Genomic DNA, 228,081 nt, shown 5'->3' with positions numbered 1-228,081 from the left:
CCGGGCACACGCAGGGGGCCCTCACCCACCGCACCGTGAGCATCATGGCGGAGAAGCTCGGATTCGAGCTCATCTACGTCAACGACCTGCCGCACTCCACCCGCTCGGTGACCGACCTCGAGAACGGCCGCATCTACCTGCCGCCCGCCTCCATCCCCGGCGGACACGGCCTGCGCTCGATGGCACTGCAGGCCATGGCCCACCGCCTGCTCGGGCACACCCCGCCCACCGACTACGCCGACTTCCTGCAGCAGCGCCTGGAGATCAACTACTTCGCCGCCTGCTGCCTGATGCCCGAGACCGCCGCCGTCGCTTTCCTGCAGCAGGCGAAGAAGGACCGCAACCTCGCCGTCGAGGACTTCCGCGACGGCTTCGGCGTCACGCACGAGGCCGCCGGCATGCGGATGACCAACCTGATGACGCAGCACCTGGGCATGTCGCTGCACTTCCTGCGCGTCGACTCGACCGGAGCCATCACCCGCGTCTACGAGAACGACGGGCTGCCGCTGCCGATGGACGTCACCGGCGCCGTCGAGGGCCAGCGCGTGTGCCGCAAGTTCCAGGCGCGCTCCGCCTTCACGCAGCAGAACCGCACGGTCGAGCACCACCAGTACACCGACACCCCGTCCGGGACGTTCTGGTGCTCCACCCAGACCGGCTCCTCCACCGACGGCGAGTTCTCCGTCACGGTCGGCGTGCCGTTCGACGACGCCCGCTGGTGGCGGGGCAGGGAGACGAGCGACCGCGCCGTGTCGACCTGCCCCGACGAGGCGTGCTGCCGGCGCCCCTCGACCGAGCTGACCGAGCGCTGGCAGGGGCGGGCGTGGCCGAGCGCCCGCGTGCACACGCACATGTTCTCGCCGCTCCCCCGCGGCGCCTTCCCCGGCGTGGACGACAACGAGGTGTACGACTTCCTCGCGCGGCACGCGAGCGAGTGATTAAGATATATTCAATTCATTCATTGCCAGCCTCCCAGGGAGCCCCGTGACCGAGCAGACCCCCGCCGCCGACACCGCAGCGACCGAGACGTTCACCTCGCGCCGCCACCGCATCACGGCGGGTGGACGCACGCTCGACTACACGGCGGGCGCCGGCACCGTGATCGTGCGCGACGACGAGCACACCCCGCTCGCCAGCGTCTTCTACACGTCCTACGTGGCCGACCGCGAGGAGGGCGCTGCGCCGCGCCCGGTGACCTTCCTGTTCAACGGCGGACCCGGCTCCGCCAGCCTGTGGCTCAACATCGGCGGCTTCGGCGTCAAGCGCACCCCCACCAACACGCCGAAGGCGACCCCACCCGCTCCCTACGCGTGGGGCGACAACCCGCACACGCTGCTCACCGAGTCCGACCTCGTCTTCATCGACGCCCCCGGCACCGGCTACTCGCGACTGCTGGGCGACACCGCGCCCGCGCAGGTATGGGGCGTCGACCAGGACGTCGACGCGTTCGCGAAGGCGATCACCCGGTGGCTCACCCTGACGAACAACTGGAACGCCCCGCGGTTCCTGTTCGGCGAGTCGTACGGCACCACGCGCGCCGCGTCCCTCGTGCACCGCCTGCAGAACCAGGGCCTCGACTTCAACGGCGTCGTGCTGCTGTCCACCGTGCTGAACTGGGGCGAGAGCAACCTCGGGGGTCCGCGCGAGTACATCAACCTGCTGCCCTCGTTCGCCGCGACCGCCTGGTATCACGGCAGGGCGCGCACCGAGCACACCGAGCTGGAGCCGTTCCTGGTGGAGGCCAGGGCCTTCGCGCAGGGACCCTTCGCGGCCGCCCTGCTGCAGGGCGACCTGATCCCGTCCGAGGTCGAAGACGAGGTCGCCGCGCGCATGAGCGCCCTCGTCGGTCTCGATGCCGACGACCTGAAGAAGCACCACTTCCGCATCGGCATGGAGCAGTACCGCTACGCGCTGCTCGCCGACGAGGGTCGCGTGATCGGCCGCTTCGACACCCGCTTCACCGCCGAGCACCAGTACGTGGTGGGCGGCGGCTCGCACGACCCCGCCACCGACGACGCCGCCACCGCCGGGGTGAACAGCGCGCACCTGTCGACCTACCGCGCGCACCTCGTCGACGACATCGGCTACACCAGCGACCTGCACTACCGGCACCTGCACAACATGCCCATCTCGCGGGCCTGGGACTGGAAGCACAAGGCGCCGGGCGTCGACGCCCCCCAGCTCGTGCCCGACGTGTCGCTCGACCTGTCGGCGGCGGTGCGGCGCAACCCGAACCTCCGCGTGTTCGTGATGGGCGGGTACTACGACCTCGCGACCCCGTTCTTCGGGCCGGAGGTCGACGTGGCGCACCTGTACCTCGCCCCCGCGCTGCGCGACAACATCCGTTTCGCGTTCTACGAGTCCGGCCACATGACGTTCGTGGACGAAGATGCCGTCGTGCGCATGAAGAGCGACCTCGACGACTTCTACCGCGACGCCACCGCGCGCTGATGAGCGCACGCGAGACGACGGGCCGACTCGGAGAGCGGGAGTACGTCGCGCGGGTGGAGGAGCTGCCGCTGCGGCGCTCCGACGGCACGCCGCAGGGCACGCTGTCGGCGTTCAGCTATACGGTCGACGCACCCGGCCGGCCGGTGCTGTTCCTCACCAACGGCGGGCCCGGCGTCTCGTCGATCTACCTGCACCTGAGCGGCATCGGACCGTGGCGGGCGCGCGTCCCGGTGGACCCGGACGACGCCGGCCAGCCGCCGTACGGCATCGAGGAGAGCCCGTCGAGCATCCTCGACGTCGCCGACCTCGTGTTCCTCGACGCACCGGGCACCGGCTTCGGCACGTTCGCGGACGACGCCGACCGCTCGCTCTTCCGCACCGTGGAGGGTGACGCCGACGCGGTCGCCGCCGCGATCGGCGACTGGCGCGACCGGCACGGCCGCTGGGACGCCCCCACGTACTTCCTCGGCGAGAGCTACGGCACGCTGCGCGCGGCGTTCCTGGCGACGAACCCGCACAGCATGGACACGGCGCCGCTGGCCGGGATCGCGCTGCTCGGTCAGGCGGTGAACATCCAGGAGACGCAGGACCGGCCGGGGAGCATCGTCGGAGCCCTCGCCAACCTGCCCTACAAGGCCGCCACCGCCTGGTACCACGGCACGGGGTCGCGCGGGCACGCCACGGTCGAGGGCGCCATCGCGGACGCCCTCGACTTCGCGCGCGGCGACCTGGCCGCGGCCATGCTGCAGGGCGACGAGCTGCCGGCGGGCGACCGGGACGCGGTCGCCGAGCGGTTGTCCGCCATGATCGGCCTCCCCGCCGACGAGCTCGTGCGCGACCGACTGTGGATCAGCAAGACCGACTTCCGCGAACGGCTGCTCGAGGGCCAGGTGCTGGGCGTCACGGACAGTCGCTACCGCGCCCCCGCCGCCGACCGCCGTGTCGGCGAGCTCGGCCACGACCCTGCCGACACCGCGCTCTCCCCGCGCTACGTCACCGGGCTGTCGCGTCTGCGGCTCGACGTGTTCGGCGACGACTCCGCGCGACCGTACCGGGTCGTCGACACGGAGGCCGGCCGTGACTGGGACTGGCAGGAGCAGGGCGGCGCCGCGTTCCCCACCTATGGCCGACCGTCGCCGTTCCACACCTACCCCTACCCGGCGCGGCTCTCGCGGTGGATGAAGCAGAACCCGCACGCGCGGCTCTTCCTCGGCACGGGCGTGTACGACGCGCTGACCACCGTGGGGGCCGCCGACCATCTGCTGCGGCACTTCGGCCTGCCCCGCGAACGCACCACCTCGCACTGGTACCGGGCCGGGCACATGATGTACAGCGACCCGGCGGTCGCGGCGCAGCTGAACGCCGACCTCCGCGCGTTCCTGACGGCCTGAGGCAGGGCTCAGGCGCTGAGGCGGCCGAGCGCGAGGGCGGCGAGCGCCGCGGCCTGATCCGCGAGCACCGCGTCGTCGAACACGACGGTCGGCGAGTGGTTCGGGGACGCCGTCTCCAGGTCGACCTCGTCGGGGGTGGCGCGCAGGAACAGGAACGCGCCCGGCACCTGCTCCAGCACGAACGAGAAGTCCTCCGACCCCATCACGGGGTGTGCGGTCTCCCACACCCGCTCCTCGCCGAACAGGCCGCTCAGGGTGCTGCGCACGTGCGCGACGGCCTGCGGGTCGTTCACGGTGGGCGCGCACAGGATGGTGACGTCGACCTCGACCGTGCAGTCGTGCGCCGCCGCGATCTCCTGCACCAGGGCGGGGATCTCGGTCTGCACGCGGGCGCTGTTCTCGTGCGAGAGCACGCGCACCGACGCCACGAGCGACGCCGTGTCGGAGATGATGTTGCGGGCGGGTCCGCCGGCGTGCAGCTGTGTGACGCTCAGCACCACCGGGTCGAACACGTCGAAGCGCCGCGTGACGAACGCCTGCAGCGCCGTCACGAGCTCCGCGGCCACCGGCACGGGGTCCCGCGTGAGGTGCGGGGCCGACGCGTGTCCCCCGGACCCGGTGATCGTGACCTCCACCTCGATCGCGCCCGCCATCAGCGCACCGGGTCGCGTGGAGAACACCCCGAACTCACCGGGGACCACGTGGATGCCGAACGCGGCCACCGGCCGCGAGCCGGTGACGTCGAGCAGTCCCTCGGCCAGCATGCGGGTGGCACCGTCGCCGAGCTCCTCGCCCGGCTGGAACATCAGGAGCACGTCGCCGTGCAGATCGTCGCGACGGGCGGCGAGCAGCTGCGCCGCGCCGACGAGACCCGCCACGTGCAGGTCGTGTCCGCACGCGTGCATGCGCTCCCCCGTGGCGGCATAGTCGAGACCGGTCTCCTCGGTGAGCGGCAGTGCGTCCATGTCGGCGCGCAGCAGCACGGTCGGGCCGGGATGCGCGCCGCGGATGACGGCAGCGATCGAGCTCAGTCCCGCGCCGAGGGTCACCTCGACGCCCAGCGGCTCGAGCGCATCGAGGATCCGCCGCTGCGTGCGCGGCAGTTCGAGCCCGAGCTCCGGATCGGCGTGGATCGCGCGGCGCAGGCCGACCAGACCGGGGAGCAGATCGCGGGCGTCGTCGCGCAGACCGGTGGTGGGGTGGAGCAGGGTCATCAGTGTCCGATCGCGTGCAGGAGGTGGTCGGTGCCGGCGTTCTGGATGCGCGGGATCGCGGCGACGAGGGACTGCGTGTAGGTGTGCTGCGGATTCGAGACGATCTCGTCCGCGTCGCCGTGCTCGACGATCCGCCCCTTGCGCATCACGGCCGTGGTGTCGGCGATGTACCGCACGGCGGCGAGGTTGTGGGTGATGAACAGCACCGAGAGCTCCAGCTCGCGCTGCAGATCGCGCACCAGGTTCAGCACGGCACCCTGCACCGACGCATCGAGCGCCGACGTGATCTCGTCGGCGATGATGAGCCGCGGCTTCACGGCCAGACAGCGGGCGATCGCGACGCGCTGCCGCATGCCGCCGGACAGCTGAGACGGATACTGGTCGACCGTGCCCGGCTTCAGGCGCACCAGCCGCAACAGCTCCTTCACGCCGTCGGCGCGCGCCTTGGCGTTGCCGCTGCCGTGCAGCGTGAGCGCCTCGTCGAGCGTGTCGCCGATGGTCATGCGTGGATTCAGCGAGGAGTACGGGTCCTGGAAGATCATCTGCACGTCGCGGGCGCGCGCGAGGCGCTGCCGCCCGGTCGCCGGTCGCAGCTCCTCGCCGTCGAGCAGCAGGCGTCCGGCCGTGGCCGGCTGGAGACCGGCGATGACGCGCGCGATGGTGGACTTGCCCGAGCCGGACTCCCCGACCAGTCCGACGATGCTGCCGTGCGGCACCGTGAGCGACACGCCGTCCACGGCGTTGAACGACGAGTCGCCGTGCCCGAAGGTCACCACCAGATCGTCGACGACGAGCTCGGCCATCAGCGCACCTCCTGCGTGGTCTGCGTGGTCTGCGACCCGGTGAGCACGACCGGCTCCCCGAGGATGCCCTCGATCGGCACGCCGTCCTGCGGGTGCCAGCAGGCCACGCGACCGCCGTGACCGTGGGCCACCGGCTCCGGGGTGACCGCGCGGCACTGCTCGGTCGCGAACGGGCAGCGCGGAGCAAACCCGCAGCCCACGAGCGGCAGCGAGAGGTCCGGCGGCTCGCCGGGGATCGTCGCGAGCGGCTGGGTGCGATCGGTGTCGAGGTCGGGCAGCGACTCGGCGAGCGCCCGCGTGTAGGGGTGCGCGAGCTTCTCGGGCGTCGCGAGCAGGCGCACGTCCACGTCCTCCACGATGCGTCCCGCGTACATCACCAGGATGCGCTGGCACAGCTCGGCGAGCACGGCGATGTCGTGCGACACCACGATCGCGGCCGCCCCGGTCTCCTCGCACTCGCGGCGGAGCAGCGCGAGCACACGCTGCTGCACCGTGACGTCGAGGGCCGTGGTGGGCTCGTCGGCGATGATGAGTCGCGGCTTGCCGATCTGCGACATCGCGATGAGCGCGCGCTGCCGCATGCCGCCCGAGTACTCGTGCGGGAACTGCCGGGAGCGCCGCTCCGGCTCGTCGATCGCGACGTCCTTCAGCGCGGCGACGGCCTTCTGATGTGCGGCGCCACGGGCATCCCTGGCGTGGAAACGCGGGATCTCGGCGAGCTGCGTGCCCACGCGCAGCGCCGGGTTGAGCGCCGTGAGCGAATCCTGGAACACGACGCCGATCTTCGTGCCGAGCCGCTTCTTCATCACGGCGGGCGGCAGGTCGAGCACGTCGTCTCCATCGAAGCGCAGCTCCTGCGCGGTCACGGCGGCGCCCGCGGCGGACAGCTGGGCGACCGCCATCAGCGCCACCGACTTGCCGCTGCCGGACTCGCCGACGACGCCGACGATCTCCCCCGGTGCGACCGAGAACGAGACGTCCTGCACGGGACGCACCCACCCGGACGGCGAGGGGAACGAGACCGACAGGCCGTCGACCACGAGCAGCGCGTCGTCGTCGGCCACCCGCTCGCGGGCCTCGACGCGCGGCGCGGAGCCCAGCTTGCGCCGGGAGAGCACGCTGCCCTTGCCGTGGCTGCGCAGGTGCGCGGCGAGCGACTCGCCCAGCGTGCCGAACGCCACGCCGGCGAACACGACGGCGACTCCGGGGCCGACCACCGCGGTCGGGTTGGTGTACACCTGGTCGAACGCCTCGCTGAGCATGCGGCCCCAGTCGTAGTCCGGCGGCTGCACGCCGACGCCCAGGAAGCTGAGGCTGGAGAGCGCGAGCAGGCCGCCGCCGATCGACAGGGTGACGTTGACGATGATGGGTTCGGCGATGTTCGGCAGCACGTAGCGCGTGAACTGCCGTCCGCGCGAGACGCCCATCATGCGCGCCGCCGCCAGGTACTCCGATCCGCCGACGCGCGACGACAGCGTCTGGGCGAGGCGGGCGAACGACGGCACCATCGTGAGGCCGAGCGCGATCACCGCGGATGACGAGCTGGGCCCGAGCAGGATCACGGTCAGCATCGCCACCAGCAGCACCGGGAACGCCAGCCACGTGCTGATGACGGAGCTGAACAGGCGCTGCACCCGCGGTCCGAGCACCGACGGGAGGGCACCGAGTAGCAGACCGAAGACGAGGCCGATGACGGTGGCGATCAGCGCCATCCCCAGCGACAGCCGTGCGGCGACGAGCGTGCGGAGCAGGAGGTCGCGCCCGAGGCCGTCGGTACCGAGCGGGTGCGCGGCGCTGGGTCCCTGCAGCAGCGCCGACGTGTCGGTCTGGTTCGCCTGCGCGCCCCAGATCTCCGGGGCGAACAGCGCGAGGAACACCAGCACGAGCACCATGACGGTGCTGATCGCGCCGAGCGGGTTGCGCAGGAAGGTGAGGATCGAGCGCATCAGGTCGTCTCCAGGAGGGTGGTGCGCCGGTCGAGGAGCGACAGCACGATGTCGACCGCGAGGGTGATGACGAGGATGATGGCCGCGTACACGAGCGCGAGGCCCTGCACGATGCCGTAGTCCTTCGTGGCGATGGCGTCGACGAACGCCGAGCCCAGACCCGGCCAGTTGAACACCTTCTCCACGAGCACGCTGGAGGCGACCATGGTCGACAGCAGCGTGCCGCCGATCGTCAGCGTGGCGGTGAGCATGTTGGGCAGCGCGTGGCGGAAGTACACCCACGACGCGGGGATGCGCTTGGAGCGGGCCGTGCGCACGTAGTCGTCGGACAGCGTGTTCAGCGCCTCGACGCGGGCGATGCGCGACAGCGACGCCCACGAGGCGACCGTCATGGCCAGCACCGGCAGCACGTACGACGCGGGGCCCGAGCGTCCGGCCACGGGGAACCAGTGCAGCCCCACCGCGAAGATCACGACCAGTGCCACGCCCAGGAGGTACTCCGGGATCGCGGCGATCACGCCGGTGATGCCGGTGAACGTCACCTCGACGCCGCGGCGTCGGTTGCCCTGCGTGAGGATCGCGATGCCGAGGCCCACGGGCACGGCCACCAGCAGCACGATCACGAACGAGATGCCGGCGAGCTCCAGGGTGGCCGGGAGACGGTTCTGCACGAGCTCCGACACCGACCGTCCGGTGATGAGGGACGAGCCCAGATCACCCTGGAGGATGCCGGTGAGATAGTTCCAGAACTGCACGATCAGCGGGTCGTTGAGACCCAGCTGATCGCGCCGGGCCTGGACCACGGCCTCGTCGGCCGTCGCGCCGAGTGCGGCGCGCACGGGGTCGCCGCCGGATGCCCTGAGCACGAAGAACGCGACCGCGATGATCACGAACATCGCCACCAGCATGCGCAGCGCGCGGCGGAGGAGGAATCTCAGCCAGGGGTTGCCGTGGCGGCGCTTCCGAAGAAACACCGCCACGGTGTCCGTCCTGGCGGACGCGTGGTCCAGCATGCGGCTCCTAGCCTCGGAGGCTCGTCGGGATCAGCAGTCCGTTGGTGGTGACCTCGAACTCCACGCCCGCTCCGTACAGCGTGCTCGTGGACTCCGCGAACGGCATCACCTCGAGGTTACCGATCGCCGAGGCCTGCGCGGCGGTCCACGCGTCGCAGCTGTCCTCGCCGGCCAGCTGCTGCGCCTCGGCCGTCAGGTCGAAGAACTCCTGGTTGGTGTTGTACGTCCAGTTGCCGCCGTCCGGGGGGAACGGACCCGAGAGGATGCCGGCCCAGGTGGAGGGCAGCGTGGTGGAGATCGGGGCCCAGATGAGGTCCCAGTCGCCGCCCTGGAAGATGACGTCGGTGTACGACGACGACGGTGCCGGAGTGACCTCGACGCCGATCTCGCCCAGCTGCTGCTGGATGAGCTCGATGCCGGCCACGACCGACTGCGCCTCGGTGGACGGGTAGACGAAGGTGAGCTCCAGCTTCGCGCCGTCCTTCTCCCGCACCCCGTCGGCGCCCACGGTCCAGCCTGCCTCGTCGAGCGATGCGGCCGCCGCGTCGGCGTCGTAGCCGATGAGCGACGTGGTGGCATCCGCCCCGACGCACACCGCGGTGAACGACGAGACGAGCGAGGTCATCAGCTCGCCGCGACCACCGGTGGAGACCGAGGCGACCTCGTCGCGGTCGATGCCGCCGGCGATGCCCTCCCGCACCAGCAGGTCGTTGGTCGGGCGTCCCTCCGACTGGTTGAAGAACATCAGGCCGGGACGGGCGGGCACGTCGATCGTGAACAGATCGCCGCTCTCCAGCCGGTCGCGATCCGTGCCGCCGACCTCGGCGACGTTGATCTCGGAAGACAGGAGCATGTTCGCGCGCGTGGGCTCGGTGTCGACGACCTCCAGCTCGACGGTCTTCGGCAGCCCCTCGGTGTCGCTCGTGACGTCGCCGGGACCCCACGTGTAGTCGTCACGCAGGGCGAGCGTGTAGGTCTGCCCGGGCGAGGAGTCCTCGAGCGTGTAGATGCCGGTGCCGACGGGGGTGGAGTCGAGCGACGCGGGGTCCTCGATGCCGGCTGCGCACACGACCGGCATCTGGCCGATGTTGCTGAGCAGGAAGCTCTGCGGCTGCGCGCTGGTGAACGTGACGGTGCGCGAGGCGTCGTCGGCCTCGACGGTCAGGCCCTCGGCGGGGAAGTAGACGCCGGAGTAGGGCGATGCCGTCTCGGGGTCTGCGGCGTAGTCGAACGAGGCCTTGACGTCGGAGGCGGTGAGCTCGGAGCCGTCCGTGCAGACGATCCCCTCCTTCAGCACGAACGACACCTCGGTCGTCGACTCCGTCCAGCTCTCGGCGAGCAGGCCCTCGGCGTCCTTGCCGTGGGCGAACGACATGAGGGTCTCGTACAGGTAGGCCGAGACCTCCTGCCCCGCCTGCGTCGCGTTCGTGATCGGGTTGAGCGAACCCGGGTCGGCGGCGATGGCGATGGTGGCCTTCTCGACCGCTCCGCCTCCTGACCCGTCTCCCCCGCCGGCGCAGCCGGTCAGGGCGAGTGCCGTCACGCCGACGACCGCGGCTACGATGCTGCGTCTCATGGGTGTCCTCTCTTCACGGAACCCTCGGGCGGGTTCCAACTCATTGAATATTATGAATTGCTCTTTATTGCCTCGTGTCGGCGGTGTTTCGGGTTTGTTACCGGTCACGAGTGGTCGTCGAGAAGGGCGGCGGCGCCCATCACCGACTTCAGCTCGAGGAACTCCTCGAACCCGTGCACGCCGCACTCCCGGCCGACGCCCGACTGCTTGTACCCCCCGAAGGGAGCCCCCACGTCGAGCCCGGCGCCGTTGATGCCGACGGTGCCGGTGCGCATGCGCAGCGCGACCTCGAGGGCGCGTCGAGGGTCGCTCGACCACACGCCGCCCGACAGGCCGTACACGCTGTCGTTCGCCAGGTCGACAGCCTCATCGACCGTGGCGTACGGAGTGATCGTGAGCACCGGACCGAAGACCTCCTCGTGGAAGATCCTCATGTCGGGTGTCACATCGGCGAAGATCGTGGGCTGCACGTAGGCGCCGCCGGCCGTCGGTTCGACGATATCGAGGCCGCCGGTCAGCACGCGCGCACCCTCGGCGATCGCCGTCTCGATGTGCGACCGCACCCGCTCGCGCTGCAGCGCCGAGGCGACCGGCCCGGTGGCCGTCCCCTCCGCGCGCGGGTCGCCGGGCGCCCAGCCCGCCGCGGCCTCGACGGCCGCGCGCTCCCACGCCTCCCGCATGCCCTCCGGCACCAGCACGCGCGTCTGCGCCGCGCAGGTCTGTCCGGCGTTCGCGAAGCACGAGGCGAGGACCCCCCGCACGGACTCGTCCAGCGGCGCGTCGTCGAGCACGATCGCCGCCGACTTGCCCCCGAGCTCCAGCGCGACCTTCTTGATGGTCGCGGCGGCGGCGCGCGCCACCTGCTCCCCCACCTGGCGCGAACCCGTGAAGGTGACCATGTCGACGCCGGGGTGCGCCACCAGCGGCGAGCCGACACCGGCGCCGTCGCCGTGCACGATGTTCACGACGCCGGCCGGTAGCCCGGTCTCGCGGAGGATGTCGCCCACGATCGCGGCGTTCAGCGGCGCGACCTCGCTGGGCTTGAGCACCACGGTGCAGCCGGCGAGGATCGCGGCGCCCACCTTGAGCATGATCTGGTGCAGGGGGAAGTTCCAGGGCGTGATCGCGGCGACCACACCGACCGGCTCCGCGACCACGAGGGAGTTCGAGACCGCCTCGCGCTCGACGTGCGCGCGGGCGGCCTCGACCAGCCGGGCGAGGTCGGCGATCGCGACCCCCACCTGGGCGGAGCGCGCGAACGCGATCGGCGACCCCATCTCCGCGCTCAACGTCGCAGCGAGCAGCTCACGGTGGCGCGCCAACCCCTCGGCGAGCGCCTCGACATGAGCGATCCGCTGCGACATCGGCGTCGTCGACCAGGTGCCGAACGCGCCCGCGGCCGCAGCCACCGCACGATCCACATCGGCGGGGCCGCCTGCCACGACGGCACCGATCACAGTGCCGTCGGCCGGGCTGACGACATCGATCGAGGCCTGCCCTGCGGCATCCTCCCTGATGCCGGCGATGTCGTGCCCGATGACCATGTCAGACCCCCGCCTGCCGCACGAGATGCGCATCGGGGGCGAGCGGCGCCGGGCGCGGCACACCCTCGTGGATCAGGTGCCACGGCGACGGGAACTCGCCGACCGGCACGTTGATGAGGATCGGCTCGTTCGCGGGCACGGCGTCGGCCAGCACCCCCGAGAGCTCCTGCGGGGTGGTGGCCCGTGCGGAGCGGATGCCGAACGCCTCCGCGAGCGTGCCGTAGTCCGGATTGGTGAGGTCGCTGGCGAAGTAGCGTGCCCCGTACCGGTTCTTCTGGATGCGGCGCACGTTGCCGTAGAACCCGTCGTGGAACACGATCGTCACGAGGCCGAGACCGTAGCGCTTGGCCGTGGACAGCTCCTGCAGCGTCCAGGAGAAGCCGCCGTCGCCGTTCACCGACACGACGGCGCGGTCGGGGTCGGCCGCCTTGACGCCGAGGGCCGTGGCGAAGCCGTAGCCGAGCGTGCCCTGGTAACCGGGGCCGATGTAGGTGCGCGGCTGGTACGCCGGATAGCAGGCGCTGGCGGCGTAGCCCACCTGCGTGAACTCGCTCACGAAGACGCCGTCCTCGGGGAGCGCGCCGCGGATCGCGGACAGGTACTCGCGCTGCGGGGCGATGTCGGCGAACTGCGCGGCGAGCCAGGTGCGCACGCGGGCGAACTCGCTCTCCCGCGAGTCGCGCGCCGGGGTGCCGACCTCGGCGGCCAGGGCGGCGAGGGCGAGGCGGGCATCGGCGTGCAGCGTCTGCGCGGCGGCACGCGGGCCCTCGAGGTCGGCGGCCTCCGCGTTCACGAGGATCACGGGGGCGCCGTTCGTGTCGACCTGGGCGCCGAACGTCGAGACGAAGCGCGTGCCGACGGCGAGCACCAGGTCGGCGTCCTCCCGGAACGCGCGGAGGGCGAGCGCGTCGAAGGCCAGACGGTGGCGGGCGTCGAGCGCACCGCGGCCGTTCTCGGTCATGAGCACGGGGGCCTCCAGTGCCTCGGCGAGTGCCTGGAGGGCGACCGATGCGTTCGCGGCGAGCACTCCCCCGCCCACCACGATCATCGGGCGCTTGGCCGCGAGCAGGCGGGCGGCGGCGTCGCGGATCTGCTGCTCCTCCGGCACGAGGGGTGCGTCGGCGACACGCTCGGCCGCGACGGCACGCGAGGTGGCGGCCAGCACGTCCGGCGGCACCTCGAGCGCGACGGGGCGAGGACGGCCGCTGCGCAGCTGCGTGAACGCCTCGCGCACGAGCCCGGGGATCTCATCGGCGGAGCGGGCGGTGCCCGTCCATTTCGTGAGTCGCTGCAGGATGCCCGTCTGGTCGGGGATCTCGTGCAGGGCGCCGAGTCCGCGGCCGATGGCCTGCGAGTCGATCTGGCCCGCGATCAGGAGCATCGGCGAGTTGGCCGAGTAGCCGGTCGCGACGCCGGAGAGGGCGTTGAGCACGCCGGGGCCCGGCACGACCATCGCGACACCGACGTCGCCGGTGCTCCGCGCGTAGCCGTCCGCCATGTAGGTCGTGGCCTGCTCGTTGCGCGCGCAGATGAAGTCGACCTGGTCGGTGCGGGCGTGGAGGGCGTCTGCGGCGGCATCGAGCTGGACGCCCGGGATGCCGAAGATCCGTGAGACTCCCTGGTTGATGAGGGAGTCTGCGAGCAGATCGCCACCGGTGGGGTCGGTCATCTGTTTCCTCTCGTGAGCAGCATTGCGTGATTGACTGTATTAGATACATTCAATTACTGCAAATAGGAGAATCGCCCGCCGCCACCGCCCCGGCGCGGCAGGCGCTCCTTAGGATGTGAGAGATCCGCTCCACAGCCCCGCTCCGACCGAAGGATCCCCGTGGCCAGCACCCAGGAAGAAGCGCGCACGTTCCAGCGCGTCGCGCCCGCGCAGTCCGTCGCCGACCGCGTGGTCACCGAGGTCGAGGCGATGATCAAGACGGAGGGTCTCGAGCCGGGTCATCGCATCGGCACCCGCCAGGAGCTGTGCGAGCAGTTCGGTGTGGCGCCGGCCACGCTCGGCGAGGCGCTGCGGGTGCTGCGGGCGCGCGGCTCGGTCGATCTGCGCCCGGGTCCCGGTGGCGGCATCTTCGTCGCCGACCAGTCCCCGCTGATCCGCCTCGCGCACAGCGTGCTGCGGCTGCGGCAGACCGGCGCTCCGGTGAACGACGTGATCAAGGTGCTGGACGCGCTCGACGAGGCCGTCATGCAGGACGCGGTGCAGCACCGCACGGACGCCGACATCGCCGATCTCGAAGCCGTGATGGCGGAGCTGACCGAGCACTGGCACGACCCCATCGAGGGCCTGCACGGCAACTGGCGGCTGCACCGGCGGATCGCCGAGATCTCCCCCAACGCCGTGCTGCGTACGTTCTACCTCAACCTCGTCGACTACATCGAGGGTGAGACCGCGGGGGCCGCGACCGACGACGCCCTGGCCGTGCCGGGCTTCCGGCAGGACACCGACGAGCGCCTGCGCATCCACGAGGCCCTGATCGACGCGATCCGCTCCGGCGATGTGAAGGTCGGCCGCAAGGCCGTGCTGGACCACCGCACGCTCGGTCGCTGACACGCGCGCCCCTCGTCTCGCTCCGCTCACTCAGGCAGCATCCCGGCGACGAGACGACGGGCGCCTACGCGTCGCCGACTCCGACGTGGCGCCAGGCGAGCGCCGCGAGAGCCGCGGCCTGATCGCCCAGCACCGCGTCGTCGAACCGCGCATGCGGCGAGTGGTTCATCGGGATGTCGTCCTGGTCCGCATCCGGCGGGGTCGCGCACAGGAACAGGAACGTGCCTGGCACCTCCCTGAGCACGAACGAGAAGTCCTCCGACGCCATCCAGGGCGCATCGATCTCCTCCACGCGGTCCTCGCCGAACTCGGCGCGGAGCACCGCTGCCGCCGCCGCCGTCTCCTCGACCGTGTTGACCGTGACCGGATAGCCGACGATCACCTCGACGTCGGCCGTGCAGCCGTGCGCCGCGGCGATGCGCTCGATCAGCGGCGGGAGCTCGGCCTGCGCCTGCGCGATCGACGCCTCGGACAGCGTGCGCAGGGTCGCCGCGAAGCCCGCGTCCTCGGGGATCACATTCGTGATCTCCCCCGCGTACAGCGTCGTGACCGACAGCACCACGGGATCGAACACGTCGATGCGGCGCGTGACCCAGGACTGCAGGGCGAGGATCAGCTCGGCCACCACGGGCACGGGATCCACGGCCTGCTGCGGCCTCGACCCGTGCCCTCCCCTCCCGTGCACGCGCACCCGCAGCACGTTGGCGCCCGCCATGATCGTCCCGGACTTCAGCTGGAACGTGCCGCGCGCGCCCGGACCCACGTGGATGCCGTAGGCGGCCTCGACCCGCGTGCCCGCGGCGTCGAGCACGCCGTCGCGGATCATGAGCGGAGCCCCGCCGCCCGCTTCCTCGCCGGGCTGGAACATGAAGACGACGGAGCCGGCGATGCGGTCGCGCCGCCCGGCGAGCAGGCGTGCGGCCCCCACGAGTCCGGCCACGTGCAGGTCGTGCCCGCACGCGTGCATCGCCCCGTTCGCCGACGCGTACTCGAGGCCGGTCTCCTCGACGATGGCGAGCGCGTCCATGTCTCCGCGCAGGAGCACGGACGGGCCGTCGGTCGCGCCGCGCAGCACGGCCGTGACCGAGCTGAGGTCCGATCCGGTCGTGATCTCCAGGCCCAGGCCGTCGATCGCGTCGAGCACGGCGCGCTGCGTGAGCGGCAGGTCGAACCCGGGCTCGGGGATGCGGTGCAGACGACGGCGCAGCTCCACCAGCTCCGGCTGCAGGCGTGCGGCGTCGTCGTGCAGCGTCATCCGTTCCCCTCCTGCACCGCGGACGGCGCCGAGTACACCGTGCGCCCGTCGATGAGCACCTCCCGCACGGTCGAGGCGACGTCGAGCGGGTCTCCGGTCCACAGAACCACATCCGCGTCGCGGCCGGGCTCCAGCGCGCCGACCCGGTCGTCGATGCCGGCGATGGCCGCGGCCGTCGAGGTCATCGCCGCGAGCGCGGTCTCCCTCGGCAGCCCGGCCCGCACGGCCACGGCCGCCTGCATCGCGAGCAGGCCGATGGGCACGACCGGGTGGTCGGTGGTGAGCGCCACGCGCACACCCGCCGCGGCGAGCACGGCGAGGTTCGCGGGATCGGCTTCGCGTACCTCCACCTTGGAGCGGCTCGACAGGATGGGTCCGTAGATCACGGGCACGTCGCGCGCGGCGAGGATGCCGGCGAGCTTGTGCGCCTCGGTGCCGTGATTGAGCACGAGGCGCAGCCCGAACTCGTCGGCGATGCGCAGCGCCGTGGCGATGTCGTCGTGCCGGTGCGCGTGCTGCTCCCACGTGAGCGTGCCGTCGAGGGCTTCCGTGAGCGCCTGCTTTCCGAGGTCCACGGCGAACGGCGTGCCGTCGGCGCGGGCCTTGTCACGCCGGACCGCGTAGTCCTGCGCGTCGCGCAGCGCCTGACGGATGACGAGGGCGATGCCGAGCCGGGTCGACGGCAGCTGCTTGCGCTCCCCGTAGGCCTGCTTGGGGTTCTCGCCGAGCGCCGACTTCATGCCGAGCGCCGCGCGGATCACCTGCTCGTCGACCGAGCGCCCTCCCGCCGTCTTGATGGCGACGCTCTGCCCGCCGATCGGGTTGCCCGATCCCGGCTTCACGACCACGGCGGTGATGCCACCGGCGAGCGCGTCGCGGAAGGCGATGTCCTCGATGTTGACGGCGTCGATGGCCCGCACGCCGGCGGTGACCGGCGACGAGACCTCGCTGCCGTCGAACCCGGCGGGGCCGTTGGCCTCCTCGTGCGCGCCGATGTGGCTGTGCGGGTCGATGAGGCCGGGCAGCACCCAGCATCCGGCGGCGTCGATCACCCGGGCGCCCTCGGGCACGGCGAGCCCTGTGCCGACGGCCTCGATGCGCCCGTCGGACAGCAGCACGGTGCCGCTCTCGATCTCCTCGCCCAGGCCCGTGACGACCCGCCCTCCCACGATCGCGACGGCATCCGTCATGCGTTCTCCTCGTCTTCCTCGGCGCGACGCTCGACCAGCTCGCGCGTCTTCGTCAGCAGCTCGTCGACGTCCAGGCTGAGGATGCCGGCGGCCGGGTCCACGCGCACCACGATGCCGTCATCGCACCGGGGCGGCTCGCCGCTCAGGTCGACGAGCGGATCGTCGACCCAGATCCACGGCAGACCGTCCGCGTACCGGCGGATGTGCGCGAGCTTGTCGAACTGCACGGGCAGGAACGGCCACGGCTCCTCCGGCAGCTCGAGCGGCTCGCGGAACGCGGTGTGCGCGTTGTGGCCCCACTCCGATGCCCACACGATGTCGAAGTGCTCCGCCAGCTCGTGCAGCCGCTGCGCCGCGGCGTCGGGGATGGCGACGTCGCGCACCCACCGCCCCCACGCCGACAGGTGGTGCGTGCTCACCGGCACGGCCGGCTCGCCCTCGATCACGACGACGTCGCTGATGCCCAGCACGAGGACCGGACGGTCCCCGCGGGGCGGCCGCGCCGTGTACTTGGCCATGTCAGTCGTCCACCGCGTCGGCGAGCAGCGGCGCGTCGGGCGCGCCCTCGAAGTAGTTGCCACCCTCGATGCGGATCAGCCGCTCCGACTCGTCGAAGAACACGCCGACAGGGTCGCCGCCGCCCGCCACGGCCCGGTGCTGCTTGGCCATCATGCGCCGGATCATCGCGATGCCCTGGTCGGTGGTGGTGAGGTGGTCCTCGGAGTGCAGCGAGATGGCGCCCTGCGACTTCTGCGCCTCGTAGTCGCCGGGCAGCCGCTGGTGCTCCAGGTCGGTGAGCTCCTTCCACGGCTTGCCCTCGTGGGTGGAGCGCAGCTTGGTGAGGAAGTCGGGGTCGCTGTCGCGCGCGACCGTGAAGATGCGGAAGTTGGTGTCGTCCATCGGCACCACCCAGCCGATCATGTTCGTCTGTCCGGAGGCGAGCTTGGGGCTCGCCACCACGCGCAGGTTCGGGAAGATCACCTCGGTCACGCGGCGCAGCTGCCGGCCGTCGCCGAGGTCGCGCATCTGGATGCTCCGAACGCCCAGCGGCGTGTACTCGTACTCGACCTCGGGGATCAGCGCCATCTCCGGCGTGAACTGGTTGCCGCTGAACCGGGCGTGCAGGATCGGCACGTGGAACGGGTCCATCACGTTCTCCCAGTGCTGCAGCCAGTTGAAGTCGAGCTGTGCCGGGCCGCCTCCGCCCACGCCCTGGTCGTTCACGATGAGCTGCTCGTCGGCGGCCAGCTCCTCGAGCGTGTCGTAGCGCGGCAGCACCGGCTTCTTGTCGGGCGGGCCCATGTAGGCCCAGATCAGGCCGTACTGCTCCTCGACGGGGTACCACGGCTGGCGTACGCGATCGCGGTGCAGTCCCAGGTCGGGCTCGCACGGCTGCTCCAGGCAGTGCCCCTCGGTGTCGAACACCCAGCCGTGGTAGCAGCAGCGGATGCCCTCGTCCTCGACCCCGCCGTAGAACAGCGACGCGCCGCGGTGGATGCAGCGCGGGTGCAGCAGACCCGCCTTGCCCTTGCGGGTGCGGAACAGCACGAGCTCCTCGCCCAGCACGCGCAGCGAGAGGGGTCGTGTCGTCGCATCCTCGACCTTCGCGACCGGGTGCCAGTAGCGGCGCAGCACCTCACCGTAGGGGGTGCCAGGACCCACCTGGGCGAGCTCGTTCAGCGGCTGCCCGAGGCGCAGCCCGTATGCGGTTCCGGTGTCCATGGTCGCTCCGTTCGTGGGGGGTCAGATGTCGAGGACGAGACGGTCGCCGAGCGAACGGGAGACGCAGATCATCATCGTCTCGTTGCTCTCGCGCTCGTCGGGGGTGAGGATCGAGTCGCGGTGCTCGGGCGCCCCGTCGACGACGGCGGTCTCGCACGTGCCGCACACGCCCTCCAGGCAGGAGCTGGGCACGCCGATACCGGCGTTCTCGAGCATCTCGAGGATGCTGCACCCGCGGTCCACCGTGACGACGAGGTCGGACCGGCTGGCGACCACCTCGAACGACTCGGCGCCCTGCGATTCGCCGAAGGTCTTCGCCTGGAAGCGCTCGACGTGCAGCACCCCGCGCGGCCATCCGGCGCTCAGCTCTTCCAGCGCATCGAGCATGCGCTCCGGACCGCACGCGTACACACCGGTCTCGGCGGAGGGCGCACCGATCCAGGCGGCCAGGTCGAGCCGGTCGTCGACGTCGCCGCGCACCAGCAGCAGTTCGCCGCCCGCGAGCTGGGTCGAGGAGAGGAATGCCATGCGCTCCCCCGCCGAGCCGAGGTACGCAAGCCGCCACGGAACGGCGCGGCGGGTGGCCTCCTGCAGCATCGGCAGGATGGGCGTGATGCCGATGCCGCCGGCCACGAAGACGTAGTCGTCCGCCGGCGCGAGTGCGAAGTGGTTGATGGGGGCGGAGGCCGTGACGGGGTCACCGACGCGCAGCGTCTGGTGCACGTAGCGGGAGCCGCCGCGGCTCGGGCTCTCGGCGAGCACCGCGATGCGCCAGGCGGTGCGGTCGCCGGGGTCGGAGCACAGCGAGTACTGGCGTTCGACGCCGTTCGCGAAGCGGAGGTCGATGTGCGCTCCCGGCTCCCAGGCCGGCAGTTCGGCGCCGGTGGGGTCGTCGAGCTCGAGGGACAGCACGTCCTTCGCCTCCTGGCGCATGGCGCGCACGCGCAGGGCGAGGCGCTGTTCCGGGGAATCGACCGCAGTGTGGGGCACCGTCGCTCCGCTCCTTCCGTCGCATCCGATCGCCGCGGATCGGATTGACAACATTCTTTATATTCAATTGCGATAGTATGAAGTCCGCTCGGGCCTGTCAAACGGACACGGCCGCAGGAGCGCACACGAGAGAAGGGCCATCGGATGTCGGAGCTGAGACTGCGGGGAGACCTGGACGCGATCCCCGGCTACAAGCCGGGCAAGGCGGCACCGCAGACCGAGACCACCGGGCCCGTGCACAAGATCTCGTCGAACGAGAACCCCTATCCCCCGCTCCCCTCGGTGACCGCCGCGATCGCCGACGAGCTCGCCACCATCAACCGCTACCCCGAGACCGCGGCCACCGCCCTCACCACCGAGCTGTGCGCGCGCTTCGGTGTCGAGCCCGTCAACGTGGTGCTCGGCAGCGGCTCGGTCGAGGTCGTGTCGCAGCTGATGCGGGCCACCGCCGGCGAGGGTGACGAGGTGCTGTTCGCCTGGCGCTCGTTCGAGGCGTACCCGATGCTGGCCAGGGCCGCCGGAGCCGTACCCGTGATGGTGCCGCTCACCGCCGACCACCGCCACGACCTCGACGCCATGCTCGCCGCCATCACCGACCGCACGCGCCTGATCCTCGTGTGCAACCCGAACAACCCGACCGGTACGACCGTCGGCGACGCCGAGCTCGACCGGTTCCTGTCGCAGGTGCCGGCGCACATCGTCGTGGTGATCGACGAGGCGTACGTGCAGTTCAACGACCGCGCCGACTCGCCCGTGGGCATCGAGTACTTCCGCCGCTACCCCAACGTGGCCGTCGCGCACACGTTCTCGAAGGCGTACGGGCTGGCCGGCATGCGGGTGGGCTACGCCATCGCCCCCGAGCAGCTGGGCATCGCGCTGCGCAAGGTCGCCATCCCGTTCGGCGTCACGAACCTCGCCCAGACCGCCGCGGTCGCCTCCCTCGCTGCGGAGGACGAGCTGCAGGAGCGCGTCGACGCCCTCGTGCAGGAGCGCGAGCGCGTCGTCACCGCCTTCGCCGCCGCCGGGATCACCGTGCCCGAGAGCCGCGGCAACTTCGTCTGGCTGCCGCTGGGCGACACGACCGCCGCGGTCGCCGAACTGCTGGAGCATCACGGGCTGCTCGTGCGCCCGTTCCCCGGCGAGGGCCTGCGGGCCACCGTGGCCGAGACCGAGGCGAACGGTCGCCTCATCGCGCTCGCACCGCAGATCGCCGCACTGCTCGCCCCGGTGCCGGTCGCGGGCTGACGCCGGGCCGCTCCGGGCGGGTCAGCCGTCGATGAACGCGGCGAACCGGGCGAGCGCGGCGCTCACGGCATCGGGGTCGCCCGGCTCGGTGAACAGCTCGGGATCGGCCGTGTGCGCGGCGGCCGCGTGGGTCCAGCAGCCGATGACGCGTCCGTCCTCCACGATCGTCGCGCGCACCATGCCGTTCTTGCCCGGGCCGACGCGACCCAGGTACGCCGGGTCGCACACGGGCGTGCGGTCGGCGTAGGAGATGTAGTACTCGTCGAACGCGGGCAGCGCCTGCACCGACGGGGCCGCGGGCGCCCGGCGGGGGTGCGCGACCGCGGTGAACAGGCCCTCGGCGACCTCGGTCACGCGCCCGGCGGCGCGCGCCGCGGCCTCCCTCGACTGCCCGAGGGTGAGCCCCGACCACCACGCGAAGTCCGCGACGCCCGCGGGGCCGTGTCCGTCGATGTAGCGCACGAACAGCTCGGCCAGCGGGTCGTCCGGCCGCTCGTGCGCACGGATGTGCTCCTCGACGAGCACGAACCGCTGGTCGCGCGTGATGCCGGAGCGCGGCACGATCGGCCCCTGACACACGAGCCCATCGATGGTCAGGTCGAACAGGAGGTGGATGCCGCGCTGGCCCGACGGGTCGATGCCCGCAGCCTCCCACACCGCGAAGACCTCGGCCCGCGTGAGCCCGCCGTCGCGCAGTCGCGGGACGAGCGCCTTCACCGCGGTCGCCGTGACCTCCGCGTCGATCCCGAGCTGCCGCTGCCGGGAGGCCGCCTGCTGCTGCTGCCGCTCGGCCGTGACCTCCAGCATCCAGCCGAGGTCGCGCGCGGGCACGGTGTGCAGCGTGCCGCGCATGGTCCACGCGCGCACGAGCTCCCCGCGGGCGAACGCGGCGTCCACATCGCGCAGGCGGACGGCGCCCCTGGCGCGGCAGGCCAGTGCCCACCGGCCGGCCGTGAGGTCTTGGCTCTGCACGGCCAGCAGGTGGCGCGCGGCGTCGGCGACCGTCGGCGCCGGCGCGGTCAGACGGTGGGAGCGGAGGCGCTCGGACAGCAGGGCCGCGGGAGTCATGCCCCCATCATGGCCGGTGCCTCCCCCATTCGCGGGTCAGGCCTGCAGCGTGACCTCGCGGCGCTCCGGAAGCACGATCGGGTGCGACCCGGCCATGACCTCCAGCACCCGGATGACCTGGCACGAGTAGCCGAACTCGTTGTCGTACCAGACGTAGAGGATGAGCGTGTTGCCGTGGGCGACGGTCGCGAGCCCGTCGACGATGCCCGCCCTGTGCGATCCCACGAAGTCGGTGGAGACGACGTCGGGGCTCTCGACGTAGTCGATCTGCTGGCGCAGCTTCGAGTGCAGCGAGATGCGCCGCAGGTAGTCGTTGACCTGCTCCTTCTCCACGGGGCGCTCGCAGGTCAGGTGCAGCACCGCGAGCGACACGTCGGGCGTGGGCACGCGGATGGAGCTGCCGGTGAGCTTGCCCTCCAGCTGCGGCAGCGCCTTGGCGACCGCCTTCGCGGCACCGGTCTCGGTGATGACCATGTTGAGCACGGCCGAGCGGCCGCGGCGATCGCCCTTGTGGAAGTTGTCGATGAGGTTCTGGTCGTTCGTGAACGAGTGCACGGTCTCCACGTGCCCGGCAACCACGCCGTAGGCCTCGTCGATCGCGGCGAGCACCGGGGTGATCGCATTGGTGGTGCAGGACGCCGCCGAGACGATGCGGTCCTCCGGCGTGACGTCGGCGTCGTTGATGCCGTGCACGATGTTCTTCAGCGCGCCCTTGCCCGGCGCGGTCAGCAGCACGCGCGCGACCCCGGCGGACCGCAGGTGCTGCGAGAGCCCGGCCTCGTCGCGCCAGCGGCCGGTGTTGTCGACGACGATCGCGTCGTGGATGCCGTAGGCGGTGTAGTCGATCGTGGCGGGGTCGTCGGAGTAGATCACCTGGATGCGGGTGCCGTTGGCGATGATCTGCTCGGCCTCCTCGTCGACCGTGACCGAGCCGGCGAAGCGGCCGTGCACCGAGTCGCGCAGCAGCAGCGAGGCGCGCTTGACGAGGTCGTTGTCGGAGCCCCGGCGCACGACGATGGCACGCAGGCGCAGTCCGCTGCCGCCGCCGGTGTGGGCGATGAGGATGCGCGCGAGCAGACGCCCGATGCGACCGAAGCCGTACAGCACCACGTCGGTCGGGTCGGCGGGCACGGCACCGATCGCGGGGGCCAGCGCCTCTGCCAGGTACTCGTCGAGCGGGCGGCCGCTCGACGCGTGGCCCTCCGCGAGCCGGGCCACGTCGAGCGAGGAGGCTCCTGGTCCGAGTGCGTGGATGGCCTCGAGCACGGCGAGGGTGTCGTCGATCGAGAGTCGTTCGTGGCCGAGCTGCGCGACGCGGTCGTGCACCTCGACGAGACCGGTCGCCGACAGGCCCAGCAGCCGGTGCCCGTGCAACGACGTGACCACGTCGTGCTCCCGCTTGAGCGCTCCGACGAGCGGGATCATCCGCTCCGCCAGCTCTTCGCTCGCCGTCCATTCGTCGCGGGGTGCCGCGGAATCGTTCATCTGCGTCCTTGCATGTGTGAGCGCGCGCCGAGGTCGCCGGCTCGCGCGAGGTTGCCGGTGGATTCGGGGGATGCCCCCAGCGTACAAGCCGGGCGAGGGCAGCGCCGAATCGGGTGTCCGGGGTCCCCGCCCGTCCGTTCTTTTCGTCTACACTGGTGGAATAATGAGCACTGCACTCTCCGGCGACGGCGCCGACCTGATCATCCGCGGCGGCCGCATCCACACCCTCGACCCGCGCGACACCACCACGTCGGCCCTCGCCGTGCGCGACGGGGTGATCGTCGCCACCGGTGCGGATGCCGAGGCGCTCCCCGCCCGGAGCACGCTCGAGCTCGACGGCCGCACGGTCGTGCCCGGCCTCAACGACGCCCACCTGCACGCCGCCTGGCTCGGCGCCCGCTGGCCCCACCTCTTCTTCTCCGACACCCCGCCGGAGCAGCAGCCGTCCGGCCGCCTGGTCTCCACGGCCGGGGAGCGACGCGCCACCCTGCGACGGGCATGGCGGCTGCTCGCCGAGCTCGGGATCACCAGCTACACCGAACCCGGCATCGGCCCCGGCGAGGACGACGGCGAGACGGGGTGCTTCGGCAGCGACATGCTCGACGCCTACGTGGAGCTGCACCGCGAGGGCGCGCAGACCTCCCGCGTCACGCTGCTGCGCCTGTTCGGCACGATCGACGGCGAGAGCACGCTCGACGACTTCGAGCGCGGGCTCCAGACCCCGCCGCCCTCGACCGACGCGCGCTGGCTCGCGATCCCCGGGGTCAAGATCTTCGCCGACGGCATCCCGCCGATGGCCACCGCCTGGACGGACGAGCCCTACGCCGACGGCACGACCGGACACCTGCTCACGCGCGGCGGCGGCGATCCGCTGTCGGCGTTCCAGCGCATGATCGAGCTTGCCGCTGCGCGCGGCCTGCAGATCGCGGTGCACGCCACGGGCGACCGCTCGATCGCCGAGTTCCTCGCGGTGCTGGAACGGCTCGACCCGGCACCCGCCGCGCCGGGACCGCACTACGTCGTGCACGGCGACCTCGCGACGCCCGCGCAGATCGCCCGCATGCGCGACATCGGCGCCGGGTTCGCGATCCAGCCGCTGATCGCCGCGCACACCCACTCGTGGGCCGCCGTCCAGCTGGGCGAGGCACGGGTCGCCGCGGCCTGGCCGCTCGCCGAGATGTTCGGCTCGGGCGCCCTCACCACGTTGACGAGCGACGCCCCGATCGCGACCCCGGACTGGCGCCCGAGCCTCGACGCCTCGCTGCGGCTCGTGACCGCGGCGGGCGGGGCGGACGACGCGGAGCTGCGGCGACGGCTCCTGCGCGCGATGACCGTGGAGGCCGCGCGGCAGGACGGCGCCGCCGACTGGAAGGGCACGCTCGAGCCGGGTCGCGTCGCCGACCTCACGGTGCTCGACGAGGATCCGCTCGAACCAGGGCGGGCGTTCACCTCCGTCACGGTGGAGCGCACGGTCGTCGACGGCCGGACGGTCTTCGCGCGCGACTGAGGCGGCAGCGGCCCCGCCCGGCCTCCGGAAGCGGGCTCGAAACCGTGCCGGAAACCCGCCAGGAAGGCGCGGTTTCGCGCCCGCATCCGCGCACCACCGCCCGCGACCCCGGTGCGGGATCGAAAACGTGCCGGAAACCCGCCGGGAAGGCGCGGTTTCGCGCCCGCATCCCCGCACGTCACGCGACGGGCACACACGAAAACGGCGGGCGGCATGTTCACGCATGCCGCCCGCCTCTGATCCCCCTCGGACCAGTCTCAGACCACGGTTCTCACACCGCGGTGGCCACCAGCACCCGCGGGCTCCCCGGCAGGGCGATCGTGTCGCGCACCGACCAGCCGGCGTCGCTCAGCCAGCCGCGCACCTCGGACTCCGGGTACACCACGGTGCCGTCGATCACCAGGTACTCCCCCGCGTGGAGGGCGTCGAGCGCGCGCTGCTCGGCGTCGTCGTCGAGGAAGAAGTCGAGCACGGTCAGGGTCGCACCGTCGGCCGCGGCCGCCCGCAGGTTGCGGAAGATCTGCGCGTTCTCCTCCGCCGAGAAGCGGTGGATCACGTGGTTGGCGAACACGGCGTCGTACGAGCCCTCGGGCGTCGCGGTCGCGGTCTCCCCCACCTCCACGGTCGTGCGGTCGGCCACGCCCGCGGACTGCACGGCCTCGGCCAGGCCGTCCTCGAACCCTGGCGCGTACACGAAGGTCGTGTGCAGCTGCGGGTTGCGCGCCATGACCGACAGCGCGAACTCGGCCGAGAGCCCGCCGAAGTCGAGGGCGTTCGTGGCACCGGAGAGGTCGACGAGGCGTCCGAACTCCTGCGCGTGCAGGCGGTTGTACGTCATGACGCCCGCCATGAACGTGCCCCAGCGGGCGTCGTCCATCTGCAGGTCACCCGGCTGGGTGGTGTCGACGGTGTGCGCGAACTGCAGCCAGTGCGGGTAGCTGATCTCGTCGAGGAAGGTGAGGAACGGCGCGAGGTCGATCGCGGCGGCGTCGCCCGTGAGGTAGGCCGCGGCGTCGTCGGCGAGGGCGTAGCGTCCGTCGGTGCGCACGAGCAGCCCCTTGGCCGCCATCGCGTCGGCGAGCAGGCGCGCGATGCGCTCGCTCACCCCGCAGCGCTCGGCGATCGCGCTGACCGTGTCTGCGCCGTCGGCGACGGCGGCGAACAGGCCGATCCGGCTGGCCTGGAACAGCTGCTTGGCGGCCATGTAGCCGGTGGCGATGTCGAGGATCCGCGCGGCGTCCGGCGTGGAGGTGTCGGTCATGGGGTGCCTTTCGATTGTCTACGAACGTGGGAAATAAAGGTCAGGGTGCGGGCCGTCCGACGGGCCCCGGCTCAGTCCGCGAGGAAGTCGCGGACCGCCGCGCGGAACTCCGGCGTGTGCGGCGCCGTGAGGTGGTCCCCCGGCACCCGCTGCACGCGGGCGTCGGGCAGCAGTGCGGCGAGGCCGTCGATGCCCGCCGCCATCGCGTCATCGGCGCCGCCCAGCAGCAGCACCGGCTGCGCGGGCACGCCGCCCTCGGGCGCGAACGGCTCAGTGGCGAGCCCCTCGATCAGGTCGAGCAGCGCGCCGGCGCGGTTGCCGGGAAGAGTCGCCATGTGCACGATCATCGCGGTCAGTGGATCCGCGGGCGCCGCCCCTCCCCCGACGGCGGCACGGGCAGCCGGAAGGTCGACCAGCGCGAAGGGCTCCCCCGCGCTGAGCCCGCCGAGGACCAGGCGGCGCACCGCCACGCGCGGGTGACGAGCGAGGTCCCAGGCGAGCCGGGCGCCCAGCGAGTAGCCGACCAGATCGATCTCGTCCGGTCCGATCGTCTCGGCGAGCGCGTCGAGCACGGCCGAGGTCGGGACCACGCCGAGCGCCTCCGCCTCACCGTGCGCCGGGAGGTCGATCACGACGCGCGGGCGGTCGCCGAGCACCTCCGTCCACTCCGTCTCCGGCCAGTCCTGGGAGCCGCGCGAGGCGAGGCCGTGCAGGAACACCACGGGTCGAGCTGTCTGTGCGGTCATGCGGCGCCTCCCTGTGCGGACCGGCGCCCCGCGATCAGCGCAGCCGCGCCAGGAACCGGTCGATGTAGCTCTCGTAGTCGGCGATGCGGTCGCCGTCCGGATACATGAGGTTGATGACGGTCGCGCCCACCGCCGCCGAGATGAACTCGTCCGCGAGCGAGCCGTAGTCCTGCTCGCGGATCGACCCCTCGTCGCGGGCCGCCTCCATCCGCTCGATCAGCGAGCGCCGCCACGACGCCAGGTGCCCGCGATACAGCTCCGCGAGCGCCTCGTTCGCCATCGCGTACTCCCACAGCGCCAGCAGCACCCGCCCCGCGGCGATCTGCTCCCGGTCGCGCGGGATGGTCGCCTGCAGGAAGCCCCGCAGCGCATCGTCGGCCGCGACCGGCTCCTCGCCCGCCGCCTGCACGCCCTCCGACATCTGCTGCAGGATCGTCTCGAACGTCGCCGCGACGATGCTCTCCTTGCCGGGGAAGTAGTGCTTCAGAGCCCCGTTCGCGAACCCCGCCTCCGCGGCGATGCTGCGCATCGTCGCAGCCTCGAAGCCGCCCTTCAGGATGATGCTCTTGGCCACCTCGACGATGTCCCGTCGCCGCTGGTCGTGGTCGATGATCTTCGGCATGGCGTCCTTCCGGCCGGGTCCGGGTGAGTGCGAGTTCCGGCCTGGAGCTACCGTACCGCCGCATCGGGCACCTCCCGCAGAGCGAGCCACTGCGCCCGGCGCTCCCGCTGCGCGACCGGGTCGGCCACGGGCGAGGCGAGGCGCAGCCGCTCGGAGTAGGGGTGCCGCGGGGCGCGGGTGACCTGCTCGCCCTCGCCCACCTCCACCAGCTCGCCGCGGTACATCACGGCCACCCGGTGGCACACGCGCCGCACGACGCCGAGGTCGTGCGACACGAACAGGTACGCCACGCCGGTGTCGCGCTGCAGCTCGATGAACAGGTCGAGGATGGTGGCCTGCGTGGTGAGGTCGAGCGCGCTCACGGGCTCGTCGCACACGATCAGCCGCGGTCCGCGCACCAGGGCGCGGGCGATCGCGACGCGCTGCCGCTGACCGCCGGAGAACTCGCTCGGGTAGCGGTCCATGCTGGCCGAGGGCAGCCGCACCCGGTCGAGCATCTCGCGCACCTTCGCCTCGGCGGCCTTCGCGCCGAGGCCGGTCGTGAGCAGCGGCTCGGTGAGGATGTCGCCGATCGTGAGGGCGGGGTTGAGCGAACCGTACGGGTCCTGGAACACGACCTGCACGTCGTCGGCGAGCGCGCGGCGGGCACGACCGCCCAGGCGGCTGATCTCGCGTCCGTCGAAGCGGATGCTCCCCTCGGTCACAGGGGCCAGGCCGAGGATGGCCTTGCCGAGCGTGGACTTGCCCGACCCGGACTCGCCCACGAGCCCGAGGCACTCCCCCGGCGCGATGTCGAGCGAGACCCCGTGCAGCGCGCGGAACGCGGTGCGCCCGCGCCCGTACTCCACCACCAGGTCGCTCACCTCGAGCAGCGGGCGGGTCGCGGTGTCGGTCGCGGCGGTCATGCGGGCACCTCCGTACGGTGGCGGTCGAGCTCGGCGCGGCCGGCGGCGTCGTCGAGCGAGGCGGCGATCAGCTCGCGCGTGTAGGGCTCCGCGGGCGCGGCGAACAGGTCGTCGACCGGTCCGGACTCCACGATGTCGCCGCCGCGCATCACGATCACGCGGTCGCAGATGTCGGCGACGACGCCGAAGTTGTGCGTGACGATCAGCAGCGCCATGCCGTACTCGGCCTGCAGCTCGCGCAGCAGCTCGAGCACCTCGGCCTGCACGGTCACGTCGAGCGCCGTGGTGGGCTCATCGGCCACGAGCAGTGAGGGCCGCCCGGCGATCGCGCCCGCGATGAGCACGCGCTGCGCCATGCCGCCGGACACCTGATGCGGGTAGCTGCGCATGACCCGGTCGGGGTCGGTGAGACCGACCCGCACGAGCACGGCGCGCGCCCGCTCGGTCGCGGCCGCGCGGCTGAGTCCGTGCACGCGGCGCAGCGGCTCGACCAGCTGGTGCCCGATCGTGTACGAGGGGTCGAGGTTGCTCATGGGCTCCTGCGGCACGTAGCCGATCGTGCGCCCGAGCAGTGCGTGCCGCTGGGCGGGCGTCGCCGCGGTCACGTCGGTGCCGCCCACCCAGATCGCGTCGGCGGTCGCGCGGCCGGTGGAGGGCAGCAGATCGAGCACCGAGAACACCGTCTGCGACTTGCCCGATCCGGACTCGCCCACGATGCCGACCACCTCGCCGGGGGCGACGTCGAGGGTGACCCCGTGGACGACCTCGGTCTCGCCGTTCGGCGTGGCGTGCACGACGCGCAGGTTCTCGACGCGCAGCGCCGACGAGGCGGCCTCGTGCTGCGCGGCCCCGGTCGGGGCGGGGGCGTCGGCGGCGGCGACCACCGCGGCGTCCTTCCGGCGGCGGGCCCGGGGCGTGCGCACCTGCACGAGCTCCGCGAGGGTCGAGCCCATGATCGCGAGCACCGCGATCGTGAGGCCGAGGGCGGCGGAGGGCCACAGCAGCATCAGCGGGTACGTGAGCATCAGGCGGAAGCCCTCGAGCATCATGGCGCCCCAGCTGGGGACGTTCGAGTCGCCGATGCCGAGGAACTGCAGTCCCGCCTGCATGCCCATCGCGATGCCGGCGGTGAGCGCGGTCTGGATGATCACGGGCGGGTACACGGCGGTGATCACGTGGCGGAAGATGATGCGCCCGTCGGAGAGCCCGGAGACGCGGGCGGCATCGATGTACGGCTCGCCGCGCACCGCGAGCGTCTGCGACCGGGCGATGCGGAAGTACCCGGGCACCATGAACACGCCGACCGTGGCCATCAGCAGCTCGAAGTTGTTGCGGCTGCCGGCGGCGACCACGAGCAGGATGATCATGCCGGGGATCGACTGCAGCGCGTCGCTGATCCAGGTGGCGACCCGGTCGAACACGCCGCCGAAGTAGCCCGCAGCGACGCCGGTGGGCACACCGATCACGAGGGCCGTGACGATCGTGATGAGCGCGCCCCAGAGGGTCGTCCGGGTGCCGTAGATGAGGCGGCTGAGGATGTCGCGGCCGGTGGAGTCTCCGCCGAGGAGGTGCTCGGGCGAGGGCGGCGCCTTGGCGGCGGCGAGGTCGACGAGGTTCGGGTCCATGGGCGCCAGCAGCGGCGCGAAGACGCCGACCAGCACGATGAGCAGGAAGATCGCGAGCGGGAGGTAGCCGCCGGGGTGGCGGAGGAAGCGCCGGAACAGGCTCGAGCGCCGCTTCTGGGCGGCGCGGTCGAATGCGACGCGGATGTCGGTCGTGGTCATGCGACGCGCACCTTCGGGTTGATCCAGCCGAGCACGAGGTCGAGCAGGAGGTTGATCACGACGACGAACACGATGGAGATGACCGTGATGCCCAGGAGCATCGGGATGTCGCCGTTCTGCGAGGACTGGTTCGTGAGCTGGCCGAGGCCGGGGAGGCTGAAGATCTGCTCCACCACGATCGCGCCGGACAGCAGTCCCACGAACATGAGGGCGATCACGGTGAGCGCGGCGGGCGAGGCGTTGCGGAGGATGTGCAGGTTGACCCGCGCGGCGGAGAGCCCGCGGCTGCGGAGCGTGCGCACCCAGTCCTGCCTGCTCTGCGCGATCACGGCGTTGCGCAGCTGCTCCGACACGGCGACGATGCCGCCGAGCGCGAGGGAGATCGCCGGCAGGGTGATCGAGCGCAGCCATCCCTCGACGGACTGCGTCGGCGGCACGTAGCCGACCGCGGGGAACCACTTCAGCTGCACGGCGAGCCACATGACCAGCACCAGGCTCACCCAGAATCCGGGGAGCGCGAACAGCACGACCGAGATGCCCTTGATGATCCGGTCGAACCAGGTGCCGGGGCGCAGCCCGGTGATCATGCCGAACGCGATGCCGATCACGGCCGTGATGAGCGTCGCGAAGGTGACCACCGAGAGCGTCACGGGGACCTTGATCGCGAGCTGGGCGCCGACGGGCTGGAAGTTGCGCCACGACTCGCCGAAGTCGAGGAGCACGGCGTGCGAGAACCAGTCCCAGAACTGCACGATCAGGGGGCGGTCGAGGCCGATCTTCTCGGCCAGGGCCTGCTGTTGCGCGGGGCTCGCGGTGGTGCCCAGCAGCGAGGCGGTCGGGTCGCTGATCGCGAGGTGCGCCAGGAAGAAGGTGCCGATCGAGACCGCGACGAGCAGCAGGATGCCGGACAGCACCCGCTTCGCCGTGAACAGGAGCATGGGGGCCTCTCGGGGTGAGGAGGGTCGGAGGGGGAAGGGTGCCGGGGCGGCCGGTGTCGGGTGGCCGCCCCGGCGGGCATCAGCCCTGGGTGATGTAGCGCAGGGTCGGGAACATCATGCCCACGACGGGCTGCAGCTGGATACCGGGCGCCGTGTAGTAGATGTTGTTCGCCTGGTACCAGACCGACCACCACGCCTGGTCGACGAGGGCCTCGTTGAGCTCCTTGACGGCCGCGGTCTGGGCGTCGCCGCGTTCGGTCTGCACCTTCTCGACGAGCGGCGCGATGACGTCGTTCTCGGCGTAGTCGGGCTCCGGGTTGAACCACTGGACGCTCGTGACCTGGCGGGCCACCGTGGCGACGTCGTTGCCGTCCATCGCGAGGAACGAGATGAACATCGGGTAGTTCGGCGCGTTGAGCTGGTAGTCCGGCATCTGCATGTTGTCCCACGTGACGGTGATGCCGAGCTCGGTGAGCGCCTGCTCCGCCGAGGGCTTCCACATCTCGAAGATGGGCGACATGGGCATCGAGATCGCGAAGCCGTCTGGGTACCCGGCGTCGGCGAGCAGCTCCTTCGCCTTGTCCATGTTGACCGCGTAGGCGTCGTTGAGGGACGGGTCGTTGATCGGCCCTCCGTCGGGGAAGACCTGGTTGGTGGCGACACCGGCGCCGCTGCCGACCGCGGCGAGGATCGCGGCACCGTCGAACGCGTAGTTCAGCGCCTGGCGCACCTCGAGCTTGCCGAGGGGCTCGCTCTTGGCCCCCGTGTGGTCGGTGATGACCAGGCCCGCCCAGCCGGACACGCGCTGCGCGGTGTTCCAGCCCTGCTGCTCGGCCTGCTCCAGGTTGGCGACGTCGCCGTACTGCACGTTGATCTGGCCGCTGAGCATGGCGTTGTGCCGGGCGGTCGCGTCGGTGATCGGGTAGATCGCGAGCTCGGCGAAGGGGTAGGTCTTCGCGTCCCAGTGGTCCTCGGTCTTGGTGAAGTGGTACTCCGCGCCGGGGACGCTGGTGGCGCTGTCGAGCACGTAGGGACCGGAGCCGACCGGCTCGCTGCCGAGCGTTCCGGCCTCGATCGACGCGGGCGACGCGATGTAGCTGCGCCCGAGGCCCATGAAGTAGAGGATCGTGTCGTCGCGCTGCGTGAGGTTGATGCGGACGGTGTCGTCGTCGACCTTCTCGAAGCTGTCGACGTTGACGTAGGCCTCACCCGAGCGGGCGCCGGCCTTGAGGTACTCGAGGCTCGCGAGCACGGCGTCGACGTCGACCGGGGTGCCGTCGCTGAACACGGCGTCGGTGCGGAGGTCGAGGTCGATGCTCAGGTCGTCGTCGGCCACGGTCCACTCGGTGGCGAGCGACGGGATCGGGTCGCCGTCGGCGTCGAGGGCGATCAGGGCGTCGTAGACCGCGGAGAGGTACGGGCCGTCGAACCCGATGTCGGCCAGGGACGGATCCCACGACGTGATGTCGAGGAAGTTGCCGATGTTGAGCGCGTCGGGGCCTTCGGCGCCGCCGCCCTCGGAGGGCGATGGCGTTCCGCCGCCGCTGCAGCTGGTGAGCGCGAGGGTCGCGGCCACGGCTGCGGCGAGCGCGAGGGGCATTCGTTTCATGGTTCCTTCTCTCGGGTGCAGGGGTGGTGAAGAAGGTTCGAAGAGCCGCTGACCGGGAGACCGGATCGACGCCACCTCGATGTGTCGTGCTGGTTAGTCTACATGTGTGGAAAAAGAGCGCAAGCATGTTTCCCGCGGCAACGGGCGCAGCTCATGCCACCGGGCGCACCCGGCTTGTCTCTGCGCGCAGCATCCCGTCTCGCCACTCCCGTCACCACACCCCGTCCGCGCGCACGTCGCGGTCCACGGCGACGTCGGAGAGGGCCGCCCGCACCTCGGGGCCGTGATCGCGGACGAGCGCGAGCGCAGCATGGTTCTGCTCGAGCTGCTCGAGCCGTGAGGCGCCGAACAGCACGTTCGCGGTGGCGGGATTCGCGAGGCAGAAGGCGATGCCGAGCGCGGCCGGCGTCACCCCGAACTCCCCCGCCACCCGCGCGACCTCGGGGTACAGGGCCGCGATCCGCTCGCGGATGCCGCCCACGTCGGCGCCGATCTTGCGCTGCGGCGTCCGGCCCGTGGCGAGGATGCCGCCCTCGAACACGTCGGACGCCTGCAGGGTGAGGGTGCCGTCGGCGAACAGCGGCCCGTACGCGTCGCCCTCGGCCATCGACCGCCGCGCGATGCCGTACTTCAGCTGCGCGAACGCGGGGCCGGCCAGCCCGCGCATCCGAGCCTCGGCGAGCGCGGCGCGGGTGTCGGCGATGCGCCAGTTGTTGATGCCCCACGAGCCGACGAGACCCTCGTCGATCAGGGCGTTCACGTCGGCGACGAGCCGCGGGAGGTCGGGCGCATCGAGGTAGTCGCCCACCACGAGCGTGTCGAACCGGTCGAGCCCCGCCCGCTCGAGCGACTCGACGAGCTGCGCGCAGAACCCCTGGTTCGGCCAGTCCCACAGCCACAGCTTGCCGCACAGCACGATGTCGTCGCGGTCGACACCGCTCGCCCGCAGCGCCTGCCCGAACAGGATGTCGGTCGTCGAGTTCTCGGCGTGCGGCCCCATGTTGTAGTACGCGACGTCGAAGAACCCGGCGTCGAGCTCGACCGCGCGGCGGATCAGCGCGACCGCCTCCTCCGGCGCCATGCGGTCCCACGTGTTCCAGGAGCCGAGGGCGAGGGGCGGCACCGGGGCACCGCCCGTCTGCAGCGGACGGCGGGGGTGGGTCGAATCGGGCATGACGCTCCTTCGCGTGCTTCGTCTCGTCGCTGCGCTCGCCGCTCAGCAACCGGGGTTGTGTTTTTCTATGGTTGTAGAATATAACGGACTCATCCCGTCAGAGCACCGTCAGTGAGGACGAACATGACCGCATCCCCGCGCCGCATCCTGGTCACCGGAGGGGCGTCCGGCCTCGGCCGCGGCATCGCCACCGCCTTCCGCTCCGCGGGCGACGAGGTGTTCCTCGGCGACGTGAACGCCGACGCCGCCGCCGCGGTCGCGGCCGAGATCGGCGCCACCGCCCTCCCCCTCGACATCGCCGACGAGGCCTCCGTCCTGGCCGCAGCCGACCGCGTCACGGCCGCCGGCGGGCTCGACGTGCTCGTGAACAACGCCGGGGTCGTCGCGGGCGGCGGCACGCTGCAGGAGGTCCCGGTCGACGCGGTCGATGCGGCCCTGCGCGTCAACGTGCGTGGCACGTTCCTCATGCTCCGCGTGTTCGGCGCACTGCTCGCGGCGGCCGGACGCGGCAGCATCGTCAACATCTCGTCCATCGGCGCCCGACAGCCCACCCCGGGCCTCGGGCACTACGAGGCCACCAAGGCCGCGGTCGACGCCCTCACCCGCACCGCCGCGATCGAGCTCGCCACCGCGGGCGTGCGCGTGAACGCGGTCGCCCCCGGCCCGGTGCTCACCCCGCTCACCGCCGACTTCGCCTCGAACCCCGACGCCCGCGCGGCCTGGGAGTCGCGCATCCCGCTCGGCACGATCGCCGAGGTCGACCAGGTCACGCCGCTCGTGCTGTTCCTCGCGAGCGACGCCGCCGGCCACATCACCGGCGTCTCGGTGCCGGTCGACGGCGGCCAGCTCCTGGTCTGACCCGTCCGCCCGCATCCGTCACGGGATCGGATCCGCACCCCGCCCCTCGCGGAGCGTTCCCGATCCCCCACCCGTCCCGCGACAGGAGAACCGCATGACCCTCCCCGCCCCGACCCTCCCGACCACGACCCGCGCCGCCGTGCTCACCGCGCACGGCGAGCCGCTCACCCTGCAGGACCTCCCGCTGCCGACCGAGATCGAGCCGGGCGCCGCCCTCGTGCGCATCGCCTGCACGACCCTGTGCGGCACCGACATCGAGATCTGGGAGGGCCGGATGACCTTCCCCGGCATGCTCCCGATGGTGCTCGGCCACGAGATGGTCGGCGAGATCGTGGCCACCGGACCCGACACGCGCGACGCCCTCGGCCGCCCGCTCTCCCCCGGCGACCGCATCGGCTGGTCGGAGTCCACGTGCGGCGAGTGCCACGGCTGCGTCGTGCTGCGCGAACCCGTCGCCTGCTCGCGCCGCGGCTACGGCTTCCTGCAGCGGTCCGACGTATCGCCGTACGCCACCGCCGGGCTGTCGGAGTACGCCTACGTCACCCCCGGCGCCGCGAAGCTGCTGCTGCCCGCGGCGGTGAAGGACACCTGGGCGTCGATGGCGGGCTGCGCGGCCAAGACCGTGCTGCGCGCGTTCGAGCGCGCCGACCGCATCCGCCCCGGCTCCCGCGTCGTGGTGCAGGGGTCGGGCGCGCTCGGCATCTTCGCCACCGCCGTCGCCACCATCGCGGGCGCCGGGCAGGTCATCACGGTCGGCGCCCCCGCCGCCCGGCTGGAGCTCGCCGCCCGCTTCGGCGCCGACGCCGTGGTCGACTTCCGCGACGGGCCCGTCGTCGACCAGGTCATGGAGCTCACGGGCGGCCACGGCGCCGACCACGTGTTCGACTTCGCGGGCGCCCCGAGCGTGGGTCCCGACGCGGTGGGCATGGCGGCGCAGCGCGGCACCATCGCGATCGTCGGCTCCACCGGCCCCGCGGGCGACGGCTTCCCCCTCAGCACGATCATGGGCAAGGAGCTCACGGTCGTCGGCTCGCTCAACGGCGACATCTCCGACTACGCCCGCGCCATCGACTTCTTCACCGCCTTCGCCGACCGCTTCCCCTGGGACGACCTGTTCAGCGCCCCGGTCGGTCTCGCCGACGCCTCCGCCAAGATCGCCCACATGCACCACCTCGATGAGGTCAAGGCCGTCATCGACCCGAGCCTCTGAGGAGCACCATGACCACCCCTCTCCCCCGCCGCGAGATCGGCCGCAGCGGCCTGCACGCCTCCCTGTTCTCGCTCGGCTCGTGGCACACCTACGACCGCATGGACTTCGCCGACGCCGTCGAGCTGCTGCGCCAGGCGACCGACCGCGGCGTGAACCTCTTCGACGTCGGCGTCTACTCCGCGCCCGGCGCCCCTCCGGTGTTCACCGACGTGATCTTCTCGGCCATGGTGCGCGCGGCGGGTCTGCGCCGCGACGAGTGGCTGCTGTCGTCGAAGCTGTGGCTGGAGGCCTTCGGTGACGACGGCTTCCGCCCGCAGCTCGAGAACGCCCTGATGCGGGTGGGCGTGGAGCACGCCGACCTCGTGATCCTGGGCGACCTGCGCCGCGACGACCTCGACCTGCGCGACCTCGTGCTCGACCTCGCGCGCCTCGCCGATGCGGGACTCATCCGCGCGTGGGGCGTGAACAACTGGTCGGCGTCGTCCATCCAGCGCCTGCTCGACCTCGCCGCGGCGGAGGGTGTGCCCGGGCCGCAGATCGCGCAGCTGAAGTACAGCGTGGCACGGCGCTCGATCCCCGACGGCGAGCCGTTCGCGCGGCTCTGGGAGCAGGGCCTCACGCTGCAGGCGTCGGACTGCCTGGAGGGCGGCGTGCTCGCGGGGAACGTGAAGGGCGACCGCCAGATCGGCCGCGACCCCGGCGACATCCGGGAGCGGATCATCGCCGACGTGCCGGCGTTCACGGCGCTCGCGGAGTCGCTCGACACGACCCCGGCCCAGCTCGGCATCGCGTTCACGCTCACGCACCCCGCCCTCACGACCACCCTGTTCGGGGCCTCCCGCGTGGCGCAGCTGCACGCGAACCTCGACGCCGCCGACCTCGTCGACCGCATCGGCGCCGACGAGCTGCGCCGCCTGGTCGAACCCTTCTGGGCCGACCGCGGCGTGGTCGACCCCGAAGGCCCCTGACACCGTCCGCGGACCCCCACACACCCGCCCCGCACCACGCCGCCCCCGCCCCACGCCGCCCCCGCCCCACTGAGGAGAGACATGACCGCCACCGCCGCCGGACACCCCACCGTCCCGCCCGTCCCGTTCGACCCCGAGGTGCAGGCCGTGCTGGACGAGATCGCGAAGAACCCGCAGCCTCCCCTCACCCGCGACACGCTGCCGCGCGAGGGCGTCGACCGGATGTTCCCCGACAACGACACCGTGATCGCGGGCCGACCGATCGTGTGGGAGGACCGCGTGATCCCCGGCCCCGCGGGCGCACCCGACATCGAGATCACGGTGTTCCGCCCCGCGGATTCCGCGACCGAGGTGCTGCCCGGGTTCGTGAACATCCACGGCGGCGGCATGATCGTCGGCCACCGCTCGTGGGAGACCGCGCGCGTGGTCGACATCGTCGCCGAGCACCGCGTGGTCGCCGTGAACGTGGAGTACCGGCTCGCCCCGGAAGACCCGTACCCCGCCGGTGTCGAGGACTGCTACGCGGCGTTCGTCTGGACGCACGAGCACGCCGCCGAGCTCGGCATCGACCCGGAGCGCCTCGTCGTCGGCGGCGGCAGCGCCGGGGGCGGGCTCACGGCCGCGGTCGCCCTGCTGGCGCGCGACCGGAAGGGCCCGGTCATGGCGGGGCAGCTGCTGCTGTGCCCCATGATCGACAACACCAACACCTCGGTCGCCAGCTTGCAGTACGACGGCATCGGCACGTGGCAGCGCGACATGAACCTGCTGGCGTGGTCGTGCGTGCTCGGCGACGACCTCGCGTTCAGCGACGAGGCCCCCGCCTACGCGGCCCCGAGCCGCGCGACCGATCTGTCCGGTCTTCCCCCCGCGTACATCGAGGTGGGCGAGGCGGAGACCTTCCGCGACGAGGACACCGCCTACGCGCTCGGCATCTGGGCCACGGGCGGCCAGGCCGAGCTGCACGTGTGGGGCGGCGGCGCGCACGGCTTCGACATGTACATGCCGGAGGCGGAGATCACCCGCGCCGCCCTCGCCGCACGGTCGTCGTGGCTGCGCCGGATCTGGCGGGCCGCCCGATGACCACGCCCGCTCCCGTGCCGTACGACCCCGAGCTGGTCGCCGGGCTCGACGCGTTCGTGCAGCTCGTGGAGGGCATCCCGCTGCGCGCCGACACCATCCACGCCAACCGCGACCACTTCGCCACGATCATCCCGCCCATCGCGGTGCAGGCCGAGGGCAGGGCGGTGACGTGGGAGGACCGCGTGATCCCCGGCCCCGCCGGTGCGCCCGACCTGGAGGTCACGATCGTGCGGCCGTCCGCCCGCGCGACCGGGCCGGCGCCCGCCGTCCTGTCGATCCACGGCGGCGGCATGGTGCTCGGCACCCGCTTCTTCGGCACCGCCGAGCTGATCGACCTGGCCGACCGGCACGGCGTCGTCGGCGTCGCGGTGGAGTACCGCCTCGCGCCGGAGCATCCGGGCCCGGCGCAGGCGGAGGACTGCTACGCGGCGCTGGAGTGGATGGCCGCGCACGCCGACGACCTCGGCATCGACCCCGACCGCATCATCGCGTCGGGGCAGAGCGCGGGCGGCGGGCTGTCCGCCGCGGTGGCCCTGCTCTCCCGCGACCGCGGCGGACCGCGGCTGGCCGGGCAGCTGCTCGGCTGCCCGATGCTGGACGACCGCAACGAGACGCCGTCCGCCCGGCAGTACGACGGCTTCGGCGCCTGGGACCGCAACAACAACGACACCGCGTGGGACGCCATCGCCGGAGACGACCGCTTCACCGACCGGGTCTCGCCGTACACGGCCCCCGCACGCGCCACCGACCTGTCCGGACTCGCCCCCGCGTTCATCGAGGTCGGGGCTGCCGAGACCTTCCGCGACGAGGCCGTGGACTACGCGCTGCGCATCTGGGCGACCGGCGGTCAGGCCGAGCTGCACGTGTGGGCCGGCGGGTACCACGGCTTCTCCGGGTTCTCGCCGGAGGCCGAGGTGTCGCTGGCGGCGGTCGCGGCGCGGGAGAGCTGGCTGCGCCGCGTGCTGCGCCCGGGCGGATGAGCATCCCGGCGCGCCCGGAGCCCGCCCGCATGGGCACGCTCCGGGCGATGCTCGTGCTCGGGATGCTGGAGGCGTTCGGGCCGCTGTCGATGGACCTGTACCTGCCGCAGCTGCCGCAGCTCGCGGCGTCGCTCGGCACGACCGAGGCGCTCGCGCAGGTCACGATGTCGGCGTGCATGATCGGCCTGGGTCTCGGGCAGCTCATCGCCGGTCCCCTCAGCGACCGGCTGGGCCGGAAGCGTCCGCTCCTCGTCGGCGTGGCCGCGTTCGCGGCGCTGTCCGCCGTGTGCGCGGTCGCCCCGAGCATCGAGCTGCTGCTGGTGGCGCGGTTCCTGCAGGGTCTCGCCGGATCGGCGGGCATCGTCATCTGCCTCGCGGTCGCGCGCGATCAGTTCGAGGGCGTGGAGCTGTCGCGCATGCTGTCGCTGCTGTTCCTGGTCTCGGGCACGGCCCCGATCATCGCCCCCGTGGTGGGCGGCCAGCTCGCACGGGTCATGGACTGGCGCGGCATCTTCGGCGTGCTCGCGGCGGTCGGGGTCGTGCTGCTGCTCGTGGTCGTGTTCGCCCTGCCCGAGACGCTGCACCCCGACGACCGGCACGGCGGCGGCCTGCGCACGCTCGGCGGTCACGCGGGCGCCGTGCTGCACGACCGCCTGTTCGCCGCGGTGCTGTGCGCCTCGGCGGGCGGCGGGGTGGCGTTCTTCACCTACCTGTCGATGTCGTCGTTCGTGCTGCAGGACGAGTTCGGGCTGAGCCCGCAGGCGTTCAGCCTGGCGTTCGCGGCCGGGGCGCTCGCGAGCATCGTGGGCAGCCAGACGAGCCGGCTGGTGGTGCGACGGTGGGGCCCGCTCCGCGTGTACCTGGGCGGCAGCACCGCGACGCTGCTGGCGACCGCGACCTTCCTGGTGCTGGCCGTCGCCGGGACCGGGGTGACCGGGGTGATCGCGGCCCTGGTCGGCTTCATGCTGTGCTCCGGCGTCGGCGGCCCGAACGGGCAGACCCTCGCGCTCGCGCACCACGGTTCGCGCGCGGGCACCGCATCGGCCCTGCTCGGCATGTCCACCTTCCTGTTCGGGCCCGTGCTGGCCCCGGTCGCGGCGGGCGTCGGCGGCACGAACGCCATGACCATGGCCGTGACCATGACCCTCGCGGCCGCCGTCGCCGCGGTCGCCGCGTGGGCGTTCGTGCGTCCGGCCGCGCGCACCTGAGCCGCCCGGTCGGGTCGCCCGAGTCCCGCCCGCCCCGCGGTCAGAAGCCGAGGCACATGACGGCGACGCCCGCGGCCATCGCCCACGACTCCGTGGCGAGCAGACGCCCGGTGCGACCGTGGTGCTGCGGAGGCACGAACCACGCCGCCGCCACGGTCCACAGCACGACCGCGGCGACCCCGATCATCACGAGCGCCGAGAGCACGCCCCCGAGGCCGTGCCCGCCGTGGCCGGTCGGCGTGACGGCGCGCTCGACCGAGGAGACCACGACGGATCCGTCGAACGCGCACACCGCCATCACGAGCGACACCAGCGCCCGGTGACAGCAGGTGGCGGCGGCCGCGGTGCCGCGCACGCCCATGGTGCCGAGCATTGCGGAGACCAGGAGCACCGCGCCGAGCGCGAGCCGCGTCAGGGCGTCGACCCCGGGGATCGCGAGCACGAGCATCCCGGCGGCCATCACCAGCGCCGACTGCCTCCCCTGCCACGGCACCGCCCGCCACGCCGCCACGCACGCGACGGCGGAGACGAGCGCGGCCGCGGCCATCAGCCACGGTGCTGCGGGGACGAGGGGTTCCACGGTCGCAGTATATTGATCGAGCGCTCAATATCGCTAGACCCGACCGTCTACGAGAGGATGGGCACGTGCCCCGCATCGTCGACCACGATGAGCGCCGCCGGCAGATCGCCGAGGCGCTGCTCGCCGTCGCCGCCCGCGACGGCCACGAGAGCGTGTCCTCCCGCGCGGTCGCGAAGGAGCTCGGGGTGGCCACCGGTTCGCTGTGGCACTACTTCGACGGGTTCGACGACGTCGTCCGCGCGGCCGCCGCCGAGGTCACCCGCCGCACCGACCAGCGCATCGCCGAGGCCACCGCGGGGCTGCGCGGCCTCGCGCGCCTCGACGCCCTGATGCGCGAGGTGCTGCCGGTCGACGAGCGCACCCGCACCGAGGCGCACGTCGTGGTGGGGTTCTGGGGGCGCCTGGCCACGCTCGCCCCCGCGCCCGATGCGGCCTCCCCGACCCTCGCGACCTGGCAGGACAGCATCCGCGAGGCCCTGCAGGAGGCGGTCGACGACGGAGAGCTGCGGCCGCAGACGCCCACCGCGGCGGTCATGGCGCTGCTGCGCTCCATCACGTACGGCCAGCAGATCGTCGAGGTGACCGAGCCGCAGCCCGCCGCGGCCCACCTCGCAGTGCTCGACGGCATCCTCGCCCCCTGGCGCGCCTGACCCGCGAGCCGGCGCTTGTGCACGCGCGTCCGCGCGGCCTATCATCGTGCCATCCCGTTTCTTGAGCGTTTGCTCGAAAATAGTGAGGTCGACGATGTCCCACCACGCCCCGCAGCCCGTCTCCGTCGAGAAGATCGCGGTTCCGCACCCGCTCGACCCGCTCACCGGTGCCGAGATCGCCGCCGCCCGCGCGGTGCTGGAGGCGGCCGGACTGATGACCGAGACCACCCGCGTGCCGATGCTGCTGCCCGACGAGGCCACCAAGGAGGAGCTCGCGGCGTGGAGCCCCGGCTCCCCCATCGATCGCCGCGCCGACGTGACGCTGCTCGACACCGCCACGGGCGTCGCCACCGAGGTGATCGTGTCGATCACGCGCGGGGAGATCGTGCGCAGCGAGCGCGTGCCCAACGACGCCCCGCCGTACGGTCAGCCGCAGTACCTGTTCGAGGAGTACGAGCGGGCCGAGTCCATCGCGAAGGCGTCGCCCGAGTGGCGGGCCGCCATGGAGCGACGGGGCCTCACGGAGCACATCGACCTCGCGTTCTGCTCCCCCCTCGCTCCCGGCTACACGGGTCGCGCCGACGAGGTGGGCCGCCGCGTCATCCGCTCGCTCACCTTCCTCAAGTACGACGAGAACGACTCGCCGTGGGCACACCCGGTCGAGGGTCTGATCGTGCACATCGACCTCACCTCGAACAGCGTGATCCGCGTGGAGGACGAGGGGGATGTGCCGGTGCCCGCCGGTCACGGCAACTACTACCCCGAGGTGCAGGGCGAGGCGCGCACGACGCTCATGCCCATCGAGATCACCCAGCCGCAGGGCACGAGCTTCCACGTGTCCGGCTCGCTCGTCGAGTGGGAGGGCTGGTCGATGCGCGTCGGCTTCAACGCCCGCGAGGGCCTCGTGCTGCACGACGTCTCGTTCCAGGGGCGCTCCGTGCTGCACCGCGCGAGCGTGCCCGAGATGGTGGTGCCCTACGGCGACACGGCCCCCGGGCGATTCTGGATCAGCTACTTCGACGCGGGCGAGTACCTGCTCGGCAAGAACGCCAACCACCTGGAACTGGGGTGCGACTGCCTCGGCGTGATCCGCTACCTCGACGGCTACGTCGCCGACGACCACGGCCACCCGGTGCGCATCCCGAACGTGATCTGCATGCACGAGGAGGACTTCGGGATCCTGTGGAAGCACACCGATCTCGCGGGCCGATCCGACGTGCGGCGCTCCCGGCGCTTCGTGGTGTCGTACTTCTCCACGATCGGCAACTACGACTACGGCTTCTACTGGAACTTCGGACTGGACGGCTCGATCGAGGTGGTCGCCAAGGCCACGGGCATCGTGTTCGCGGGCGCCGGGGAGCCGGGCGTGCGGCAGAAGCACGCCACCGAGCTCGCGCCAGGGGTGTTCGCCCCCGTGCACCAGCACCTCTTCTGCGCCCGGCTCGACGTGGCGATCGACGGCTCCGACAACCGGCTCGTCGAGGTCGACGCGCAGCGGGTGCCGATGGGACCGGAGAACCCCTTCGGCAACGCGTTCTCCTGGTCGGAGACGGTGCTGGAGACCGAGCACGCCGCACAGCGCGAGGCCGACACCTCGGTCGCCCGGGTGTGGGAGGTGCAGAGCGCCTCGCGCACGAACCACGTCGGCCGCCCCACCGCCTATCACCTGGTGCCGGAGCCGACCGCACTGCTGATGGCCGACCCCGCCTCGTCGGTGGCGGCGCGGGCGACGTTCGCGACCAAGCACCTGTGGGCGACGCGCTACGAGCACGGGCAGATCTGGCCGGCCGGCCGCTACCCCAACGCGCACCAGGGCGGCTCCGGCCTCCCCGAGTACAGCGCGGGCGACCGTCGCATCGACGGCGAAGATCTGGTGCTGTGGCACACGTTCGGCCTCACGCACTTCCCCCGCCCGGAGGACTGGCCGATCATGCCCGTCGACTATGCGGGCTTCTGGTTCAAGCCCTACGGCTTCCTCGACCAGAACCCGGCGATGGACGTGCCCGAGTCGTCGCAGGCCCACGGCGGCGCCGCGGCCTCGTCGTGCTGCGGCGGCGGGGCGGACTGCACCTGCGGCCACTGACGAGCCGCGTCCTCCGCCCGCATGCGTCGCGGGCGGGGGTCAGGCGAGGGCGGAGATCGCGTCGCGGAGGATGCCGTCGGCACCGGCGAGCGCGGTCGCGGCGGTCTCGGCGGGAGCAGCCGTGGCGAGCATGAGCAGGGCGAGCTTGACCGAGCCCTGCGCCTGCTGCAGTGCCGAGGCGGCCTCGTCGACGCCGACCCCCGACAGCTGCGACACGGTGCGGATCGACCGCGCGTGCAGCTTCTCGTTGGTGGCGAGCAGGTCGACCATGACGCCGCGGTACGTCTTGCCGAGCTTGATCATGGAGAGCGTGGTGAGCATGTTGACCACGAGCTTCTGCGCCGTGCCCGACTTCAGGCGCGTGGAGCCGGAGATGAACTCGGGCCCGGTCACGACCTCGATCGGGATGTCGGCCACCGCGCCGATCGCCGAGTTCGCGTTCGACGCGATCGCCACGGTCAGCGCGCCGACGCTGCGGGCGTACTCGAGCCCACCGACGACGTACGGCGTGCGACCGGACGCGGAGATGCCGACCACCGTGTCGCGCTCGGTGAGGTCGAGCGCGCGCAGCGAGTCTCCGGCGGCCTCCTCGTCGTCCTCGGCGTTCTCGACGGCGGAGCGGATCGCGGTCTCGCCGCCCGCGATCAGGCCGACCACCATGGAGGGGTCGGTGCCGAAGGTGGGCGGGCATTCGCTGGCGTCGAGCACGCCGATGCGCCCGGCCGTCCCCGCGCCGATGTAGATCAGGCGTCCCCCGCGGCGGAACCGCTCCGTGATGCCGTCGACCGCGGCGGCGATGTCGGCCGTCCGCTCGGCGACGGCCTCGGGCACCCGGCGGTCCTCGGCGTTCATGCGGCGCACGAGCTCGGTCGTCTCGAGCAGGTCGAGGTCGCCGCGCTCGGTCGTCGACGCCTCGGTGTCGAGCGTCTCCAGGACGGAGAGGAGGGCGGCGAGGCGGGAGTCGTCATTCGGCACGGTGCACGAACCTTTCGTGAGGGAGGTCGACGCGGCGGGTCAGCAGCAGCGCGCCGGCCAGGGCATCGCCCCGCGCCGGGACGACACGACGGCCGGCCGCACGCAGGGAGGAGCTCAGGGTGTCGCGGAACCAGGCGTGATCGGCGAGCCCGCCGTGCACGGCCACGTCGGTCGTGACGGCGGAGGCGGCGACCGCGCTGGTGGTGAGCAGGCGCACGGCCTCGGTCGCGATCGCGGCGGCGACGTCGTCTCCGGCTTCGGCGGCGTCGAGCACGAGCGGGGCGAGGGTCGCCAGGCGCCGGGCGAGCGCGCCGTCGCCCGCGAGCCAGGCCTGCACGTCGGACGGGGCCCCGACGGGTCCCGCGACGGCGGCGGTGAGAGCGGTGGGGCCGGCCAGGCCGTCGGCGGCGCGGAGCACGGCCCGCAGCGCCTCGCGCCCGAGCCAGGAGCCGCTGCCGAGGTCGCCGAGCTCCGGGCCCCAGCCGTCGATCAGCCGCGCGCCGTCCGCGTCGATGCCGAGGGCCGCGGCGCCGGTGCCCGCGATGAGCAGCACGCCCGCTCCCCCGTCGAGTGCTCCGGCGTGGGCGGTCACGACGTCGGAGGCGACCGCGACGCGGGCCCCGGTGCGCGCCGCGAGCAGACCGGCGAGCTCGACGGCCGCGTCCGGCGCGAACCACGCGCCGGCCGCTCCGACGCCGATCGCATCGAGCCGCGGGAGCCCGTCGAGCAGCGGGAGGATGGCGTCGAGGGCCGCGGTCACGCCGCCGGCGGACGCCAGACCCGGGGCGCCGAGGCCCGAGCGCTCCACGCGCGGTTCCGCGTGCACGACGACGCGGCAGCGGGACTTGCCGAGATCGACGGTGGCGGTCGGCGGGGCGCTCATCGGCTCTCCTCGGGGACGCGGTGGATATGACGAAAAGAGACTACATGCGAAGTAGACTCACTGAAAAGAATTTACCATTCTTGTCACGACCCCCGTCACGACATACTTGAGAATCCCACATCCCCGGAGGACCGATTGAGCATCCAGTCGACGATCGAAGCGGCCGCATCGACGCTGCCGCCCTCGCTCGCCCGCATCGCGACCGTGGTCCGCGAGAACCCCTCGATCGTCATCGACAAGACCATCAACGAGCTCGCCGAGGAGTGCCAGACCTCGGTCGCCTCCGTCGTGCGGTTCTGCCGCGCGATCGGCTTCAGCGGCTACGCCCCGCTGCGCATGGCCCTGGCGACCGAGCTCGGCAAAGAGGCCGCGCAGTTCTCGGCCCGCGGCGCCTTCGGCTCGGAGATCTCCGACGAGGACACGCTGCAGGAGGCGGTGTCGAAGCTCGCGGCGCTCGAACTCCTGGCCATCGAGGAGACCGTCGCCCAGCTCGACTTCGACGTGCTCGAGGCCGCCATCGACGCGATCGACGGCGCCGACCGCATCCTGCTGTACGGCATCGGCGCGAGCCAGTTCGTGGCGGAGGACCTCGCGCACAAGCTGCTGCGCGTCGGCCGCAACGCGCACGTGCTCGCCGACCCGCACGAGGCCGTCGCGGCGACCGTGCTGCACGCGGCCCCCACCGTCGCGATCGGCTTCTCGCACGCGGGCTCGACGATCGAGACCGTGCGGTTCCTGGAGACGGCGCGCGCGAACGGCGCCGCGACCGTCGCCGTCACCTCGGCCAAGGACTCCCCGCTCGCGCACGCCGCCGATCACGCGCTGTTCACCGAGGTGCGGGAGTCGGCCTTCCGCGCCGGGGCAATGGTCAGCCGCATCGCGCAGCTCACCCTGGTCGACTGCCTGTTCATCGGCGTGGCCAAGCGACGCTACGCCGAGACCGTCGACGCCCTGCGTCGCACCCGCCAGGCCACGCACGCCCTGCGTGACTGATCGCGCCGTCGCGCCTCAGCCGCGTCCGGTCTCCGCCTCCGCCGGCATCGCCGCCTCCGGTCCTGCCGGTACGCGCTCCCCCGCACCCGCACCGGCACCGGCACCGGTGACGCCCTGCCCGATCGAGCCCGCCGTGCGCAGGAACACGATGATCCAGCTGAAGATCAGCACCGCCGCGATCAGCTCCACGGCGGTGAGGTTGTAGTACCCCACCGCGAAGAACGCCCCGAGCAGCACGATCACCAGCACGTACGCCCAGCCGAGGCCGACGAACACCCGCGGGATGGCGGGCAGGAACCACGGCAGCCCGACCACGACCACGGCGAACACCACGGCCATGCCGGTCGCGACCGTGTTGTGCAGCAGGAAGAACTCGTCCACGGGGAAGAGCCCGACGCACGCGAGGAAGACACCCATCAGGATCAGGCCGCCGCGCACCACGAGGCGTCCACGGCGCTCGGCCTGATCGTCGGCGGGCAGCCCGGCCGTGGCATACCGCGCGATCGTCGTGACCATCACGCCCGCGATCACCAGCGTCGCGTTGAACGCGACCGAGGCGCTGTTGCTGCTCATCCCGAGCGCCGACAGGTTGTCGCGCCACCAGTGCACGTCGCTCGACGCCAGCATGCTCGCGAACGCCCCGACCACGAGGAACACCGCCAGCACGAGCGACAGCACCATCGGCGTGAGGGCCACCGCGCTGAGGAACGACACGTACGCGGTCAGCGCGAAGGCCACCGCCATCAGGATCGCGCCGGGGAACGGGAACACCGGGGCATCCACGAAGCTGCGCTCCAGCAGTTCCGCGATGCCCAGCCAGCCGAGGTAGGCGATCGCGGCGTGGGCGAAGGCGATCGCGATCAGGTCGTACCAGCGCAGGCGGTCGCCCGGCACGCTGAAGCCGTCGCGCACGGCGGCGGGGTCGGGCTGCTCGGGCCGCACCGCCAGACGCCCCAGGGCGAAGGCGAGCGCCGCGGTGGCCGCGCCTCCGTACGCCGCGAACACGCCGATCGAGCCGGTGCCGCTGATCGACAGCTGATGGCCCCAGAACACCGGCAGCGCCACGACGAACCCGAGCACCAGGAACGCGGCACCCACGATCAGGGCCGTCGCCTCGTACACCGCCTCCGGCGTGCCCGGTCCGCGCACCTGGCGCAGCACCCGCACGACCCGATCCGCGAGCATCCTCATCGCCCCGTCACTCACGGTCCACATCCTAGAAGGCATCCCGTTCGCGCGGTCCCGGTGATACCATCGCGGAACGGATCGTATACAACGTCGTCGTTCCACCAGCCCGAGGTGATCAGTCATGAACGGTGCACTCGCCGCCCCCGCCGAATCGGTGTCGACCCTGGTCGCGCGCAACATCAGCGACTTCCGCGCCGCCGTCTCGGAGTCCTTCGTCCCCCTCCAGGTCACGACCGCCGGGGCCGACCAGTTCCGCGGCGTGATCCGCGGCGCCTCGGTCGACGAGGTGCACGTGAACGACATCCGGGCCACCTCCCACGTGGTCGAGCGCACGTCGGAGCTGATCGCCCGCGGCGACCGCTCGTACTTCAAGGTGAGCCTCATGCTCGCCGGCACCGGGCTGCTCATCCAGGACGACCGGGAAGCCGTGCTGCAGGCGGGCGACCTCGCCGTGTACGACACCGACCGCCCGTACTCGCTCGTGTTCGACCAGGACTTCCGCACCATGGTGGTGATGTTCCCGAAGCACCTCATCAGCCTCCCCGCCGACATGATCGGACAGCTCACGGCCGTGCGCATCTCCGGGCAGGAGGGTCTGGGCGGCATGGTCGTGCCCTACCTCACGCAGCTCGCGGGCAACCTCGACCAGCTCGCCGGCACGACCGGCGCCCGCCTCGCGCACAGCGCGCTCGACCTCGTCACGACCGTCTTCACGCGTGAGCTCGGGCTCGATCAGGCCTCGGCCGATCCGCACCGGGCGCTCATGCAGCGCATCCGCTCGCACATCGACCGGAACCTCGCCTCGACCGACCTGGGCCCGGCGACCATCGCCGCCGCGCACTTCATCTCGACCCGACACCTGCACGGACTGTTCCAGGAGCAGGGCGTCACGGTCTCGACCTGGATCCGCACGCGCCGCCTGGAGCAGTGCCGCCGCGACCTGCTCGACCCGATGCTCGCCGACCGTCCCGTCGCCGCGATCGCCGCCCGCTGGGGCTTCGTCGACGCCGCGCACTTCAGCCGCGCGTTCAAGACCGCCTACGGCATCTCCCCCAGCGAGTACCGCACCGCCCACTGACCCCGTCCGCTGGCCCGCGGTGCGGGATCACATACGCGCCTCCCACCCCCACCCCCGGCCCGTTTCCCACCCCGGGCCCCGCGGACGCCCCGCACCCGCCGCATCCGGGATCACAAACGCGCCTCCCGCCCCCACCCCCGGCCCCTTTTCCACCCCGCACACCCGGCCCCACCGCACGACACCGCACCCCGCGGCCCGCACCGCACCGCACCGGACTTGCCCGGGAGGGCACGCCGGTTGACTCTCGGCGCGCGATGGGGAGCGCGCGCTTGAGCGGCTGCGGGGCCCGGATCGAGCATGAGGCAAGCGCACCGCGATGACGCGGTGCCCGGGGCGAGGTGGCCCCGCCGCGTGCGACGTCAGGACCCCCATGACCGACATCACCGCCGACCCCGCGCTGGACGAGTGGCGCACCTACGACGAGTTCGCCGCCGGCATCGACACGTACCGGCTGCCGAACACCGGACTCGCCGGCACCGCGTTCACGCTCACCCTCGACGACGGCGGCAGCCTCGCGCTCCGCTTCGACGAGGAGTCGGCGCACTGGGACGGCCTCGGCGCCACGGGCCGCGACCCGTACGACGCGGTCCGCGTGCGCGACGACGTCGTGTTCGTCAACCTGCCGCTCACCAGCCGCGAGCGCGAAGCCCTCACGGTCGTGTTCTGCACCACGACCCGTCGCGCGACCGTCGTCCGCTCCCGCATCGCCGCGGAGGCCGTGGAGGGCACACCCCAGGTCGGGCAGGACTTCTGGGCGGCGACGATCGACGGCGGCGAGGCGACGGGTGAGGTGCCGGGCCCCAGCCGCGATCTGATCGGCAAGCGCAACGTCTACCGCTACAGCCCGCACCACCTGTACGAGCACGTGTACGTGTCGAGCCAGCGCTACGCCTGGCAGTGCCTGGAGGGCGTGCAGCGCGGCCACGGCGACATGGACCTGTCGACCGTGTGGAAGTTCGCCGACGGCCTGTACCTGTTCTGCTTCCGCGAGTTCCGCATCGCGGTCGCAAGCGTGTGGCTGCACGACCTCGGCTATCAGCTGATGACCACGGGCATCTTCCTGGGCCTCAACGGCGACGGCGAGTCGGAGCACTCCCGCGCCGGCGGCCACATCTACCCGCTGGGCGCCGTCGCCTACCCCGACGTGCAGCCCGTCTGACCCGAGGAGACCCCGATGAGCGATGCAGACCTGGTGCGCGAGCACTACGCCGCCAACGACCGCGGCGACCTCGACGGCATGCTGGCCCCGTTCGCCGCCGACATCGAGTGGACGGAGGCCGCCGGCTTCCCCTACGCCGGCACCTACATCGGCCCGGAGGCGGTGGCCGAGAACGTGTTCGGCCGCATCCAGGAGGAGTGGGACGACTACACCGTCGCGATCGACGAGGTGGTCGACGGCGGCGACGTCGTGGTGGGGATCGGCACCTACTCCGGCACCTACAAGCGCACCGGGCGCTTCTTCGCCGCCCGCGTCGCCCACGTCTGGCGGGTGGCGGGCGGCGAGATCGTCGCCTTCGAGCAGTTCACCGACACCGAGCTCGTGAACCGCGCGCTGCGCGACTGACCCACGAACGCGACACAGCACCACCGAACACGAGAGGCAGGAAGCACATGAACAGACGAGCAACCGGCACCGCGGCAGTCCTCGCCGTGGCCGCCCTCGCTCTCGCCGGCTGCGCCGGCGGGGACGGCGCAGGCGGGGGCGACGGCGCCCCCATCGTCGTCGGCTCCGTGAACACGATCAGCGGCCCGGCGACGTTCCCCGAGGCCTCGCAGGCGGCCGCGGCCGTCTTCGACGCGTTCAACGACGACGGCGGGCTCGACGGCCGGAAGATCGAGTACAAGATGCTCGACGACAAGGGCGACCCGGCCACGGCCACCGCCTCGGCGCGCGAGATCGTCGGCAGCGACGGAGCCGTGGCGCTGGTCGGCTCCGCGAGCCTGATCGAGTGCGAGATCAACGCCAAGTACTACGAGCAGGAGGGCATCCTGTCTCTGCCGGGCATCGGCGTCGACACCGGCTGCTTCGACAGCGACAACATCTCGCCCGCCAACGTCGGGCCGTTCAACGACATGACCCTCACGCTGCAGTACGGCTCCGAGGTGCTCGGCCTGGACGACATCTGCATCCTGCTGGAGATCGCCGGATCCACCCGCCCCACGTATCAGGCGGCCATCGACAAGTGGACCGAGATCACCGGCAAGGAGCCGAAGTACATCGACGACACCGTGCCGTACGGCGCGTCCGACTACACGCCCTACATCGTCAAGGCGCGCGACCAGGGCTGCAAGGCCCTCGCGATCAACCCCGTCGAGCCCGACGCGATCGGACAGGTCAAGGCCGCGAACGCCCAGGGCTGGGACGACGTGACCTGGCTATACCTCACCAGCGTGTACAGCGAGAACTTCGCCGACGCGATCGACGACGCCGGTGCGGGCATCTACGTCCCCGCCGAGTTCTACCCGTTCACCGACGACAACGAGATCAACGCCGACTGGCGGAAGCTGATGGAGGCCAACGACATCCCGCTCACCTCGTTCAGCCAGGGCGGCTACCTGGCGGCGACGTACTTCATCGAGGTGCTCAAGAGCATCGACGGCGACATCACCCGCGAGAGCGTCTCGGAGGCCCTGAAGAGCATGGAGCCGATCGAGAACCCGATGGTGGGCACGCCCTACGCCTTCGGCACGCAGAACACCGCGGGCTGGCCGATCATCCTGAAGTCCGGCACCAACGCCTGGGAGAAGGTCGCGGACGACTGGCTGCGCATCGGCGAGTAGTCCCCGCGTCGACGGGCTCGGCGACCCGCCCGGTCGCCGAGCCCGTCGGACACCCCTCCCCCCTCACCAGAAAGGACGCCTGATGCTGCAAGGCGCCATCGCCGGTCTCGCCGCCGGCGGCCTCTACGCCGTGCTCGGCGTGTGTCTCACCCTCATGTCGCGGCTCGTGCGCGTCGTGAACTTCGCGCAGGCCGCGACCGGCATGTTCGGGGCGTTCACGGCCGTCTGGTTCGTGCGCGAGCTCGGGCTGCCCATCTGGCTCGGCTCCGTGCTGGGCGTGCTGGTGGCGGGGCTGCTGTCCGCCGCGATCGGCTTCATCGCGGCCACCTGGCTCTCCGAGGCCTCCACCACCACGCGCTCCGCCATGACCGTGGGCCCGCTGCTGCTGCTCATCTCGCTGTCGTTCATCCTGTTCGGCAACAAGCCGCAGCCGTTCACGCCCATCATCGCCGGTCCCGCGTTCTCCCTCGGGGGTGTCGTGATCAGCCAGGTCACGGTCGCGACCGTGCTGATGGCGGTCGTCACCGCGCTCGTCGTGCGGATCGTGCTCCGCCGCACCAGGGTGGGCACGCAGCTGCGCGCCCTGTCGGAGCGGCCGACCACCGCCGAGCTGCTCGGCATCCGCTCGCGTCCGCTGTCGATCGCGGTGTGGTTCGTGACCGGGGTGATCAGCGCGATCGCGATCATCATCGTCGCGCCCTCGCAGTCCAACGACGCCACCAGCCTGTCGATGCTGATCGTCCCCGCGGCCGCCGCCGCGCTGCTCGGCGGTTTCCGCCGTCTCGATCTCGCCGTCGTCGGCGGCCTGGTGCTGGGCGTGCTCGGCGGGCTCGTCGCCCAGATCGACGAGGTCGCGCTCGTGCGCAACTTCCTCCCGTTCCTGTTCATCGTCGTCCTGCTGCTCTGGACGCAGCGCAAGGAGGTGTGGGATGCCGCTCGCTGACCGCCCCTGGTTCCGTACCACCTGGCCGTTCGCCGTGGCCGCCCTCGGCATCGGCGCCGGCGCGATCCTCAGCGCCGCCCTGCCGGGGTACTTCGTCTTCCTCGCGATCAGCGCGGTGACCGCCGCGATCGCCATCCTCGGACTCGGCATCGTGACCGGCTCGGCCGGCATGATCGCCCTGTGCCAGCTCACGTTCGCCGCCGTCGGCGCGTGGATCGTGTCGCTGCTGAACGTGATGCAGGCGCCGGGCGGCTTCCTCGTCTGGCTCGTGTGCGGCGGGGTCGCGGCTGGCCTCGTCGGGATCCTCGTCGGGCTGCCGGCGCTGCGCCTGCGGGGGGTGAACCTCGCGGTGGTCACGCTGGGCTTCGCGGCCGCCGCCGACGTGACGCTCGTGCAGATCCAGTTCCCCGGATCGGCCGACGGCATCGCGGTCGAGCGCCCCGGGCTGTTCTCCAACGACCGGCAGTTCTTCTTCCTCTCCATCATCGTGCTCGCGGTGTGCGCGCTCGGGGTGTTCTTCCTCCAGCGCGGCCGCTGGGGGGCGAGCTGGAAGGCCGTGGCGTTCTCCGAGCGCGGCACCGCCGCGGCCGGTCAGAGCGTGCGCTCAGCCAAGCTCACCGCGTTCGCGGTCTCGGCGGCCCTCGGCGGCATCTCCGGTGGGCTGCTCGCCGGGCAGGTGCAGCTGCCGTTCGCGTCGAGCTTCACGCCGCTGCAGTCGCTCGCGCTGTACGTGCTGGCGATCATGTCGGGGGCGCACCTGATCGACATGGCCATCTTCGGCGGGCTCCTGTGGGTGCTGGTGCCCGAGCTGCTCAAGCGCTGGGGCGTGCCCCAGGACTGGGGCTTCGTGGTGTTCGGCGTGCTGGGCGTGCAGGCCCTCACCAGCGGCACGAACCTGGGCCAGGGCATCCGCAACCTGATCTACCGCCGCGCCGACCGCCGCACGGCGAACGCCGACCTCACCGCGCTGCCCGACGACGCCGCCGCCGACGCGGCCGCCATCACCACCACGACCACCGCGACCGTCGACGAGGCGGCCCTCGACGGCGCGCCCGTGCTCACGGTCGACGGTCTCACGGTGCAGTTCGGGGCACTCAAGGCCCTCGACGACGTGTCGTTCACGGTGCCCGCCGCGTCGATCATGGGTCTCATCGGGCCGAACGGCGCGGGCAAGTCCACGTTCGTCGACGCCATCAGCGGGTTCCTGCCGCAGCACGACGGCCGGGTGCTGCTCGGCGACCGCGACCTCGCCGGGCTCTCCCCCACGCGGCGCGCCCGGCTCGGACTGCGCCGCACGTTCCAGCAGGACCGCGTGCCGCCCGCGCTCACGGTGGGCGCATACGTGCGCTTCGTCGCGCGACGCCGGCTGGCCGCGGCCGACATCGACGAGGTGCTGGCGTTCTTCGGCTGCCCGCCCGCGCGCTCCCGCCTGTCGAGCGTGGACGTGGGGACGCGGCGGCTGGTGGAGGTCGCGGCGAACGTGGCCGCCCGTCCGCGGCTGCTCATCCTCGACGAGCCCGCCGCCGGGCTGTCGCACGAGGAGCATCTCGCGCTCGCCGCGCGGCTGCGGGAGCTGCCCGCCCGCTACGGCGTGGCGCTCATCATCATCGAACACGACCTCGACCTCGTGCGCTCCGTGTGCCCGACGCTCACGGTGCTCGACTTCGGGCGCGTGCTGGCGAGCGGTCCGCAGGCCGAGGTCCTCGCGAACCCCGACGTCGTGAAGGCGTACATGGGAGAGACGGAGCTGCTGACATGAGCGAACTCGTGCTCGACGGCGTCACGGTGAGCCGCGGCGCCGGACCGGTGATCTCCGACGTGTCGCTGCGGGTGTCCGGCGGCGAGGTGCTCGCCCTGGTCGGCCCCAACGGCGCGGGCAAGACCAGCCTGATCGAGTCGGTGTCGGGTGTGACGCCGCACTCGGCCGGGACGATCACGCTCGACGGCGACCCCATCGACCGCCTGTCCCGGGTGGCCAGGGCCCGCCGCGGCATCGTGCACATCGAGCAGGGGCGGGCCGTGTTCCCGTCACTGACCGTGCGCGAGAACCTCTCGCTCACCGCGCGCACCCCGTCCGAGGTGGACGCCGTGCTCGCCCAGTTCCCCGAGCTCGAGAAGCGCATCGACGCCCCCACCGCGCTGCTCTCCGGCGGCGAGCAGCAGATGGTCGTCCTGGCGAGGGCGTTCGCCGCGAAACCGCGGATCCTGCTGATCGACGAGATGTCGCTCGGCCTCGCCCCCGTCGTGTTCCTGCGGCTCATGCCGATCGTGCAGTCCATCGCGCAGTCCGGGGTGGGCGTGCTGCTGGTGGAGCAGTTCACGCAGCTGGCCCTCGGGCTCGCGCAGGAGGCGGTGGTCGTGGCCGGCGGACGGGTGTCGTTCCAGGGCAGCCCGCAGGCGCTGCAGGACGACCCCGCCCTGCTGCACCGCGCCTACCTCGGCGGCTGAGACGGGCTGCCGGGGGTTAGCCTGAGCGGATGACCGAGATCCTCCGCGCCCGCGCCGCCCTGCTCGACATGGACGGCACCCTCGTCGACTCGACCGCCGTAGTGGAGCGCCTGTGGCTGGCGTGGGCGGAGCCGCACGGGCTCGACCCCGAAACGGTGCTGCGGGTGGTGCACGGACGCCAGGGCCATCAGAGCATGGCGATCCTGCTGCCCGAGCGCGACCACGCGATCAACCTGCACGAGAACGAGATCATGCTCGCCACCGAGGCCGGCGACGTGGACGGCGTGGTCGGCATCGCCGGGGCCGACCGGCTGCTGGCGGCGCTGGAGACGGTGCCGCACGCGATCGTGACCTCGGCGAACGTGGCGCTCATGACCGCCCGGATGCAGGCCGCGGGGCTGACGGTGCCCGAGCTGGCGGTGACCGCGGAGAACGTGTCTGCGTCGAAGCCCGACCCCGAGGGGTTCCTGCTGGCGGCCCGCATGCTCGGCGTCGCTCCGGCCGAGTGCGTCGTGTTCGAGGACTCCGGCGCGGGCATCCAGGCCGGGCTCGCCGCGGGGATGCGCGTGGTCGGGGTGGGCCGGCACGCGGGGGCGCACGCGCCGACCGTGCACGTCGACGACCTCACCGCCGTGACCCTGACGCACCTCGACGACGGCTTCGAGCTGCGCATCGGCTGACGACGCGGCGACGGCACCCGCCGCCGCGCCCCTGGTCACATGCCGGCGTGGTCGAACGCGATCGTGGGGACGTCGACCACGTGCGAGCCGCCGTCCGCGACGATCACGGCACCCGTGATGTACGACGACTCCCCCGAGCCGAGGAACCGCACGACGGAGGCGATCTCCGCGGGGCGGGCCGGACGCCGCAGCGGCACGTCGGCCGTGACCGTCGCATAGGCCTCCTCGCGGGAGCCGAGACCCGCGTGCGACGCGAACTCGTCCATCTCCTCGTCGGCCATCGGCGTCTGCACCCACCCGGGGCAGATGGCGTTGACGCGCACCCCGTGCCGCCCGTAGTCGCGGGCGAGCGTGCGGGTGAGCCCGATCAGCGCGTGCTTGCCGACCGTGTACCCGGCCACGGACGGCCCCGCGAACAGCCCGGCGAGCGACGACACGACCACCACCTGGCCCTTCGCCTCGATGAGCGCCGGCAGGGCCTCGCGGGCCATCGTGAACGCGGTCGTGAGGTTCGCGCGGATCGCGGCCTCCCAGCTCGCGTCGTCGGTCTCGGCCACGGGCGAGAAGCCGTGGCCGCCGGCGTTCGCGACCAGCACGTCGATGCGGCCGAAGCGCGCGAGCACCTCGGCGACCGCGGCCTTCGCGGAGGCGGTGTCGGCCGCATCCGCCACGATCGGCAGGGCGCCGACCGCCCGCTCGACCTCCTGCAGCGGTTCGGGACGACGGCCGACCACGACCACGTGCGCGCCCTCGGCCGCGAAGCGCTCCGCGACGGCGGCACCGATGCCCGTGCCGCCTCCGGTGATGACGACGACGCGTCCGGAGACGCTCGATCCGACCACGGTTGCCATGTGTGCTCCTGTTGTGTGTTCTGGCGCGCGGGGCGCCGCGGGGCCGGACGCGGGTGCGTCAGGCGGGGAAACCCGAACGGGCGGTGAAGCCGAAGTCGCTCAGCAGGGTGGTGCCGTTGACCGCCCTGCTGCGCGGCGACACCAGGTAGGTCACGTGCGCCGCCACCTCCTCGGCGGTCTGCACGGGGAAGGCGGGGTCGTCGAAGGCGTCGGCGCCCAGGTCGCCGCGGCTCATCGGGGTGTCAACCACGGAGGGGGCGACCGCGTTGACCCGCACCCCGGTGCCGGCCAGGTCGACCGACAGCGCCCGGCCGAACTGCACCAGCGCGGCCTTCGAGGCGCAGTACGGCGCCATGCCGGGCGAGGCGACGACGGCCGAGTCGCTCGCGAGCAGCACGACCGAGGCCGAGCGGGCGGCCCTCAGCGTCGGCAGGGCGTGCTTGAGCACGAGGAACGCGCCGGTCACGTTGACGGCGAGCACGCGGTTCCAGTCGGCGAGCGCGGTGTCCTCGACCGCGGTGCCGACGGGGCCGGAGACCCCGGCGCAGCACACGACCGCGTCGAGCCCGCCGAGCGCCGCGACTCCGGCCGCGACCGCCGCGGACACCTGCTCCTCGTCGGTCACGTCGGCGGCCAGCAGCACGGGGTCGGCGCTCCCGCGCTCGACGCAGCCGCGGGCGGTGTCGCGCAGGGCGGACGCATCGCGGTCGAGCAGGGCCGTGCGCACCCCCTCCGCGGCGAGCGCGAGCGCCACGGCCCGGCCGATGCCGCTGCCCGCGCCCGTGATGAGGGCCGTCGTCCCGTCCAGCCGCAGCTCCATGTGGTCCTCCCTGCCGCCCGGTGCCCGGCGGTGCGCGGGGAACGGCGGCGGTGTCGTCCCGGTCATCCTGCTCCCCGCGCCACGGCGTCAGCACGGGCGTGTGCGGGGTGTGCACGGTGGCACCATCGTCCTTCGCTCACGGTCAAGTGCGGCGCCGGGCCGACGAGCAGACTCGCTCTATCGACGATTCCCCTCGTCGTCGATGCCGTGTCCGCACGGCCGTCACCGAGCAAAGGAGCCGACGTGGCAGAGCAGCTGTCCGCGTCCACGACGCCGCACCACACCTCCCTCCGACCGGGCGCCCTCGGCGTCGCCGGCATCGTCTTCCTCGTCCTGGCCGCGGTCGCCCCGCTGACCGGGATCGTGGTCGTCGCGTCGCTGGCGATCGCCCTCGGCAACGGCGGAGGGACCCCGATGTCCTTCTTCCTCGTCGCGGCGATCCTGCTGCTGTTCGCGGTGGGCTACGCGCAGATGTCGAAGCAGCTGGTCAACGCCGGCGGGTTCTACGCGTTCGTCGTGAAGGGCCTCGGCCGCACCGGCGGTCTGGTCGCCGGACTCATCGCCACGCTGGGCTACAACTTCTTCGTGGTCGGCACGATCGGCACGAGCGGCTTCTTCATGCAGACGATCATCCGCGACCTCACCGGCCTCGACGTGAACTGGCTCGTGTGGGGTCTGCTGTCGATCGTGGTGTGCTTCGTGCTGGCGCGCATCGGCGTGGACTTCAGCTCGAAGATCCTCGGGGTGTGCCTCGTGCTCGAGGTGCTGATGCTCGTGATCTTCGACGTCTCGGTGCTCGTGCAGACCGGCTACGACGTGTCGGCGTTCAGCCCGGAGGCCGTGTTCTCCGGATCGCTGCCCATCGGCCTGCTGCTGGCGGCGACCGGCTTCCTCGGTTTCGAGGCGACCGCGCTGTTCAGCGAGGAGGCCAAGCAGCCGCTGCGCACGATCCCCCGCGCCACCTACACCTCGATCATCGCGATCGGCGTGATCCTCGGCGTCACCACGTGGGCCGTGGTGAGCGCGACCGGTGTGGCGCAGGCGCAGGCCACGGCACTGGAGCACCTGCCCACCGGCGACCTGATCTTCTCGCTGTCGCAGCAGTACCTGGGCGGCCCGCTGACCACCGTCATGATGGTGCTGCTGCTGGTGAGCCTGTTCGCCGCGATGCTCGCGTTCCACAACTCCGCCACCCGCTACCTGTACTCGCTGGGCCGGGCGAAGATCCTGCCGCAGGCGCTCGCCCGCACCCGCGCGAACGGCGCGCCGCAGCTCGCGGGCATCGTGCAGGCCGGGTTCGCCGGCATCGTCGCGATCCTGTTCGCGATCGCCGGCGCCGACCCCATCCTCACGCTCGTGCCCGCGATGCTGGGCTTCGGCACCCTGAGCGTGCTGATCCTGCAGGGGCTCGCCGCGATCTCGATCGTCGTGTACTTCCGCCGCCAGGGCGACCCGCGCTGGTGGAGCACGTTCATCGCGCCGGGCATCGGCTTCCTCGGCATCGCCGCGATCTCGATCCTCGCGATCGTGAACTTCAACATCGTCGCCGGCTCCGAGGAGCTCGCGATCCGGCTGATGCCGCTGCTGCTCGTGCTCGCGCTGATCGGCGGCATCGTCTACGCCGCCTACCTCAAGCGCTCCCGGCCCGCCGTGTACGACGGGCTCGCCACCGACCTGGAGAGGGTCAGCGCCCGCTGATCCGCTCCGCTCCCCCGCCCTCCGAAGGAAGGAACCCCATGACGACGACGCTGAACCCCGCAGACACCTCCACGTGGCTGCCGCTGGAGGGACTCGCCCCCGGCTTCGACGCCAACAAGGCCCCGCACAGCAGGGCGCTGAGCGGCCGCGAGATCACCGTGGTCGACGGCCGCGGCACCCGCATCGTGCACCGCTTCGACGACTCCACCGTCACGTGGGACTACCGCCCCGGCGCCGACGACAGCACCGAGGCCGCGAGCGACACCGACGACTACGAGGCGTTCGAGGTCGACGACGAGCTGTACTTCGTGCAGTTCCACCACCGCTACCTGCCGAACGAGGCCGTGTCGCTGATCCTCGACCTGCGGCACGGGCGCTCGCTGGCCGTGATCTCCGACATCCTCCCCGCCCCCGAGCAGGGCCGCACGCGCGTGCAGCACCACTTCGCGCCGGGCACCATCGAGGGCACGGAGGTGACCGGCGCCGAGGCCGCCCCGACCACGACGCTCATCGGACGTCGCGTGGAGTGGGTGTACAGCGAGGAGCACGCCTACGAGCACGTGTACCTGTCGCCGCGGTGGTACTCGTGGCAGTGCCTCGCCGGCCCGGAGCGCGGCCTGGCCGACACCGACGAGAACAGCGTGTGGGAGGTGCGACCGGGCATCTACGTGTTCGCGTGGCGCGAGAAGGTCATCCCGTGCGCGTCGGTCACCATCGCCGACCACCGTGACGTGAACGCGATCCGCTCGCACGGCGTGCTGTTCGGCCTGGACGAGTCGGGCGAGGTGCCGACGCACTTCACGTTCGGCGCCTACGGACGACTGCTGTCGACCACGCACCACACGCCCGAGCTCGAGCCCGCGACCTTCGGAGACGCCTGACATGACCGACGTCGCCGACCTCATCGTCACCGGTTCCACGATCCGCACGGCCGATCGGACGCGGCCCCGCGCCGAGGCCTTCGCCGTGCGCGACGGGCGGATCCTCGCCATCGGCGACCGCGCCGACGTGGAGGGCCTCCGCGGGCGCCGCACACGGACGCTCGAGGTCGGCGACGCCGCCGTGTATCCGGGCTTCGTCGATGTGCACAACCATCACGCGCTCGCCGGACGCACCGAGCTGTTCGAGCTGTCGCTGGCGCCGTCGCTGAGCCTCGACGAGATCCTGGACCGGGTGCGCGAGAAGGCGGCGACGCTGCCGGAGGACGCGTGGATCGTCGGCGGCGCCGTGGCCACCACCCTGCTGCCGACCCTCGCGAACACCGCGACCCGGCGGCGGCTCGACGAGGCGGCGGGCGGGCGCCCGGTCGCGCTCATGGAGGACTCCCGGCACAACCGCTGGGCGAACAGCCGGGCGCTGGAGCTGGCGGGCATCACCGCCGGCAGCATCCCGGCGGGCGGCGTCACGCTGCTCGACCCCGACGACGGCACCCCGACCGGCGTGCTGCTGGAGGCGGCGGGCATCCCGGTGCAGGAGGCGTACGACCGCAGCGGCGGACTCACCCCGGAGCAGCACGCGGCCGCCTCCCGCCGCGGCGTCGAGCTGCTGAACTCGTTCGGGATCACGGCCTTCCAGGACGCGGGGGTCTCGGTCGACATCCTGGCCGCGCTCGCCGGGCTCGACCGCGCGGACGAGCTGCACGCGTGGGTGGTGTCGTCGCTGCTCATCAACGACGAGATCTTCGGCTTCGACCCGATCGGCAGTCCCCTGCTCGACCGCGGCGAGGAGTATCGCACCGCCCACCACCGGCCGGACTTCGTGAAGATCTTCCTCGACGGCGTGCCGCCCGCGCGCACCGCCTCGTTCCTCGACCCGTACCCCGCCGACCCGGTGCACGGTGCGCACTTCCACGGCGAGACGACCATGACCCTCGACGAGCTCACCGGCTGGCTGCGCACGGTCGCCGCCCGCGGCCTGGGCGCCAAGGCGCACTGCACGGGCGACGGCTCGGCGCGGCTCGTGCTCGACGCCGCGGAGCAGCTCAGGGCGGAGGGGTTCACCACGCCCGTGCAGATCGCGCACGGGCAGTTCCTCGCCGAGAGCGACATCCCGCGGCTGGCGGCGCTCGACGTCTCGGCCGACATCTCGCCCTTCATCTGGTACCCGGGCGTGATCCCGCAGGCGCTGGCCGACGTGCTGGGTGCGCGGGCCGAGCACTCGCAGCCCAACCGGTCGCTGCTCGACGCGGGCGCCCTCGTCGCCGGCGGTTCGGACTGGCCGGTGAGCGAGTCGCCGAACACCCTGGAGGGACTGCAGGGTCTGGTGACCCGCGCCGATCCGCTCCGGCGCGCGCCGGGCACGCTGTGGCCGGAGCAGGCGCTCACGGCCGAGGAGGCGCTGGAGGTGTTCACGATCAACGCCGCGACCGCGATGGGTCTCGGCGCCGAGACGGGCTCCCTCACGCCGGGCAAGTCCGCGGACTTCGTGGTGCTGGAGCGCGACGCGATCGCCGGGCCCGCCGAGGAGATCGTGCACACGGAGGTCGTGTCGACCTGGTTCGCCGGGCGTCCCGTGCACGAGCGCTGAGCGGCGGATGCGCCGCTACGATGAGGCCATGCGCCGCTTCCCCGCCTCCGTCTACCGCGTGGGCGAGGAGCCCGATCCGCGGTTCTCGCTCGCGAACGAGCGCACGTTCCTGGCCTGGACCCGCACCGGACTCGCGCTGATCGCGGGCGGTGTGGCCCTGGAGGTGCTGGGGCTCGACCTGCACCCGGGATTCCGGCTCGCGGCGTCGCTGCTGCTGATGGTCGCGGGCACCGCGGTCGCTCCCCTCGCGTGGTTCGAGTGGATGCGGGCCGAGCGGGCGCTGCGCCAGTCGCGGCCGCTGCCCGGGGCGCTCTCCGCCGTGCTGCTCGCGGTGGTCGTGGTGACGGTCGGCCTGCTCGTCCTCGCGGGCGTGCTGTGGCGCTGACGGGGCGGCGGCCCTGATGCGGCGGGGGGCGGCGGAACCGGATCGCCTGTACGACCCGGGGCTGCAGCCCGAGCGCACGGAGCTCGCCTGGCGGCGCACGGCCCTGGCGATCGCGATCGGCTCGCTGCTGTCGCTGCGGGTGTTCCCGCTCGCGCTGCCCCCGGCCGCGGGGGCCTGGGGGGTCGTGCCGGGGATCCTCGGGGTGGCCACGGCCTGCGTGCTGTGGGTCGCGGCGCGGCGGCGTCAGGCGCGCACGACCGCGGTGCTGACGGAACGCGCGACCGGACCCCTGCCCGGCGGAGGGCTGCCGCTGCTGCTGACCGTGTTCGCGAGCGGCTTCGGCGTGGTGGCGCTCGTGCTCGTCGCGGTCGCGCAGCTCACGGCCTGAGCCGCGGGGACCGGTGGGGCCGGCCCGGGTCGTGCCCCTCCCGCCTGCGGTCGGTCCGGTGCGGGCGACCCGGACGGACCGGTGCGGTCGGCGCCGGACGGACCGGTGCGGTCGGCGCCGGACGGACCGGTGCGGTCGGCGCCGGCGACCCCTCAGACGCCGGCGCCGACCGCGGTCCCGGTCAGTCGGCGACCGCCAGCACGGCCCGTCCGACGGCCCGCAGCTCGGTCGCGTCATGCGTCGACCGCTGTCCGGGCACGTAGCGCACCCGCCGCAGCTCACCGCCGCGGAACGGGAAGGAACGGTGCCGCTCGTGCAGCTCCCAGTCGACCGGGCCGCCGTAGTCGTAGCCGACGCTGATGCCCGTGAACGGCGCCATCCCGAGCAGCATCGGCACGTCGTCGATGCGGGCGACCTCGGCGCCGTCCACGTCGAGCGCGACCCGCCACCGCAGTCCCGGCCGCTCGTCCACGCGCAGCACCAGCTCGTGCGACCCCGGAGCGAGCCGGGGGCCGTCCGCCCGGTGCATCGCCCCGTACGCGTTGTACGCCAGCAGCGGCGCGCGGTCGTCGAGCGCGAGCAGGTAACCGCCGCCCTGGTCGCCGTGCGCCACGATCACGCCCGCCGCATCGTCGCGTACGAGCACGTCGACCTCGACCAGGAACGACCGCAGCACGGTGAGCTTGGACGACCGGAACCGCTCCAGCGGGGGGCGGAACGGGATGAGGTCGACCGGAGCCGACAGGGGCTCCTCGGTGTCGGGCCGCAGCCGGAACAGGGCGCCCTCGTCGTCGAGCGGGAACACGGTGTTGCGCCAGGCCTCCGCGTGCCACCGCGCCGCCAGGGCCCGGACGCGTTCCGGGTGCAGGGCCGCCACGTCGCGGGTCTCGGTGGGGTCCGCGGCGAGGTCGTACAGCTCCCACACCCCGCCCTCCGGCCCCTCGTCGCGCGTCGGGGGCACGGGCGACAGCGCCTTCCAGCCGCCCTCGACGATCGCCCGCCGTCCGACGCACTCGAAGTACTGCGCCTCCCGGCCGTCGGCCGCGGGGTCGGCGAGCACGGACGCGATGCTGCCGCCGTCCATCTCGAGTGCCGGCCGTCCGTGCCGCTCGTCGAGCGGGGGCACGCCGCACAGCTCCAGGATCGTCGGGGCGAGGTCCGACACGAACACGAACTGGTCGCGCAGGCCGCCCGTCATGGGGGCGTCGGGCCACGACACGATCAGCGGCGCGTGCACCCCGCCCTCGTAGGTCGTGGCCTTGAACGAGCGGAACGGCGTGTTCGACACGCGTGCCCAGCCGGTCGGGTACTGCCCGAACAGCCGCGGGCCGCCGATGTCGTCCACGTCGCGCGGCACGTCGCGCACCCAGCCGTCGGGCATCGCCCCGGAGGCGCCGAACTGGGCGAAGTAGCTGCGGGTGCCCGTCGGGCCGCCCTCCGCGGTGCCGCCGTTGTCGCTCGCGAGCACCACGAGGGTGTTGTCCCACTCGCCGCTGCGCTCCAGGCGCGCGCGCAGCCGCCCCACGCTCTGGTCGATCTCGTCGACCGCCGCCGCGTACACCTCCATGTGCCGGGCGAACAGGCGCTGCTCCTCGGGGTCGAGCGCGTCCCACGCGGGGATGCTCGCGCCGTCGGCGAGCGGGTCGGGCGGCAGTTCGGCGTGCGGGGGCACGATGCCGCGCTCGCGCTGCCGGGCGAACCGCTGCTCGCGCATCCGGTTCCAGCCGTCCTCGTAGCGGCCGCGGTACTTCTCGATGTCGGCCTCCTTGGCCTGGATCGGCCCGTGCACCGAGGTGTGCGCGTAGTAGAGGAAGAAGGGGCGGTCGGGCTCGTTCACGCGCAGGTCGTCGATCATGCCGATCGCGCGGTCGGTCAGCTCGTCGGTGAGGAAGAACCCGTCGGGGAACTCGCGCACGTCCACCACGGAGTTGTCCTGCACGAGCCGGTGCGGGTGGTGCAGCGAGGTGAAGCCGTCCATGCTCCCGAAGTACCGGTCGAACCCGCGCTGCAGCGGCCAGGTGCGGCGGTCGGCGCCGTCGTGCAGCCGCGACTCCAGCGTCAGGTGCCACTTGCCGACCATGAAGGTCGCGTAACCGCCGGCGCGCAGCGATTCCGCGAGGGTGGGGGCCGCCGCGGGCAGCTCGCACGAGAAGCCGGGGTAGCCGGGGTCGACGTGCGCCACGAACCCGAAGCCCGCGCGGTGCGGGTTGAGGCCGGTGAGCAGCGCCGCCCGCGCCGGGGAGCACATCGGCGCGGTGCGGTAGTTCGTGAACACCCAGCCGTCGTCGGCGAGGGCGTCGATGTGGGGCGTGTCGATCTCGCTGCCGAACGGGCCGAGGTCGCTGAAACCCAGGTCGTCGATCAGCATCACGATCACGTTCGGCGCCCCCGCCCGCGCCCGCCGCGGCTCGGGCCACCACGGCTCCGACTCCGACGTGAACTCCGCCGCCGTGCCCTCGAAGCCCTCGTAGCCGCGGGCGTCTGCGGCCGCCATTCAGCCGGCCCTCCGGATCAGCTCGAAGATGCGCGTGCGCAGCTCCGCGAACGCCGGGAGCGCCCGCGTGGTCAGCTGGTCGCGCGGGCCGAGGTCGATGTCGATGATCTCGGTGACCTTGGCCGGCCGCTCGCCCAGCACCACGACGCGGTCGGACAGGTACACGGCCTCGTCGATGTCGTGGGTGACGATCACGATGGTCATGCCGAACTGCTCGCGGATCCGCAGGCACAGGTCCTCCAGCTCGAAGCGCGTCTGCGCGTCGACCGAGGCGAAGGGCTCGTCCATCACCAGCACCTCGGGCCGGTAGGCGATCGCCCGGGCGATGGCGACGCGCTGCTGCATGCCGCCCGACAGCTGCCACGGGAACTTCGCCTCGGCACCGGAGAGGCCGACCGCGGCGAGCGCGGCGCCGATCCGCTCCTCGCGCTCCGCGGCGGGCAGACGCAGGTGCTTCAGGGGCAGCCGCACGTTCTTCTCCACGGTGAGCCACGGCATGAGCGAGCGCGTGTACTCCTGGAACACGAGGGCCATCTCCTGGGGCGGCCCGTCGATGGGCACGCCGTCGATCGCGGCGCTCCCGGCGGTGATGCCCTGGAGCCCGGTGAGGCACTTCAGCAGCGTGGTCTTGCCGATGCCGGACGGGCCGACGATGCAGCACACCTCGCCGGCGCGCACGTCGAACGTGAGGTCGGCGATCACCGGCACGAGGCCGTTGCGGGTCTGGTACGACTTGGCGAGTCCGTCGACGCGCAGGCGCACGGGGGCGCTCTCGATGGTGGTCATGCGTTCTTCTCCTGTTGCTGGGAGGCGATGTACCAGCGCAGCACGCGGCGCCGGAAGAGGGTGAACAGGGCGGTGGCGGCGTAGCCGATGATGCCGAGCACGAGGATGCCCGCCCACATGTCGGGGATCGCGAACGACTGCTGCGCGAGCAGGGTCGCCGCTCCCAGTCCGGTGGAGGAGCCGAGCATCTCGCTCGCGATCATCACGACGAACGCGGTGATGAGACTGACCTGCATGCCGGACAGGATGCGCGGCCCCGCGGCGGGCAGCATCACGGAGAACAGCCGCTCGGGGCCGGTCAGCCGGTAGACGCGGCTGACCATGTCGAGCGTCGGCTCCCCTGCGCGCACCCCGTCGATGGTCGAGATGAGGATCGGGAACACCGCGGCGAGGGTGATCGAGAGGATGCGGGTCTCGGTGCCGAAGCCGATCAGCGACACGAAGATCGGCACGAGCGCGACGGGCGGGATCGCGCGGAAGAAGTGCACGGTCGGCTCCACCAGCCAGCTGAGCGGACGGATGAGCCCGAGCACCAGGCCGAGCAGCACGCCGATCACGGTCGCCAGCACGAACGACAGCGCGAGGTTGCCGACCGAGGAGGCGACGTCGACCAGGAACGCCGGCGTCTGCGCGAGCTGCCACAGGCGCTGGAGGATCACCTGCAGCGGCGGGAAGAACGCGTTGGTCGAGGCTGCGGAGGCGACCCACCACAGCACGAGCAGCAGCACCGGCACGGCGATCTCCGCACCGATCAGCACGCCCCGCGGGAGACCGCCCTGGCCGCGCCTCCTGGACAGGCGCGAGGGGGTCTGGATCGAGGTGGTCAGGGTCATCACACGACCTGCTTCCGGTACTGGGGGTGCCAGTGCAGCAGCCGCCGCTCGCCCCACTGGCTCAGTCCCTGCACGAGCAGGCCGAGCACGCCGAGGAGGAGCACGTAGGCGAACAGCTGCGCCTGGTTGCCGCTGATCTGCGACAGCAGCAGGCTCTGGCCGAGACCGGGCCCGCCGCCGAGCAGCCCGGCCACGACCGCGACCACGAGCGAGGTGGGCGCCGCGACGCGGATCGCGGTGCCGATGTAGGGCAGGGCGCTGGGCAGCACGATGCGGCCGAGGATCTCGCCGCGCCCCATGCCGTACGAACGCCCGGTCGCCCTGGCCACCGGATCGGTGTCGAAGACGCCGGCGGAGGCCTGCACGGCGATCGCGATGAAGCAGCCGAAGAACACCAGGAAGATCCCCATGCCCAGGGTGGGCCCGAGCACGAGCACCACCACGGGCAGGATCACGATCGGCGGGATCGGCTTGAGGAACTCGAGGGGCACGCGGGTGGCGTGCATCGCCAGGGGCGAGGTGCCGATCGCGACGCCCAGCACCACGCCGATCACGATGGCGAGCACGAGCCCGACGAGCGCCATGGTGAGGGTGTCGCCGAGCGCGGTCCAGGTGGCGGGGGTGCCGAGCAGGCGCACGGCCTCGCCGATCGCGGCGGTCGCGGGCGGCAGCGGGGAGTCGGCGAGGGGCCCGGCGGTCGCGGACCACTCCCAGAGGGCCAGCGCCGCGAGGACGCCGACCGCTCCGACGAGGGGTGGGACGAGGGGGGAACGGGTCATGGTGCTCACTCCGCGGCGACGACGACGCCCTCGAGGTCGACCGGGGACGGCAGGAAGCCGAGCTTCCCGAGCTTCTCGTTCACGCGCTCGAGGTCGATCGGGGCGACCTCGGCGGGCCAGAACGGGAGCTTGACCTCGTCGACCGTGAGCGTCGAGCCGGTGGCGTCGATGCCGGCCTGGATCGCGTCCTCCGGATGCTCGTTCGCGTAGGCGTTGCTCTTGGCGATGGCCCGCTGGAACGCGGCGATCGCGTCGGCCTTGCCCGAGAGGGTGCTCTCCCCCGTGGTCCACAGTCCGACGGCGCCCTCCTCGAAGAAGCCGACCGACGGGGCGGAGACGAACGTCGCCCCGGCCGCGGCGGCCTCGCCGGTGAACGGGCTCACGAGGCCGGCCGCGTCGACGGTGCCGCTCTTGAGCGCCGCGACCGCGGAGGTGAAGTCGAGCACGACCCACTCGACCGAGGAGGGATCGACGCCGGCGCGGTCGAGGGCATCGGTGATCACGACCTCCAGCTGCGCCTTGCGGGCGGGGATGGCGATGGTCGCGCCCTCCAGGTCGGCGACGTCGGTGATGCCGCTCGCCGCGGAGGCGTAGAGGCCGGTGTCGTCGACCTCGGCCGGGTCCTCGGCGTCGGCCGCGCCGTCGACGTAACCGTCGGCGGGAGCCACGACCTTGAGCGGCACCCCGCTCGCGAGCGCGTTGAGCAGCGGGATGCTGGGGGCGTAGGCGATGTCGACCTGGCCGCTCTGCGCGGCGGCGAGGCCCGCAGGCGGGTTGGCGACCACCGACGTCTCGATCGCCAGGCCCTCGTCCTCGAAGAAGCCCTGCTCCTGTCCGAGCAGCAGCGCCCCGTCGGAGACGAGTCCGATGGTGGCGACCTTGAGGGTGGTCAGCTCGCCGCCCGCGCCCGAGCCGGAGCCGGAGCCGGAGTCGGCCGGGGACGACGTGCACGCGGCCAGCGCGAGCACTCCCGCCGCGGCGACCACTCCGGCCGCCCGTCGTGCGAGTCGATTCATGTTCATGGAGAACTCCTCTTCGAGTTAGTCACCGGCTGGTGATTTTAAAGATCGTACTCGTGCCTTGCAGGGCTGCGGTTACGATCGGGTTACGTTAGTCACCGAATGGTGACGAAAAAGGTCATGCAGATGAGGGTTGATGCAGAGGGGGATATCGATGCCGAAGATCGTCGACCACGACGAGCGCCGCGACCACATCGCCGACGCCGCCACGCAGGTCATCATCCGGGTGGGATTCGACAAGCTCACCATGCGGGAGATCGCGACCGAGGCGGGGTACGCGCACGGCGCGATCGCCCGGTACTTCCCCGACAAGCGCAGCGTCCTCACCGCCGCGTTCCTCCGGCTGTACACGCTCGCGAACGACCGCATCCACGCGCGCATCGAGGGCGTGCGGGGGCTGGAGGCCCTGGAGCGCATGTGCCGCGAGATCCTGCCCTACAGCCCGAACGGCCCGCTGTACGCGAAGGTCGTGATCGCTTTCTGGGACCACGCCTCGCAGGACGAGGAGGTCACGCGCATCCACCGCGTGAACAACCTGCACTGGCGCGACCTGTTCCGCCAGTGCCTGATCGAGGCGCGCGACGACGGCGAGCTGGCCGACCACGTCGACATCGAGACGGCGGTCAACGAGATCGCGTCCCGCAACGCCGGCTGGCAGATGATCTCGGTGCTGATGCCGGACTCCGCGGGGGACGGACGGCTGAACGACGCGCTCGACGCACTGCTGTCGACGCTGCGCCGCCCGGCCGCCCCGCCCTCCCGCTGATCGCACCGGACCCTCCCCCGTCAGCCCGCCAGGACGAAGCGCGCGCCGCGCTCCCCGATCATGGCGGCCGGTGCGTTCGTGTTGCCGGTGGGGACCGTGGGCATGACCGAGGCGTCGACGACGCGGAGGCCGTCGATGCCGCGCACCCGCAGCTGCGGATCCACCACGGCCTCGGCGTCGGAGCCCATGCGGCACGTGCCGACCTGGTGGTGGTAGGTGATGGCGGTGCGGCGCACCCAGTCCTCGACCGCGTCGTCGGGCACGTCCGGCCCCGGGTAGACCTCGGTCGCACCCCACTCCTCGGCGAGCGCCGGCCGGGTGCCGATGCGGCGGCACTGGCGCACGGAGGCGGCGAGGGCGTCGGCGTCGCGCTGGTCTTCGAGGGCGGCGAGGTCGATCGCGGGCGGGTCGGCGAGTCCCGGCCCGGTGAGCCGGAGCGACCCGCGGCTGTACGGCGTGACGAGACCGGCCATGAGGGTGAAGCCGTCGCTGCCGCGCGGCTCCAGCTCGCCCCACATCGGCACGGAGAAGTGGATGGGCTGGGTGTCGGGTTCGGGCAGGCCCTCGCGGCTCCGCCAGAACAGGTGGCTCTGGGTCACGGAGACACCGGGCTGCGGCGGGCCGACGGGCTTCTTCCCGGTGGCGAAGATCACGGGCGACAGCAGGTGGTCGTGCAGGTTCCTGCCCACGCCGGGCGCGTCGAGCACCACGGGGATGCCGAGTGCGTCGAGCTCGTCGGCCGGGCCGATGCCGGAGCGCAGCAGGATCACCGGCGTGCCGATCGCGCCTGCCGCGAGGATCACCTCGTCGGCGCGCACCTCCTCCGTCTCCGCCCCCTCGCCCAGCCGCACGCCGACCGCGCGGCCGTCGTGCACGATCACGGAGTGCACCTCGCGGCCGGTGAGGATGGTGAGCTGCTCGGCGATCGGCTGCGCGTACGCGGTCCACGTGTTCACGCGGCGTCCGTCGCGCATCGTCACCTGCTCCTGCGAGACCCCGTCGAGCACACCGCCGTTGTAGTTCGGGTTGTGCGGCAGGCCCTCCTGCACGGCCGCCTCGATGATCGACGCCTGGATCGGCGAGAGCGGATAGTCGTCGGTGACCGGGAGCAGGTCGTTCTCGATCGCGGCGAACACCGGCTCCACGTCGGCCCAGCTCCAGCCCGTGGCGCCCTCGCGGTCCCAGCGGTCGTAGTCGGACGCGGCGCCGCGCACCCAGATCATCGCGTTGAGCGCGTGCGACCCGCCCGTGACCTTGCCGCGGGGCAGGTGCAGTCGACGGCCTCCCGCATGGGGCTGCGGCACCGTGAAGAAGTCCCAGTCCTCGGCCGAGTGCCACAGCTCCCCCGCACGGGACGGATCGTGGATGGCCGGGTTGGTGTCGTAGCCGCCCGCCTCGATCAGCGTGACCGCCACGCCCGCATCGCTGAGGCGCCGCGCGACGATCGCGCCCGACGTGCCGGCACCCACGACGATCGCGGACCGGATCGCGGGCTGCTCCGACTCCGGGTTCACGGCCGCGCCCGGGTTCACGGTCACGCCCGGGTCCTCGGTCACGCCCGGGTTCACTGCCGCGCCCGGGTTCTCGGCCGCGCCCGGGTTCTCGGTCACGCCCGGGTTCACTGCCGCGCCCGGGTTCTCGGTCACGCCCGGGTTCACAGCCGCGCCCGGGTTCACTGCCGCGCCCGGGTTTTCGGCCGCGCCCGGGTCCTCGGTCACGCCCGGGTTCTCGGCTGCCACGGTCAGGCCTTGCGCCCGGGGCCGGACACGACCTGGGTGACCGCGACCGACTTGAGGCCCTCGACGCCGAACTCCAGACCGTAGCCGGAGCTCTTGACGCCGCCGAACGGCACCATCGGGTGCAGGCCGCCGTGCGAGTTGATCCACACGGTGCCGGACTGCATGCGCGACGCGGCCTCGCGGGCGGCCTCGGGGTCGCTCGACCACACGGACGCGCCGAGGCCGACGTCGAGCGCGTTGGCGAGCTCGAACGCCTCGTCCACGTCGCTGTAGCGGATGACGGGCAGCGCCGGGCCGAACTGCTCTTCCTGCACGAGCGCGGCGTCGTTGTCGATGTCGGCCACGATCGTCGGGCGGTAGAACAGCTCGCCGAGGTCGGATGCGGGCTCGCCGCCGGTGACGATCCGGGCGCCGCGGCTCTTCGCGTCTTCCACGAGCCGGCTGACGATGTCGAACTGCGGGCGGTTCTGCAGCGGCCCGAGCACGTTGCCCTCGTCGAGGCCGTTGCCCATGGGCACCTGCTCGGCGATCGCGGCGAGTGCGTTCACCACGTCGTCGTAGATCGAGTCGTGCACGTAGAGGCGCTTCATGGCGGCGCAGGTCTGGCCGGTGTTGATGAAGGCGCCCCAGAACAGGTCTTCGGCGATCGCGGCGGCGTCGGTGCCGGGGAGCACGATGCCGGCGTCGTTACCGCCCAGCTCGAGGGTGAGGCGGGCGAGGTTGCCTGCGGAGCTCTCGATGATGCGGCGGCCGGTCGCGGTGGAGCCGGTGAACATGATCTTGTCGATGTCGGGGTGGGAGGCCAGTCGCGCACCGACCTCGCGGTCGCCGGAGATGCCGATGAGCACATCCGCGGGCAGCACCTCGTTCATGACGGCCAGCATCGCGAGCACGCTCAGCGGGGTGTACTCGCTGGGCTTCGCGACGACCGCGTTGCCCATGCGCAGCGACGGCCCGATCTGCCAGATGGTGATCATGAGGGGCCAGTTCCACGGGCCGATCGCGCCGACGACGCCCGCCGCCTTGTACACGAGCTCGGCGTGCAGGGTCTCGTCGTCGACCAGCACCTGCGGTTCGAGCACGGTGGTGGCGTTGGTGCGCAGCCACGCGGAGCAGGCCCCCAGCTCGAAGCGCGCGTTCGGGCCGTTGAGCGGCTTGCCCTGCTCGCGCGACAGCAGATAGGCGAGGCCCTCCGCGTTGGCGTCGATCGCGTCGGCCGCGGCCAGGAGGAGTTCGCTGCGCTTCTCGTGTCCGAGGGCTTCCCATGCGGGCTGCGCTGCCTTGGCGCGGGCGATCGCATCGTCGAGGTCGGCGACCGTCGCGACGGGGGCGCGGCCGATGACCTCCCGGGTCGCGGCGTCCGGGATCTCCCGGCCGGCACCCTCCGGCGCCTGGATGCGGTCGAGCAGAGCGGCGGCTGCGGACGCGGCGGAATCGGTGGATCCCGAGTCGACGGCTACGGGAACGGCGGAATCGGACATCGGTGTCTCTCCTTCGGCGGGTCACGGCGCGGACGCCGGTCTTCTTCTCATTGTCGGTCGGCCCCTCCGACGGCACTTGTCGCGGAGCGCGCCGCAGATGTCTCCGCGCGAAGGATGCGTGCGCGGCGGGCGTGCGGCGGCTCCGCACCGGGGCGCGGCCCCCTCGGCGGTGGGGTGCGCCATCGTCGCGCGGGATCCCACCAGGCCGGTCCTCGCACCTGGGGCACTCCCCCTCGCGTGCGGATCTGCCAGCCGGACGTGTCGAGCGTGCGGTGATGGTGCCAGCACAGCGCGACGCCGTTGTCGGTGTGGGTCGGGCCCCCGCGGGCATGCTCCGTGACGTGGTGGATCTCGCACCAGGCGGCGGGGACGTGGCACCCGGGGATGAGGCACTCGCGATCTCGGACACTGATCGCGCGGCGCTGCGCGGTCGTGAAGATCCGCTCGCTCGACCCGAGCCCGACGATCCGCCCGTCCGCCCCGAGGACGACCCGCTGCACCGTGCCGCCGCAGGCCGCGTGCGCGGCGACCCGGGTCGAGACCGGTGTGCCGACGCCCTCGACCTGCGCCCAGCCTCGTCCTCGGGCGAAGTCCTCGGCGGCGACCGTGACCACCAGGGTCGGGGCGCCGCCACCCAACCGCGGCATGTCGTCGTGGCGGGCCGCGATCCCCAGCGCTGCCGCGAGCGCATCGTGCTGCTTCTGTGTGCGGGTCCGCCCATCGACCATCCCTCCGGCATCTCCGGACGGGAGCGCATCGTCCTCCGGAGAGAGGGGCAGGTCGCCGGCGGAGGCGTCATCGCGATCTGCGGACGGCACGAAGTGGACGCCGGGAACCGGCGGTCCCTCGACCCTCGGGTTCAGGTACGCGTCCCAGATCCGCTGCAGTTGCCCCGCGACCTCGGGCAGCAGCGCGCCCCGGATCGGGATGACGCCGTCCTTGGCGCGTGCGAGCACCACGCCCCGAGCTCGCATCGCGATGTCTTCCGCAGGCTCCGCGCCATCGGGATCGAGATACTGCAGGATCACCTGTGCCCGCACCCGCAGATCCTCGGGAGTCGGCACGGGGCCTGCCTCGTGCCCGTCCGGTGGGCGTGCGTCGCGCGCGCCCCGTCCGCCCCGTCGCCGGCCACCGCGCCCTCGCCGGCCGCCGCGCCCTCACAGGTCTCCGCGCCGCGCGCGACCTCAGCCAGATACGCGTCGGCCCGCCACCGGTCTTCGAGGCGTACGCGGGCGCCGGCCTGCTCGATCGGCCCGGTCGCGGCCAGCAGCCCCGTCACGCCGATCGCCCCCTCGACGAGGGCGTCGCGCAGCGCCGGCCACCGCGCCGGGAGCCACTCCCCGGAGGAGAGGTCGACCTCGCGGCGCACCAGCCGCGCGGCCTTCAGCGTCCGTGCGGCGGTCGCCGCGTCCACCCGGAGGACGCGTTGCAGGAGCTCGTTCATCGACCGGCAGCCGAACCGCCCGCAGAACGCCGGCTCCCCCGACCCCGCAGGACGCTGATCGACGTTCGCGACCGCTTCCACGACCACGGCCTCCACCCGTCGCTGGATCTCGCCCGCCACCCGCAGCAGCTCCATCATGTCCCCCGCGGCGAGAGCACTCAGGGTGCCGGATCGCAGCACCGCATCGAGGGCGACGACCGTGTCGCCCAGAACCGCTGCCGATGTGCTCTCCATGGGACGATTCCATCGGGGGCCACCGACATTCGGAGCCGGATAACCCCAGGCCAGAGAGATATTCCGGAACACGCGAGCGAGACATCCCGTACCAGCGCGGGCTCGCGGACAGCCCTCGACGGCAGCGCACGACGGGCGCACGATCAACCGCCCGCCCCGTCTCCACGTCGTTCACCCGGGCACCACGTCGCCGTGGCTCGAGCGTCAGGTGCGGTCGTCGTCCTCGAAGATCAGGATCGTGCGGGTCGACCGGATCGAGGGGATCGCCTGGATGTCCTCGAGCACGATGCGGCGGAGGTCGCGGGCGTCGTTCGCCCGCACGAGCAGGAGCACGTCGAAGTCTCCGCCGACCAGGGCGATGTGCTCGATCTCGGGGATCGCCCGCAGCCGAGCCCGGACGTCCTGCCACGTGGCCTGCTCGATCGCGAGGGTCACGTAGGCACTCGCGTGGTGACCCAGCAGCACGGGGTCGGTGCGCACGGTGTAGCCGGTGATGACCCCCGCGTCGGTCAGCCTCTTGATGCGCGCGTGCGCCCCGGCACGGGAGATGTGCACGGCCTCGGCGATCGCGGTCATCGACGCCCGCGCGTCCCGTCGGAGCTCGGCGAGGATCGCGCGATCCGTGTCGTCCAGGGCCGTCATGGCACCCCTCTCATCCCGTTCTGAATCCTGACATTGTGAACGCCAGATCCGCAACCATCGTGCAATCGTCCACGATCTGACCGGGGATATTGGATGACTGTCGCGACCGGGGCATGCTGTCCTCATCGAGTTCGGCGAGGGAGGCGGACGATGCTGCACACGGACCTGCTGCCGCGGGACACCGCGGTGAATCTGATCACGGCGGACGGCACGACCGTCCACGACGAGGCCTACGCGCTGCCTGACGCGGACACGCTGCTCACCGCCTACCGGGGTCTCGTCGAGGGCCGCCGCATCAACGAGCAGGCCAACGCGCTCGTGCGACAGGGGCGCCTCGCCGTGTACCCGTCCTCGCACGGGCAGGAGGCGTGCCAGGTCGCGGCGGCCATGGTGCTCGGCGACCGGGACTGGCTGTTCCCGACCTACCGCGACTCGGTCGCCGTGATCGCCCGCGGTGTCGCTCCGGCCGAGGCTCTGGTGCTCCTCAAGGGCGACTGGCACTCGGGGTATGACGTCCGCGCGCACCGGGTCGCACCGCAGGCCACTCCCCTGGCCACGCAGCTGCTGCACGCGGTGGGGTTCGCGCAGGCGGCGAAACACCGCGGGGAGGACACGGTCGTGCTGGCCCTGTGCGGCGACGGCGCGACGAGCGAGGGCGACTTCCACGAGGCGATGAACTTCGCCGCCGTGTTCCACGTGCCGGTCGTGTTCTTCGTGCAGAACAACGAGTTCGCCATCTCGGTGCCCCTGTCGCGCCAGACGGCCGCTCCCTCGCTCGCCCACAAGGCGATCGGCTACGGCATGCCGGGCCAGCGCGTCGACGGCAACGACGTCGCGGCCGTGCTGGCGGTGCTGACCGAGGCCGTGGATCGCGCGCGGGCGGGCGGCGGGCCGTCGCTCGTCGAGGCGCACACGTATCGCATGCAGGCGCACACGAACGCCGATGACGACACCCGCTACCGCGAGCGCGACGAGGTGCAGGCGTGGATCGCCCGTGACCCGCTGCTGCGACTGCGCGCACACCTGACCGCCGCTGGCGCGCTCGACGAGGACACCGAGAAGCGCTTCGCCGCCGGGGCGGAGGAGATCGCCGCCGCGATGCGCGAGGCGCTCAACACCGACGCCGATCTCGACCCGGAAGACCTGTTCCGCTTCGTGACCACGAGCCGGTCGCCTCAGCTCGAGGAACAGTGGCAGCTGCTGCACGGCGAGCTCGAACGAGACGGGCTCGCCCACGCCGCAGCCGCGACGAACGGAGGACAGCGATGAGCATCGCCGAGCACGACACCCGCCCCGCGGCCCCCGCCGACACCGCGAACACCGACACCGCGAACACCGACACCGCGAACACCGGCACCGGCGGCACCCACGCACCGGACGCCGCCCCCGCACCGGCCACGATGACGATGGCGGCCGCCCTCAACCTCGCGCTCGCCGACGCGCTGGCCTCCGATGCCGACGTGGTCGTGTTCGGCGAGGACGTCGGCGCGCTGGGCGGCGTGTTCCGCATCACTGACGGCCTCACGGCCCGCTTCGGCGAGGACCGCTGCTTCGACACCCCGCTCGCGGAGTCCGGCATCATCGGCACGGCGGTCGGCATGGCCATGAACGGCCTGCGCCCCGTGGTCGAGATGCAGTTCGACGCGTTCGCCCTGCCGGCGTTCGAGCAGATCGTCAGCCACGTCGCGAAGCTCGGCAACCGCACGCGCGGCGGCATCCGGATGCCCCTCGTGATCCGCATCCCGTTCGGCGGGGGCATCGGCGGGGTCGAGCACCACTGCGACTCGTCCGAGGCCTACTACGCGCACACCCCGGGGCTCACGGTCGTCAGCCCATCCACCCCGCAAGACGCGTACTCGCTGCTGCGCGCGGCGATCGCTTCGCCCGACCCCGTGGTGTTCCTGGAGCCGAAGAAGCTCTACTGGTCGAAGGGCGAGGTCGACACCACCGTCACGGCCGAGATCGGCTCCGCGCGCGTCGCCAGGGACGGCACCGATGTCACGCTGCTCGCCTACGGCGCCTCCGTCGCGCTCGCCCTGGAGGCGGCCGAGGTCGCGGCGGCGGAGGGGCGCAGCGTGCAGGTGGTGGACGTGCGGTCGCTGTCTCCCTTCGACGACGAGACCGTGACCGCCGCCGTGCGCTCCACCGGGCGGGCTGTCGTGATCGCCGAGGCGCCGGGCTTCGTGAGCGTCGCCTCGGAGATCCAGGCGCGCGTGTTCGAGCGGTGCTTCGAGTACCTCGCCGCGCCCGTGCGCCGCGTGACGGGCTTCGACACCCCGTACGCGCCGCCGAAGTTCGAGCACTGGTATCTGCCCGACGTCGACCGCGTGCTCGACGCGATCGACACGCTGCACTGGGACGAGGACGCATGAGCACTCCCGTGAAGACCGCCGTCCGCGTGTTCCGCCTGCCCGATCTCGGCGAGGGGCTCACCGAGGCCGGGCTCGTGCAGTGGCTGGTCGCGGTGGGCGACACGATCGTCACCGATCAGGCGATCGCCGAGGTCGAGACCGCGAAGAGCGTCGTGGAGCTGCCGTCGCCGTTCGCTGGTGTGATCACGGCGCTGCACGGCACCCCGGGCGACACGATCGACGTCGGCGCCCCGGTCCTGGAGGTCGCCGACCCCGGACACGTGCCGCACGACGCCGCGGGCACGCCGGACGCCGACCCCGCCGCGACGACCGAGCAGGAGGCGTACCGGCAGGAGGAGCGCGCCGGCTCCGGCAACGTGCTCATCGGCTACGGCACCTCGGCGTCGACCACGAAGGGCCGGCGCCGCCGACCCGCGCACGTCGGCGCGGCCGCTCCCCGCGACGCCTCCGCCGGATCCGCTGGCCCCGCAGCCGCGCCTGCCGAACCGCAGCCCGGTGCTCCCGGTGCTCCCGGCGCTCCCACCCCCGGCACCGGCGCGGCCGCGGGCGGCTCGGGCTCCGTCGATGCTCCCCCCTCCGCGCCGCGCCGCCCCGTGGCCGTCCGTTCACCCCTCGTGCGACGCCTCGCGCGAGACCTGGGGCTCGACGTGCACACCATCACCCCGAGCGGAGCCGACGGCGCCATCACCCGGGCCGACGTCCTGCGCGCCGCCGTGGACCACGCGGTCGACGGCGTCACCGCGCCGCATCACACGGCCTCCGACTCCGCGGCCCTCGGCACGACGGCAGGCGCCACCTCGGCCTCCGGCGCCGCAGCCCCGACCTCCACGACCGGCACCGGCGAGCTCGACGGCCTCCCCGTGCGATCCCGCGAGCGCCTGTCGCCGCTGCGGCGTGCCGTGAGCGCGAAGCTCGCGCGCAGCCGCTCCGAGATCCCCGAGGCCACGGTCTGGGTCGACGTGGATGCGACGGAACTGTGGGACCTCCGCGGGCAGATGGCCCCGGAGGGCGAGCGGCCGCCGTCGATCACGGCACTGCTGGCGCGGTTCGTGCTGCTGGCGCTGGAGGACTATCCGGTCCTCGCGTCGCGGCTGAGCGAGGACGGCGGCGAGCTGATCTCCTTCGACGGCGTGAACCTGGGCGTCGCGGCCGACACCGAGCGCGGCCTCCTGGTGCCGGTGGTCCCGCGGGCGCACGCGCTCACGGTGGCGCAGCTCGACACGGCGCTGCGCGAACTGGCCGCGACCGCCCGCTCCGGGTCCATGCCGCCCGAGCGCCTGCGCGGCTCGACCTTCACGCTCAACAACTACGGCGGCCTGGGGGTCGACGGCTCCGCGGCGATCATCAACCATCCTGATGTCGCGATCCTCGGCATCGGTCGCATCATCGAACGCCCGTGGGTCGTGGAGGGAGCGATCGTGCCGCGGCGGATCGCCCAGCTGTCGCTCGTGTTCGATCACCGGGTCTGCGACGGCGGTTATGCGGCCGGGTTCCTGCGCCGGGTGACGGAGCTGATCGAGCATCCGCTGCGTGCGTTCGGGAGGATCTGAGGCCGCAACCCGCTGCGCACTCTCGTGGAGCGGCGGACGATGCGCTACGCTCGGCGATTACTGACCGATCATTCGGTAAGTAATCGACGGCGTCCCCCGCGCCGCCCGACCCGACGCAGAACAACGGAGTTCGCATGACCTCAGCCACCGCTGCCGCCTCGTCCACCGGAAGGATGCCCGCCGAAGAGCGCCGGGTGCTCGCGGGCACCCTCGTGGGCACCTCGATCGAGTGGTACGACTTCTTCATCTACGCACAGGCCGCCGGCCTCGTGCTCGCGCCGCTCTTCCTCGCCCCGATCGCGGAGTCCAGCCCGGGGCTCGCCCAGGTGCTGTCGTTCGCCACGATCGGCATCTCGTTCCTGTTCCGCCCGCTCGGCGCGATCGTCGCCGGACACCTGGGCGACAAGCTCGGCCGCAAGAAGATGCTCGTCTTCACGCTCGTCATGATGGGCCTGTCCACCTCGCTGATCGGCCTGCTGCCGACGTACGCGGCGATCGGTGTCGCCGCGCCGATCCTCCTCATCCTCCTCCGCATCCTGCAGGGCTTCTCCGCGGGCGGCGAGTGGGGTGGCGCCGCCCTGATGGCCGTCGAGCACGCGCCGACGGGCCGGCGCGGCCTGTTCGGCGCCTTCCCGCAGATCGGTGTGCCGGTCGGCATGATCCTGGCGACGTTCACGCTGTGGGCGCTGACCAGCTCGATGTCGCCCGAGGCGTTCCTGGAGTGGGGCTGGCGCATCCCGTTCCTGCTGTCGATCGTGCTGATCGCGGTCGGCTACGTGATCCGCCGCGCGGTCGACGAGAGCCCCGTGTTCGAAGACCTGCGCCGCCGCCGCAAGGAGGCCTCGGCCCCGCTCGGGCAGCTGTTCCGCTCGAACACCAAGCAGGTCGTGCTGACGGCCGTCATCTTCATCGCGAACAACGCCGCCGGCTACCTGCTCATCGCGTTCTTCGCCACCTACGCGGTCACCGCGCTGGGGATGGAGCGTCCGCCCGTGCTCCTGGCGACCACGCTCGCCTCGTTCGGCTGGCTGATCTTCACGCTGTGGGGCGGGCACCTCTCCGACCGCCTCGGGCGCATCCGCACCTTCCAGATCGGGTACGTCGCCCTGGCGGTGTGGGCGATCCCGATGTGGTTCCTGATCGACACCGCGAACATCGTCTGGTACTTCGTGGCACTGTTCGTGATGACGTTCGCCCTCGGGCTGTCGTACGGCCCGCAGGCAGCGCTGTACGCCGAGATGTTCCCGGCGAACGTGCGCTACTCGGGCGTCTCGATCGGCTACGCGCTGGGCGCGATCCTCGGCGGGGCGTTCGCGCCGATGATCGCGGAGTCGCTGCTGAACCAGTTCCACGCGGCGTGGACGATCGGCCTCTACATCGCCATCGCCTCGGTCATCTCGCTCATCGGGGTGTCGCTCGTGAAGGAGACGAAGGGCGTGGACCTCTCCGTCTGACGCGCGGGATCCGGGATCGCGGCCGGCCGTGCGCCTGTGCCATAATTACCTTACGATCGGTCAGTAATTCACGGCCGGCCGCTCCCCGGACCACCCGCAGGACGACGATGTCAGGAGATCCGCATGCCAGAGGCCTATCTCGTCGGAGGCGTGCGCACGCCGGTCGGGCGCTACGGCGGCACCCTCGCCACGGTCCGCCCCGACGATCTGGCCGCCCTCGTCGTCGGCGAGGCCGTGCGGCGCGCCGGGCTCGACCCCGCGACCGCGGAGCTCGACGAGGTCATCCTCGGCGCGGCGAACCAGGCCGGTGAGGACAACCGCAACGTCGCCCGGATGGCGGTGCTGCTCGCGGGGCTCCCCGACACCGTGCCCGGCATCACCGTCAACCGGCTCTGCGCCTCCGGCATGTCGGCCGTGACCATGGCCGCCCAGGCGATCCGCGCCGGCGACGCCGACCTCATCGTGGCGGGCGGCGTGGAGTCGATGACCCGCGCGCCCTGGGTGCAGGCGAAGCCCGAGAAGGCCTGGGCCAAGCCCGGAGCCGCGTTCGACACCTCGATCGGCTGGCGCTTCCCCAACCCGCGGCTGCTCGCGCGCGACAAGGCCACGTTCACGATGCCGGAGACTGCGGAGGAGGTCGCCCGCGTCGACGGCATCACGCGCGCGGAGGCCGACGCGTTCGCCGTGCGGTCGCAGCAGCGCGCCGCCGCCGCGATCAGCGCCGGTCGCTTCGCCCCCGAGATCGTCGGCGTGCCCGTGCGCAACGGCGAGGTGCTCGTCGACGAGGGCCCCCGCCCCGACACGACCCTCGAGGTCCTGGCCAGGCTGCGCCCCGTGGTCGCGGGCGGCGAGGTCGTGACCGCGGGCAACTCCAGCGCCCTCAACGACGGCGCGTCAGCGGTGCTGGTGGCGAGCGCTGCGGCCGTGGAGCGCTACGGCCTCACGCCCCGCGCGCGCATCGTGGTGGGCACCTCGGCCGGACTCGCCCCCGAGGTCATGGGGCTCGGGCCGGTGCCCGCGACCGAGAAGGCACTGCACCGTTCGGGGCTGTCGCTGGACGACCTGGGGTCGATCGAGCTGAACGAGGCCTTCGCATCGCAGTCGCTCGCGTGCATCCGCCGCCTCGGACTCGACGAGGACCGGGTGAACGCCGACGGCGGAGCCATCGCGCTGGGCCACCCCCTCGGCTCCTCGGGCTCGCGGCTGCTGGTCACGCTGATGGGCCGCATGGAGCGTGAGGGCTCGCAATACGGCCTGGCGACGATGTGCGTCGGCGTCGGGCAGGGGGCGGCCACGATCCTGGAGGCCGTGCGATGACCGCGGCGCCGACCGCCGAGACCCCGCCCGCGACGCCGCTGCTGGTCGAGCACCGCGAGGACCGGGTGATCGCGACCCTGAATCGTCCGCACAAGCGCAACGCGATCGACCAGGCCACGATCGACGCGCTGCACGCCCTGTGCGCGGAGCTGGAGGAGACGCCGAAGACGCTGATCCTCACCGGGGCCGAGGGCGTGTTCGCCGCGGGTGCCGACATCGCCCAGCTGCGGGAGCGCCGCGCCGCCGACGCGCTGCGCGGCATCAACGCCCACGCGTTCGTGCGCCTCGCGGAGCTGCCGATGCCCGTGATCGCCGCGATCGACGGCTACGCCCTGGGCGGTGGGGCCGAGCTCGCCTACGCCGCGGACATCCGCCTCGCCACGCCCGCGCTCCGCATCGGCAACCCCGAGACCGGTCTCGGGATCATCGCCGCGGCCGGGGCATCGTGGCGGCTGAAGGAGATCGTGGGTGAGGCCAGGGCCGCCGAGCTGCTGTTCACCGGTCGCACGGTGCTCGCCGACGAGGCGCTGCGCCTCGGGATCGTCTCCGCTCTGCACGAGCCGGACGAGCTGCTCGACGCCGCCCACGCCGTGGCCGACCGCATCGCCCGCAACGACCCCGCGGCCACGATGGCGACCAAGCGCGTGCTGCGCGCCCCGCGCGACCGGCACCCCGCCGTCGACCTGGAGGAGCAGTCCGTGCTCTTCGAGAGCCCGGAGAAGTTCCGCCGCATGACCGCCTTCCTGGAGCGGAGAGACCGATGACGACCACCTCACCTTCCCCCTCCGCGGCCGCCGCGACGGCCCCGCCCACCGCCCCGGCGCGCGTCGGCGTGCTCGGCGGCGGGCGCATGGGCGCCGGCATCGCGCACGCCTTCCTGCTCGCGGGTTCCCGCGTGACCGTGGTGGAACGCGATGACGCGGCGGCGGAGACGGCGTCCGCGCGCGTGCTCGGCTCCGTCGACGCCTCGATCGCCCGCGGCTCCGCCACCGACACGGTCGCGTCGTATCGGGCACGCTTCGCGACCGGCACCGACGCGGCCCTCTTCGCCGACTGCGACCTCGTCGTCGAGGCCGTGCCGGAGGACCTGAGCCTGAAGATCGAGGCGCTCACCCGCGTGGAGGCGCAGCTCTCCCCCGCCGCCGCCCTGGCCTCCAACACATCCTCCATCGCGATCGACGAGCTCGCCGCCGTGCTCGACCGCCCGGCGCGCTTCCTCGGCCTGCACTTCTTCAACCCGGTGCCCGCCTCGACCCTGGTGGAGATCGTGCGCGGCGCGGCGACCGACGCGGCCCTGACCGACGCGGCCCGCGGCTGGGTGCACGCCCTCGGCAAGACGCCGATCGTGGTCGCCGACGCGCCGGGCTTCGCCTCCTCACGACTGGGCGTCGCGCTCGGCCTGGAGGCGATCCGGATGCTGGAGGACGGCGTCGCCTCGGCGGCCGACATTGACGCCGCCATGACCCTCGGCTACAAGCATCCGGTGGGCCCGCTCCGGCTCACCGACCTCGTGGGGCTCGACGTGCGGCTCGGCATCGCCGAGTACCTGGCCGCGCACCTGGGCCCGCGCTTCGAACCCCCCGCTCTGCTGCGCCGTCTCGTCGCCGAGGGCCACCTCGGCCGCAAGAGCGGACGCGGCTTCTACGACTGGGACGACTGATGAAGGGAACCCCCATGACCGAGATCCTCCCCAGCTACGTGCAGGGTGCGTGGTGGACCCCGTCCGCCGACACCGAGGCCACCGAGGTGCGCGACGCCTCCACGGGCGAGGTGGTCACGCGCGTCTCCACGACCGGGCTCGACCTGGGCGCCACCCTGGACCACGCGCGCACGGTCGGGCAGGCGTCTCTCGGCGCGCTCACCTTCCACCAGCGGGCCGTGCTGCTGAAGAAGCTCGCGCTCGCCCTCACGGCGCGCAAGGAGGAGCTGTACGCGCTGTCGAGCCGCACGGGCGCCACGGCGCAGGACTCCTGGGTCGACATCGACGGCGGCATCGGCGTGCTCTTCGCCTACTCCAGCAAGGGCCGCCGTGAGCTGCCCAACGCGAAGGTCTACGTCGACGGCGCCGTCGAGAACCTCTCGCGCGACGGCTCGTTCCTCGGCCGCCACATCTACACGCGCCTGCCCGGGGTGGCCGTGCAGATCAACGCCTTCAACTTCCCGGTGTGGGGGTCGCTGGAGAAGTTCGCGCCCGCCTTCCTCGCCGGGGTGCCCACGGTCGTGAAGCCCGCGACGCCCACCGGCTACCTCACCGAGGCGATGGTGCGCGTGATGGTCGAGTCCGGGCTGCTGCCCGACGGCTCGCTGCAGCTGGTGTCGGGCAGTGCGCCTGACCTGTTCGACCATCTGCGCCTGGGCGACCTCGTGGCGTTCACCGGCTCGGCCTCGACCGCGGAGCGCCTGCGCGCGCACGACGCGGTGCAGACCGGCGGTGTGCGCTTCACGAGCGAGACCGACTCGATCAACGCGTCGATCCTCGGCACCGACGCCGTGAGCGGCACCCCCGAGTTCGACGCCTACGTGAAGCAGCTCGTGACCGAGATGACCTCGAAGGCCGGGCAGAAGTGCACCGCGATCCGCCGCGCCATCGTGCCTGAGGACGCGGTTGACGACGTGATCGCCGCCGTGCGCGCGCGCCTGGAGCAGCGGATCGTCGTGGGCGACCCGCGGGCCGAGGGCGTCACGATGGGCCCGCTCGCCTCCCTCGCACAGCGCGACGAGGTGCGCCGCCAGGTGCGACGGCTGCAGGAGGGGGGCGGCGAGCTCGTGATCGGCTCGACCGACGACCCCGCGGTGCGTCACGCCGACGGCAGCGAGGCGACCGCCCCCGACGGCGCCTTCGTCGCCCCGATGCTGCTGCGCTTCGCCGACGCGACCAGCCCCGCCGTGAACGAGATCGAGGCGTTCGGCCCGGTGTCGAGCATCGTCGGGTACCGGTCGCTGGCCGAGGCGTCGGAACTCGTGGCCCGCGGCGGCGGCTCCCTCGTCACCAGTGTCGCGACCCACGACCCCGAGGTCGCGACGACCCTGGCGGCCGGCATCGCCGCCTACAACGGCCGGGTGCTGTTCCTCGACCGCGACGACGCGCGCAGCTCGACCGGTCACGGCTCCCCCCTGCCCAACCTCGTGCACGGCGGGCCGGGCAGGGCGGGCGGCGGCGAGGAGCTGGGCGGCATCCGCGCGGTGCTGCACCACATGCAGCGGACGGCCGTGCAGGGCTCCCCCGAGATGATGACCGCGCTCACCGGCGTGTGGCATCAGGGCGCGACGGCCCGCCCCTTTGAGGCGAACGACGGCGTGCATCCGTTCCGCAAGTCGCTGTCCGAGCTGCGGATCGGCGATCAGGTCGCAAGCCCCTCGCGCACCGTGACCCTCGACGACATCGAGACGTTCGCGGCGTTCACGGGCGACACCTTCTACGCGCACATGGACGAGGCCTCCGCGGCCGCGAACCCGTTCTTCCCCGGACGGGTCGCGCACGGCTACCTGCTGGTGTCGTGGGCCGCTGGGCTGTTCGTCGACCCGGCGCCGGGACCCGTGCTGGCCAACTCCGGCCTGGAGAACCTGCGCTTCGTGACGCCCGTGTCACCCGGCGACGAGATCCGGGTCGAGCTCACCGCCAAGCAGATCACCCCGCGCGAGACCGACGAGTACGGCGAGGTGCGGTGGGATGCGGTGCTGAAGAACCAGGACGACGAGATCGTCGCGACCTACGACGTGCTCACACTCGTCGCCAAGGAGCTCGCCGCCGTGTGAAAGCGCGGGGCGCCGGGCGGGCGGGGTGTCCGGCGCCTCAGCGGCGGCGCAGGCCGTCGAGGGCGATGGCGACCACGTCGTCGGCGAGCCGGTCCGCGCCCTCACGCCCTCCGGGGCGGTACCACTCGACGATCGAGTTGATCATGCCGAACGTGAGGCGGGCCACGACGGCCGCGTCGATGTCGGAGCGCAGCGACCCCTCCGCCTGCGCCTCTCCGACGAGCGCGGTGATGCGCCGGTCGAACGCGCGACGGCGCGTGAGCGCACGCCGCTCCACGTCGGTGTTCCCGCGGACCCGCAGCAGCAGGGTCACGGCGGGCAGCTGCGACACGAGCACGTGCACGGCGCCGCGCAGCACGTGCTCCAGGCGCGCGACGGCGTCGGGCGCCTGGCCGCCGTCCGTGAGCGGCAGCGGGTCGTCGACAACGGCCTCCAGGCCGCTCAGGGCAGCGTCGAGCGCCCGGTCGAGGATGTCGTCCTTCGAGGCGAAGTGGTGGTAGATCGCCGACTTCGACAGGCCAAGGCGCTCGGCCAGCTTGCCGATCGAGGTCGCGTCGTAGCCGTGCTCGTTGAACGCGGCGACCGCGACGTCGAGGATCCCCTGCTGGTCGTACCCGGGGCGGCCGCGCCGCGTGGTCTGCATCTCGGACATCCCCCACAGTCTCCCATCGCGGCGCCCCCGCGCCGTGCAGGCCGCGCGATCTCGGCGCCGTGTCAGCGCAGGTCGTAGACGCGCTTGTACTTGCCCTCGCTGCGGGGCAGGGCACCCGGCTCCTCCAGCCGCACCGCGACCGTCGACCCGACGAACACCTTGATGCGCTGTGCCAGCACCTTCGCCGCCGCCGCGCACGTGTCCACCGAGAGGTCGGGGTGACGCTCGATGCGCACGGTCAGCGCGTCCATCCGCCCCTCCTTCGTCAGCTCCAGGATGAAGTGCGGGGTCAGCTGCTCGATGCCCAGCACCAGCTCCTCGATCTGCGTCGGGAACAGGTTCACGCCGCGCAGGATGATCATGTCGTCGTTGCGACCCGTCACCTTCTCCATGCGCCGCATGCCCGGCCGCGCGGTGCCCGGCAGCAGGCGCGTGATGTCACGCGTGCGGTAGCGGATCACCGGGAAGGCCTCCTTGGTGAGCGAGGTGAACACGAGCTCGCCGCGTTCCCCGTCGGGGAGCGCCTCGAGCGTGTCGCCGTCGATCACCTCGGGCAGGAAGTGGTCCTCCCACAGGTGCGGCCCGTCCTTGGTCTCCAGGCACTCGTTCCCGACCCCGGGCCCCATCACCTCGCTGAGCCCGAAGATGTCGAGCGCGTCGAGGTCCAGGCGCTGCTCGAGCTCGTGCCGCATCTCGTTCGTCCACGGCTCGGCACCGAGCACCGCCACCTTCAGCGACGTCGACCGGGGGTCGATGCCCTGCGCGGCCATCGCGTCCGCGATCGTGAGCAGGTAACTGGGCGTGCACAGGATGGCGTCCGGCTCGAAGTCGCGGATCAGCTGCACCTGCCGTGCCGTCTGCCCGCCCGACATCGGGATCACCGTGGCACCCAGGGCCTCGATGCCCGCGTGCGCTCCGAGGCCGCCCGTGAACAGGCCGTAGCCGTAGGCGTTGTGCACCTTCATGCCCCGCCGGATGCCGCTGGCCCGCAGCGACCGCGCCACGAGCGAACCCCAGCGGTCGAGGTCGCCCCGGGTGTAGCCGACCACGGTCGGGCGGCCCGTGGTGCCGCTGGAGGCGTGGATGCGGGCGACCTCGTCCATCGGCACCGCGAACATCCCGAACGGGTAGGTCTCGCGCAGGTCGTCCTTCGTCGTGAAGGGCAGGCGGCGCACGTCGTCGAGCGACCGGATGTCGTCGGGGTGCACGCCCGCCTCGTCGAACTTGCGGGTGTAGAGCGGCACGTTCGCGTAGGCGTGGCGCACGGTCCGTTGCAGCCGCTCCAGCTGAAGGGCCTCGAGCTCCGCACGGCTCAGGCGCTCCTCGGGGTCGAGTTCCTCGGCGGCGGGCGGGCGGAGGGCGGAAGCGGGGGCGGTCGTCGTCGACACGGGGGCTCCTCGGGTTTCGGCGGGTCAGTGGGTCTGGGGCGTGGTGCGGGAGCGGCCGCGGAACTCGGCGACGGTGTCGCCCTGCTCGTCGACCACGGTGACGTCGTAGATGCCGGAGCGCCCGGTGCGGGTGCGTCGCACGGCCGTGGCCGTGAGGGTCTGCCCGGCGACGGTCGGCTTGAGGAAGGCGATGTCGGCTCCGGCCGCGACCGTGACCCGGTCGTCCTCATTGCAGGCGATCGCGAAGGCCGTGTCGGCGAGCGCGAACACGAACCCGCCGTGGGTGATGCCGAAGCCGTTGGTCATGTCATCGCGCACGCGCATCGAGACGACCGCATGACCGGGGTCGTCGCGCTCGACCGTGAGCCCGAGCATCGCGGACGCGCGGTCGCGCTGCATCATGGCGCGATTGGGCTGCACGGCCTCCGCCGTCTCCGTCGTCACATCCGTCATCGCCGACCTCCTCGTCGCGCTGGGGACGGGACGCCGCGGTCCCGCTCGGCCCATACTAACTGAACGATCGGTCAGTAAGACAGGGCGGGACCGCGGCCCGACGCAGAGCGTGCGTCAGTCGACGGTGAGGGGCGGGGTCAGCGTCGCATCCTCCACCGTGATCCCGGTGATGACGGCCGCCGGATCCGCGGCGTCGCGGTCCGCGCGGAAGCGAACCACGCCGCCCTCCCTCGTCGCCCACTGATAGAAGTCCTCGCCGGACGAGACGATCTGCAGGAACGTGCCATCGGGGAATGCGGCGACGGCGTCGGCGAGCGGCGCCCCGATGCGCACGCCCTGGGCCGCCGGGAGCAGGTCGCCGTTCGGGTCGACGTCACCGTCCAGGTTCGCGATGCCGGCGGTCACGCCGCTGAGCCGCGCCCCGTCTTCGGTGAAGTGCAGGATGAGCGAGGACTGTCCGTCCGGACTCACCAGGCGCGCGGCCGTGTCCGTCCAGGTGAACTCCTCGGCCGTCGCGCCGGGGACCGCGGCGAGCGCGGCGGCGCGGTCGGCACCGAAGATCAGAGGACCGACGCCCGTCGGCGTCAGCTCCCACGTGCTCCAGTCGGCGGAGGGATCCTGCTCGGACGGCGTCGGCGTGAGGGGCGGCTGCGCGGTGAGCTCGTCCACGAGCGCGGTCTTCGCCTCCACCGCACGGTCGCGCAGCAGGAGCGCAGCGGCCTCCGCGTCGAACGCGGAACCGTCCTGTGCCGGCTGCCACGCGTGCACGATCACGTTGCCGACCGCGGCGAACGCGTGGTGTGCACGCCACGGGCTCCCCGAGGAGTCGAGTTCCAGCGTCCCGGCGAAGGCGCGGACACCATCGCCGTCGGGAGCCACGGAGGCCGTGAAGGACCCCGGCCCCTGGGCGTCGAACTGCGCGCAGCTCTCGACCGTCGACACGAGGTCGTCCATCCGAGCGGACGCGTTCTCCTCCGAGGCGAACTGCAGGATCTCCTGCCTTCCGCTGTTCCCGGCGTCTGCGCCATCGACCCACGGCACCGTGCGCGCGCCGACGCTGCGCATCGACGTCTCGCTGATCAGGAGCCTGCAGACGGCCGGAGCGAAGTCGGGACCGCCGCCGTCGGCGTACTGCACGAGCGTGTCCGTGATCGCGGTCGCGGGCGGTGCCCCCGGGAAGAGGCCGGCGACCTCCTGCGGAGTCAGTGCGAACGACTCCAGCTCGTCGCCGACGAAGAGCAGCGGCCCATCGTACGGCTCCGGCGCCGAGGTCGACGGCGCGGCCGAAGGACTCGACGCGGGCTCGGGAGTCGGTGCGCACGCGGACACCCCCGCGAGCGCCCCCACGAGGACGGCCGCGAGGCCGCCTCGCGCGATCGATCTCTTCACGAACGACATGCTGGACATTCGACCCTCCGGTGGTCTCTCACGCGCCGACGGCGCGTCCCCTGCCGCGAGCGTAGTGGTCCGGCCCACCAAAATACTGGCCAGCCGACCACCGTGACGAGAACGATACGGATCGCATGCCCGCATCGGCATACACCCCCGCCGCGACCGCAGAAGCCCGCGTCGGGCGCCGTCACCCGGCGTGCGTCACGGCCGCCCGCGCCTCGGCCGCCGTGGGGGCACCGGCCGCGGCCTCGGCCATCCGACGGCAGTCCTCGACGGTCACCGCGTCCAGCGCCGCGGCCACCCGGCCGAGCGCACGCGGGGTCATCGACAGGGAGGTCACGCCGAGCCCGACCAGCACGGGAGCGAGGGCCGGATCGCCCCCGGCCTCACCGCACACCCCGACCGGCTTCCCCGCCGCGCGACCCGCCGCGCCCACCATGCCGATCAGGCGCAGGACTGCGGGCTGCCACGGGTCGTTCAGCTCGCCGAGGTCGCTCAGCAGGCGGTCGGCCGCCAGCGTGTACTGGGCGAGGTCGTTCGTCCCGAGGCTCACGAAGTCCACGACCTCGAACAGCTCGGCCGCCAGCAGGGCGGCAGCGGGCGTCTCGATCATGATCCCGACGCGGTCCAGCCCGGCGGCGTGACACCGCTCCGCGAACTCCCGCGCCTCCTCGACGGTCGCGACCATCGGCGCCATCACCTCGACCTCGGCCGACTCCGCATCCGCCGCGCGCGCGAGGGCCCGCAGCTGATCGTCGAGCAGGGCGGGGTTCCGCCGGGCGATGCGCAGTCCGCGCACACCGAGGGCCGGGTTGTCCTCGTGATCGGCGTTCGCGAAGGGCAGCGGCTTGTCGCTGCCCGCATCGAGCGTGCGCACCACCACCGTGCGGCCGGGGAACGCGGCGAGCACTCCGCGATACGCCTCGACCTGCTCGTCGATCGTCGGCGCATCGACACGGCCGAGGAAGCAGAACTCGGTGCGGAACAGGCCGACGCCCTCCGCCTGCGCGGCCGCCGCCGACGCGGCATCGCTCGCACCGCCGACGTTGGCGAGCAGCGGGAGGCGCGTCCCGTCCGCCAGGCGCCCGCGACCGTCGAAGGTCACGACGGTGGACGCTGCGCGCGCGGACGCCACGTCGACCTCATCCGGATCGACCGTCACGGTGCCGCGTTCTCCATCCACCAGCACGGTGGTGCCCTCGGAGATCGCGAGGGCGCCGGCGAGCCCCACCACCGCGGGGAGCCCGAGCGACCGCGCGATGATCGCGGTGTGCGAGGTCGGGCCGCCCTGCTCCGTCACCAGCGCCACGCACCGCCCCCCGTCCAGGGTGGCGGTGTCGGCCGGCGACAGGTCGGTCGCCACCAGCACGAACGGCTCGTCGCGCTCCGGCACACCCGGCAGGTCGACCCGCAGGATCTCCGCGATGATGCGATCGCGCACGTCGCGGATGTCGGCGGCGCGCTCGGCCATCCGGCCGCCGAGCGCGAGGAGGGCCTTCTCGTGCGTCGCGGACGTCTCCCAGACGGCGCGCGCGGCCGTGCGTCCCTGCGCGCGCACGAGCTCCGTCGCCTCCGACACCAGCTCCGGGTCGGACGCGAGGAGCCGGGACGCATCGAGGATCGCGCGGGCCTCGCCGGTCGCCTGAGCCGTGCGCGAGCGCAGCTGGTCGGCCACGGCCACCGCGGCCCACTCGATCGCCGACACCTCGGCCTCGCGCTCGTCCGGCGCGACCACCGTCTCGGCGTCGGGCTCCGGCAGCGGCGGCGCCACGTGCACCACCGGCGCCGCGACCCTCCCCGGGCTCACACCGCGCCCCCGCAGCACGGCCCCGGGCTCGATCGGCACCGGTCCGTCCGCATCGCCGTCCACACCCGCTGCGTCCGCAGCCGAACCCGCTCTCTCCCCGTGGGCGTCGTTCGTCTCCGCGCCGGCGCCACGGCTCCCGGTCTCCGCGGCGGCGGCAACACCCGGGCCGTCCGCCGCGACGGACGCATCCGGACCCCCGACGGTGGCGCGAGCGCCCTCTCCGCCGGCACCGTCCGCGGCTCGGGTGTCGTCGCGCTGTGCGTCCTCCGTGCCCTCGGCGAAGCCGTCGTCGAACAGGGCGACCAGCCGGTCGAGGGCGGCCCCGGCATCGGGACCACGGCCGATCAGCTCGAACTCCGTGCCCTGCCGCGCTCCAAGCGCGAGCAGGCGCGTGAGGCTGCGCGCCGCCGCCTCGATCCCGTCGGGCAGCCGTCGCAGGCGCACGTCCGCGCCACCGGCGGCCTCCGCGATCAGGGCGGCCGGGCGCGCGTGGATGCCCAGCGGGTTGCGCACCCGCACGCGACGCACACTCACGCCCTCCTCATGCGCGCCCGGCTCCGGCGGGTCCGCCGGAGTCCCGCCCGTCGCCGCGGATCCTGACCCGCTCGGCGAGTCCCCCCGCGTCCCTGGCTCCGACTCCGGCACGGCCGCGGACCCGGTCGTCGTACCCGCTCCCACCCCCGTGCTCCCGGCGGCGCCCGCCTCCGCCTCGGGCTCCCCGAGCTGTCCGCTCTTCGCCACCAGCGCTCCGGTCGCCTCCGCGGCCACGGCGTCGAGGTCGGCCCCGGCCGCGGCGGCGACCACCGCGGCGAGCAGCCCCTCCACGAACGGCGCGGGCGCCAGTCGCACCGGCACGTCGCTCGCCCGCAGCTCCAGCGCGAGCTCGGCGCTCAGCACCGCGGACCCGAGGTCCATCAGCACCAGCACCCCGTCGCAGTCCGCGGCGAGCACATCGATCGCGGTCGCGACGGCCACGGCGTCGGTCCCGAGTACCGGGGCACCGTCGGCGTCGACCCCCGCGCCCGCCGCCACCTCGACGCGCACGCCTCCCCCCGGCACCATCTGGAGGGCGAGCTCGAGCGCCGCCTCCCCGAGCCGGGCGCTGTGGGAGACGGCGACGATGCCGATCATCAGGCGCTGTCCGCGATCGCGGCGGCGAGCGTGTCGAACAGGATCGCGGTGGAGGCCGCGCCCGGGTCGAGGTGCCCCGCGCTGCGTTCGCCCAGGTAGCTGGCGCGCCCCTTGCGCGCCACCAGGTCGAGGGTGGCGTCGCGCCCCGCGGCCGCCGCGTCGGCCGCCGCCCGGGCGGCGTCGCCCACCGAGGACCCGTCGGCGAGCGCCGCGTCGAACGCATCGACCGCCGGCGCCATCGCGTCGTACATGGTCTTGTCCCCCGCCTCGGGCTTGCCGCGGGCGACGATGCCCTCGAGTCCGGCACGCAGGGCCGCGGCGAGCGCGGGGCCGTCCAGCTCCGAGACCGCTCCGGCGGACATGCCCATGCGCAGGAAGAAGGTGCCGTACAGCGGGCCGCTCGCTCCGCCCACCGAGCTCACGAGCGTCATGCCGACCGTCTTCAGCAGCTCGTCGACCGTGGCCGGGGTCCCCGCGGCCAGCTTGTCTCCCACGGCCGCGAAGCCGCGGGCCATGTTGGCGCCGTGGTCGGCGTCGCCGATCGCGGAGTCCAGCTCAGTGAGCCAGTCGCGCTGCGCGGTGACCGCGTCGCGGTAGCGGGTGATCCAGTCCGCGAGCTGCGCGGTGCCGACGGCCGCCATCAGGCGCCCCACCGCAGGCCGGGGGTGACCACGGGTGCGTCCCACAGCCGCAGCAGCTCGTCGTCGGCCTTCAGCACCGTGACCGAGCAGCCGGCCATGTCGAGCGAGGTGATGTAGTTGCCGACGAGGTTGCGGGCGATCTGCACGCCCGACTTCTCCAGGATCGCGGCGACCTCGCCGTACATGAGGTAGAGCTCGATGAGCGGGGTCGCACCCATGCCGTTGAGCATCACGATCGCGGGACCGGCCGCGTCGATGTCGCCCAGGATGGGTTCGACGAGCTGGCGGGCGATGTCGGACGCGGGCGCGAGCGGCTCGCGGTGCCGGCCCGGCTCGCCGTGGATGCCGATGCCGATCTCCATCTGGTCGTCCGGGAGGTCGAACGTGGGCTTGCCCGCGGCGGGCACGGTGCAGCTCGTGAGCGCCATGCCCATCGAGCGCCCCTGTCCGTTGATGCGCTTCGCCAGCTCGACGACGGACGCGAGGTCGCGGCCCTCCTCGGCGGCGGCGCCCACGAGCTTCTCCAGCAGCACCGTGAGCCCGACCCCGCGGCGTCCCGCCGTGTACAGCGAGTCCTGCACCGCGACGTCGTCGTCGACCACGACCGTGCCCACCTCGATGCCCTCCATCGACGCAAGCTCGGCCGCCATCTCGAAGTTGAGCACGTCGCCGGTGTAGTTCTTCACGATGTGCAGCACGCCGGCGCCACGGTCGACGGCCTGGGTCGCCACCTGCACGCGGTCGGGGGTGGGTGAGGTGAAGACCTCCCCGGCGACGGCCGCATCGAGCATGCCCGTGCCCACGTAGCCGCCGTGCAGGGGCTCGTGTCCCGACCCGCCACCGGACACGACGGCGACCTTGCCCTGCGCCTTGGGCGTGGCCCGCGTGATGACGTGGTTCTCCAGATCCACCGACAGCTCCGGATGAGCGGCGGCGACGCCCCGCAGGGATTCGACGAGGACGTCTTCCGGGGCGTTGATGAGCTTCTTCATCGTGCGATCTCCTTTGATGCATCGTGCGCTGTCCCGAAAATCCGAAAGGAATTCGTTAATGTCGAATATGCTCGGAGCCTGCCGGCTTGTCAAGATCGTTCAGGCGACCGGCGCGACCGGGTCGACGACGACCGGAAGGAGACGCGGATGATCCAGGCGATCGACCGTGCGGCGAAGATCCTCGACCTGCTGCAGGGGGCGCGCCACCTCGGCATCACCGACCTGTCGAGCGCGCTCGGCCTGCCGCCGTCGACCGTGCACGGCATCGTGAAGTCGCTGCGCGCGCACGGCCTGGTCGCCAAGGAGCGCGGAGGGCAGCGCTACATGCTCGGCCCCACCCTGCTGCGCCTCAGCAACGTGTACCTCGACAGCCTCGACGTGCGGGCGCGGTCCATGCGCTGGACCCAGGAGCTCGCCCGCCGCACGCACCTCTCCGTGCGCCTGGGAGCGCCGCACTTCACCGACGTGCTGGTGATCCATCACAACCTGCGCCCCGACGACAGCCAGCAGATGCTCGAGACCGGTATGGCGATCCCCGCGCACGCCTCCGCGATGGGCAGGGTGCTGCTCGCGTACGACCAGGGGTTCCAGCGGACGGTGTTCGACGCACCGCTGCGCAGCCTCACCGGCGACACGGTCACCGACGTCGCGCGGTTGACGCTGGAGCTGCCCGCGATCGCCGAGCGGGGCATGGCGGGCGAGTTCGACGAGGCCGTGCTCGGTGAGTCGTCGCTCGCGGCGCCCGTCGCCGATGCCTCCGACGCGATCGTCGCCGCGGTCGCCGTGGTCCTGCCGACCTCGCAGACCCCCGCCTCGGACGCCGTCGTGAACGCTCTGCGCGAGACCGCGAGGAACATCTCCCGCGAGCTCGGCGCGACCTCCTGGCCCCCGCGCATCTCCCCCGCCGACGACTGAGCCCGGGGCCCCGGCGTCAGCCGCGGAGGGCGAGCGCGAACGGGAGCACCGCGGTGGCCCCGGCACGACGGAGGGTGCGCGCGGCGACCGTCATGGTCCAGCGACTGTCGACGAGGTCGTCGACCAGCAGCACGGGGCCCGCTGGCACCTCGAGGTGCGACGCGTCGAAGCGGTCCCACACGCCCGCGAGCCGGAACACGCTGTTCCCTCCCGACTGGCCGGACGGTCCCCCGCCGCGCAGCTCCAGAGCGCCCAGGTACGGCAGTCGCCCGATGTCGGCCAGTCCTCGCGCCAGCGAGTCCACCAGCAGCGGCCGCGACCGCGAGGGCAGGGCGACCACGGCGACGGGCCGCTCCGCCCACCCCCACCCGGCGAGCACGCGCACGCACGCCTGCACCAGCTGCGGGGTCACCGCGGCATCGGGGGCGCCCGCGGCGAAGGTGTCGCGCAGCGCGCCGCCCCATCCCAGATCGGTGAGCCGCGCCAGCGCACGCCCCTCCTCGGCCTGCTCGTCCGCGGGGATGCGGCCCTTGACGGGCACGTCGAGGCGGTCGGCGCCGGTCGGCCAGGCGCGCCGCGGCTCGATCGGCACGCCCACGCGGTCGAGCGACTCCGCCGCCTGCGCACTGGCCGTCGACGCCACCTCGGTCGGGAACCAGACGCCCGCGCAGGTGTCGCAGCGACCGCAGGGCGCGGCGGTCTCGTCGTCGAGCGCCCGCTGCAGGAACTCCATGCGGCAGCCGTCGGTCCGCTCGTAGTCGAGCATGTGCTGCTGCTCGGCGACCCGCTCGGCGGCGATGCGCTCGTAGCGCTCGGCGTCGTAGGTCCACGGCGCTCCCGTCGCGATCCAGCCGCCCTGCACGCGCCGCACGGCTCCGTCGACGTCGAGCACCTTGAGCAGCAACTCCAGCGGCGTGCGGCGGATGTCGACCAGGGCCTCCAGCGCCGGGGTCGAGATCGGAGCGTCGCCGAGCGCGGCGATCACCCGTTCGGCGCGCTCACGGTCGGGCATCGACGCGGTCGCGAAGTAGTGCCAGATGTCGCGGTCCTCGACTCCGGGCAGCAGCAGCACGTCGGCGTTGTCGCTCGCTCGGCCCGCACGGCCCACCTGCTGGTAGTACGCGACGGGCGACGACGGCGCGCCGAGGTGCACGACGAAGCCGAGGTCGGGCTTGTCGAAGCCCATGCCCAGGGCGCTGGTGGCCACGAGCGCCTTGACCTCGTTGCGCTTGAGCATGCCCTCCGACTCGGCGCGCTCCTCGGCATCGGTCTGCCCGGTATAGGCGCGCACCTCATGCCCGTGCTCACGCAGCAGTCGCGCGGTGTCGACGGCCGCGGCGACCGTGAGCGTGTAGATGATGCCGGAGCCCGGAAGGTCGTCGAGGTGGCTCAGCAGCCAGGCCAGGCGGCTGGCCGAGTCGCGCAGGCGCAGCACGCCGAGCCGCAGCGACGTGCGGGCCAGGGGTCCGCGGATCGTCAGCACCGGCACGGCTCCCGCACCGGCACCCGCATCCGCTTCCGCTTCCGCATCCGCACCCGCACTCGGTGCAGCGGACGCCACAGCCCCACCGGCCTCCCCGGTCGGCAGCGCTCCGAGCTGCTCGGCGACGTCGGCCACCACGCGGCTGTTGGCGGTCGCGGTCGTGGCCAGGACCGGCACGTCGGTCGGGAGCTGGCCGATCAGATCGCGCAGGCGGCGGTAGTCGGGCCGGAAGTCGTGCCCCCAGTCGCTGATGCAGTGCGCCTCGTCGACGACGAGCATGCCGAGGCGGGCCACGAGCGCGGGCAGCTGCTGCTCGCGGAAGGCGGGGTTGTTGAGCCGCTCGGGCGACACCAGCAGCACGTCGACCTCGTCGCGCGCGAGCCGCCCCTCCACCTCCGCCCACTCGTGCGCGTTCGTGGAGTTGATCGCCACCGCCCGCACGCCCGCGCGCTCTGCGGCCGCGATCTGGTCGCGCATGAGGGCGAGCAGCGGCGACACCAGCACGGTGGGGCCCGCGCCCTGCCGTCGGCGCAGCAGCGTCGCCACGAAGTACACCGCGGACTTGCCCCAGCCGGTGCGCTGCACCACGAGCGCGCGGCGGCGCCCCTCCACCAGGGCCTCGATCGCCTCGTACTGCCCGTCGTGGAAGTCGACGTCGGCGCGCCCGACCAGCTCGGCGAGAGCGGCGCGGGCGGTGTCGCGGGCGGTGTCGGCGGGTGCGGAGGTCATGTCCTCCACTCTGCCGCACACCGCCGACAGCCCGGTCGTCGCGGCCCGCGATCGGGGGACGGCTGCCGCATGGCGTCTAGCGTGGAGGGATGATCACGCGCGAACTCGCCGTCGCCCTGCGCGATGCGGGACTCACCTGGCACCCCGCGGAGGGCGACCGTTTCCAGCTGGACCTCCCCGACGAGGTGGAGCTGGAGGCCGAGGCCGACGTGTTCACCGTGAGCGGGATGACGATCGAGGCGCGGCAGACCCCCAGCGGCACCGACCTGGCGTTCAACGGCACGACCGAGTGGGCGCTCGATGCGGTGACCCTGGCTGATGCGGTGTGGTTGCCCCGCGAGGATCAGCTGCGCGAACTTCTCCGCGGTACGTTCCGCGCCCTCGTCCGGCTGCCAGACACGTTCCGCGTGGAGATCGAGATCGCCGGGGAGCCGCTCACGTTCGAGCACCCCGACCCCGCGGAGGCCTACGGCCGGGCCCTGCTCGCGCTCGTGTCGCGCTCGCTCTGATCCGGCGCCGGTTGAATACCGACGATCGCTGTGTCAGAATTACCTAACGATCGGTCAGTAAAGAAGGCCGGATGGCGAGGAGTCGACGATGACCAGTCCTGCAGACCTGTCCCTCGTGACGGACGAGGCCTCCGCGGAGGAGCGCCTGTTCGAGGAGCTCATCGCGAACGAGCAGCGCATCGAGCCGCGCGACTGGATGCCGGAGGCGTACCGCAAGACGCTCATCCGGCAGATCTCCCAGCACGCGCACTCCGAGATCATCGGCATGCAGCCGGAGGGCAACTGGATCACGCGCGCGCCCAGCCTCAAGCGCAAGGCCATCCTGATGGCGAAGGTGCAGGACGAGGCCGGACACGGGCTCTACCTCTACTCCGCCGCGCAGACCCTCGGCATCACGCGCGACGAGATGATGGACCAGCTCATCTCCGGCAAGGCCAAGTACTCGTCGATCTTCAACTACCCCACCCCCACCTGGGCCGACATGGGGGCGATCGGCTGGCTCGTCGACGGCGCCGCCATCTGCAACCAGGTGCCGCTGTGCCGCGCCTCCTACGGCCCCTACGGCCGGGCGATGGTGCGCATCTGCAAGGAGGAGTCGTTCCACCAGCGGCAGGGCTTCGAGATCCTCCTCACCCTCATGCGCGGCACGGAGGAGCAGCGGCAGATGGCGCAGGACGCCGTGGACCGCTGGTACTGGCCGAGCCTGGCGATGTTCGGCCCGCCCGACGACCAGTCCCCCAACTCCGCACAGTCGATGGCCTGGAAGATCAAGCGCTTCTCCAACGACGAGCTGCGCCAGCGCTTCGTGAGCATGCTCGTGCCCCAGGCCGAGATCCTCGGCGTCACCCTGCCCGACCCCGACCTGCGCTTCGACGAGGAGACCGGCCGCTACGAGATGGGCGAGATCGACTGGGACGAGTTCTTCCAGGTGCTGCGCGGCAACGGACCGTGCAACGCGGAACGGCTGGAGCGCCGCCGCACCGCCCACGAGGAGGGCGCCTGGGTGCGCGAGGCCGCCGCCGAGTACGCCCGCAAGCAGGCCCTCAAGACGAAGGCGGTCGCGTGATGGCCACCCCCGGCGCCGACGAGCGCGAGCCCTGGCCCCTGTGGGAGATCTTCGTGCGCGCGAACCGCGGCCTGAGCCACGTGCACGTCGGCTCGCTGCACGCGCCAGACGCCGACATGGCGATCCGCAACGCCCGCGACCTCTACACCCGGCGCGGCGAGGGCGTGTCGATCTGGGCCGTGCCGGCCGGCGCCATCACCACCAGCGACCCCGACGCCAAGGGGGCCTACTTCGAGAGCCCGGCCGGCAAGAACTACCGGCACGCGGTGTACTACACCGCCTCCGAGGGGGTGCCGCACCTGTGAGCGCGCAGCAGCACGGGCACACCGACGTGCACGGAACCGACGTGCACGGAGACGTCTCTGTCGACGAACTGCGGCTGAGCGAGGAGCTGGCGGGCGCCGGCACCACCGCGACCAGCGCCGACCTCGCCGAGTACGCGCTCTGGCTGGGCGACGACGCCCTGATCCTGTCGCAGCAGCTCGGCGCGTGGATCTCCCGCGCGCCGGAGCTGGAGGAGGACGTGGCGCTCGGCAACATCGCGCTCGACCTGCTCGGGCATGCCCGCTCGTTCCTGCACTTCGCCGGATCCTGGGACGGCCGCTCCGAGGACGACCTGGCCTACTTCCGCGACGAGCCCGAGTTCCGCAGCGCCTGGATCGTGGAGCAGCCCAACGGCGATTTCGCCCAGACCATCGCGCGGCAGTTCGTCGTGTCGGTGTACCTCGTGGAGCTGTACGCCGCCCTGCGCGCGAGCTCGGAGCCCACGTTGGCGGCGATCGCGGAAAAGGCCCTCAAGGAGGTCGACTACCACCGCGACCACGCCGTGCAGTGGGTGCTGCGGCTCGCGGGCGGCACGGACGAGTCTCGCGCGCGGATGATCCGGGCCCTGACCGACGTGTGGCCGTATGTCGACGAGCTGTTCCGCGACGAGCCGCTCATCGATCGACTCGGCGACGCGGCCGTGCGCCCCTCCGCGCTGCGCCCGGGGTTCGACGCGGTCGTGGACACCGTGTTCGCCGAGGCCGACCTCGCCGTCCCCGCCGTGTCGGCGTCGTCGGCGGGCGGCCGCCGCGGCGCTCATGCGACCCCGCTGGGCCACCTCCTCGCCGAGATGCAGGTGCTGGCGCGACGGCACCCGGGGGCGTCGTGGTGACCGGCACAGCGGCCGGGTCGCGGGCCGAGGCGTGGCGGATCGCCGCGGCCGTGCCCGATCCCGAGGTGCCCGTGCTCACGATCGAGGACCTCGGCGTGCTGCGCGCGGTCGAGGTGCACGGCGACACGGTGCGGGTCGACATCACCCCGACGTACAGCGGCTGCCCGGCGATGGACACCATCCGCGACGACGTCGTGCTGGCGCTCACCGCGGCGGGCTGGGCGCAGGTCGAGGTGCGGCTCGTGCTGTCCCCCGCGTGGACCACCGACTGGATGAGCGACGCCGGCGCGCAGAAGCTCCGGGAGTACGGCATCGCCCCGCCCAGCGGCCGCGCCGCGGTGTCGTCGGGGCCCATCCGGCTCGCGCTGAGCGTGCGGTGCCCGCGCTGCGGCTCGCTCGACACCCGTGAGGTGTCGCGCTTCGGCTCGACCTCGTGCAAGGCGCTGTACGAGTGCCGCGCGTGCCTGGAACCCTTCGACCACTTCAAGGTGCACTGATGTCGCTGTTCTCCCCCGCGCGGGCGACGCCGCCCGCGGCTGCCGCACCCGCCTCCCGCGAGCGCACGCGCGCGCGGTTCCACACGCTCGAGGTCGAGGACGTGCGTCCGCTGACCGAGGATTCCGTCGAGGTCACCTTCACGGTGCCGCCCGAGCTCGCCGACGACTACGACCATCTGCCGGGCCAGTACGTGGCGCTGCGCACGACCCTCGACGGCGAGGAGGTGCGGCGTTCGTACTCGCTGTGCCGCGCTCCCGAGCACCGCACCGACGGACGGCCGACGCGCCTGAGCGTGGCGGTCAAGCGCGACGAGGGCGGGCTCTTCTCCACGTGGGCGCAGACGGGTCTGCACCCCGGCTTCCGCATCGACGTGATGAGCCCGCAGGGCACCTTCACCTCGGGGCTCGACGACCTCGACCAGAAGCACGTGGTGGGCATCGCCGCCGGATCGGGCATCACTCCGCTGATGGCCCTCGCGCACACCGTGCTGACGCGGTCGCGGACCTCGCGGTTCACGCTGCTGTTCACGAACCGCTCGACCCTCGACGTGATGTTCCTGGAGGACCTCGCCGACCTGAAGGACCGCTACCCCACCCGGCTCACGCTGCATCACGTGCTGTCGCGCGAGCAGCGCACGGCCCCCGTGCTGTCCGGCCGCCTCGACGAGCCCAAGCTGCGCACGATCCTCGGATCGCTGATCGACCCCTCCGATGTGGACGAGTGGTTCCTGTGCGGGCCGCTCGCGCTCGTCGACCTGTGCCGCGCGGTGCTCGCCGACGTGGGCGTGCCGCGCGAGCACATCCGGTTCGAGCTGTTCACCACGGGTGACGAGCCGGTGCGGGCCGCGCGCCCCGTGACGGTGAGCGCCGGGGAGAAGACGGTGCGCATCGAGGTGAACCTCGACGGCGTCTCCTCGACGGTGGAGAGCCCCGTGGCGGCACGCGAGTCGGTGCTCAACGCGGCCCTGCGGGTGCGCCCCGACGCCCCGTTCGCGTGTGCGGGCGGCGTGTGCGGCACGTGTCGCGCGCGGGTGATCGAGGGCAGCGTCACCATGACGGAGAACTACGCGCTGGAACCCGACGAGCTCGAGCGCGGCTACGTGCTGACGTGCCAGTCCCACCCCACGAGCGACCGCCTGGTCGTCGACTACGACGTCTGATCCGGAGGGCCCCATGATCGACCTCACCATCGCCGACGACGTCGCCACGGTCGTCCTGAACGCGCCCGCGAAGCTCAACGCCCTCGACGAGACCGCGCTCGACGAGCTCGACGCCGCCTACGACGCGGCGGAGGACGCCGGGGTGCGGGCACTCGTCCTGCGCGGCGAGGGCAGGGCGTTCTGCGCCGGTCGCGACATCTCGGCGGTCGACCCGCGCGACGACGACGTGCTCGGCTACCTCGGCGGCGCCGTGACCCCGCTGCTGCAGCGGATGGCGCGGTTCCCGGCACCGACGTTCGCGGTCGCGCACGGGGCCTGTCTGGGCGTCGGACTCGGACTGCTGATCGCGACCGACGTGGTGTACGTGGGCGAGTCCGCGAAGATCGGCTCCCCGTTCGCGGCCCTGGGGGCCACGCTCGACTCCGGTGGTCACGCGCTGTTCCTCGACCGGCTCGGCGCGCACAAGACGCTCGACCTCATCTATACCGGGCGCCTGATGAGCGGAACCGAGGCCGTGCAGTCGGGCCTGTTCTCCCGCGTGTTCCCCGACGACGAGGTGGTGTCGGCGACCGCGGAGGCCGCCGCCGCTGCCGCCCGGGGCGCGACGGCAGCGTTCCTGGCGAGCAAGGAGCTCGTGGCGCGGATCCGCGACGAGAAGCTGACGCTGTGGGATGCGGTCGGCATCGAGAACGCGGCGCAGGCTGCCCTGTGCGACACCGACGACTACCGCGAGGGCTTCGCCGCGTTCCAGGAGAAGCGCAGGCCGGAGTTCCGCGGGCGCTGAACGAGCACCCCCGCCCCAGGGCGGGCGGTGTCAAGCTCCTTCCGCGGTGTCCGCGGCCGGTGGCATGATGCGGGGATGCTGCTCTCCGAGCTCGTCACCACGACCGAGAAGGTCGCGTCCACCTCGTCGCGCCTCGCCAAGATCGACGCGATCGCCGAGCTGCTGCGCGGTGCGGACGAGGCCGTCGTGCCCGCGCTCGTGGGTCTCCTGCTCGCCTCCCCGCGGCAGGGGCGACTGGGGGTGGGCTGGCGCGGGCTGTCGTCGCTCGACATCGCCCATGCCGCGGAGTCGAGTCTCACGATCGCCGAGGTCGACCACGCGTTCGAGGAGCTGTCCACCGCGTCGGGCGCTGGCTCCGCCGGCGTCCGCAGCGACCTCCTGCGCGCCCTGGCCACGCGGTCCACCGCCGCGGAGTGGGACTTCCTCGCCAGGGCCATGCTGGGCGAGCTGCGCACGGGGGCGCTCGGCGGCGTGCTGCTCGACGCGATCGCCCGGGCGTCCGATCAGCCCATCGCGCTCGTGCGACGCGCGGCGATGCTCTCGGGCGACCTCGGGGAGACCGCCCGTCTGGCGCTGACCGGAGACGAGGGCGCGCTGGAGGAGGTCGGGCTGCGGGTGGGCCGCCCGGTGCTGCCGATGCTGGCGGCGACCGCGGCCACGCCCACCGCCGCGCTCGAGATCACGGGCCGCGCCTCCGTGGAGTACAAGCTCGACGGCGCCCGCATCCAGGTGCACCGGCACGGCGACGACGTGGGCATCTACACCCGCAGCCTCGCCGATGTCACGCACCGCCTGCCGGAGATCGTCGAGATCGTGCGGACGCTGCCCGCACACGACGTGATCCTCGACGGCGAGACGCTGTCGCTCGACGAAGACGGCGGGCCACGACCGTTCCAGGAGACCATGTCGCGGTTCGGGGCCGACGCCGCGCGCGAACTCGCCCTGCGACCGTGGTTCTTCGACGTGCTGCACCTCGACGGCCGCGACCTGCTCGACGAGCCGCTGTCCGTGCGCCAGGAGGTGCTCGCGGCCGTCGCGGGCGACTGGCGCATGCCGGGCATCGTGACGGACGACCCCGAGGCCGCCGAGCAGCTGTCGCGCGAGGCCCTCGCGGCCGGACACGAGGGCGTTGTGGTCAAGGCCGTCGACGCCCCCTACGCCGCCGGCCGCCGCGGCAAGTCCTGGGTCAAGGTGAAGCCCGTCCTCACGTACGACCTGGTCGTGCTCGGGGCCGAGTGGGGCTCCGGCCGACGGCGCGGGTGGCTGTCGAACCTGCACCTCGGCGCCCGCGATCCGGAGGGCGAGTTCGGCGACCCCGGCTCGTTCGTGATGGTGGGCAAGACGTTCAAGGGCCTGACCGACGCGCTGCTGGAGTGGCAGACCGAGGAGTTCCCGGCGCACGAGTCGCATCGCACCGCCTCGACCGTGTTCCTGCGACCGGAGCTGGTGGTGGAGATCGCTATCGACGGCGTGCAACGGTCGCCGCGCTACCCGGGGGGACTGGCACTGCGGTTCGCCAGGGTCAAGCGCTACCGCGACGACAAGACCCCGGCCGAGGCCGACACGATCCAGACGCTGCGGGCGCTGCTGCGCGGCTGAGTCAGGCGGAGGGCGCGAGGCCCTCGTCCTCCTCGCGCACGGTGCCCTGGAACGACCACGGGAAGTTGATCCACAGATCGGTGCCCTTCCAGGCGTAGTCGGGCTGGATGATCGTGGAGGGCTTGGTGTAGATCGTCACCGACCGCACGTCGGCGCCCTTGTCCTTCAGCAGCTGCACCGCGAGGGCGAGGGTGCGGCCGGAGTCGGCCACATCGTCCACGAGCAGCACGCGGCGACCGTCGAGGTACGCCATGTCGAGCTCGGGCGGCAGCACCTCGGGGGCGTCGAGCACCGTGCCGATGCCGGTGTAGAACTCGACGTTGATCGCGCCGCAGTTCTTCGCGCCGAGGCCGTAGGCGATGGCACCGGCGGGGAGAAGTCCCCCGCGGGCGATCGCGACGACCACCTCCGGCTCGAAGCCGCTGGCGAGGATGCTCCGCGCCAGGTCGCGCGTCGCCGCGCCGAAGCCGTCCCAGGTGAGCGTCTCGCGCTCGATCGCCGCATCCGTCATCGGTCCATTCTCGCGCATCCGCGAGGCAGGAGCCGCCGCTAGACTGGGCTGGTCCGGCCCGGCCGGTGCCTGAAAAAGAGGCACGAAGCGCTTCGCGATGTCGCGGAGGCGAGACACATACGGATCCCGCAGTCCCTCCGTCCCTGTCTCTCGAAAGGCACCCCCATGCCCACGGTCTCCGCGCACGTCGCCCTCACCCTCGCCCAGCACGTCGATGCCGTCTTCGGGGTGATGGGCAACGGCAACGCCTACTTCCTCGACGCGATCGAGAAGCACACCGACGCCGTCTTCACGGCCGTGCGGCACGAGCAGGGCGCCGTGGTCGCCGCGGACGCGCACTTCCGCGCCTCCGGGCGCATCGCCGCCGGCACCTCGACCTATGGCGCGGGCTTCACGAACACCATCACGGCGCTGGCCGAGGCCGTGCAGGCGCACGTCCCGCTCGTGCTCGTGGTGGGCGACGAGCCCACGTCGGGCCCCCGCCCGTGGGACGTGGATCAGATCGCGCTCGCCTCGGCCGTCGGCGCCCGCACCTACACCGTCGGCCGCGCGGACGCCGCAGCGACCACGGTCATCGCGGTGGAGCACGCGCTGACCTACCGTGTCCCGGTCGTGCTCGCGATCCCCTACGACGTCGCGGCCCTGGAGGCCGGCGACGTCCCGGCGGCGCCCGCGCCGCGGCTGCCCGCTCCCCTCGCGCCCCGTGGCGAGTTCGCGGAGGGCATGCTCGACGAGATCGCGGAGGCGCTGCGCGGCGCCGAGCGTCCGTTCCTCCTCGCCGGCCGCGGCGCGTGGCTCGCCGGAGCGGGCGCCGCCCTGGGCGAGCTGGCCGCCCTGACCGGTGCGCTCACCGCCTCGTCCGCCCTCGGTCGCGGCGTCTTCCCCGAGTCGCGGTACGACCTGGGCGTGACGGGCGGGTTCGGTGCCGGCGGGGCCATGCAGCTCGTGCGCACGGCCGACGTCGCCGTGGTCTTCGGTGCCTCGCTCAACCAGTTCACGATGCGGTTCGGCGAGCTGTTCGCCCCGGGCACGCGGGTGTTCCAGATCGACGTCGCCCCGGCCGCGACGCACGCCCACGTCGGCGGGTTCGTGCGGGCCGACGCGCGGCTCGCCGCCGAGGCGCTCGTGACACGGCTCACCGGCGCCACTCCCCCGACCGCCGGGGACGACCTCGGCGACGAGAGCCGGCACTCCGGCACCGGCTCCGCGGCGGAGCACGCGACGCCGACCCGTCCGTGGCGCGAGAGCGTCGATGTCGCAGCCGCGCGCACGTACGACGCCGGTGACGAGCTCGCGCCAGACGGACGCCTCGACCCCCGCTCGGCCGCGCGCCGCATCGCCGAGCTGCTGCCGGAGGACCGCGTGGTGGTGTCGGACGGCGGGCACTTCATCGGCTGGGCGAACATGTACTGGCCGGTCGCGGCGCCCGACCGCATGATGATGGTCGGCACGGCTTTCCAGTCGATCGGTCAGGGCTGGCCGAGCGTGGTGGGCGCCGCCCTGGCCCGCCGGGACTCGACGATCGTGCTGACCTCGGGCGACGGTGGCGGGCTGATGGCGATCGCCGACCTGGAGTCGGCCGTCCGCGCCGCGGGTGGCCGCGGGCTGGCGGTCGTGTGGAACGACGCGGCCTACGGCGCCGAGGTCAACCTCTACGGCCTGAAGGGACTCGCCGAGGCGCCGATGCGCATCCCCGAGGTCGACTTCGCGGCGTTCGGTGCCGCGGTCGGGGCGGAGGGGCTCGTGGTGCGCACGCTGGCCGACCTCGACCGGCTCGCCGCGTGGACCGCCGAGGACCCGGCGACGCGCCGCTTCCTCGTCGTCGACCTGCGCATCTCCGGCGACGTGATCGCCCCGTATCAGCAGGAGATCATCCGCGTGAACTCCTGACCGGGCCCGCCGCTAGGCTCGCCCCATGACGGATGCCCCCGAGATCCTCCGCTTCAGCGCGTTCGCGGCGACGCCGGACGGCGGCAACCCCGCGGGGGTGGTGCTCGACGCCGGATGCCTCGACGATGCGGAGATGCAGCGGATCGCGGCCGACGTCGGGTACTCCGAAACCGCGTTCGTGACCGGCGCCTCCGATGACGGGGCACGGCTGCGGGTGCGGTACTGGTCGCCGGCCGCGGAGGTCCCCTTCTGCGGTCACGCGACGGTGGCGACGGCGGTGGCACTGGCGGAGCGCGACGGCCCGGGCACGGTGGTGTTCGAGACGGCCGCCGGTGCCGTGACGATGGAGTCGTTCGCCGACGCGGACGGGCAGGTGACGGTGTCGTTCACGAGCGTCGAGCCGCAGGTGCGCGACCTCGACCCGGCGGTGCGCGACCGGCTGCTCGGACTGCTCGGGATGACCGCGGACGACGTCGACCCCCGCTTCCCCGTGCGGGAGGCGTTCGCGGGCAACTGGCACCCGATCGTCTTCGTCGCCGACCGTGAGCTGTTCCACCAGTTCCGCTTCGCCCCGGCCGCGGTCGCCGCCCTCATGCGCGAGCAGGGCTGGCTCGGCACGGTGACCGTGCTGCACGCCGAGGATCCGGCCGACATCGAGGCCCGCAACCTGTTCCCGGTCGGGCGCATCACGGAAGATCCGGCGACGGGTTCCGCGGCGGCCTCGGTCGGCGCGTACCTGCGCGCCCAGGGCTTCCCCGGCGACAGCGTGCGCATCCGCCAGGGCGCCCATGTCGGACGCCCCAGCGAACTGCGCGTGGCCGTGCCCGCGACGGGCGGCATCCTCGTCTCCGGCGGCGCGGTGCGGATCGGGTGACGCCCTCTCCCCGCCCGGCGCGCTTCGAGCGTTCGACGTGCTGTCGAGGGCACGGTTCGGCCGTGCGGGCGTCCCGTGCCCCCGACGCGATCCCGTGCACGCGCCGAGACGCGCGTGTCCCTCAGCCCTGCGCGCTGTAGTCCGGGAGCTCCTGCAGGGTCCAGGTGTTGCCGTCGGGGTCGTCGAACGACACGAACCGCCCCCAGTCGAGCTCCTGCACCCCGCGCGCCTCGACGCCGAGGCCGCGCAGATGAGCCAGCGCCTCGTCGGCATCCGGCACGACCACCTGGATCGAGTTCTGCTGCCCGGGCTCCAGCGCGACCCCGAGGCCCGTGCCGAACGCGATCGAACAGGCCGACCCGGGCGGCGTCATCTGCACGAACCGCAGCCCCTCCGTCGGCGTGTGGTCCCAGTCGGCGTGGAAGCCGACCCTCTCGTAGAACTCCTTCGACCGGTCGACGTCCGACACGGGCACGAAGATGAGCTCGATCTTCCACTCCATCACGCACTCCTCCTGTCCGGGCTCCCTCGCCCGTCGCGGCTCACGGTACGCCGGGGCACCGACACCCGCCACCGCCGCGGCAGGGTCCGCGTCAGATCCAGCCCTTGTCCGAGGCGATGCGCACCGCCTGCGCCCGGTTGACCGCACCGGTCTTGCCGATCGCAGCCGACAGATGGTTGCGCACCGTGCCCGCCGACAGGAAGACCTCCGCGGCGATGGCGGCGGCGGATCGGCCGTCCGCGGCGAGCCGCAGCACCTGTCGCTCCCTGTCGCTGAGTGGATTCGCCCCGTCGAAAAGGCTCTCCTCGGCGAGCGCGGGGTCGAGCACCCGCAGCCCGGAGTGCACGCGGCGCACGGCCTCGGCGAGATCCTCCGCGGGAGTGTCCTTCACGATGAAGCCGCTCGCGCCCGCGTCGAGGGCCGACCGCAGGTAGCCTGGCCTGGCGAACGTGGTCACCACGAGCACCCGCGTGCCCGGGCTGACCTCACGAATCCGCCGCGTCGCCTCGACCCCGTCCACGCCCGGCATCTGGATGTCCATCAGGCACACGTCGGGACGCACCTCGGCCGCCAGCCGCACCGCCTCCGCTCCGTCCGACGCCATGCCGCTCACGGTCAGGTCGGCCTCCAGGTCGAGCAGGGCCGCGAGCGCGCCGCGCACGAGAGCCTGATCGTCCGCGATCAGCAGCCGGATGCTGTCGCCCGCTCCCGTGTCCGCGTTCACCACGTCACCTCCACCCGCGTGCCCGACGCCCCCGCGGGTCCGATCGAGAACGACGCTCCCGCGGCCGCGGCGCGCTCGCGCATCCCGCGGACGCCGTTGCCGTCGACGGCGCGGGAGGCGCAGCCGATGCCGTCGTCCTCCACGACCACCCGCCCCGGCGCGAACAGCACCCGAACCGTGTCCGCCCGCGCGTGACGCAGGACATTCGTGGTCGCCTCGCGCAGGATCCAGCTCGCGGTGATGGCCTGCGCGGGCGAGAGCGCCTCGGGCCCGCCCGTGGTCTCGAGCCGGATGTCGGCCGCGCGCAGGGAGTCCCCCGTCGCGGCGAGCTGCTCGATCAGCGTGGTCGCACGCGCCCCCGAGACGGTCTGCCGCACGCCCGCGATGGCTTCCGCGGTCAGGCGCTCGATGTCGGCGAGCTCGGCCCGCGCCCGCTCGGGGTCCGTGTCCATCAGGCGTCGCGCGAGCTGGGCCTTGAGGCCGACGACGGTCAGCGAGTGGCCGATGAGGTCGTGCACGTCGCGTGCGACCGCCTCGCGCCCCTCGCTCGTCGCCAGCTCCAGTCCGAGGCGCTCCGCCTCGGCAGAGCGCAGGATCAGCCAGGTCGACACCGTGTTGACGACCCCGAGCAGCGCCACGATCGCCAGGACCGACGCGTACGTCAGGTTGCCGGGGATGAGCAGCACGCACCCCGCGGCGACCACGACCGCCGCCACGGTCGCGATCCAGTGCCACAGCCGGGTGAGGCCGTACGACGCGAACGACATGATGAACGGAAGGAAGCTCAGCGCCGAACCGCCGACCGCCGGCACGGTCACGAGTGCGCACGCGATGAGCAGCGCGAAGGTGATCCACTGGCGCGGCGTCGGGGGCCGCCCGAGCCCTCCGCCGCCGCGCATGCCGTGCAGGAACCCCGTGACGTACAGGACGATGAAGGCGACGAGCGCCACCCAGCCGGTGACGACCCACCCGAACGGTGCGGTCGAGTGCAGCAGGGCGATCACCGGGTACACCAGGAACACGAGCCAGATGACGGCCATCAGCCATCCGAACCGTGCCCACGGCTCCTTCCCGGAGCGGTCCGCGGCGCCGGGAGGCGGCGACGCGACCGGAGCTCCGGCCGCGCCGGACCGGAGGGCGTCGCGGGAGGCTCGGGGGCTGCCGGAGCGCTCCCGCTGCGTGCGCTGCGTCATCCGTCCAACCTACTGTCGGCCGGCGCGGGTCACTGCCGCGCCCGGGAGCGCCGCATGCCCATCGCGACCAGCACCGCGAACACCGCGAGCCACACGGCCACGTTGAGGAAGAGCATCCACAGCGGGTCGGTCTGCCCGGTCGTCAGCACGCCCTCGGTGAGCGGCCAGCGGCTCAGCGCGACGAAGCCGTAGAGCGGCGTGAAGCGGGCGATGTCGAGCATCACCCCGTCGAGCGGCATGAACACGTTGCCGAAGAACGCGAAGAACGTCATCGAGATGGACGCGAGGGCGGCGGCCGAGTCGGAGCTGAAGAACAGGCCGACACCGAGACCGAACAGTCCGTACATGAGGCCGATGCCGAGGATGATGCCGGCGGTCGCGGCCCAGCGCCACCCGTCCTCGACCTCCGCGCCGGTGAGCATGCCGGCGACGAACACGGCCACGAGGGCCAGAGCCGCGAACGACACCGCGGTCAGCAGCTTCGTGAGCGCGTACCCCGCCGTGGTGAGCGGGGTCATCGCCAGCTGGCGCCCCCACCCCTGCTTGGCCTCGGTGGCGGCGAGAGACGTGAGCGAGCTCATCGCGACCGCCGTGCCGTAGGCGGCCATCGACGTCATGACGTAGAAGGAGACGTTGCCGTTCCCCGCGGACAGGGTGCCGTAGCCCATGCCCGCCCCGAAGAGCAGATACATGGCGACGGGCATCGCCAGGGTGAACGCGAGGGTGTACGGGTTGCGCAGCTGGCGGACGCCTTCGATGCGCAGCATGGTGGGTGAGACGAGCATGGTCAGTCCTCCGTGAGAGCGGTGAAGGCGGTCTCGAGCGTGGGCGCGGCGATCTCCAGGTCGTGCGCACCGCCGTCGAGCAGGATCCGGGCGGCCGCGTCGGAGTCGGTCGCGCGCAGGCTGAGGCGGTCCCCGTCCCGGCGCACCCCGGTCACGCCCTCGGCGGCGGCCACCGCGGCGAGGAGCGCCTCCGCGGTCCCCGGCGCGACGGTCGCGGCGACCGTGCGCTCCCCCAGGCTCGCGCGCAGCAGGGCGGTGGGGGCGTCGGCGACGACGGTGCCCCGGTGCATCACGACGGTGCGGCGGGCGAACTGCTCCGCCTCCTCCAGGTAGTGCGTGGCGAACACGATCGTGCGCCCGGCGTCCGCGTCGGCACGCATCACGTCCCAGAAGTGCCGGCGCGCGGTGACGTCCATCCCCGCGGTCGGCTCGTCCAGCACGAGGATGTCCGGGTCGGACACCATCGCGAGGGCGAACTTCACGCGTTGCTGCTCTCCCCCCGAGCACTTCGCGACCCGGCGGCGCGCGAGGCGCGTGAGGTCGGCCCTGGCCATCACGTCGCCCACCCGCGCGATCGCCTCTCCGCCGTGCAGCGAGGCGATGAGGCGCACGGTCTCGCCGACGGTGAGGTCGCCCAGCAGCCCGCCGGTCTGCAGCACCGCGCCGATCGCTCCGCTCGCGGTCGCCCGCTCCGGGGTCATGCCGAGGACCTGCACCGTCCCGCTGCTGGGGGCCGTGAGGCCGAGCAGCATGTCGAGCGTCGTGGTCTTGCCCGCGCCGTTGGGCCCGAGCAGTGCGACGACCTCTCCTCGGCGGATCGACAGGTCAACGCCGTCGACGGCCTGCACGCGGCGGTCGCCCGAGCCGTAGTGTCGGCGCACGTCGCGCAGCTCCAGCACGATCGGGGCGTCCGCGGGAGCGGCCGCAGGTTCGGTGTCGGGTCCGGGTGCCGGGCGAGGGGCGACCCGCATCGCCATCGCGCCCGCAGAGGTGTCGTTCATGCCTCCAGCCTCGCGTCCGCCCGGCCGCGGCGCCGGAGCCCGGTGTCATCTCCTCGACATGACACGTGTCATGCGGCGGACCTCAGCGCGCGGGGAGGAAGGCGCCCTCCAGGAAGCCCTCGAGCTCCGCCACCCCGTCGAGCGGGAAGATCGCGGCCACGTACTGGTCGGGGCGCACCACGACCACGACGCCGTCGCGGGACAGCTCGCGCGCCTCGAAGATGTCCGTCGCGCACCACTTGCTGGGACCGGCGGCGTACACCTTCTCCCAGTCGGTGAGCCCGAGGGGACCCGTCTTCGGCTGGAACAGCGCGGGGGCCGAGGTCACCTCGACCTCCTCGAACGGCTGCGGGTACACGGCCTTCACGTCGAACACCGCGTCCTCGTCGCCGTCGGCCGGGGTGAACCGCGCGAACACGGGTGCCGCGGCCTCGGCCCAGGCCGTGAGCGCCTCGCCCGTCCGGTCGCCGAAGGCGTAGACGCGCCACCGGCCGTCGGCCTTCGCGTGGTGTCCGAGGTGCACGACGTTGCCGTCCCCGACCCGCACGACCTCGGCGGACTTGAAGCGCTTGCCCAGCGGATACCCGACCGCGAGCTCCTGGTGCGCATCGGTGCCCGTGATCATGGAGCCCGTGTACTGCGTCATGAACCCGGAGGGGAACTCGGCCGTCGCGAGGTAGTACGTGGCCAGGTCGTTCGGGTCGGAGATCTCCTCGGGCTTGCGCGCCATGAGGCTCGACCACTCGCGGTCAAAGTCGATCAGCTGCTGCGCGACCGGCCGCCGCTCGGCGCCGTACGTGGCGAGCAAGGACTCGGGCGCGCGGCCGGTGAGCACGGAGCCGAGCTTCCAGCCGAGGTTGAAGCCGTCCTGCATCGAGACGTTCATGCCCTGGCCGGCCTTGGCGCTGTGCGTGTGGCAGGCGTCGCCGGTGAGGAACACGTGCGGCGTCCGCGACTCGCCCTCGTCCACGTCGTCGAAGCCGTCGGTCACGCGGTGCCCGACCTCGTAGACGCTGTGCCAGGCGACCTCGCGCACGTCGAGCGTGTAGGGGTGCAGGATCTCGTTCGCCCTGCGGATGATCTCCTCGATGGGCGTCTGGCGCACGCGGTGGTCGTCGTCGGCGGCGACCTCTCCCAGATCGATGTACATCCGGCTGAGGTAGCCGCCCTCGCGCGGGATGTGGAGGATGTTGCCCGCGGCCGAGTTGATGGCGCACTTGGTGCGCCAGTCCGGGAAGTCAGTGTTGACGAGCACGTCCATGACGCCCCAGGCGTGGGCGGCGCTGGCGCCGACGTGCGTGCGGCCGATCGCCTGGCGCACACCGCTGCGGGCGCCGTCGCAGCCGGCGACGTACTTCGCGCGGATCGTGCGCTCCTCGCCGGCGCGGTCGCCCGCGACGTAGCGGATCCCGACCTCGACGGGGTACTCGCCCTCGTCGTGCACGGTGAGCCCCGTGAACTCCACGCCGTAGTCGGGCGTGATGCGGCCAGGCCCGTTCGCCGCGGCCTCGGCGAAGTAGTCGAGCACGCGCGCCTGGTTGACGATCAGGTGCGGGAACTCGCAGATGTCGTAGGCGTAGTCGGCGGTGCGGGAGGTGCGCACGATGCGATCGCGGTGCTCGGGGTCGGGACCCCAGAAGTTCATCCAGCCGATGTTGTAGGCCTCGGCGATGATGCGCTCGGCGAACCCGAACGCCTGGAAGGTCTCGACGCTGCGCGGCTGGATGCCGTCGGCCTGGCCGAGCACGAGTCGCCCCTCGCGCTTCTCGATGAGGCGCGTGGAGACGTCGGGGTACTGCGACATCTGTGCCGCGAGGAGCATACCGGCGGGGCCGGACCCGACGATGAGCACGTCGATCTCGTCGGGGAGGTCGGCGGGGCGGTCGGTGCCGATCCCCGCGGCGTCCTGCACGCGGGGGTCTCCGGACACGTAGCCGTGGTGGTGGAACTGCATCGTCGTCGATTCCTTCCGGACGTCGCTGTCGGGTGTCGCTGTCGGGTGCTGCGGGGTCTTGCGTCCGAGACGAGCGTGTTCTATATTCGAACACACCGTTCTACTATTGAACACAGCCTAAACCGGCGCCGCGCGCGCCGCAAGGAGCCGCATGTCCGAGAGCCCGACCGCCGCGCCCGCCTCGCAGACGCTCAGCCGCGGGATCCGCATCCTGGAGGTGCTGTCCGACGCACGCCATGCGCTCACGATCGACGAGATCGCCGCGCGGCTCGACGTGCACCGCTCGATCGCCTACCGCCTCCTGCGCACCCTAGAGGACCACGGGCTCGTCAACCGCGACGCGGCGGGCGCCGTCAGCCTCGGCGCACGCATGGCCGCCCTCGCCGCCGGCGTGGCGCACGACCTGCAGGCCGAGGCGCTGCCCGAGCTCACCGCGATCGCCAACGAGCTCGGCATGACGTGCTTCCTCGCGGTGCTCGACGGCACCGACTGCATCACCCTCGCGAGCGTCGAGCCGCGGCACGCGGTGGCCAGCGTCGCTCAGCGCCCCGGCGCCCGGCACCCGGTGACGGTGGGCGCCCCCGGCAAGGCGATCCTGGCGCAGCTCCCGGTCACCGAGCGGCCGGACGGCATCTCCCCCGCGCTGCGACGCGAGGTCGAGGCCGCCGCGGAGCGCGGGTACGCCACGAGCCACGACGAGGTCATCCCCACCGTGCAGGCCGTCGCCGTGCCGCTGGTGCTGCGCGGGCAGCGCCCGTGCGCGATCGCCGTCGTGCACGTGGCGACCGACCTCGACGACGCCGACATCGCCGCCCGCCTGCAACGCTCCGCCGCCGTGATCCGCGAGGCCCTCGACGGCTGATCCCACCCGGGGCTCACGCCCGCCGCATCCTCGGATCGATCGCCGCGCACCGGCGCGCGATGGCGCCCTCGCCCCGCGAGGGAGAACGCACGGCACCGGCGCGCGAGGGAGAACGCACGGCACCGCGCGCGCGAGCGAGAACGCCCGGCACCGGGCACGCGCGAGAGGGCGCACGGCACCGGGCACGCGCGAGAGGGCGCACCGCACCGGCCATGCGAACGGGCGCCCCGTCGCCGTCCGGCAACGGGGCGCCCGCAGGATCGATCCTCGGCGTCAGGCCTTCGCGAGACCGCGGATCGGGCTGACCGCCTGCTCCTCCTCGTGATCCGGCCCCAGCGGGATGCCGGAGCGGTCTCGCAGCAGGAGCGTCGCGATCAGACCCAGCAGGGTCATGCCCACGAGGTACCAGGTGACGCCCGCGGTCGAACCGGTCTCCGCGACGATCGCGGTGGCGATCAGGGGCGCGAACGCGCCGCCCGCGATGGCCCCGATCGCGTACGAGATCGAGACGCCGGAGAAGCGGATGCTCGCCGGGAACAGCTCGGTGTAGAGCGCGGCCTGCGGACCGTACGTGAAGCCGAGCCCGATCGTGAGGATCGCGAGCCCGGCGAACAGCAGGCCGATCTCGCCGGTGTTCACGAGCGGGAAGAGCGTGAACACGCCGACCAGCTGCAGCACCCAGCCGATGAGGTAGGTGGTGCGACGGCCGAGGCGGTCGGACACCCAGCCCGCCAGCAGCGTCGTGAGCAGCCAGGTCACCGCCGAGCCGGTGACGGCCCACAGCACGGGTCCGCGCTCGAGGCCGATCGGGCCCTCCGGGTTGGTGGCGTAGCCCTGGATGTAGCCGCCCGTGGTCATGTAGCCGACCGCGTTGTTGCCGGCGAAGACGAGCGCCGCGATGATCACGAGCAGCGCGTGCTTGCGGAACAGCTGCACGATGGGCATCTTCGCCTTCTCCTTGCGCTCGGCGAGCTCGGCGAAGACCGGGCTCTCCTCCACGCGGCGGCGCACGTAGTAGCCGACGAGGATCAGCACCACGCTGAGCAGGAACGGCACGCGCCAGCCCCACGCGAGGAACTGGTCGCCGGGGGCGATCGCCGTCATGAGCGCCATGACGCCGGAGGCGAGCAGCAGTCCGAGCGGCACACCGATCTGCGGCGAGGCGCCGAAGATGCCGCGCTTCTTGCGCGGGGCGTGCTCGACGGCCATCAGCACTGCGCCACCCCACTCGCCACCGGCCGAGATGCCCTGCACGATGCGCAGCAGCACGAGCAGGATCGGTGCCATCACGCCGATGGTCTCGTAGGTCGGCAGTACACCGATCAGCGCGGTCGCGGCGCCCATGAGGATGAGCGTCCACATGAGCACGGCCTTGCGCCCGAGCTTGTCGCCGAAGTGGCCGGCGAGGAACGCGCCGAGCGGACGGAACAGGAAGCTGACGCCGACCGTGGCGAAGCCGACCAGGGCGCTGTTGGCGCCGAGCGGCGCGAAGAAGAGCTGTCCGAAGACGAGCCCGACCGCCGTGGCGTAGATGAAGAAGTCGTACCACTCGACGGTGGTCCCGACGACGGTGGCGAACACGACGCGGCGCCGGTCGGCCGCCGTCGCGATGGTTCCGGTGGGCGTGAACCCATCCTGTGACTGCCCGCTCATGGGGTGTCTCCTTTGCTTGTGACCGCATTGTCACGGCGTGCGCGGACGTGAATCCGATGTGCTTGCCGAGGGGTGACACGATGATATATGATTTCGGATACGACGCACAACGCGTCCGGCACGACATGCACCGAGCGCGAGGAGGCGCCCCCGTGACGGAACCCATCACCCGCCCCGGCAAGATCATCGCGATCCACCTGAGCTACGCGTCCCGCGCCGACCAGCGCGGCCGCCGCCCCGCCGCTCCCTCCTACTTCTTCAAGCCCGCCAGCTCGGTCGGCGTCTCCGGCGGCACGGTCGAGCGCCCGGCCGGCACCGAGCTGCTCGCCTTCGAGGGCGAGATCGCTCTCGTGATCGGCACCGCGGCGCGCCACGTCTCGCTCGCCGATGCGTGGGACCACGTCGGCGCGGTCACCGCGTCGAACGACCTGGGCCTGTACGACCTGCGCGCGAACGACAAGGGCTCCAACGTCCGCTCCAAGGGCGGCGACGGCTACACGCCCCTGGGCCCCGAGCTCATCGACGCCCGCACGGTCGATCCCGCCGCTCTCCGCGTGCGCACCTGGGTCAACGGCGAGCTCCGGCAGGACGACACCACCGCCGGACTGATCTTCCCGCTCGCCCAGCTCGTCGCCGACCTGTCGCAGCACTTCACCCTCGAGCCCGGCGACGTGATCCTCACCGGCACCCCGGCGGGCTCGTCCGTGATCGTGCCGGGCGACGTGGTCGAGGTCGAGGTCGACGCGCCGGACGCGCCCGGCGCTCCGAGCTCCGGCCGCCTGGTGACCACGGTGACGCAGGGCGAGGTGCCGTTCGACCGCGACCTCGGCTCCCTTCCCGCCGTCGACGACCTGCAGCGCACCGAGGCGTGGGGCTCCCGCGAGGAGGCGGGCCTGCCGCCGGAAGAGGACACACCCACGCTCACGCCCGAGCTGCGCGCCCAGCTGCTCGAGGCTCCGACCGCCGGGCTGTCGGCTCAGCTGCGCAAGCGCGGCCACCACTCCTGCTTCATCGACGGCGTCTCGGCGAACCTCCCCGGCACCAAGATCGTCGGCACCGCGAAGACGCTGCGCTTCGTGCCGTTCCGCGAAGACCTGTTCCGTTCGCACGGCGGCGGATACAACGCCCAGAAGCGCGCGTTCGACGCGGTCGCCGAGGGCGAGGTCATCGTGATCGAGGCCCGGGGCGACGCCACCACCGGCACGCTGGGCGACATCCTCGCGCTGCGGGCGCAGAATCGCGGGGCCGCGGGCGTCGTGACCGACGGCGGCGTGCGCGACTTCGACGCGGTCGCCGAGATCGGGCTCCCCGTGTTCTCGCAGGGCGCGCACCCCTCGGTGCTCGGCCGCAAGCACGTGCCGTGGGACGTCGATGTGACCATCTCGTGCGGCGGCGCGACCGTGCAGCCCGGCGACATCATCGTGGGCGACGGCGACGGCGTGATCGTGATCCCGCCGGCTCTGGCGGCCGAGGTCGCCGCCGACGCGATCGCGCAGGAGGTCGAGGACGCCTGGATCGCCGAGCAGGTCGCCGCCGGCCACCCGGTCGACGGTCTCTTCCCGCTGAACGCCGAGTGGCGCGCCCGCTACGAGCAGGCCACCGGGGCCGGGAAGGACCAGCGGTGAGCACGGTCGAGAGCGCGAGCAAGTCGGAGCAGGCGTACGCCTGGATCCGCTCGCGCATCTCCGCGCACACCTACGGCCCTGGCTACCGCCTGGTGCTCGGCCCGATCGCCGACGAGCTGGGCATGAGCGTGGTGCCGGTGCGCGAGGCCATCCGCCGACTGGAGGCCGAGGGGCTCGTGACGTTCGAGCGGAACGTGGGCGCCCGGGTGACCCTCGTCGACGAGGGCGAGTACGCCCACACGATGCAGACGCTCGGGCTGGTGGAGGGCGCGGCGACCGCGCTGTCCGCTCCCCTGCTCGACGCCGACGCCCTCGCCGAGGCCGCCGAGGTCAACAACCGCATGGCCCGGCTGCTCGACCACTTCGACCCGCACGCGTTCACGGAGCTGAACCGCCAGTTCCACTCGGTGCTGTTCGAGCCGTGCCCCAACCCGCACCTGCTCGACCTCGTGCACCGCGGCTGGGCCCGGCTGTCCGGCATCCGTGACTCCACGTTCGCCTACGTGCCCGGCCGTGCGCACCACTCCGTGGACGAGCACGCCCAGATCCTCGAGCTGATCCGCGACGGCGCCGAGCCGCTGGAGATCGAGCTCGCCGCCCGCAACCACCGCTGGCGCACGAGGGACGCGTTCCTCGATGCGCTGCACACCCGTTCCGTCCCCGCCGAAGGAGAAGCATCATGACCGACTCCCGCATCCCCGCCGACCTGCCCGACCACATCCAGCACTACATCGACGGCTCCTTCGTCGACTCTGTCGACGGCGACACGTTCGACGTGCTCGACCCGGTGACGAACCAGACCTACACCACGGCCGCCGCCGGCAAGAAGGCCGACATCGACCTCGCCGTCGCCGCCGCCAAGCGCGCTTTCGACGAGGGGCCCTGGCCGCGCATGCTCCCCCGCGAGCGCTCGCGCGTTCTGCACCGCATCGCCGACATCGTCGAGTCGCGCGACGCCCGCCTCGCCGAGCTGGAGTCGTACGACTCGGGTCTGCCGATCACGCAGGCGCTGGGTCAGGCCCGCCGCGCCGCCGAGAACTTCCGCTTCTTCGCCGACCTGATCGTGGCGCAGGCCGACGACGCGTTCAAGGTGCCCGGCAAGCAGATGAACTACGTCAACCGCAAGCCGATCGGCGTCGCCGGGCTCATCACCCCGTGGAACACGCCGTTCATGCTCGAGTCGTGGAAGCTGGGTCCCGCGCTCGCGACCGGCAACACGGTCGTGCTGAAGCCGGCCGAGTTCACGCCGCTGTCCGCCTCGCTGTGGGCGGGGATCTTCGAGGAGGCCGGGCTGCCGCAGGGCGTGTTCAACCTCGTCAACGGCCTGGGTGAAGACGCGGGTGACGCCCTCGTGAAGCACCCCGACGTGCCGCTCATCTCGTTCACGGGCGAGAGCCGCACCGGGCAGATCATCTTCGGGAACGCCGCTCCGTTCCTCAAGGGACTGTCGATGGAGCTCGGCGGCAAGTCGCCCGCCGTGGTGTTCGCCGACGCCGACCTGGAGGCCGCGGTCGACGCGACCATCTTCGGCGTCTTCTCCCTCAACGGCGAGCGCTGCACCGCCGGGTCGCGCATCATCGTCGAGCGGTCGATCTACGACGAGTTCGTGGAGCGCTACGCCGCCCAGGCGAAGCGCGTGAAGGTGGGCTACCCGCACGACCCCGCGACCGAGGTCGGCGCGCTCGTTCACCCCGAGCACTACGACAAGGTCATGAGCTACGTCGAGATCGGCAAGTCCGAGGGGCGTCTGGTCGCCGGTGGCGGCCGCCCCGAGGGCTTCGAGGAGGGCAACTTCGTCGCGCCGACCGTGTTCGCCGATGTCTCCCCCGACGCCCGCATCTTCCAGGAGGAGATCTTCGGCCCGGTGGTCGCCATCACCCCGTTCGACTCCGACGAGGAGGCGCTCGCGCTCGCGAACAACACCAAGTACGGGCTCGCGGCGTACATCTGGACCAACGACCTCAAGCGCGCGCACACGTTCGCGCAGTCGGTCGAGGCGGGCATGGTGTGGCTGAACAGCAACAACGTGCGCGACCTGCGCACCCCGTTCGGCGGGGTGAAGGCGTCGGGCCTCGGCCACGAGGGCGGCTACCGCTCGATCGACTTCTACACCGACCAGCAGAGCGTGCACATCACGCTCGCCTCCACGCCCCACAACCCGACCTTCGGCAAGAACTGACACCCGTCGCACGAGCAAGGACGCTGACATGACCGACAAGACCAAGAAGACGCTGACCTCCTCGGGGTACTACGTGAGCCAGGAGGCTCCGATCGAGTCCGACAACCCCGTCGCGACGCCGAAGAGCACCCCGCCCGACATCCTGCGCTGCGCGTACATGGAGCTCGTGGTGACCGACCTAGCCGCCTCGCGCCAGTTCTACGTCGACATCCTCGGCCTGTACGTGACCGAGGAGGACGACGAGGCCATCTACCTGCGCTCCACCGAGGAGTTCATCCACCACAACCTGGTGCTGCGCCAGGGCCCGATCGCCGCGGTGGCCGCGTTCTCGTACCGGGTGCGTTCGGCCGAGGACCTCGACCGCGCCGTGGAGTTCTACACCGAGCTCGGCTGCGACGTGCGCCGCAAGGAGGACGGGTTCGTGAAGGGCATCGGCGACTCCGTGCGCGTGGTCGACCCGCTCGGCTTCCCGTACGAGTTCTTCTTCGCCACCGACCACGTCGAGCGCCTGTCCTGGCGGTACGACCTGCACACCCCGGGTGAGCTCGTGCGCCTCGACCACTTCAACCAGGTCACCCCGGACGTGCCGCGCGCCGTGCGCCACTACCAGGACCTCGGCTTCCGCGTGACGGAGGACATCCAGGACGACGAGGGCACCGTGTACGCCGCGTGGATGCGCCGCAAGCCCACCGTGCACGACACCGCCGCGACCGGCGGTGACGGCCCGCGCATGCACCACGTCGCCTTCGCGACGCACGAGAAGCACAACATCCTCGCGATCTGCGACAAGCTCGGCGCGCTCCGCCGCTCCGACGCGATCGAGCGGGGCCCCGGCCGTCACGGCGTCTCGAACGCGTTCTACCTCTACCTGCGCGACCCCGACGGCCACCGCGTCGAGATCTACACGCAGGACTACTACACGGGCGACCCCGACAACCCCGTGGTCACGTGGGACGTGCACGACAACCAGCGCCGCGACTGGTGGGGCACCCCGGTCGTGCCGTCCTGGTACACCGACGCGTCGCTCGTGCTCGACCTCGACGGCAACCCGCAGCCGGTCGTCGCCCGCACGGACTCCAGCGAGATGGCGGTCACGATCGGCGCCGACGGCTTCTCGTACACGCGTGCCGACGAGGGCGAGGGCTCGATGCCCGAGTACAAGCAGGGCGAGTACAAGCTGGGCCACCAGCTCTAGGGGGCACGGATGCTGTCTGAGGAGACGATCGCGCAGATCGCGGCGGAGCTCGCCGAGGCCGACCGCACGCACGGCGTGATCCCGCGCATCACCGCGCGGTACCCGGAGGCCACCGTCGAGGACTCCTACGCGATCCAGGGCGTGTGGCGCGACTCGCAGGTCGCGGCGGGGCGCCGGCTGGTGGGCCGCAAGATCGGGCTGACCTCGAAGGCTATGCAGCAGGCGACGGGCATCACCGAGCCCGACTACGGCGTCATGTTCGACGACACCGTCTACGAGTCCGGCGCCGAGATCCCGACCGCGCACTTCTCGAACGTGCGCATCGAGGTCGAGCTCGCCTTCGTGCTGAAGGAACCCCTGGAGGGTCCGGACTGCACGCTGGACGACGCCCTGGCCGCGATCGACTACGCGGTCCCCGCGCTGGAGGTGCTCAACTCGCACATCGAGCTGGAGGGCCGCACGATTGTCGACACGATCAGCGACAACGCCGCCTACGGGGCGATGGTGCTGGGGACCGTGCGCAAGCGCCCCGATGCGATCGATCTGCGCTGGGTGCCGGGTGTGCTGTCGCGCAACGGCGAGATCGAGGAGACGGGCGTGGCCGCCGGCGTCCTCGGGCACCCCGCCACCGGCGTCGCGTGGCTCGCGAACAAGTTCCACCAGCACGGCGCGCGGCTGGAGCCTGGCGAGATCATCCTGGCAGGATCGTTCACGCGCCCGATGTGGGTGTCGCGCGGCGACGAGGTGCTGTGCGACTACGGACCGATGGGAACCATCACATGCCGCTTTGTCTAGCCCCGTCGTTCCGCGCACAGCTCGCGGAGTCCGACCGGCCGTTCGTGGGGATGTGGGTGTGCTCCGGCAGCCCGCTGCTCGCCGAGGTGGCGGCGGGCTCCGGCCTGGACTGGCTCCTGATCGACATGGAGCACTCTGCCAACACGCTCGAGTCGGTGCTCCTCCAGCTCCAGGCGGTCGCGGCGTACCCGGTCACCCCGCTCGTGCGAGCCCCCTTCAACGATGCGGTCGCGCTGAAGCAGATCCTCGACCTCGGCGCGCAGAATCTGATCGTGCCGATGGTCTCGTCCGCCGAGGAGGCCCGCGCCGCCGTGTCCGCGACCCGCTACCCGCCGGAGGGGGTGCGCGGCGTCGGCAGCGCCCTGGCCCGCAGCGCCCGGTGGAACCGCGTCGAGCGGTACCTGCAGGAGTCGGCGCAGCACACCTCGCTCACGGTGCAGATCGAGACGACCGCGGGGGTGGAGGCCGCGGCCGACATCGCGGCGGTCGACGGCGTCGATGCCGTGTTCGTCGGCCCGTCCGACCTGTCCGCGTCGATGGGGCTGCTCGGCCAGCAGACGCATCCCGACGTGGTCGCCGCGGTGGAGCGGGTGTTCGCGGCCGTGCACGACGCCGGGAAGCCGGTGGGCGTGAACGCGTTCGACCCCGCCGCGGCCGACGCCTACCTCGCGGCGGGCGCGGACTTCGTGGCGGTGGGCGCCGACGTGGCGCTGCTCGCCCGGGCGTCCGAGGCACTGGCCACGCGCTTCATCGGCACGGACGGCACACCGCGCTCCAGCTACTGACCCGCCGCGCCGCGTGATCCGTGGCAGGATGACTCGGTGCACAGCAGCGAGGCGTCCCGATGATCCGCGGTCTCGCGGCGATGCAGGACCGCAACTTCCGCTGGTTCTTCCTGGCGCGGGCGATCACGATGATCACCGGCTCGATGTCGTCGATCGCGCTGGCCTTCGCGGTGCTGGAGATCGACAACGACGCCCGGTCGCTGTCAATCGTGCTGGCCGCGTTCACCGTCAGCAACATCGTGTTCGTGCTGTTCGGCGGGGTCATCGCCGACCGCCTGCCGCGCGCGCTCATCATCCAGTCCTGCTACGTCGTCGACATCCTGTCGATCGGCGCGATGGCCGCCCTGCTCTTCACCGGCACCGCGACGGTCCCCCTGCTGGCGATCCTGTCGGTGGTCAACGGCGCCTCCACCGCGTTCGTGCTCCCGGCGATGCAGGGCATCATCCCGCAGCTGACCACCCCGAAGCACCTGCAGCAGGCGAACGCGATGCTGTCGTTCGTGCGGTCGGCCGTCACGATCGGCGGACCGGTGATCGCGGGTGTCGTGGTCGCGGCCGCCGGTCCCGCGTGGGCCATGGTGGTGCAGGCTGCGGGCTGGCTGGTCGCGATCCCGGTCCTCGCGCTCGTGAAGCTGCCTCCGCCCGCCGCGGAGGGCGGCACCACGATGTTCCACGACCTGCGGATCGGGTGGCACGAGTTCTGGAGCCGCAGTTGGCTGTGGACCATCGTGCTGGCCTTCATGATCATGAACGCGATCCACGTCGGGGCGTGGGGGGTGGTGGGGCCCTACATCGCGAAGAACGACGACCGGCTCGGCATCACCGGCTGGGGGTGGGTGCTCAGCGCGGAGGGCGTCGGGGTGCTGCTGATGACGCTGCTGCTGATGTGGGTGCCGCTGCGGCGTCCGCTGCGCTACGGGATGATCGGGATGGCCGCGTTCGCGATCCCGCTCTCCGTGCTCGGCGTGCATCCCGGGGTGGTGCTGCTGGCGATGGCCGCGTTCCTCGCGGGGGCCGGAGCCGAGGTGTTCGCGACGGGCTGGAACCTCGCGATGATGGAGAACGTGCCCGGCGAGAAGCTCTCGCGCGTCGCCAGCTACGACATGCTGGGCAGCTTCGTGGTGATGCCGATCGGCACGCTCGTGTACGGCTGGCTGATCACCCAGGCCGATCCGGCCACCGTGCTGATCGCGTCCGGCGCGGTGTACGGCACGATCGCCCTCGCGACGCTCGCGGTCCCCAGCGTCTGGCGGATGGGACGACCGGCGGCGGCGGTCGCTCCGGCCCGCGCCGAGGTGGCGGATTCATAGCAATCACGGGGAGACTGGGGGCATGACCTTCGCCGCCCTCCAGCCGCTCGCCGACCGTGCCGCCCTGTTCACCGCGCTCCGCCAGGACGCCCTCTCCGCGGCTGCCGATGCGCTCGGCGAGCACCGCTGGGATGCCGACCTGACTGCGGGCACGCTCACGTTCACGGCGAACGCGGATCCCACGCGGCAGCTGGTGACCCGCGCCCACCTGATCGCGACGATCGCCCCGGGGCCGCGCTCGCTGCTGTGGGCGTGGGCGCACCCGCAGGGCGACCCCCAGGGTGTCGCGGCCCAGCTGCGCGCGTACGGCACCGAGCACGGGGTCGCCGAGCTGACCTCCCCCGAGGTGCCGTTCCCGGCCGAGGCCTCGGGCGACGCAGACTGGATCGCGCAGGCGGCGCACACGATCGGCGGGGTCGCGGTCGAGCTGACCGGGCGCTCCCCGTACTACTCCGCGCCGGTCGACGGCGGCACGCGCGCGGTGTTCCTCCTCGACGCACCGCTGGCGCCGCTCACGGTGGCCGACGCCGTGGTCGCGCTCCCCCGCGTGCTCTCCGGCGCGGCGCTGCCCGACGCCCGGACGTCGGTGTGGGACCTCGCCCGTCTGGCCGGCTGGACGCTCACGTGGACCGACGAGGCGTTCTCCGGTGCGACCGTGGTCGACACGAGCGGCACCGCGACGTTCCGTTTCGACGAGCAGGCGCGCATCAGCGGCGTCGAGAGCTCGCTGCACGGTCGCTGAGCCCCGTCTCCTCCCGCCTGCACCGTCTCCTCGCACCGCCTCGTCCCGCCGCGGGATGGAAAAGGCGCCCCTCCCGGCCGGGTGGGGCGCCTTCTCGATCCCGCGGTGACGGGCCGCCGGTGTCAGACCGCGCGCTCGGCGGCTTCGACCACGTTGGTCATGAGCAGCGCCACCGTCATCGGTCCGACGCCGCCGGGGTTGGGCGACAGATAGCCGGCGACCTCCGCCACATCGGGCGCGACATCGCCGAACACCAGGCTCTTGCCCGTCTCCGGGTCGGTCTCGCGGGTCACGCCCACGTCGAGCACGGCGGCGCCCGGCTTCACGTCCTCGGCGCGGATGAGGTGCTTCACGCCCGCGGCGGCCACGATCACGTCGGCCTCCCGCAGGTAGCGCGGCATGTCGACCGTGCCGGTGTGGGTGAGCGTGACGGTGGCGTTGAGGTCGCGGCGGGTCAGCAGCAGCCCGATCGAGCGGCCGATCGTGACGCCGCGGCCGACCACCACCACGTGCTTCCCCTTCAGGTCGTAGTCGTTGCGCAGCAGCAGCTCGATCACCCCGCGCGGCGTGCACGGCAGCGGCGTGTGGATGGGCGCGTTGACGTTGAGCACGAGCCGGCCGAGGTTGGTCGGGTGCAGGCCGTCGGCGTCCTTCGCCGGGTCGATCCGCTCCAGGATGGCGTCGGTGTCGAGGTGCTTCGGCAGCGGGAGCTGCACGATGTAGCCGTGGCAGGCGGGGTCGGCGTTGAGCTCGTCGATCAGCGCCTCGACGTCCTCCTGGGTCGCGTCGGCGGGCAGCTCGCGCTGGATCGAGTTCATGCCGATCGCCTCGGACTGCCGGTGCTTCATGCCGACGTACAGCTGCGAGGCCGGGTCGGCACCGACGAGCACGGTCGCGATGCCCGGCGTGATCCCGCGCTCCTTCAGTGCGGCGACCCGCTCGGTCAGCTCGGCCCGGATCTCGGCCGCGGCGGCCTTGCCGTCCAGGATCTTCGCGGTCATGTGATTCCTCTTCTTCTCTCCCCTCCCGCCGGGTGCAGGGCTTCCCGTCGAGTGCACGCCCCGCTCGCGTGAGCAGGCCGTGCACTCGGCAGGATCCGGTGCGCTCGGCGCGAGGGACTACTGCTGCAGGTCGGGGTAGAGCGGGAAGGCGGCGGCGAGCGCGTCCACGCGGGCGCGCAGGGCCTCCACGTCGGCGCCGGGCAGCAGCGCGAGCGCGATGATGTCGGCCACCTCGGTGAACTCCGCGTCGCCGAAGCCGCGCGTCGCGAGCGCCGGGGTGCCGATGCGCAGGCCCGAGGTCACCATCGGCGGACGCGGGTCGTTCGGCACGGCGTTGCGGTTCACGGTGATGTGGATGTCGTGCAGGAGGTCTTCCGCCTGCTTGCCGTCGATCTCCGCGTCGCGCAGGTCGACCAGCACGAGGTGCACGTCGGTGCCGCCGGAGCGCACGGCGATGCCCGCGTCCTGCACGTCCTGCTGCGACAGGCGCTCGGCGATGAGGGCGGCGCCGCGGAGCACACGCTCCTGCCGCTCCTTGAACTCGGGGGTGCCGGCGAGCTTGAACGCGGTGGCCTTGGCGGCGATCACGTGCATGAGCGGACCGCCCTGCTGGCCCGGGAACACCGCGCTGTTGATCTTCTTGGCGATGTCGGCGTCGTTCGTCAGGATGAAGCCGGAGCGGGGGCCGCCGATCGTCTTGTGCACGGTCGAGGAGACGACGTGCGCGTGCGGGACCGGGTTGGGGTGCAGACCCGCGGCGACGAGGCCGGCGAAGTGCGCCATGTCGACCCACAGCACCGCACCGACCTCGTCGGCGATCGCGCGGAAGGCCGCGAAGTCCATCGTGCGCGGGTACGCCGACCAGCCGGCGATGATCACCTTCGGCTTGTGCTCGAGCGCGAGGCGACGCACCTCGTCCATGTCGATGGTCGAGGTCTCGGGGTTCACGCCGTAGGCGACGATGTCGTACAGGCGGCCGGAGAAGTTGATCTTCATGCCGTGCGTGAGGTGCCCGCCCTGGTCGAGCGAGAGGCCCAGGAGCGTGTCGCCGGGGCGGGCGATCGCGTGCAGCACGGCCGCGTTGGCGGACGCGCCGGAGTGCGGCTGGACGTTGGCGAACTCGGCACCGAAGAGGCTCTTGGCCCGCTCGATCGCCAGCGATTCGGCGACGTCGACCTCTTCGCACCCGCCGTAGTAGCGGCGGCCCGGGTAGCCCTCGGCGTACTTGTTGGTCAGCACGGAGCCCTGCGACTGCAGCACCGAGACGGGGACGAAGTTCTCCGAGGCGATCATCTCGAGGAAGGTCTGCTGACGCTTCAGCTCGCGGTCGAGGACCTGGGCGATCTCCGGGTCGACCTCGGCGAGCGGGGCGTTGAAGTAACGGTCGGTCATGACGTGCTCCTTTGACGACGGATTCGAGGGGTGTTCGCATCGGCCCAGGCGCGCGGTCGAATTCCGTGGTCAGTCGCTCCCCGGTGGTAGTCCACCCAGACGCCAGTCGCGACGATTACGAGCATAGCGGATCAGCGGAGCGGGACAGCGCGCTGCCGGCGGGTGCCCGACCGGCCACGCAGAATCGTTTCGATTCCGCTGTTCCCCCGGGCGTCCGCGGCCGATAGGTTTTGTTCATGGTCCTTCCTCTCGAGCTCCCCCTCGTGCCCGCCCCCGCCTCCGCCACCGTCGGCGACGGCCGCCTCGCGATAACCTCCACGTCCCGCATCCAGGGCTCCTCCCCCGCCGCCGCGCAGCTCGCCGCCGCGGTCGAGCGCCGCACCGGCCTGCGGCTGGAAACGGCCGCCGAAGGGCCGGCCGACATCGAGCTGCGCCTCGACAGCGGTGTCGCGGCTGCCGAGGGGTACACGCTGCGGATCGACGACCGCGCGGTGGTCACCGGCGCCGACGAGGCCGGGCTGTTCTACGGCGTCCAGACGCTGCTGCAGCTGCTGCGCGAGGACGCCGGAGGCTGGGCGCTGCCGCACGTGGAGATCGCCGACGCCCCACGGTTCGCGCGCAGGGGCGTGATGCTCGACGTGGCGCGCCACTTCTTCGGCGTCGACGACGTGAAGCGCTTCATCGACAGCACGAGCGCCCTGAAGTACAACCACCTCCACCTGCACCTGAGCGACGACCAGGGCTGGCGGGTGCACATCGACGCCTGGCCGCTGCTGACCGAGCGTGCGGCCACGACCTCGGTCGACGGTCACCCCGGCGGCTTCTACACGAAGGACGACTACCGCGAGATCGTCGCCTACGCCGCGACGCGGCACATGATCGTGATCCCCGAGATCGACCTGCCGGGACACACGCACGCGATCGGCGTCGCCTATCCGGAGCTCGTCGAGGAGCCGGTGCTGAACGACGCCCTCGTCGCCGACTCCGAGCGGCTCGGGCAGCCGCTCCCGGTCGCCGGCGAGACGTATCTCGGATGGGGCGTCGGCCACTCCAGCGTGCGCATCCACGAGGAGCGCACCTACGACTTCGTGCGCGACGTCGTCCGGGAGCTCGCCGAGATGACGCCCGGTCCGTACATCCACATCGGCGGCGACGAGTCGCTCGGCACCCCGCAGGCCGACTTCGACCTGTTCGCCGAGCGCGCGACGGCGATCGTGGTCGCGGAGGGCAAGACCCCCGTCGCCTGGCACGAGATGGGCTCCGCCGCGAACATCGCCGAGGGGACCGTCGGACAGTACTGGGGCAAGACCACGCCGGAGGGCACGCACGCGGCGGAGGCCGCGCACTTCGTCGAGCGCGGTGGCGCGCTGATCATGTCCGCCGCGAACGTGACCTACCTCGACATGAAGTACACCGAGGACTTCCCGCTGGGGCTCACGTGGGCGGCGATCATCGACGTCCGCTCCGCCTACGAGTGGGAGCCGACCGCGGTGCTCGACGTGCCGGAGTCCGCGATCCTCGGCGTGGAGGCGCCCCTGTGGTCGGAGACCACCCGCACGCTCGACGAGGTCGAGCAGCTGGTGTTCCCCCGCGCGGCGGCCCAGGCCGAGGTCGCGTGGTCCCCGCGCGAGGGTGCCGGTCGGAGCTGGGAGTCGTTCCGGGCGCGGGTCGGACGACTCGCGCCGCTGTGGAAGGCTGAGGGGGTCGATTTCCACCCCGCCGCTGACATCCCCTGGAGCGAACGTTGACCACCCACTCCTCCGCGACCGGCTCGCTGGTCGTCCACTCCGCCCGCATCGTCGACCGCGGTGAGGTCACCGACGACGGATGGGTCCGCATCGAGAACGGCGTCGTCGTCTCGCGCGGCACCGGGTCGGAGTGGGAGTCCGCGGACCAGGTGGTCGACGCGGCGGAGGCCGCAGGTCCCGACGCCGTGCTGACCCCCGGCTTCATCGACATCCACGGCCACGGCGGCGCCGGTGCCGCGTACGACGACGGCATCGACGCGATCCGGACCGGGCGCGACCTGCACCGCGCGCACGGCACGACCCGCGCCGTCATCTCGCTGGTGACCGGAACGCTGGACGCACTGGCGGAGAGCGTCGCGACCATCGCCGACCTCACCGAGACCGACGTCGACGTGCTCGGCTCGCACCTCGAGGGCCCGTTCCTCGACCCCGGCCACCACGGCGCGCACGAGCCGTCGCTGCTGCGCCACCCCTCCGAGCGGGACGTCGCCCGGCTGCTGGACGCGGGGCGCGGCACCGTGCGCCAGGTGACGATCGCGCCGGAGCTGCCGGGTGGGCTGGACGCCGTGCGGCAGATCGTCGCCTCCGGAGCGGCGGCCGCCGTGGGGCACACCGACGCCGACGCCGACATGGCGATCGCGGCGTTCGAGGCGGGAGCGTCGATCCTCACCCACGCGTTCAACGCGATGAACGGCATCCACCACCGCGCCCCTGGCCCCGTGCTCGCCGCGGCCGCCGATCACCGGGTGATCCTCGAGGCGATCGCGGACGACATCCACCTCGACCCCGCTGTCGTGAAGCTCGTGTTCGACGCGGCGCCGACCAGGGTCGCGCTGATCACCGACGCCATGGCCGCCGCGGGCAGCGCCGACGGGCAGTACGACCTCGGCGCCGTTCGCGTGACGGTCCTCGACGGGGTGGCGCGCGCCGACGACACGGGCTCGATCGCCGGGTCGACGCTCACGCAGGATGTGGCACTGCAGCGCGCCGTACGCGCGGGGGTGCCCCTGACCGAGGCGGTGCGCGCGCTCACCGAGACACCGGCGAGGGCCGTCGGACGGCACACGCGTCTCGGCGCGCTGCGCGCGGGCATGCTCGGCGACGCCGTGCTGCTCGATGCGAGGCTGCGCGTCGCGCGGGTCTGGACGGGCCACGCACTGTCCGCCTAGAAGGACAGCACTCCGCGCGACGCGCAGCGCTGCGGCCTCCGATCGAACAGGTCGTGACACCCGCCGGACTCCCCAGATCGGCGGCTGTCTCTCCCGTAGAGCGGGATGGTGGGCCGCCGTTCTCCCCAGATCGGCGGCCCGTTCCCTCCCGTGTCGAGCGGGCGGGGCCGAGGGCTCCTCCCCCGAGGACCTCGACCCTTCCCCTGATGCAGAACCCCCCGCATCAGAGCCTGAACTCCGCCCCCCGGTGGAGTTCGCATGGCTGTCTCTACGGGATGAGACGAAGCGATCTCCAGTTCATTACGCGACTTCGGAAAAAGTTTTCGGGGCTGGATGCCGAATGACAGAACCCGATGGATCTCCTTCGAACAGAGCACGAAGGGGTGGCCTTATCAGGACTTTCGCGGGACAATCGTCGTACCGCGTAATAAGACGCGCGCTCGCGCGTCTCTTCCCCTGAGGGCCGATCCGCGCCCCGGGACAGATGGATGATTGTGCACCGAGAGAACACCACACCTGACGAGCCCATCGGCGATGCCGACCTGATCCTCCGCACCCGCTCCGGCGACACGACGGCGTTCGGCGAACTCTGGAAGCGTCACTACCCGTCCGGCATCGCCGTCGCACGATCGGTGACCTCGTCGATCGACCCGGACGATCTGGTGCAGGAGGCGTACACCCGCATCTACCAGGCGATCGCCAAGGGCGGTGGGCCCAACGGGTCGTTCCGCGCCTACCTGTTCACGAGCATCCGCAACACCGCCGCCGCGTGGGGACGCTCGCGCCGCGAGACCGCGATCGACGAGCTCGACACGGTGGCCGACCCGAGCAGCACCGAGAACGCCTCCAACGAGGCGCTCGACCGCAGCCTGACGGCGCAGGCATTCCGCAGCCTTCCCTCGCGCTGGCAGGAAGTGCTCTGGTACACCGAGATCGAGCAGATGAAGCCGCAGGAGGTCGCACCGCTGCTCGGCATGAAGGCGGGCGCCGTCTCCCAGCTCGCGTTCCGCGCGCGCGAGGGTCTGCGCGAGGCGTGGATCCAGGCGCACCTGCGCAGCGCGACCCCCGGGTCGGACTGCCAGTGGACGATCGAGCACCTCGGCGCGTACTCCCGCGGCAACCTCGGCACGCGCGACCACAAGCGCCTCGAACTCCACCTCGACGAGTGCGCGCGCTGCATGATCGTCGCCGCCGAGGCCAAGGACGTCTCGATGCGCCTCGCGCTCGTCATGCTGCCGCTGGTGCTCGGCGTCGCGGGTGCCGGTGGCTACCTCGCGACCCTGCAGGGCGGTAGCGCTCCGATCGTCGCGATGGCGGCCATGCCGTCGAGCATCGCCGGCGGCGTGCTGGTCGGCGATGGCGGGGCGGGGCACGCGGCAACGGGTGTCGCCGCGTCCGGCTCCGGCGCGTCCGGTGGGTCCGGCTCCGCGGGAGGCAGCAGCGCCGGCGGTGGAAGCGCGAGCACCGGAGGGGCGTTCACGGGCATGGGAGCGCTGGTCGGCGCGGGGTCGGCCGCACTGGTGGTCGCCGGGGTCGTCACCGCTGCCGCGATCGTTCCCGGTCTCGCCGGCGCCAGTCCCGCGACGTCGCTCCCGAGCGCCGCGGACGGCGACTCCTCGATCACGACCGACATCGCGCCCGACACGTCGCTCGGGCTCGACGAGCCCATCGTGATCGAGGCGCCCGCGGAGGAACCTCCCGCTCCTCCGGCCGCCGAGGCGCCGACACCGCAGCCGACCGAGCAGTCCGGCACCGTCGTCGTCCCGTCGGCGCAACCCGTCGCACCGATCGCGCCGCCCGAGCAGGTGGACCCGACCGACCCCACCGACCCGACCGATCCGACCGACCCCACGGACCCGACCGATCCCACGGACCCCACGGACCCGACCGATCCCACGGACCCGGTCGAGCCCGCGAAGCCGACGGAGGGGCCGCGGTGGAGCGCCGCGACCCTCTCCTTCACCGGGATCCAGCTGCACTACACGGTGCCCGTCTCCGGAGCCCCGGGTCTCCAGGTGGAGGCGCTGATCGACGGCGCCACCGGTGGCGGCGACAGCATCACGCTGGATGATGCCGGCACGGGGACCATCGATCTCCGCCCGACCGCGCGTCAGCTGTGGAACGCGGACACCACCACGGTCACCTTCCGCTACGTGTTCCCGGACGGACCGGGGGCCTCGACAGACACCACGCTGCTGTCCCTCGCGCTCGAGACGCCCGTCGTCCCGGAGCAGCCCGCCGAGGACACCGCGCCCGTCGGCGACACGACGGCCGCGGCGGATGCGGCCGTCGTCCCCGACGAGACAGCGTCCGCTCCGGCACCGGCTGACGCGGAGCCCGCTCCGGCCGAGCCCGCTCCGGCCCCCGTCGAGCCCGCACCGGCCCCCGTCGAGCCCGCACCGGCCCCCGTCGAGCCCGCGTCGGTTCCGGCCCCGGTCGAGGCTGCACCGGCCGAGGCTGCACCGGCTCCCGTCGAGGCCGTCGCGACCCTCTCCGAGCCCGTCGCTGCGGCGGCAGAGGGCTCGACGATCGCCGAATAGACTGGAGTCATGACTCCGGATCCCGCCCCCGTCCCCGGCGTCGAACGTCAGGCGCTGACCGCGCTCGACCTCGTGCGCGTCGTCGTCCTGATCGCGGCGATCGCCTCTCTCGCCCTGTGGGGCTTCGCGAGCTGGGACCTGCCGTGGAACATCGTGATCGGCATCGGCGCGCCGGTCACGGCCCTGCTGCTGTGGGCACTGTTCCTGTCGCCCCGCCCCGTGCTGCGCGTGCACCCGTTCCTGCGTGCGCTGGTCGAACTGCTCATCTACGTGGGCGTGACGATCGCGTGGTGGTCCATGGGCCAGGCCCTGATCGGCACCGCCTTCGCCCTCGTCGCCGTGGTCGCCGGTGTTCTGAGCGGTCGCCGCGCCCTGACGTGAACTCGCCGTCGTGAGCATCCCGTCGTGAGCGTCGTCCCGCTGCTGCAGCAGGCGCTCGGCGCGCTCGTCGACACCGACGAGGACGCGCTCGAACGGGCGCGCTCCGACCGCTCCGGCCATGCCGCCGCGGGGCGCCCGCTGGCGATCGTGCATGCCGAGCGCGTGGAGCACGTGCAGGAGACCCTGCGCATCGCCTCGGCGACGCGCACGCCCGTGGTGGTCCGCGGCGCCGGCACGGGCCTCGCCGGGGCGGCCAACGCGGGCGAGGGTGAGATCGTGCTGTCGCTGCGACGCATGACGGCGATCCACGAGGTCCGCCCCGACGATCTGCTGGCCGTGGTCGAGCCCGGCATCCTCAACGCCGAGCTCAATGCCCACCTCGCGTCCTTCGGCCTGTGGTGGGCACCCGACCCCGCGAGCCGCGACATCTCGACGGTCGGTGGCAACATCGCCACGGGCGCGGGAGGACTGCTCTGCGCGAAGTACGGCGTCGTGCGGGATGCCGTCCTCGGCGTCGACCTCGTACTGGCCGACGGGCGGCTTCTGCACCTGGGGCATCGCAGCGTCAAGGGCGTCACGGGCCTCGACCTGACGGCTCTCGTCGTGGGTTCGGAGGGCATCCTCGGCGTCGTGGTCGGCGCGACGCTCAAGCTCCGGCGGCTCGTCCCCGGCGAGAGCTGCACTGTGACGGCTCTGTTCCCCGGTGTCCGCGCCGCGGCCGCCGCCTCAGCCGCCGTGACCGCCGCCGGGGTGCAGCCCGCGATCATGGAGCTCATGGACGCCCCGAGCCTCGCGGCCGTGCACGCTCTGCTCGGCCTGCCGGCGCCGACGCCCGGCACGGCGCAGCTGACCATCCAGACCGACGGGCCCGCGGCGGCCGCCGAGGCCGACGCGATCGACGCCATCCTGCGCGCCAACGACGGCGTCACCGAGGTGTCGCACGATCGCGCGGAGGGCGAGCGGCTGCTTGCGATCCGCCGGTCCATGCACGCCGCGATGGCCTCCCTCGGCACCACCCTGATCGAAGACGTCTCCGTGCCGCGGAGCGCCATGCCGGCGATGTTCGACGAGATCGCCCGCATCGAGCGCGAGTACGGTCTCGTGATCCCCACGGTCGCGCACGCGGGGGACGGCAATCTGCACCCGAACTTCGTGTTCGAGGGACCCGAGACCCCGGCACACGTCTGGGCCGCCGCCGATGCGCTGTTCCGCGCGGCGATCCGCCTGGGCGGCACGCTCACGGGCGAGCACGGCATCGGGGTGCTCAAGCGGCGCTGGCTTGCGGAGGAGCTCGGCGACGACCAGTGGCGGCTGCAGCGCGAGATCGCCGCCGTCTTCGATCCGCTCGGGATCCTCAACCCAGGGAAGGTGTTCGTCCCCGATGCCTGACATCCACGTGAGCGCGGCGGTGATCGTCGACGACCAGGGCCGCGTGCTGGTGGTCCGCAAGCACGGCACGACCAGGTTCATGCAGCCTGGAGGCAAGCCGGAGCCGGGCGAGAGCGCCGCGCAGACGCTCATCCGCGAACTGCACGAGGAACTCGGCGTGGCGCTGCGCGAGAGCGACCTCCGTCCGCTCGGACGGTTCGTGTCCGCCGCCGCGAACGAACCGGGTCACCGGGTCGTCGCCGATGCTTTCACCGCAGCGATCGACCCGGCCGGGGTGCGGGTGCAGGCCGAGCTCGCGGAGCTGCGATGGATCACCCCGGAAGACGCGGAGACGCTGCCGCTGGCGCCGCTGAGCGTGGAGCACCTGCTCCCCCTCGCCTGGCCGGCCGCGACCCGGTGAGTCGGGGTCAGATCCCCTGCCAGGCCGGCTTGTTCGCGAACGTGTACCGGTAGTAGTCGGCGAGCTGCAGCCGGGAGGCCGCCGCCTCGTCGACCACGATCGTCGCATGCGGGTGGAGCTGGATCGCCGAGCCGGGCAGCAGGGCCGTCAGCGGACCCTCGACCGCTCCGGCGACCGCCTCCGCCTTGCCCTCGCCGAACGCGAGGAGCACGAGGTGCCTGGCCTGCAGGATCGTGCCCAGACCCTGCGTGATGCAGTGCATGGGGACATCGTCGATCGAGTCGAAGAAGCGGGCGTTGTCCTCGCGCGTCTGCTCGGTGAGGGTCTTCACCCGGGTGCGCGACGCGAAGGAGGAGCCGGGCTCGTTGAAGCCGATGTGCCCGTCGGTGCCGATGCCGAGGATCTGCAGGTCGACGCCGCCCGCCTCCTGGATCGCGGCCTCGTAGTCCTCACCCGCGTGCTGGATGGTCGCCTCCGCGCCGTTGGGCACGTGGATGCGCTGCGGGTCGAGGCCCAGGGGCTCGACGACCTCGCGGGTGATCACGGAGCGGTAGCTCTCGGGGTGGGCGGGGTCGATGCCGACGTACTCGTCGAGGGCGAAGCCGCGCACCCGGGAGACGTCGCGCCCGGCGAGCTGCGCGCGCAGGGCCTGGTAGACCGGCAGCGGCGTGGAGCCCGTGGCCAGGCCGAGGACGGCGTCCGGACGACGGTCGATCAGTTCCACGATCTCGGTGGCGACCAGCGCACCGGCGGCCTCGGGACTCTCGACGATGACGACCTCAGCCATGCGGAACGATCTCCTTCTCAGAAATGGATGCGCCCACCAGAGCGGCGCCGAGTGCGGCGGCGGGGGAACCCGCGGGGAGCAGTTCGATTCTCTCATCCAGGCGCAGAGACCTCGCGAACGGTGACGCCTCGGCGCCGGCGTGCAGTGCGGCCCTGATGCCTTCGTCGAGGCGGCTTCCCATGGCCGTGAGGCCGCCCCCGATCACCACCGTCTCGACGTCGGCCGACAGCACCAGCACGCGGACCGCGGCGGCCGCGCCGAAGAAGAGGTCGTCACGCAGCGCGAGCGCCAGCGGGTCGCCGGCATCGGCGGCGTCGAAGATGTCCCTGACCGGCAGCGCGCCGGGTCGACCCCAGGCCTTGGCGAGTGCGCCGCCGCCGCAGAACGTCTCCACGCAACCGCGCTGTCCGCACCCGCACAGGCGTCCGTGCGGGTCGACCGAGATGTGGCCGACCTCGCCGGCGGTCCCGCGCGATCCTCGCCAGATGCGACCGTCCACGACGATGCCCGCGGCCACACCGGTGCCGAGGTTCAGGTACGCCATCGAACCGCTCACGCCGCTGAGCACGGCGGCTCCGAGCGCCGCCGCCTTCACGTCGTTCTCGACGCGGAACGGCACGCCGAGCGCTCGCTCCGCCCGGTCGGCCAGGTCGAGCGACTCGACCCCGAGGTTGACGGCGTGCACGACGCGCCCCGCGTCCGCATCGACCAGCCCGGGGATGCCCACACCGACGGACCCGACGGCCGACAGCGGGACCCCGGTCTCATCGGCGAGGGCGACGACGGTCGACACGATGCTGTCGACGACGGCGTCCTCGCCCCAGCCCGTGGCGCGGCGCAGGCGTCCGAGGATCTCACCGGCGGGGTCGACGGCGACGGCGTCGATCTTGGTTCCGCCGACATCCAGGCCAACACGAATCGGCCGACCGGGGAGGTCGGCGGCAGCGGTTCCGGTCATCGGATGCCGGTCTCGGTCGTGGTCGCGGAGGTCACGACACCCCCAGCTGCCCGGAGAGCACCATGACCGCGGCTCCGCGGAGCACGATGTCGTCCTGATGCGTGAGCCGCACCATCACGTCTTCGAACACGCCCTCCAGGGTGCGCGCGTGCAGGGTCTCGACCGCGGCGTCGATCAGCGTGCCGTCGAGCAGTTCCGCCGGGCCGGAGAGGACGACTTCGGACAGGTCGAGCGCGGCGACGATCGGGGCGATGGCGATGGCCATGCGCGTGCCGGCGTCGCGCAGGATGTCCTCGCGCGCCGAAGGGTCGGCGTCGAGGGCCTCCCGCATCCGGCTGACGCTGAGCCAGGCCTCCAGGCAGCCGATCTTGCCGCAGGCGCAGCGCGGGCCGCCATCGGTGCCGACGACCACGTGTCCGATCTCCCCCGCGGCGAAGCGACTGCCCAGCAGCGGCTGGCTGCCCGTGATGAGGCCGGCACCCACGCCTCGGCCGATCTTGATGAGCATGAAGTCGGCCTTCGCCTCGCCGAAGGTGTATTCCGCGAGGACAGCGGCGTTCGCGTCGTTGCGCGCGAGGACGGGCAGGTCGAGCTCGGCGCCGAGCTTCGCCTCGAGCGGGAAGTCGGTCCAGCCGAGGTTGGGCGAGCTCAGCACCAGACCGTCCGGTCGCACGACGCCCGGCGTGCCGATGCCGACGCCGAGCACGGGGCGCGTGGCGGCGTCGACGAGGCTCTGTGCGAGCTCGCGGAGGGCGGCGTAGGCGGCCTCCCCGTCCGGGCGCTCCGGGCGAGGCACCTGGCGGCGCTCCAGCACGTCGCCGTCGAGGCTCAGCACGGCTCCCTCGAAAGCGTTCGGACCCGACAGGTCGAGGCCGACGATCTGGTGCCCGGCGCGGTCGATGTCGATGAGGATCGGCGGCTTCCCCGGACCCACCGCCTCGCGGACGCCCATCTCGATCACGATGCCGTCGGCGATGAACTCCGCGACGAGGTCGGAGATCGTGACCCGGGTCAGTCCGGTCTCCCGGGAGAGGTCGGCGCGACTCATCGCTCCGGAGTGGTACAGCGTCTGCAGCACGAGGGCGCGGTTGTGTCCGCGGGCGTGCTCGGGGAGCACCTTGGTGCGCGAGCGCAGGTGCCGCGCGGGCCCGAAGGCGTGCGCGTTCGCGGCGACGAAGTCTGTCGTCGCCGCGGGGCGCTGATCATCCGAAACGGACATGTTTGTTAGTAGACCTTACGAACAAAAATTGCGCAACCTCTGCCCGCGGGGCCGCGGCCAGGGTTACCGAAACGTTACATTACTTTCGAGCCGCGCGGGCCCGTGCCGCAGAACCGTCCAGGAGCCGCTCCACCAGCCCCGCGACGATGGCCTCGCGCGCCTCCACCGTCAGCGGCTTTCCCGGAACGCCGGGGCGGCGCTGATCCGGGGACGGGCCATCCAGCGGACGATACCGCACCCCCGCCGCCGCCAGGCGACGCAGATGCGTCGGAAGCCGCCGCATGAAGTCCGCGAACGGCCGCGGCTCCCCGCCCTCCCACAGCCGCTCGGCGATCGCGGCGAGCCGCGGGAACATCGCGAAGTCCACGCGGTCCCGGCTGGGCAGGTGCTCGCTCCACACGTTCGCCTGACCGCCCACCGCACCGTCCTCGATCCGGAGCGAGTACGCGCGGGCGAGCGGCAGCGGGGGTCCCACCCTGATCGGCTCCTCGGGCGACTCCGACTGCGGATAGTCGAGGTAGACCTCCAGGTCGGGGCACGCCACCACGGGGATCCCGCGGCTCAGTGCCTCCCGCATCGCGACGGGTCCGCGCCACGCGAGGATGCGCACGCCCTCCGGCACCTCGCCCTCCAGCACCTCGTCCCACGCGAGCGCCGTGCGACCCCGCGCGCGCACGTGCGCCACGAAGTGCGCGGTGAACCAGGGCTGCACATCATGCGGCGTCGCCAGGCCCAGCGCGCGCATCCGCTCCGCTGCCGCCTCGCTCTGCGCCCACTCCGTCACGGGCACCTCGTCCCCGCCGATCCCGATCCACTCCGCGTCGAACACGTCGCAGAGGGCATCGATCGCCGCACGGCCGAAGGCCAACGCCGCTTCCGTCGGGGCGAGCGTACGCGCGTTCACGCCGAACCGCTCCCACGGGCCGCTCGCCGGCACGCCCACATCGGTGTTGCCGAGCTCGGGGTACGCGGCCAGCGCGGCCTGGATGTGCCCGGGCAGCTCGACCTCCGGCACCAGGGTCACGCCGCGCTCCGCCGCATAACGGACGAGGTCGCGCAGCTCGTCCGTCGTGTAGAAGCCCTCGTGCACGCCGGGCTCGACCGTGGCCTCGGGCCCGTGCCCGCGCTGGGTGGCCTCCCGTCGCGCGCCGACCTCCGTCAACCGCGGGTAGCCGGGCACTTCGAACCGCCAGCCCTGATCGTCGGTGAGGTGCAGCTGCAGGATGTTCAGGTGGTGCAGCGCCAGCAGGTCGATCAGGCGCCGCACGTGGTCGACCGGGCGGAAGTGCCGCGCCACGTCGAGCATGACGCCGCGCCAGCCGTACGCCGGCGCCCCCTCCCACACACCGGCCGGAAGCAGCACCTCGGCCTGCGCAGGGGCGTCGGGGTCGCGCAGCTGCCGCAGCACGGTGGCGCCGCGGAAGACCCCGAGCGGACTCGCACCGCGGATCTCGACCCCGTCGGCGGACACGGTCACGCGGAACGCCTCGTCCCCCACGCGGCCGGCGCGAGCGGCCGCGGCCCCGAGGGCGTCATCCAGCGTGAGACGGATGCCCTGACCGGTCCCCTGGCCTCCCCCGCCCAGCCAGTCGACGGACGCGGACAGCTCGGGCACCGCGTCGATCGGGGTGTCCGGCCGCCACGCGAACCGAGCCGCCGCGGCATCGACGTGCGCCGCAATCGCCGGCAGGGTCGCCCGGTGCGCGGGCGGCGGCAGGCGCAGGGCCCGTCCGGCGACGGCACCGGTCACGACGCCGTCCAGGACCACGGGCACGCCCGCCACCAGCACCTCGTGGACGCCGATCGGCGGCCGATGCGGCTCCTCGAACGTGGCGCCCGCGGCGACCGTGAGCGGATCGAACAGCACCAGGTCTGCGGTGGCGCCGACGCGGATGATGCCGCGAGGCGCATCGCCGCGGTCGAGTCCCAGACGAGCCGCGGGGTTGCCCGAGAGGTGGCGCACGGCCTCCTCCAGCGTCAGCACCCCGAGCTCGCGCACGTAATGCCCCAGGTAGCGCGCGAACGTGCCGCGGCCGCGAGGGTGCGGACGGGCCCCGATCAGGATGCCGTCACTGCCGCCGGAATGCCGCGGGTGCCGCATGATCGCGCGCACGTTGTCCTCGTCGCCGATGTGCATCAGCACGCCGGTCGCCCCGGCGTCCTCGAGGATCGTGTCGAGCACCACGTCGACGGCCCGCCGCCTCGAGTCGTTCGCGATCTCGGCGACCGTGCGGCCGACGAGGCCCGCGAGAGCCGGATTCGCGGTGCCGGAGATCTGGATGGCCGACCAGTCGGCACGCTCCCCGTGGAAGCCGTCGCAGCCGAGCTCCTCCAGCTCCACGCGGACGGCCTCGCGCCCCTCGGCATCCAGTCCGGCGATGGCGGCCAGCAGGTCGCCCGACGCCGCCAGCCGGCTGGGCAACAGGGCAGAGAGCGTGGTCGCGCCGGGGAGATACGGATAGGTGTCGAGCGTCACGTCGACGCCGTCCGCGATCGCCGCGTCGACGATCTCGAGCAGCTCGTCGGCCCGGCCGCGGTTGGGGGCGAAGTTCATCGTGGCGTGCGTCAGGTGCACCGGGCAACCCGTGCGACGGCCGATCTCGACGGCCTCGCGGTACGCATCCAACGCGGCCGCGCCGTAGCTGCGGGTGTGCGGCGCCCAGTATCCCCCGCGCTCGGCGACCACACGGCACAGGGCCTCGAGCTCCGCGGTGTCGGCGTACATGCCCGGTGTATAGGTCAGGCCGCTCGACATGCCGAACGCCCCCGCGTCCAGAGCCTCGCCGAGCAGCGCGGCCATCGCCTCGATCTCCTCCGCGGTCGCCGCGCGGTTCTCGTGCCCGACCACCATCATCCGGAGGTTCCCCTGCGGAACGAGCACCGCGGCGTTCGCGACCGCGGCGGCGTCGATCTCTGCCAGCAGATCGCTCATCGACCGCCACGGCACCGTGGTGGGCAGGCCGTTCCACCCCGCGATCTGCGCGGGGATCACCGCGGCTGTCGCGTCGTCGAGCGGCGCGTACCCGAGGCCGTCCTGACCGAGCACCTCGCAGGTCACGCCCTGACGGATCTTCGCGTCGTGCGCGGCACCGCTCAGCACCGCGAGGTCGCTGTGCGCATGCATGTCGATGAAGCCGGGCGCGAGCACGAGGCCGGAGGCCTCCACCTCCACGCCGCCCTCGGGCAGCTCGAGCTGCGCGTCCTCCCGTTCGGGCACGACCGCGACGATCCGCGCGCCCTCCACCGCCACGTCGGCCGTGAACCGCGGCGCACCGGAGCCGTCGACGACCGTGGCCGAGCGGTAGACCCTGACCAGCCCGGCCGCTGCCTTCTCCGCACTCAGAAGCACGTCGCCACCGCTCCGATCACTCGAGGGTCGTCCGCGTCGGGATCGTCGATCACCGCGACCACCCGCCACTTGTCGAACGCGGTGCACGGGTGCGAGAGCCCGAGCCGCACGACCTCGCCGACCGCGACCCCGGCGCCGTCCGCGAGCCGCAGGAAAGCATGTTGATCGTTGAGCGCCGTGATCTCGCCCTCGACGCTCTGCGGCACCGGCAGGTCGAGGTCGAACGGCACGTCACGGCGTCCGGCGTCGAGCAGCGCCAGGGCGTCCTCGGGCTGGGAGACCACGCGCGACCAGGCGTGCATGGCCGACCGCAGCGGTGCCGTACCGGTCAGCGGGCCGAAGGGCGACATGCGGGCGTAGAACCCGTCGTCGTGGATCTGGAACGCTCCGGAGCGCAGCACCACGTCGGCTTCGGGAGCGAGCGGCGACAGCACGGCGGCGGCCCGGTCGGGGAAGGAGCTCCCGCCCGCGCTCACGACCGGACGAGGCCCCTCCGGGTAGTCGAGTCGGCCGTGCAGCTCGACCAGGGTGTCCAGGTAGGCGTCGACCGCGGCGACCGACGCCGCGGACCGATCCGGCCCGAACGGCCCCTCGTATCCGGTCACTCCGGCGAGGCGCAGGCCCGGTGCGGCAGTGATCGCGGCGGCGATGCGCTCGCCCTCCTCCACGCTGCGGGCACCCGTGCGTCCGTGCGCGCCGCCCAGCTCCACGAGCACGTCGAGGGGGCGGGCAGCATCGGAGAGGGCATCGGCGAGGATGCGGACGCCGTCGACCGCGTCCGCCCAGCACAGGATCCGCAGGTCGTGGTCGGCGGCGAGGAGCTCGCCGAGGCGACGGGCGGCGGCCGCGTCCGTGACCGCATTGGCGATCAGGACGGTCGGCACTCCGGCGGTCACGGCCACTTCCGCCTGCCAGGGCGTCGCGACGGAGATGCCCCAGGCGCCCGCGTCGAGCAGCCGCTGCCACAGCGCGGGGGCCATCGTGGTCTTGCCGTGCGGGGCCAGGCCCACGCCCTGCTGTGCGGCCCACGCGAACACGGTCTGCTCGTTGTGCGTCAGCGCGTCGGCGTGCACCGTGAGCACCGGCGTGACCAGGTCGGAGAGGTGCAGTCCGGCCTGCCCGACCTCGGAGAGCCGCAGCCCTGCGGCGCGCGCCGGGAACCCCTTCGCCCAGGCGCCGAGAACGGGATCCGGAATTTGTAGAGGCATCTAACAAGGCTACTAGGCTGGCGGCATGACCGCGAAGACACGAGTTTCGACCGACGCCGCCCCCGCCCCCGCCCACACCTTCTCGCAGGGAGTGCGCAAGGGCCCGATCGTGCAGGTCTCCGGCCAGGGCCCGGTCGACCCCGTCACGAACGAGTACCTCCACCCCGGCGATGTCGCGGCACAGACCACCCGCACGCTCGAGAACGTCAAGGCGATCGTCGAGGCGTCCGGCGCCACGTTCGACGACGTCGTGATGCTCCGCGTCTACCTGACCAAGCGCGAGGACTTCCCCATCATGAACGAGGCCTACGGCGCGTTCGTCGAGGCGCACACGACGAGCGGGGTCCTGCCCTCGCGCACCACCGTCTTCACCGGCCTTCCGCGCGAGGAGATGCTCGTCGAGATCGACGGTCTCGCCGTCATCGACTGACCGCGCAGCCGGACGTGTCCGGAGAACGGGGAGGCAGGGTAGCAGACCGTTGCCTCCCCGTTACCTGCCATCCCGTACCATTGAGAGACTGGATGCGTCAGAACCGCGGGGGGTGTAGTTCGTGACCGATGTGATTTCCGTACCGGGCGCTGCGACGGGAGCTCCTGCCGACGACGGCACGCCCACCAGCGTGCTCGCGCCCGCGGATGCGCCCACCGAGACGGTTCCGCCGCACACCGGTGAGCAGCCCCTGGCCTGGGCTCCGATCGAACCGTCTCCCAAGAAGCGCCGCCTCGGCCTGTGGATCGGTCTCGGCGTCGGAGTCGTCCTGCTCGGCGCGGGAGCGGCCTCCGCGATCCTCATCGCACCGGGGACGACCGTCGCGGGCATCCCCGTCGGATGGATGACGCCGGGCGCCGCCGCCGACGCGATCAGCACGCACCTGGCGCAGACGGAGGTCACGCTCACGGGCGAGGGCGACGGCGCGGTCCTCACGGGCGCCGACCTGGGCGCCACGGCCGATGCCACCGCCCTGGCCGATGCCGCCTTCGCCGCCCACCCGCTCTGGAACCTCGGGTCCTGGATGGGAGACCCGGTACCGGCCGACATCACCCTCGACCCCGAGAAGGCCACGGCAGCCCTGCGGGACGCCGTTCCCGCGAGTTTCATCGACCCGGTCGATGCGGGAGTCGTGTTCGACGCCGCGACCGGCGCGTACACGATCACGCCTTCGGAAGCCGGCACCGGCATCGACCTCGGCGACCTCGGCACGGCGTTCGTCGACGCGGTCGGCGACGGTCGCACCTCCTTCGAGTATCCGGGCGGCCCCGCCGAGGCCCTTCCCGCCGTGAGCGACGCCGACGCGACCGCCACGGCGAGCGAACTCAACACCATGCTCGCCACGATCGGCTTCTACGTCGGCGAGGAGCGCACGGTCCCGATCGACCCCGCCACGGCCGCCTCCTGGCTGACCGTCGTAGACGACGAAGGTCAGCTGCGCATCCAGGCCGACCCGCAGGCGATCCAGGCGACCGTCGATGCGCTGCCGGCCGCGGTCGACCGCGCCCCGGTCAATGCGACCGTCATCGTCGACTCGGCCGGCACCGTGCTGCGCGCCGAGCAGGAGGGCGTCACCGGACGCGCGCTGGGCGACACCTCCCAGATCGCGGAGCAGTTCGCGACCCAGCTCGCCGCCGGCGACGGTGTGTTCGCGCTGACCGTCACCGAAACGCCGTTCGAGACGGTCAACCTGTTCCGTCGCATCGACATCGACCTGAGCTCGCAGCGGGCCACGCTGTACGAGAACAATGCGGTCGTGAAGTCGTGGGCCGTCTCGACCGGACTGCCCGGTACGCCGACGCCGACGGGCAACTTCAAGGTCTTCGCCCACACGCGCATGCAGGACATGGGCTGCTACCCCGGCGCCCCGTACTGCACCGAGAACGTCCCGTGGATCACCTGGTTCACCACGAACATCGGCTTCCACGGCACGTACTGGCACAACAACTTCGGCAACCGCATGAGCCACGGCTGCGTGAACCTGCCGATCGACCTCGCGAAGTACGTCTACGACTGGTCGCCCGTGGGCCTCGAGGTCTCCGTCCACAACTGACGCACCTCGGGCCGGCGGATACGAGAAGGGGGCGGATGCCGCAGCATCCGCCCCCTTCTCGTCATCTCAGCGCAGGGCGTCGACGATCTCGTTCAGCGTCGCGGACGGGCGCATGACAGCGGCCACGAGCTTCTCGTCCGGACGGTAGTAGCCGCCGATCTCGGCCGGCTTGCCCTGCACCGCGTTGAGCTCGGAGACGATGGCCTCCTCGTTCGCGGCGAGCTTCTCGGCGACCGGGGCGAATGCCGCGGCGAGCTCCGGGTCCTTCGTCTGCTTCGCCAGCTCCTGCGCCCAGTACAGGCCGAGGTAGAAGTGGCTGCCCCGGTTGTCGATCGTGCCGAGCGCCCGACCGGGCGAACGGTCTTCCTCTAGGAAGGTGCCGGTCGCGGCGTCGAGCGTCTCGGCGAGCACGCGGGCCTTCTCGTTGCCCGTGCGGTCGGCGAAGTGCTCGAGCGAGGCCGCGAGCGCGAAGAACTCGCCCAGCGAGTCCCAGCGCAGGTAGTTCTCCTCGACGAGCTGCTGCACGTGCTTCGGGGCGGAGCCGCCGGCGCCGGTCTCGAACAGCCCGCCGCCCGCGAGCAGCGGGACGATCGAGAGCATCTTGGCGCTCGTTCCGACCTCGAGGATCGGGAACAGGTCGGTCAGGTAGTCGCGCAGCACGTTGCCGGTCACCGAGATGGTGTCCAGGCCATGACGCATGCGGGCGAGCGTGTAGCGCGTCGCCTCCTCCGGCGCGAGGATCGTGATCGTGAGCCCCTTGGTGTCGAGCGTCGCCAGACCCTGGTGCACCTTCGCGATGATCTGCGCGTCGTGCGAGCGGTTGGCGTCGAGCCAGAACACGGCGGGCGCTCCGGTCGCACGGGCGCGAGAGACCGCGAGCTTCACCCAGTCCATGACCGGGATGTGCTTCGTCTGGGTCGCGCGCCAGATGTCGCCCTTGCCGACCTCGTGCTCGATGAGCACGGTGCCCTCGCTGTCGAGCACCTGGACGATGCCGTCCTCCGCGATCTCGAAGGTCTTGTCGTGGCTGCCGTACTCCTCGGCCGCCTGCGCCATGAGCCCGACGTTCGGGACGGTGCCGATCGTGGCCGGGTCGAGCGGGCCGTTCGCGATCACGTCGTCGATGACCGCCTGGTAGACGCTGGCGTAGGAGGAGTCGGGGATCACGGCGATCGTGTCGGCCTCCTCGCCGTCCTTGCCCCACAGCTTCCCGCCGTTGCGGACCAGCGCGGGCATGGACGCGTCGACGATGACATCGCTCGGCACGTGGAGGTTCGTGATCCCCTTGTCGGAGTTCACGTACGACAGGCGCGGCCCCTCGGCGATGGCCTTGTCGAACGCGGCGGCGATCTCGTCGCCGTTCGCGACGTCGGCCAGCCCCGCGAGGATCGAGCCGAGGCCGTCGTTCGCGCTGAGTCCGGCTTCGGCCAGCTGCGTGCCGTACTGGTCGAAGACGTCCTTGAAGAACGCCTTCACGACGTGGCCGAAGATGATCGGGTCGCTGACCTTCATCATGGTGGCCTTGAGGTGCACCGAGTACAGCACGTCGTCCGCCTTGGCGGCCTCGAGCGTCTCGGCGAGGAAGGCGTCGAGCTCCTTCGCGGACAGGAAGGTGGCGTCGATGATCTCGCGCGGGAGGACCTTGAGGCCTTCCTTCAGGATCGTGACGGTGCCGTCCTTCGCGGTGTGACGGAACGAGAGGACGTCGTCGTGGGCGGCGACCCACGAGCGCTCGTTGTGCTTGAAGTCGTCGTGACCGAGCGTGGCCACACGAGTCTTCGACCCCTCCGCGAACGGCTTGTTGCGGTGCGGGTGCTTCTTGGCGTAGTTCTTCACGGCCAGCGGGGCCCGGCGGTCGCTGTTGCCCTCGCGCAGCACCGGGTTCACCGCGGAACCCTTGATGCGGTCGTACCGCGCCCGCACGTCCTTCTCCTCGAGCGACGTGGGCTCGTCGGGGAAGTCGGGGATGTCGTATCCCTGCTGCTGCAGCTCGGCGATGGCGGCCTTGAGCTGCGGGATCGACGCCGAGATGTTCGGCAGCTTGATGATGTTGGCCTCGGGAAGAGTGGCCAGGCCACCCAGCTCGGCCAGCGCGTCGCCGACCTGCTGCTCCGGCGCGAGCTTCTGCGGGAAGGCGGCGAGGATACGGCCGGCCAGGGAGATGTCCCGCGTCTCGACCTCGATGCCCGCCTGGCCGGTGTAGGCCTGGATGATGGGCAGGAACGAGGCGGTGGCCAGTGCCGGTGCCTCGTCGGTGTACGTGTAGATGATGGCGTCGTCGGTCACCGGGAGGTTCTCCGTTCACGGGGCGATTTGTCTCGATACCAAGATACCCCGAGCGCGCTCGACGCCCCGCCCGCCCGCTGGACGCCTCCCGCCGACGATGTGCGCCCGCCTCCCCCGGTCCGAAAATGTTCAGCCGGGACGTGTCGAGTCCGCCGGGAGGGGCTAGCCTGGGGGCATGTCCGAACTGCGCATGGTCGAACTCTCCGCTGCGACGATCGTCGCCGTGAACAACCTGTCGCTCAAGCCCGGACAGGAGCAGTTCCTCGCTCCGGTGTCGTACGGCATCGCGGCAACCGTGATCAACCCGCAGACGTCGTGGCAGCGCGTCATCCTCGACCGCAACGAGGTCGTCGGCTTCGTCAGCGCGAACTTCGACGACGAGGCCCCCGAGGAGCACTTCCGCTCCGTGCTGTGGCGCATCAACGTCGACGCCGACGACCAGGGCCGCGGGGTCGGTCGCTTCGCGGTCGAGAGCCTCATCGAGGAGGCCCGCCGCCGCGGCGTCGACCACGTCAACGTCATCTACGAGGCGGGCGAGGAGGGGCCGGAGGCCTTCTTCCGTCGCGTCGGCTTCACCCCGGTCGGCGAGACGGCCTACGGCGAGGTCATCGCCGAGATCCGCGTCGAGCCCTGAGACCGGCGGCGGGGTCTCGAATCCCCTCCCCCATCGAGACCCCGTCGCCCCCGGCTGAGCCACCTCCCGTAGCGACTCAGCCGCTCCTAAGTAACGTGTTACCTCTTAGTTGGTATCGTTGTCGTGCCGCAGCTGCGGCCCCCCTCGAAGAAAGCGATACCCATGCTCACCATGCCTCTCTGCCTCTGCGCGCCCATCGAGACGACGGGAGCGACGCGATGATCACGCACGCCCTCGCTCCCGCGGCACTCGACGCCCTTTCCGCCCTCGCCGTGGGGCGCCGCGGCATCTACCGCGACGACGCGGCCTTCGACGACCTGCTGGCGTCGGCGACCGCCGCACTCGCCGCAGAGGACCCCGACACCGTCGCGGTGATCCGGCGCTTCGCGGCCGCCGACGTCCCCGACGGCGCAGTCCTCTTCACCGGCTTCACCGTGGACCAGGAGCAGATGGGGCGCACCCCGGAGGGGTGGCAGCTCGAGTTCCAGAATCAGGACCGGGACCCCGTCACGGAGGCCACACTGCTCGCCCTCGCCGGAACCGCGGGGGAGATCTTCGCGTTCGCGCGCCAGCACGCCGGCGCCCAGATCCAGAACGTCGCACCGGTGAAGGGCCACGAATACGACGCGGTCGGCACGGGCAGCCGCGGCTTGCTCGACTGGCACACGGAGGACGCGTTCGACGACGCCCACCCGCACTACGTGGGCCTGCTGTGCGTGCGCGGCGATGTGAACGCCGACACGGCCCTCGCTCCGATCGACCGCGTGGTCCTGAGCCCGGAAGACGAGCGGATCCTGCGCGAGCCCCGATTCCTGCACGGCATCGACAAGGCATCGGGCGGCACGGGACGCCCCGAGGACGGGGTCCGTGGACCGGTCCTGTACGGCGAGGACGGCGAGCGCTTCGTGCGCGTGGACATGGACTGCGCGGCCGCCGTCGAGGGCGACGAGGAGGCGGCCGCCGCGCTGCGGCGCTTCCACGACGCGGCGGACGCCGCCCGTATCGCCGTGAATCTGAAGGCGGGCGACCTGCTGCTGTTCGACAACCGCCGCGTGCTCCACGCCCGGACCAGCTTCGAACCGCGCTACGACGGCACCGACCGCTGGCTCCAGCGCGTCATCATCACGGGTGACCCCGGCGCGTCGGCCGGACGCCGCACCCGTCGCCCCCGCGTCGTCGAGAACGACCCCGCCGGGCAGTGAGCTCGACCGTTCACGCCGGCGTGATCCGCCTCCGCTATCTGCTGGGTCGCGCACGGCGCATCGACGTGGGTTCGTTGATGCGCCGTGCGCGTGCGGTGGCGGCGCACCATGATCAGCGCACGGTTGCGGTGCTCGTCGACATGCTCAGGGAGGCGGCCTTCCACCAGGTCGGCTTCCAGGACTACGTCGACTACGACTTCGCGATGCTCACGGCGGCGGAGCGCCGCACCATGATGACGCATCCGCTGTCGAATCGGCTGTCCTACCTGTTCGACCACGCCGACTACCGGCACATCTTCCACGACAAGTGGGAGTTCGTGCGCGTGTTCTCTGATCTGTTGGGGCGGGAGTGGATGCTGCTGGACAACGACAATGCGGACGCTCTGCGCTCGTTCGCGGACCGGCACCAGACGCTGATCACCAAGCAGCAGCTCGGGCGCTCCGGCCATGCGATCCACCGGTACCACGGCGCAGACGTCTCCGACTGGGACGCGTTCCACCACCGGCTGATGGAGAACGGCGAGCTGCTCGTCGAGGAGAACATCGTGCAGCACGACGCGCTGTCGGCGGTGTGCCCGGGGACCGTCAACTCCACGCGCATCACGGCGTTCTTCGACGGCCATCGGACGCATATCCTGTCCATCGCCCAGAAGTTCGGTCGCGGCCAGGCCGCCGACCAGATGGACTGGGGCGGCTTCTACACCATGCTCGACGCGGACACCGGGCGCGCCCTCGGCGACGGCTACGACTCGCACGGCAACGTCCACCGATTCCATCCCGACACGGGCTACCGGATCGCCGATTTCCAGTTGCCGCTGTACGACGAGGTGATCGCGCTGATCGACCGGGCTGCCCGCCGCGTGCCGCAGGTGCAGTACGTCGGATGGGACGTGGCGGTCACCCCGACGGGTCCCGTGATCATCGAGGGGAACTGGGGCACGGGAGTGTACGAGGTGAAGCCGAGCGTGCTCGGCATCCGCACCGGCCACCGGCCCCGGTTCCAGAAGGCGATGGGATTCTGAACGCCCTGATCCGTGCCCGCCTCTCCCGCGCCGCGCTCGCCTCGAACGCGCACCGTCAGGCGGCCGCGAGCATCGGCGTCCCGGTGATCGACCTGCGCCGGGACGCGTGGGGACACGGCCTGACCTGGGTCGCGGGGATCGCGCACGACGCCGGTATCCGCCACGCGATCTTCGACGCCTCGGCCGGGCGCAGCGCGGCCCGGTCGGGCCTGACCCCGTGCGACGAGCCGGCGACGATCGATCCCGCGCGCCTGTTCGGCTGGCCCGGTGCGGACACGGAGCCCGTGATGCGCGTCGCCGGGCGCGTCCTCTCCACCAAGGAGCTGCGGGCGGGCGAAGGGGTGTCGTACAACCACACGCACCATGCGGGCACCGACACCCGTGTGGCGCTCGTGACCGGCGGGTTCGGCCACGGCATCCCCCGGGCGCTCGGGAACGAGGCCGACGTCGAGATCCGCGGCCGGCTGTTCCCGATCATCGGACGGGTGGCGATGGACGTGTGCGTCGTCGACATCGGTCACGCGCCGATCCGGCACGGTGAGGAGGTCGTGTACTTCGGCGGGCCCGGTCCCGCGCGGCACGCACTGGCCGACTGGACCCGCATCACCGGCTGGACGGCCGCCGAGCTCGTGTGCGCGCTCGGGCTGCGCGCCGCGCGAGAGGAGACACCATGACCCTCCCCCGACTGGTCGTGGATCTGCGCCGACTGCGCGCCAACATCCGCGAACTGCAGCGCCGGAGCGCGCCCGCCGAGGTCATGATGATCGTGAAGTGCGACGCGTACGGACACGGGCTCGAACGGGTCGTCACGGCTGCGGCCGCCGAAGGGGTGCGCTGGTTCGGGGCGTTCGACAGCGCCACCGCGGTGCGCGCGCGCGCCGCCGCCGGCCCCGACGCGCGGGTCTTCGCGTGGGTGACCATGACCCGGAGCGAGATCGCGGCGGCGGTGCGCGCGGGCGTCACCCTCGGGGTGGGTGACGCCGACTACCTGGAACGTATCGTCGAGGTGAATCAGCGTCGCCCGCAGCCCGTGCACCTCAAGATCGACACGGGTCTGCATCGCAGCGGGATCCGCCCCGAGCAGTGGACCGAGGTGGTCCGGCGGGCGGCGGAGCTGGAGGCCGCGGGAGCGATCAGGGTCGAGGGCATCTGGAGCCACATCGCCGAGGTGAGCGACCGCGACGACGACCTGGCGCGAGCCGCGTTCCGGGAGGCGGTGCAGCGGGCGGAGGCGCTGGGCCTCACGCCGACCGTGCGGCATCTGGCTGCCAGCGCCGCGGGGGCCGCCCGCTCCGAGTTCCGCTTCGACCTGGTGCGCTTCGGGGCCTTCGCGTACGGGATCCGGTCGGTGGGAGCGCCGCCGCCGGACGACATCGCCCTCGCCTCCACGCTGCTCGCCCCGGTGATCCGCGTGGACGCCGAGGCCGTCACGATCGGGATCGGCAGTCTCGACGGCCTCCCCTCGACCCTCGCCGGCTGCTTCGAAGTCGGGACGGCCGCCGGGGCCAGACGCGTGCTGCGGATCGGGCCGACCGAGAGCGTGGTGCGCCCCTGGCCGCGGGCGGCGATCGGCGAGGAGGTGGCCGTGTGGGGGCCGGGCGCCCGCGGGGAGCTCGACGCGACGAGCCTGGCCGAACTCATCGGCACGGTCGGTGAAGAGCTCCTGGTGCGGCTCTCCCCGCTGATCACGCGCGAGTACCGAGCCGGGCGTCGACCCGGTGCGGGCTGATCAGGCGTCGTCGTCCGACCGGGGGCGGCTGCGGCGGCTGCTCCACGCGGCCAGTGCCGAGGCGGCGGCTCCCGCGGCGCGGTCGATCGCCTCGACCGAGCGGTTCACCATGTCGTGCGCGGCGTCCTGCCACGCGGGAGTGGTCGGCGCCTCCCCCGCGTGCACCCTGGCCGCATGCTCCGCCGCCTCGAACGCGCGCTCCAGCTCCGCGACCGCGTCGCGGTAGACGGCGAACTCCGCCGCCGTGATCCGCCCCGTGGTGCCGCGGCGCGCCTCCACCGCCGTGCCCGCGGCACGCAGGTAGGCGGCGGTCTCCGGGCGCTTGACGTCGGTCATCGCCGGATACGCGATCTGCAGCGCAGGGTCGGTCTCGTACCGCATCCACCGGGCCGTGACCGCGTCGTGCTCGGCGTACAGCCGCTCCAGCGGCCGCGGCGCCGAGCCGGCCGGGATCGCCGCACGGGCCGCGTTCACCCGCACCCGCCGAGCCCGCACCTCCGCCGACGCCGCGCGTGCGTCGCGCTCCCGCTCCCGCAGCATCCGTCGCGCGCCCGCGACCTGCTCGGCCGTGGCCCGCTGCGCGGCGCGCTCCGCCGTGACCCTCGCGAGATCGGCGCGCGCGATCTTCAGCGTCGTGCGCCGAGCGACCGCCGTCTGCTGCGCGATCCGCAGATCGTGTCGGGCCGCGTCGTACTCGAGCCGCCGCCCGCTCCGTGTGCTGCGGCGGCGCAGGCCGATCGCACCAGCGGTCGCGCCGGCGGCGGCGGTCGGCGCGATCCACCACCACTCGGCGAGGAGCAGCACGGGGTCCATTCCTCGATGCTACCGACCCGTACCGACGGCGGCGATGCGCCGAGGGCCCGGCCTCCACGGGGAGACCGGGCCCTCCGCGCCCGCGGACGCCGTCAGACGAGCGTCTCCTGCCACGCGGCATGCAGCTGCGCGAACTTGCCGGAGCCGCCGATGAGCGCCTCCGGGGTGTCGTCCTCGATGATGCGGCCGTGCTCCATCACGAGCACCCGGTCGGCGATCGCGACCGTCGACAGCCGGTGCGCGATGATGATCGCCGTCCGGTCAGCGAGCAGCGTCTGCAGCGCGTCCTGGATCAGCCGCTCCGACGGGATGTCGAGCGAGGCGGTGGCCTCGTCGAGGATGAGCACCGCCGGGTCGGCGAGGAAGGCGCGCGCGAACGAGATCAGCTGTCGCTGCCCCGCCGAGACGCGCCCACCGCGCTTGTTCACGTCGGTGTTGTAGCCGTCGGGCAGCGCCGAGATGAAGCCGTCGGCGCCCACCGCGCGGGCGGCGGCCTTGATCTCGTCGAGCGAGGCGTCCGGCTTGCCCAGGGCGATGTTGTCCGCGACCGTCCCGCTGAACAGGTACGCCTCCTGCGTGACCATCACGATCGCACGACGGAGGTCCTTCGGGTGCAGCGAGCGCAGGTCGACGCCGTCGAGGGTCACCCGACCCTCCGAGGGGTCGTAGAAGCGCGAGATGAGCTTGGCCAGCGTCGACTTGCCCGCACCGGTCGTCCCCACGAGGGCGATCGTCTGCCCGGCCGGGATGTCGAGCGAGAAGTTCGGGAGGATCGTCTTCTCGCCGTTGTACCCGAACGTGACCTCGTCGAACTCGACGTGTCCGCGCGACTCCCACAGGTCCACCGGCTTCTCGGGGTCGGGCACCGTCGGCACCTCCTCGAGCACGCCGGACACCTTCTCCAGCGCCGCGGTCGCGGACTGGTAGGAGTTCAGGAACATCGCGATCTCCTGCATCGGCGCGAAGAAGTTGCGCACGTACAGCACGGCGGACAGCAGCACGCCGACCGTGAGGGCCCCCGTCGACACCCGGATGCCGCCCCACAGCACGACGATCCCGAGCACCAGAGCCGCGACGCCCATGAGCCCCGGCTCGAACGTGCCGAACAGCAGCATCGAGCGGCGGTTCACGTCGCGATAGTCGCCGGCGACCTGCTGGAACGCCTCGTCGTTGCGCGGCTCCTTGCGGAAGGCCTTCACCGCGCGGATGCCGGTCATGGTCTCCACGAACTGCACGATGACCTTGGCGCTGATCACGCGCGACTCGCGGTACACCAGCTGCGAGCGCGAGTAGAACCAGCGCATCAGGAAGAACAGCGGCACCCCGCCGAGCGCGAGGATGAGGCCGGACTGCCAGTCCCACACGCACAGCGCGATGAAGGTGAACAGCCCGAACAGCACGCCCGACACGAGCTCGTTCAGGCCGCCGTCCAGCAGCTCCCTGATCGAGTCGAGGTCGCTCGTCTGTCGCGAGATGATGCGCCCCGAGGTATACGACTCGTGGAACTCCAGGCTCAGCCGCTGGGTGTGCAGGAAGATGCGCTTGCGCAGATCGAGCAGGATCGCCTGCGTCAGCTTCGCCGCGATGATCACGTACCAGGCGATCAGGGCGGCCGCGAGCGCACCGGCCAGCAGGTAGATCCCGCCCACCACGAACGTCGGCATCCAGTCGGCGTTCTCGATCACGGCCGGCAGTGCACGGTCGAGCCCGATGCTGATCAGGATCGGACCGGCGACCTGCAGCGCCGTCGAGATCACGAGCACCACCGCGGCGAGCACGATCTGCGGCTTGAGCGGCCGCACGAGCGAGCCGAGCAGGCGCAGCGACCGCTTGCGGATCGCCCTGCTCTCCTCGCGGGTCAGGCGGGAACGGTCCTCGTCCTGGGTGCCGGTGAGGGTGGAGCTCATCGCTGCACCTCCTTCTCGCTCATCAGATCGTCGTCGGCGGCGTCCTCCCGGAGGCCGTCCTGCACCGCATCGTGGATCTCCGCCTCGGTGTCGCGGATGACCGGGATCGCGCCGGTGCGCGCCGCCTCCTCGGCCTCCAGGCTCGAGATGACGTGACGGTAGTGGCGGCTGGTCTTCAGAAGCTCCGCGTGCGTGCCGACCGCGGTGACCCTGCCGGCCTCCAGCAGCGCGACCCGATCGGCCAGGGCGACCGTCGACGGGCGGTGCGCCACGATCAGCGCCGTGGTGTCGGCCAGCACGTGCCGCAGGGCCTCCTCCACCAGGGCCTCGGTGTCGACGTCGAGCGCCGACAGCGGGTCGTCGAGCACGAGGACCTTGGGCGCGGCGGCGACGGCACGCGCGAGCGCCAGACGCTGCCGCTGCCCGCCGGACAGGCTCAGGCCCTCCTCGCCGATCACCGTCTCGACCCCCTCCGGCAGCGTGTCGACGAACGACGCCTGGGCGACGTCGAGGGCCTCGCGCAGCACACGCTCCCCCTCGTCGCTGTGCATGTCGAGGTCGGCGCGTCCGAGCAGCACGTTCTCGCGCACCGACGCCGAGAACAGCGTCGCGTCCTCGAACGCCATCGCGATGTGCCGACGCAGCTCCGCGAGCGGCAGGTCGCGCACATCGACGCCGTCGAGAGTGACCCGTCCGCCCGTCACGTCGTACAGCCGCGTGGGGAGCGTCGTGAGCGTGGTCTTGCCGCTTCCGGTCAGACCGACGAGCGCCATGGTCTCGCCGGGCCGCAGCACGAGGTCGATGCCGTCGAGCAGGTCGCGCTCCTCGGCACCCGCGTCCTGGTAGCGGAAGTGCGCGCTCTCGAACGCGAGCTCGCCCCGCGGCTCGTCGATGTGCACCGGGTGCTCCGGGTCCGTGATGGTGTTGGTCTCGGAGAAGATCTCGAACACGCGGTCGGTCGCCGTGCGGGCGTCGAGCATGAACGAGAACAGGAAGCCGATCGACTCGATGGGCCAGCGCAGCACCACCGCCATCGCGAAGAAGGCGAACAGCTCCGCCTCGGTGATCGCACCCTGCGAGATCAGCCAGATACCCGACATCAGGCTCAGGCCGAACGCGATCTGCGGCATCAGGTCGAGCCAGAACCAGATGGACGCGATCGCGCCGGCCTTGCTCATCTCGGTCTCGCGCAGCGTCTCCGCCTGACGGCTGAAGCGACGCAGGGCGTGCTTGCCGCGGCCGAACGCCTTCAGCACGCGGATGCCGTGCACGCTCTCCTCGACGCTCGTGGCGAGGTCGCCCGCCTGGTCCTGACTGCGGCGGGTGAGGGCGCCGTAGCGCTTCTCGAACAGGTAGCCGCGGATCCACAGCGGGATCGCGGTCACCAGGAAGATCGTGCCCAGCAGCCAGTGCCAGCGGAACAGCAGCACCGAGCCGATGATGATCGTGAGCACGTTGACCACGAGCAGCACGAGGCCGAACGCGAGCCAGCGGCGGATGAGACCGATGTCCTGCATCATGCGGCTCAGCAGCTGTCCCGACTGCCAGCGGTCATGGAACGCGACCGGCAGCGTCTGCAGCCGCGAGTACAGCTCCGTGCGCATCGTGTACTCGACCTGCGTGGCGGGGAACAGCACGAACTGACGGCGGAGCCACACCATGAGCGCCTCGCCGAGCGCCAGGGCGAACACGGCGGCCGCGCCCCACACGATCGCATCGATGTGACCGGAGCGGACCGGTCCGCCGATGATCTGCTCGAGCACGATCGGGATCATCAACGCGATGAGAGCGGCGGCGAGCGCGCTCGCGGCCCCTCCGGCGAGACGCCAGACGACCGGCTTCACGAAGGGCTTGAGCCGCCACAGCGCGGCGGGGGTGGACAGGGTGGACGACGGATTGTGCGCGGAAGACGAGGAAGACATGTCTCTCAGAGGAGTCGAGGCGAAACGAAGAGGAAGAGGGACGGATGCGAGAGCGGGCTCCTGGAGCCCGGCATCCGGTGCAGAACGGGGGCGGCGGCTCTAGGAGAGCGGGCGCACCGGGGTCGAGCCGAGAGTGGCGATCTGCGCGGCGGCGATCGTGGTCATGGTGTCCTCCTCATGGGCTCGGCGAGGTCGTCCGGTTGGCGCGACAGCCCATCAGCCTATTGCTGTGAACCAGCTGGGCGCAAGAGGAATTCCCGCGGCAGCCGAAAGCCCCGTCCCGCGCGGAGACGGGGCGGGGCTTCGGACGGCTCAGCGCGCGGCGCTCTCACGGGCCAGGAGGCTCTGCTTCACGGCGAGACCCCACGCGAAGCCGCCCAGCGAGCCGTCGGTGCGCAGCACCCGATGGCACGGGACGAACAGGGCCGGGGCGTTGCGGGCGCAGATCGACGCCGCCGCGCGCACCGCGTTCGGATTGCCGAGGCGCGCGGCGAAGCCCGTGTAGGTGAGCGGCCGACCCGGCTCGATGCCGCGCAGCGCATCCCACCCCGCGCGCTGGAGGGCGGTTCCGGTCTGCTTCACCGCGACGGCGTCGATCGCCGACACGTCACCGGCGTAATAGGCCAGGGCGGCAGCCGCCGCGTCGGTCTCGGCGTCGCGCAGCTCCTCCGGACGGGCGGCGGCGGAGAGGCGACCGAGGATCGCCTCCACGTCGTCGGTCCACCCGGAGGCGAGGACGCGCTGCTCGGCGTCGGCCAGGATCGTGAACGGGCCGTCCGGGGTGTCGATGGTCTGGATCAGGGCGGTCATGGCGTCTCCTTCGTCTGGGTCTCGTCGTCGGTCGCGGCCGCGCGGGCGGCAGGCGACCGCGGCCCCGCGGGGCGCTGGGGTGCCGCACGCCACAGGTGCGCGCTGAGGTAGCTCCGCCAGGGGGCCGTGCGCTCGGCCCAGGCGACCAGGGGCTTCGGCTCGCCGGGGAGCCCCACCGCCGCCGCGCCCGCGCGCAGCGCGACATCGCCGGGGAGCAGGATGTCGGGGTCGCCGAGCACACGCATCCGCACGTAGTCCGCCGTCCAGGGTCCGATCCCCGGCATGGCCAGCAGGGCCGCGCGCTGCTCCGCGCCGTCATCGCCCACGGTCAGCGTGAGGCTGCCGTCGGCGAGGGCCGCGGCGGCCCCCGTGACCGCGCGGATCCGGGCCGCGGGGCCCCGCAGCACCTCGGCCCCGTGCTCCGCGATCGCGGTCATGGTGGGGAACAGCAGCCCCTCGGGTGTCCTCTCCCCCAGCGCCTCGGTGAGTGCGGTGAGCGCGGTGCGGGCGGCGACGACGGTGATCTGCTGCCCGATCATCGCCCGGATCAGCATCTCGTGCGGATCCGCGGCACCGGGCACCCGGATCCCCGGCGTGCGTGCGACCAGGGCCGCCAGCGACGGATGCGCGGCCAGGGCCTCGTCGATCGCGAGGGGGTCGGCGTCGAGGTCGAACAGGCGCCGCGCGGTCGACACCAGCGGCGCCAGGTCGCTCAGGCGTGCGACGCGAGCCCGCAGCCGCAGCCGCTCGCCGTCCTGCCGCACCTCGAACCACGCGGGGCCGCCCGGCATGCGCAGGTGGCGCGCGAACGCGTCGGACCGCGCCTCCTCGACCCCCGCGACCGCCCTGGCCGCCATCCACGCGAACACCCCGGCCGCGTCGAACGGGCCGCGGTACGGCAGGGCCAGGTCGATCGCCCCCGGCACGTCGGACGCCGGAGTGCGTCGCCGCGCCCGCAGCTCGCCCGGCGTGAGGCCGAACACCTCGCGGATCGTGTCGTTGCACTGGCGGATGCTCTGGAACCCCGCGGCGAACGCCACATCCGCCACCGGCATGTCCGTGCCCACGAGCAGCATGCGGGCCGTGTGCGCGCGGTGCGCCCTGGCGAGCGCGAGCGGGCCGGCGCCGAGCTCGGTCGTCAGCAGCCGCGTGAGGTGCCGGCTGGAGTAACCCAGGCGGGCGGCGAGGCCCGGCACGCCTTCGCGCTCCACGACCCCGGTCGCGATCAGCCGCATGGCGCGCGCCGCCGTGTCTCCGCGCACGTCCCACGCGGGCGACCCCGGTGCGGCCTCGGGCAGGCAGCGCTTGCAGGCGCGGTAGCCGGCCTCGTGCGCGGCCGCACTCGTGGGATAGAACGTGACGTTCTGCGGCTTCGGGGTGCGGGCAGGGCAGCTCGGCCGGCAGTAGATCCCGGTCGAGCGGACCGCGGTCACGAACTGCCCGTCGAAGCGGGTGTCGCGCGCACTGATGGCGCGGTACCGCTCGTCGAAGTCGATCACGGGGAGGCTCATGTCCTCCACTCTGCCACCGACCACCGACCACGGCTGGCGGAAATCGGACACGACAGTGAAGGCCCCGGAGACGACGGAACCCGCCCTCCCGAGGAGAGCGGGTTCCGGACGCGGATGCGCGGAGGTCAGTGGAAGAAGTGACGCTCCCCGGTGAAGAACATCGTCACGCCCGCCTTGCGCGCGGCGTCGACGACCTCCTCGTCGCGCACCGACCCACCCGGCTGCACGATCGCGGTGACCCCCGCGTCGATGAGCACCTGCGCACCGTCGGCGAACGGGAAGAAGGCATCGGAGGCGGCGACCGATCCGGCCGCCCTGTCGCCCGCTCGCTCGACCGCGAGGCGGCACGAGTCGACGCGGTTGACCTGACCCATGCCGACGCCGACCGTGGCGTTGTCCTTCGCCAGCACGATCGCGTTCGACTTCACGGCGCGGCAGGCCTTCCACGCGAAGATCAGATTCTCCATCTCCTCGTCGCTCGGACGCTCACCCGACACCAGCTCCCAGTCCTTCGCGACCGACACGATGTCGTCGGGGAAGCGGTCGGCGTCCTGCAGCAGCAGCCCGCCCGACACCAGCCGCACGTCCATGCGCTCCTGCTGCCAGTCTTCGGGCAGCTGCAGCAGACGCAGGTTCTTCTTGGCCTTGAACACCTCGAGCGCGGCGGGCTCGAACGACGGCGCGACGATGACCTCGGTGAAGATGTCCTTCAGGTTCTCGGCCATCTTCAGCGTGACGGTGCCGTTCGCGGCGATGACCCCGCCGTACGCCGAGACCGGGTCGCACTCGTGTGCGCGCAGGTGGGCGCTGGCGATCGGGTCGAGCGCGTTCGGCGCGGTCGTGGCGATCCCGCACGGGTTCGCGTGCTTGATGATCGCGACGGCGGGCTTGATCATGTCGTACGCGGCGCGCAGCGCGGCATCCGCGTCGACGTAGTTGTTGTACGACATCTCCTTGCCCTGCAGCTGCGTGGCCTGGGCGATGCCGTGACCGCCGGCGCGGGTGTAGATGGCCCCGCGCTGGTGCGAGTTCTCGCCGTAGCGGAGGGTCGCGAGGCGCTCGGCCTGGATCGTGAGGTGGGCGGGGAGATCGCCGGGCTCGGTGAGCGTACCCTCGGCGAACCACTGCGCCACGGCCGTGTCGTAGGCGGCGGTGTGGGCGAAGGCGCGCGCGGCGAGCTCACGGCGCTGGCCGAGCGTGGTGCCGCCGTCGGCGACGGCCGACACGATCGCCGGGTAGGACTCGGGCGAGACCACGATCGCGACGTTGGCGTGGTTCTTCGCCGCAGCGCGGACCATGGCGGGCCCGCCGATGTCGATCTGCTCCACGACGTCGTCGCCCACGGCGCCGGAGGCCACGGTCTCCACGAACGGGTACAGGTTCACCACCACCAGCTCGAACGGGGCGATGTCGAGCTCCGCGAGCTGGCGCTCGTGATCCTCGAGGCGCAGGTCGGCGAGCAGGCCGCCGTGCACCTTGGGGTGCAGCGTCTTCACGCGGCCGTCGAGCATCTCGGCCACGCCCGTGACCGCGGCCACGTCGGTGACCTCGAAGCCGGCGTCGCGGATGGTCGAGGCGGTCGAGCCGGTCGACACGATCTCGACCCCGGCGTCGGCGAGGGCCGCGGCGAGCACGAGCAGATCGGTCTTGTCGCTGACCGAGACGAGGGCGCGCCGGATCGGCACGGTGTCGCGATCGCGGTAGAGCGTGGGGTCGTGGCGGGGGCCGGCCATGATGGGCTCCTTCGTGCGGGGGCGTGCGGGGGTTCGGGGGGTTCAGGTCAGGACGAGATCGCCGGTCGCGATGCGACGGACGACGTCGATGAGCAGGCGGCGCTCGACGGGCTTGATGCGCTCGTGCAGGGTGTGCTCGGTGTCGTCGGCGCGGATCGGGACGCGCTCCTGCGCCAGGATCGGCCCGGTGTCCACGCCGTCGTCGACCACGATCACGCTCGCCCCGGTCTCGCGCACCCCGGCCGCGAGGGCGTCGCGCACGCCGTGTGCGCCGGGGAACTCCGGGAGGTACGCGGGGTGCGTGTTGATGATCCGCGGGGCGTACGCGGCGACCAGCGACGCGGGCAGCAGACGCATGAGGCCGCTGAGGACCACCAGGTCGGGGTTCCACACCGCCAGCTGCCTGCCGAGCTCCTCGCCCCAGGCCTCGCGGCTCTCGTGCTCGTGCCACGGGACGGTGAAGCTGGGGATGCCGAACTCCTCGGCGTGCGCCAGCCCCTCTGCTTCGCGATCCGCGCCGACGACGACCACCCTGGCCGGGAAATCGGGGTGACGAGCGGCCTCGAGGAGGGCGCGAAGGTTCGAGCCGGCGCCCGAGATGAGAACGGCGACCGTGAGCACGCGCCCAGTCTACCGGCGCATGCGGACCGCCCTGCGCGGGCGGCTGCGCGGGCGGCGAGGATCAGCCGCGCCGGTCGCGGTCGTCGCCGTCGGGCAGCGGCGGGACGCGCAGGTCGCCGAGTGGCGCGGTGTCGTCGGGCAGGGACGGCCACGCGGTCGGCTCGGCGGGAAGCGGACCGCCGTCGCGCTCGGCCTCGGTCATCTCGGCGAGCCAGCGGTCGGTGCGCTCCTCCGCGAGTTCCTCACGGTTGCGCGGTGCGAGCAGCAGGATCGCCGCGCCCACCAGCACCTCGGCGCCGAGCGCGAGGGCGAAGGGAAGCACGGCGGGACCGACGACGCCCAGGCGCCCCGGCCCCATCGACCCGTTCGCGAGCTCGGCCGCGAGCCCCGCGACTCCCGCCGTCACCGCGGCGATGCCCACCGCGATGACGGCGCGCTGCAGCAGCCCGAGCGGTGTGCCCTCCCAGACGAGCCGGGAGCGCACGGCCCAGCCCGCGAACGCGCCGGCCGCGACGGGGACGAGCACCACGATCAGCATCCACATTGAGGTGTTCTCCGGCAGCAGCCCGAACACGGGGATGCCGGGGACCACGCCGAGCTGGGTGCCGGCGGGCGACACCGCGGTGCCGGCGCCGACCGCGAAGCCGGGACCGGCGAGCCACGCCGCCGCCCACACGATCAGGGTGGGCAGATACGCCAGCTGCGCGAGCGTGAGCACGGTGGCGCCGAGCGCGTCGACGCGCGCACCCTGGAACAGCGCGACCACGTCACCACCGCGGGTCAGCACCGACAGGGCCACGGCGAGCGCCGCCGCTCCGGTCACGCCGACCAGGGCGAAGGCCGCACCCCGGACGATCGCCGCGGGCACGGGAGCCCAGTCCTCCCGCGCGTCGAGGCGGTCGTGCAGGCGGTCGAGGAGGCCGCCGTCGCCGTCGTCCCAGGCCACCCGGACGGCGCCGCAGACGGCGCCCACCAGATAGACGGCGGCGGGCAGCAGGATCGCGAGCGGCAGCGGCGTGCGCACCGCATCGAGCCGTGCCGTCAGCGCGACCAGTGTGGAGATCGCGGCGAACACGGCGGAGCCGGACAGGGCACCCAGCAGCCACGCCCCCGCGTGGGCGGCGCGCGCTCCGGAGCGCGCGACGAACAGGAGCGTGAAGAACAGCAGCAGCAGGGGCGTGATCGACACCGCGAACGATGCGGCCTGCGCGGGGATGCCCAGCGTGACGAGGAGCTCGTCCGGGATCGTGACCTCGAGCGGGACGCCGTGCCCGAACTCCCAGAGCGTGCCCGTGAGGGGCCAGAGCGCACCCCAGTCGGCCGTGACGCCGAACGCGACCGTCCACAACAGCGTCAGCGGCGCCAGGAGCACGGCCAGTCCGACCGCGGCCGCGATGGCGGCGTCGAAGGCGGCGAGGAGCGCGACGAGGAGGCGTTGCATAGCGATTCGAGACTACGACGAGTTGCCGTGCGGCTCCTCGGGGCGCGCGCGGGGCGGGCGACACGGTAGCGTTTCTCCGGAGGTTACCCGATGACAACTGCCCCGCCCGCCCCGGCGACCGCCGAGCCCACCGGCGCCCTGGACCGCTTCTTCGAGATCAGCAAGCGCGGATCGACGATCGGCACCGAGATCCGAGGGGGCCTGGTGACGTTCGTCACGATGGCCTACATCGTGATCCTCAACCCGATCATCCTGTCCGGCAAACCCGACGTCGCCGGAAACATGCTGGACTTCAACGCGGTCGGTGCCGCGACCGCCCTGACCGCCGGCGTCATGACGATCCTGTTCGGGCTCGTCACGCGTCTGCCGTTCGGCTTCGCCGCCGGACTCGGCATCAACGCGTTCGTCGCGTTCTCCGTGGTCGGCCAGGTGACCTGGCCCGAGGCCATGGCGCTGGTGATGATCAACGGCGTCGTGATCGTGCTGCTCGCCGCCACCGGACTGCGCAAGGCGATCTTCGACGCGGTGCCGTTCCAGCTCAAGATCGCGATCACGGTCGGCATCGGCCTGTTCATCGCGTTCATCGGCTTCGTCAACTCCGGCTTCGTCACCGCGACCGGTGCCTCCTCGCCGCCCGTCGGGCTCGGGGTCAACGGCTCCGTCGCGACCGTGCCGAGCCTGCTGTTCGTGATCACGCTGCTGCTGACGGGCATCCTCGTCGCGCTGCGCATCAAGGGCGGCATGCTGATCGGCCTGATCGGCGGCACCGTGCTCGCCGTGATCGTCGAGGCCGTCTGGCACATCGGCGCCCGCGGCTTCGACGACGAGGGCAACGTGGTCAACCCGGGCGGCTGGGGTCTGACGGTTCCCGCGCTGAACGGCTCCCCCGTGGGCGTGCCCGACCTGAGCCTGATCGGCGCGGTGGACTTCTCGTTCGACCTCGGCAAGGTCAGCCTCGTCGCGCTCGTGATGATCGTCTTCACCCTGCTCTTCACGAACTTCTTCGACGCGATGGGCACCATGACGGGTCTCGCGAAGGAGGCGAACCTGGCCGACGACAACGGCGACTTCCCGCGCATCAAATCGGCGCTGGTGGTCGAGGGCGTCGGTGCGATCGCGGGTGGCGCGACCTCGTCGTCGTCGAGCACGGTGTTCATCGAGTCGGGCGCGGGGATCGGCGAGGGTGCCCGCACGGGCCTGGCCAACGTCGTGACCGGCGTGGTGTTCCTGATCGCGATGTTCCTGACCCCGCTCACCTCGATCGTCCCGACCGAGATCGCCGCGGCGGCCCTGATCATCGTCGGTGCCATGATGATGGCGCAGATCCGGCACATCGACTTCGGCGACTTCCGCGTGCTGCTGCCGGTGTTCCTCACGGTCTCCGTGATGCCGCTGACGTACTCGATCGCGAACGGCATCGGCGCGGGCTTCGTGAGCTGGGTGCTCATCCACGCGTTCTCCGGCCGAGCGAAGACCATCAGCCCGCTGCTGTGGGTGGTCGGTGCCGGCTTCCTGATCTTCTTCGCACGCGGACCCATCGAGGCGCTGTTCGGCGTCGGGATCTGACGAGCGGATCCACGGAGGGGCGGGTGCTGCGGCACCCGCCCCTCCGTGGTTTCCCTGGGCCTCAGGCGTAGGCGGCGGCGAACTCGGCGGACGGCTCGATCGGCTCGATCACGTCGATCAGCACCCCGCCGGGAGCCTCGACGATGAAGTGCCGCTGACCGAAGTCCTCATCGCGCAGGGCCAGCCGTTCGGTCAGTCCGCGCTCCCCCACCAGCCGGGCGTGCTCGGCGGCGGCATCTGGCACCTCGACGTTCAGCAGCAGTCCGGTGACCGGTGCGCGGAAGCCCTCCGGGATGGTCTCGTGCGTGCGGTCGAGGATCGCGAGCTCTCCCCCGTCGAAGCGCAGGCTCACGTACCAGTCGGCCTCGAACGTCGTGTCGAATCCGAGCTCCTCGCGGTAGAACCGCGCTGCCGCGGACACGTCGTCCACCATCAGCACCGGGTAGAAGCTGGTGATCTCCATCGTCACTCCTTTACATACTGCGTGTTTGTATTCGTCCGGCTAGAATACATACAACACGTACGTAAAGGAACCCGCATGCCCCGCGCCTCCGCCGCCGACGCCGCCGCCACGGCCCGCCGCATCCTCGACACCGCCACCGCGCACTTCGCCGCACACGGATACGCGGCGGCTTCGGTCGACGACATCGCCCGGGCCGCGGGCGTGACGCGCGGCGCCGTGTACCACCACTACGACTCGAAGCCCGGACTGTTCGCGGCCGTCGCCGCCGCCGCGCAGGAGCGGGTCGCCGCCGCCATCGCGACCGCCACGCGCGACACCCCCGGCCCCGCCGCGCTCCGCGACGGCAGTCACGCCTTCCTCGACGCCATCACCGCGGGAACCGCCGCGCGCGTGCTGCTCGTCGACGGCCCCGCCGTGCTCGGCTGGGAGCAGTGGCGTCGGCTCGACGCCGAGGGGCCGGAGCAGGAGCTGCGTGCGGGACTGCGCGAGGCCGGGGTCCCGTCCGCACAGGTCGACGCCCTCACCGCCGCGCTGTCCGGCGCCATGAACGAGCTCGCCCTGTGGCTGGCCGCCCGCCCCGACGACACCGCCGCGCGACGGCAGGCACACCGCGCACTCGACCGCCTGCTCGACGCCGCGACGTCGGCGCACTGAGCCCGGACGCGACGAGGGCCTGGGCACGACGATGCCTCGGACATGACGATGCCCCGGACATGACGATGCCCCGGACACGACGAAGGCCCCGGGGTGGAGCCCGGGGCCTTCGCTACCAGTGTACGCCTTACAGCGCCTCGATGATCTCGCGCATCAGCGCGGCGGTCTCGGACGGCGTCTTGCCGACCTTCACGCCCGCGGCCTCGAGGGCCTCCTTCTTCGCCTGCGCGGTACCGGCAGAGCCGGAGACGATCGCACCGGCGTGACCCATGGTCTTGCCCTCGGGAGCCGTGAAGCCCGCAACGTAACCGACGACCGGCTTCGTGACGTTCGCCTTGATGTACTCCGCCGCGCGCTCCTCGGCGTCGCCGCCGATCTCGCCGATCATCACGATCGCCTTGGTCTCGGGGTCGGCCTCGAACGCGGCCAGCGCGTCGATGTGCGTGGTGCCGATGACCGGGTCGCCGCCGATGCCGATGGCGGTGGAGAAGCCCAGGTCGCGCAGTTCGAACATCATCTGGTAGGTCAGGGTGCCCGACTTCGACACGAGACCGATCGGGCCCTTGCCGGTGATGTTCGCGGGCGTGATGCCGACGAGCGCCTCACCGGGCGTGATGATGCCCGGGCAGTTCGGGCCGATGATGCGGGTCTTGTTGCCCTTGCTCTGCGCGTAGGCCCAGGCCTCGGCCGAGTCGCCCACGGGAACGCCCTCGGTGATGACGACGAGCAGCGGGATCTCGGCGTCGATGGCCTCGATCATCGCGTCCTTCGTGAAGGCGCCGGGGACGAAGGCGATCGACACGTCGGCGCCGGTCTCCTTCATGGCCTCGGCGACCGAGCCGAAGACGGGGAGCTCGACGGCGTTGCCGTCCTTGTCCGTGTGCGAGACCGTGGTGCCGGCCTTGCGCGCGTTCACGCCACCGACGACCTGGGTGCCGGCCTTGAGCATGAGCGCGGTGTGCTTGGTGCCCTCGCCGCCGGTGATGCCCTGGACGATGACCTTGGAGTCCTTGTTGAGGTAGATCGACATTCTTCTCGTCCTTCAGTCTCAGGCGTTGGCGAGCTCGGCGGCCTTGTCGGCGCCCTCGTCCATGGTTGCGGCCAGGGTCACGAGCGGGTGCGCGTACTCCGCGAGGATCGCGCGGCCCTCCTCGACGCGGTTGCCGTCGAGACGGACGACGAGCGGCTTCGAGGCCGTGTCGCCGAGGGTCTCCAGTGCCCCCTTGATGCCGTTGGCCACGGCGTCGCACGCCGTGATGCCACCGAACACGTTGACGAACACGCTCTTGACCTGCGGGTCGCCGAGGATGACGTCGAGGCCCGCCGCCATGACCTCGGCCGAGGCGCCGCCGCCGATGTCGAGGAAGTTGGCCGGCTTGACGCCGTTGTGGTTCTCACCCGCGTAGGCCACGACGTCGAGCGTGGACATGACCAGACCCGCGCCGTTGCCGATGATGCCGACCTCGCCGTCGAGCTTGACGTAGTTCAGGCCGCTCTGCTTGGCCTTGGCCTCGAGCGGGTCGGCGGCGTCCTTGTCCTCGAGCGCCTCGTGCTCGGGGTGGCGGATCTCCGACGCGTTGTCGTCGAGCGTGACCTTGCCGTCGAGGGCGATGATGTCGCCCTCCTCGGTGCGGACGAGCGGGTTGACCTCGACCAGTGTCGCGTCCTCGCCCTTGTAGACGTCGTAGAGCTTCACGAACACGTCGGCGACCTTCTCGACGAGGTCCTCCGGGAAGTTCGCGGCGCGGGCGATCTCGACCGCCTTGTCCTTGTCGATGCCCGTGAGCGGGTTGACCTCGACACGGGCGAGGGCCTCGGGGCGCTCGACCGCGAGCTCCTCGATCTCCATGCCGCCCTCGACCGAGCAGAGGCTCAGGTAGGAGCGGTTCGCGCGGTCCAACAGCACGGAGAAGTAGAACTCCTCGGCGATGCGAGCGCCCTGCGCGACCATGACGCGCTTGACGACGTGGCCCTTGATGTCGAGGCCGAGGATCGCCTTCGCGGCCTCGTACGCCTCATCGGGGGTCTTGGCGACCTTGACACCGCCGGCCTTGCCGCGGCCACCGGTCTTGACCTGGGCCTTGACGACCACCACACCGCCGATCTTCTCGGCGGCCGCCTTCACCTCCTCGGGGGTGTCGGCGACGATGCCGGCGAGGACCGGCACTCCGTACTTCTCGAAAACGTCTCGTGCCTGGTACTCGTACAGATCCACTGTGGTTCCTTCACTGGGCTGCTGTTGGTCTGGTGATTCTCTCGATGTCGAGACATCGACCAGTCCCCCAGCCTACTACCTCGGCCTGACCGCTCCGGAGCGCGAGGCGGGCGGCGATGACCGCGGCGGCCGGTCGACGAGGACCTAGGATTTCGTCATGCGAGACTTCCCCGAATCGCGCGACGCCGTCGTCGCCGCCGCCCTCGAGCTCTTCCGGACCCAGGGCTTCGACCAGACCTCCGTCGAGCAGATCGCGAAGGCCGCGGGGGTGTCCCGCTCGACCTTCTTCCGACAGTTCGGCGGCAAGGAGGATGTGGTCTTCGCCGACCACGAGGTCCTGCTGGATCAGCTCAGGGAGTTCCTCGCCGAGGGGCACGACGACCCGTGGGCGGCGGTATGCGCGGCGTCGGAATCGGTGTTCGCGCACTTCTCCAGCGACCCGGAGATGGCACGTCGCCGCTACCAGATCGTGCGCCAGGTGCCGGTGCTGCGCGAGCGGGAGATCATCACGGTGTTCCGCTACGAGCGACTGTTCGACGAGTACCTGCGCGGCGCCCTCCCCGGCGTCGATCCGCTCGACGCGGTCGGGTTCGCGGCGCTCGTCACCGCGGTGCACAATCACGTGCTGCGCCAGCTGCTGCGTGGCCGCAGGAAGGTGCCGCTGTCGACCCTGCAGTCGGCGCTCGCGGATGTGCGGCGCCGCTACGGCGTCGCGGACGGGTCCGCCGCGGATGCCCCGGACGACGTGGTGGTGGCGGTGTTCCCGCGGGCGATGCCCGTCGCCGAGGTCACACGGCGGCTGCGCTCCCGGCTCGACTGATACCGCGGCGAGCTCGGGGCTCGTGGGACCCAGTATCGAGGAGTACGATACTCAGGTCCACGAAGGAGCACCCATGAGCATCGAAGCCTCCCCGTTCCCCGGCGAGCGCGTCTCGTCGTACGACGTCACCGGCCGGCAGGACAGCGACTACTACGCCGTGTTCACCGACATCCCCGCGGCCGACCGCGAGGCCTGGGACCGCGCCAAGGCGTACGTCGACGAGGTCGCCCCGCAGATGGCCGAGGCCTGGGACCGCGCCGAGTACCCCCTCGACGCCGCCCGCCGCATGGGCGAGCTGGACCTCGTGGTCGACGGCATCGACCACCCGTCGCTCACGCGCCTCTCCCCCCTCGCCGCCGGGCTGGTCAACATGGAGATCTCCCGCGGCGACGGCTCCCTCGGCACGATCCTCGCGGTGCAGGGCGGCCTGGCCCTTCGCACCCTCGCGCTGTTCGGCTCCCCCGCCCAGCAGGAACGGTGGCTCACCGCGCTGGCGGACGGCTCCGTGCTCGGCTCGTTCGCACTGACCGAGCCCGACCACGGGTCCGACTCCGTCTCCCTGGAGACCACCGCGCGCCGCGACGGCGACTCCTGGGTGCTCCGCGGCACCAAGAAGTGGATCGGCAACGGCGCCTCGGGCGGCATCACGTTCGTCTGGGCCAGGGTCGACGACGAGTCGGCCGCGGAGCACGGCGCCGTGCGCTGCTTCCTCGTCGAGCAGGACACCCCGGGCTACACCGGCACCGTGATCCGCGGCAAGGCTTCGCTGCGCGCGATCCACCAGGCCCACATCCGCCTCGACGACGTGCGCGTGCCCCTCGACGCCGTGCTCCCGGGGACGACGAGCTTCAAGGATGCGTCGACCGTGCTGTACGCCACGCGCTCGGGTGTCGCGTGGTCGGCCCTCGGCCACGCGACCGCCTGCTACGAGGCCGCGCTGGCCTACGCGAAGGAGCGCGTGCAGTTCGGCAAGCCGCTCGCCAAGTTCCAGATGGTGCAGGAGCGGCTGACGCACATGCTGGAGGACCTCACGGCGATGCAGCTGTACTGCCGCCGGATGGCCGACCTGGAGCAGGCGGGGCAGCTGCGGCCGACCCAGGCCTCGCTCGCGAAGTTCCACAACACCCGCGCCGCCCGCCGCATCGCCGCGACCGCCCGCGACCTGCTCGGCGGCAACGGCATCCTGCTGGAGAACGGCGTGATGCAGCACCTCGCCGACATCGAGGCCATCCACACCTACGAGGGCACGGAGTCGGTGCAGGCGCTGCTGCTCGGCCGCGACATCACGGGGATGAGTGCCTTCGCCTGACGCCGGGCGCCCGCATCACACGGTCGCGGGTCAATCGCAGCCGCAGCCGCCCGCGGGCGTCTTCACCATGAAGCACACGTCGCACACGCCGTAGTCGCGCTCGACGGGCTTGGGCGCCGCGGGCGTGCGCGGGGCCGCGGGAGTGCGCGGCGCGGAGGAGCGCTTGGCCCGCACGGCGGTCGGCGGCGCGAACTCGCTCGGGTGCGTCACGTAGAAGTACGGTGCGCGCCCCTCGCTCGGCTGCAGGCGCAGGCGGGTCGAGCCCACCGTGACCACCTCGTCCTCCGTGAATCCGTTGGTGTAGGTGCGGCCGATGTGCAGCGCCGCGCCGTCGCCCCGGCGGATGGCCTCGATGTAGCGACCGCGGTCGATCAGGGAGGTCACCCCGATCTGGTCCACGATCTCGCCGATGAAGGCGTGGTTCACCGGATCGATGCGGTGGGCGCGGAGCGCCTCCGGCAGCGAGCGGTACGGACGGGAGGTGCCGGCGGGGGTCGGGCCCTGGACTTCATTCATCCCTTCCAGGATCGCACGGCGCAACCCCCTCGGCCGACCGTCTGCCGCATGCGAGACTGGCGCCATGCCCCTCGCGACGATCATCGGCTCCGGACCGAACGGCCTCTCGGCGGGCGTCGCGCTGGCCAGAGCCGGATACCGGGTACGCGTGCTCGAAGCGGCGGACACCGCGGGCGGTGGCCTGCGCACGACCGAGGGGACCACGCTCCCGGGGTTCCGGCATGACGTGTGCTCCGCCGTGCACCCCGCCGCCCTCGCCTCGCCGTTCTTCCGGGCCTTCGGCCTCGACGAGCGCGTCACGTGGATCCGGCCCGACATCTCCTTCGCCCACCCGCTCGACGACGGGCGAGCGGCCATCGCGTGGCGCGACCTGGAACGCACAGCGGCCGACCTCGGGCCCGACCGCGACGCCTGGCTGCGACGACTGCGGCCGCTCACCACACACATCGACGGCGTGACCGACTTCACCGGCAACCAGCTCCTGCGCATCCCGCGCGACCCCGTCACCGCGGCGCGCTACGCGGTGCGGATGCTGGATCAGGGCACTCCCCTCGCCCGCGCCGCCTTCCGCACCGACGAGGCCGCCGCCCTGATGGCGGGGGTCGTGGCGCACGCGAACTCGCCGCAGCCGACGCTCGCGGGCGCGGCGGCGGGGCTGCTGCTGGCCGCGCTCGCGCACGCCGGAGGGTGGCCGTACCCGCGCGGGGGATCCCAGACCATCGCGGACGCCCTGATCGCCGATCTCGAGGCGCACGGCGGCACCGTCGAGACCGGGGTGCACGTCGGCGACCTCGCCAGCCTCGACGGGGGCGACCCCGCGCGCGGCGACGTGCTGCTGCTGAATACCTCGCCGCGGCTCGCCCTCACGCACCCCGACATCCCCGCCCGCTACGCCAGGGCCGTGCGTGCCTACCGCTACGGTGCGGCCGCCGCCAAGGTCGACTTCGCCCTGGACGGCCCCGTGCCGTGGGCCAACCCGCACGTGCGGAACGCCCCGACCGTGCACGTGGCCGGAGACCGCGACGAGGTGTGGAACAGCGAGAACGCGGTGGCGATCGGGCGCGTGAGCGACCGGCCCTACGTGCTCGCGGTGCAGCCCTCGGTGTTCGACCCGACGCGGGCTCCGGAGGGCAAGGCCGTGCTGTGGGCTTACATCCACGTCCCCGGCGGCAGCGACCTCGACCCCACCGAGCTCATCACGGCACAGGTCGAGCGGTTCGCTCCGGGGTTCCGCGACCGCATCCTCGCCCACCACGCGGTGCCGGCGTCCTCCCGCGAGGCCCTCAACCCGGCCGAGATCGGCGGCGACATCTCCGGGGGCGTGTTCGACATGCGGCAGGCGCTGCGGCGTCCCGTGCTCTCCCCCGCGCCCTGGCGCACCCCGATGCCCGGCGTGTACCTCGCCTCGGCCTCGACCCCGCCCGGCCCCGCGGTCAACGGCATGGCCGGCTGGCACGCGGCGCACACCGTGCTGCGCGACGCGGGCACGCCGGCGGAGCTGGGCGACCTGTTCGGCTGACCGCAACCCCTTCCTCCCCGCGATGCCCGCGGTCCAGGATGGGTGCATGCGCTACGAGATCCCCGCCCCCATGCTCGCCAAGGCGACCGCCACGGTGCCCGACCCCGTGAAGCATCCCGGCGGACTGCTCTTCGAGCCGAAGTGGGACGGCTTCCGCGGGCTGATCGCCTGGGACGGCGAGACCGTCGAGATCGGATCCCGCGGCGCGAAGCCCCTCACGCGCTACTTCCCCGAGCTCGTCGACGTGATCCCGGAGCTGCTCCCCGGCCCGTGCCTGCTCGACGGGGAGATCGTGGTGGCGACCGGGCCGCAGGGAGCGCAGCGGCTGGACTGGGAAGCCCTCAGCCAGCGCATCCACCCGGCCGCCTCGCGCGTCGCGAAGCTCGCCGCGGAGATCCCTGCCATGTTCGTGGCCTTCGACCTGCTCGCGTACGGCGAAGACGACCTGCAGACGCAGAGCTTCGAGACGAGGCGCGCCCGGCTGGAGAGCGTGATGGAGGCGGTCGAGCATCCCCTGCACCTCACCCGCACCACGCGCGACCGCGACGCCGCCGTCCGCTGGCTCGAGGAGTTCGAGGGTGCCGGGCTCGACGGCGTCGTGGCGAAGCCGCTCGACCAGCCCTACGCGCCGGGCAAGCGGACCCTGCTCAAGATCAAGCATGCCCGCACCGCCGACGTGGTCGCGCTCGGCTACCGCATCCACAAGTCCGGCTCCGGGGTGGGCTCGCTGCTGGTCGGGCTGTACGACGCCGACGGGACACTGCGCCAGGTCGGCGGTGTCGCGGCCTGGAGCGACGCGCGGCGCCAGCAGCTGGTGGAGGAGCTCGCGCCGCTCGTGGAGCGCGACGCCTCCGGAGCGGCCGTGACGGGCGAGGGTGAGCGTTCGCGGTTCAGCGGGTCGAAGGACGTGTCGTTCGTGCGCCTCCGCCCCGAGCGCGTGCTGGAGGTGCGGTACGACCAGCTGGAGGGTGCGCGCTTCCGCCACACGGTGCAGTTCGAGCGGTGGCGACCCGACCGGGACGCGCGCTCCTGCACGTACGACCAGCTCGACACGGTCGCGGGTTACGACCTCGCCGACGTGCTCAGCTGAGCCGGGTCAGTCCTCGACGGGGTTGCCGTTCTCGTCCCAGTTCGCGGCGTTCTTCTTGCTGGGCTGCACGCGCGGCGGCTCGCCGGGCATCTTGGGGAACTCGGGCGGGAACGGCAGCTCGCCCAGCCCCGCCGCCAGGTCTCGCTCCCACCACTCCAGGAGGGTGTCGATGCGTCCCGGCGTCGCCTGCATGTCGGCCCACGGGTCGCCGATGTCGTCGAGTCGCTGCGGGATGCTGCGCACCGTGAACGAGCGCGGATCGACGTCGTCGAGCTCGTCCCAGTGCACCGGCGTCGAGACGGTCGCTCCCGGGAGCGCACGGGGGCTGTAGGCGCCGGCCATGGTGCGGTCACGGTTGGCCTGGTTGAAGTCCACGAACAGCCGCTCGCCGCGCTCCTCCTTCCACCAGTTCGTCGTGACCCGGTCGGGCATGCGTCGTTCCAGCTCGCGCCCTGCCGCGATCACCGCGTGCCGCACGTCGAGGAACTCGTGCGTCGGCTCGATCGGCGCGAACACGTGCAGGCCGCGGTTGCCGCTCGTCTTCGCGAACGCCTCCAGACCGGCCTCGTGCAGCACCTCCCGCAGCGCGTGGGCCGCGGGCACGGCCTCGGCGAAGCCGGTGCCGGGCTGGGGGTCGAGGTCGATGCGCAGCTCCACCGGGTTGTCGGAGTTCTCCGCCAGCGACGCCCACGGGTGGAACACGATCGTGTTCATCTGCACCGCCCACACGATCGCGCTGGGCCGGGTGAGCACGATCTGCGGGTGTCGGCGGCCGCTGTTGTACGTCACGGTCACGGCATCGACGAAGTCGGGGGTGCCCTTGGGCGGGTTCTTCGAGAAGAAGCCCTCCGCCCTCGGCTCCCCGCTCGCGCCGACGCCGTCGCGGAACCGTTCGAGGGACACGGGGCGATGGCCGTTGGCCGACAGGAACGGCTGCGCGACCTGCTGCACGTACTCCGCCAGCTCGGCCTTGGTGATGCCGAGGTCGGGCCACACCACCCGGTTCGGGCTGGAGAGGGAGACCTCGCGCTCCCCGTCGGGGTCGGAGACGGTCAGGGTCACGCGTTCGGAGGCCATGATCCGACCCTAGGGCGCACCTCCGACGGGCGGAACCCCCGGCGGCCGGGGGAACACGCTCGGCTCAGTCGTCGATCTGCACGGCGCGGACGAGGACCGGTGCGAGGGCGTCGCGCTCCACCACGATCGACGGACCGGCGGAGTCCACGATCACGCCCGCCATCTCGGCGTGACTCGTGAGCACCTTCGCCAGCTGCTCCGGCTCGAACGGCAGCGGCCGGTCGCCACGCCCCAGGGCGATGACCTCCAGCGGGTGCGAGAAGAGCTGCAGGAACCGGCGGCCGTCGGCGGTCTGGGCCTCGGCGATGCCGACCTGACCGGTTCCGGATCCGTCGTTCACGGCCACCCACATGCGCGTCGTCGCGAGGGCCTCCCCCACCTTCGCGGGGGTGTCCTGCGCGCGCGGACCGGCGATCAGGGACTTGACCGTCATCTCGGTGTCGGCCTGCTCCAGCGTCTTCTCCAGCAGCTCCGTGGGGAACACCACGCGGTGCGGCGCCGAGGCGTTGTCAATGATGAGTCCGGCGAACTCCCCCGCGACCACGTGCTGCATGACCGAGGTGGACGGCTGCGCGACCGCCGACGTCGCGGAGGGGTCACCCTCGAGCTGCACGGAGTCGCGCACCGCGGCCGCCGAGCTGAACGCGAGCATGAACTGACGATCGCCGTCGCGCACGACCGCGACCGCGAGCGGCTTGCCCTCGCTGATCTGCTCCCTGGCGTCGCCGTTCACGCGGATGAACAGGTGACTCTGCAGCGCCTGCCGCAGCACCCCGAGCAGTTGCTCGTTCGACGCTCCGGCCTCGATCTGGGCCAGGGCCTCGCGCAGCAGGACGTTGTCCTTCATGCCGGGGACGCTCTCCGTCTGCTCCGGCGGGAGGGCCGGGGCCAGCGGCAGCTTCCGCTCCTGCGGCGTCGCGGGCTGCCCGGTCGGGCGCGCGGCGGGGGCGGTCGCGGAGGGTGCGGAAGCGGGGGCGGTGGAGGCGGGGGCGGTGGCGGGAGAGGTGACGGTGGGGGCGCTGGGGTCCGGCTCGGCAGCGGGGGGCGCGACCTCGGGGCCGGCCTCGGCGCCGACGCCGCGGAACGCCTGCACGGAGATGCCCACGGTCGGCGTCGCGGCGGCCTCGGGCGCAGGATCCGTACCCTCGGTCGCCGGCGCTCCGGTCGCGGAGGCGGTTCCCTCGGGCGCGCTCGCCTCGGACGCGGTTCCCTCGGGCGCGGTCGTCTCGAGTGCGGTCGTCTCGAGTGCGGTCGTCTCAGGAGACTCGACCGGGGTGGACTCGACCTCGGGGGAAGCGACAGCGTCGTCGCCGGACTTCTTGCGGCGGGAGAAGAGGGCCATATGAGCCAGCCTAACCGTCTGCGTGTTCCGGCCCCGCGCGCGGCGCTACAGCTTCTCGATCGGCGCGACCTTGATGAGCAGCTTCTTCTGCCCCGCCGTGTCGAACCGCACGTGGGCGATCCGCTTCGCCCCCTCGCCCGTGACCGCGTCCACGCGGCCCTCGCCGAAGTCGACGTGCCGGATGCGGTCGCCCGCCGCGAGCTCCAGGTCGCCGTTGTCGCGCATCTTGGCGGTCACCCGGTTGGGGATCTTGTCCATCGCGGTCGACAGGGGCTTGAGCGACTCCCGCGGCAGCGGCTTGACGCCGAACCGGTCGCCGGAGCCCGAACCGCCGAAGCCGCCCGAGCGCCGCGCGTTGAGGGCCCTCGACTGCATGCCGCCGCGCGAGTTCACGTCGCCGGGCGACTGCCGCCAATCGATCAGCGCCGCGGGGATCTCCTGCAGGAACCGGCTCGGCATCGCCACCGACACCTCGCCGAACTGAGCCCGCGTCATCGCGAGCGACAGGTGCAGGCGCTTGCGGGCGCGGGTGATGCCGACGTAGAACAGTCGACGCTCCTCCTGCGGCCCCCCGGGCTCCCCCGCCGAGATGCGGTGCGGGATGAGGTCTTCCTCCACACCCGTCACGAACACCGCGTCGTACTCCAGGCCCTTGGCGGTGTGCATCGTCATGAGCGACACCGACCCCGACTCGTCGTCGAGGTCGTCGGCGTCGGACACCAGGGCGACCTCGGTGAGGAAGTCGGTGATCGTGCCCTCGGGGTTGTTGCGCGCGAAGTCGCGGGTCACGGCGACGAACTCGTCGAGGTTCTCCACGCGCGCCTCGTCCTGCGGGTCGCGGCTGGCGCGCAGCGCGTCGAGGTAGCCGCTCTTGGACAGCAGCAGGCTCAGACCGTCGGCGACCGACGTGGGCGGCGGCACCTCGCCCGTGGCGGGCAGCATGATCGCGGTCGCCTCCGCGAGCACGGCGTCGAGCTGCGCGATCGCGGCCTGGATCTTGGGCCCGACACCGAGCTGACCGGGCATCGACAGCGCCTCCCGGAACGTGATGCCGTGCTCGTCGGCGAACCGGGCGATCGCGGTCTCGGTCACATCGCCGATGCCGCGCCGCGGCTTGTTGAGGATGCGGCGCACCGCCATCTCATCGGCCGGGTTCGCGACGGCGACCAGGTAGGCCAGCGCGTCCTTGATCTCGGCGCGCTCGTAGAACTTGGTGCCGCCCATGATCTTGTAGGGCACGGCCGAGCGGATGAAGATCTCCTCCAGCGCGCGCGACTGCGAGTTCGTGCGATAGAACACGGCCATCTCGGAGTATGGCATGCCGGCGCGGTGCAGCGCCTCGACCTCGTCGGCGACGAACTGCGCCTCGTCGTGCTGCGAGTAGCCGGTGAACCCGATGATCTTGTCGCCGTCGCCCCGGTCGCTCCAGAGCTTCTTGTCCTTGCGGTCGAAGTTGTTGCCGATCACGGCGTTCGCCGCGGAGAGGATGTTCTGCGTAGAGCGGTAGTTCTGCTCCAGCAGCACGACCTTCGCGCCGGGGAAGTCGCGCTCGAACTCGCTGATGTTGCGGATGTCGGCACCGCGGAACGCGTAGATCGACTGGTCGGAGTCGCCGACCACCGTGAGCGATGCTCCCGGTTCGCCCGCGCCCGCGGAGGGCTCGGGGTCGGGCTCGAAGATCATCATGCCGTTCGAGGCATACGGATCGGGCGCCGATCCCACACCCGACACCGGACGCGTGAGCTCGTGGATGAGCGCGTACTGGGCGTGGTTGGTGTCCTGGTACTCGTCGACCAGGATGTGCCGGAACCGCCGCCGATACGTGTCCGCGACCTGCGGGAACGCCCGGAACAGGTACACGGTCTGCCCGATCAGGTCGTCGAAGTCGAACGCGTTCGCGCGCTGCAGCTGCCGCTGGTAGTCGGCGAACACCTCGACGAACACGCGCTCCGCCGGATCGGTCATGTTCGCCTGGCGCGCGTAGGACTCGGCGTCGGACAGCTCGTTCTTGAGCTTGGAGATGCGCCCCTGCACCGAGGCGGGGGTGAGGCCGTACGCGTCGGCCTCGTGCTCCTTCACCAGGCGCTTGATGAGCGCGCGCGAGTCGCCGGAGTCGTAGATCGTGAAGTTCTTCGTGAAGCCGAACTGCTGCGCCTCGCGGCGGAGGATGCGCACGCAGGCCGAGTGGAAGGTGGAGATCCACATGCCCCGCGCGGCGTCGCCGATGATGCCCTCGACACGCTCGCGCATCTCGCCGGCGGCCTTGTTCGTGAAGGTGATGGCGAGGATCTGGCTCGGCCATGCCTCGCGGTTGCGGAGCAGCGAGGCGATGCGGCGCGTGAGCACGCTGGTCTTGCCCGACCCCGCCCCCGCGACGATCAGGAGTGCGGGGCCGCGGTAGGTGACGGCCTCGAGCTGCTGCGGGTTCAGGCCGGCGAGGAGGTCGTCCTGTGCGGGGGCGCCGGAGGACTGGGGGCCGACGGATCCGGGGACGATGAGAGGGGCTTCGGTCATGACCTTACGAGTCTAGGCGGCGGCACCGACATCGCGGTCCCGGGAGTCGTGCGCACGCCGAGAGGGGCGCGCGAGCCTCGCCCGCGCGCCCCTCCGCCCGATCAGTGCGCGCGACGGCGGCGTCCGACCGCCACCGCACCGGACGTGAGCAGCACGAGCGCCAGCACCGCCGCCGCGACCGGAAGCTCTGCGCCCGTGGCAGCGAGGCCGCCCGCGGCGCCCGTGCCCTCCGCGATGCGCAGGTCAGCCCAGCCCAGCAGGGCTCCGTCCGCCGCATAGACCGCGATGCGGTGGGCGCCGAGGGCCGCGTCCGCCGGGACCGTGACCGTGAGGGCGCCCGTCGCCGAGAGGGTCCCCGTGGCGAGGCGCACCGGGTCGGAGTACAGCCACACCTCGGCGGCGGAGCCGGCGGCGGCGGAGCCGACCGTGACCGTGACCCGCTGACCCCGGCTCGCGACCGCCGGGTCGACCGTCACGCCGTGACGGTTGCCGTCGACGAGGTCGGTCCCCGGCAGCGGCGGAGTGCCGGTGCCCGGGTTCTCGCCGCCCGGGTTCTCGCCGTCCACGCCGCCTGGCAGCGTGCCGGTGCGCAGCGCCTGCGCGGCGAAGCCGTCGGCGAACCACCACACCGGGCGCTGTCCGTCGACAGACAGCGAGGCCGGCGCGGTCGCGAAGCCCTCGTTGTTGATGTCGGGCATGCCCGCCGGTCGCGCATAGTGGGCGATGCCCGGCTGTGCGGTGCCGTTGAGGGTGATCTCGGCAGAACGACCCTGGCAGCCGTCGTCGCAGACCGCCCACAGCGTGTTCCGCACCGTGTCCCAGTCGAGGGCCATGACGCCGGCGAGACCCGGCGCGAGCTCCGACACCAGGGTCGCGGTGCCGTCCGCGGCGAGCGCGAAGGCGTAGACGTGCCCGTTGTCCTCCACCGCGACCAGGAACAGGCCGCTGCCGTGACCGGCGTGGTCGGCGGGGTCGTAGGCGGCGCCCGTGGTGTCGTCGAAGAGCTTCCCGGCGAGCGCCGCGTCCGGCACCCACTGCACGGCCTCCACGCCGAGGTTCGCGCCGACCGCGGGAAGCAGTGCCGTCAGATCCCACTCCTGCAGGGCGACCAGGTCTCCGGCGTTCGCCTCGGGGTCGACCTTCAGCACGACGTTCCGGTTCACGCCCTTCGCGCTGTTGTCGCGCTCGGAGGCGACGTAGACGAAGCCGTCGCCGTCGACCGTGATGCCCTCGGTGTCGGGGCCGGCGGCGCCGGGGTCCTGCGCATCCTTCTGGAAGCGGACGCGCTTGCCCTCGTCCCAGCCGTCGGCCTTCTCGACCGAGCCGTCGGCGTGCGCGTCGAGCTTCCAGATGCGCCCCTCGCCGTTGTCCACGACCCACAGCACCGCACCGTCGGCCGTCTCCTGCACGTCGAGGCCGGAGCTGTCCTCCAGGAACGTCGGGGTCTCGTCGACCACGCGCACCTCCGCGGAGCCGGGCCACGCGCCCACCGGCACCTCGCCGGCGCACACGTTTGCTGCACCCTTGGTCGACTCCGCAGTGACCGCGAAGGCGCCCGTCAGATCGGGGCAGCGGCCCCAGGTGACGGCCGCGTGCCCCTCACCCCAGCTGGTCTCGTCGACGAGCAGATCGCCGTCGAACACCCGCACCGCGTCGCCTCCGCCGAGGCCGAACCCGAGCTGCGCGCGCTCGATCACGAGGTAGCCGCCCGCGGCGATCGAGGTGCCGGCGGGGATCGCGTAGGCGTGCGCGTCGTCGTCGTCCTTCACGACGATGCCCGACACGTCGAGGGCCGCCGTCGTCGGGTTCACGAGCTCGACCCAGTCGTCGGGCGAGCCGCCGTCGGACTCCACCTCGTTGATGCGCACCGGGTTGCCGCAGGCGTTGCGCGCTCCCTTGGTGGCGGCTGGTGCATCGATGAACTCGCCCGAGCCGTCGGCGCAGCGCGCCCACACACCCTCGGCGTGTGCGGGGTACACGTGCTGATCGACCGCGGTGCCGTTCGCGTCGCGGATCGTCACGGTGTCGCCGTTGCCGAGCCCGAAGACGAAATCCTCGGGCTGGTCGAACACCAGGTAACCGCCGGGCGCCAGCACGGTGCCGGCGGGAAGCGGCGTGGTCTCGGCGGCGTGCCCGACCGGGTCGTTGTCCATCACGGTCCACCCCGACAGGTCGACCGGCGTGCTGCCGGTGTTGATGACCTCGACCCAGTCGGTGGCGTCGCCGTTCGACTCGATCTCGTTGATCGCGACCGACGGCAGGACGCAGGAGTTCGCCGCTCCCGGGGTCGCGTAGGCGAGCACGAACGCGCCGACCCCGTCGGGGCAGCGGGCCAGAGTGGCCGCGGCGGCGTCCCCGTCGATCGCGGCATGACCCTGCCAGGGCAGCGTGTCGTCGATCATCGCTCCCGACGCGTCGAAGAGACGGATGCGGTCGGCGCTGCCGATGCCGATCGGGTCGCGGAACGCGGTCTCGACGCCATCGACCAGGCCGATCGTGCCCTCCTCCACCACGAGGAACTGCCCCGCCGCGATCTGCGTGCCCGGCAGGAACGTCCAGCGGTGGTCGTCGGAGTTGTCGCGGACCTCGTATCCGGAGAGGTCGAGCGCCTCGGCGCCCGGGTTGTGGAACTCCACCCAGTCGGCGGGCTGCGAGTCAACCTCGTTGATGCGGATCGAGCCGTCGACGGGCGCGACGCTGCAGTCGTTGGGCGCTCCCGGCGTCACCGCGGTCGCCGGCGCCCAGGCCCCCGTGCCGTCGGGGCAACGCGCCCATACCGACAGCGGGGCCGTGTTGTCGTACGCGTAGGAGTCGACCTCGACGCCGCTGGGGTCGACGAGCACGACCTCGTCGCCCTTGCCGAGCCCGAACGGGAAGTCCACGTCCTTCACGAGCACGAGGAACTCGCCGGGCGCCAGCACCGTGCCCTCCGGTGCTCGACCGACGCTGTCGCGCTTCTCGTCTGCGATGGTCCAGCCCGCGAGGTCCACGGGGGTGTCGCCCGCGTTGTACAGCTCGACCTGGTCGGCGAGCCCGGTGGGCGCGTCGTCGTAGACGATCTCGTTCAGTACGAGCCCCGACGGGTCGGCGACCGACGCGGTCTCTTCGGTCGGACGGACGCCGGTGGCGGCGACCGCGGCGGGGGCGGCGAGCAGGGCGGCGGCGCTCAGTGCGCACACCGCCGCGACCGCCGCTGCGGACTGCAAGCGGGGCATGGAGTCTCCTGGAGGGATCGCCCGGACGGGCTCAGACGGGTACGAGCCCAGACCACCGACCCCCGGTGGACGCCGTCGGTCCGCCCGGTGCACGGACGGTGAACGGCGGGTGGCGATCCCGCGGCCTCCGTCGCTGTTTCATCCCGATATCCCAAAACCCCTGCGTCCGCGTACCCGCGACTTCGACTTACCGTGGCCCGCACGAGGCCCGGATTCCGACCGGTCCTGATGCCCGGGTCCACCAGTTTCGAGGGAGTAGCAACGTGCAAACGACAGTCAATTCCGGGCGGGGATCCCGATTCTCCGCCGCCATTTTGACGGCCCTGTTGGCCTTCATGCTGACCATCGGGACAGCAGAGCAGGCTAGCGCGGCGATGCATTGGCGTCCATGGCAAAGCGGTTTCAAATCGATCAGCACCTGCGAAGCTCGCTGGAAGCACCTGAAGTCGTCTGGCCTCGCGGCCAAGTACGGCCTCTATGATCACCAGTGCCGTCGCGACACGAAGGCTCCCGGTTACCCATGGCCGCCTTATAAATACGCGCTCTGGGTCCTGGAAGACAACCCCTACGACCCCTGCGGATGCTGATGCCCCCTATCGAACCCCTTACAGCATTCCTCGGCGTGGGCTCGACGGTGACATGCACGGGCGCTCTTCGACGAGAGGGCGATTTCCAGCTTGAGATCGAGCGCCCCTCCGAACCACCGCTTCCAGGAGCGCGACTGCGTCTCACCGATCCGAGCGCCGAACTTCTGGCCGCTCAGGACGGCGGCCTCGTGCAGATCCAGGCAACGGTGACGGAGCGTGCGCTCCGGGTGATCTCGGCGCGTCCAGCGTTGACGCGCGAACCGCCGGCGAGATTCCGCGGAATCGAGGAGCATGTTCCCGCGCCGTTCGACGCGCCGTTCACCGAGGACGTAGCGAACCTGCTGTTCTCCGACGATCCGCCCCTCGCGGCCGAGTGGGTTCCGTTGTGCCAGGAGCGTCACGGGTCACGCCACTACCTTCACTACGTGGTGGCGTACGACGTCGACACGGTGCGGGATCGACTACGCCCGTTCTTCGGCGACGATCTCCGCGTCGTAGCCTCCGCCCACACGCTCGCGCAGGTGCGCGATGCACACGCTCGAATCGTCCGCGCCGATCCGCTCAACCTCGAAGCCGTGGGAAGTCGTCTCGATGCGGAGGGCCATCCTGTGCTCACCGTTCAGACCCTGTTCCCCGACGACGACCTTCGCGTGTTGGCGGCGTCGGACGTCAGAGCACTCGTCGAGTACTCGAGCTGGGTCAGAGAATCCGAGCACAGGGCGTGACCTCCCGTACCGTCAGGCGATCCGCGTGCCGGGCGGAAGGCGTCGCGCGGGCGTGCGGGTGCGCGCCCAGGCCCCGGCGAACAGCGATCCGGCGATCACGACCTGCACCCCGAGCCCCACGAACCAGCTGGGCACCGACGACTCGATGACCTCCTGCGGCGTGCGGTAGTTCCCGTCCGTGTCGCACTCGTCCCACCGCTGCTCCAGCGGTGACTGCTGGGCGCTGCGCAGGCCGTACTTGATCTGGCCGAACAGGTCGACGGGGTACCCGTCCGAGGAGAACTCGGTGGGCGTGGCATCCGCGAGCACCACGAACGGGTTCGCGGCGAGCGCCCACCACACCAGGTCGAAGCGCGGCGCCTCGTAGGTCGTCGACACCTCCCACCGGTCGCACTCGACGTTGCCGTTCGCGTCGTACGGACGGCTGTAGCTGGTGGCCTCGCTGCGGATGGCCATGCCGCCCAGCGCGAAGACGATCAGCGTGCCGACCACGAGCCCCGAGACGACGAGGTAGGTGGCCGCGACGGAGAACAGGGGGCGCGCGATGAGCCCGCTGAGCCCGACCCCGATCGCGGCCACCACCACGATCTCGGCCGCGAGCACGAGCAGCGACACCAGGAGCACGAGCGGATCGGCGCCGCCACCGAGCAACGACAGCGCCAGGAACGGCACGGCGACGAGCAGGAACGCCCCGCCGGTCGCGATGGCGGCGAGGAGCTTGCCCAGCATGATGTCGCCGGTCGACGCGGCCGTGACCTGGATCGCACCGAGGGTGGCGGCATCGCGGTCGCCGTTGATCGCGTTGCCGCTGAGCGTCGGCGAGACGAGCACCACGAGCAGCAGCACGATGTTGACGACGATGGAGTACACCCCGGCGCCGACCGCGTCGCCCCAGGAGTACACGGCGAACGCGAGCCCGGTGATGCCCAGCAGCACGAGGGCGAAGACGCCGAGGAGCACGTACCAGCCGACGCTCCGCAGCCGCTGCGTGAGTTCGAGCCGGGCGATGATGCCGATGTTCGCGAGACTCATGCGCCGGCCTCCGTTCCTTCGGTGGTCGCGGGCGATGTGGCCGCGGGCGGGGCGGGCGGTGGCGGGGTCGGCGCGGTCGCCGGCTGTGCGGGCGCGGGGTGCTGCAGGTGCAGGAACGTGTGCTCGAGGTCGCTCTGCGCCGGTGCGAACTCCGCCACGGGCAGTCCCGCCTCCACGAGCCGCCGCAGCGACTGGGCGGCCGCGTCCTCCCCGGCGAACCCCACGAGCACGGCGCCGCGGTCGACGGCGAGCGACTCGGGCGCGAGGCCGAGCTGCGATGCCACCTGCCAGGTGTCGGCGCTCAGACGCTCCGGGGTGACGCCCGCCAGGCGGATGCGCCACGCGCGCACGCTGCTCTGCGCGGGGGCGGCGTCGACCACCGATCCGGCGACGAGGAACACGGCGTCGTCGACGACCTCTTCGAGCTCCGACAGGATGTGGCTGGAGATGAGGATCGTGCGACCCTCGGCCGCGAACCGGCGCAGCAGCACCCGCAGCTGCACGCGCGCTTCGGGGTCGAGCCCGGAGGCCGGCTCGTCGAGGAGCAGCACCTGGGGGTCGTGCACGAGGGCGCGGGCGAGGCCGAGCTTCTGCTTCTGTCCGCGCGACAGCACCTTGGCCGGCGAGTCGGCGAGCTCGCCCAGGCCGACGAGGGCGAGCAGCTGCTGGGCGCGGACGGCGGCATCCGCGGCGGTGATGCCGTAGAGCCGGGCGGTCGTGACGATGGTCTCGCGGGCGGTGAGCGAGGGCCAGGCGCCGAGGGCGTCGGGCATCCAGCCGAGCAGTCGCCGGGCCGCGAGCGGATCTTCGGCCGGGTCGACGCCGCCGATGCGGATCGTGCCGGTGTCGGGTGCCAGGAGCGACGCGAGCATGAGCAGCAGCGTGGTCTTGCCCGCACCGTTGGGCCCGACCAGTCCGGTCACCTTGCCCGGTTCCGCGCGGAGGGTGGCCGAGCGTACGGCCTGCACCGTCCCGAAGGCCCTGCTGACGTCCTGCACCAATATTCCGGTCATGCGGTCAGTCTGGCATCGGTTCGCGCGCCCACCCGGGACCTCCGGGCGGATCCCCAGCCGCGCCCGCGACCGGATGACACAATCGCAGAATGCGCACGATCCTCAACATCATCTGGGTCATCCTCGCCGGCTGGGCCCTCTTCCTCGGCTATCTGCTCGCCGGAGTGCTGCTGTGCATCCCGATCGTCACCATCCCCTGGGCGATCGCCTCGTTCCGCATCGCCCGCTACGCCATCTGGCCCTTCGGCCGCGAGGTCGTCAGCAAGCCGACCGCCGGCGTCGGCTCGTTCCTCGGCAACGTGCTCTGGGTCATCCTCGCGGGCTGGTGGCTCGCGATCGGACACATCGTCTCCGGCCTCGCCCTGTGCGTCACCATCATCGGCATCCCGATGGGCATCGCCGACTTCAAGATGATCCCGGTCTCCCTCATGCCCCTCGGCAAGGAGATCGTCTCCACCCGCCGCGGCGCCTTCGACCGCACGCTCTGACCCGCGGACGTCAGCCCCGGAAGAACGCGACACCCAGGTCGGGGTGGTCGACGAACACGCCGTCCACGCCCTGCCGCGCGATCACGTCCCACTCGGCCTCGTAGTCGCCGAACGCCCCGCGCCCGCCGTCGCCGCGGAACCGCGGGGCGAGGAACGCGTTCTCGGGGCGGCAGGTCCACGTGAACACCGACAGGCCGCGGGCGTGGGCATCCGCGACGATCGTGTTCCCCTCGGCCAGCAGCATCTTCTTGTCGACGCTGATGCCGTCCACCTCACCCACCAGCGCGTCGAGCCCCACGGGCGTGACCGTCTCGGGGTACGTGCGCGCCCGCTTCCCCTGCGCGACGGCCAGGTCGTACGGACGCCCCTTCGCCTCGATCAGATACACGTACGACGCCGGCACCCCGAGCGCGCGCAGCTGCCGCAGCACGGTCGACTCGAAGCTCTCGATCACCAGCGGCAGCGCGCCGTCCGCCCATCCGGCCTCGCGCAGCTCCGCGGCGATGAGCGGCGCCAGGTCGAGACCGACACTCGCGAAGTAGGTGGCGTGCTTCACCTCCAACACCACGCCGATCTCCCTGCCGTGCTCCACCGACCCCTCGCGCACGAGGTCGAGCACCTCACGCAGCCGCAGGATCGCCTGGCCCCCGTCGAAGCTCGCGCTCGACACCCGCACCTCGGGCAGCCGCTCGCGGGTGCGCAGCGTGGCGAGCTCGTCCCACGTGAAGTCCTCGGTGAACCAGCCGGTCAGCGTCGCGCCGTCCACGCGCTTGGTCGTCCGGCGATCGGCGAACTCGGGGTGTTCCGCGACGTCGGTCGTGCCCGAGATCTCGTTCTCGTGGCGCACGATCAGCACCCCGTCCTTCGTCGCCACCACGTCGGGCTCGACCGCGTCCACGCCCATCGCCAGCGCGAGCTCATAGGAGGAGCGGCTGTGCTCCGGGCGATAGCCGGGGGCTCCGCGATGCCCGATCACGAGCGGGTTTTTCCTGGGCACGCTCACAGCGTAGAACACCCCGCGCGTGTCGCCGCCCGGGTATCGTGGAGGAAAGCGACCTACTACCCCCCTTTGGAGTGAGGCCCACCAATGAGCAACTTCGCTTTCAACAATCCTGCGTTCCAGCAGCAGGACCCGCGCAACGTCGCGACGTATCCCGGCGCTCCGCAGGCTGCTCAGGGTGCGCAGAACGCCTCGTTCACGCACGCCTCCGTCGACGCCGCCACCAACGCGCAGCTCGAGGGCATGTACGCGGCGCCGCCCGCCGGCGCCATCGAGACCGACCGCATGTCGGTCGAGGACACGGTGTGGAAGACCGCCGGACTGTTCGCGATCCTCCTCGTCACCGCCGCGGTCGGCTGGGTGTGGACCCTCGGCGGCATCTCGGCCCCGCGCTTCGACCCGTACGGCGGCAACACCGTCAACATGCTGCCGTGGATCATCGGCGCGCTCGGCGGCTTCGTGCTCGCGATGGTCATCACCTTCACCTCGCGCAAGACGGTCCGCCCCGCGCTGATCTTCGCCTACGCGGCGTTCGAGGGCCTGTTCATCGGCGGCATCTCCGCGTTCTTCGAGGTCCGCTGGCCGGGCATCGTGTTGCAGGCGACGCTCGCCACGATCGCTGTGGTCGGCGTCACCCTGGCACTGTTCGCGAGCGGCAAGATCCGTGCCTCCAAGAAGGCCACCAAGATCTTCCTCGTAGCCATGATCGGCTATCTGGTCTTCTCGCTGCTGAACCTCGTGCTGATGTGGACGAACGTCCTGCCCGCTGAGCAAGCCTTCGGTCTGTACAGCGCGAAGATCATGGGTATCCCGCTCGGTCTGATCATCGGCGTGCTCGTGGTCATCATGGCCGCGTATTCGCTGGTGCTCGACTTCGACCAGATCCAGCAGGGTGTGCGCAACGGCGCTCCCCGCAAGTACGGCTGGCTCGGCGCCTTCGGCATCATGGTCACCGTCGTCTGGCTGTACGTGGAGATCCTGCGGATCATCGCGATCGCCCGCGGCAACAACTGACGCCCGTCGCGACAGAGGCCCGTCTCCCCTCGGGGAGGCGGGCCTCTTGCCATATCCGGGGAGTGCGGCGCAAGGGGTTGGCACGCGACTGCCGATCGCGGCACTGTGGATATCACGAAGCCCCGGCACCCCGGGGCTCCCGACATCAAGGAGCTGACCATGAGCTTTCTCGGCTTTCTTCTCCTCGGCCTCATCGCCGGAGCCATCGCCAAGCTGATCCTGCCCGGTAAGCAGGGAGGCGGGTGGTTCGTCACGCTGCTGCTCGGCGTCGTCGGCGCCCTGCTCGGAGGATGGCTCGGCAGCCTGATCCTCAACCGTCCTCTCACGGAGTTCTGGGACCTCGGAACCTGGCTCCTCGCCATCGGCGGCTCGATCATCGTGCTGCTGATCTACGGCCTCATCGTCGGCCGTGGCCAGAAGGTCAACGACTGACGCGCGACCCCACTCGACGCGCCCCCGCGTCATCACGCCCGTCCCTCACGGCTGCGACAGCATCCGTGAGGGGCGGGTCTTCTTTGTCCCCGGACCCGCCCTCGCCGGGGATGGCCGGCGCGACGACGGGGCTCAGCTCACCGCCCCGCGGGCCTTGCGCTCCAGCAGCGCACGCTCGCGGTCGTTGCCCGCGATACCCGCGGCGACCGCGAACTCGCTGCGGGCCTCGTCTTCCCGCCCGAGACGCCGCAGCAGCTCGCCACGCGTCGCCGGGAGCAGGTGATAGCCGCGCAGCGCGCCCGACGCCGCGAGCTGGTCGACGATGCGCAGCGCCGACGCGGGGCCCGTGGCCATCGCCACCGCCGCGGCGCGGTTCAGCTCCACGACCGGGGACGGGGCCAGGCGACCGAGCGCCTCGTACAGCAGCACGATCCGATCCCAGTCGGTGTCGTCGACCGAGGCCGCGATGGCATGGCACTCCGCGATCGCCGCCTGCAGGCCGTACACCCCGCGACCGCGTCCCAACCCGTCCGCCGTCGCCAGCGCGGCGCGACCCCGGACGATGCGACTGCGATCCCAGCGGCCACGATCCTGATCCGCGAGCAGCACCGGGTCGCCGTTCGCGTCGCGGCGGGCCGGGAACCGGGCGGCGGTGAGCTCCATCAGCGCGAGCAGACCGTGCACCTCCGGCTCACGCGGCATCAGCGCCGCCAGCACGCGCGCGAGACGGATCGCCTCCTCGCTCAGCTCCGGACGCATCCACTCCGGGCCGCTGCTCGCCGCGTGCGCCTCGTTGAACACCAGGTACAGCACGCCCAGGACCGCCCCGAGCCGCTGCGCATGCTCGTCGCGCGGCGGCGCCTCGAACGGCGCATGGGCCGCCGCGAGCGTCTTCTTGGCCCGCACGATGCGCTGCTGCACGGTCGCGGTCGGCACCAGGAACGCCCGGGCGATCTCCTCGCTCGACAACCCGCCGACCACGCGGAGGGTCAGCGCGACCTGCGCCTCCCTCGACAGCACGGGGTGGCACGCGATGAAGATGAGCCGCAGCACGTCGTCGTCGACCTCATCGGGGTCCCACGGATCCCGCACCTCGGCCTGCTCGCGCTCCAGGTCGTGCGCGATCAGGGCCAGACGGTCGTCCAGCCGCTCCCGACGCCGCCACGCGTCCACCGCCTTGCGCTTGGCGACCGCGGTGAGCCACGCGGCCGCATTGCGCGGCACCCCGTCGACGGGCCACTGGCGCAGTGCGTCGACCAGCGCCTCCTGCGCCAGATCCTCGGCGAGCCCGAAGTCGCCGACCATGCGGGTGAGCGTGCCCACGATGCGTGCGGACTCGATGCGCCACACCGCGGCGACGGCCCGCTCCGCCGACCCCTCTGCGGGGGCGGAGCGTGCCGTCACGTCGTGCGCGTCCATCGGCCGGCGGTCACTGCTGCTCGGCGCGGCGGGCCTGCTCCTCGCGCCAGCCCGCCTCCTTCTCGATCCACTCGTTGTCGGCGGGGAAGTCCTCCGGGCCGGTCACGCGGCGCACCTCGAGGTACGACCCGGGTCCGAGCGGCGCACGGCTCGCCCACTCCGCAGCCTCCTCGCGCGACGACACCTCCACGATCCAGAAGCCGTTGAACAGCTCCTTCGTCTCCCCGTAGGGGCCATCGGTGATCAGCGGCTTGTCGGCGCTGAAGTCCACCACGAAGCCCTCCGCGGCGTCCGTCAGGCCCTCGCCGGCGACCAGCACGCCCGCCTTCATCATCGACTCGTTGTATCGGCCCATGGCCTCGATGACCTGCTCGAAGGGCATCTCCTGGTACGCCGCCACCGCGTCGTCGGTCGCGCGCATGATGAGCATGAACTTCATGATGTTCTCCTTGTCGGATGGGCCGTCTCTCGACCCTCTCATTGAAGACGTCGAACGGGAACGGCCCGGATCGACATCGACGGAGAACTTTTCCTCCGACGTCCGCGCCGCCGCGGATCAGGCGCGTCGAGAGGGGCGGGCGGAGACCTCGGCGACCACGCCCGTGAGGGCGGCGAGGGAGCGCTCGGGGCTCCAGGCCGCCGCGACCGACGGCGCCTCGGCGCGCAGCACGGCCAGACGATCGGCGTCGGTCAGCAGATCGCGGAGCGCGGTCGCCAGTGCGCCCTCGTCGCCCGCGGGCACCAGCACGCCGCCACCCGCCCCCAGCACATCGCGGATGCCGTAGCGGACGTCGTACGACACGACCGGTGTGCCGTGCAGCAGCGCCTCCACGACCCCGAGCGGCTGCCCCTCGAACGCGGTCGACGTGAGCAGCAGCGACGCCCGGTCGAGCACCGTGGCCGGGTCGTCGGCATACCCGGCGAGCACCACGCGGTCGCCCGCGTCGAGCTGGGCGATCAGCGCCGCCAGCCGCTCCTGCTCCGGCCCCGTGCCCCAGATCTCCAGTCGCGTGCCGGCGACATCGGCGGCGAGGAACGCACGGATCGCGTGGTCGATGCGCTTGCCGGGCGCGAGACGTCCCAGCACCACCACGAGACCATCCTCGCGCAGGTCGGCGCGGGCCGTGACCGGCGCGATCGGGTTGGGCACCACGACGTGATTCGCGGACGCCCCGAAACGCGCGACCACGTCGTCACGCTGCGTCGCGGTCGGCCAGACCACCGCGTCGAAGCGGTCGGCCAGGCGGAACCACCGCGTCCACAGCGTGTTCATGGTCGCGTCCGGCGTGTACGGCGCCTCCACGTGCATCGTGTGGATCGTGTGGACGATGCGCACGCGCGGGTCGTCCCAGTCAGCGATGAGCTCGCCCAGCTGCCGCGACTCGCAGATCACGACGACGCGACGGTCGCCCGAGGCGGCCACGACGTGGTCGAGCCACGCCCGGTACAGGCCGCGGAAGCCGTGCAGGGCGCCGGCCACTACTCCCGCGGCGTCGTACACCAGCACCGGCTCGTCGGTCAGGTGCCAGTCCGGGTTGCCCGGGATCACCGGGAGCGCGGCGAACGGGCGGCCCTCGACGTCGCGCAGCACCCGGTACTCGACGTCGGGGTCGGCGACGACGGCGGCATCGGCGGTCTCCCGCAGCCACGCAGCCGCCCCGCCCTCCGGTGCGATGGCCTCATCGAAGAGGTTGCGCATCCGCCCCGGGTCGGACAGCGCGCCGCGCTCCGTGAACACCCGTCGATGCTCCGCGTGGTCGGCGGCGGTACCCGGATCGAACGTCAGCAGTTCCGGTCCGGCGCCGTCGCCGACGCCCGCCGCGGCCAGCATCCGGGCGCGGGCGAGGGTCGCGATCGTGTATCCGCCGTCGAGCCCCGGGATGAGGCGGCTGGACAGCACCAGGTAGTCCGCGTCCGGAAGCACGGGTGGGGACTCCTCGGTCATCGTCTCGCACCTCCTCGGCGGACGCGGGAGCCGATCACTCGGCCCCCGTCACTCCCACTCGATCGTCCCCGGGGGCTTCGACGTGACATCGAGCACGACCCGGTTCACGTCGCGCACCCCGTTCGTGATGCGGTTCGAGATCTTCGACAGCACGTCGTACGGCAGGCGCGTCCAGTCGGCGGTCATGGCGTCTTCGCTCGACACCGGACGCAGCACGATCGGGTGGCCGTACGTGCGGCCGTCGCCCTGCACGCCCACCGAGCGCACGTCGGCCAGCAGCACCACGGGGCACTGCCAGATCTCCTGGTCGAGTCCCGCCTTCGTCAGCTCTTCGCGGGCGATGGCGTCGGCCTCACGCAGAATCTCGAGACGGTCAGCGGTGACCTCACCGATGATCCGGATGCCGAGGCCGGGCCCCGGAAACGGCTGCCGTCCGACGATCGCCTCGGGGATGCCGAGCTCACGGCCGATCGCACGCACCTCGTCTTTGAACAGAGCGCGCAGCGGCTCGATCAGCTCGAAGTCGAGATCGTCGGGCAGGCCGCCCACGTTGTGGTGCGACTTGATGTTCGCGGTGCCCGCGCCTCCGCCGGACTCCACCACGTCGGGGTAGAGCGTGCCCTGCACGAGGAACTTCACCGGGGCGCCGCCGTCGGCCTTGGCCTCCTCGACCAGGTCGAGCTGCACCTTCTCGAACGCGCGGATGAACTCGCGGCCGATGATCTTGCGCTTCTCCTCCGGGTCGGTCACACCCTTCAGGTGCCCGAGGAAGGTCTCGGCCGCGTCGACCGTGATGAGCCGCACGCCGGTCGACTCGACGTAGTCCTTCTCGACCTGCTCGCGCTCGCCCTTGCGGAGCAGCCCGTGGTCGACGAACACCGCCGTGAGCTGGTCGCCGATGGCCTTGTGGACGAGGGCGGTCGAGACCGCGGAGTCGACACCGCCGGACAGCGCCGAGATGACGCGGGCGTCACCGACCTGCTCGCGGATGCGCTCGACCTGCTCGGCGATCACGTTGTCGGGGTTCCAGTCGGACGCGAGGCCCGCGCCCTTGTGGAGGAAGTTCTCCAGCACGCGCTGGCCGTGGTCGGAGTGCTTGACCTCGGGGTGCCACTGCACGCCGTAGAAGCGGCGCTCCTCGTTCGCGAACGCCGCGACCTTGGTCGCCTCGGTCGTGGCGAGGACCTCGAAGCCCTCCGGCGCCTTCGCGACCTGGTCGCCGTGACTCATCCACACGTTCTGCTCCGCGGGCTGACCGCCCAGCAGGACGCCGCCGTCGCCGGAGATCACGGCATCGGTGGCGCCGTACTCGCGCAGCCCGGTGTTCGCGACCTCGCCGCCGAGGGTCTGCGCCATGTACTGGAAGCCGTAGCAGATGCCCAGCGTGGGCACGTCGAGGTCGAACACGGCGGGGTCGAGCTTCGGCGCCCCCTCCTCGTACACCGACGACGGGCCGCCGGACAGGATGATCGCCACGGGGTTCTTGGCGGCGATCTCCGCGGCCGTGGCCGTGTGCGGCACGATCTCGCTGTAGACGCCGGCCTCCCGCACACGACGGGCGATCAGCTGCGCGTACTGCGCGCCGAAGTCGACGACGAGCGCGGGGCGCTGCTGGGTCTCGGACTGTTCGGTCAACGGACACCTTCCGGGGCGGTCGCGGAGGCCTCCTCGGCCTCCCGGGTGGCGAGATAGGACTTCACTTCACGGGCGACGATGGCCTCCATGAAGAACGACAGCAGCGGCACGACACCGCCGAGGGCGAGCAGGATGAACCGCGGGAACGGCCAGCGCATCAGGCTCCACATGCGGAAGCATGCGAACAGGTAGACCACGTAGAACCAGCCGTGGGCCACCAGGATGAACAGCGACAGGTTGAAGCCGTCGCCCAGCGACGTCATCTCGCAGGAGTTCGTCATCGGGGCGAACAGCGACCACCACTGGCAGGCGGGACCCGCGATCACGCCCGCGAACCAGAGCGGTCCGCCGGAGCCTCCCGCGAAGAGCTCGAGGTGGATCGGCGTGTACTTGAGCACCATCTCGGTCAACAGCAGGAGCAGCATGACTCCCGTGATGATCGACGCGATCTGGTAGAACTTCAGCGCACCGCGGATCGCCGGAAAGCTGGCGACTTTCGGTTCGGGCATGGGTCCAGTCTAGTCGGGGTCGCCCGATGCCGAATCCGGCCGGCGGCTCCGTCTCCCGCGGCACGACGGAGGCCGCCGGGATCGCTCCCGACGGCCTCCGCTGCGGTCATCCGTTCCGGACTCAGAACCAGCCGGAGATGAGGTCCCACAGCCAGTCGATGATCGCGCCGACGATGCCGCCCGCACGGTTCACCGTGACGGTCGCGGTCGCCGCGTCACCGTCGGCCTGAGCCGCCGAGACCGTGTACTTGCCCGGCTGTGCGCTCTTCGGCACGGTCACCTGCGTGGTGAACGTCCCGTCGGCGCCGACCTGCACCGTGCCGACCTGCACCGCCGCGCCCTTCTTGGGCTGCAGCGCGATCGTCACGGTCTCGCCCGGCACATACCCCTCGCCCGTGACCGTGAGCTTCTTGCCCGCAGCCACCTTGGAGGAGCCGAGCTCGATCGTGCCGGCGAACTCCTCCTGGCCGGCGATCGTGAGGGGCACCTGCACCGTGGTGCCCGTCGCGGGGACGTTCACCGTCAGCACCTGGTCGCCGAACACCCCGGACGGCACCGCGAACGTGAGCGCCGCACGGCCACCCTCGTCCGTGGTGTCGACCACGGCCGGGTCGACCGTGCCCGAGGCGAGCGCCGTGTCGCCGAGCGACAGCGTCACCTCGCCCGGTGCGGCCTCTCCGCCGCTGAACGCGAGCGACGAGAGCGACACCGTCACCTGGTCGCCGGCGCTGTACCCGTCGGCATCGGCCGGGCTGAGCGTCACGCCGACCGCGCGCTGGGCGAGATCGGGCGTCGCGGTCTTGTTCGCGTCGAACCAGTCCACCATCGACTGCAGGTCGATCTTGCCGGTGTCGCGCTTGCCCGCGCCCTCCTTGAAGGTGGCGAAGTTGTCGCCACCCGCCGCGAGGAACGAGTTCGCCGCCACCGTGTACTGCGCGTCCGGGTCGACCGGGGCGCCGTTCAGCGTGATCGACGTGATGCGCGAGCCCTGCGCCGCGGTCGGGTCGTAGGTGTAGACGAGACCCTTCGAGACGCCGAGCTTGAGGAACGGACGTGCCGACCCCGCCGGCTGCCACTGCTCCTCGAGCACGCCCTTGAGCTGCGTGCCGGTGAGGGTCAGGGTGACCAGCGTGTTGGCGAAGGGCTGGACCGTGGCCGCCTCGCGGTAGGTGACGTTGCCGTTCGGATCGCTCGCGGACGACGACGCGTACGTGAGGTTCGCGCGGATGCCTCCCGGGTTCATGAGAGCCAGGTCGGCGCCCGTGGACCACTGCTGCACGTCGGCCACGAAGTTGCCGATCGTGGACTCGCCGCCGCGGTTCTCCGAGCCGTTCGTCTGCCGCGCCCGGTTGAAGTCGGCGGTGATGTCACCCACCTTCACGGCGCCCAGCACGTCGGCCTCGGCCTTGGCGGCGTCGACGATCGCCTGCACCTCCGGCACCGCCGGGTACAGCGGCTTGCCGGCGGCCGTGAGCGGCTTGATCTCGTTGGTGATCGAGAGCAGCTCCTTCGTGGTCGGGTCGACCTGCAGGTTCATCAGCCCGAGGTTCTCGCCGTACTGACCGGCGGAGACCACGGGGCGACCGTCGATCACGTGGTTGTACGCGAGGTGCGTGTGCGCCGACACGATCGCGTCCACGTCGTCGTCCACCCCGTAGACGATCTCACCCAGCGGGGAGTCCTCCGTGATGGCCGACAGCGCGGTGCTCTCGGCACCCTCGTGCACGAGCAGGATCACGACATCCGCCTCGCCGTTGGACGCGTCACCGTCGCGCAGGTCGTCGGCCACCGCGTTGACGGAGTCGACGATGCTGCGCACCTCGAGATCGGCGATGCCCTCCGGGGACACCAGCGAGTCGAGGTCTTCCGTGACGGCGCCGACGAACCCGACGCGCACGCCGTCGACCTCCTTCACCCAGGCCGGGGCGAGCGCGGGCTCACCGGTCTCAGTGACGAACACGTTCGACGAGATGTACTCCCAGTCCGCACGGTCCTGCACGCGATCGCGCAGGTCCTCCCAGCCCTGGTCGAACTCGTGGTTGCCCGCGGCGCTCACGTCGAGGCCCGCCGCGTTGAGCGCGTCGATCGTGGGGTTGTCGTCGTTGATGAAGGAGGTGAACGTCGACGCGCCGATCAGGTCGCCTGCTCCCGCGAAGATCAGGTTCGGGTTCGCGTCACGGAACTGGTGCACCGCACCGGCGAGCACCGCGGCACCGGCCGCGGCCCCGTCGGCCTCGATGCGGCCGTGGAAGTCGTTCACCGTGACCACGTCGATGCTCACCGGCGGGATCTCCGCGGAGACGCCGACGATGATCGGGTCGTGGTCGCTGGAGCGGTACGGAGTGCCCTCCTCGGTGGCGCCGAACGCGTAGCCGCGGTCGCTCCACTCCGGCGAGTTGATGCCCCAGACGCCCGCGCCGGTGATCGACGAGACGAGCGACGGCGACGCGATCACGTGGTCGAGCGAGCCGAGCTCGCCGTCGAACGTGTACGTGTACTGACCGTCGGTCTCGTCGGCGACCAGGTCGCTCCACCCCTGCGAGGTGAAGACGTCGATCGGGTCTTCCTTGCCGTAGGCGTTGAAGTCGCCGATCAGGAGCATGTCGCTGCTGCCGGTCGTCTCTTCCAGCTCCGCCGTGAAGGCGAGGATCGCGTTCGCCTGCGCCACGCGGTCGGCGTTGAAGAAGCCCTGGCCGTCGGCCGGCTCCGCCCCCGCACCCTCGGGCGGCGACTTCGACTTCAGGTGGTTCGCGACCACGGTGACCACGCGGCCGTCGATGTCGAACGCCTGTGCGATCGGCTCGCGCGCGTTGCCCCACACGGACTCGTCGGTCGTCGTGAGACTGTCACCGACCCGCTTCACGGCGTCCTTCTTGTAGATGATCGCGTTGGTGATGTAGTCGGTCGTCGCCGCATCGTTCAGCGCCTCGGGCGTGGGCACGTAGCCCCACACGTCGCTGCCGGCGTCGGCGTTCAGGCCGGCGACCAGATCCTTCAGCGCCGTGTCGACCGGCTTGCCGAGCTTGACCGAGTTCTCGATCTCCATGAGCGAGACGATCTCGGCGTCGAGGCCGTTGATCGCCGCGACGATCTTGGACTTCTGGATCGCGAACTGCGCGGCGTTCGCGGCGCCCCGCGCGTTGGAGTTCTCGCTCTTCAGCGTCGTGAAGTAGTTGTAGACGTTGAACGACGCCACCTGCACGTCGCCACCCACCTCGGGCGCCTCCGTCGGACGCGGGTTCGTCGCCGCGAAGCCGACCTTCAGCTCGGCGGGCGAGGAGTCGTCGATCGGCACGACCGGCTGCAGACGCCAGTCGTCGAAGCCCCACTGCAGCACGTAGCCGTTGTCGCCGAAGTCGACCGTGTCGCCGTTGCGGACGACCTGGTCCTTCGTGAAGTAGGGCTGCTGACCCGGGTGGCCGCTGTTGGTCACCTGGATCGACCAGCCGTCGTCGAGCAGGATGCGGTTGGCGCGGTTGGCCGCGGCGATCGCGGCGGCGTCGGCACCGGGACGCGTGGTCTCGGTGCTCTTCACGGCCAGGGCATCTCCTGCGTTCAGCCACAGCGTGCCGTAGTTGTACAGCTGGTGGCTCGACGCCAGGCGGTAGGTGCCCTCGGGCGCGACGAGCATGTTCTCGTACTGCTCCCGGTCGGCGCCCTGCACCGTGGCGGGCAGCGGAGTGACCGCGGGCACGCCGACGCCCGGCGTGACCACCGTCACGTCCGCCGCGGCGGCCGGGTTCACCTGCGTCTGGCCGTAGTACTCGCTCACGGTGCCGGTGACCGAGACCAGGTCGCCGATCGCGAGCGTGGGGGCCAGCGCGTTCAGGAAGACGAAGACGCCGTCGGAGGCGCCGGGGGTCGCGTCGGTCGCGCCGCCCGAGCCCTGCGTCTGGATGACGATGCCCTTGTAGCCGCCCGTGCGGTAGTCGGCGGTGACGACGCCCTCGACCTGCACGCGCGTGCCGTTCAGTGGCGAGACGTCGGTGGTGCCCTGCACCTCGGCGATGGTCGCCTTCTGCGGCTCCGTGCCGGGGTCGGTGCCCGGGTCGGTGCCGGGGTCGGTGCCACCGGAGTTCTGCGGGGTGATGGTGGCGGACAGCGAGAAGTCGACGCCGTTGTCGTCGGTGTCCGCGCCGTTCGTGCGGTTCAGCGACCGCACGTCGGTGTTGCCCGACGGCGCCGTGGCCGCCTTCGTCTCGAACGTGTTGGAGGTGCCGTAGCCGAGCAGGTCGACGACGCCGTCGGCTCCCGCCGCGGACCCGGGGGCGAGCGTGATCGCCGTGGTGCCCTCGACCAGGGCGATGGTGCCGTTCGTGCCGCTCGGGGTGAGGCCGGTGACCGCGTCGGGCGTGGGCAGCGCGGCGCCGTTCGTGCCGTTGCTGTTGCCCTGCACCAGGAAGTAGCCGCCGGCGGGGATGCTGCCGGTGAGCGGCGCGATCCCGGTGAACGCCGCCGAGCCGGTCGCCGAGCGGTACTGCAGGGACATGCCGTCGAGCGACACCGCCTCGGACGTGGGGTTGTACAGCTCCACGAACTTGTTCGTGTACGCCGCACCGGCACTGCCTCCGGAGAGGTACGCCTCATTGATCACCACCCCGGTCCCGGTCGGATCGGCGACGGCGGGCGTCGCGACCAGCGAGCCGAGGCCCAGGGTGGCGACGCAGGTCACGGCGAGAGCGCCGATGCGCCCCCTGGTTCTGCGGTGCGAGAGGGGGGTCATGGGCTCCCCGTGCTCTGAAGCGGACATCATCGGTGCTGTCTCCTCGATCGTGTATCGACCCTGCTCAGGACGCTGTCACCGCACGCATCGGGAACTCCCAGCGTGCGCACATGGAGCGAGCATACGAAGCGGGTCGGACATCCTCAACGGAGTTTTCACGATGGTCACCGACTGCTCACCGAAGGGCCGCGCGCACCCCTGACGAAGGTTCACATCGGGGCACGGCCGCGCGCAGAAGCGCACCGGAGGTCGCGCGGATGCGCACGCCGTTCAGACGCTCTCGGCCGCCGCCGCGTCCTCGAACTCCTCGACCTCGCGCTCCCACGCGTCCTTCGCCAGGCGGTACCAGAGGTAGAACGCGAAGCCCGCGAAGATCGCCCACTCCACCGCGTAGAACACGTTGAGCCAGTTCACCGGCGACTGCTCGTCGGGTGCCGGCGAGGAGATGTCCTCGAGCCCCGCCGTCGCGGTGGTCGAGGCGAGGTACGGGCGGTACACGTCGAGCTGCTCCGTGTCGTGCCAGCGGCTGAGCAGCGCGGCGGGCGACATGCGGTCGAGACGCTCCGGGTCGCTGCGCGGCGGCACCGACGGCCCCTCGTCCGAGATGATGCGCCCCGCGACCTCGACCGGGCGACCGTCGGCCTCCGCGGCCAGGCGCTCCACCGCGGCATCGGCGGCCGCGCGGTCGGGAGCCCAGCCGATCGCCACGGCGATCGACACACGCTCGTCCACCCGCAGCTGTCCGGTGACCCAGAACCCCTCGACGCCGTCGTTGAAGCGGCTCGACACCACCAGGAAGTCGTCCGGGATCCACGTCCCGCTCGTCTCGACCCGCTGCCCCACGAGGGGTTCGGCGAGGTACTGCCCCGGCTCGACCACGTCGGACAGCGGCCGCACCTGCTCGGTCACGCCGGGCGGCGGCGGGTCGGTCTCGATCGCGCGCTCCAGCTGCCACTGCCCGAGCCACGCGAACACCCCGGCGACCACGAGGCACAGCAGCAGCATGCCGATCCAGCGTCCGCGCAGCATGACCTCACGGAGGGTCGGCGGGAACGGGGCGGGGGCGGTCACGGTGCAGCGGCGGCGGCTCAGGCCTCGTACGGGGCGAGCACGACCTCGACCCGCTGGAACTCCTTGAGGTCGGAGTATCCGGTGGTCGCCATCGACTTGCGCAGCGCGCCGATGAGGTTCGCGGTGCCGTCGGCCACGGGCGCGGGGCCGTACAGGATCTCCTCGAGCGTGCCGATGCCGCCCACCTCGACCCGGCGGCCGCGCGGGAGCTTGGGGTGGTGCGCCTCGGGGCCCCAGTGGAAACCCTGCCCCGGCGCGTCGGTCGCGCGGGCGAGGGCCACGCCGAGCATGACCGCGTCGGCGCCCATCGCGAGAGCCTTCACGATGTCGCCCGAGGTACCGACGCCGCCGTCGGCGATCACGTGCACGTAGCGCCCGCCCGACTCGTCGAGGTAGTCGCGGCGCGCAGCGGCGACGTCGGAGACCGCAGTGGCCATCGGGGCGTGGATGCCGAGGGTGGCGCGCGTGGTGGACGCCGCTCCCCCGCCGAAGCCGACCAGCACGCCGGCCGCGCCGGTGCGCATCAGGTGCAGCGCCGCGGTGTAGGTGGCAGCGCCGCCCACGATGACCGGGACGTCGAGGTCGTAGATGAACTTCTTGAGGTTGAGCGGCTCGGCCACGCTCGACACGTGCTCCGCCGAGACGGTGGTGCCGCGGATGACGAACAGGTCGACGCCCGCCGCGGCCACGGTGTCGTAGAACTCCTGGGTGCGCTGCGGCGTGAGGGAACCGGCGACGGTGACACCGGCCTCGCGGATCTCGGCCAGGCGCCGCGTGATGAGCTCGGGCTTGATCGGCTCGGCGTACAGCTCCTGCATGCGCACGGTCGCCCGGTCGTCGGCGAGACCCGCGATCTCCGCGAGCAGCGGCTCCGGGTCCTCGTACCGGGTCCACAGACCCTCGAGGTCGAGCACGCCCAAGCCGCCCAGCTGGCCGAGCATGATGGCCGTGCGCGGGCTCACGACGGAGTCCATCGGCGCGCCGAGCACCGGGATCTCGAAGCCGAAGGCGTCGATCGTCCAGGCGGTCGACACGTCCTCCGGGTTGCGCGTGCGCCGCGAGGGCACCACCGCGATGTCGTCGAACGTGTACGCGCGACGGGCGCGCTTTCCTCGGCCGAGCTCGATCTCCATGGTCACCCGTCCAGCCTACCGGGCACCCCGAGGGGGCGCGTGCCCGCGGTCACCGGGCCCGTGCCACGCGGCGCTCGTCCCACACCGGCTCGTCCGACTCGTACACCTCGCCGTCGGAGCCGAACACGAGGAACCGGTCGAACGACCGCGCGAACCAGCGGTCGTGCGTGACCGCGAGCACCGTGCCCTCGAACCGCGCCAGCGCCTGCTCCAACGCCTCCGCCGACTCCAGGTCGAGGTTGTCGGTCGGCTCGTCGAGCAGCAGCAGGGTCGCGCCGGACAACTCCAGCAGCAGCACCTGGAACCGCGCCTGCTGCCCACCGGACAGCGACTCGAACGTCTGCAGCGCCTGCCGCACCAGCCCGTAGCGGTCGAGCGCCGAGCTCGCGGCGTCCCGGGGCATCCCCGCCCGGCGGTCGTCGCCGCGGTGCAGGATCTCCAGCAGCGTGCGTCCGACGAACTCCGGGTGCGTGTGGGTCTGCGCGAACAGCCCCGGCACCACGCGCGCCCCCAGCACCGCGCGACCGGTGTGCGCGACGGGACTCAGGTCTTCCGCGGCGGAGGAGACGTGACCCAGGGTCGGGTCCGGGTCGCTGCCGCCGCGCGCGAGCAGTCGCAGGAAGTGCGACTTGCCCGAGCCGTTCGAGCCCAGCACGGCCACGCGGTCGCCGAACCACACCTCCGCGTCGAAGGGACGCATAAGCCCGGTGAGCTCGAGCCGCTCGGCCACCACGGCGCGCTTGCCCGTGCGCGAGCCCCGCAGGCGCATGTCGAACTCCTGCGCGGGCGGACGCTCCTCGGGCGGCCCCGCCTCCTCGAACTTGCGCAGTCGCGTCTGCGCCGCCTGGTAGCGGGAGGCGAATCCGTCGTTCGCCGAGGCCTTCACCTTGAGGTTCGCGACCAGCACGCGCAGCTTCTCGTGCTGCTCGTCCCACCGACGGCGCAGCTCGTCGAGCCGCTCCATGCGGTCGATGCGCGCCTGCGGGTAGGTCGCGAAGCCGCCGCCGTGAACCCACGCCGTCGAACCGGCCGCCCCTGGTTCGAGCGTGATGAGCCGGTCGGCCGCGCGGGCGAGCAGCTCGCGGTCGTGCGACACGAGCAGCACGGTCTTCGCGGTCTGCCGAAGCTGTTCCTCCAGCCACCGCTTGGTCGGGACGTCGAGGTAGTTGTCCGGCTCGTCGAGCAGGAGCACCGCGTCGGGTCCGCGCAGCAGAGCCTCGAGCGCCAGGCGCTTCTGCTCGCCGCCGGACAGCGACGTGAGCTCGCGGTACCGCGCCCGCTCGAACGGCACGCCGAGCGCCGCCATCGTGCACTGGTCCCATACGGTCTCGTGCTCGTAGCCGCCGGCGTCGGCGTACTCCGCGATGGCTGCGGCGTACGCCATCTGCGTGTCGTGCTCATCACGGTCGATCAGGGCGTTCTCCGCCGCGTCGAGGGCTTCGGCGGCGGCGCGGATGCGGGCGGGGGCGACGCGCACGAGGAGCTCATGCACGGTCTGCCCCGGCTCGCCGTGCCCGACGAACTGATCCATCACGCCGAGTCCGCCGTCGATGGTGACGACGCCGTCGTCGGCCGCCTGGTCGCCGCGGATGATCCGCAGGAGCGTGGTCTTGCCCGCGCCGTTCGGCCCGATGAGCGCGCTCGTCGAGCCGGCGCCGACCCGGAACGAGACCTCGTCGAGCAGCGGTCTTCCGTCGGGAAGCGTCAGCGAGATGCCTGATGCGTCGATGTACCCCACAGCGCGTGGCCGTCCTTCCGCCCGCGCACAGCGAGCCGACCAGACTATCAGGATGCTGCGACCGTTGTGGTCGAAGGTCAGTCCGACTCAGCCACGCACCTGCTCGACGCGCTCGGACTCGCCCCACGCGCGGTCCGCGGTGAGCGCCGTCGCGCCGAGACGCTCCGCCAGCCCCAGACACAGCCGGTCCCCCAGCGAGAGCCCGCTCCCCCGCCGCCACATCGCCGCGGCCGCCTCGGCATCGGCCACCGACACCGGCTCGACCGTCAGGCGGTAGCTGAGCAGTAGCCCCGACGCGATACCCCAGTCCGCCCCAGCCGCGCGGACCTTCTGCGCGACCTCCGCCCAGTTCGCCGCCCCGACGACGGCGCCGTCCAAGGCCTCCTCGACGCGGTCGGCGCCCGGCTCGCCCTGCAGGAACGCCAGCAGCGCCGACGCGTCGAGAACCATCACGCGGCGGCGTCTTCGGCGGCCGCGGCGGCTCGACGCTCGGCGAGGAGGGATTCCAGAGCGCTGGCGCCATCGAGCTGAGCGCGGACCAGCGCCTTCGCCTGTTCCCTCGTCACCAGCACGACACCCCCGTTCGACTCGATCATGAGCAGCGGCATGCCCTGCTCCCAGTGCTGTCGGGCCCTCAACTCGGCCGGGATCACCAGCCGACCGCGATCGCCCATCGGAGCGACGAACGTGGTATCCATGACCTCAGCGTACCACCGAGCTCCTCCCCGTGGCCCGGGCCGCCGAAGGTCAGTCCGCGCGGCTCAGGGTCTGCAGCACCTCGGTTTTCGGCGCCGCCGGCAGGACGAAGCGGAACTCGGTCCCCACGCCCTCCTGACTCGTCACGTCCATCGAACCGCCGTGCGCCAGCACGATCGCGCGGGTGATCGTGAGGCCGAGCCCCACGCCGGGCACGGCATTCCGCGTGGCCGTCGAGGCCCGGAAGAACCGCGTGAAGAGCATGCCCTGCTCGTCCTCCGGGATGCCGACGCCGGTGTCCGCGACCGAGATCTGCACGCCGCCGTCCACGCGCCGCACGGCCGCCGTGACCCGGCCGCCGCTCGGCGTGAACTTGATCGCGTTCGACAGGAGATTGTCGACGGCCTGCCCGATCCGCCCCGGATCCACGAGCAGCCGGATCGGCTCGTCGCCCGCGTCCGCCACCAGCTCGATGCCCTCCCGCTGCGCGTGCGGGCCCGCGGATGCGACCGCCGACCGCACGAGCTCGGCGACGTCGGCCTCCACGCGCTCCAACGGGAAGCGCCCCGACTCCACCTGGGCGGTGAACAGCAGGTCGCCCACCAGGTTGAGCAGGCGCTTCGCGTTGCGCTCGATGATCCCGACGAACTCCTGCTGATCCTCGGTCAGCGGCTGGCCCGGATCGTTCTGCAACAGGTCGAGGAAGCCGATGATCGCGCTGAGCGGCGTGCGCAGCTCGTGCGAGATCATGCCCACGAACTCGTCCTTCATGCGGGCCACCTCGACCGCCCGCGTCTCATCGGTCAGCACGAACAGGTAGCCCTGCTGGGCACCGGAGCCGTCCTTATGCGGACTCACCGTCACGCGCGCGGGAACGGTCGTGCCGCCCGCCGTGGTGACCTCCACGTCGCCGTCGACCGTGACCCCCTCGTCGGCCTGCGCGAACAGCGCCCGGATGCCCTCGGGCGCCGGCCCCGCACTCGCCCCCGCGACGGACGCCTCACCCGACGCCTCCCGTCGCGCTGCCGTGTCCTCCGCGAGCATCGACAGCACCGTTCGGGAGAAGAACCGGTCGATGCGAACGTCGTCGAGCGCCTCGTCGACCGTGAGCCCGAGCAGCCGCACGGCCCCGGGATTCCACGCCGTGATGCGCCCCGCGCGGTCGGTGGCGATCACGGCCTGCGCGGTGATCGAGGACCACAGGCTCTCGAACGAGTCCAGCAGCACCCGGTACTCGTGCTCCTTCTGCCGCAGCTGCACGATCATCGCCACGTTCTCGGACAGCGCCCTCGTGCGCTCGGTCACCAGATCCTCGGCCTGCTCCACCCGCATCCTCTGCTGCCGCGACAGCTCGTTCACCACGGCGGCGACCGCCGCGAACACGAGCGGCCCCACCACGCCGCGCAGCCACACGACGGCGTTCGACGGCGGGTCGGTGATGTACGGCATGAGCAGGGCGAGCGACGACAGCGCGCCGACCACGAACACCCACCGGATGCCGGGGGCGGCCGCGATCCAGATGATCGGCAGCAGCACGAGCGAGCTGAACAGCGACGCTGCCCCGCCCGTCCCCGCACGGAAGAGGCCGAGCCCCACGATGTCGAGCATGGGGACCGCCAGCACGATCCAGCCCTCGCGCACGTGCAGGGCGCTGAGCACCCCGGCCTGCAGCGTGGCCAGCAGCACGATGCCGATGCCGATCAGCGCCGCGCCGAGGTGCGTGAACGGCAGGCCGGGGATGGCCCACGTCATGCTGCCCGCGATCACCGTCGCGACCAGGGTGGGCGCCTGCTTCACGATCGGACTCGGGTTGTCGAACACCCGGTACCAGCGGCTCTCGGCGCGCTCGAGCGGCGTGGCCCTCATCGCGGCACCCCCTCGACCACGCGGTGCAGGTCGGCCCCCGTGACGGGTTTCGGCAGCGCCGCGTCGGCCGGCGGGTAGTCCGCGACATCGAGCACGGAGCTGACCACGAGGTAGCAGTCGGGGAAGCGCTCGTGGATGAGACGCGAGCAGGCGTGACCGGAGATGCCGGGGAGCAGCAGATCGAGCACGGCGACGACCGGATGGATGTCGGGGAAGGCGGCGATCGCGGACTCGGCATCGGGCGCGATGAAGACGTCGAAGCCCTCCCGGTCGAGGTACCGCCCCAGGAGTGTCGCCTGATCGGCCGCGTCCTCGACCACGAGCGCCAGCGGCCTCCCGGTCATCGGAGGAGCAGCTCTCGCACGACCACGATCACGACCACGATGCCGAGGGAGATCAGGGCCTGCGGGATGAGCCGCTTCTCGCGCCGGGCGTCCTCGGCGATCTCCTCGACCTCGGCGTCATGCGAAGGTGCGTCCGTCATGAGTCCACCCGTCCGACCTTCTCGGTCTTGATCCACGAGGCGTCGGCGCGGCGCCACTCCTTGAGGTACGAGTCCACCGTGATCGCGCACAGCAGGGAGCCATAGCCGCACACGTAGAGGAGCAGCCCGGCGAAGAAACGCCCTCCGGGCAGGGGCTCGACGGCGCGCGCCAGCCAGATGCCGAGCATCGACACGGGGCCCCACAGGTAGAAGAACAGCAGCCACCCGAATCGCGCCTGATCCGTCGCCTCTTCGCCGAAGAGGTTCAGCAGACCGTCGAGCGTCCACGGGAACAGCGCGATGAACATCAGGATCAGCGCGCCGAGGCCGGGGAACATGATCGCCTCGCGCCACGACTGCCGGCCGATCCGCGGGTCGAGCTGCACGGAGTACAGCATCGAGAAGATGTAGATGCATGCGGCGGCGATCCACATGAAGCGGAACACGAACTCGGCGATGTCGCTGTGCAGCAGCAGGAGCGCGATCAGGCCGGCGGCGGCGAGCAGCATGAACGCCGGCAGCAGCAGGATCGTGAACCACGCCAGGCCGAAGCCGACGCTGCCGAGGTTGTGATCGCGGCTCGGGCGGAACCACAGCTTCTTGTAGATGGACGTCAGCTGCACGTTGCCGCGAGCCCACCGCAGCCGCTGCTTCCACAGGCTGTCGATCGTGCGCGGCTCCTCCGCGAGCACCACGGCGTGCGGCTCGAACACCATCCGGCGTCCGTGGAGCTGGCTCTCGAACGTGGTCATCGTGTCCTCGGCGAGGGTCCCGGTCGGGATGCGACCGCCGATGGCCTCCAGGTTCGCGCGGGAGTGCAGCTGGGCGCCGCCCGCGAGGCACGCGATGGCGCCGCCGACGTTCTGCACGCGGCGGGCCGAGAGCTGTCCGATCACGTACTCGATCGCGATGAAGCGCGTCAGGTAGTTGCGGTCGCGGCTGCCCTCCGCGATGTACGCCGTGACCGCGCCGACCTTCTCGTCGGCGAGGTGACGCGTGAGCTTGCGCAGCGAGTCGCGCGCGAAGATCACGTCGGCGTCCATGATGAGCACGGCCTCGGTCCAGTCGTCCGCGAGCACCACGTCGAGCCCGTGGTTGAGCGTGTGCGCCTTGCCCTGGCCGCCCTGCTCGCGCCGCAGATGCACGACCCGTCCGGGGTATGCCGCGGCCTTCTGCGCCACGATCTCGGGGGTGTCGTCGGTGGAGGCGTCGTCGACCACGAACACGCGCAGCCGCTCCGCCGGGTACTCCAGCTGCAGCAGCCTCTCGATCGCGGGGCCGATCACCATGCCCTCGTTCCACGCCGGGATCACCACCGCGACGTTCGGGTGGTATGGGGCGGCCTTCGGGTAGTGGTTCCGGAACGCGTGCAGCGGGAGCGCCAGGAACTGCAGGCCCGTGTTGATGACGGGCAGCGTGCCCACGAGCACGCACAGCAGCAGGACGACCACGATCACGGTCTCGTACCAGGCGAGGTCGGGCATCAGCCGGTCACCTCCACGCCGTCGAGCAGCGGAAGGATGCGGGAGTAGCGGCCGACGTCGGTGGCCACGTGGCTGTCGGTCGACGCCACGACCTCGGCGCCCGCGTCACGCAGGGCGGCCAGTGCGTCGGGCCCGGGGCACGCCCACTTCTCGTTCACCTCGACGAGCGTGCCGGTGGCCGCGGCGGCGCGTGCCCACTCGCGCAGCCGTTCGGCGCCCAGCTGCTCCTCGGACAGGCCGATCTTGGGCAGGATCGAGAAGCAGTGCGCGAGCTGATTGCCGGGGTGGCGGTGCATGGTCGCCACGACGGCCCCCACGAACTGGTCGAGCACGTCGTCGGCCGCCCAGCCCGCGGCGATGCGTTCGCGGACGGCGGTGGGGCCGAGCGGCCCGTCCTCGCCCGGGAACTGGTGGTCGGCGATCAGGATGCGGTCGATCCCGGCGGGGAGCGCGGGGATGTCGAGCGCTCCGGACGCGTCGAGGATCTTGGCCTCCACGCCCGTCAGCACCGTGAGCCCGTCCGGCGCTCGCAGGGCGCGGACGGCGGCGAGGTACTCCGGCACCCAGGTCGTGCTCTGGCGCACGTGATCCACCAGGCGCACGGTGTCGAGCCCCGCGGCGACCGCGGCCGCCACGTTCTCCTCGAGTGTGGAGACCGCGTCGTCGGAGAAGGTGGAGTGCACGTGATGGTCCCCCCGGAGCACCGCGTGACTCATACGTCCTCCTGATGACCGGCGTGCTCCGAGACGAGCACGTCGTCGACCTCGACGATCACGTCTTCCAGGAACCGCACCGACGCGACCTCGCGGAACGGCACCTGCACGGGCAGCTCGCGGCCCAGGAACAGGTCGGCGACCAGCGACGGGATGTCCACGCCGGCGGCGATCGTCAGCGGGAGCGCGCCGGGGAAGCGCGGGTTGACCTCGAGCAGCACGGCACGGCCGTCGCGGTCGCGGCGCAGCTGCACGTTGGCGACGCCCACCAGGCCGATCGCCCGGGCGATCGCGGACGCGGTCTCCTCCAGCTCGGGGTCGCGCAGGGTGCGTCCGGCGATCGCGACGCCCGAGTCGACCCTGGCCCTGGTGCGCGGCACCGCGGCGACGACCGCACCGGAGGCGTCGGAGATCACGTCGACCGAGTACTCCTCGCCGGGCAGGAAGTCCTGCACGATGAGGCCCTCGTCGGTCGGCAGGGCGTCGAGCGCGGCGCGGTCGGGCACGAGGCGGATGCCCCGGCTGCCCGCTCCCTGGCGCGGCTTGGCGAACACCGGGAACTCCCAGTCGACCGCGGCGGCGTCGGGACCGGCGAGCACGGTGCGCGGGGTGCGTCCGGTCGGGGCGCAGCGCTCCGCGAGGGCGAGCTTGTCGAGGGCCGTGTGCAGCGTGTCCGACGACGGCGCGGCCAGCACCGCGGGAGCCAGCTCGTCTCGGCGGTCCGCGAGCGCGATGAGCTCCACGTCGACGGTGGAGATCACGAGGTCGAGGTCGTCCTCGGCCACGAGTCGCGCGATCGCGGGCACGAAGTCGTCGTCGCGTCCGGGCGGCACCAGGCGACGCTGCTCCGGCGGCACCAGGTAGATCCCGCTCGCCCAGCCGTCCATGTCGGCGGCGAACACCGTCAGGTCGGAGCGACGGAGCAGGGAGCGGATCACCGCCACCCCGGCCGGTCCGCCCGCCCCGGTCACCAGCACGCGCTGCGTCATTCAGCTCTCCCGTCGTGTGAGTTCGTGTGCGCCGACGAACTCCGCCGTCTCGCGCACCACTTCCAGCGGCTCCACCGCGTCGCCCCCGCCGAATCGCGACCAGTACCGCGCGGTCGCGGTGACGAACTCGGGGGCGAGGTAGTCACGGCTCGCGGCGGCCTGCGACTGGAAGCACTCCAGCAGGCGCAGCTTCTCGTCGAGGAAGCGGTCGATGCGCACGAAGCGCGTCGGTCGGTAGTCGATCGTCGAGGAGGGGCTCTGGTAGCACGCGACGGTGCCGACACGACGGGTCGCGACGATCGTGGCCTCGCTCACGGCGCGATGGTCCTGGTGCCGATCGTGCGGGGAGTGCGTGTAGACGATGGTCGGCTGGATCTCGCGCACGACCTCTTCGATCAGTCGCACGGTGGAGCCGCCGCCGGAGATCTCCGTGTCGACGAGGTCTTTCAGGAACAGGCGGGCGCCGATCCGCTCGGCCGCGGCGAGCGACTCGTTCTGGCGGCTGTCGGCGTCTCCGCCCCTGGCTCCGCGGGACAGGGTGAGGATCGTGATCGCGTCGCCGGCGGCGGCGTGGGCCGCGAGGATGCCGCCGACCCCGATCTCGACGTCGTCGGGGTGGGCGCCGATCGCGAGCACCACCTCGGTCGTCCTCGCCTCCTCGCGTCGCCGTCGCCCCTCCTCCACCAGGCGGGTCACGGCTTCCACGAGCCGGGCGTTGTCGAGCGGCTTGGTGAGGAACTCGTCGGCCTGCGCGCGCAGGGCGGACACGGCGTATTCGACCGAGACGTGCGCGGTCATCACGATCACCGGCACGGTGGGGATCGTGCGGCGCAGCTCGGCGAGCAGCTCGAGCCCGCTGAGACCCGGCATCTCGATGTCGGTGACCACCACGTCGGGGCGCACCTCGGCGACGCGGTCGATCGCGGAGCGCCCGTCTTCCGCGAGGTCGACGATGCAGCCGGCACGGCGCTCCAGCACGGTCTTCACCAGCAGGGCGACATCGTGGTCGTCGTCGACGACGAGAATGCGGGGGGCGTCCTCAGACATGTACGGCTCTCCTTGGGGAGCTTCCCTGCCGGTGGGGGCCGGCGTCGCGATCCCGGTGCCTTCATCACCGGATCCGCGGGGAAAGTCGAGCGGGGTACGTCGATTCTGGCACAGGCGGGCAGACCCGGCCGCGCAGCGGCGTCAGGTCGCCGCCCGCGCCGCCCGCTTCTCCTGCTGGTACACCCGGATGGCTTCGTACCGCTCGGCCGAGCGGGCCTGGCGCTTGGCCGCCTCCGCCTCCCGGTTCTTGGGCGGCGCGGTCGTCACGAGGTCGTCCAGCAGCCGTCGCGTGGCCGCAGCGATCTCCTCGACGGCGCGATCGAACACGTCCCTGTTGACGCGCGAGGGCGCCGTCGCCCCGGAGATCTTGCGGACGAACTGGAGCGCCGCGTCGTGGCACTCCTCATCGGTCGCCGCGGGGGCCAGGTTGTTCAGGGGCACGATGTTCCGGCACATACCCGCACGCTACGCCCCGCCCCTCCCCCGCGGAAGCACAGACGAGCACCCGCCACAATCACAGGCATTGGGGCACGCTCACCGGAACCGCGGATTTCGCCGAGGTTATCGTGGCTCATGTCGTACCGAACAACACCTTGTACATCTACCCCTGACCCGGAGTGAGCATGTCATCGACCAGCTTCGACGTTTCCCGTGAACTGGCTCGCCTCCTCGAAGAAGGTGCCATCACGATGAAGGCGCTCGAGGCGATGACGGGTATCGATCACGTGAGGCTGCGGAAGGTCCTCGTCGTAGCACCGGCGGCCGTCGGAATGGACTCGTCACCGGCTGTGCTCACCGGGCACGAAGCGGCTCGTCTCTCCGCGCTCGTGGCCCAACTCACGGAAGCCAGCGGGATCGGCGACGATGATCGGCTCCGCGCGACCCTCGAGTCCCTCACCGGAGCACTGCACCTCACCCCGGGGAACATCGCGCGATTGACCGGTCTCTCCACGGAGGTCGTCCAGACCGTGCTCGCCGGTGACCGCCCGCTGTCGAGTAGCGAGAAGTATGTCGTCGCCATCCGGTGCTCGTACCTCGTGAACGCGGCGAACCTCGCACGACCGCGCTGACGCCCAGGGGATGGCACGCCGACGGCGCCGTCGCTACGCTCTGGGCTACGCACGCTCAACCGAGGAGAGATCATGACGAACCCCCCGCCCCCCGAGGCGTCGCAGCCCGACACCCCTCCCCCCGCCTGGAACAGCACCCCCGCGAACGACCCGGCCGCCGCGTACCCGCCGCCGCCCGGTCCCGCGGCTCCCGGCGCCTACGGCCAGACCGCGCCGGCCTCGCCTCCCGGACGCGTGCTGTCGATCGTCGGACTCGTGCTGGCGTTCCTGCTGCCGCCGATCGGCCTCATCCTCAGCATCATCGCCGCGGTGCAGCTGGGGAAGGCGCACGCGCCGAAGGGCCTCGCGATCGCCGGCATCATCGTCGGCGCGGTGCTGACCATCCTGGAGATCATCGGAATCATCCTGCTGGTGACCGTGTTCGCGGGCATCTTCGGGATGTGCGCCGAGCTCGGCCCCGGCGTGTGGGAGGTCGGCGGCGTCACCTACCGCTGCGGCTGAACCCGCAACACACACGCACGAGGGGCCGGATGCTGCGCGCATCCGGCCCCTCGTCGTCGCCCCGGTGCGGGGCGCTGTTCACTTCTTGTAGTTGGGCGCCTCGACCACGATCTGCACGTCGTGCGGGTGCGACTCCTTGAGCCCGGCCGAGGTGATGCGCACGAACTTGCCGCGGGCCTTGAGCTCCTCGATCGTGCGGGCGCCGACGTAGAACATCGACTGCCGCAGCCCGCCGACGAGCTGGTAGGCGACGGCGGAGAGCGGGCCGCGGTACGGCACCTGCCCCTCGATGCCCTCGGGGATCAGCTTGTCGTCGCTGGGCACGTCGGCCTGGAAGTAGCGGTCCTTGGAGTAGGAGGTCTGCTTGCCGCGGGTCTGCATCGCCCCGAGCGAGCCCATGCCGCGATACTGCTTGAACTGCTTGCCCGACTGGAACACGATCTCGCCCGGCGACTCGTCGGTACCGGCGAGCAGCGAACCGAGCATGACCGCGTCGGCGCCCGCGACGAGGGCCTTCGCGATGTCGCCCGAGTACTGCAGGCCACCGTCGGCGATCACGGGGATGCCGGCCGGACGGGCGGCGAGCGACGCCTCGTACACGGCGGTCACCTGCGGCACGCCGACGCCCGCGACCACGCGCGTGGTGCAGATGGAGCCGGGGCCGACGCCGACCTTGACCGCGTCGACGCCCGCGTCGACCAGCGCCTGTGCGCCCTCACGCGTCGCGACGTTGCCGCCGATCACATCGATGTGGGCGAAGGACTCGTCGGCCTTGAGGCGCTTGACCAGGTCGATCACGCCCTGCGACTGGCCGTTGGCGGTGTCGACCACGAGCACGTCGACGCCCGCGTCACGCAGCGCCTCGGCCCGCTCCCACGCGTCGCCGAAGAAGCCGATCGCCGCACCGACGCGCAGGCGGCCCTGGTCGTCCTTGGTCGCGAGCGGGTACTTCTCGCTCTTGTCGAAGTCCTTGATGGTGATGAGCCCGGCGAGCTTGCCGTCCTCGTCGATCAGCGGCAGCTTCTCCACGCGGTGCTTCGCGAACAGGGCGATGACCTCGCCCGCCGCGACGCCCACCGGTGCGGTGACGAGGTTCTCGCTCGTCATGACGTCTTTCACGAACGTGGTCTGACGCTCGAAACCCGAGACGAACCGCATGTCGCGGTTCGTGATGATGCCCACCAGGCGGCCCTCGGCGTCGACCACGGGAAGGCCGGAGATGCGGTACTTGGCGCACAGCGCGTCGACCTCCTCCACCGTCGCGTCGGCGGTCGTGGTGATGGGGTCGGTGATCATGCCCGACTCGCTGCGCTTGACCCGGTCGACGTGCGCGGCCTGATCCGCGATCGACAGGTTGCGGTGCAGGATGCCGATGCCGCCCTCGCGCGCCATGGCGATGGCCATGCGCGACTCGGTGACGGTGTCCATGGCGCTGGACAGCAGAGGCGTCGCGACGGAGATGCGACGCGTGATCCGCGACGACGTGTCGGCCTCACTGGGGATGACGTCGGTATGCCCCGGCAGGAGCAGAACGTCATCGTAGGTCAGTCCGACGAAGCCGAAGGGATCGTGCTGGTCCATGGAATCTCCTCCTGCGCGCGTGGCGCGGGTCCGGGTGCGAGTGGGTGGTCGACATCGGCCGGGGCGGGGCTGAGCCCGTATGCAGATTCTAAGCGAGACACGCCCGAGAACATTCCCAGCGCCCCGTCGTTACCGGACCGTTGGCCGGGGAGGTAGGTGATTCGCGGATCGCCCATTACGCTCAAGTGCGTCGTCCATCCCCGCGGTTCGACCCGAGTCCGCGGAGACAGCACTCACAGTGGAGGTTGCGTGGGACCCACAGCACTCGCCGGACCGCGGAAGCGCCCCTGGGCTTTCGTCTTCTTGGGAATCCTCATGGCGCTCGCGGCCTCACTGCTGCTCCCTCCCTCGGCGGCCTCCGCCGACACCACCGACGACGGTCAAGAGGTCACCGACTTCTACTTCGCGGGTGTGGTGACCAACGCCGATGAGCCCGTCCAGGGTGTCGTCATGACGATCGAGGGCAACGGCTTCGAGGCCGAGACCGAGACCGACGCCGAGGGCAAGTGGCGTCTGTACGTGCCGGAGAAGGAGACGTACACCCTGACGGTGGACGAGTCCACGCTCCCCGACGGCGTGATCGTCGACGCCTCGCAGCTGCCGGAGGGCATCCAGCCGGTGTCGGGCACGACGGCCTCGTTCGAGCTCGAGTTCGGGCTCACCGGCACCAAGATCGTCAACCTCTTCCTCGGCGCGGGCGAGCGGGTCACGGTGTCGTTCCTCGATCAGCTGCTGTCGCGCATCGTCGGCGGCCTGAACTTCGGGCTCCTGCTCGGCCTCGCGTCGATGGGGGCGGCACTCATCTACGGCACCACACGGCTGTCGAACTTCGCGCACGGCGAGATGGTGACCTGGGGCGCCGTGATCACCCTCGTGTTCACGACCTTCTGGCAGCTGCCGCTGTGGGCGGGCATCATCGCGGCGGTGATCGGCGGCGCGGCCCTGGGCTGGGCGCTCGACGCCGGCATCTGGAAGCCGCTGCGCCGCAAGGGCCTCGGGGTGGTGCAGCTCATGATCGTGAGCATCGGCCTCTCGCTCGCGCTGCGGTACACGCTGCAGTACATCATCGGCGGCAACACCTACCAGCTCCCCGGCGCGAGCCCCGAGCCGATCCGCCTCGGGCCGATCTCGCTGTCGTACATCGACATGATCGGCATGGCCACCAGCATCATCGTCATCCTCGGCGTGGCGTTCTTCCTCACCCGCACCCGGACGGGCAAGGCGACGAGGGCGATCTCGGACAACCCGCAGCTCGCGGCCGCCTCCGGCATCGACGTCGACAAGGTCATCCGCATCGTGTGGATCCTCGCCGGCACGCTCGCCGCCATCTCGGGCATCCTCTGGGCCTACTTCCGCCCGGGAGTGAAGTGGGACATGGGCATGCAGATGCTGCTGCTGATGTTCTGCGCCATCACCCTCGGCGGCCTGGGTTCGGCGATCGGCGCCCTGATCGGCTCGATCATCGTCGGGCTCGCGGTGGAGGTGTCCACGCTGCTGGGCGTCCCCTCCGACCTCAAGTACGCCAGCGCCCTGGTCGCGCTGATCATCATCCTGCTCGTGCGACCGCAGGGCATCCTCGGACGCAAGGAAAGGTTGGGCTGACACATGGACTTCGGAAGCATCTTCGGCAACACCGCCTCCTATCTGTTCAGCCCGACGACGATCGCGTACGCGCTCGCGGCGACCGGCCTCGCGGTGCACTTCGGCTACACCGGACTGCTCAACTTCGGCATGGCCGCGTTCATGGCGATCGGCGGCTACGGCTACGCGATCTCGATCCTCACGTTCGGCTTCCCCTGGTGGGCGGGCGTGCTGGTCGGCGTGCTGGGTGGGGCCCTGTTCGCCCTGCTGCTCGGCATCCCCACGCTGCGGCTGCGCGCCGACTACCTCGCCATCGCGACCATCGCGGCCGCGGAGGTCGTGCGGCTCATGTTCGTGACGGAGCTGTTCAAGGACTGGACCAACTCCGCGGGCGGCCTCTCCGGCTACCACCAGAGCTTCCGCGACGCGAACCCCTTCCCCACCGGCACGTACGGCTTCGGTCCCTGGACCTACAACGCGACCGACCTGTGGGTGCGCGTGGTCGGCCTGATCGCCCTGGCCCTCGCGGTGCTGGTGGTGTGGGCGCTCATGCGCAGCCCGTGGGGTCGCGTGCTCAAGGGCATCCGCGAGGACGAGGACGCGGTGCGCTCGCTCGGTAAGAACGTCTTCGCGTACAAGATGCAGGCGCTCGTGGTCGGTGGCATCATCGGCGCGCTCGGCGGCATCGTGTTCATCCTGCCGTCGGCCGTGATCCCCGGCAGCTACTCCACGTCGCTGACGTTCTTCCTGTGGACGATCCTGCTGCTCGGCGGCGCCGCGACGGTGCTCGGGCCCACGCTGGGCGCCGTGCTGTTCTGGATCGTGTTCGCGTTCCTCGGCGCGCTGCTGCCCGCCATGGCGAACGCCGGTTACCTGCCCATGTCGGGCGCGCAGGCCGATGTCGTGCGGTACATCCTCATCGGCATCGTGCTGATGCTGATCGTGATCTTCCGCCCGCAGGGCATCCTCGGAAACAAGAGGGAGATGACCTTTGTCAAGTGAGAACGACGCGGCGGTCACGCCCGCGAAGAGCACCCCGCGCGCCAAGACGACCGGCCTCACCGCCGGCCCCGCGGTGCCCGGCGTCAAGAAGGTCGACCCGATCCTCGTCGTGGACGCCGTGCAGCGGCGCTTCGGCGGCCTCACGGCCGTCGACGTCGACCACCTGGAGATCCCGCGCGGCGCCATCACGGCCCTGATCGGCCCGAACGGCGCCGGCAAGACGACGCTGTTCAACCTGCTGTGCGGCTTCGACAAGCCCAACAGCGGCACCTGGTCGTTCGACGGCACCAACCTCTCCGGCATCCCCTCCTTCAAGGTCGCCCGCATGGGGCAGGTGCGCACGTTCCAGCTCACCAAGTCGCTGTCGCTGCTGACCGTGCTGGAGAACATGAAGCTCGGCGCGAAGGACCAGCGCGGCGAGGGCTTCTGGGCCGGGCTCTTCCCCTTCCTCTGGCGCAAGCAGGACCAGGAGATCGAACAGCGCGCCCACGAGCTGCTGACGCGGTTCAAGCTCGACGCCAAGGAGCAGGACTTCGCGGCGTCGCTCTCCGGAGGCCAGCGCAAGCTGCTGGAGATGGCGCGCGCACTGATGAGCAACCCGACACTGGTGATGCTCGACGAGCCCATGGCCGGCGTGAACCCGGCGCTGACGCAGTCGCTGCTCGACCACATCCTCGACCTCAAGGACCTGGGCATGACGGTGCTGTTCGTGGAGCACGACATGCACATGGTGCGTCACATCGCCGACTGGGTGGTCGTGATGGCCGAGGGACGGGTCGTGGCCGAGGGGCCGCCGGACACCGTGATGGAGGACCCCGCGGTCGTCGACGCCTACCTGGGCGCGCATCAGGACGTGGACCTGGGTGCCGTGACCGGACGTCTGCCCGTGATCTCGGACGCCGACGCGGAGCGCATCCGCGAGCAGATCGAGACCGAGGTCGAAGCCGAGGTCGAGGCCGAAGAGGCCGAGGAGGAGAAGCCATGACCGACGCGCCCGTCGAGCGGAACGAGATCAAGAACGACGACGTGGTCGTCGAGCTCACCAACGTGCACGCCGGGTACCTCCCCGGGGTGAACATCCTCAACGGCGCGAACCTCGTGGCCCACAAGGGCGAGCTGATCGGCATCATCGGCCCCAACGGCGCCGGCAAGTCGACGCTGCTGAAGGCCATCTTCGGCATGGTGAACGTGCGCGACGGCGACATCACGGTCAAGGGCGAGAGCATCGTCGGCCTCAAGGCGGACAAGCTCGTGGCGCGCGGTGTCGCGTTCGTCCCGCAGACGAACAACGTGTTCCCGTCGCTCACGATCCAGGAGAACCTCGAGATGGGGCTCTACCAGAACCCGAAGATCTTCGCGGAGCGGCTGGAGTTCGTCTCCAGCATCTTCGGCGAACTCGGCAAGCGCCTGAAGCAGCGCGCCGGGTCGCTGTCCGGCGGTGAGCGCCAGATGGTGGCCATGTCGCGCGCTCTCATGATGGACCCGTCGGTGCTGCTGCTCGACGAGCCGTCGGCCGGCCTCTCCCCCGTGCGGCAGGACGACGCGTTCATCCGCGTCTCCGACATCAACAAGGCGGGCGTGACCACGATCATGGTCGAGCAGAACGCGCGCCGCTGCCTGCAGATCTGCGACCGCGGCTACGTGCTCGATCAGGGCCGCGACGCCTACGAGGGCACGGGCCGCGAGCTGCTGAACGACCCCAAGGTCATCGGCCTCTACCTGGGAACGCTCGGCACCGACGCCGCCTGACACGCGCCGCGAAGGGCCCGGCATCCGCTGGATGCCGGGCCCTTCTGCGTGCGGAACGCGTCGCGCCGTGCCCGCCGTGGGACACGACGAAGGCCCCGAGCCGGAGCCCGGGGCCTTCGCTATGCGGCTTACTTGATCCGCGTGGTGGTGTTGTCTGCGCCGAACTCGTAGACGCCGATCGCGGCGCCCTTCGGGTCGTTGTTCTCGTCGAACGTGATCTCACCGGAGAGGCCGTCGTAGTCCGGCGTGCCTCCGTCGTTGATGATCGCGGCGCACTCGGCGAAGTCCTTGCACTTCTCGCCGTCGCCCTCGCCACCCGAGACGGTGATCATCTGCTCGGCGATGTCGGCACCCTCGACCGAGCCGGCCTTCAGGGCCGCCAGGGCGATCAGGATCACGGCGTCGTAGGCCTCGGCCGAGTAGGTCACGGCGTCGATCGGGTCGTTGCCGTCGGCCGTCCAGACCTCGTTGAGCTGGTCGAGGAAGTCCTGCGGCAGCTCGGCGCCGGCGCGCGTGCCCTTCGAACCCTCGAGGCTCACCGGGATGTCGGAGCCCCAGTCCTTCAGGTTTCCGTCGACCAGGTAGAGCGAGCCGGTGTCGATGCCCGCGTTGGCGAGCAGCGGCGCGATGGTCGCGAACTGGTCGTACGAGACCACGGCGACCGCGTCGGGCTTGGCGGCCGCGATCTCCGACACCTGGGCGTTGAACTGGCCGTCACCCTGGTTGTACGACGCGTCGGCGACGACCTCGCCGCCGGTGCCCTCGAACGTGGCCTTGATGGCCTCGAACAGGCCGGTGCCGTACGGGTCGTTCTGGTAGATGATGCCCAGCGTCTTGTGGCCATCCTCGGCGATCTGGTTGCCCAGCACCTCGCCCTGCAGGTTGTCGCTCGGCGCCGTGCGGAAGTACAGCGGGTTGATGCCCGTGAAGTCGGGCGACGTGTTCGACGGCGAGACGGTGAGGATGCCCGCACCGGCGTTGCTGTCGAGGATCAGCTTGGTGACGCTCGACGACGCGGCACCGATCATCGCGGTGATGCCCGCGTTCTGCAGGTTGGTGATCGACGTCTCGTAGGCCTTGTTGTCGAGGTCGCCCTCGTCGGCGGTGGTCAGGTCGATCGTGACACCGGCGTCGGCCTCGTTGATCTGCTGCACGGCGAGCTGCACGCCGGCTTCCATGGGAGCGCCGAGGAAGGCGAGCGATCCGGTGGCGGGCAGCAGCGAGCCGAGCTTGAGCGTCAGGTCGGCGGCCGGCTTGTCGCCGCCACCCTCCGACGGCTCGGCGTTCGGCGTGCTGCTGCAGCCGGCGATGACGATGGCGGATGCGCTGACCAGCGCGATCCCGGCGAAGACCTTCGCGGTGCGCGAGCCCTTCAGTGCGTTCATGGATGCTCCCTTGCGTGACTGAACGTGGATTGTGACCACAGGCGGGTGCTCTAACACTAGGGCGTGAGGTCAGCGCGCAGGGGGTGCAAGTATCTCGGTGCGTTAACGATCCGACACCCGGTGTCGCCGCGGTCGAGCCCGGGGATCAGAGCAGGGCGGCGCGCGCGATCCGGCGTCCCCGCCGCCCGGCCAGCAGCAGGTCGGCGACGAACACCGCGATCGCGATCCACACGAGCACGAACCCGATCCATCGCTCCGGCGGCATCGGCTCGTGCAGCACCACCACGCCGATCAGGAACTGCATGATCGGCGTGAGGAACTGGATCATGCCGATCACGGCCAGGTTCACGCGGCGCGTCCCCGCCGCGAACAACAGCAGCGGCACCGCCGTCGCGACGCCCGCGAAACCCAGCAGCAGCGCGTGCACCACACCGTTCGCGCCCATCGTGAGGCCGGAGGTCTGCGCCACCACCACCAGCTGCACCACCGCGATCGGCAGCAGCCAGAACGACTCCAGCGTGAGCCCGCTCACCGCGTCGACCGCCGGACCGATCTTCTTCTTGATGAGCCCGTACACACCGAACGAGGCGGTGAGCGACAGTGCGATCCACGGGAAGGAGCGGTACGCCACGATGATCACGACCACCGCGATCGCGGCGATGCCCACCGCGACCCACTGCAACCGGCGGATGCGCTCCTTGAGCACGAACACGCCGAGCAGCACGGTCGTGATCGGGTTGATGAAGTAGCCCAGCGCCGTCTCGACCACGTTGCCGCTGAGCGTGCCCAGCAGGAACACCTGCCAGTTGATGTAGATGAGCAGACCGGCCAGTGCCGTCCACCCGAGCAGCCGGGGCGTGCGGAGGATCACGCGAATGGCCGCCCACCCGCGCGTGACCGTGAGCAGCAGCAGGCAGAACACGAAGGACAGCACCACGCGCCACGCGACGACCTCCCACGGGCCCGTCGGCGCCAGGAGCAGGAAGTACAGCGGCAGGACCCCCCACAAGACGTAGGCGGACGCGGCGTAGACGACGCCCGCGGTCGGGGTGGCGCGGGCGGTCTCGGGGGTCACCGCACAACCCTATGCCCGCGGCGCGACCCCACCGCGCCGGTCACCGGGCCGCTCGGGAAGATCGGCGGGAAGTGACCGACGATTGGCGGAAACGCAGAAGAGGTCCGGATGCCGTGGCATCCGGACCTCTTCGGATCCGTGGCCCCGCGCGCGGCGGGGACGGGATTCAGCTGATCAGCGGACGACGACCGCGAGGACGTCGCGAGCCGACAGGACGAGGAACTCGTCGGCGCCGAACTTCACCTCGGTGCCGCCGTACTTGCTGTAGAGCACGCGGTCGCCGACGGCGACGTCGAGCGGAACGCGGTTGCCGTTGTCGTCGATGCGGCCGGGGCCGACCGCCACGACCTCGCCCTCCTGGGGCTTCTCCTTGGCGGTGTCGGGGATGACCAGGCCACTCGCGGTGGTCTGCTCGGCCTCGACCTGCTTGATGACGATGCGGTCCTCGAGCGGCTTGATGGAAACCGACACGGTCTACCTCTTCTTTCTTGACGCTGACACGAAAGACTCGTTCGCACTCTCAACCCGAGAGTGCTAATGCCAGTGTAGGCGGTCGGCTGGCACTCATGCAATGCGAGTGCCAGCCCGGGAACGTCCGCCCCCGCGCGCCTAGGCTGAAGGCGTGGAGATGTCCGAGCTGCGTGCCCTGCTGACCCCCGCCGGCCTCGAACTGCTCGACGGCACCGGCGAGGTGGGCTCGACCGCAGAGGCCGCCGCCGCGGTCTCGCGTCTGCGCGCGGCCGGGCACTCCCCCGACCTCGTCTCCGCCGTGGTCGGCCAGGCGCACCTGCGGGCGAAGGCCGCCGCGAAGTTCGGCCCTTTCGCGGCCCGCATGCTGTTCACCAGGGCCGGCCTCGAACAGGCCACGCGCCTGGGTGTCGCGGCCCGGCACGCGCAGCGCCTGCGCAGCGCGGGGATGACGGCCGTGGCCGACCTCGGCTGCGGCATCGGCGGTGATGCGCTCGCGTTCGCGGGCGCCGGACTCGACGTGCTGGCGGTCGACGCCGACGAGGTCACCGCCGCGATCGCCGCCTACAACCTCGCGCCCTTCGGCGACAGCGTCACCGTGCGGCACGACACCGCGGAGGACGCACTCGGGGAGCCACGACCCGGCCGCGCCGTATGGATGGACCCCGCCCGCCGCACCTCTGGGCACAGCGAGACCCGCCGCGTCGCCGCGGACGACTACTCCCCCTCGCTCGACTGGGCCTTCGGGGTCGCCGCGCGGCAGCCCACAGGGATCAAGCTCGGCCCCGCGCACGACCGCGACGCCCTGCCCGACGACGCCGAGACGCAGTGGATCAGCGCCGACGGGAGCGTGGTCGAGCTCGTGGTGTGGACGCGCGAGCTCGCGCGAGACGGTGTGCGCCGCTCGGCGCTGCTCATCCGCGGCGACCGGTCCCACGAGCTCACCGCCGCGGCGGATGCGGAGGACGCCCCGGTGCGCGACCTCGGCGCGTTCCTCCACGAGCCGGACGGCGCCGTGATCCGCGCCCGCCTGATCGGGGATGTCGCGCGCAGCCTCGACGCGGGCATGCTCGACCCCCGCATCGCCTACCTCACGTCGGACACCGCCCTGACGAGCCCGTTCGTGCAGAGCTTCCGCGTGCGGGACGTGCTGCCGATGAACACCAAGGGCATCAACGCGGCGTTGAAGGCGAACGGCATCGGGCGGCTGGAGATCAAGAAGCGCGGGGTGGACGTGGATCCCGCGGCGTTCCGGCGCATGCTCACGCTGAAGGGCGACGCCGAGGCGACCCTGATCCTCGTGCGGATCGGCGACCGGCGCCGCGCGATCCTCGCCGACCGGGTGTCCGCGGCCGACTGATCGCTCAGCCGTCCGGGTCGCGATCGGGGATCTCCACCCGGATCGGATCGCCGGGCGGACCCGTCGTCACCAGATACGAGTCTCCGGACGGCGCCTCGGAGAACACCGCCCCGGTCGTGACCGACAGGTACGGGGCCTGCCAGCGCGTGAACTCCACCTGGACCACCGAGACCGCGATCACGTCTCCCGACTCCTGATCGACGTCGACCACCTGCACCCCCAGCCCGGACTCCAGGGCCTCGCTGATCGGGGCGCACTGGCGCGAGGCGTCGGCATCCACGATCAGACACCGCAGGGACACACCGGTGTCCGACGGACGGTCGGCCAGCCACACCGGCTCCCCGTGGAAGAACCCCACCAGCGACAGCCCGAGCTCGTAGCCGTCCGCCAGGAGCTCCTCGGCCCTGGTGCGCTGCTCGCCCTCGAACTGCGACAGCACCGACGAGTTCATGCTCCAGCGCTGGATGCTCACCATCGGCTCGTCGTCGACCGACAGCAGCAGCGTCGCCACGACGTTCTCGACCGCGGTCCCGCCCTCGTCGCCCGGCGGGTCGATCGGGACAGGGACCGTGACGTTCATGCCGTCCGCGGCGTCGTCCGCGGGCAGGCAGGTCGACTGCGAGCGGTCGCCCACATCGAGCACCAGGCACAGTCGCCGGGCGTCGTCCTGCGTCGCGAACCACGCGAGCGCGTCGTCGCTCTGCGCCACCGCCCGCACCGATCCCTGGTCGTAGTCCTCGGCCGCGAGCTCGGCGCGGCGCTGCTCCTGCGCGGCGGTCAAGGGCAGCGCGGCGTCGCGCGGGGCGAACAACGCCCAGCCCGCTCCCACCCCGACCGCCACCAGTGCGAGGGCCGCGGCGACGACGATCGACGCCCGGCGACGCCGCGCGAGCGGCAGCGACGGTGCGTCCTCCGCCGCGGTGCCGTGGGGCTTCGGGACAGCGTCCCCCTCGGACGAGGGGTCGACGTTGTGCCCGGCGGCGGCCTCCGGGGCGGCCTCGCGCGGCCCGGACGCCGCGCTCTCGTGCCGGGCGAAGGCGGAGGCGGAGGCGGGGCCGGACGCACCGGGGCCGGACACACCGGAGGCGGAGGCGGAGGCGCGGCGGGCGTCGTGCAGCGCGCGGAGGCGGCGCGCCTGCACGTCGTCGAGCCCGGGGCCGCGGCCGTAGGCGCGACGCTCCAGCTCGCGCAGCTCACGCTCCGCCGCGTCGGTCCACGGCCCCTCGGTGCCGGGCGTCGCTGCGGCGTCGGGCGTCTCAGTCCCCTCCGGCACCGGCGACACCCCCCTCGCGCGTGATCACCAGGAACATGGGCCCCGCATCCATCGGCAGCTCGTAGCGCGTCATCGCGCCCGAGGCCACATCGGCGACCTCCAGCGTGAGCCCGCGTCCGTACTCGCCGAACGTCTCGGCGGCCTCGCACGTCATCGGCGCCTCCGCGGTCGAGCCGTCGTAGATCAGGCACTGCCGCCCCTCGCCGACCCGCGAGGCCACCCACAGCGGAACATCGCCGTCGTACCCGGCCACCCAGATCGAGTTCGGATCGAACCCGTCCTCCGCCAGGCGCTCGGCGGTGGCGTTCTCCTCGTCGTTCGCGTACTCGATGCCGGTCACGGTGCTCGAGTAGTCGGAGGAGGCGGCGGCGACCGCGGCCTCGCCGCTCGCGGTCAGCAGCAGCTGCGCGCTGACCTGCCTCTGCCGCTCCTCGTCGTCGCCGAGGGTCAGCGAGCCGTACAGCCCGGTGTTCTCGACCTGCTCGGCAGGACCGCAACTGGGCATCGTGCTCTCCCCCGACCCGAGGACGAGGCAGATGCGCGCGCGCTGCTCCTGGGTCGCCGTCCAGATGACCACGTCGTCCTCCACCGCGAGCGCCCGCACCGAGCCGGGGTCGTAGACGCCTGAGGCGACGAGGTCGTTGTGCCACACCTGTTGCTCGGCCGTCAGCGCGACCGCCGGCGCCGCAGATCGGCCGAACGCCGCCCAGCCGATGCCCACGCCGACCGCGACCAGGAGCACCGCGGCGAGCGCGAGGACGAGGGGACGACGGTTCCGCAGCGCCCCGAGGACGCCCGTCGCGTCGGTGCGCCCCGAAAACTCGCTGTCGACGCCGGCACCCGGATCCGAGCCGTCTGCACTCTCCGGCGACGCGTCGCCCGGGCCGCCACCGGACACCGCGTCCGCGCCCGATGCCGAGTCCGTGTTGGCGTCGGAAGCCGGGCCGGTGTCGCATGCCGCGGCATCGCGAGCCGGCACCCCGGAGGCGTCCGCACGCCTCGCACGCCGGAGCTCTTCGAGAGCGGCCAGCCGGGCGGCCTCGGCGGCCGTGAGGGCGCCATCGCGGGCGTAGGCCTTCCGCTGCAGCGCCCGCAGCTCGTCGTCGCCCCCCGCCGACGGCATCGCTAGCCGAGCCTCTCGAACTGCATACCGGCCCACACCAGCCAGGCCAGGCTGTACACGGTCGCGCACAGGCCGAGAGCGAGCGCCCAGCGCGCGATCGCGCGGTTCTCCATCGGACGCCGCAGCGACATGATCGCCGCGATCACCGCGACCACCGCGACCGGGATCCCCCAGCCGACGAAGAACGACGCGCCCAGCGCCACGATCGCCGCCAGCAGGGCCCAGGGCGCGAGCCGCGTGTCGTCGACGGGCGTCGGCTCGGTGACCGACGGCTCCCACTCCGCATCCTCGTGACGGTCGATGTCCGGGCCGCTCACCACCACGGGCTCGATGCCGACCGGACCCGTGGGCAGCTTGCTGTATCCGTCGCGCCGCGCGCCGGGGATCCGCGCCGTCGCCGCCGAACGGTCCACCTGTTCGCTCGCCCGCTCGAGTCGCGCAGGGGGCGTCGGGGTCGCGTCTCCCGCCGGTCGCGGCACGTCGCTCATACCGCCACCGCCTCCGCGACCTGGATCTCGGTCACCGGCAGGGTCGAGTCGGCGCCGAACGCGAGCGTCGACGGCGGACGACCAGACGAGATCAGCTCGGCGGCGAGCGCCGCGATCATCGCGCCGTTGTCGGTGCACAGCGACAGCGGCGGGATGCGGACCGTGACGCCCGCCTCCGCGGCGCGCGCCAGGGCGACCTCGCGCAGCCGCCGGTTCGCGATCACGCCGCCGCCGAGCAGGAGCCGCGGGACTCCCAGGTCGGCGCAGGCGGCCAGCGCCTTCGTGACGAGCACATCGACCACAGCCTCGCGGAAGCTCGCGGCGACATCGGCGATGGGCAGCGCCGGGGCCTCGTCGCCCGCCGCCGCGGCCTCCGCCTCGAACCGCTCCACCCACCGCGCGACGGCGGTCTTGAGCCCGGAGAACGAGAAGTCGTACCGGTGCTTCGCGAGGTCGGACGCCCGGGACAGCCCGCGCGGGAACCGGATCGCCTCGGGATCCCCGCCCACCGCGGCCCTGTCGATCTCGGGGCCTCCGGGGTACGGCAGCGACAGCAGCCGCGCGACCTTGTCGAACGCCTCGCCCGCCGCGTCGTCGACCGTCTCGCCCAGCAGCTCGACATCGGTCGTGAGGTCGCGCACGTGCAGCAGCGACGTGTGCCCGCCCGACACCAGCAGCGCGATCGTCGGGTACTCGAGCGGCTCCGACTCCGGCGTCAGGATGTCGGCGGCGATGTGACCGACCAGGTGGTTGACGGCGTACAGCGGCTTGTCGAGCGACACCGCGAGCCCCTTCGCCGCGCCGACACCCACCATGAGCGCGCCCGCCAGTCCCGGACCGCTCGTGACGGCGACCGCGTCGAGCTGGTCCAGGCGCACCCCGGCCTCGGCGAGCGCGGCGTCGATCGCCGGCTGCAGCGCCTCCAGGTGCGCACGAGCCGCGACCTCCGGCACGACGCCGCCGTAACGGGCGTGCTCATCCATGCTCGACGCGATCGTGTTGGACAGCAGCGTGCGGCCGCGCACGATCCCGATACCGGTCTCGTCGCAGCTCGTCTCGATGCCGAGCACCAGGGGCTCGCTCATGCGTTCGCCTCCTCCGGCGTATCGGCGACCGCGGGGTGGCGGCGCAGGTCCAGACGCATCACGATCGCGTCGACGTCGTCGGGCTGATAGTAGCGGGGGCGTCTGCCGATCTCCTCGAAGCCCTCGGCCCGGTACAGCCCCTCCGCCGGCGGGTTGTCGGCCCGCACCTCGAGGAACATCTCCCTGGCTCCCCGGGCGGCCGCCGCCCGGAGCAGAGCGTGCAGCAGCGCACGCCCCCGGCCCCGACCCCGGTGCTCCGCGAGCAGGGCGATGGTCTGGATGTCGGCGTCGGCGCCGCCCTGCAGAGCCCTGACCCCGCCGTACCCCACGATCTCGCCGTCGACCTCGTCGACCAGATAGCGGCCGTGCGGACTCGACAGCTCGCTCGCCATGGTCTCGCGGCTCCAGGCGTCGGTGGGAAACGACCGCTCCTCGATCGCCATGATCGCGTCGAGGTCGCCCGGCACCGCCTCCCGCAGCGTCACGAACCCACCTTCTTCGGCGCTCCGGGCAGCGTCACGTCGGGGTGACGGAGGTACAGCGGCTCGGCGTCGGCGAGCGTGCGGCCCGCGGCCAGCGCCCGCGCGCCCGCCCTGGCCAGGTCGACCGCGGAGAGCACGGTCGTGTCGACGCGCGGGATGCCGTCGAGGTGGGTGTCCGCATCGACGGCCCGCACCAGCACCGTGTCGGCCACGACCACCGGCAGTCCGTCGTCGTCGAGCCCGTCGAACACCGTGACCGCGACCTCGCGGCGGCGTGCGTCGGTGACGATCGCGAACGGGCCGGACTGCGTCGGCAGGGCCGTGAGCGCCGCCGCGGTGTGGCTCGGGACCGGCAGCACGGGCAGACCGCGGCCGAGGGCGAACGCGCGGGCGGCGGCGATCCCGATGCGCAGCCCGGTGAACGGTCCAGGACCCATGCCGGACACGACGTGGGTGATGCCGTCGGAGCCTCCGTCGCGGAGCACCCCGGCGAGCAGATCGCCGATCACCTCCGCATGACCGAGCGGATCGGCGGTGCCCGCCTCGGCCCGCGGCGTCCCGTCGGGGTCGATGAGAGCGACGGCGGTGCCAAGGGACGTGTCGACGGCGAGAATCACCCCTCCAGGGTAGTCGTCACGGGCCCTCCGGCGCCGTGCAGGAGGGCCCGCCCGCTCAGCCCAGGGGCGCCCTGACCGGGTAGTCCTGATCCTCCAGGATGACCTGGGCGGCCGCGCCCGTCGTCCGGTTCACGACCACGGGCGCCAGGAGGTTCACGCTCACGCCATCCGCCGAGGGGTGCGCGACCACGAGCACCAGGGCATCGTCGGGCGAGCGCAGTGCCAGGTCGTCCACCTGGGCGTCGCTCAGCGTCGGCGCATACTCCCCGAGCACGGTGCTCGGGTCGACCAGGTACAGCCGCAGCGCCTCGTCGGCCACGGCGCGCAGCGCGAACAGCCCGTCGGCGCCGTCGATCGGCGCGAGCGAGAAATCGACGTGCGGGGCGAGCCCGGGAGGCGGGGCGGTGAAGGTGAGCGCCGCGGTCATCGCAGGAAGTCCATCAGCGAGGGCTGCAGCACGCGGGCGTTCACCGCGAGCGCCGACCGGTAGACGAGCTCCTGGGCTTGGAGGCGGATGAGGACCTCCACGGAGTCGACGTCCTCGACCGCCGCGCGGCGGGACTCGAGGGACACGGAATTCTGCACGGCCGCCTCCTTGGCGCGTTCGATCTGGGACTGACGGGTGCCGACCGAGCCCTGCACCCCGAGCATCGCGGTGCGGCGGTCGTCGATCTCGCCGAGCCGCGGCCCGACGTTGGTGCCGGAGCGGAGATCCGCCACGATGCGGTCGACCAGCGCGAACACGGAGTCGTCCCCCGTGCCGAACACGGCCGCGCCGTCGGTGTCGACGCGGACCGAGGCGGCGTCGGACACGCGGCGCGTGACCTCGGAGCCCGCGACGCCGCTGTACGAGTAGTCGGCCGCGAAGGCCGCGGTGTCCGACGTGCCGGCGAACACGGAGCGGCCGAGCAGACGGGTGTTCGCCTGCGCGAGCAGCTCGCCCCTGATGCCCTCCAGCTCCACCGCCAGGGCCTCCTTGGCGGTCGCGTCGAGCGCGCCGTCGTTGGCGCCCTGCGCCGTGAGGTCGCGCACACGGGACAGCAGCGAGGTGCTGGCGGTGATGGCGCTGTCGGCCGCGGTCACCCACGCCAGCCCGTCGTCGATGTTGCGGGCGTACTGCTCGGTGCGGCGCTGCTCGGCGTGCAGCGCCAGGGTCGCGGCCGCGGCGGTCGGGTCGTCCGACGGCGCCGCGAACGCCTTCTGCGACGTCGCCTGGTCCTGCAGCCGCGCGAGCTCGGACAGGTTGGCCTGCAACTGGCGCATGGCCGTCTGGGTCATGGTGGACTGCGTCACGCGAGAGATCACGGTGCTCCTCCGATCAGCGTCCGACGACGCCCGTGCGGTTGATCAGGACGTCGAGGGCCTCGTCCACGGCGGTGAGCACGCGGGCGGCCGCCTGATACGCGGTCTGGTAGGTGAGGAGGCTGATCGTCTCCTCGTCGCCGTCGACGGCCGCGACGGACTGCTGGGCGCCGATGGCCCCCGCCGCCGCCGACTCAGACACCTTCGCGCGCTGCACGTCGGCCGCGGTCGAGACGCCGAAGCGGGTGACCTGGTCGGTCCACAGCGCATCGGGCGAGGTGGCGCGCCGTCCGATCTGCGAGATGAGATCGGCGTTGCTCGCATCCTTCGCCCCCGCGCCCGGAGCCGCCAGGGCCAGCTGGTCGGCGCTCGTCACGGCCACGCGCAGCCCGAGGGCCGCGGAACCCGTCGCCGGGAGGGTGAAGAAGTCGCCGCCCGGCTGACCGGAGGCCGTGACACCGGCCCGATGCTGCGCGTTGAGCGACTCGGCCAGCGCAGTCGCCACACGGTCGTAGGTCGAGGCGAGCTGCGCGAGCATGCCCCCGTCGGCGGCCGGCGCCAGCACCGACAGCGTGCCGCCCAGCTCGCCGCCGTCGACCGAGACCGGAAGGTCGGGTGCCGACTCCCAGATCACTCCGACGCGCTGCCCCGCCTCGATCGCGGTCGGCCCGGTGAGGGCGAGACGGCGGGCGTCGCCGCCGGAGACCAGGGCGTTGCCGCCGAGGCGCAGCGTGAGCGTGCCGTCGCTCTCCAGGGTCCCGGTGCCGCCCGTGAGGCGGGCGACATCCTCCGCGAGCACGGTCCGGCGATCCATCAGCTCGTTCGCCGAACGCCCGGCGGCGAGCGCGTCGCGGATCTCGCTGTTGAGCACGGCGATCTGCTCGGCGGCCGCATTCACCTGATCGACCGCGCGACCCGCCGACTCGCGTGCGGCCGTCCACTGCGCTGCCACCGTGCGGTAGCCGCCGGCCACGTGCGCGGCGAGCTCCTTCGCGGACTCCAGGACGCTCGCCGCGGCGGCGCCGGAGTCGGGCGTGTTCGCGAGCTCCTGCCACCCCGCCCAGAAGGAGGTGAGGCGGTTGGCGAGGCCCTTGTCGGTCGGCTCGCCCAGAGCAGCCTCGGCCGTGGTCGCGGCGAGGGCGCGCGCCGACCAGTAGCCCGAGGTGCCGAGGGCGTCGCGCACCCGCGCGTCGAGCAGGGCGTCACCGAGCCGGGCGACGCCGTCGATCGACACACCGTGGCCGGGGAGCGCCCCCATGCTGAAGCGGCCCGTCTGGGCGACGGCGGCGATCGACGAGGTCTCGACCCGCTGCCGCGTGTACCCCTCGGTCTTCTGGTTGGCGATGTTCTGTCCGACGACGTCCATGCCGCGGCGTGCCGCGGCGAGTCCGCTCGCGGCGGTGTTCAGTCCACTGAAGGTCGACATGGTCCCCTCTCGGTCACATCTCTGTGTCGATGATGCGGGCGGAGTCCTCGCGGGCGCGGTCTCCACGGGTGGTGTACTCGCCGCTCTCGAGGCCGAGCGCGGCGATGGTCTCCTGCGTCGCGCGCAGCACGCCGCTGAGCTGCTCGGCGGTGGAGTCGCGCATCTGCTCGACCTCCGCCGTCAGCCGCACGAGCGCGCGCAGGTGGTCGGTGAGCACGTCGGCCCACGCCCCCTCCGGCGCGTGCTCGATGAGCTCCGTGATGGTCGCCTCGTCCGAGGCGCCCCACTCCTGCGCGACTCCGGCGACCTCGACGGCCCTGGACAGTCCTGCGCTGCGCAGACGATCGAGTACCTGATCGATCTCGCGTGCCGCAAACTGTATCCAGTGCGATCGGCCAGCCGCGAGCAGCAGTTGCTGCTCGTCGAGCTTGAAAAGCAGCATCTCGAGCAGCTCGCGCTCGCGCCAGAGCTGCATCGATAGTTCGTTGGCTCCCATGATCCCCTTGTTCCCCAGCGATCCCCCGCCCCAACGCCGGTGCGATCGACCCGCCTGTTAACGGTTCATTAATCCCTATCGGCCGCCGCGCCCATAAGGTTACTATGTGGAACGGCGGTGGTTAGTTCTCCCCATGTACATATCGCGAATTATGTGATATGCGCATCTACCCCTCGCCATGGAGCTTCCGGAGTGCATCCAGAGAGGTGGATCATCCCCCATGTCGTCGCGCGCTGAGCGCAACCGCCTCGTCGAGGCCAACCTTCCCCTGGTCGGCTATCTCGCTGCGGACACCCATGCTCGGGCAACCCACATCCCCCGCGAAGAGCTCGCCGCCGTCGGCGCGCTCGCCCTCGTGACCGCCGCCGACGCCTACGACCCCGCGCTCGGCGTCCCCTTCGGCGCCTACGCCCGGCGCCGCATCCTCGGTGCGTTCGCCGACGAGATGCGCTCCATGGACTGGGCGTCCCGCGGCATCCGCAAGCGCATCAAGGAGACCGTCGCCGTGCGCGACACCCTCACTGCCGCCCTCGGCCGCACGGCCACCGTGACCGAGGTCGCGACGGCCATGGGCTCGCCCAGGGAGGCCGTGTCGGAAGCACTCGCCGACGCCGCGCGCACCGTCTCCACCATCGACGACCCGGCCGCCCGCGACCTCGTCGCCGACGTGCCCCTGCCGGAGGAGTCCGCCCTGGTCGGGGAGCGCCGCGAGGTGCTGGAGCACGCGATCGCCGCCCTTCCCGAGCGCATGCGCCGCATCGTGCTGGCCGTGTACATCGAGGAACGGCCCGTGAAGGAGATCGCCGAAGAGCTGGGGGTGACCCACTCCGCCGTCTCGCAGCAGCGATCGGAGGCCGTGCGGCTGCTGCGCGACGCGCTCGACCGCTACTTCGCCGAGGGCACGGTGGAA

Annotated in this window: 202 protein-coding genes and 1 riboswitch (2 of these 203 cut by a window edge); of the genes, 88 read left to right on the top strand and 114 right to left on the bottom strand. The window is 72.0% G+C overall.

The genetic code is table 11. The features are described from left to right. The 3 genes in view from ACWH95_RS10590 to ACWH95_RS10580 are tightly spaced (at most 46 nt apart) and all read left to right on the top strand, a layout consistent with a single transcriptional unit that may run on beyond the window. On the top strand, nt 1-938 hold the 3' portion of the coding sequence (locus tag ACWH95_RS10590; protein WP_454120624.1) for a helix-turn-helix domain-containing protein. The gene continues 505 nt to the left of window position 1, outside the view; only the last 938 of its 1,443 coding nucleotides appear in the window; the start codon falls outside the window, past its left edge; its stop codon occupies nt 936-938. A 46-nt stretch (nt 939-984) separates the two neighbouring features. Continuing rightward, nucleotides 985-2,451 (top strand): S10 family peptidase, encoded by a 1,467-nt coding sequence (locus tag ACWH95_RS10585; RefSeq protein ID WP_205812662.1) that lies wholly within the window; start codon nt 985-987, stop codon nt 2,449-2,451. Then, a complete protein-coding gene (locus ACWH95_RS10580; RefSeq protein ID WP_454120623.1) occupies nt 2,451-3,842 on the top strand; it encodes a S10 family serine carboxypeptidase-like protein in 1,392 nt (463 codons plus the stop codon). The genes ACWH95_RS10585 and ACWH95_RS10580 overlap by 1 nt, the downstream gene beginning before the upstream one ends. Before the next feature lie 8 nt (nt 3,843-3,850). Here the strand turns inward: ACWH95_RS10580 and ACWH95_RS10575 are convergent, their stop codons facing one another. From ACWH95_RS10575 to ACWH95_RS10545, 7 genes are all read right to left on the bottom strand, one after another. Further along, the gene (locus tag ACWH95_RS10575; protein WP_136044967.1) at nt 3,851-5,056 is read right to left on the bottom strand and encodes a M20 metallopeptidase family protein; all 1,206 of its coding nucleotides are present in this window, start codon (nt 5,054-5,056) and stop codon (nt 3,851-3,853) included. Beyond that, nucleotides 5,056-5,859 (bottom strand): ABC transporter ATP-binding protein, encoded by an 804-nt coding sequence (locus ACWH95_RS10570; protein WP_136044968.1) that lies wholly within the window; start codon nt 5,857-5,859, stop codon nt 5,056-5,058. Before ACWH95_RS10570 ends, ACWH95_RS10575 begins: the two co-directional genes overlap by 1 nt. Beyond that, nucleotides 5,859-7,805 carry a dipeptide/oligopeptide/nickel ABC transporter permease/ATP-binding protein gene (locus tag ACWH95_RS10565; RefSeq protein WP_378803531.1) on the bottom strand — a complete coding sequence of 649 codons (1,947 nt, stop codon included), beginning with the start codon at nt 7,803-7,805 and terminating at the stop codon, nt 5,859-5,861. The genes ACWH95_RS10570 and ACWH95_RS10565 overlap by 1 nt, the downstream gene beginning before the upstream one ends. Next, on the bottom strand, nt 7,805-8,818 hold the full coding sequence (locus tag ACWH95_RS10560; protein ID WP_136044970.1) for an ABC transporter permease: 1,014 nt from the start codon (nt 8,816-8,818) through the stop codon (nt 7,805-7,807). Before ACWH95_RS10560 ends, ACWH95_RS10565 begins: the two co-directional genes overlap by 1 nt. 7 nt (nt 8,819-8,825) lie before the next feature. After that, nucleotides 8,826-10,394: an ABC transporter substrate-binding protein gene (locus ACWH95_RS10555; RefSeq protein WP_378822630.1), complete on the bottom strand. Its 1,569-nt coding sequence runs from the start codon at nt 10,392-10,394 to the stop codon at nt 8,826-8,828. Nucleotides 10,395-10,498: 104 nt separating this feature from the next. Then, nucleotides 10,499-11,938: an aldehyde dehydrogenase family protein gene (locus ACWH95_RS10550; protein ID WP_247638523.1), complete on the bottom strand. Its 1,440-nt coding sequence runs from the start codon at nt 11,936-11,938 to the stop codon at nt 10,499-10,501. A gap of 1 nt (nt 11,939) precedes the next feature. Further along, a complete protein-coding gene (locus ACWH95_RS10545; RefSeq protein WP_136029063.1) occupies nt 11,940-13,607 on the bottom strand; it encodes a thiamine pyrophosphate-dependent enzyme in 1,668 nt (555 codons plus the stop codon). 159 nt (nt 13,608-13,766) lie between these two features. On the opposite strand from ACWH95_RS10545, the gene ACWH95_RS10540 reads away from it, so the two are divergent. Beyond that, nucleotides 13,767-14,495, top strand: a complete 729-nt coding sequence (locus tag ACWH95_RS10540; protein ID WP_136029061.1) for a FadR/GntR family transcriptional regulator — start codon at nt 13,767-13,769, stop codon at nt 14,493-14,495. A gap of 64 nt (nt 14,496-14,559) precedes the next feature. On the opposite strand, the gene ACWH95_RS10535 is transcribed toward ACWH95_RS10540, so the two are convergent. The 5 genes from ACWH95_RS10535 to ACWH95_RS10515 are packed head-to-tail and all read right to left on the bottom strand — an operon-like array spanning nt 14,560 to nt 19,652. Next, the gene (locus ACWH95_RS10535; RefSeq protein WP_454120622.1) at nt 14,560-15,750 is read right to left on the bottom strand and encodes a M20 metallopeptidase family protein; all 1,191 of its coding nucleotides are present in this window, start codon (nt 15,748-15,750) and stop codon (nt 14,560-14,562) included. Next, nucleotides 15,747-16,940 carry an amidohydrolase gene (locus ACWH95_RS10530; protein ID WP_454120621.1) on the bottom strand — a complete coding sequence of 398 codons (1,194 nt, stop codon included), beginning with the start codon at nt 16,938-16,940 and terminating at the stop codon, nt 15,747-15,749. Before ACWH95_RS10530 ends, ACWH95_RS10535 begins: the two co-directional genes overlap by 4 nt. Further along, nucleotides 16,937-17,458 carry a hypothetical protein gene (locus ACWH95_RS10525; protein ID WP_136035537.1) on the bottom strand — a complete coding sequence of 174 codons (522 nt, stop codon included), beginning with the start codon at nt 17,456-17,458 and terminating at the stop codon, nt 16,937-16,939. Before ACWH95_RS10525 ends, ACWH95_RS10530 begins: the two co-directional genes overlap by 4 nt. Nucleotide 17,459: 1 nt before the next feature. Then, complete coding sequence (locus ACWH95_RS10520; protein WP_247981401.1) at nt 17,460-18,662, bottom strand: aromatic ring-hydroxylating dioxygenase subunit alpha; 1,203 nt, start codon at nt 18,660-18,662, stop codon at nt 17,460-17,462. A 21-nt stretch (nt 18,663-18,683) separates the two neighbouring features. Continuing rightward, a complete protein-coding gene (locus ACWH95_RS10515; protein ID WP_240745297.1) occupies nt 18,684-19,652 on the bottom strand; it encodes a PDR/VanB family oxidoreductase in 969 nt (322 codons plus the stop codon). Nucleotides 19,653-19,796: 144 nt separating this feature from the next. On the opposite strand from ACWH95_RS10515, the gene hisC reads away from it, so the two are divergent. Continuing rightward, nucleotides 19,797-20,897 carry a histidinol-phosphate transaminase gene (gene hisC, locus ACWH95_RS10510; protein WP_454120620.1) on the top strand — a complete coding sequence of 367 codons (1,101 nt, stop codon included), beginning with the start codon at nt 19,797-19,799 and terminating at the stop codon, nt 20,895-20,897. Nucleotides 20,898-20,918: 21 nt separating this feature from the next. Here hisC and ACWH95_RS10505 read toward each other — a convergent pair whose 3' ends face one another. Together ACWH95_RS10505 and ACWH95_RS10500 are read right to left on the bottom strand one after the other, a co-directional pair. Then, nucleotides 20,919-21,965 (bottom strand): winged helix DNA-binding domain-containing protein, encoded by a 1,047-nt coding sequence (locus ACWH95_RS10505; protein WP_454120619.1) that lies wholly within the window; start codon nt 21,963-21,965, stop codon nt 20,919-20,921. A gap of 36 nt (nt 21,966-22,001) precedes the next feature. Next, nucleotides 22,002-23,450 (bottom strand): glyceraldehyde-3-phosphate dehydrogenase, encoded by a 1,449-nt coding sequence (locus ACWH95_RS10500; RefSeq protein ID WP_136036810.1) that lies wholly within the window; start codon nt 23,448-23,450, stop codon nt 22,002-22,004. Nucleotides 23,451-23,613: 163 nt separating this feature from the next. On the opposite strand from ACWH95_RS10500, the gene ACWH95_RS10495 reads away from it, so the two are divergent. Continuing rightward, nucleotides 23,614-24,957, top strand: a complete 1,344-nt coding sequence (locus ACWH95_RS10495; protein ID WP_136045709.1) for an amidohydrolase — start codon at nt 23,614-23,616, stop codon at nt 24,955-24,957. Nucleotides 24,958-25,228: 271 nt separating this feature from the next. On the opposite strand, the gene ACWH95_RS10490 is transcribed toward ACWH95_RS10495, so the two are convergent. The 8 genes from ACWH95_RS10490 to ACWH95_RS10455 form a co-directional block, all read right to left on the bottom strand. After that, nucleotides 25,229-26,218, bottom strand: coding sequence for a methyltransferase family protein (locus ACWH95_RS10490; protein WP_136029043.1), 990 nt, complete (start codon nt 26,216-26,218; stop codon nt 25,229-25,231). 71 nt (nt 26,219-26,289) lie between these two features. Continuing rightward, nucleotides 26,290-26,964, bottom strand: a complete 675-nt coding sequence (locus tag ACWH95_RS10485) for an alpha/beta fold hydrolase (protein WP_136029041.1) — start codon at nt 26,962-26,964, stop codon at nt 26,290-26,292. A gap of 34 nt (nt 26,965-26,998) precedes the next feature. After that, complete coding sequence (locus ACWH95_RS10480; RefSeq protein ID WP_136029039.1) at nt 26,999-27,586, bottom strand: TetR/AcrR family transcriptional regulator; 588 nt, start codon at nt 27,584-27,586, stop codon at nt 26,999-27,001. A gap of 47 nt (nt 27,587-27,633) precedes the next feature. Beyond that, nucleotides 27,634-28,491 (bottom strand): ATP-binding cassette domain-containing protein, encoded by an 858-nt coding sequence (locus tag ACWH95_RS10475; protein WP_136029037.1) that lies wholly within the window; start codon nt 28,489-28,491, stop codon nt 27,634-27,636. Then, nucleotides 28,488-30,275, bottom strand: a complete 1,788-nt coding sequence (locus ACWH95_RS10470) for a dipeptide/oligopeptide/nickel ABC transporter permease/ATP-binding protein (protein ID WP_136029035.1) — start codon at nt 30,273-30,275, stop codon at nt 28,488-28,490. Before ACWH95_RS10470 ends, ACWH95_RS10475 begins: the two co-directional genes overlap by 4 nt. Continuing rightward, nucleotides 30,272-31,213, bottom strand: coding sequence for an ABC transporter permease (locus ACWH95_RS10465; RefSeq protein WP_136029033.1), 942 nt, complete (start codon nt 31,211-31,213; stop codon nt 30,272-30,274). Before ACWH95_RS10465 ends, ACWH95_RS10470 begins: the two co-directional genes overlap by 4 nt. Nucleotides 31,214-31,292: 79 nt before the next feature. Continuing rightward, nucleotides 31,293-32,822 carry an ABC transporter substrate-binding protein gene (locus tag ACWH95_RS10460; RefSeq protein WP_206251570.1) on the bottom strand — a complete coding sequence of 510 codons (1,530 nt, stop codon included), beginning with the start codon at nt 32,820-32,822 and terminating at the stop codon, nt 31,293-31,295. 211 nt (nt 32,823-33,033) lie between these two features. Next, complete coding sequence (locus ACWH95_RS10455; RefSeq protein WP_454120618.1) at nt 33,034-33,996, bottom strand: aldo/keto reductase; 963 nt, start codon at nt 33,994-33,996, stop codon at nt 33,034-33,036. A 123-nt stretch (nt 33,997-34,119) separates the two neighbouring features. Between ACWH95_RS10455 and ACWH95_RS10450 the strand changes: the two genes are divergently transcribed. The 6 genes from ACWH95_RS10450 (at nt 34,120) to ACWH95_RS10425 (ending at nt 40,300) form a co-directional block, all read left to right on the top strand. Further along, nucleotides 34,120-34,854 (top strand): SDR family NAD(P)-dependent oxidoreductase, encoded by a 735-nt coding sequence (locus tag ACWH95_RS10450; RefSeq protein WP_366626948.1) that lies wholly within the window; start codon nt 34,120-34,122, stop codon nt 34,852-34,854. Between the two features lie 94 nt (nt 34,855-34,948). After that, nucleotides 34,949-36,064, top strand: coding sequence for a zinc-binding dehydrogenase (locus ACWH95_RS10445; RefSeq protein WP_454120617.1), 1,116 nt, complete (start codon nt 34,949-34,951; stop codon nt 36,062-36,064). Nucleotides 36,065-36,072: 8 nt separating this feature from the next. Then, entirely contained in the window at nt 36,073-37,032 is a 960-nt protein-coding gene (locus ACWH95_RS10440; RefSeq protein WP_136035480.1) for an aldo/keto reductase, read from the top strand. Between the two features lie 81 nt (nt 37,033-37,113). Beyond that, entirely contained in the window at nt 37,114-38,112 is a 999-nt protein-coding gene (locus tag ACWH95_RS10435) for an alpha/beta hydrolase (protein WP_136035479.1), read from the top strand. Beyond that, complete coding sequence (locus ACWH95_RS10430; protein WP_454120616.1) at nt 38,109-39,092, top strand: alpha/beta hydrolase; 984 nt, start codon at nt 38,109-38,111, stop codon at nt 39,090-39,092. Before ACWH95_RS10435 ends, ACWH95_RS10430 begins: the two co-directional genes overlap by 4 nt. After that, the gene (locus ACWH95_RS10425) at nt 39,089-40,300 is read left to right on the top strand and encodes a multidrug effflux MFS transporter (protein ID WP_240744494.1); all 1,212 of its coding nucleotides are present in this window, start codon (nt 39,089-39,091) and stop codon (nt 40,298-40,300) included. The genes ACWH95_RS10430 and ACWH95_RS10425 overlap by 4 nt, the downstream gene beginning before the upstream one ends. 40 nt (nt 40,301-40,340) lie before the next feature. On the opposite strand, the gene ACWH95_RS10420 is transcribed toward ACWH95_RS10425, so the two are convergent. Further along, complete coding sequence (locus tag ACWH95_RS10420) at nt 40,341-40,880, bottom strand: hypothetical protein (RefSeq protein ID WP_136029019.1); 540 nt, start codon at nt 40,878-40,880, stop codon at nt 40,341-40,343. A gap of 65 nt (nt 40,881-40,945) precedes the next feature. Between ACWH95_RS10420 and ACWH95_RS10415 the strand changes: the two genes are divergently transcribed. Next, entirely contained in the window at nt 40,946-41,530 is a 585-nt protein-coding gene (locus tag ACWH95_RS10415) for a TetR/AcrR family transcriptional regulator (RefSeq protein WP_136029017.1), read from the top strand. Nucleotides 41,531-41,624: 94 nt separating this feature from the next. Beyond that, a complete protein-coding gene (locus ACWH95_RS10410) occupies nt 41,625-43,613 on the top strand; it encodes a primary-amine oxidase (protein ID WP_378803520.1) in 1,989 nt (662 codons plus the stop codon). A gap of 39 nt (nt 43,614-43,652) precedes the next feature. On the opposite strand, the gene murQ is transcribed toward ACWH95_RS10410, so the two are convergent. Beyond that, nucleotides 43,653-44,588 carry an N-acetylmuramic acid 6-phosphate etherase gene (murQ, locus tag ACWH95_RS10405; protein ID WP_378803519.1) on the bottom strand — a complete coding sequence of 312 codons (936 nt, stop codon included), beginning with the start codon at nt 44,586-44,588 and terminating at the stop codon, nt 43,653-43,655. After that, on the bottom strand, nt 44,578-45,471 hold the full coding sequence (locus tag ACWH95_RS10400; protein ID WP_366626952.1) for an N-acetylglucosamine kinase: 894 nt from the start codon (nt 45,469-45,471) through the stop codon (nt 44,578-44,580). The genes murQ and ACWH95_RS10400 overlap by 11 nt, the downstream gene beginning before the upstream one ends. Before the next feature lie 135 nt (nt 45,472-45,606). Here ACWH95_RS10400 and ACWH95_RS10395 point away from each other — a divergent pair, with 135 nt between their 5' ends. Next, entirely contained in the window at nt 45,607-46,464 is an 858-nt protein-coding gene (locus tag ACWH95_RS10395; protein WP_136034182.1) for a MurR/RpiR family transcriptional regulator, read from the top strand. Between the two features lie 15 nt (nt 46,465-46,479). Here the strand turns inward: ACWH95_RS10395 and ACWH95_RS10390 are convergent, their stop codons facing one another. Beyond that, the gene (locus ACWH95_RS10390) at nt 46,480-47,670 is read right to left on the bottom strand and encodes a DUF998 domain-containing protein (protein WP_378803518.1); all 1,191 of its coding nucleotides are present in this window, start codon (nt 47,668-47,670) and stop codon (nt 46,480-46,482) included. 103 nt (nt 47,671-47,773) lie between these two features. On the opposite strand from ACWH95_RS10390, the gene ACWH95_RS10385 reads away from it, so the two are divergent. The 8 genes from ACWH95_RS10385 to ACWH95_RS10350 all read left to right on the top strand — a co-directional run bounded on the left by ACWH95_RS10385 (nt 47,774) and on the right by ACWH95_RS10350 (nt 55,582). Beyond that, a complete protein-coding gene (locus ACWH95_RS10385; protein WP_136034184.1) occupies nt 47,774-48,730 on the top strand; it encodes an AraC-like ligand-binding domain-containing protein in 957 nt (318 codons plus the stop codon). A gap of 370 nt (nt 48,731-49,100) precedes the next feature. After that, complete coding sequence (locus ACWH95_RS10380; RefSeq protein ID WP_378803516.1) at nt 49,101-49,889, top strand: MoaF C-terminal domain-containing protein; 789 nt, start codon at nt 49,101-49,103, stop codon at nt 49,887-49,889. Between the two features lie 15 nt (nt 49,890-49,904). Beyond that, a complete protein-coding gene (locus ACWH95_RS10375) occupies nt 49,905-50,294 on the top strand; it encodes a nuclear transport factor 2 family protein (RefSeq protein ID WP_136034188.1) in 390 nt (129 codons plus the stop codon). Between the two features lie 47 nt (nt 50,295-50,341). Continuing rightward, complete coding sequence (locus tag ACWH95_RS10370) at nt 50,342-51,511, top strand: ABC transporter substrate-binding protein (protein ID WP_378803515.1); 1,170 nt, start codon at nt 50,342-50,344, stop codon at nt 51,509-51,511. Nucleotides 51,512-51,593: 82 nt separating this feature from the next. Continuing rightward, a complete protein-coding gene (locus ACWH95_RS10365; RefSeq protein WP_378803514.1) occupies nt 51,594-52,454 on the top strand; it encodes a branched-chain amino acid ABC transporter permease in 861 nt (286 codons plus the stop codon). After that, a complete protein-coding gene (locus tag ACWH95_RS10360; protein ID WP_136034193.1) occupies nt 52,441-54,213 on the top strand; it encodes a branched-chain amino acid ABC transporter ATP-binding protein/permease in 1,773 nt (590 codons plus the stop codon). The genes ACWH95_RS10365 and ACWH95_RS10360 overlap by 14 nt, the downstream gene beginning before the upstream one ends. After that, entirely contained in the window at nt 54,210-54,902 is a 693-nt protein-coding gene (locus tag ACWH95_RS10355) for an ABC transporter ATP-binding protein (protein ID WP_378803512.1), read from the top strand. The genes ACWH95_RS10360 and ACWH95_RS10355 overlap by 4 nt, the downstream gene beginning before the upstream one ends. A gap of 29 nt (nt 54,903-54,931) precedes the next feature. Next, nucleotides 54,932-55,582 (top strand): HAD-IA family hydrolase, encoded by a 651-nt coding sequence (locus tag ACWH95_RS10350; RefSeq protein ID WP_136034197.1) that lies wholly within the window; start codon nt 54,932-54,934, stop codon nt 55,580-55,582. 35 nt (nt 55,583-55,617) lie between these two features. Here ACWH95_RS10350 and ACWH95_RS10345 read toward each other — a convergent pair whose 3' ends face one another. Further along, the gene (locus ACWH95_RS10345) at nt 55,618-56,433 is read right to left on the bottom strand and encodes an SDR family NAD(P)-dependent oxidoreductase (protein ID WP_136034199.1); all 816 of its coding nucleotides are present in this window, start codon (nt 56,431-56,433) and stop codon (nt 55,618-55,620) included. A 58-nt stretch (nt 56,434-56,491) separates the two neighbouring features. Then, nucleotides 56,492-57,319, bottom strand: a complete 828-nt coding sequence (locus ACWH95_RS10340) for an SDR family NAD(P)-dependent oxidoreductase (protein ID WP_206251583.1) — start codon at nt 57,317-57,319, stop codon at nt 56,492-56,494. A 177-nt stretch (nt 57,320-57,496) separates the two neighbouring features. On the opposite strand from ACWH95_RS10340, the gene ACWH95_RS10335 reads away from it, so the two are divergent. From ACWH95_RS10335 to ACWH95_RS10315, 5 genes are read left to right on the top strand one after another with little or no spacing between them, the layout of a single operon-like run. After that, nucleotides 57,497-58,951, top strand: a complete 1,455-nt coding sequence (locus tag ACWH95_RS10335) for an APC family permease (RefSeq protein ID WP_136029148.1) — start codon at nt 57,497-57,499, stop codon at nt 58,949-58,951. 38 nt (nt 58,952-58,989) lie between these two features. After that, a complete protein-coding gene (locus ACWH95_RS10330; RefSeq protein WP_206251585.1) occupies nt 58,990-59,832 on the top strand; it encodes a molybdenum cofactor biosynthesis F family protein in 843 nt (280 codons plus the stop codon). Between the two features lies 1 nt (nt 59,833). After that, nucleotides 59,834-61,477, top strand: coding sequence for an amidohydrolase (locus tag ACWH95_RS10325; RefSeq protein ID WP_206251586.1), 1,644 nt, complete (start codon nt 59,834-59,836; stop codon nt 61,475-61,477). A gap of 28 nt (nt 61,478-61,505) precedes the next feature. Next, a complete protein-coding gene (locus ACWH95_RS10320; protein WP_136029142.1) occupies nt 61,506-61,862 on the top strand; it encodes a YidH family protein in 357 nt (118 codons plus the stop codon). A gap of 16 nt (nt 61,863-61,878) precedes the next feature. Next, nucleotides 61,879-62,250 carry a DUF202 domain-containing protein gene (locus ACWH95_RS10315; protein ID WP_206251588.1) on the top strand — a complete coding sequence of 124 codons (372 nt, stop codon included), beginning with the start codon at nt 61,879-61,881 and terminating at the stop codon, nt 62,248-62,250. A gap of 181 nt (nt 62,251-62,431) precedes the next feature. Here the strand turns inward: ACWH95_RS10315 and ACWH95_RS10310 are convergent, their stop codons facing one another. The 5 genes from ACWH95_RS10310 to ACWH95_RS10290 are packed head-to-tail and all read right to left on the bottom strand — an operon-like array spanning nt 62,432 to nt 68,164. Continuing rightward, nucleotides 62,432-64,744, bottom strand: a complete 2,313-nt coding sequence (locus tag ACWH95_RS10310) for an arylsulfatase (protein ID WP_206251589.1) — start codon at nt 64,742-64,744, stop codon at nt 62,432-62,434. Continuing rightward, nucleotides 64,745-65,530: an ABC transporter ATP-binding protein gene (locus tag ACWH95_RS10305; protein WP_136029137.1), complete on the bottom strand. Its 786-nt coding sequence runs from the start codon at nt 65,528-65,530 to the stop codon at nt 64,745-64,747. Next, entirely contained in the window at nt 65,527-66,363 is an 837-nt protein-coding gene (locus tag ACWH95_RS10300; RefSeq protein WP_136029135.1) for an ABC transporter permease, read from the bottom strand. Before ACWH95_RS10300 ends, ACWH95_RS10305 begins: the two co-directional genes overlap by 4 nt. Continuing rightward, nucleotides 66,363-67,142, bottom strand: coding sequence for an ABC transporter permease (locus tag ACWH95_RS10295; protein WP_136029132.1), 780 nt, complete (start codon nt 67,140-67,142; stop codon nt 66,363-66,365). The genes ACWH95_RS10300 and ACWH95_RS10295 overlap by 1 nt, the downstream gene beginning before the upstream one ends. 5 nt (nt 67,143-67,147) lie before the next feature. After that, on the bottom strand, nt 67,148-68,164 hold the full coding sequence (locus ACWH95_RS10290; RefSeq protein WP_136029131.1) for an ABC transporter substrate-binding protein: 1,017 nt from the start codon (nt 68,162-68,164) through the stop codon (nt 67,148-67,150). Between the two features lie 151 nt (nt 68,165-68,315). On the opposite strand from ACWH95_RS10290, the gene ACWH95_RS10285 reads away from it, so the two are divergent. Continuing rightward, a complete protein-coding gene (locus ACWH95_RS10285; RefSeq protein WP_136029129.1) occupies nt 68,316-68,927 on the top strand; it encodes a TetR/AcrR family transcriptional regulator in 612 nt (203 codons plus the stop codon). A 20-nt stretch (nt 68,928-68,947) separates the two neighbouring features. Here ACWH95_RS10285 and ACWH95_RS10280 read toward each other — a convergent pair whose 3' ends face one another. From ACWH95_RS10280 to ACWH95_RS10260, 5 genes are all read right to left on the bottom strand, one after another. After that, complete coding sequence (locus tag ACWH95_RS10280; RefSeq protein ID WP_454120663.1) at nt 68,948-70,414, bottom strand: GMC family oxidoreductase; 1,467 nt, start codon at nt 70,412-70,414, stop codon at nt 68,948-68,950. Nucleotides 70,415-70,668: 254 nt separating this feature from the next. Next, nucleotides 70,669-72,147 (bottom strand): aldehyde dehydrogenase family protein, encoded by a 1,479-nt coding sequence (locus ACWH95_RS10275; RefSeq protein ID WP_454120613.1) that lies wholly within the window; start codon nt 72,145-72,147, stop codon nt 70,669-70,671. A 47-nt stretch (nt 72,148-72,194) separates the two neighbouring features. Next, a complete protein-coding gene (locus ACWH95_RS10270) occupies nt 72,195-73,211 on the bottom strand; it encodes a DUF222 domain-containing protein (protein ID WP_454120612.1) in 1,017 nt (338 codons plus the stop codon). Then, the gene (locus ACWH95_RS10265) at nt 73,172-73,825 is read right to left on the bottom strand and encodes a hypothetical protein (RefSeq protein ID WP_454120611.1); all 654 of its coding nucleotides are present in this window, start codon (nt 73,823-73,825) and stop codon (nt 73,172-73,174) included. The genes ACWH95_RS10270 and ACWH95_RS10265 overlap by 40 nt, the downstream gene beginning before the upstream one ends. Before the next feature lie 204 nt (nt 73,826-74,029). Beyond that, nucleotides 74,030-74,467 carry an Lrp/AsnC family transcriptional regulator gene (locus tag ACWH95_RS10260; protein WP_205812604.1) on the bottom strand — a complete coding sequence of 146 codons (438 nt, stop codon included), beginning with the start codon at nt 74,465-74,467 and terminating at the stop codon, nt 74,030-74,032. 150 nt (nt 74,468-74,617) lie between these two features. Between ACWH95_RS10260 and pdhA the strand changes: the two genes are divergently transcribed. The 8 genes from pdhA to paaZ all read left to right on the top strand — a co-directional run bounded on the left by pdhA (nt 74,618) and on the right by paaZ (nt 84,916). Next, the gene (pdhA, locus tag ACWH95_RS10255) at nt 74,618-75,736 is read left to right on the top strand and encodes a pyruvate dehydrogenase (acetyl-transferring) E1 component subunit alpha (RefSeq protein ID WP_136029125.1); all 1,119 of its coding nucleotides are present in this window, start codon (nt 74,618-74,620) and stop codon (nt 75,734-75,736) included. Between the two features lie 131 nt (nt 75,737-75,867). After that, on the top strand, nt 75,868-76,839 hold the full coding sequence (locus ACWH95_RS10250) for an alpha-ketoacid dehydrogenase subunit beta (RefSeq protein WP_136044543.1): 972 nt from the start codon (nt 75,868-75,870) through the stop codon (nt 76,837-76,839). Next, nucleotides 76,836-78,389, top strand: coding sequence for a dihydrolipoamide acetyltransferase family protein (locus ACWH95_RS10245; RefSeq protein WP_378803506.1), 1,554 nt, complete (start codon nt 76,836-76,838; stop codon nt 78,387-78,389). Before ACWH95_RS10250 ends, ACWH95_RS10245 begins: the two co-directional genes overlap by 4 nt. A 134-nt stretch (nt 78,390-78,523) precedes the next feature. Next, nucleotides 78,524-79,843 (top strand): MFS transporter, encoded by a 1,320-nt coding sequence (locus ACWH95_RS10240; protein WP_206251595.1) that lies wholly within the window; start codon nt 78,524-78,526, stop codon nt 79,841-79,843. 123 nt (nt 79,844-79,966) lie between these two features. Next, nucleotides 79,967-81,160, top strand: coding sequence for a thiolase family protein (locus ACWH95_RS10235; RefSeq protein ID WP_378803505.1), 1,194 nt, complete (start codon nt 79,967-79,969; stop codon nt 81,158-81,160). Continuing rightward, complete coding sequence (locus ACWH95_RS10230) at nt 81,157-81,924, top strand: enoyl-CoA hydratase/isomerase family protein (protein WP_378803504.1); 768 nt, start codon at nt 81,157-81,159, stop codon at nt 81,922-81,924. The genes ACWH95_RS10235 and ACWH95_RS10230 overlap by 4 nt, the downstream gene beginning before the upstream one ends. Then, on the top strand, nt 81,921-82,820 hold the full coding sequence (locus tag ACWH95_RS10225) for a 3-hydroxyacyl-CoA dehydrogenase family protein (RefSeq protein WP_247638497.1): 900 nt from the start codon (nt 81,921-81,923) through the stop codon (nt 82,818-82,820). Before ACWH95_RS10230 ends, ACWH95_RS10225 begins: the two co-directional genes overlap by 4 nt. Nucleotides 82,821-82,834: 14 nt before the next feature. After that, nucleotides 82,835-84,916 (top strand): phenylacetic acid degradation bifunctional protein PaaZ, encoded by a 2,082-nt coding sequence (gene paaZ / locus ACWH95_RS10220; RefSeq protein WP_454120610.1) that lies wholly within the window; start codon nt 82,835-82,837, stop codon nt 84,914-84,916. 37 nt (nt 84,917-84,953) lie between these two features. Here the strand turns inward: paaZ and ACWH95_RS10215 are convergent, their stop codons facing one another. From ACWH95_RS10215 to dhaK, 7 genes are all read right to left on the bottom strand, one after another. Continuing rightward, complete coding sequence (locus tag ACWH95_RS10215) at nt 84,954-85,568, bottom strand: TetR/AcrR family transcriptional regulator (RefSeq protein WP_136032119.1); 615 nt, start codon at nt 85,566-85,568, stop codon at nt 84,954-84,956. A 62-nt stretch (nt 85,569-85,630) separates the two neighbouring features. Then, entirely contained in the window at nt 85,631-86,956 is a 1,326-nt protein-coding gene (gene paaK, locus ACWH95_RS10210; protein ID WP_136035419.1) for a phenylacetate--CoA ligase PaaK, read from the bottom strand. 24 nt (nt 86,957-86,980) lie between these two features. After that, nucleotides 86,981-87,409, bottom strand: coding sequence for a hydroxyphenylacetyl-CoA thioesterase PaaI (gene paaI, locus ACWH95_RS10205; protein ID WP_136032123.1), 429 nt, complete (start codon nt 87,407-87,409; stop codon nt 86,981-86,983). Nucleotides 87,410-87,523: 114 nt separating this feature from the next. Beyond that, the gene (locus tag ACWH95_RS10200) at nt 87,524-88,807 is read right to left on the bottom strand and encodes a hypothetical protein (protein ID WP_454120609.1); all 1,284 of its coding nucleotides are present in this window, start codon (nt 88,805-88,807) and stop codon (nt 87,524-87,526) included. Between the two features lie 181 nt (nt 88,808-88,988). After that, nucleotides 88,989-91,739 (bottom strand): phosphoenolpyruvate--protein phosphotransferase, encoded by a 2,751-nt coding sequence (gene ptsP / locus ACWH95_RS10195; protein ID WP_454120608.1) that lies wholly within the window; start codon nt 91,737-91,739, stop codon nt 88,989-88,991. Then, a complete protein-coding gene (gene dhaL, locus ACWH95_RS10190) occupies nt 91,739-92,380 on the bottom strand; it encodes a dihydroxyacetone kinase subunit DhaL (RefSeq protein ID WP_247638494.1) in 642 nt (213 codons plus the stop codon). The genes ptsP and dhaL overlap by 1 nt, the downstream gene beginning before the upstream one ends. Beyond that, the gene (gene dhaK / locus ACWH95_RS10185; protein ID WP_136030276.1) at nt 92,380-93,372 is read right to left on the bottom strand and encodes a dihydroxyacetone kinase subunit DhaK; all 993 of its coding nucleotides are present in this window, start codon (nt 93,370-93,372) and stop codon (nt 92,380-92,382) included. The genes dhaL and dhaK overlap by 1 nt, the downstream gene beginning before the upstream one ends. A gap of 147 nt (nt 93,373-93,519) precedes the next feature. Here dhaK and ACWH95_RS10180 point away from each other — a divergent pair, with 147 nt between their 5' ends. Further along, nucleotides 93,520-94,287 carry an IclR family transcriptional regulator gene (locus tag ACWH95_RS10180; protein WP_454120607.1) on the top strand — a complete coding sequence of 256 codons (768 nt, stop codon included), beginning with the start codon at nt 93,520-93,522 and terminating at the stop codon, nt 94,285-94,287. A gap of 16 nt (nt 94,288-94,303) precedes the next feature. Here the strand turns inward: ACWH95_RS10180 and ACWH95_RS10175 are convergent, their stop codons facing one another. Beyond that, nucleotides 94,304-96,499, bottom strand: a complete 2,196-nt coding sequence (locus ACWH95_RS10175; protein WP_454120606.1) for a DEAD/DEAH box helicase — start codon at nt 96,497-96,499, stop codon at nt 94,304-94,306. Between the two features lie 89 nt (nt 96,500-96,588). Here ACWH95_RS10175 and ACWH95_RS10170 point away from each other — a divergent pair, with 89 nt between their 5' ends. The 8 genes from ACWH95_RS10170 to ACWH95_RS10135 all read left to right on the top strand — a co-directional run bounded on the left by ACWH95_RS10170 (nt 96,589) and on the right by ACWH95_RS10135 (nt 103,270). Next, nucleotides 96,589-97,008 (top strand): pilus assembly protein CpaE, encoded by a 420-nt coding sequence (locus ACWH95_RS10170; protein WP_136030270.1) that lies wholly within the window; start codon nt 96,589-96,591, stop codon nt 97,006-97,008. 88 nt (nt 97,009-97,096) lie between these two features. Further along, nucleotides 97,097-98,074 carry a 1,2-phenylacetyl-CoA epoxidase subunit PaaA gene (paaA, locus tag ACWH95_RS10165; RefSeq protein WP_136030268.1) on the top strand — a complete coding sequence of 326 codons (978 nt, stop codon included), beginning with the start codon at nt 97,097-97,099 and terminating at the stop codon, nt 98,072-98,074. Further along, the gene (paaB, locus tag ACWH95_RS10160) at nt 98,074-98,379 is read left to right on the top strand and encodes a 1,2-phenylacetyl-CoA epoxidase subunit PaaB (RefSeq protein WP_454120662.1); all 306 of its coding nucleotides are present in this window, start codon (nt 98,074-98,076) and stop codon (nt 98,377-98,379) included. The genes paaA and paaB overlap by 1 nt, the downstream gene beginning before the upstream one ends. Then, a complete protein-coding gene (gene paaC, locus ACWH95_RS10155; protein ID WP_366627194.1) occupies nt 98,376-99,230 on the top strand; it encodes a 1,2-phenylacetyl-CoA epoxidase subunit PaaC in 855 nt (284 codons plus the stop codon). The genes paaB and paaC overlap by 4 nt, the downstream gene beginning before the upstream one ends. Next, complete coding sequence (gene paaD / locus ACWH95_RS10150; protein ID WP_136035818.1) at nt 99,227-99,727, top strand: 1,2-phenylacetyl-CoA epoxidase subunit PaaD; 501 nt, start codon at nt 99,227-99,229, stop codon at nt 99,725-99,727. The genes paaC and paaD overlap by 4 nt, the downstream gene beginning before the upstream one ends. After that, nucleotides 99,727-100,887, top strand: a complete 1,161-nt coding sequence (gene paaE / locus ACWH95_RS10145) for a 1,2-phenylacetyl-CoA epoxidase subunit PaaE (RefSeq protein WP_136030008.1) — start codon at nt 99,727-99,729, stop codon at nt 100,885-100,887. Before paaD ends, paaE begins: the two co-directional genes overlap by 1 nt. A gap of 13 nt (nt 100,888-100,900) precedes the next feature. Then, nucleotides 100,901-101,671, top strand: coding sequence for an enoyl-CoA hydratase/isomerase family protein (locus ACWH95_RS10140; RefSeq protein ID WP_454120605.1), 771 nt, complete (start codon nt 100,901-100,903; stop codon nt 101,669-101,671). Between the two features lie 75 nt (nt 101,672-101,746). Next, nucleotides 101,747-103,270 (top strand): ATP-dependent DNA ligase, encoded by a 1,524-nt coding sequence (locus tag ACWH95_RS10135; protein ID WP_454120604.1) that lies wholly within the window; start codon nt 101,747-101,749, stop codon nt 103,268-103,270. Between the two features lies 1 nt (nt 103,271). On the opposite strand, the gene ACWH95_RS10130 is transcribed toward ACWH95_RS10135, so the two are convergent. Continuing rightward, nucleotides 103,272-103,781: a phosphoribosyltransferase gene (locus ACWH95_RS10130; protein ID WP_454120603.1), complete on the bottom strand. Its 510-nt coding sequence runs from the start codon at nt 103,779-103,781 to the stop codon at nt 103,272-103,274. 165 nt (nt 103,782-103,946) lie between these two features. Here ACWH95_RS10130 and ACWH95_RS10125 point away from each other — a divergent pair, with 165 nt between their 5' ends. Beyond that, nucleotides 103,947-105,671, top strand: a complete 1,725-nt coding sequence (locus ACWH95_RS10125; RefSeq protein WP_454120602.1) for a thiamine pyrophosphate-binding protein — start codon at nt 103,947-103,949, stop codon at nt 105,669-105,671. 25 nt (nt 105,672-105,696) lie between these two features. Continuing rightward, nucleotides 105,697-106,545 (top strand): PhzF family phenazine biosynthesis protein, encoded by an 849-nt coding sequence (locus ACWH95_RS10120; RefSeq protein WP_454120601.1) that lies wholly within the window; start codon nt 105,697-105,699, stop codon nt 106,543-106,545. A 121-nt stretch (nt 106,546-106,666) separates the two neighbouring features. Here ACWH95_RS10120 and ACWH95_RS10115 read toward each other — a convergent pair whose 3' ends face one another. The 6 genes from ACWH95_RS10115 to ACWH95_RS10090 form a co-directional block, all read right to left on the bottom strand. Continuing rightward, the gene (locus ACWH95_RS10115) at nt 106,667-107,047 is read right to left on the bottom strand and encodes a VOC family protein (protein ID WP_136045970.1); all 381 of its coding nucleotides are present in this window, start codon (nt 107,045-107,047) and stop codon (nt 106,667-106,669) included. A 91-nt stretch (nt 107,048-107,138) separates the two neighbouring features. Beyond that, a complete protein-coding gene (locus ACWH95_RS10110) occupies nt 107,139-107,774 on the bottom strand; it encodes a response regulator transcription factor (protein ID WP_136028503.1) in 636 nt (211 codons plus the stop codon). Further along, the gene (locus ACWH95_RS10105; RefSeq protein WP_454120600.1) at nt 107,768-108,964 is read right to left on the bottom strand and encodes a sensor histidine kinase; all 1,197 of its coding nucleotides are present in this window, start codon (nt 108,962-108,964) and stop codon (nt 107,768-107,770) included. The genes ACWH95_RS10110 and ACWH95_RS10105 overlap by 7 nt, the downstream gene beginning before the upstream one ends. 29 nt (nt 108,965-108,993) lie before the next feature. Next, entirely contained in the window at nt 108,994-109,749 is a 756-nt protein-coding gene (locus tag ACWH95_RS10100; protein ID WP_136028501.1) for an ABC transporter permease, read from the bottom strand. A gap of 2 nt (nt 109,750-109,751) precedes the next feature. Beyond that, entirely contained in the window at nt 109,752-110,750 is a 999-nt protein-coding gene (locus ACWH95_RS10095; RefSeq protein ID WP_206251612.1) for an ABC transporter ATP-binding protein, read from the bottom strand. Nucleotides 110,751-110,832: 82 nt separating this feature from the next. Further along, entirely contained in the window at nt 110,833-112,704 is a 1,872-nt protein-coding gene (locus ACWH95_RS10090) for an FAD-dependent monooxygenase (protein ID WP_136028479.1), read from the bottom strand. Nucleotides 112,705-112,855: 151 nt separating this feature from the next. Here ACWH95_RS10090 and ACWH95_RS10085 point away from each other — a divergent pair, with 151 nt between their 5' ends. After that, nucleotides 112,856-113,566: an IclR family transcriptional regulator gene (locus ACWH95_RS10085; RefSeq protein ID WP_206251614.1), complete on the top strand. Its 711-nt coding sequence runs from the start codon at nt 112,856-112,858 to the stop codon at nt 113,564-113,566. Nucleotides 113,567-113,839: 273 nt separating this feature from the next. Here ACWH95_RS10085 and ACWH95_RS10080 read toward each other — a convergent pair whose 3' ends face one another. Further along, a complete protein-coding gene (locus ACWH95_RS10080; RefSeq protein ID WP_136036963.1) occupies nt 113,840-115,219 on the bottom strand; it encodes an MFS transporter in 1,380 nt (459 codons plus the stop codon). A 125-nt stretch (nt 115,220-115,344) separates the two neighbouring features. Between ACWH95_RS10080 and ACWH95_RS10075 the strand changes: the two genes are divergently transcribed. The 8 genes from ACWH95_RS10075 to ACWH95_RS10040 are packed head-to-tail and all read left to right on the top strand — an operon-like array spanning nt 115,345 to nt 123,850. Further along, the gene (locus ACWH95_RS10075) at nt 115,345-116,844 is read left to right on the top strand and encodes a fumarylacetoacetate hydrolase family protein (RefSeq protein ID WP_136036962.1); all 1,500 of its coding nucleotides are present in this window, start codon (nt 115,345-115,347) and stop codon (nt 116,842-116,844) included. Continuing rightward, nucleotides 116,841-117,527: a GntR family transcriptional regulator gene (locus tag ACWH95_RS10070; RefSeq protein WP_454120599.1), complete on the top strand. Its 687-nt coding sequence runs from the start codon at nt 116,841-116,843 to the stop codon at nt 117,525-117,527. The genes ACWH95_RS10075 and ACWH95_RS10070 overlap by 4 nt, the downstream gene beginning before the upstream one ends. Then, complete coding sequence (gene hpaE / locus ACWH95_RS10065; protein ID WP_136033965.1) at nt 117,524-119,023, top strand: 5-carboxymethyl-2-hydroxymuconate semialdehyde dehydrogenase; 1,500 nt, start codon at nt 117,524-117,526, stop codon at nt 119,021-119,023. The genes ACWH95_RS10070 and hpaE overlap by 4 nt, the downstream gene beginning before the upstream one ends. A gap of 28 nt (nt 119,024-119,051) precedes the next feature. Continuing rightward, complete coding sequence (hpaD, locus tag ACWH95_RS10060) at nt 119,052-120,218, top strand: 3,4-dihydroxyphenylacetate 2,3-dioxygenase (RefSeq protein WP_136036961.1); 1,167 nt, start codon at nt 119,052-119,054, stop codon at nt 120,216-120,218. 9 nt (nt 120,219-120,227) lie between these two features. Next, on the top strand, nt 120,228-121,013 hold the full coding sequence (locus ACWH95_RS10055; protein ID WP_454120598.1) for a fumarylacetoacetate hydrolase family protein: 786 nt from the start codon (nt 120,228-120,230) through the stop codon (nt 121,011-121,013). Beyond that, nucleotides 120,998-121,798 (top strand): HpcH/HpaI aldolase family protein, encoded by an 801-nt coding sequence (locus ACWH95_RS10050; RefSeq protein WP_454120597.1) that lies wholly within the window; start codon nt 120,998-121,000, stop codon nt 121,796-121,798. The genes ACWH95_RS10055 and ACWH95_RS10050 overlap by 16 nt, the downstream gene beginning before the upstream one ends. Nucleotides 121,799-121,857: 59 nt before the next feature. Then, a complete protein-coding gene (locus ACWH95_RS10045; protein WP_454120596.1) occupies nt 121,858-123,108 on the top strand; it encodes an MFS transporter in 1,251 nt (416 codons plus the stop codon). Nucleotides 123,109-123,130: 22 nt separating this feature from the next. Then, nucleotides 123,131-123,850, top strand: a complete 720-nt coding sequence (locus ACWH95_RS10040) for a DUF6882 domain-containing protein (RefSeq protein ID WP_136044387.1) — start codon at nt 123,131-123,133, stop codon at nt 123,848-123,850. Nucleotides 123,851-123,972: 122 nt separating this feature from the next. On the opposite strand, the gene ACWH95_RS10035 is transcribed toward ACWH95_RS10040, so the two are convergent. Both ACWH95_RS10035 and glyA read right to left on the bottom strand, forming a co-directional pair. Continuing rightward, entirely contained in the window at nt 123,973-124,851 is an 879-nt protein-coding gene (locus ACWH95_RS10035; protein ID WP_136033953.1) for a bifunctional methylenetetrahydrofolate dehydrogenase/methenyltetrahydrofolate cyclohydrolase, read from the bottom strand. Between the two features lie 117 nt (nt 124,852-124,968). Next, nucleotides 124,969-126,243, bottom strand: coding sequence for a serine hydroxymethyltransferase (glyA, locus tag ACWH95_RS10030; RefSeq protein ID WP_136033951.1), 1,275 nt, complete (start codon nt 126,241-126,243; stop codon nt 124,969-124,971). A gap of 35 nt (nt 126,244-126,278) precedes the next feature. Then, a riboswitch (ZMP/ZTP riboswitch) is annotated at nt 126,279-126,363 on the bottom strand. Between the two features lie 116 nt (nt 126,364-126,479). On the opposite strand from glyA, the gene ACWH95_RS10025 reads away from it, so the two are divergent. The 6 genes from ACWH95_RS10025 to ACWH95_RS10000 all read left to right on the top strand — a co-directional run bounded on the left by ACWH95_RS10025 (nt 126,480) and on the right by ACWH95_RS10000 (nt 133,870). After that, on the top strand, nt 126,480-127,991 hold the full coding sequence (locus tag ACWH95_RS10025; RefSeq protein ID WP_378803488.1) for a beta-N-acetylhexosaminidase: 1,512 nt from the start codon (nt 126,480-126,482) through the stop codon (nt 127,989-127,991). Then, on the top strand, nt 127,988-129,160 hold the full coding sequence (locus ACWH95_RS10020) for an N-acetylglucosamine-6-phosphate deacetylase (protein WP_378803487.1): 1,173 nt from the start codon (nt 127,988-127,990) through the stop codon (nt 129,158-129,160). The genes ACWH95_RS10025 and ACWH95_RS10020 overlap by 4 nt, the downstream gene beginning before the upstream one ends. A 488-nt stretch (nt 129,161-129,648) precedes the next feature. Continuing rightward, nucleotides 129,649-131,700, top strand: a complete 2,052-nt coding sequence (locus ACWH95_RS10015) for a sigma-70 family RNA polymerase sigma factor (protein WP_378803486.1) — start codon at nt 129,649-129,651, stop codon at nt 131,698-131,700. 9 nt (nt 131,701-131,709) lie between these two features. Continuing rightward, nucleotides 131,710-132,081, top strand: a complete 372-nt coding sequence (locus ACWH95_RS10010; RefSeq protein ID WP_136030984.1) for a YrdB family protein — start codon at nt 131,710-131,712, stop codon at nt 132,079-132,081. Nucleotides 132,082-132,105: 24 nt separating this feature from the next. Then, a complete protein-coding gene (locus tag ACWH95_RS10005; protein WP_378803485.1) occupies nt 132,106-133,470 on the top strand; it encodes an FAD-binding oxidoreductase in 1,365 nt (454 codons plus the stop codon). Next, entirely contained in the window at nt 133,463-133,870 is a 408-nt protein-coding gene (locus tag ACWH95_RS10000; protein WP_136030988.1) for an NUDIX hydrolase, read from the top strand. The genes ACWH95_RS10005 and ACWH95_RS10000 overlap by 8 nt, the downstream gene beginning before the upstream one ends. A gap of 7 nt (nt 133,871-133,877) precedes the next feature. On the opposite strand, the gene nagB is transcribed toward ACWH95_RS10000, so the two are convergent. From nagB to ACWH95_RS09975, 5 genes are all read right to left on the bottom strand, one after another. Then, nucleotides 133,878-134,657 (bottom strand): glucosamine-6-phosphate deaminase, encoded by a 780-nt coding sequence (gene nagB / locus ACWH95_RS09995; RefSeq protein ID WP_136030990.1) that lies wholly within the window; start codon nt 134,655-134,657, stop codon nt 133,878-133,880. Next, entirely contained in the window at nt 134,650-135,615 is a 966-nt protein-coding gene (locus ACWH95_RS09990) for an ROK family protein (RefSeq protein WP_247638478.1), read from the bottom strand. Before ACWH95_RS09990 ends, nagB begins: the two co-directional genes overlap by 8 nt. Before the next feature lie 31 nt (nt 135,616-135,646). Next, on the bottom strand, nt 135,647-136,834 hold the full coding sequence (locus ACWH95_RS09985; protein ID WP_136030992.1) for an ROK family transcriptional regulator: 1,188 nt from the start codon (nt 136,832-136,834) through the stop codon (nt 135,647-135,649). A gap of 79 nt (nt 136,835-136,913) precedes the next feature. Continuing rightward, nucleotides 136,914-140,183, bottom strand: a complete 3,270-nt coding sequence (locus tag ACWH95_RS09980; RefSeq protein ID WP_454120595.1) for a family 20 glycosylhydrolase — start codon at nt 140,181-140,183, stop codon at nt 136,914-136,916. Further along, nucleotides 140,174-141,391, bottom strand: coding sequence for an alanine racemase (locus ACWH95_RS09975; protein WP_206251629.1), 1,218 nt, complete (start codon nt 141,389-141,391; stop codon nt 140,174-140,176). The genes ACWH95_RS09980 and ACWH95_RS09975 overlap by 10 nt, the downstream gene beginning before the upstream one ends. A gap of 25 nt (nt 141,392-141,416) precedes the next feature. Between ACWH95_RS09975 and ACWH95_RS09970 the strand changes: the two genes are divergently transcribed. Both ACWH95_RS09970 and ACWH95_RS09965 read left to right on the top strand, forming a co-directional pair. Continuing rightward, nucleotides 141,417-141,821, top strand: a complete 405-nt coding sequence (locus ACWH95_RS09970) for a RidA family protein (RefSeq protein WP_136030997.1) — start codon at nt 141,417-141,419, stop codon at nt 141,819-141,821. Nucleotides 141,822-141,942: 121 nt separating this feature from the next. After that, the gene (locus ACWH95_RS09965; protein WP_206251630.1) at nt 141,943-143,433 is read left to right on the top strand and encodes a L,D-transpeptidase family protein; all 1,491 of its coding nucleotides are present in this window, start codon (nt 141,943-141,945) and stop codon (nt 143,431-143,433) included. Between the two features lie 66 nt (nt 143,434-143,499). On the opposite strand, the gene ACWH95_RS09960 is transcribed toward ACWH95_RS09965, so the two are convergent. Next, nucleotides 143,500-145,719, bottom strand: a complete 2,220-nt coding sequence (locus ACWH95_RS09960; protein WP_136044221.1) for an NADP-dependent isocitrate dehydrogenase — start codon at nt 145,717-145,719, stop codon at nt 143,500-143,502. Nucleotides 145,720-145,894: 175 nt separating this feature from the next. Here ACWH95_RS09960 and ACWH95_RS09955 point away from each other — a divergent pair, with 175 nt between their 5' ends. The 5 genes from ACWH95_RS09955 (at nt 145,895) to ACWH95_RS09935 (ending at nt 150,306) form a co-directional block, all read left to right on the top strand. Then, nucleotides 145,895-146,353 (top strand): GNAT family N-acetyltransferase, encoded by a 459-nt coding sequence (locus ACWH95_RS09955; RefSeq protein ID WP_136031001.1) that lies wholly within the window; start codon nt 145,895-145,897, stop codon nt 146,351-146,353. A gap of 218 nt (nt 146,354-146,571) precedes the next feature. Further along, nucleotides 146,572-147,555 (top strand): TauD/TfdA family dioxygenase, encoded by a 984-nt coding sequence (locus ACWH95_RS09950; protein WP_136031003.1) that lies wholly within the window; start codon nt 146,572-146,574, stop codon nt 147,553-147,555. After that, nucleotides 147,552-148,577, top strand: a complete 1,026-nt coding sequence (locus ACWH95_RS09945; protein WP_247981355.1) for a sugar-transfer associated ATP-grasp domain-containing protein — start codon at nt 147,552-147,554, stop codon at nt 148,575-148,577. Before ACWH95_RS09950 ends, ACWH95_RS09945 begins: the two co-directional genes overlap by 4 nt. A gap of 83 nt (nt 148,578-148,660) precedes the next feature. After that, a complete protein-coding gene (locus ACWH95_RS09940; RefSeq protein ID WP_136031005.1) occupies nt 148,661-149,251 on the top strand; it encodes an alanine racemase C-terminal domain-containing protein in 591 nt (196 codons plus the stop codon). Next, nucleotides 149,248-150,306 (top strand): alanine racemase, encoded by a 1,059-nt coding sequence (locus ACWH95_RS09935; RefSeq protein ID WP_247638473.1) that lies wholly within the window; start codon nt 149,248-149,250, stop codon nt 150,304-150,306. The genes ACWH95_RS09940 and ACWH95_RS09935 overlap by 4 nt, the downstream gene beginning before the upstream one ends. Here the strand turns inward: ACWH95_RS09935 and ACWH95_RS09930 are convergent, their stop codons facing one another. From ACWH95_RS09930 to ACWH95_RS09895, 8 genes are all read right to left on the bottom strand, one after another. Beyond that, nucleotides 150,307-151,119, bottom strand: coding sequence for a hypothetical protein (locus tag ACWH95_RS09930; RefSeq protein ID WP_454120594.1), 813 nt, complete (start codon nt 151,117-151,119; stop codon nt 150,307-150,309). Nucleotides 151,120-151,211: 92 nt separating this feature from the next. Further along, nucleotides 151,212-153,026 (bottom strand): ABC transporter ATP-binding protein, encoded by a 1,815-nt coding sequence (locus ACWH95_RS09925; protein WP_136031010.1) that lies wholly within the window; start codon nt 153,024-153,026, stop codon nt 151,212-151,214. Further along, a complete protein-coding gene (locus ACWH95_RS09920; RefSeq protein ID WP_447652801.1) occupies nt 153,023-154,948 on the bottom strand; it encodes an ABC transporter ATP-binding protein in 1,926 nt (641 codons plus the stop codon). The genes ACWH95_RS09925 and ACWH95_RS09920 overlap by 4 nt, the downstream gene beginning before the upstream one ends. A 312-nt stretch (nt 154,949-155,260) precedes the next feature. Continuing rightward, nucleotides 155,261-155,758, bottom strand: a complete 498-nt coding sequence (locus tag ACWH95_RS09915; RefSeq protein ID WP_136031014.1) for a methylated-DNA--[protein]-cysteine S-methyltransferase — start codon at nt 155,756-155,758, stop codon at nt 155,261-155,263. Continuing rightward, on the bottom strand, nt 155,755-157,269 hold the full coding sequence (locus ACWH95_RS09910) for a DNA-3-methyladenine glycosylase 2 family protein (RefSeq protein ID WP_378803479.1): 1,515 nt from the start codon (nt 157,267-157,269) through the stop codon (nt 155,755-155,757). Before ACWH95_RS09910 ends, ACWH95_RS09915 begins: the two co-directional genes overlap by 4 nt. Before the next feature lie 125 nt (nt 157,270-157,394). Continuing rightward, nucleotides 157,395-159,002 (bottom strand): bifunctional phosphoribosylaminoimidazolecarboxamide formyltransferase/IMP cyclohydrolase, encoded by a 1,608-nt coding sequence (gene purH / locus ACWH95_RS09905; RefSeq protein ID WP_136031019.1) that lies wholly within the window; start codon nt 159,000-159,002, stop codon nt 157,395-157,397. Nucleotides 159,003-159,044: 42 nt separating this feature from the next. Then, nucleotides 159,045-159,623, bottom strand: a complete 579-nt coding sequence (gene purN, locus ACWH95_RS09900) for a phosphoribosylglycinamide formyltransferase (protein WP_136031021.1) — start codon at nt 159,621-159,623, stop codon at nt 159,045-159,047. A gap of 61 nt (nt 159,624-159,684) precedes the next feature. Continuing rightward, the gene (locus ACWH95_RS09895; protein ID WP_454120593.1) at nt 159,685-161,064 is read right to left on the bottom strand and encodes a cell division protein PerM; all 1,380 of its coding nucleotides are present in this window, start codon (nt 161,062-161,064) and stop codon (nt 159,685-159,687) included. A 90-nt stretch (nt 161,065-161,154) separates the two neighbouring features. Between ACWH95_RS09895 and ACWH95_RS09890 the strand changes: the two genes are divergently transcribed. After that, nucleotides 161,155-162,630, top strand: coding sequence for an NCS2 family permease (locus tag ACWH95_RS09890; protein WP_136044566.1), 1,476 nt, complete (start codon nt 161,155-161,157; stop codon nt 162,628-162,630). Between the two features lie 61 nt (nt 162,631-162,691). Here ACWH95_RS09890 and ACWH95_RS09885 read toward each other — a convergent pair whose 3' ends face one another. After that, the gene (locus ACWH95_RS09885; RefSeq protein WP_136031025.1) at nt 162,692-163,093 is read right to left on the bottom strand and encodes a VOC family protein; all 402 of its coding nucleotides are present in this window, start codon (nt 163,091-163,093) and stop codon (nt 162,692-162,694) included. Nucleotides 163,094-163,168: 75 nt separating this feature from the next. Between ACWH95_RS09885 and ACWH95_RS09880 the strand changes: the two genes are divergently transcribed. Then, nucleotides 163,169-163,747, top strand: coding sequence for a TetR/AcrR family transcriptional regulator (locus tag ACWH95_RS09880; RefSeq protein ID WP_454120592.1), 579 nt, complete (start codon nt 163,169-163,171; stop codon nt 163,745-163,747). Nucleotides 163,748-163,874: 127 nt separating this feature from the next. Here the strand turns inward: ACWH95_RS09880 and sucD are convergent, their stop codons facing one another. Together sucD and sucC are read right to left on the bottom strand one after the other, a co-directional pair. Next, nucleotides 163,875-164,777 (bottom strand): succinate--CoA ligase subunit alpha, encoded by a 903-nt coding sequence (gene sucD / locus ACWH95_RS09875; RefSeq protein ID WP_136036215.1) that lies wholly within the window; start codon nt 164,775-164,777, stop codon nt 163,875-163,877. A gap of 18 nt (nt 164,778-164,795) precedes the next feature. Next, nucleotides 164,796-165,962: an ADP-forming succinate--CoA ligase subunit beta gene (gene sucC, locus ACWH95_RS09870; RefSeq protein ID WP_136031181.1), complete on the bottom strand. Its 1,167-nt coding sequence runs from the start codon at nt 165,960-165,962 to the stop codon at nt 164,796-164,798. 157 nt (nt 165,963-166,119) lie between these two features. Between sucC and ACWH95_RS09865 the strand changes: the two genes are divergently transcribed. Together ACWH95_RS09865 and ACWH95_RS09860 are read left to right on the top strand one after the other, a co-directional pair. Then, a complete protein-coding gene (locus ACWH95_RS09865) occupies nt 166,120-166,782 on the top strand; it encodes a TetR/AcrR family transcriptional regulator (protein WP_136031183.1) in 663 nt (220 codons plus the stop codon). A gap of 73 nt (nt 166,783-166,855) precedes the next feature. Further along, nucleotides 166,856-168,091, top strand: coding sequence for an acyl-CoA dehydrogenase family protein (locus ACWH95_RS09860; protein ID WP_136031185.1), 1,236 nt, complete (start codon nt 166,856-166,858; stop codon nt 168,089-168,091). A gap of 30 nt (nt 168,092-168,121) precedes the next feature. Here the strand turns inward: ACWH95_RS09860 and ACWH95_RS09855 are convergent, their stop codons facing one another. After that, a complete protein-coding gene (locus ACWH95_RS09855) occupies nt 168,122-168,607 on the bottom strand; it encodes a hypothetical protein (RefSeq protein ID WP_136031186.1) in 486 nt (161 codons plus the stop codon). A 64-nt stretch (nt 168,608-168,671) separates the two neighbouring features. Between ACWH95_RS09855 and ACWH95_RS09850 the strand changes: the two genes are divergently transcribed. Both ACWH95_RS09850 and ACWH95_RS09845 read left to right on the top strand, forming a co-directional pair. Further along, a complete protein-coding gene (locus ACWH95_RS09850; RefSeq protein ID WP_247638466.1) occupies nt 168,672-170,126 on the top strand; it encodes a phytoene desaturase family protein in 1,455 nt (484 codons plus the stop codon). Between the two features lie 46 nt (nt 170,127-170,172). Next, nucleotides 170,173-171,216, top strand: a complete 1,044-nt coding sequence (locus tag ACWH95_RS09845) for an ATP-dependent DNA ligase (RefSeq protein WP_378803475.1) — start codon at nt 170,173-170,175, stop codon at nt 171,214-171,216. Between the two features lie 6 nt (nt 171,217-171,222). On the opposite strand, the gene ligD is transcribed toward ACWH95_RS09845, so the two are convergent. From ligD to ACWH95_RS09825, 4 genes are all read right to left on the bottom strand, one after another. After that, nucleotides 171,223-172,293, bottom strand: a complete 1,071-nt coding sequence (ligD, locus tag ACWH95_RS09840) for a non-homologous end-joining DNA ligase (RefSeq protein WP_378803474.1) — start codon at nt 172,291-172,293, stop codon at nt 171,223-171,225. Between the two features lie 64 nt (nt 172,294-172,357). Next, complete coding sequence (locus tag ACWH95_RS09835; RefSeq protein ID WP_378803473.1) at nt 172,358-173,635, bottom strand: SseB family protein; 1,278 nt, start codon at nt 173,633-173,635, stop codon at nt 172,358-172,360. A 45-nt stretch (nt 173,636-173,680) separates the two neighbouring features. Beyond that, nucleotides 173,681-176,149 carry an ATP-dependent helicase gene (locus tag ACWH95_RS09830; RefSeq protein WP_136033538.1) on the bottom strand — a complete coding sequence of 823 codons (2,469 nt, stop codon included), beginning with the start codon at nt 176,147-176,149 and terminating at the stop codon, nt 173,681-173,683. A gap of 101 nt (nt 176,150-176,250) precedes the next feature. Continuing rightward, nucleotides 176,251-179,364: a lamin tail domain-containing protein gene (locus tag ACWH95_RS09825; RefSeq protein WP_378803472.1), complete on the bottom strand. Its 3,114-nt coding sequence runs from the start codon at nt 179,362-179,364 to the stop codon at nt 176,251-176,253. Between the two features lie 580 nt (nt 179,365-179,944). Here ACWH95_RS09825 and ACWH95_RS09820 point away from each other — a divergent pair. Further along, nucleotides 179,945-180,676, top strand: coding sequence for a hypothetical protein (locus ACWH95_RS09820; protein ID WP_136033541.1), 732 nt, complete (start codon nt 179,945-179,947; stop codon nt 180,674-180,676). A 12-nt stretch (nt 180,677-180,688) separates the two neighbouring features. Here ACWH95_RS09820 and ACWH95_RS09815 read toward each other — a convergent pair whose 3' ends face one another. Both ACWH95_RS09815 and ACWH95_RS09810 read right to left on the bottom strand, forming a co-directional pair. Continuing rightward, complete coding sequence (locus ACWH95_RS09815; protein ID WP_136033543.1) at nt 180,689-181,708, bottom strand: ABC transporter permease; 1,020 nt, start codon at nt 181,706-181,708, stop codon at nt 180,689-180,691. Beyond that, nucleotides 181,705-182,721, bottom strand: coding sequence for an ABC transporter ATP-binding protein (locus tag ACWH95_RS09810; protein WP_136033545.1), 1,017 nt, complete (start codon nt 182,719-182,721; stop codon nt 181,705-181,707). The genes ACWH95_RS09815 and ACWH95_RS09810 overlap by 4 nt, the downstream gene beginning before the upstream one ends. 89 nt (nt 182,722-182,810) lie before the next feature. On the opposite strand from ACWH95_RS09810, the gene ACWH95_RS09805 reads away from it, so the two are divergent. Continuing rightward, nucleotides 182,811-183,209, top strand: a complete 399-nt coding sequence (locus ACWH95_RS09805; protein ID WP_136033547.1) for a YccF domain-containing protein — start codon at nt 182,811-182,813, stop codon at nt 183,207-183,209. 10 nt (nt 183,210-183,219) lie between these two features. Here the strand turns inward: ACWH95_RS09805 and ACWH95_RS09800 are convergent, their stop codons facing one another. Continuing rightward, entirely contained in the window at nt 183,220-184,206 is a 987-nt protein-coding gene (locus ACWH95_RS09800) for a glycerophosphodiester phosphodiesterase family protein (protein ID WP_378803470.1), read from the bottom strand. A gap of 90 nt (nt 184,207-184,296) precedes the next feature. On the opposite strand from ACWH95_RS09800, the gene ACWH95_RS09795 reads away from it, so the two are divergent. Both ACWH95_RS09795 and ACWH95_RS09790 read left to right on the top strand, forming a co-directional pair. Next, on the top strand, nt 184,297-185,223 hold the full coding sequence (locus tag ACWH95_RS09795) for a Bax inhibitor-1/YccA family protein (protein ID WP_136033551.1): 927 nt from the start codon (nt 184,297-184,299) through the stop codon (nt 185,221-185,223). Between the two features lie 159 nt (nt 185,224-185,382). Then, the gene (locus ACWH95_RS09790; RefSeq protein ID WP_136033553.1) at nt 185,383-185,655 is read left to right on the top strand and encodes a GlsB/YeaQ/YmgE family stress response membrane protein; all 273 of its coding nucleotides are present in this window, start codon (nt 185,383-185,385) and stop codon (nt 185,653-185,655) included. A 132-nt stretch (nt 185,656-185,787) separates the two neighbouring features. Here ACWH95_RS09790 and ACWH95_RS09785 read toward each other — a convergent pair whose 3' ends face one another. From ACWH95_RS09785 to ACWH95_RS09695, 19 genes are all read right to left on the bottom strand, one after another. Further along, entirely contained in the window at nt 185,788-187,074 is a 1,287-nt protein-coding gene (locus ACWH95_RS09785; protein WP_454120591.1) for an RNA polymerase sigma factor, read from the bottom strand. Nucleotides 187,075-187,084: 10 nt separating this feature from the next. Then, nucleotides 187,085-187,513, bottom strand: a complete 429-nt coding sequence (locus ACWH95_RS09780; RefSeq protein ID WP_136033557.1) for a YciI family protein — start codon at nt 187,511-187,513, stop codon at nt 187,085-187,087. Between the two features lie 117 nt (nt 187,514-187,630). Next, nucleotides 187,631-189,019: a glycosyltransferase gene (locus tag ACWH95_RS09775; protein WP_378822563.1), complete on the bottom strand. Its 1,389-nt coding sequence runs from the start codon at nt 189,017-189,019 to the stop codon at nt 187,631-187,633. 48 nt (nt 189,020-189,067) lie between these two features. Next, complete coding sequence (guaA, locus tag ACWH95_RS09770) at nt 189,068-190,654, bottom strand: glutamine-hydrolyzing GMP synthase (protein WP_136033560.1); 1,587 nt, start codon at nt 190,652-190,654, stop codon at nt 189,068-189,070. Further along, nucleotides 190,651-191,163, bottom strand: coding sequence for a DUF3817 domain-containing protein (locus ACWH95_RS09765; protein ID WP_454120590.1), 513 nt, complete (start codon nt 191,161-191,163; stop codon nt 190,651-190,653). Before ACWH95_RS09765 ends, guaA begins: the two co-directional genes overlap by 4 nt. A 121-nt stretch (nt 191,164-191,284) precedes the next feature. After that, nucleotides 191,285-195,886 carry an ExeM/NucH family extracellular endonuclease gene (locus ACWH95_RS09760; protein WP_454120589.1) on the bottom strand — a complete coding sequence of 1,534 codons (4,602 nt, stop codon included), beginning with the start codon at nt 195,884-195,886 and terminating at the stop codon, nt 191,285-191,287. Nucleotides 195,887-196,156: 270 nt separating this feature from the next. After that, the gene (locus tag ACWH95_RS09755; protein WP_136036415.1) at nt 196,157-196,915 is read right to left on the bottom strand and encodes an SURF1 family protein; all 759 of its coding nucleotides are present in this window, start codon (nt 196,913-196,915) and stop codon (nt 196,157-196,159) included. Nucleotides 196,916-196,974: 59 nt separating this feature from the next. Next, nucleotides 196,975-198,090: a GuaB3 family IMP dehydrogenase-related protein gene (locus ACWH95_RS09750; protein WP_136033579.1), complete on the bottom strand. Its 1,116-nt coding sequence runs from the start codon at nt 198,088-198,090 to the stop codon at nt 196,975-196,977. A 49-nt stretch (nt 198,091-198,139) separates the two neighbouring features. Next, nucleotides 198,140-199,828, bottom strand: a complete 1,689-nt coding sequence (locus tag ACWH95_RS09745; protein ID WP_206251653.1) for an ABC-F family ATP-binding cassette domain-containing protein — start codon at nt 199,826-199,828, stop codon at nt 198,140-198,142. A gap of 87 nt (nt 199,829-199,915) precedes the next feature. Next, a complete protein-coding gene (locus ACWH95_RS09740) occupies nt 199,916-200,278 on the bottom strand; it encodes a type II toxin-antitoxin system VapC family toxin (RefSeq protein ID WP_241115343.1) in 363 nt (120 codons plus the stop codon). Then, nucleotides 200,278-200,526, bottom strand: a complete 249-nt coding sequence (locus tag ACWH95_RS09735; RefSeq protein ID WP_378803467.1) for an AbrB/MazE/SpoVT family DNA-binding domain-containing protein — start codon at nt 200,524-200,526, stop codon at nt 200,278-200,280. The genes ACWH95_RS09740 and ACWH95_RS09735 overlap by 1 nt, the downstream gene beginning before the upstream one ends. Nucleotides 200,527-200,575: 49 nt before the next feature. Beyond that, nucleotides 200,576-202,390, bottom strand: coding sequence for a sensor histidine kinase (locus ACWH95_RS09730; protein ID WP_136033570.1), 1,815 nt, complete (start codon nt 202,388-202,390; stop codon nt 200,576-200,578). Next, complete coding sequence (locus ACWH95_RS09725; RefSeq protein WP_136033572.1) at nt 202,387-202,734, bottom strand: response regulator; 348 nt, start codon at nt 202,732-202,734, stop codon at nt 202,387-202,389. Before ACWH95_RS09725 ends, ACWH95_RS09730 begins: the two co-directional genes overlap by 4 nt. Then, a complete protein-coding gene (locus tag ACWH95_RS09720; protein WP_168387313.1) occupies nt 202,731-202,874 on the bottom strand; it encodes a hypothetical protein in 144 nt (47 codons plus the stop codon). Before ACWH95_RS09720 ends, ACWH95_RS09725 begins: the two co-directional genes overlap by 4 nt. Further along, complete coding sequence (locus tag ACWH95_RS09715) at nt 202,871-204,358, bottom strand: glycosyltransferase family 2 protein (RefSeq protein ID WP_136036406.1); 1,488 nt, start codon at nt 204,356-204,358, stop codon at nt 202,871-202,873. The genes ACWH95_RS09720 and ACWH95_RS09715 overlap by 4 nt, the downstream gene beginning before the upstream one ends. Further along, nucleotides 204,358-205,074 carry a PHP domain-containing protein gene (locus ACWH95_RS09710; protein ID WP_206251656.1) on the bottom strand — a complete coding sequence of 239 codons (717 nt, stop codon included), beginning with the start codon at nt 205,072-205,074 and terminating at the stop codon, nt 204,358-204,360. The genes ACWH95_RS09715 and ACWH95_RS09710 overlap by 1 nt, the downstream gene beginning before the upstream one ends. Continuing rightward, nucleotides 205,071-206,060 carry an ATP-grasp domain-containing protein gene (locus ACWH95_RS09705; RefSeq protein ID WP_136035182.1) on the bottom strand — a complete coding sequence of 330 codons (990 nt, stop codon included), beginning with the start codon at nt 206,058-206,060 and terminating at the stop codon, nt 205,071-205,073. Before ACWH95_RS09705 ends, ACWH95_RS09710 begins: the two co-directional genes overlap by 4 nt. After that, nucleotides 206,061-207,107, bottom strand: coding sequence for a response regulator (locus ACWH95_RS09700; RefSeq protein ID WP_136035183.1), 1,047 nt, complete (start codon nt 207,105-207,107; stop codon nt 206,061-206,063). It abuts the gene before it with no gap. 141 nt (nt 207,108-207,248) lie between these two features. Continuing rightward, on the bottom strand, nt 207,249-207,563 hold the full coding sequence (locus ACWH95_RS09695) for a DUF2277 domain-containing protein (protein WP_136035184.1): 315 nt from the start codon (nt 207,561-207,563) through the stop codon (nt 207,249-207,251). Between the two features lie 167 nt (nt 207,564-207,730). On the opposite strand from ACWH95_RS09695, the gene ACWH95_RS09690 reads away from it, so the two are divergent. After that, nucleotides 207,731-208,177, top strand: a complete 447-nt coding sequence (locus ACWH95_RS09690) for an HTH domain-containing protein (RefSeq protein ID WP_378803466.1) — start codon at nt 207,731-207,733, stop codon at nt 208,175-208,177. Nucleotides 208,178-208,249: 72 nt separating this feature from the next. Further along, a complete protein-coding gene (locus ACWH95_RS09685; RefSeq protein WP_136035186.1) occupies nt 208,250-208,678 on the top strand; it encodes a DUF4190 domain-containing protein in 429 nt (142 codons plus the stop codon). 78 nt (nt 208,679-208,756) lie between these two features. Here the strand turns inward: ACWH95_RS09685 and guaB are convergent, their stop codons facing one another. Then, nucleotides 208,757-210,259: an IMP dehydrogenase gene (gene guaB / locus ACWH95_RS09680; protein ID WP_136035187.1), complete on the bottom strand. Its 1,503-nt coding sequence runs from the start codon at nt 210,257-210,259 to the stop codon at nt 208,757-208,759. Between the two features lie 315 nt (nt 210,260-210,574). On the opposite strand from guaB, the gene ACWH95_RS09675 reads away from it, so the two are divergent. Genes ACWH95_RS09675 through ACWH95_RS09660 form a run of 4 tightly spaced genes read left to right on the top strand, consistent with a single transcriptional unit; the run spans nt 210,575 to nt 214,591 of the window. Then, a complete protein-coding gene (locus tag ACWH95_RS09675) occupies nt 210,575-211,861 on the top strand; it encodes a branched-chain amino acid ABC transporter permease (protein ID WP_378803465.1) in 1,287 nt (428 codons plus the stop codon). 3 nt (nt 211,862-211,864) lie between these two features. Then, on the top strand, nt 211,865-212,842 hold the full coding sequence (locus tag ACWH95_RS09670) for a branched-chain amino acid ABC transporter permease (RefSeq protein WP_136035189.1): 978 nt from the start codon (nt 211,865-211,867) through the stop codon (nt 212,840-212,842). After that, complete coding sequence (locus ACWH95_RS09665; RefSeq protein WP_168387197.1) at nt 212,832-213,827, top strand: ABC transporter ATP-binding protein; 996 nt, start codon at nt 212,832-212,834, stop codon at nt 213,825-213,827. Before ACWH95_RS09670 ends, ACWH95_RS09665 begins: the two co-directional genes overlap by 11 nt. Further along, nucleotides 213,824-214,591, top strand: coding sequence for an ABC transporter ATP-binding protein (locus tag ACWH95_RS09660; RefSeq protein ID WP_136035190.1), 768 nt, complete (start codon nt 213,824-213,826; stop codon nt 214,589-214,591). Before ACWH95_RS09665 ends, ACWH95_RS09660 begins: the two co-directional genes overlap by 4 nt. A 128-nt stretch (nt 214,592-214,719) precedes the next feature. Here the strand turns inward: ACWH95_RS09660 and ACWH95_RS09655 are convergent, their stop codons facing one another. From ACWH95_RS09655 to groES, 3 genes are all read right to left on the bottom strand, one after another. Beyond that, entirely contained in the window at nt 214,720-215,976 is a 1,257-nt protein-coding gene (locus ACWH95_RS09655; protein WP_136035191.1) for an ABC transporter substrate-binding protein, read from the bottom strand. A gap of 145 nt (nt 215,977-216,121) precedes the next feature. Continuing rightward, complete coding sequence (gene rarD, locus ACWH95_RS09650; RefSeq protein ID WP_136035192.1) at nt 216,122-217,051, bottom strand: EamA family transporter RarD; 930 nt, start codon at nt 217,049-217,051, stop codon at nt 216,122-216,124. Nucleotides 217,052-217,225: 174 nt separating this feature from the next. Next, a complete protein-coding gene (groES, locus tag ACWH95_RS09645; RefSeq protein WP_017203655.1) occupies nt 217,226-217,522 on the bottom strand; it encodes a co-chaperone GroES in 297 nt (98 codons plus the stop codon). A 151-nt stretch (nt 217,523-217,673) separates the two neighbouring features. Here groES and ACWH95_RS09640 point away from each other — a divergent pair, with 151 nt between their 5' ends. Beyond that, complete coding sequence (locus ACWH95_RS09640) at nt 217,674-218,879, top strand: THUMP-like domain-containing protein (protein ID WP_454120588.1); 1,206 nt, start codon at nt 217,674-217,676, stop codon at nt 218,877-218,879. A gap of 4 nt (nt 218,880-218,883) precedes the next feature. Here ACWH95_RS09640 and ACWH95_RS09635 read toward each other — a convergent pair whose 3' ends face one another. From ACWH95_RS09635 to flgN, 10 genes are read right to left on the bottom strand one after another with little or no spacing between them, the layout of a single operon-like run. Then, the gene (locus ACWH95_RS09635) at nt 218,884-220,152 is read right to left on the bottom strand and encodes a hypothetical protein (protein WP_454120587.1); all 1,269 of its coding nucleotides are present in this window, start codon (nt 220,150-220,152) and stop codon (nt 218,884-218,886) included. Further along, entirely contained in the window at nt 220,136-221,275 is a 1,140-nt protein-coding gene (locus tag ACWH95_RS09630) for a hypothetical protein (protein ID WP_454120586.1), read from the bottom strand. Before ACWH95_RS09630 ends, ACWH95_RS09635 begins: the two co-directional genes overlap by 17 nt. A gap of 2 nt (nt 221,276-221,277) precedes the next feature. Then, complete coding sequence (locus ACWH95_RS09625; RefSeq protein WP_454120585.1) at nt 221,278-221,763, bottom strand: hypothetical protein; 486 nt, start codon at nt 221,761-221,763, stop codon at nt 221,278-221,280. Then, a complete protein-coding gene (tsaD, locus tag ACWH95_RS09620) occupies nt 221,760-222,848 on the bottom strand; it encodes a tRNA (adenosine(37)-N6)-threonylcarbamoyltransferase complex transferase subunit TsaD (RefSeq protein ID WP_136031037.1) in 1,089 nt (362 codons plus the stop codon). The genes ACWH95_RS09625 and tsaD overlap by 4 nt, the downstream gene beginning before the upstream one ends. Beyond that, nucleotides 222,845-223,333, bottom strand: coding sequence for a ribosomal protein S18-alanine N-acetyltransferase (gene rimI, locus ACWH95_RS09615; protein WP_136031039.1), 489 nt, complete (start codon nt 223,331-223,333; stop codon nt 222,845-222,847). The genes tsaD and rimI overlap by 4 nt, the downstream gene beginning before the upstream one ends. Next, on the bottom strand, nt 223,330-223,947 hold the full coding sequence (gene tsaB, locus ACWH95_RS09610) for a tRNA (adenosine(37)-N6)-threonylcarbamoyltransferase complex dimerization subunit type 1 TsaB (protein ID WP_247638451.1): 618 nt from the start codon (nt 223,945-223,947) through the stop codon (nt 223,330-223,332). The genes rimI and tsaB overlap by 4 nt, the downstream gene beginning before the upstream one ends. Before the next feature lie 55 nt (nt 223,948-224,002). Then, nucleotides 224,003-224,374 (bottom strand): flagellar assembly protein FliW, encoded by a 372-nt coding sequence (locus ACWH95_RS09605; protein WP_136035474.1) that lies wholly within the window; start codon nt 224,372-224,374, stop codon nt 224,003-224,005. Next, nucleotides 224,371-225,252 (bottom strand): flagellar hook-associated protein FlgL, encoded by an 882-nt coding sequence (gene flgL / locus ACWH95_RS09600; protein WP_136031046.1) that lies wholly within the window; start codon nt 225,250-225,252, stop codon nt 224,371-224,373. The genes ACWH95_RS09605 and flgL overlap by 4 nt, the downstream gene beginning before the upstream one ends. 13 nt (nt 225,253-225,265) lie before the next feature. After that, complete coding sequence (gene flgK, locus ACWH95_RS09595) at nt 225,266-226,675, bottom strand: flagellar hook-associated protein FlgK (RefSeq protein WP_136031048.1); 1,410 nt, start codon at nt 226,673-226,675, stop codon at nt 225,266-225,268. A 13-nt stretch (nt 226,676-226,688) separates the two neighbouring features. Next, nucleotides 226,689-227,171 (bottom strand): flagellar export chaperone FlgN, encoded by a 483-nt coding sequence (gene flgN, locus ACWH95_RS09590; RefSeq protein ID WP_136031050.1) that lies wholly within the window; start codon nt 227,169-227,171, stop codon nt 226,689-226,691. A 220-nt stretch (nt 227,172-227,391) separates the two neighbouring features. On the opposite strand from flgN, the gene ACWH95_RS09585 reads away from it, so the two are divergent. Then, nucleotides 227,392-228,081: the 5' portion of a sigma-70 family RNA polymerase sigma factor gene (locus ACWH95_RS09585; RefSeq protein WP_247638448.1), read on the top strand. The gene runs 114 nt beyond the window's last position; the window shows 690 of its 804 coding nt (coding positions 1-690); the start codon lies at nt 227,392-227,394; the stop codon falls past the right edge of the window.

Source organism: Microbacterium sp. NPDC055502 (genome assembly GCF_053643635.1).
Note: the sequence above shows the minus strand (reverse complement) of the source record. Positions and strands in the feature narration are given on the sequence as shown.

Bases quoted from the DNA above. Each gene is read 5' to 3' on its own strand.
- ACWH95_RS09955 (WP_136031001.1), top strand. From the start codon at position 145,895: ATGTCCGAACTGCGCATGGTCGAACTCTCCGCTGCGACGATCGTCGCC.
- ACWH95_RS09915 (WP_136031014.1), bottom strand. From the start codon at position 155,758: ATGACCGCCCTGATCCAGACCATCGACACCCCGGACGGCCCGTTCACG.
- paaI (WP_136032123.1), bottom strand. From the start codon at position 87,409: ATGACGGATGTGACGACGGAGACGGCGGAGGCCGTGCAGCCCAATCGC.
- ACWH95_RS10010 (WP_136030984.1), top strand. From the start codon at position 131,710: ATGACTCCGGATCCCGCCCCCGTCCCCGGCGTCGAACGTCAGGCGCTG.
- ACWH95_RS09930 (WP_454120594.1), bottom strand. From the start codon at position 151,119: ATGGACCCCGTGCTGCTCCTCGCCGAGTGGTGGTGGATCGCGCCGACC.
- ACWH95_RS10570 (WP_136044968.1), bottom strand. From the start codon at position 5,859: ATGGCCGAGCTCGTCGTCGACGATCTGGTGGTGACCTTCGGGCACGGC.
- ACWH95_RS10235 (WP_378803505.1), top strand. From the start codon at position 79,967: ATGCCAGAGGCCTATCTCGTCGGAGGCGTGCGCACGCCGGTCGGGCGC.
- ACWH95_RS09675 (WP_378803465.1), top strand. From the start codon at position 210,575: ATGGCGCTCGCGGCCTCACTGCTGCTCCCTCCCTCGGCGGCCTCCGCC.
- ACWH95_RS10240 (WP_206251595.1), top strand. From the start codon at position 78,524: ATGACCTCAGCCACCGCTGCCGCCTCGTCCACCGGAAGGATGCCCGCC.
- paaZ (WP_454120610.1), top strand. From the start codon at position 82,835: ATGACCGAGATCCTCCCCAGCTACGTGCAGGGTGCGTGGTGGACCCCG.
- dhaK (WP_136030276.1), bottom strand. From the start codon at position 93,372: ATGAAGAAGCTCATCAACGCCCCGGAAGACGTCCTCGTCGAATCCCTG.
- ACWH95_RS09715 (WP_136036406.1), bottom strand. From the start codon at position 204,358: ATGCCCGACCTCGCCTGGTACGAGACCGTGATCGTGGTCGTCCTGCTG.
- ACWH95_RS10565 (WP_378803531.1), bottom strand. From the start codon at position 7,805: ATGCGCTCGATCCTCACCTTCCTGCGCAACCCGCTCGGCGCGATCAGC.
- ACWH95_RS09700 (WP_136035183.1), bottom strand. From the start codon at position 207,107: ATGTCTGAGGACGCCCCCCGCATTCTCGTCGTCGACGACGACCACGAT.
- ACWH95_RS09865 (WP_136031183.1), top strand. From the start codon at position 166,120: ATGCGAGACTTCCCCGAATCGCGCGACGCCGTCGTCGCCGCCGCCCTC.
- dhaL (WP_247638494.1), bottom strand. From the start codon at position 92,380: ATGGCGGCCGTCGGCACCGCGCAGCTCGCGGACTGGATCACCCGCTAC.
- ACWH95_RS10250 (WP_136044543.1), top strand. From the start codon at position 75,868: ATGACGATGGCGGCCGCCCTCAACCTCGCGCTCGCCGACGCGCTGGCC.
- ACWH95_RS10425 (WP_240744494.1), top strand. From the start codon at position 39,089: ATGAGCATCCCGGCGCGCCCGGAGCCCGCCCGCATGGGCACGCTCCGG.
- ACWH95_RS09825 (WP_378803472.1), bottom strand. From the start codon at position 179,364: ATGCCCCGCTTGCAGTCCGCAGCGGCGGTCGCGGCGGTGTGCGCACTG.
- ACWH95_RS10345 (WP_136034199.1), bottom strand. From the start codon at position 56,433: ATGGCAACCGTGGTCGGATCGAGCGTCTCCGGACGCGTCGTCGTCATC.
- ACWH95_RS09920 (WP_447652801.1), bottom strand. From the start codon at position 154,948: ATGTCTTCCTCGTCTTCCGCGCACAATCCGTCGTCCACCCTGTCCACC.
- purH (WP_136031019.1), bottom strand. From the start codon at position 159,002: ATGGCCGGCCCCCGCCACGACCCCACGCTCTACCGCGATCGCGACACC.
- ACWH95_RS10505 (WP_454120619.1), bottom strand. From the start codon at position 21,965: ATGACTCCCGCGGCCCTGCTGTCCGAGCGCCTCCGCTCCCACCGTCTG.
- ACWH95_RS10275 (WP_454120613.1), bottom strand. From the start codon at position 72,147: ATGTCCGATTCCGCCGTTCCCGTAGCCGTCGACTCGGGATCCACCGAT.
- ACWH95_RS10325 (WP_206251586.1), top strand. From the start codon at position 59,834: ATGACCGACGTCGCCGACCTCATCGTCACCGGTTCCACGATCCGCACG.
- ACWH95_RS10025 (WP_378803488.1), top strand. From the start codon at position 126,480: ATGGTCCTTCCTCTCGAGCTCCCCCTCGTGCCCGCCCCCGCCTCCGCC.
- ACWH95_RS09975 (WP_206251629.1), bottom strand. From the start codon at position 141,391: ATGCCTCTACAAATTCCGGATCCCGTTCTCGGCGCCTGGGCGAAGGGG.
- ACWH95_RS10370 (WP_378803515.1), top strand. From the start codon at position 50,342: ATGAACAGACGAGCAACCGGCACCGCGGCAGTCCTCGCCGTGGCCGCC.
- ACWH95_RS10555 (WP_378822630.1), bottom strand. From the start codon at position 10,394: ATGAGACGCAGCATCGTAGCCGCGGTCGTCGGCGTGACGGCACTCGCC.
- ACWH95_RS10285 (WP_136029129.1), top strand. From the start codon at position 68,316: ATGCCGAAGATCGTCGACCACGACGAGCGCCGCGACCACATCGCCGAC.
- ACWH95_RS09805 (WP_136033547.1), top strand. From the start codon at position 182,811: ATGCGCACGATCCTCAACATCATCTGGGTCATCCTCGCCGGCTGGGCC.
- ACWH95_RS10125 (WP_454120602.1), top strand. From the start codon at position 103,947: ATGCCCACGGTCTCCGCGCACGTCGCCCTCACCCTCGCCCAGCACGTC.
- pdhA (WP_136029125.1), top strand. From the start codon at position 74,618: ATGCTGCACACGGACCTGCTGCCGCGGGACACCGCGGTGAATCTGATC.
- ACWH95_RS10310 (WP_206251589.1), bottom strand. From the start codon at position 64,744: ATGGCGGCCGCAGACGCCCGCGGCTACGAGGGCTTCGAGGGCACGGCG.
- ACWH95_RS09830 (WP_136033538.1), bottom strand. From the start codon at position 176,149: ATGACCGAAGCCCCTCTCATCGTCCCCGGATCCGTCGGCCCCCAGTCC.
- ACWH95_RS10495 (WP_136045709.1), top strand. From the start codon at position 23,614: ATGAGCACTGCACTCTCCGGCGACGGCGCCGACCTGATCATCCGCGGC.
- ACWH95_RS09720 (WP_168387313.1), bottom strand. From the start codon at position 202,874: ATGACGGACGCACCTTCGCATGACGCCGAGGTCGAGGAGATCGCCGAG.
- ligD (WP_378803474.1), bottom strand. From the start codon at position 172,293: ATGGCCTCCGAACGCGTGACCCTGACCGTCTCCGACCCCGACGGGGAG.
- ACWH95_RS10500 (WP_136036810.1), bottom strand. From the start codon at position 23,450: ATGAACGATTCCGCGGCACCCCGCGACGAATGGACGGCGAGCGAAGAG.
- ACWH95_RS09750 (WP_136033579.1), bottom strand. From the start codon at position 198,090: ATGGAGATCGAGCTCGGCCGAGGAAAGCGCGCCCGTCGCGCGTACACG.
- ACWH95_RS10290 (WP_136029131.1), bottom strand. From the start codon at position 68,164: ATGAACATGAATCGACTCGCACGACGGGCGGCCGGAGTGGTCGCCGCG.
- ACWH95_RS09860 (WP_136031185.1), top strand. From the start codon at position 166,856: ATGAGCATCGAAGCCTCCCCGTTCCCCGGCGAGCGCGTCTCGTCGTAC.
- paaB (WP_454120662.1), top strand. From the start codon at position 98,074: ATGGCCACCCCCGGCGCCGACGAGCGCGAGCCCTGGCCCCTGTGGGAG.
- ACWH95_RS09855 (WP_136031186.1), bottom strand. From the start codon at position 168,607: ATGAATGAAGTCCAGGGCCCGACCCCCGCCGGCACCTCCCGTCCGTAC.
- flgN (WP_136031050.1), bottom strand. From the start codon at position 227,171: ATGGGAGCCAACGAACTATCGATGCAGCTCTGGCGCGAGCGCGAGCTG.
- ACWH95_RS09925 (WP_136031010.1), bottom strand. From the start codon at position 153,026: ATGAGCTCCACCCTCACCGGCACCCAGGACGAGGACCGTTCCCGCCTG.
- ACWH95_RS10055 (WP_454120598.1), top strand. From the start codon at position 120,228: ATGCTGTCTGAGGAGACGATCGCGCAGATCGCGGCGGAGCTCGCCGAG.
- ACWH95_RS09765 (WP_454120590.1), bottom strand. From the start codon at position 191,163: ATGCCCGAACCGAAAGTCGCCAGCTTTCCGGCGATCCGCGGTGCGCTG.
- ACWH95_RS10130 (WP_454120603.1), bottom strand. From the start codon at position 103,781: ATGACGGATGCGGCGATCGAGCGCGAGACGCTCACCTGGGACGGCTTC.
- ACWH95_RS10080 (WP_136036963.1), bottom strand. From the start codon at position 115,219: ATGAGCGGGCAGTCACAGGATGGGTTCACGCCCACCGGAACCATCGCG.
- ACWH95_RS10455 (WP_454120618.1), bottom strand. From the start codon at position 33,996: ATGCCCGATTCGACCCACCCCCGCCGTCCGCTGCAGACGGGCGGTGCC.
- ACWH95_RS10215 (WP_136032119.1), bottom strand. From the start codon at position 85,568: ATGTCCGAGATGCAGACCACGCGGCGCGGCCGCCCCGGGTACGACCAG.
- ACWH95_RS10490 (WP_136029043.1), bottom strand. From the start codon at position 26,218: ATGACCGACACCTCCACGCCGGACGCCGCGCGGATCCTCGACATCGCC.
- ACWH95_RS09950 (WP_136031003.1), top strand. From the start codon at position 146,572: ATGATCACGCACGCCCTCGCTCCCGCGGCACTCGACGCCCTTTCCGCC.
- ACWH95_RS10340 (WP_206251583.1), bottom strand. From the start codon at position 57,319: ATGACCGGGACGACACCGCCGCCGTTCCCCGCGCACCGCCGGGCACCG.
- ACWH95_RS09935 (WP_247638473.1), top strand. From the start codon at position 149,248: ATGACCCTCCCCCGACTGGTCGTGGATCTGCGCCGACTGCGCGCCAAC.
- ACWH95_RS09910 (WP_378803479.1), bottom strand. From the start codon at position 157,269: ATGAGCCTCCCCGTGATCGACTTCGACGAGCGGTACCGCGCCATCAGT.
- ACWH95_RS10575 (WP_136044967.1), bottom strand. From the start codon at position 5,056: ATGACCCTGCTCCACCCCACCACCGGTCTGCGCGACGACGCCCGCGAT.
- ACWH95_RS10140 (WP_454120605.1), top strand. From the start codon at position 100,901: ATGATCGACCTCACCATCGCCGACGACGTCGCCACGGTCGTCCTGAAC.
- paaA (WP_136030268.1), top strand. From the start codon at position 97,097: ATGACCAGTCCTGCAGACCTGTCCCTCGTGACGGACGAGGCCTCCGCG.
- ACWH95_RS10440 (WP_136035480.1), top strand. From the start codon at position 36,073: ATGACCACCCCTCTCCCCCGCCGCGAGATCGGCCGCAGCGGCCTGCAC.
- tsaD (WP_136031037.1), bottom strand. From the start codon at position 222,848: ATGAGCGAGCCCCTGGTGCTCGGCATCGAGACGAGCTGCGACGAGACC.
- ACWH95_RS09890 (WP_136044566.1), top strand. From the start codon at position 161,155: ATGACAACTGCCCCGCCCGCCCCGGCGACCGCCGAGCCCACCGGCGCC.
- sucD (WP_136036215.1), bottom strand. From the start codon at position 164,777: ATGTCGATCTACCTCAACAAGGACTCCAAGGTCATCGTCCAGGGCATC.
- ACWH95_RS10045 (WP_454120596.1), top strand. From the start codon at position 121,858: ATGATCCGCGGTCTCGCGGCGATGCAGGACCGCAACTTCCGCTGGTTC.
- hpaE (WP_136033965.1), top strand. From the start codon at position 117,524: ATGACCGACTCCCGCATCCCCGCCGACCTGCCCGACCACATCCAGCAC.
- ACWH95_RS10460 (WP_206251570.1), bottom strand. From the start codon at position 32,822: ATGAAACGAATGCCCCTCGCGCTCGCCGCAGCCGTGGCCGCGACCCTC.
- ACWH95_RS09605 (WP_136035474.1), bottom strand. From the start codon at position 224,374: ATGACCGCGGCGCTCACCTTCACCGCCCCGCCTCCCGGGCTCGCCCCG.
- guaB (WP_136035187.1), bottom strand. From the start codon at position 210,259: ATGGACCAGCACGATCCCTTCGGCTTCGTCGGACTGACCTACGATGAC.
- ACWH95_RS10175 (WP_454120606.1), bottom strand. From the start codon at position 96,499: ATGACCTCCGCACCCGCCGACACCGCCCGCGACACCGCCCGCGCCGCT.
- ACWH95_RS10085 (WP_206251614.1), top strand. From the start codon at position 112,856: ATGTCCGAGAGCCCGACCGCCGCGCCCGCCTCGCAGACGCTCAGCCGC.
- ACWH95_RS09885 (WP_136031025.1), bottom strand. From the start codon at position 163,093: ATGGAGATCACCAGCTTCTACCCGGTGCTGATGGTGGACGACGTGTCC.
- ACWH95_RS10445 (WP_454120617.1), top strand. From the start codon at position 34,949: ATGACCCTCCCCGCCCCGACCCTCCCGACCACGACCCGCGCCGCCGTG.
- ACWH95_RS09655 (WP_136035191.1), bottom strand. From the start codon at position 215,976: ATGAACGCACTGAAGGGCTCGCGCACCGCGAAGGTCTTCGCCGGGATC.
- ACWH95_RS10480 (WP_136029039.1), bottom strand. From the start codon at position 27,586: ATGCCGAAGATCATCGACCACGACCAGCGGCGACGGGACATCGTCGAG.
- ACWH95_RS10330 (WP_206251585.1), top strand. From the start codon at position 58,990: ATGACGACGACGCTGAACCCCGCAGACACCTCCACGTGGCTGCCGCTG.
- ACWH95_RS10535 (WP_454120622.1), bottom strand. From the start codon at position 15,750: ATGACGCTGCACGACGACGCCGCACGCCTGCAGCCGGAGCTGGTGGAG.
- ACWH95_RS09850 (WP_247638466.1), top strand. From the start codon at position 168,672: ATGCCCCTCGCGACGATCATCGGCTCCGGACCGAACGGCCTCTCGGCG.
- paaE (WP_136030008.1), top strand. From the start codon at position 99,727: ATGTCGCTGTTCTCCCCCGCGCGGGCGACGCCGCCCGCGGCTGCCGCA.
- ACWH95_RS10050 (WP_454120597.1), top strand. From the start codon at position 120,998: ATGCCGCTTTGTCTAGCCCCGTCGTTCCGCGCACAGCTCGCGGAGTCC.
- ACWH95_RS10115 (WP_136045970.1), bottom strand. From the start codon at position 107,047: ATGGAGTGGAAGATCGAGCTCATCTTCGTGCCCGTGTCGGACGTCGAC.
- ACWH95_RS10170 (WP_136030270.1), top strand. From the start codon at position 96,589: ATGATCACGCGCGAACTCGCCGTCGCCCTGCGCGATGCGGGACTCACC.
- ACWH95_RS10305 (WP_136029137.1), bottom strand. From the start codon at position 65,530: ATGACCACCATCGAGAGCGCCCCCGTGCGCCTGCGCGTCGACGGACTC.
- ACWH95_RS10230 (WP_378803504.1), top strand. From the start codon at position 81,157: ATGACCGCGGCGCCGACCGCCGAGACCCCGCCCGCGACGCCGCTGCTG.
- hisC (WP_454120620.1), top strand. From the start codon at position 19,797: ATGTCGGAGCTGAGACTGCGGGGAGACCTGGACGCGATCCCCGGCTAC.
- glyA (WP_136033951.1), bottom strand. From the start codon at position 126,243: ATGACCGACCGTTACTTCAACGCCCCGCTCGCCGAGGTCGACCCGGAG.
- ACWH95_RS10265 (WP_454120611.1), bottom strand. From the start codon at position 73,825: ATGGAGAGCACATCGGCAGCGGTTCTGGGCGACACGGTCGTCGCCCTC.
- ACWH95_RS10545 (WP_136029063.1), bottom strand. From the start codon at position 13,607: ATGACCGACCCCACCGGTGGCGATCTGCTCGCAGACTCCCTCATCAAC.
- ACWH95_RS09625 (WP_454120585.1), bottom strand. From the start codon at position 221,763: ATGAGCGACGTGCCGCGACCGGCGGGAGACGCGACCCCGACGCCCCCT.
- ACWH95_RS10095 (WP_206251612.1), bottom strand. From the start codon at position 110,750: ATGAACGACACCTCTGCGGGCGCGATGGCGATGCGGGTCGCCCCTCGC.
- ACWH95_RS09985 (WP_136030992.1), bottom strand. From the start codon at position 136,834: ATGTCCGTTTCGGATGATCAGCGCCCCGCGGCGACGACAGACTTCGTC.
- ACWH95_RS10560 (WP_136044970.1), bottom strand. From the start codon at position 8,818: ATGCTGGACCACGCGTCCGCCAGGACGGACACCGTGGCGGTGTTTCTT.
- ACWH95_RS10040 (WP_136044387.1), top strand. From the start codon at position 123,131: ATGACCTTCGCCGCCCTCCAGCCGCTCGCCGACCGTGCCGCCCTGTTC.
- ACWH95_RS10525 (WP_136035537.1), bottom strand. From the start codon at position 17,458: ATGGCCAAGTACACGGCGCGGCCGCCCCGCGGGGACCGTCCGGTCCTC.
- ACWH95_RS09895 (WP_454120593.1), bottom strand. From the start codon at position 161,064: ATGCAACGCCTCCTCGTCGCGCTCCTCGCCGCCTTCGACGCCGCCATC.
- ACWH95_RS10385 (WP_136034184.1), top strand. From the start codon at position 47,774: ATGAACGGTGCACTCGCCGCCCCCGCCGAATCGGTGTCGACCCTGGTC.
- ACWH95_RS10580 (WP_454120623.1), top strand. From the start codon at position 2,451: ATGAGCGCACGCGAGACGACGGGCCGACTCGGAGAGCGGGAGTACGTC.
- ACWH95_RS10105 (WP_454120600.1), bottom strand. From the start codon at position 108,964: ATGACGCAGCGCACGCAGCGGGAGCGCTCCGGCAGCCCCCGAGCCTCC.
- ACWH95_RS09845 (WP_378803475.1), top strand. From the start codon at position 170,173: ATGCGCTACGAGATCCCCGCCCCCATGCTCGCCAAGGCGACCGCCACG.
- ACWH95_RS10015 (WP_378803486.1), top strand. From the start codon at position 129,649: ATGATTGTGCACCGAGAGAACACCACACCTGACGAGCCCATCGGCGAT.
- ACWH95_RS10450 (WP_366626948.1), top strand. From the start codon at position 34,120: ATGACCGCATCCCCGCGCCGCATCCTGGTCACCGGAGGGGCGTCCGGC.
- ACWH95_RS10180 (WP_454120607.1), top strand. From the start codon at position 93,520: ATGATCCAGGCGATCGACCGTGCGGCGAAGATCCTCGACCTGCTGCAG.
- ACWH95_RS09670 (WP_136035189.1), top strand. From the start codon at position 211,865: ATGGACTTCGGAAGCATCTTCGGCAACACCGCCTCCTATCTGTTCAGC.
- ACWH95_RS10355 (WP_378803512.1), top strand. From the start codon at position 54,210: ATGAGCGAACTCGTGCTCGACGGCGTCACGGTGAGCCGCGGCGCCGGA.
- ACWH95_RS09880 (WP_454120592.1), top strand. From the start codon at position 163,169: ATGCCCCGCGCCTCCGCCGCCGACGCCGCCGCCACGGCCCGCCGCATC.
- ACWH95_RS10530 (WP_454120621.1), bottom strand. From the start codon at position 16,940: ATGACGGATGCCGTCGCGATCGTGGGAGGGCGGGTCGTCACGGGCCTG.
- ACWH95_RS09725 (WP_136033572.1), bottom strand. From the start codon at position 202,734: ATGACCGGGAGGCCGCTGGCGCTCGTGGTCGAGGACGCGGCCGATCAG.
- ACWH95_RS09695 (WP_136035184.1), bottom strand. From the start codon at position 207,563: ATGTGCCGGAACATCGTGCCCCTGAACAACCTGGCCCCCGCGGCGACC.
- ACWH95_RS10000 (WP_136030988.1), top strand. From the start codon at position 133,463: ATGCCTGACATCCACGTGAGCGCGGCGGTGATCGTCGACGACCAGGGC.
- ACWH95_RS09740 (WP_241115343.1), bottom strand. From the start codon at position 200,278: ATGGTTCTCGACGCGTCGGCGCTGCTGGCGTTCCTGCAGGGCGAGCCG.
- ACWH95_RS10475 (WP_136029037.1), bottom strand. From the start codon at position 28,491: ATGACCGCCGCGACCGACACCGCGACCCGCCCGCTGCTCGAGGTGAGC.
- ACWH95_RS10380 (WP_378803516.1), top strand. From the start codon at position 49,101: ATGACCGACATCACCGCCGACCCCGCGCTGGACGAGTGGCGCACCTAC.
- ACWH95_RS10260 (WP_205812604.1), bottom strand. From the start codon at position 74,467: ATGACGGCCCTGGACGACACGGATCGCGCGATCCTCGCCGAGCTCCGA.
- ACWH95_RS10200 (WP_454120609.1), bottom strand. From the start codon at position 88,807: ATGTCGTTCGTGAAGAGATCGATCGCGCGAGGCGGCCTCGCGGCCGTC.
- ACWH95_RS10320 (WP_136029142.1), top strand. From the start codon at position 61,506: ATGCGCCGCTTCCCCGCCTCCGTCTACCGCGTGGGCGAGGAGCCCGAT.
- ACWH95_RS10350 (WP_136034197.1), top strand. From the start codon at position 54,932: ATGACCGAGATCCTCCGCGCCCGCGCCGCCCTGCTCGACATGGACGGC.
- ACWH95_RS09990 (WP_247638478.1), bottom strand. From the start codon at position 135,615: ATGACCGGAACCGCTGCCGCCGACCTCCCCGGTCGGCCGATTCGTGTT.
- ACWH95_RS09785 (WP_454120591.1), bottom strand. From the start codon at position 187,074: ATGGACGCGCACGACGTGACGGCACGCTCCGCCCCCGCAGAGGGGTCG.
- ACWH95_RS09820 (WP_136033541.1), top strand. From the start codon at position 179,945: ATGCTGATGCCCCCTATCGAACCCCTTACAGCATTCCTCGGCGTGGGC.
- ACWH95_RS09705 (WP_136035182.1), bottom strand. From the start codon at position 206,060: ATGACGCAGCGCGTGCTGGTGACCGGGGCGGGCGGACCGGCCGGGGTG.
- nagB (WP_136030990.1), bottom strand. From the start codon at position 134,657: ATGGCTGAGGTCGTCATCGTCGAGAGTCCCGAGGCCGCCGGTGCGCTG.
- ACWH95_RS09775 (WP_378822563.1), bottom strand. From the start codon at position 189,019: ATGACCGAGGAGTCCCCACCCGTGCTTCCGGACGCGGACTACCTGGTG.
- ACWH95_RS10400 (WP_366626952.1), bottom strand. From the start codon at position 45,471: ATGAGCGCCCCGCCGACCGCCACCGTCGATCTCGGCAAGTCCCGCTGC.
- ACWH95_RS10430 (WP_454120616.1), top strand. From the start codon at position 38,109: ATGACCACGCCCGCTCCCGTGCCGTACGACCCCGAGCTGGTCGCCGGG.
- ACWH95_RS09755 (WP_136036415.1), bottom strand. From the start codon at position 196,915: ATGCTGCGCGGACGCTGGATCGGCATGCTGCTGCTGTGCCTCGTGGTC.
- ACWH95_RS10120 (WP_454120601.1), top strand. From the start codon at position 105,697: ATGACGGATGCCCCCGAGATCCTCCGCTTCAGCGCGTTCGCGGCGACG.
- ACWH95_RS10315 (WP_206251588.1), top strand. From the start codon at position 61,879: ATGCGGCGGGGGGCGGCGGAACCGGATCGCCTGTACGACCCGGGGCTG.
- ACWH95_RS10550 (WP_247638523.1), bottom strand. From the start codon at position 11,938: ATGGTCATCGGGCACGACATCGCCGGCATCAGGGAGGATGCCGCAGGG.
- ACWH95_RS09795 (WP_136033551.1), top strand. From the start codon at position 184,297: ATGAGCAACTTCGCTTTCAACAATCCTGCGTTCCAGCAGCAGGACCCG.
- ACWH95_RS10245 (WP_378803506.1), top strand. From the start codon at position 76,836: ATGAGCACTCCCGTGAAGACCGCCGTCCGCGTGTTCCGCCTGCCCGAT.
- ACWH95_RS09760 (WP_454120589.1), bottom strand. From the start codon at position 195,886: ATGACCCCCCTCTCGCACCGCAGAACCAGGGGGCGCATCGGCGCTCTC.
- ACWH95_RS09970 (WP_136030997.1), top strand. From the start codon at position 141,417: ATGACCGCGAAGACACGAGTTTCGACCGACGCCGCCCCCGCCCCCGCC.
- ACWH95_RS10365 (WP_378803514.1), top strand. From the start codon at position 51,594: ATGCTGCAAGGCGCCATCGCCGGTCTCGCCGCCGGCGGCCTCTACGCC.
- ACWH95_RS10300 (WP_136029135.1), bottom strand. From the start codon at position 66,363: ATGACCCTGACCACCTCGATCCAGACCCCCTCGCGCCTGTCCAGGAGG.
- ACWH95_RS10360 (WP_136034193.1), top strand. From the start codon at position 52,441: ATGCCGCTCGCTGACCGCCCCTGGTTCCGTACCACCTGGCCGTTCGCC.
- ACWH95_RS09815 (WP_136033543.1), bottom strand. From the start codon at position 181,708: ATGAGTCTCGCGAACATCGGCATCATCGCCCGGCTCGAACTCACGCAG.
- ACWH95_RS09685 (WP_136035186.1), top strand. From the start codon at position 208,250: ATGACGAACCCCCCGCCCCCCGAGGCGTCGCAGCCCGACACCCCTCCC.
- ACWH95_RS10435 (WP_136035479.1), top strand. From the start codon at position 37,114: ATGACCGCCACCGCCGCCGGACACCCCACCGTCCCGCCCGTCCCGTTC.
- ACWH95_RS10295 (WP_136029132.1), bottom strand. From the start codon at position 67,142: ATGACCCGTTCCCCCCTCGTCCCACCCCTCGTCGGAGCGGTCGGCGTC.
- ACWH95_RS09630 (WP_454120586.1), bottom strand. From the start codon at position 221,275: ATGCCGTCGGCGGGGGGCGACGACGAGCTGCGGGCGCTGCAGCGGAAG.
- ACWH95_RS09835 (WP_378803473.1), bottom strand. From the start codon at position 173,635: ATGGCCCTCTTCTCCCGCCGCAAGAAGTCCGGCGACGACGCTGTCGCT.
- ACWH95_RS10225 (WP_247638497.1), top strand. From the start codon at position 81,921: ATGACGACCACCTCACCTTCCCCCTCCGCGGCCGCCGCGACGGCCCCG.
- ACWH95_RS10075 (WP_136036962.1), top strand. From the start codon at position 115,345: ATGCACCGAGCGCGAGGAGGCGCCCCCGTGACGGAACCCATCACCCGC.
- ACWH95_RS09735 (WP_378803467.1), bottom strand. From the start codon at position 200,526: ATGGATACCACGTTCGTCGCTCCGATGGGCGATCGCGGTCGGCTGGTG.
- ACWH95_RS10465 (WP_136029033.1), bottom strand. From the start codon at position 31,213: ATGCTCCTGTTCACGGCGAAGCGGGTGCTGTCCGGCATCCTGCTGCTC.
- ACWH95_RS09690 (WP_378803466.1), top strand. From the start codon at position 207,731: ATGTCATCGACCAGCTTCGACGTTTCCCGTGAACTGGCTCGCCTCCTC.
- ACWH95_RS10485 (WP_136029041.1), bottom strand. From the start codon at position 26,964: ATGACCGCACAGACAGCTCGACCCGTGGTGTTCCTGCACGGCCTCGCC.
- ACWH95_RS09810 (WP_136033545.1), bottom strand. From the start codon at position 182,721: ATGACCGGAATATTGGTGCAGGACGTCAGCAGGGCCTTCGGGACGGTG.
- ACWH95_RS10135 (WP_454120604.1), top strand. From the start codon at position 101,747: ATGCTGCTCTCCGAGCTCGTCACCACGACCGAGAAGGTCGCGTCCACC.
- ACWH95_RS09730 (WP_136033570.1), bottom strand. From the start codon at position 202,390: ATGAGGGCCACGCCGCTCGAGCGCGCCGAGAGCCGCTGGTACCGGGTG.
- hpaD (WP_136036961.1), top strand. From the start codon at position 119,052: ATGACCGACAAGACCAAGAAGACGCTGACCTCCTCGGGGTACTACGTG.
- ACWH95_RS10100 (WP_136028501.1), bottom strand. From the start codon at position 109,749: ATGCTCGTCTCACCCACCATGCTGCGCATCGAAGGCGTCCGCCAGCTG.
- ACWH95_RS10520 (WP_247981401.1), bottom strand. From the start codon at position 18,662: ATGGACACCGGAACCGCATACGGGCTGCGCCTCGGGCAGCCGCTGAAC.
- ACWH95_RS09710 (WP_206251656.1), bottom strand. From the start codon at position 205,074: ATGAGTCACGCGGTGCTCCGGGGGGACCATCACGTGCACTCCACCTTC.
- ACWH95_RS09660 (WP_136035190.1), top strand. From the start codon at position 213,824: ATGACCGACGCGCCCGTCGAGCGGAACGAGATCAAGAACGACGACGTG.
- ACWH95_RS10090 (WP_136028479.1), bottom strand. From the start codon at position 112,704: ATGCAGTTCCACCACCACGGCTACGTGTCCGGAGACCCCCGCGTGCAG.
- ACWH95_RS10410 (WP_378803520.1), top strand. From the start codon at position 41,625: ATGTCCCACCACGCCCCGCAGCCCGTCTCCGTCGAGAAGATCGCGGTT.
- ptsP (WP_454120608.1), bottom strand. From the start codon at position 91,739: ATGATCGGCATCGTCGCCGTCTCCCACAGCGCCCGGCTCGGGGAGGCG.
- ACWH95_RS10035 (WP_136033953.1), bottom strand. From the start codon at position 124,851: ATGACCGCGAAGATCCTGGACGGCAAGGCCGCCGCGGCCGAGATCCGG.
- ACWH95_RS09790 (WP_136033553.1), top strand. From the start codon at position 185,383: ATGAGCTTTCTCGGCTTTCTTCTCCTCGGCCTCATCGCCGGAGCCATC.
- ACWH95_RS09780 (WP_136033557.1), bottom strand. From the start codon at position 187,513: ATGAAGTTCATGCTCATCATGCGCGCGACCGACGACGCGGTGGCGGCG.
- ACWH95_RS10470 (WP_136029035.1), bottom strand. From the start codon at position 30,275: ATGACCACGACCGACATCCGCGTCGCATTCGACCGCGCCGCCCAGAAG.
- flgK (WP_136031048.1), bottom strand. From the start codon at position 226,675: ATGTCGACCTTCAGTGGACTGAACACCGCCGCGAGCGGACTCGCCGCG.
- ACWH95_RS10375 (WP_136034188.1), top strand. From the start codon at position 49,905: ATGAGCGATGCAGACCTGGTGCGCGAGCACTACGCCGCCAACGACCGC.